Source organism: Streptomyces sp. NPDC005195 (genome assembly GCF_040608315.1).
Taxonomy (GTDB): Bacteria; Actinomycetota; Actinomycetes; order Streptomycetales; family Streptomycetaceae; genus Streptomyces; species Streptomyces kaempferi.
This window is the reverse complement of sequence record NZ_JBEXHZ010000005.1, coordinates 1-226,577: the sequence shown is the minus strand read 5'-3', so window position 1 is coordinate 226,577 and position 226,577 is coordinate 1. Positions and strand designations below refer to the sequence as shown.

The window sequence follows — 226,577 nt, the reverse complement described above, 5'->3', positions numbered from 1 at the left end:
GCTGCCCTTCGCGATCTGGATGCTGCGGGGTTTCGTGAAGGCCGTGCCGGACGCGCTGGAGGAGGCCGCGTACATCGACGGGGCGAGCCGTGCGCGATTCCTCTGGCAGATCCTTTTCCCGCTGGTGTTCCCGGGACTGGTGGCCACGAGCGTCTTTTCCTTCATCTCGGCCTGGAACGACTTCCTGTTCGCCAAGTCCTTCATCATCAGCGACACCTCGCAGTCCACCCTGCCGATGGCCCTGCTCGTCTTCTACAAGCCCGACGAGCCGGACTGGGGCGGCGTGATGGCGGCGTCCACGGTGATGACGATTCCCGTGCTGATCTTCTTCGTACTCGTACAACGACGACTGGTCTCCGGCCTCGGCGGAGCGGTGAAGGACTGATGGACTCATGGACATGACGGATTCCGCGCTCATTCCCGCGCCGGGTGCCGTGCGGCACGTCCCCGATGGCGACGGCTTCGTCATCGGCGAGAGCACCGTGCTCGACGCCGGGCCCGGCACCGAGGCGACCGCGCGCTGGCTGCGGGCCACGCTCGGCGCCGTGACAGGGTGCGCGCTGGCTCCCGGAACCGGGGGCGACGGCGGGACGATCCGCCTGCGTATCGACCCGCCGGGCGCGGGCCACCCGGGCCCCGAGGGGTACCGGCTGCACATCGGCGCGGACGCCGTCGCCCTCCACGGCGGCGGCCCGGCGGGTGTCTTCTGGGGAGCGCAGACACTGCGTCAACTGCTCGGCCCCGACGCCTTCCGGCGCGCGGCCCTCGCGCCCGGCAGGCGATGGACCGTGCCTGCCGGCTCCGTCGAGGACGCCCCCCGATTCCCCTGGCGCGGTCTCATGCTCGACGTGTCCCGGCACTTCATGCCGAAGGAAGGCGTCCTGCGCTACCTCGACCTGCTGGCCGCGCACAAACTCAACGTCTTCCACTTCCATCTCACCGACGACCAAGGATGGCGTGTTCAGATCAAACGCTTCCCGAGGCTGACCGAGGTCGGATCCTGGCGGGCGCGCACGAAATTCGGCCACCGCGCCTCGCCGCTGTGGGAGGAGAAGCCGCACGGGGGCTTCTACACCCAGGACGACATCCGCGAGATCGTCGCGTACGCGGCCGAGCGGCATATCAGTGTCGTGCCGGAGATAGACATCCCGGGGCACTCGCAGGCCGCCATCGCCGCGTATCCGGAACTGGGCAACTCCGACGTCATCGACACCACCTCCCTGACCGTCTGGGACTCCTGGGGCGTCTCCGAAAACGTACTCGCCCCCACCGACGACACCCTGCGCTTCTACGAGGGGGTGTTCGAGGAACTCCTCGGCCTGTTCCCCGCGGACGCCGGGCCGTTCTCGCACTTCTTCCACATCGGCGGCGACGAGTGCGCCAAGGACCAGTGGAAGCGGTCGCCGGCCGCGCAGGCGCGTATCGAGGAGCTGGGTCTCGCGGACGAGGACGAGTTGCAGTCCTGGTTCGTCCGGCATTTCGACAACTGGCTCTCGGCGCGCGGCCGTCGGTTGATCGGCTGGGACGAGATCCTGGAGGGCGGGCTTGCGGACGGCGCGGCGGTGTCCTCGTGGCGCGGGTACCAGGGCGGCGTCACGGCCGCCCGCGCCGGACACGACGTCGTCATGTGCCCCGAGCAGCAGGTGTACTTGGACTACCGCCAGGACGCCGGCGAGGACGAGCCGGTGCCCATCGCCTACGTCCGCACCCTGGAGGACGTCTACCGCTTCGAGCCCGTTCCGTCCGAGCTCACCGAGGCGCAGGCACGGCATGTGCTGGGCACTCAGGCCAACGTGTGGACCGAGGTGATGGAGGACTCCGCGCGCGTGGACTACCAGGTCTTCCCCCGGCTCGCGGCCTTCGCCGAGGTCGCCTGGAGCGCGCTTCCCGCCCCCGCGGAGCGTGACTTCGCGGGCTTCGAGCGGCGGATGGCCGTCCACTACGAGCGACTTGACGCCCTGGGAGTGGCCTGCCGCCCGCCCGGAGGGCCGCTCCCGTGGCAGAAGCGCCCGGGTGTGCTCGGACGCCCGATCGAGGGGGCGCCCCCAAACGTGTGAGGCGGCTTCCGGGCGGCGTGTCCCGGGCCGCCGGGTCCGCCACCACGGTCCGACGAGGAAAAAGGCGCCCAAGAGTCTCCGAAGAGTGGCAATTCGCACTGACCGGCGATGCCGTACGAAAACGGACCATCTCCCTGGTGAGGGGGGCGAATGCCTCCTAGCGGACCCCCGCGTCGGGGGCCGGGGAAGATGTGCCAGAGTTGCCACGTCCGCCCTGTCAGCACGTACCGTACGCGCAACACAGGTGGGACCAGGTGGGGCAGCGGGAAGGGGCAGCCGGTTTGACCACGCACGCACCGCAGGCGGCGCAGGCCGTGACGCTGCCCGCCTCGCTGGACGAGGCAGTGGCGGCGCTGGCCGCCATGCCCGCCGCCGTTCCGGTGGCCGGCGGCACCGACCTCATGGCCGCGGTCAACTCCGGACAGCTGCGGCCCGCCGCGCTCGTCGGCCTCGGCCGGATCAGCGAGATCCGTGGCTGGCAGTACCAGGACGGCCACGCGCTGCTCGGCGCCGGCCTCACCCACGCCCGCATGGGGCGCCCCGACTTCGCCGCCCTCATCCCCGCGCTGGCCGCCGCCGCGCGCGCCGCGGGGCCGCCGCAGATCCGCAACGCGGGCACCCTGGGCGGCAACATCGCCTCGGCCGCCCCCACCGGGGACGCGCTGCCCGTGCTGGCCGCCCTGGAGGCCACGCTGGTCATCGCGGGCCAGGGCGGGTCCCGCCGGGAGATCCCCGTGTCGCACCTGCTCGCGGGCATGGAGATGCTGCGCGGCGGTGAACTCATCGGCTACGTGCGCGTTCCGCTGCTGCACGCCCCGCAGGTCTTCCTGAAGGCGACCGGACGCACCGGTCCCGGCCGGGCGATCGCGTCCGTGGCGCTGGTCCTCGACCCGGCCCGGCGCGGCGTGCGGTGCGCCGTCGGGGCCATAGCGCCGATGCCCCTGCGGCCCCTGGACGCGGAGGCATGGGTCGCCCAGCTGATCGACTGGGACAACAACCGCGCGATCGTCCCGGAGGCGCTCACCGCGTTCGGCGAGTACGTCGCCGCCGCCTGCATTCCCGACCCGGTCCCGGCCGAGGACGGCTCCGTACAACCGCTTCCGCCCGCCGTACTGCATCTGCGCCGCACCGTCGCCGCGCTGGCCCGACGAGCACTGGGGAGGGCACTGTCGTGACCGACGACCAGCACGAAGAGGGCGCTCCGCAGGGCAGGGGCCGCTGGGATCCCCTCCCGCAGGGCGACTACGACGACGGCGCCACCGCCTTCGTCAAGCTTCCGGAGGGGGGCATCGAAGCCCTCCTCGCGGAACGGGACCGCAACAGCAACAGCCCGCTCGCGGCGCCCGGACACGGCTACGTGCCCCCGGAGATCACCACGGCGCCCCCGGCGCAGGACCAGGGCAGCACGGGCACGTGGGGCGCGCCGGCCGAGGCGGCCCGGTGGCCCGAGCAGAGCACCGGGCGCCAGGACACCGGGCGCCAGGACGCTGGACATCAGAACTCCGGGCATCAGGACTCCGGGCATCACCGGACCACGCACGACGGGTTCTCGTACCACCCCGGCGCCACCGGGCAGTGGGACTTCGGGGACGCGGCCAAGGAGGGCGCCCCCGGCGGCCACCACCCCGACGGCACACCCGGGCACGACGTCACCGGGCAGTGGTCGATCCCGGTCGCCGGAGGCGATCTTCCGGACGAATCGGGCGAGTTCACCACTTCGGCGCTCGTCGAGCAGTGGGGCGGCACGCCGCCCGCCACGCTCCCCGGCGGCGCGTCCGCGCCCTGGGCGACGACGGAGGCCATCGGGGAACCCTGGTCCGCCGCACCGCCGACGGCCGCTCCTGAGGCCGCTGAGGCCCCCGTGGCACCCTCGCGTCCGACACGTGCCGAACCGGCCGCCGAGGCCGCCCAGCAGGCCGCGGGGCGCGCTCACGAGGCCTCCGGGCCGGCCGCCGGACCCCTGTCCGGCGGGGGCGACCGCTCCGCATCGCTCGAAGCGCGCGAGCCGGACCCCGCCGGGCCGCCCGGCCCCGCCTCCGGCGACGACGGCTCCACGGCCCCCGACGCCGAAGCCACCGCCCAGGACGGCCCCGACGCCCCGGACGAGCCCGCCGGCACGCCGCCCGCGCACAACGAACACCCCCTCGCCTCGTACGTCCTGCGGGTCAACGGCGCCGACCGCCCGGTGACCGACGCCTGGATCGGTGAGTCGCTGCTCTACGTGCTGCGCGAGCGGCTCGGCCTGGCGGGCGCCAAGGACGGCTGCTCGCAGGGCGAGTGCGGCGCCTGCAACGTGAAGGTGGACGGGCGGCTCGTGGCGTCCTGCCTGGTGCCCGGCGTCACCGCCGCGGGCAGCGAGGTGCGCACCGTGGAGGGTCTGGCCACCGACGGCCAGCCCTCGGACGTGCAGCGCGCGCTGGCCAAGTGCGGTGCGGTGCAGTGCGGTTTCTGCGTACCGGGCATGGCCATGACCGTGCACGACCTCCTGGAGGGCAACCCCGCCCCCACCGAACTGGAGGCCCGTCAGGCGCTCTGCGGCAACCTGTGCCGCTGCTCCGGCTACCGGGGGGTCCTGGACGCCGTGCGCGAGGTCGTCGCCGAACGCGAGGCGCACAGCGCGGCCGCCGCAGAGTCCGTGCCCGGCGCGGACGAACCACGCATCCCGCACCAGGCGGGCCCAGGAGCCGGCGGAGTCAACCCGTCGGCCTACGAGGACCCCTCTCCGTACGACGCCCAGGCGCCGTACGAGCAGCCGTACGGCCATGACGGAGGCCAGGCGTGAGCAACGAGACCGTGACCGCGGCTGCCGCGGCGACCGAGACCGGACCGGAGCCGCTGCCGCACGGGCTCGGCGTGTCGCTGCCCGCCGCGGAGGCCCGCGCCAAGACGGAGGGCACCTTCCCGTACGCGGCCGACCTGTGGGCCGAGGGCCTGCTCTGGGCGGCCGTCCTCAGGTCGCCCCACCCGCACGCGCGCATCCTGTCGATCGACACCAGCCACGCGCGCGACATGCCCGGCGTACGCGCGGTCATCACCCACGAGGACGTGCCCGGCGCCGCCCTCCACGGCCGCGGCAGGGCGGACCGCCCCGTCTTCGCCTCGGAGGTCGTGCGCCACCACGGCGAGCCCATCGCCGCCGTCGCCGCCGACCACCCCGACACCGCGCGGATGGCCGCGGCCGCCGTCATCGTCGAGTACGAGGTGCTCGACCCGGTCACCGACCCCGAGCAGGCCTTCGAGGCCGAACCGCTGCACCCCGACGGCAACCTCATCCGGCACATCCCGCTGCGCCACGGCGATCCCGACGCGGCGGGCGAGATCGTCGTCGAGGGCCTGTACCGCATCGGCCGCCAGGACCCGGCCCCGATCGGCGCGGAGGCCGGCCTCGCCGTGCCCCGCCCCGACGGCGGGGTGGAGCTCTACATCGCCTCCACCGACCCGCACACCGACCGCGACACGGCCGCCGCCTGCTACGGCCTGGAGCCCGAGCGCGTGAAGGTCGTCGTCACCGGCGTGCCCGGCGCCACCGCGGACCGCGAGGACCAGGGCTTCCAGCTCCCGCTCGGACTGCTGGCCCTGAAGACCGGCTGCCCGGTGAAACTCACCGCTACGCGCGAGGAGTCCTTCCTCGGCCACGTCCACCGCCACCCCACGCTGCTGCGCTACCGCCACCACGCGGACGGCGACGGCAAGCTGGTGAAGGTCGAGGCGCAGATCCTGCTCGACGCGGGCGCGTACGCCGACACGTCCTCGGAGTCCCTGGCCGCGGCGGTCTCCTTCGCCTGCGGCCCCTACGTCGTCCCGAACGCCTTCATCGAGGGCTGGGCCGTACGCACCAACAACCCGCCCTCCGGCCATGTGCGCGGCGAGGGCGCCATGCAGGTCTGCGCCGCCTACGAGGCGCAGATGGACAAACTGGCGAAGAAACTCGGCGTCGACCCGGCGGAGCTGCGGCTGCGCAACGCGATGGCCACCGGCGACGTGCTGCCGACCGGCCAGACGGTGACCTGCCCCGCCCCGGTCGCGGAACTCCTCCAGGCCGTACGGGACTTCCCGCTCCCCCCGCTTCCCAAGGACACGCCCGAGGACGAGTGGCTGCTCCCGGGCGGCCCCGAGGGCGCGGGCGAGCCCGGCGCCGTGCGCCGCGGCGTCGGCTACGGCCTGGGCATGGTCCACATGCTCGGCGCGGAGGGCACGGACGAGGTCTCCACGGCCACGGTCAAGGTCCACGACGGTGTCGCCACGGTGCTCTGCGCGGCCGTCGAGACCGGTCAGGGCTTCACCACGCTGGCCCGGCAGATCGTCCAGGAGACGCTCGGCATCGACGAGGTGCACGTGGCACCGGTCGACACCGACCAGCCGCCCGCCGGACCGAGCTGCCGGGGCCGTCACACCTGGGTGTCGGGCGGAGCGGTCGAACGCGCGGCGAAGATGGTCCGTACGCAGCTGCTGCAGCCCCTCGCGCACAAGTTCGGGATGTCCACCGAGCTGCTCCAGATCACCGACGGCAAGATCACGTCGTACGACGGTGTGCTCTCCACGACCGTCACCGAGGCGATGGACGGCAAGGAGCTGTGGGCCACCGCGCAGTGCCGCCCGCACCCGACCGAGCCGCTCGACGCCGCGGGACAGGGCGACGCCTTCGTGGGCCTCGCCTTCTGCGCGATCCGCGCGGTGGTGGACGTGGACATCGAGCTGGGCTCGGTACGGGTCGTCGAACTCGCGCTCGCCCAGGACGTCGGCCGCATCCTCAACCCGGCGCAGCTCACGGCCCGGATCGAGGCGGGTGTCACCCAGGGCGTCGGCGCGGCGCTCACCGAGAACCTGCGCACCGCGCGCGGCCTGGTCCGCCACCCCGACCTGACCGGGTACGCCCTGCCGACCGCCCTGGACGCGCCCGACATCCGCATCGTCAAGCTCGTCGAGGAGCGGGACGTCGTCGCGCCCTTCGGCGCGAAGGCGGCCGGCGCGGTGCCGGTCGTGACGTCCCCGGCCGCCGTGGCGTCCGCCGTACGGGCGGCGACCGGGCGCCCGGTCAACCGGCTCCCGATCCGTCCGCAGGCCGCCGTGGTGACGACGACATGACCACGTCAGGGCCCCCGGGGGAGGAGCCCCGGCAGTCGCGGGACGGCGACGGGGACCTGCCGCGGTACGAACCCCCGCCCAGCGTCGGCAAGCTGATGATCTGGGTCCTGCTGTTCTTCGTGGCGGCCCTGGCGGTCGTGCTGGGCGGCGTGTACTTCACCTGAGGGCGACGGCCGCGGGCCCGAGTTCCCGACGGTCCGCGGGCCTGACGTTCCGGGTGCGGGGTGTCGGGTGCCAGGTGTCAGGTCCTGCCGAGGATGGCTTGAACCGGCACGTTTCCCGGCGGTGCCCACCGTGTGCCTGCGAGTTTCCGGCGTTGTCAGCGGGGCGGCGTATGGTTCTCGGTCAGTGGGGAACAGCCGCTGGGCGGCGGGGCGTTCCCGGGGGAAGCACACAAGCGTTCACATGCGCGGGGGAGCCATGAGTACGACTGACACCGATGTCGTCGGCGTGATCACGCTGACCGAGGGCGAGCTGGATCCGTACATCACGCACGCGGACACACGGCACCGGCTGACGGGTCCGGGACTGCCGTCGGACGGCACACTGCTGGAATTCGGCACCCTGCGGGAGCACGGTCTGCGCAGGGTGACGGACCTGGCCACGGACGCCGGCAAGCTCGCCGAGGAGCTCCGTGACCAGCTGGTCATCGGGGCCCTGCGGACCTTCGACCGGGATCTGGAGTCGATCGTGCTGGACGGGGCGACCGGGAAGGTCGCCACGACGCACCTCTCCGCGCACCCCGTCCTGATGGACCTCGCGCCGCTGGCCCCGTCCCTGGAGGCGCTGGTGCGGTTCGCGGCGGCGACGGAGGCACTGACCGTGTCCCGGGAACGGTTCGCGTCCCACGGGGGCCGGTTCGGCCCGAAGGCGGTCACGGAGGTCTCCGAGTCGCTGACCGAGGTCTTCGAGACCGGCGCGGGCGGTGAGGTGGCGGCGTACTGGCGGATGGCCGCGCTGATCCGCCCCCTCGCGCGGATCGCGGGTCCCGGCGAGGGGCTCCGGCTCGATCTGCCGCAGCGGCTGCTGGACGAGGAGTTCGGTCCCGGCGCGATCATGCGCTTCGAGGACGTCGACTTCCCGCCCGCGCTCGTGCACGAGCCGACGCGCCGCTTCCTGCGCGAAACGGGTCTGCCGGAGGACGGCCTGCTCTTCCAGCTGGACACGGAGGTGCCGCTGCCGGCCCTCACCGAGTACTACGCGGACGAGCGCCCCGAGGCGTTCACCGTCGAGGAGCTGCCCGCGACGGCGGACCGGCTCATACGCCTCGGCTATCTCCTGGAGGACACCAGCCTCGTCGTGGACGGCACGACGGGCGCGGTCCTCGCCTGGAGCGAGCCGGACGCCACACTGCGCCCGCTCAACGCGGACATCTCCACGCTCGCCTTCACCCTCTGGCTGCTGCACCGCGAGAAGTCGATCGACGCGGCGTACGACCTCACCGACTCCTACGAGCAGCTCGCCGCGACCATGGCCCAGACCCTCGCCGCGGTCGACCCGGTCGCCTGCGACCCGGCCCCGAGGCTGGACGGCGACGACGGCCGGCGCTACTGGCCGGAGATATTCGAGGACCGGGCGGGCGGAACGCTGTACGCGTAGCCGGCCGGGCCATCCCGTGGGGACGGCTGGTTCGCGAGGGCATTTGCGGGTATTTGACTGATATGAGTACCGCATCGACATCGATACAGATGGCAGCACCCAGCGGCCTGCTCAGCCTCGGGCTGTTCCTGGTCGCCGTGGCCCTCGTGACCCTGCTGGCCGGCAGCCTCTGGCTGGGCTGCCGCATCCGGGCCCACGAACAGTTGCCGCGCCCCGAGGAGCAGCCGCAGCTGCCACCGGGCGGCGCGGTCCACGAGATCCGTGAGATCCGCGAGTCCGCCGAGATCCCCAAGGTGGACAAGAGCGGGCACGCCCTCACTCCGTACGAGCTGGCCCACTCGTCCCGGCCGAGCGCGTCGCAGGAGCGGCAACGCTGGGTCGAGGGCGGAAGCGGCTCCTTCGGCAGCGGCGGCCTGGGACCCCACTGAGACGCCACCGACCGGGAGCGGCCTGAGACCCGACGTAACGCCCACCGACCGAGAGCGGCCTGGGACCCGATGTGCGACGCCTCTGACTGAGGCGCCCCGCTGAGCCCCCCCACCGGAGGACGGCCCGCCGCCACCGGGGCCCGCGCGGACCCACCACGCGCGAGCCCCGTTCGCCTGCCCCATTCACACATCTCCCTGTGAGGGTCGGCCCTCTGTCATGCCACGCCGTAGGTTCCGGCCATGGAGAAGGGAGCTATCTCGCGGGGTGACGTTCTGAAGACGATGCATGAGTATGACGAGCTGGGAGGAGCAACGTTTCTCAGCCTGTACGGCTTCAAGGCAGCCAGGAAGTTCCTCATCCTGCACGACGGCCAGGAATAGGCGGTCAGATACAACCCTTCAGCAGCAGATCGCAGCAGAATGCGCGAATATGGCTGAAGAGGCTGTTTTGCTACCAGGGAGCCTCAGGTGGACACCTCGAACGAACTTCTCCAAAGGGCTTGCCCGTCGGCTCTTGTGACGCTGGACGGCGCCATGCACGGCCTCAATGAGGCAATGGCCTCGGCGCTGGGCAGGCCGGCGGAGCAGTGCCTGGGACGTGACTTCGGTGATCTCTGGCCCACAAGTCAGCGGACGTCGGCCGAGAGTCTGGTGGGCCACGCCGCCAAGACGAGTACGGCCGCGATGGGGGTGCTGGAGTTCCCCGGGCAAAGCGAAGTACCCGTTGTCTGCTTGGTCGAGGCGCGGCAAGTGAAGGATCCCGCTGGTGGCGAGCAGCTGGTCTGGGTACACGCGCTGGATGCGGGAAACGACCTGCGCAGCCTGCTGATTCCGTTCCGGCTGGCCACCGAGGCCGCCGACCTTGGCCTGTGGATGTATTCACCCCATCGGGACCAGCTGGAGTGGCTCGGTGGCGCACCCGTGGTGGCCGCGCTCTTCCCGGATTCCACTGCGCCGTTTTCCAGAGTGATCTCGGCAGTGCACCCCGACGACCGGGAGGGCTTCCGGCAGCTCCTGCGCTTGGCTCCCATCCAGCAGTCCCCCTGGGTGAGGTTGCGATACCTCACCCAGCACGACGACTGGCACCAACTGGCCGCCCGGACCCGTCGGCTTCAGCTGGGGTACGGCGGCCCCGAACGGATCTTCGGGGTGGTCCGCGACGACACCAAACAGGAGAAGCGCAAGCAGAAGGCGCAGGCCGCACTGGCTGCCGAGCGACAGCGCGCCAAGGACATCGCCGACTTCTCCTCCGCCCTGATCGCCGCGGCCACGGAGCAGGAGTTGCAGCAGGTCGTCCTGACCCGGCTCGCCGCGACCTTCGGGGCCTGGGGCGCCCTGCTCGCACTCGTCGACGAAGACCGCCTGCTTGTCTCCACCGATGCCGGGATAGCCAGGCGCGAGGTCGAGGCCCTGCAAGGCCTGCGGCTGGGCCATCCGAGTCCGCTGCCCGAGGCGATCCGCACCGGCCGGCCGCTGTTCGTCCCCGACCGGAAGCACCACAGCCACCGCTGGCCGCACGGCCCATTCCCGCGGCTCGACCGGGTCGGCTCCGACTACGCTTTCGCGATCACCCCTCTCAGCGAGACCGGCGACCAGCCACTCGGGGCGTGGGGGATGGTCTACGACAGCGGATACCGGCCGTCCCTGGACGAGCGGACCCTCATGGGCACGCTGGCCAACCTGGCAGGCCAGGCACTACGGCGCATCCAGTTGCAGCAGGCGCGAGTCGAGCTGGCCACGGCGCTGCAGAAGACCATGCTCCCCACGCTGCCCGAGCACCTCCCGGGTCTGGAGGTCGCCGCCCGCTACCGGCCCAGCCGGTGCGGGCTGGACGTCGGCGGAGACTGGTACGACGCCTTCGTGATGTCCGACGGTGCGATCGCCCTGGAGATCGGCGACGTTCAGGGGCACGACGTGGACGCCGCCGCCTTCATGGGCCAGGTCCGCTTGTCCATGCGCGCGATCGCCGACCAGGAACCGGATCCCGCAGCCGTGCTGACCCGCACCAACGAGCTGCTGACCGCAATGGATCCCGCACGATTCGCCAGCTGCACCATGTTGTGTATCGACCCGCGCGGTGGACGGGTCACCGGCACCAGCGCCGGCCATGTGCCGGTGCTGTGCGCGCACCGGGACGGCAGCCACGATGTCCGCGAGCTGCCGGGCGGGCCGGTCCTGGGTGTCGTGCCCGGCATCGAATACCGCGAGGAGACCTTCGCCCTGGACGAGGACACCGCGCTGGTCATGGTCACCGACGGCGTGGTTGAAGGACCAGGCCTGACGCTGGAAGCCGGACTGGAACGAGCCGGAACACTGGCCGCCCAAGCCGTCTACGACGGGCTGGACACCGAGGAGACCGCCGACCGAATCCTCGACGCCGCGGTCGCGGTCGACCACCAGGACGACGTGGCCGTTCTGGTCATCCGACGCACATGACGGCGCCCGCGTCCTCCCACATCCTCTGGGAGCCAGGGGGAGCGGTCCGGATGCCCGCTCGGTTCGCGTACGTCACGGGGCGGCTGCTCCGGAAGATCGCACAGCAGGTCGGACAAGCCCCCTGGGGGCCGTCCGGAGTCGAAGAAAAAACCAACTGAGACGGGAAACGGAGGCGGACAACGTCGAAGGGCCCCACCTCGCGGTGGGGCCCTCGAGTCGTGCCCGGTCTCCGGACACTGGGAAGGCGATTGTGCGACACGAAGTTGCACGCATTTGAGTGGACTGACCGATTGGAGAGGCAGTTGATGAAGCTGTAGGTGCAGTCACGGGTCTGCGTCCGTATGACCCGTCCCCGCCCTTGACGTGCGATGCCGGTAACGGCGTGGTGCGAAGCTCAGGGGAAAGCCCAAGGACTTCCGTTCCATCCGGGAGTTACCGGCAAGGGGAAGGCCGGACGGGTGAAGTACATCCAGAGGCCGTGGCGGGAATTGAACCCGCGTAACTCGCTTTGCAGGCGAGTCCCTGAACCACTCGGGCACACGGCCGTCTCAGGTGCGGCACGGCTCACTCGTTCCGAACCTGATGGGTCGACCGTAGGCGGCGGCACGGGCGCGGCTCAAGAGGTCCGGGACCGCCGCAACGGGACTGCCACACGCCGTTCACGAAACTCCTCGCGGGTGGGGCGCGCGGGTGGTCGTACGACCAAAGAACCAGCTGATCAGGGTCTTCGGACAGGAGCCAGTGCGGGTTGTGCCCCTTACGCTGACGGCCATGACCGCACTGGAGCCACGGGACGCCGCAACCGCCCGGCCGCAGACGGAGTCCCAGGCCGGGGAAGGGGTGCTGAGCCGGCCGTACCGGGCGCTCAGCGTCGGGATCGTCTCCGTGGTGCTGCTGATCGCGTTCGAGGCGACGGCGGTCGGCACGGCCATGCCGGTGGCGGCCAGGGAGCTCGACGGGGTCGCGCTGTACGCCTTCGCGTTCTCGGGCTACTTCACGACGAGCCTGTTCGGGATGGTGCTCGCCGGCCAGTGGTCGGACCGGGACGGCCCCCTGGGCTCGCTGACCGCGGGAATCGGGGCCTTCGCGGCGGGGCTGATCCTGTCCGGTACGGCCGGCGGCATGTGGCTGTTCGTGCTCGGGCGGGCGGTGCAGGGGCTCGGCGGCGGCCTGGTGATCGTCGCGCTGTACGTGGTCGTGGGGCAGGCCTACCCGGAGCGGCTGCGGCCGTCGGTCATGGCGGGCTTCGCGGCGGCCTGGGTGGTGCCGTCCGTGGTCGGACCGCTCGCGGCGGGCGCCGTCACCGAACACCTCGGATGGCGCTGGGTCTTCGTCGGCATACCGGTCCTGGTCGTCCTCCCGCTCGCCCTCGCCCTGCCGCAGATACGGCGGCGCACGCGCGGACGGAGGGCGGACGCCGCCCTCGTGCCCCCGGGCCGGGGGCGCCTCCGTTCGGCGCTCGCGGTCGCCGTCGGCGCGGGGCTGCTCCAGTACGCCGCCCAGGATCTGAGGTGGCTGTCGCTCGTCCCCGCCGCGGCGGGGGCCGCGCTGCTCGTCCCGGCCGTGCTCCGGCTGCTCCCGGCCGGCACGTACCGGGCCGCGCGCGGCCTGCCCTCCGTGGTGCTGCTGCGCGGGGTCGCGGCCGGCTCCTTCGTCGCCGCCGAGTCCTTCGTGCCGCTCATGCTGGTCACCCAGCGCGGACTGTCGCCGACGCTCGCCGGGTTCTCGCTCGCGGCGGGCGGCGGGACCTGGGCGCTGGGTTCGTACGTCCAGTCGCGGCCGCGCGTGGAGCCGTACCGGGAGCGGCTGATGTTCTTCGGGATGGTGCTGGTCGCGGCCGCGATAGCCGCCGTGCCCGGGGTGCTGGTGCACGCCGTGCCGGTGTGGACCGTCGCCGTCGCCTGGGGGTTCGGCTGCTTCGGGATGGGACTGGTGATCGCCTCGACCAGTGTGCTGCTGCTCCATCTCTCGGCACCCGAGGAGGCCGGCGCGAACTCGGCCTCGCTGCAGATCTCCGACGCCCTCTCCAACATCGTCCTGCTCGCGGCGGGCGGTGCGGCCTTCGCCTCCCTGGGCGGCGGCACGGTCACGGACACGGCCGCCTCGGCGGCCGGCTCCCACCCCGCCGCCTTCGCCGCCGTGTTCCTGCCGATGGCCGGGGTGGCGCTGGTGGGCGCCTGGGTGACGACCCGGCTGCGGGAACGGTGACCGTGAACCGGCCGACCGCGAACTGGTCGACCGCGGTGACCGGGTGGCTCTACGGTGACGCCGTGGAAGAACTGCCGCTCCGTCTCACCCCCGGCCTCGCGCGCGACCTCGCCGACCTCGCGGACGCGCGGGACCGACTGCCCGAGGAGGTCGCAGTGGACGCCGTACGCCGGTATCTGCACGACGAGGGCGAGCACGTCCGCTCGCTCGCCACCCGGCTCGCGGAAGACCACGCCGACCTGCTGCGAAGGCTCGGCGAATGAGCCCTGTCGACCCCGCGAACCGCATGAATGCCGCGAACCCCATGAATCCCGCGAACCAGATGAATGCCGTGGCCCCCATGATCCCCGCGAGGCCGACCCGTCACCTCACCGTCGCCGAGGTGACGGACATCGCCCGGATCGCCTTCGGCGGCACCGCCCCCGAGACACGGGAGCCGGGACTGCTGGCCTCCGCCGTGCACCGCCCGCGCGCCCGCATGCTCGGCGTCGCCGCGTACACCGACCTCTACGAACAGGCCGCGGCCCTGCTGCACGCGCTCGCCGCCAACCACCCCTTCGTCGACGGCAACAAGCGCACGGCGTGGCTGGCCGCCGCCACCTTCCTCGCCGTCAACGGCGTCGACCTCGGCGGCTGCGACCAGGCGACGGCGTACGACCTGGTCATCGACGTGGCGTCCGGCGAGGAGAGCGGGCTCGGGGTGATCGCGGCCCGGCTGCGCGCTCTGTGAGGTGGGTCGCATCCACGGGTGCCCCGGCGTCGTCCGCGCGGTGACACAACCGGGTCGCCGGTAGGGTGGCCCGGTTGTCATACGTAGCCGAGCCGCTCGACCACCCCACGGAGACCGTGACTACCACCGCCGCCACCGCTTCCTCCTCGCACCACCTCTCACCCGCCTTCCCCGGGCGCGCCCCCTGGGGCACCGCGGGCAAGCTGCGCGCCTGGCAGCAGGGGGCGATGGAGAGGTACCTCCAGGAGCAGCCGCGCGATTTCCTCGCCGTCGCCACCCCCGGCGCCGGCAAGACGACGTTCGCGCTGACCCTCGCGTCCTGGCTGCTGCACCATCACGTGGTGCAGCAGGTGACCGTGGTCGCGCCGACCGAGCACCTGAAGAAACAGTGGGCGGAGGCGGCCGCGCGGATAGGGATCAAGCTGGACCCCGAGTACAGCGCGGGCCCGCTCAGCAAGGAGTACCAGGGCGTCGCCGTGACGTACGCGGGGGTCGGCGTCCGGCCGATGCTGCACCGCAACCGCTCCGAGCAGCGCAAGACCCTCGTCATCCTCGACGAGATCCACCACGCCGGAGACTCCAAGTCCTGGGGCGAGGCCTGCCTCGAAGCGTTCGAGCCGGCCACCCGGCGGCTGGCGCTCACCGGTACGCCCTTCCGGTCCGACACCAACCCGATCCCCTTCGTCACCTACGCGGAGGGGAACGACGGCATCCGGCGGTCCTCCGCCGACTACACCTACGGGTACGGGTCCGCACTCGGCGACGGGGTCGTGCGGCCCGTCATCTTCCTCTCCTACAGCGGCAACATGCGGTGGCGCACGAAGGCGGGCGACGAGATCGCGGCGCGGCTCGGGGAGCCGATGACCAAGGACGCCGTCAGCCAGGCCTGGCGCACCGCGCTCGATCCGCGCGGCGAGTGGATGCCCAGCGTGCTGCGCGCCGCCGACCAGCGGCTGACCGAGGTGCGCAAGGGCATCCCGGACGCCGGTGCCCTCGTCATCGCCTCCGACCAGGACTCCGCGCGTGCCTACGCCAAGCTGATCCGCGAGATCACCGGGACGAAGGCGACCCTCGTCCTGTCCGACGACACCGGCGCCTCGAACCGCATCGACGACTTCGCCGCGAGCGAGGACCGGTGGATGGTCGCCGTCCGCATGGTGTCCGAGGGCGTCGACGTCCCGCGCCTGGCCGTCGGCGTCTACGCGACCACGATCTCGACCCCCCTGTTCTTCGCGCAGGCCGTGGGCCGTTTCGTCCGCTCCCGGCGGCGCGGCGAGACCGCCTCCGTCTTCCTCCCGACCGTCCCCGACCTGCTCGGTTTCGCCAACGAGATGGAGGTCGAGCGCGACCACGTCCTCGACAAGCCCAAGAAGGAGGGCGAGGAGGACCCGTACGCCGAGTCCGAGCAGGAGATGGACGAGGCGAACAAGGAGCAGGACGAGGACACCGGCGAGCAGGAGCAGTTCTCCTTCGAGGCGCTGGAGTCCGAGGCTGTCTTCGACCGGGTGCTGTACGACGGCGCCGAGTTCGGGATGCAGGCCCACCCGGGGAGCGCGGAGGAGCAGGACTACCTCGGCATTCCCGGGCTGCTGGAGCCCGACCAGGTGCAGATGCTGCTGCAGAAGCGGCAGGCCCGGCAGATCGCGCACAGCCGCAAGAAGCCGGCCGAGGAGGCCGATCTCCTCGAACTCCCCGCCGAGCGGCGCCCGGTGGTCTCGCACAAGGAGATGCTGGAACTGCGCAAGCAGCTCAACACCATGGTCGGCGCGTACGTCCACCAGAGCGGCAAGCCGCACGGGGTGATCCACACCGAACTGCGGAGGGTGTGCGGCGGCCCGCCGAGCGCGGAGGCCACCGCGGGGCAGCTGCGGCAGCGGATCGCCAAGGTGCAGGAGTGGGCCACCCGGATGCGGTGACGCCCCGTACACAGGGTCCGTCCGACGCCGCGCGCGCCGATCGGGGCCCGCGCGCGCTTCGTGTGTGCCACGCCGTGCGCACGTCAGGTGAACCACGCCGTGCGCACATCAGGTGAACCGGGGCGTGCGCGCTGTGTGCGGGGGTGGTGCGCGCCGTGTGGCGGGCGCCGCGTGTAACGGGACAAAGGGAGGGAGTCCGTACCGGCCCATGCCCGGATTCTGGACGGAGACTTCCGCTGAGCGGACCGGCTCGCTACTGTCACGCTACGCACACGCCCCGTGGCAGCGCCGCCGCGGAGCGCAGCCGTGTAGCGACTCCGCCCGGGAAGAGCCCGGGTCGTCAGCCGACGGCGGCCTCTGAAGCGCGTCGCCGACGGGACTCGGTGCCGCGACCGCCCGGAGGAGGCCGCCGACCTCACCACTAAGGAGTGGGCGTCGTGACCGCGGAGACCTCTCAGACGCTCGACCGGGGACTGCGCGTCCTCAAGCTGCTCGCCGACACGGATCACGGACTGACGGTCACCGAGCTCTCGAACAAACTGGGTGTCAACCGGACCGTCGTGTACCGGCTGCTCGCGACCTTGGAGCAGCACGCGCTGGTACGCCGTGATCTGGGCGGCCGCGCCCGGGTCGGGCTCGGGGTGCTGCGCCTGGGCCGCCAGGTGCATCCGCTGGTACGGGAGGCCGCGCTGCCCGCGCTGCGCGCACTGGCCGAGGACATAGGGGCCACTGCCCATCTCACGCTGGTCGACGGGACCGAGGCTCTCGCCGTCGCCGTCGTCGAGCCCACCTGGACCGACTACCACGTCGCCTATCGCGCCGGGTTCCGTCACCCGCTGGACCGGGGTGCGGCGGGCCGCGCGATCCTCTCCGCCCGGCAGGCACCCGTGGGCGAGCCCGGATACACGCTCACGCACGGGGAGCTGGAGGCGGGCGCGAGCGGCGCCGCGGCACCGCTCCTCGGCGTGACCGGTGTCGAGGGCAGCGTGGGCGTCGTCATGCTCGCGGACTCCGTGCCCGAGCGGGTCGGGACGCGGGTCATGGACGCGGCCCGTGAGGTCGCGGACGCGCTGCGCTGAAGCCGGCCCGGCAGCCTGGCGGACGGTGCCCTGAAGATCCGCGAGGGCACTGACGTTAGATTGATCCCGTGCTCTCTCGCCTCACACGTCCCCAGGCCGTCGCCGTCTGCGCCGTTCCCGTCGTGGCCCTGCTCGCCACGGCGGTGTTCGCGCCGCTGCCGTTCTCCCTCGCGCAGCCCGGCCTGACGGCGAACGTCCTCGGCGAGAACAGGGGCGACCCGGTCATCACGATCAGCGGGTCGCCCGTCCGCCGGACCCGCGGACAGCTGCGGATGACGACGATCGAGGCGACCGGGCCGGACGCGCGCGTCTCGCTCGGTGACGTGATCAGCGGCTGGTTCGCCAAGGACCGGGCGGTGATGCCCCGGGACTCGGTCTACCCGAGCGGGAACAGCGTCAAGGAGATCGAGCGGCACAACGCCGACGAGATGAAGCAGTCGCAGGACACGGCCACCGAGGCGGCGCTGTCCTATCTGCACGAGAAGAACGACGTGAAGGTCACGCTCAAGCTGGCCGACGTCGGCGGTCCCAGCGCCGGACTGCTCTTCACGCTCGGCATCATCGACAAGCTGGACGGCGACGGCAGCGGCGGCGACCTCACGGGCGGTCGCACCGTCGCGGGTACGGGGACGATCGACGCGGACGGCAAGGTCGGCGCGGTCGGCGGCGTGGCGCTGAAGACGCAGGCCGCGCGGCGGGACGGCGCGACGGTCTTCCTGGTTCCGAGGGCGGAGTGCTCGGACGCCAGGGCAGAGCTTCCGAAGGGGCTGCGGCTGGTGGCGGTGACCACGCTCAAGGGGGCGGTCGACGCGCTGGTGTCCCTGGAGAAGGGGAAGGGCTCGGTGCCCGGCTGCTAGACGCGCCCGCGTGATCCCCGGGGCGCGAGGGGCGGACGCGTCCTAGGAGGCGACGGCCGGCCTGGGCGCGGAGGCGAGGCGCAGGCCCACCTCCACCAGGGTCCAGCCGAGACGGGTGCGCAGTTCGCCCGGTACCCGGGCGGTGGCGGCGAGCCGGTGGGCGTCGGCCTCGGCCTGGAGCTCGGCGGTGCGGGCGTGGTGCAGGGCGAGGTGCGTCTGGGCGTCGATCATCGGAGTACCTCTCAGTCCTTTTCGGTGCCTGCCGACGGCGGACCGACGACGGCTGAAGGGAGGGGAACGGGGCGGGCTCAGCCTCCCTGGACAGGGAAGACGTGGGTGTGGATGCGGACCTGGGTGCTCTCGGGGTCGTCCTCGGCCGGAGTCCCCGTGCGGTAGCTGTCCACGAGTGCGTGCATCCTGCCGACCAGCTCCGCGGAGCGTTCCGGCGTCAGCCGCAGGGTCATGTCGCTCATGTCGGCGGCGCGCGACCAGGCCGGGAGCCACTCGTCCCGGTTCGCGATCCAGGTGGACAACTCGCGGTTGTGGGTGGTCGCGACCTCGTGCAGGTAGAGGTCGGTGGCACCCCGTATCTCCGGGTCCGAGCCCTCCAGCTGGTCGCTGTCGAAGACCAGCGCCTGAACGGCCGCCCGCCACCAGCGCTCCCGCCCCTTGCCGTGCTCCGGGGCGTCCTCGACGAAGCCGTGTGCGGCCAGCTGACGCAGGTGGTAGCTGGTGGCCCCGCTGGACTCGCCCAGTTTCGCGGCCAGTTGCGACGCGGTGGCCGGGCCGCCGCGTCGCAGCGCGTTCAGCAGCTGCATCCGCAGTGGATGCGCGATGCCGCGCAGCGAGCGGGCGTCGAGGGTGCGGGTGGTCAGTCCGGGTGCGGTGGGTTCGGATACCGACGGTTCGGGAGCGGTGGGTTCGGGTGCGGACGGTTCGGCCGGTGTGCCGGGTGCGGTCGGTCCGGGCTGTTCTCCGTGCTCCTGCATGCATGCAAAGATAGCGTTGCAAAGATGTGCTTGCAATGGTTTCTTTGCAACTACTCCTTTGGATGCCGGGTCCGCTGAACGCCGACGCGGAACGCCTGGACCTCAGTGCTGCTTCACGAACCCCTCCGCCGTCATCCAGTCCAGTGCCACCTCGTGCGGATCCTGACCCTGCACGTCCACCTTGGCGTTCAACTCCTGTGCGACCGTGTTGTCCAGCTTCCTCGTCACCGGGTCGAGGAGTCTGGCGATCGCCGGATACCGCTTCAGCGCCTTGGAGTTGATCGCGGGCGCCGCGTTGTAGTTGGGGAAGAACTTCTTGTCGTCCGCCATCACGACCAGGTGCATCGACCGGATGCGCCCGTCCGTGGTGAACACCTCCCCGTACGTGCAACTCCCCTTCGCCACCTGGGTGTAGATGATCCCGGTGTCCATCTGCGTGATGTTCTTCGCGGGCACGCTCATCCCGTACGCCTTCTCCATGCCCGGCAGCCCGTCGGCCCGGTTGGCGAACTCGCTCTCCACACAGAGCGTGACCGCGCCGGGGTCCTTCCTGGCCAGCGCGGCCACGTCGGAGAGCGTCTTCGTGCCGTACTTCCTGGAGTTGGCCTGGTTCATGGCCAGCGCGTAGGTGTTGTTGAGCGCGGACGGCGGCAGCCAGGTGATCCCGTTCCTCAGATCGGCGTCGCGCACCGCCTGCCACTGCTTCCGCGGGTCGGGGATGGGCTTGCTGTTGCCGAGGTACGTGATCCAGGCGGTGCCCGTGTACTCGTACATGCCGTCCGCGTCGCCGCTCTTGACGGCTTCCCGGGCACCGATCGACCCCTGGATACCGGTCCGGTCGAGGACCTCCGCACCGGCCGCCTGGAAGGCGATACCCATGATCGCGCCGAGGATCAGCTGCTCGGTGAACTCCTTGGACGTCACCGTGAGATGGGCGCCCTTGAGCGGCAGCCCCTGCCCGATGGAGCCGGGCCCGACGTCGTCGACCATGGGGGAGCCGCTGGTCAGACCGCAGCCGGAGAGAAGTACCAGCGCCCCGGCCAGCAGCGCGCGCGGACCCGTCCGCCTCATGGGCCCGCCTCCAGCCCCCGCGGCCGCAGCAGCAGTTCCGCCAGTGAGGCCAGCCAGTCCACGAGCAGCGCGAGCGTCACCGTGAGGACCGAACCGAGCACCAGGACCGGCATCCGCTGGTTGGTGATCCCGGTGGTGATCAGGACACCGAGGCCGCCGCCCCCGCCGAAGGTGGCCAGCGTGGCCGTACCCACGTTCAGGACCAGGGCCGTGCGGACACCGGCCAGGATCAGCGGGACGGCCAGCGGGAGTTCGATGCGGGACAGGACCCCCATCGGGGACATGCCGATACCGCGCGCGGCCTCCAGAAGCGTCGGGTCGTTGGCCTTCAGACCCGCGATCGTGTTGGAGAGGACCGGCAGGATGGCGTAGACGGTGATGCCGATCAGGGCCGCCTTCTGGCCGGTGCCGAGCCAGATGACCAGCAGCGCCAGCAGACCGATCGCCGGGGTGGCCTGCCCCATGTTGGCGAAGGCCATCGCGACCGGGCTCGCCTTCCGGAACATCCCGCGGGTGAGCAGGACACCCAGCGGGATCGCGATGATCAGCACGAAGAACGTCGAGATCACGGTCAGTTGGATCTGCTGCCACAGGGCCTTCGACACCTGCCCGTTCGACAGCGCGTTCTTGGAGATGGGGTCGAGGGTGGCCTGCTGGAACCACAGCCAGGTGGCCAGCAGCACGGCCGCCAGCACCGCCGGCAGGACGGTCAGCTTCTGCCAGGTGATCCGGCGCCGCGGCGCGGTGGGCGGCGGCGCGGGCTCCCGCTCGTCCGGGAGGCCGGCGTCCTCGGGGAGGATCTCGTCGTCGGGGAACGCGCCGTCGTCCCGGAACGCGAGCCCCTTGACCTCGTGCTCGCCCTCGGGCCTGCGTCCGGGCGGGGGAGTCCTCATGCCTTCGCCTCCCCGCCCGGGCCCTCCTGCTCGAAGTGGGTCTGCTGGGCGCGCGCGTCCTCCAGTTCGTGCTGGTGCTCCATCGCCTCGAGCCGGTCCTCCTCCAGCAGCTCGTGCACGGAGTTCATGAGCGTCTCCATGTCGACGACACCGATGTACTCGCCGCGCCGCCCGGTCACCGCGACCCGGCCGGTGTTGTCGGTGAGCACGGCCTCCAGCGCGTCCCGCAGCGTGGCGTCCCGGGTCACCGTGTCGTGCACCAGCGTGCCCGCCCGCGCCAGCGAACCCTTGGCCCGCATCAGGTCGCCGCGCCGCAGCCACTTGTAGGGACGGCGCCGCTTGTCGAGCAGCAGGATCTCGTTCGTCCCGCTGCTCCGGAGCTTGTTGAAGATCTCCTGGAGGCGGTCGTTGACGGTGACCGTCGGATAGTCCGTGATCTCCACGTCCCGCACCCGGGTGAGGTTGAGCCGCTTCAGCGCCGCGCCCGCGCCCACGAACCCCGACACGAAGTCGTCGGCGGGGTTGGTGAGGATCGCCTCCGGGGTGTCGAACTGCGCGATGTGCGAGCGCTCGCGCAGGACGGCGATCCGGTCGCCCAGCTTGATCGCCTCGTCGAAGTCGTGCGTGACGAAGACGATCGTCTTGTGCAGCTCGCGCTGGAGCCGGATCAGCTCGTCCTGCAGATGGTCGCGGGTGATCGGGTCCACGGCGCCGAAGGGCTCGTCCATGAGCAGGACGGGCGGGTCGGCGGCCAGCGCCCGCGCCACGCCCACCCGCTGCTGCTGGCCGCCGGAGAGCTGACGCGGGTAGCGGCCCTGGAACTCACCCGGGTCGAGGCCGACCAGGTCCAGCATCTCCTCGACCCGCGCCCTGGTCCGAGACCTCGGCCAGCCGACCATCTTCGGTACGAGGGCGATGTTCTGGGCGACCGTCATGTGCGGGAAGAGCCCGGACGACTGGATCGCGTACCCGATCCTGCGGCGCAGCTTCACCGGGTCCATGTCGGTGACGTCCTCGCCGCCGATGCGGATGCGGCCGCCGGTCGGTTCGATCAGCCGGTTGATCATCTTGAGGGTGGTGGACTTGCCGCACCCGGACGGGCCGACGAAGACGACGAGCTCGCCCGCCTTGATCTCCATGTTGACGCTGTCCACGGCCGGGTCACTGCTGCCCGGATAGCGCTTGGTGAGATGCTCCAGCTCGATGGTGGCGCCGGTCGTGGACGTGTGCGCGACAGCGGCGGCGTGCCGGTCCCGCCCGTCCTCGGTCGTCTCAGCCACGGATCCCCCTCGGGATGGTCAGCCGCCCGACGAGCACGTACGCGGCGTCGAACAGCAGTGCCAGGATGATGATCCCGACCGTGCCCGCGAGCACCTGGTTGAGCGCGTTCTTGCTGCCCAGGGACCCGATGCCGCGGAAGATCTCGTTGCCGAGGCCGGGCCCGGAGGCGTAGGCCGCGATGGCCGCGATGCCCATCAGCATCTGTGTGGAGACCCGGATGCCGGTGAGGATCGGCGGCCAGGCGAGCGGCAGCTCCACCTTCAGCAGCCGCGCCATCCGTGACATCCCGATGCCCTTCGCGGCGTCCACCAGGGAGGGGTCGACCCCGCGCAGGCCCACGATCGAGTTGCGTACGACCGGCAGCAGTCCGTAGAGCGTCAGCGCGATCACGGTGGGCGGGACACCCAGACCCACGATCGGGATCAGCAGACCGATCATGGCGAGCGACGGCACGGTCAGGATGGTGGAGGTGGTGGTGGTGGCGAGGCCGCCCGCCCAGTCACTGCGGTAGGTGACCACACCGAGCACCACACCGATGAGGGTCGCGACGACCATGCACTGGAAGACCACGCTGGCGTGCTGATACGCGTCCATGAGCAACTGCTGATGGCGGCTGCTCAGGTACTCCCAGAAGTTCACGCCGCCTCACCCTGTCGTCGGTCAGTGCTCGGCCGCCGCCTGTTCCACCAGCGGGATGATCCGCAGGGGTACGGCGTTCTCCATGACGATCGCCGTGGAGGCCCGGACGATGCCATCAAAACCGACGACCCGGTCGATCACCCGCTGGAGATCGGCGTTCGAGCGCGCCACCAGCCGGCACAGCATGTCCCCGCTGCCGGTGGTCGTGTGCAGCTCCAGCACCTCCGGGACGGTCGCCAAGTGAGCCCGTACGTCAGGGCCTTGGCCCTGCCGGATCTCCAGCGTCGCGAAGGCCGTCACGGGGTATCCGAGCGCGGCGGGATCCACCTGCGGGCCGAATCCCCGGATGACTCCATTCGACTGAAGACGGTCCAGACGGGCCTGCACCGTGCCGCGCGCGACGCCCAGCCGCCGGGACATCTCCAGGACACCGATCCGCGGCTCCCGCGCCAGCAGCACGATGAGCCGGCCGTCCAGGTGATCGATCGCCATGCGCGCCTCCGGAGTGGTCATCCTGTACAGACCGCCCGCCGTTCGCGACGGTCTGCTGAACACATTGCCCAGCCGATACGCAAACTATTGCGCACCTTGTGGAAGGGCGAGAGCCTGCGGCCATGTCCCTCATCGACGCGAACCCAGACCAGACTCCCGACACCGCCCGGCAGGCCGATCCCTTCCCGGTCAAGGGAATGGACGCCGTCGTCTTCGCCGTGGGCAACGCCAAGCAGGCCGCGCACTACTACTCCACCGCGTTCGGCATGCGGCTGGTCGCCTACTCGGGGCCGGAGAACGGCAGCCGCGAGACGGCGTCGTACGTCCTGGAGAACGGCTCCGCGCGCTTCGTCCTCACCTCCGTGATCAGGCCCTCCACCCCCTGGGGCCACTTCCTGGCCGAGCACGTGGCGGCGCACGGCGACGGGGTCGTCGACCTCGCCATCGAGGTCCCGGACGCGCGCGCCGCGTTCGCGTACGCCGTCGAGCACGGCGCCCGCCCGCTCACCGAGCCGTACGAGCTGAAGGACGAGAACGGCACCGTCGTGCTGGCAGCGATCGCCACGTACGGCGAGACCCGGCACACGCTCGTCGAGCGGACCGGCTACGACGGTCCGTACCTGCCCGGGTACACGGCCGCCGCCCCGATCGTCGAGCCGCCCGCCCGGCGCACCTTCCAGGCCGTCGACCACTGCGTGGGCAACGTCGAGCTCGGCCGCATGAACGAGTGGGTCGGCTTCTACAACAAGGTCATGGGCTTCACGAACATGAAGGAGTTCGTGGGCGACGACATCGCGACCGAGTACAGCGCCCTGATGTCGAAGGTCGTCGCCGACGGCACGCTCAAGGTCAAGTTCCCGATCAACGAGCCCGCCATCGCCAAGAAGAAGTCCCAGATCGACGAGTACCTGGAGTTCTACGGCGGCGCGGGCGTCCAGCACATCGCGCTGAACACCAACGACATCGTCGAGACCGTACGGACCATGAGCGCGGCCGGGGTCCAGTTCCTCGACACGCCCGACTCGTACTACGACACCCTCGGCGAGTGGGCCGGCGACACCCGCGTCCCCGTCGACACCCTGCGCGAACTGAAGATCCTCGTCGACCGCGACGAGGACGGCTATCTGCTCCAGATCTTCACCAAGCCGGTCCAGGACCGTCCGACCGTCTTCTTCGAGATGATCGAGCGGCACGGCTCGATGGGCTTCGGCAAGGGCAACTTCAAGGCCCTGTTCGAGGCGATCGAGCGCGAGCAGGAGAAGCGCGGCAACCTCTGACGGCGCCTCGCGCCGGCACAGCCCGCCCGCCGTACCCCCGCCCGGTCAGTGCGGCGCGGTACGGCGGGGCGCGGGCGCGAGCTCAGCCCGCTGCCCGCCCGAGGCCGGGTCGGCCGGGAATCCCGGAGACGCCGCGGCCGTCGGTTCCGGTGCCCCGTACGACCCGTCGGGGGCCGGAACGGACGGGGTGGACCCGGCCGGCGCGGAAGCGGCCGGCGAGGTGCGGACGGGTTCCGGGACCTCTGGTTCCGGGAACGCCGGGTCCTCCTCCAGCTCGCCCGGGAGCGACGCGGACGGCTCGCCCAGCCTGTCCAGCGTCCGCCGGGCCAGGGGAGCGAGAACGGGGGAGAAGTACGGATTGATCTGGAGGGCCTCGGCGACATGCCGACGGGCGGCCCCGGTCAGGTCCAGGCCGCGTTCGATCTGCCCCCGGTGATAGACGTACAGCGCGCTGCGCACCCCGCCGCCGTGCTCCTTGTCCGTCGCCCGCTCCGCGAACTTCAGCGCCTCCTTGTTCTTCCCGGCCCGGTGCAGGGCCCACCCCAGCGCGTCCGCGACGCCGATACCCGGCTGCCGTTTCCACTCCGCGCGCAGCCGCTTCACCGCCTCCGACGCATCCCCGTGGTCCGCCTCGAACAGCCCGAGGACCAGCGCGTCGTCGACCCCGCCCGCGGTCTCCGTCCGCACCCGCGCCCGCACCAGGCCGTACTGCGCCCGCGCCGCCGAGCCGAGGCCCCGCGCCTGGTACAGCTCGCCCAGCTCCAGCGCGTACCCCGGGGTGGGCCGCCCGGCGAACGCCGCCTGATACGCGCGCAGCGCCTCCGGCACACGCCCGAGTGACGCCAGCGCGCGCCCCCGCCCGGCGAGCGCGGCCGGCTCGTTCCGGTCGACGCGCAGCGCGGCCTCGTAGGAACGCAGCGACACCTCACGGTCCCCGCGCTCCCACGCCAGCCGGCCGGACTCCGTCAGCAGGATCGCCCGCTCGGCCGCCGTCCGCGCGCCCGCCGCCGCGTCCGAGAGCGCCGCCACCGCGTCCTCGCGCCAGCCCCGGTCCCAGTACACCTGGGCGGCCCGGGCCAGTACCGGCGGCCCGGAGTGCAGCGCCTGCAGCCTCTCCAGCGCCTTGCGGCTCGCCTTGTAGTCGCCGAGACCCCGGTACGAGTCGATCAGCAGGGGATACGTCGTCCACTCCTTGGGCGCCAGCTTCCGCGCCGTCTCCCCCCACTCGCGGCCCTTGCGGAAGTCGCCGCGCGCGTTCGCGAGCCCGGCCAGCCCCCGCAGCGCGGCCAGGTTCCCCGTCGCCCCCGCCGCCAGCGACGTACGCAGCGCCCGCTCGGCCTTCGGGAAGTATCCGGGCGTGGCGGTGCGCCGCCCCTGCTCCACGTACGCCGTCCCGAGGACCGCCCAGGACTCCGCCTCCCGCGGATGGGTGCGCAGATACGCCTCGCGGTCGCGGACGAGCACCGCCAGATCCCGCAGCGACACCGGCACCCCGGCCGCCACCGCCGTCATCGCCCCGGCCACCGGCCCCGGGGCGGCCGGCGTCGGAGCGAACCCGCCGGAGGGCAGCATCACCATCACCCCGCCGAAGACGGCACACCCCGCGACCACGCCGATCAGCGCGCGCCGGGCGGCACGGGAGCGGCGCCGCCCGGCGCGCACCCGGGGTCCCGGCCCGGTGAGGACCCGCTGTCGCTGTTCGATCTCCATGCCGCTCACCATGCGCCCGTACGACGACCACATCCCGGGACACGAAGGGTGCGGCAGACGGGGTTCACACCGATGGCCCCGAGTGCGACGCTGTGATCATGAGCCGTATCGAAGCCCCGCGCGACGACGCCACCGGCACCCTCGTCGACCGTCTCCTGGCGGGCCTGCCGAGCGAGGCGGTCCTCACCGACCCGGACGTCACGGTCTCGTACGCCAACGACATGGCGAGCTTCTGCGAGGCCGGCACGCCCGCCGTCGTCGTCCTGCCGCGCACCGTCGAACAGGTCCAGCACGTCATGCGCACCGCGACCGCCCTGCGGACACCGGTCGTCCCGCAGGGCGCCCGCACCGGCCTGTCCGGCGCCGCGAACGCCTCGGACGGCTGCATCGTGCTCTCGCTGGTGAAGATGGACCGGATCCTCGAGATCAGTCCCGTCGACCGCATCGCCGTCGTCGAGCCCGGCGTCGTCAACGCCACGCTCTCGCGCGCCGTCAACGAACACGGCCTGTACTACCCGCCGGACCCCTCCAGCTGGGAGATGTGCACGATCGGCGGCAACATCGGCACCGCCTCCGGCGGTCTGTGCTGTGTGAAGTACGGGGTGACCGCCGAGTACGTCCTCGGCCTGGACGTCGTGCTCGCCGACGGACGGCTGATGAGCACCGGCCGGCGCACCGCGAAGGGGGTCGCCGGCTACGACCTCACCCGGCTCCTCGTCGGATCGGAGGGCTCCCTCGGCATCGTCGTACGGGCGGTGCTGGCCCTGAAGCCGCGGCCACCCCAACAGCTCGTGCTGGCCGCCGAGTTCGGGTCGGCGCGGGCCGCCTGCGACGCCGTCTGCCGGATCATGGAGGGCGGCCATGTGCCCTCCCTCCTCGAACTGATGGACCGTACGACGGTGAAGGCGGTCAACGCCCTGGCGCACATGGGCCTCCCGGAGACCACCGAGGCGCTCCTCCTCGCCGCCTTCGACACCCACGACCCGGCGGCCGACCTCGCCGCCGTGGGCGCGCTGTGCGAGGCCGCGGGCGCCACCGAGGTGGTACCGGCGGAGGACGCGGCGGAATCCGAACTCCTCCTCCAGGCCCGGCGGTTGTCCCTCACCGCGCTCGAAGCGGTCAAGGGCACCACGATGATCGACGACGTGTGCGTGCCGCGCTCCCGGCTCGGCGACATGCTCGACGGCATCGAGCGTGTCGCGGAGAAGTACTCCCTGACCATCGGCGTCTGCGCGCACGCCGGCGACGGCAACACCCACCCCACCGTCTGCTTCGACGCCACCGACCCCGACGAGTCCCGGCGCGCCCGCGAGTCCTTCGACGAGATCATGGCCCTCGGACTGGAACTCGGCGGCACGATCACCGGCGAACACGGGGTCGGCGTCCTGAAGAAGGAGTGGCTGGCGCGCGAGATCGGGCCGGTCGGGGTGGAGATGCAGCGCGCCGTCAAGGCCGCGTTCGACCCGCTCGGGATTCTCAACCCGGGCAAGGTGTTCTAGAGCGTGTCGCGACAGGCGTCGTGAGGCGGGCGGGACTCTCGCGACAGGCTCTGGCGCCGCGGCACCAGGGCATGTCCGGCACCGGATCCGGCCGGGTGCGGGCGCGGGTGCGCCGCCGTGCCCACGCCGGTTCACTCTCCGTCCTCCGACTCGTCCGACGGCCACGGGTCGCGCAGCCACAACTCGTCGGCCGACGCGGATCCCGGCTGGTCAGGGAGGTCCCCGCGCTCACGCGCCGCCGAGCGCGGGGGAGACGCCGAGAGTCTCGGGGAGGGCGCGAGCAGATCGGCGAGGCCGTCGTCGATGCCGAGCTGCTCGCCCTCGGACCCCGGCGGAACGGCCCGCAGGGTGCGCTCCAGCCAGGCGGACACCTGTGCGGCCGGCGCCTCCAGCAGCGCGTCGCCGTCGGGTGAGGTGAGCGCCATCAGCACGACGCCGCGTCCCCCGACCTTCGTCGGCCACACCCGCACATCGCCGTGCCCGCACGGCCGGAACACCCCCTCGACGAGCAGTTCGCGGGCGAAGGTCCAGCTGACCGGATGGTCCGAGCCGATGTGGAAGGTGACGTGGACGGCGTACGGGTCGTCGGAGCGGTAGCTGAGCCGGGCCGGTACGGGGATGCTGTGCTCGGGGGACAGGACGAGGCGCAGTTCGAGTTCGCGTTCCACCACGGTGTGCATGTCGGTGCGCTTCCCTTCGTCTACGGGCCTCCAGGGCGGGTCCGTACGAGTGGAGAGCGCGGTGGCGCGGAACCATTACGCGGGTTCGGGGAAATCTTTTGGCGGGCGTACCGGGGCCGACCTTGCGGACGGTGACCGGAAGTGGCGGATCCTTGCCCGAAAGAGGTGGGTACCGCGGGAGCGCCGCTGACGGAGGCGTGGGTCTGATAGATGTGGAGCCCCCAAAAGACCCCCGAGCAGATACGGGACGACGGACATGAGCGCCCCAACCCCGGCACCCGGTGACGACAGGCCCCGCGAAGGGTATTACCCGGACCCCTCCATTCCTGGATATGTCCGGTACTGGAACGGTGCCGCCTGGGTACCGGGTACGAGCCGTCCCGCGCCGTCGGACGGCGTGCCGCTCGTGCCGCCGCCCGGCACGCGCCCGGTGACTCCCGTACCCGCTCCGGCACCGGCGCCCACCGAGGAGACGGGACCGCACTTCTTCGACGAGGACCCCGGGCCGGCCGCCGAGCCGCGGCGGGTGACCCCGGCCGAGGCGCAGCACGGCAGCCGGCCCGAGCCCGCGACGGCGTGGGGCGCCGACCGCTCCCGGCAGTCCGGTTTCGGCGGCGAGCAGGACCGGCGGGTCTCCTGGGGGGCGCCCCAGGGGGCCGACCCGCGTCTGTCGCGCGCGGCGGAGCCCGCCGAAGCGGTCCGGCCGCCCGGCGGCGAGACCCCGCACACGGACGGCACGGCGACGATCGAGCCCACGGACCGGGCGGCCGGCTCGGAGTCCCCGGTGCCCGACGGCACCTTCGTCTTCCGCCGCCGGCCCCCGGCGGCCGGCCCCACGGGGGCCGCGGCGGGCGGTACCGCGGGCACCCACGACCCCGTCCCCACCGACGGCACCATGACCTTCCGCGCGCGCTCCCCGCGCACGGAGCAGCAGGGCGGGGCGCGGGGTGGGAGCACGGCCCCGGCGGGCGGCGCACCGGGGGCGGCCACGCCCGAGGACGGCCCCGCGGACGCCGGGGGCGGCTTCGGCGCCGGGCAGGCCGCCGCCCAGGCGGCCAGAGCCGCTGCCGTCCAGCAGCCGTCGGCCCAGCAGCCGTCGGCCCAGCAGCCGTCGGCCCAGCAGCCGTCGGCCCAGCAGCCGTCGGCCCCGCCCGTCCCCCAGCAGTCCACCGGCCCCGCCGCCACGCCGCTGTCGAGCGGCACCGGTGGCGGACAGCCCTCCTGGGCCCAGCAGGTGCACCGGCTCGCGGGCGACGAGGGGCCCGTCGCCCCCTGGAAGCCGCCGGTCGACGACGTGTTCCAGGCCGCCGCCCGCCGCCACTCCGCGGCACGGCCCGCGGCTCTGGGCAGACGGCTGGCGGCCCGGATCGTGGACACCGCGGTGCTGGCCACCGTCACCGCCGTGGCCGCCGTACCGCTGGGCACCAAGGCGATCGACCACATCAACGGGAAGATCGACGCCGCCAAGCGGTCCGGCCAGACCGTGACGGTCTGGCTGCTGGACGGCACCACCGCGGGCTACCTGGGCGTCTGCCTCGCCGTTCTGCTCCTGTTCGGCGTGGTCTACGACGCGCTGCCCACCGCCCGGTGGGGCCGCACCCTCGGCAAGAAGCTGTGCGGCATCGAGGTACGGGACATCGAGGGCCACGAACCCCCGTCCTTCGGACCGGCGCTGCGCCGCTGGCTCGTCTACTGCGTTCCCGGCGTCCTGGTCATCGGTGTCGTGGGCGTCCTGTGGTGTCTGTTCGACAGGCCCTGGCGGCAGTGCTGGCACGACAAGGCGGCCCACACCTTCGTGGCCGCCCAGCCGCCCTCCTCCTAGGGCGCGTTGAGAAGTCCCACCCGCCTCACGACGCCTGGCACGCCCTCTCGCCGCACCGGGAGAAAACCCGAGCACGTCCGGGCGGGCTTCCGCCCGGCACTCCTCCAGCCTCCGGCCGAGGGACCCCCGGAGCACGCACCGGACGTCGCGAGGCCCGTTCTCCGGGCGGACGACGGGACTTTCGCGACGCGTCCCAGGCGTCGACGCGGCCGCCCGGCCGTCCGCCGCGCGCGCCGGGCTCCGCGGTCCCCCGGACGGCCGCTCGCGGGATGCGGAGCCGGAGTGTTCGCGGTCGACTCGGGCCATGAGCAGCGAACCGCCGCCCCCCGGCTCCGGGCAGCCACCGGAGGAAGACCCGTTCAAGAAGCAGCCCCCGCCGGCTGAGGGCGGCGGCTCCCCGTACGACGGCACCTCGTCCCCGCCGCCGTCGGGATCGCCGTACGACTCCCCGCACGACAACCGGACGCCGCCGTACGGGAGTCAGCCCCCGCCGTACGGCGGTCAGCAGCCCCCTCCCCCCGGCGGCGGTCCGTACGGTTCCGGTGGCGGCGGCCCCTACGGTTCCGGTGGCGGTGATCCCTACGGTTCCGGCGGCCCCTACGGCGGCGATCCGCTGGAGGGCATGCCGCCGCTCGCCGACAGCGGCAAACGCGTGCTGGCGAGGATCCTCGACATGATCCTCGTGGGCATCGTGGTGTGGCTGCTGTCCTGGGCGTTCGGGGTCACCGAGTACAACGTGAACGCGGAACGGGTCGAGTACGGCAAGGGCCTCGGGCAGTCCGTCATCGCCGCGGTGCTCTACACCGGCTACGACACCTTCCTGATCCGCAAGTCGGGGCAGACCCTCGGCATGAGGCTGTTCCACATGCGGGTCGCCGACCTGGAAAACGGTGCCACACCCTCCACGCAGACCTCGCTGATCCGCGCGCTGGTGCTGTGGATCCCGTTCGCGTTCTGCTGCGCGTGCATCTGGACCGCGATCGCGGGCGGCTGGAGCTTCTTCGACAAGCCCTACAAGCAGGGTCTGCACGACAAGGCGGCCAAGACGGTGGTGGTGACCACCGGCTGACACACGCGATCAGCCGCACTCCACGAGGAGACGGCTGACCGGGACGGCGGGTCCGCGTTTCGCGGGCCCGCCGGACGTGCGTGGGGTCACGGGCCCGCCGGTTCGTGAACGGGCTCGGACGACGCGGAGACGGACGCGGAGACGGACGCGGTCTCGCGCCGCACCGGAACCCGCGCCTGGACGGCGGGGGCCGCGGCGGCCGACGGTGCGCGCTTCGGCAGCGGAACCGTTACGGCGACGAGCAGTCCGAGAGCGAGTGCCGAGAGGGTGATCACCGCGATCCCCAGGCCCGAACTCGTCTGAGACAGCAGCAGCATGGCGAGCGTCGAGAAGATCACGGTGCAGGAACCGTAGGCGAGCTGTGCGGCGGTCGGACGAGGCATGGCGATTCCTCGGGGTGGGGGTACTCCCCCCGTGCCTCTCGAGATGGGGGAGGATGCGGACAACAACGGGGGTGGTACGGCGAACTCGGGTGGAGCCGCGAGCTCGGATGGAACGGCGAATCGCGGGGCGACAACGCTGTCGACCTGTCAATCCGTGGACATTCCAACGTTGCGCCAATCGACTCTATTCGGCTGCATGCCCGAGAGGAACGCCCGGTAAGCGTGACCTAACCCACGGTGCCGGTGCACAGGGGGCGCACGGAGTCATCGCGCCCATCAAGTGGACGTGTGGACGCGCCTGTTGGGTGCGCCCGGGGCGGTTCGGATACCGAACGGGCGCTCCTGCATAGTGCAGTTGACTTGTGCAAGTCAAGATCTGTCTTTTCTTTGGTAACTCCGGTCAAATGTCGTCACTTGACACGCGTATACGCGCGCGGAGCTCCATGACACCGGGATCCCCCCATCCGCGCGGACGAACGCGGGGGAGGATTTCAAGTGACCAGCAGACCATGGACGTTCAGAGCAGCCGCGGTGGGCGTCGCCCTCGCGGCGGCCACCGCCACGTTCTCGACGTTCGCCGTCGCGCAGGCCGACGGTTCGCCGTCGGCGACCGTGGAGCGCCACGACCCGCAGCCGGCCAGGAACAAGGTCGACCACGACCTCGACGGCCCGCTCAGCAAGACCCAGGACGCACAGCGCAAGGAAGCCCTGGACCAGGTCATATCCGGCGACGCCAAGGTCCAGGACCGCAACGGTTCGCGCGTCGTCCAGCTCAAGGGCAGGAACAAGGGCAAGAGCAAGTACGTCGAGCTCGGCCGCGAGAAGACCGACCGGATCTTCACGATCCTCGTCGAGTTCGGCGACCAGGTCGACAGCCGCTACGGCGGCACGGCCGGCCCGCTGCACAACAAGATCGCCGCACCCGACCGCGCCAAGGACAACAGCACGGCGTGGCAGGCGGACTACAACCAGAAGCACTTCCAGGACCTCTACTTCGGCACCGGCAAGAACGCCGAGTCGCTGAAGAAGTACTACGAGAAGCAGTCCTCGGGCCGTTACTCGGTCGACGGTGAGGTCACCGACTGGGTCAAGGTCCCCTACAACGAGGCCCGTTACGGCTCCAACAAGGCGTCCACGGGCGCCTGGTACGCGGTCCAGGACGGCGTCACCGCGTACGTCGCCGACCAGAAGGCGGCCGGCAAGTCCGACGCCACCATCAAGGCGGACCTCGCCCAGTACGACCAGTGGGACCGTTACGACTACGACGGCGACGGCAACTTCAACGAGCCCGACGGCTACATCGACCACTTCCAGATCGTGCACGCCGGTGAGGACGAGTCCGCGGGCGGCGGCGCGCAGGGCGAGGACGCGATCTGGGCCCACCGCTGGTACGCGTTCGGCACCGACGCCGGTTCGACCGGCCCGGTCGGCAACAAGCTCGGCGGTGCCGCGATCGGCGACACCGGCATCTGGGTCGGCGACTACACCATCCAGCCGGAGAACGGCGGACTCGGCGTCTACGCCCACGAGTACGGCCACGACCTCGGCCTTCCGGACGAGTACGACACGTCCGGCGGCGGCGAGAACGGCACCGGGTTCTGGACGCTGATGTCGGCCGGTTCCTGGCTCGGCACCGGCAAGCAGGCCATCGGTGACCTGCCCGGCGACATGAACGCCTGGGACAAGCTGCAGCTCGGCTGGCTCGACTACGACCGGGCCAAGGCCGGCGTGACGTCGGAGCACAAGCTGGGCGTCGCCGAGTACAACACCAAGAACAGGCAGGCCCTCGTGGTCTCGCTGCCCGACAAGGAAGTCACGACCACGGTCGTCACTCCCGCGCAGGGCGCCACCCAGTGGTGGAGCGGCAGCGGCAACGACCTCAAGAACACCCTGACCCGTTCGGTCGACCTCACCGGGAAGTCCGCGGCCACGCTGACGCTCGACGGCTGGTACGACATCGAGCAGGACTACGACTACCTCTACACCGAGGTGTCCACCGACGGCGGCGCCAACTGGACCGCCCTCGACGGCACGGTGGACGGCGCCGCGATCCCGCGCGACGGCAGCGGCAAGCCCGCGCTGACCGGCTCCGTGGACGCGTACAAGAAGCTGTCGTTCCCGCTCGACGCCTACGCGGGCAAGAAGATCGCCCTGCGCTTCCGCTACCAGAGCGACGGTGGCGTGGCGTTGAAGGGCTTCACGGCCGACGAGATCACCGTGACCGCCGACGGCACGCCGCTCTTCTCCGACAACGCGGAGAGCGCGGACGCCGCGTGGACCGCCGCCGGCTTCTCCCGGATCGGCGCGTCCTTCTCCGACGACTACGCGCAGTACTACATCGCCGAGAACCGCCAGTACGTCTCGTACGACAAGACCCTCAAGGTCGGCCCGTACAACTTCGGCTTCTCGACGACGCGTCCGGACTGGGTCGAGCACTACCCGTACCAGAACGGTCTGCTGATCTGGAAGTGGGACACCTCCCAGGCGGACGACAACACCAGCGCCCACCCGGGCGTGGGTCTGATCCTGCCGGTGGACGCGCACCCGACGGCCCTGAAGTGGACCGACGGAACGATCCTCCGCAACAAGATCCAGACCTTCGACTCGACCTTCAGCACGTACCCGACGGACGCGCTCAAGCTCCACAACGCCGACGTCGCGCTGAAGATCAAGTCGCAGAAGGGGGTCTCCGTCTTCGACGACCGCCGGAACTCCTACTACGACCAGGCGAACCCCACGGGTGGTGTCAAGGTCACTGACACCAACACCAAGATCAGGATCGTGAAGGAGCCCAAGGACGGCTCGACGATCACGCTCCTTGTGGGTCCGGCGAAGAAGTAAGTGATGTTTTAGCAGGTCAGAGCATGATCGGCCGTGACCCCCTGGCGGGTTGCGGCCGATCGTGTTTAGGTGCGTCCTGTGGATTTCTTATTGACACCGGGACGCACGGGGGTGTGACTGCATGGCCGCAGGAGGTTTCTGCAAGCTGCCGAACGGCAGTGTGGTGGTGGCGCTGAACCTGCCCAGCCCGCCGGGCTCGGCGCTGGGCTGTGTGCGCTTCCTGGTGCTGGCCCAGAACCGGGCCCGCGCCCTGACCCGCCTGCGCAACCTGGGCCTGCGCGCCGTCTACCTCAGGGGCAACGGGGCTCCGCCCACACCCGACGAGATCACCGCCGTCCTGCACCATCCCGACGGGCTGATATGGCGTACGGCCCCGGACAACGGTGTCGCGTGCCCGGTCCCGTCCCAGGAGCTCTGGCACCCGATCAGAGCCCTCCTGAGACGCCCGGCCCCTCAGCCCTGAGACACCCGGCCGTCAGTCGTGAGACGGGTGGCTCCTCGCCCGTGCGGCGGGCGGATCGCGGGGGACCGGGACGGGGCAGCCCTCAGACGACCGGTTTGCCGGTCAGCTCGACGCCCGCTCCCCGCAGCTCCTCCAGCGCCCGCTCCGTGGTCGCCTCGGACACCCCGGCCGTGAGGTCGAGCAGTACCTGCGTACGGAAACCGTCCCGCACCGCGTCGAGCGCGGTCGCCCGCACACAGTGGTCGGTCGCGATGCCCACCACGTCCACCTCGTCGATCTCGCGGGCCCGCAGCCAGTCGCCCAGCGAGACCCCGTTCTCGTCGGCGCCCTCGAATCCGCTGTAGGCCGCCGCGTACGCGCCCTTGTCGAAGACGGCGTCGATCGCGCCGGAGGCGACCACCGGGGCGAAGTTCGGGTGGAACCCCACCCCCTCGGTGCCGGCCACGCAGTGCGCGGGCCAGGAGTGGACGTAGTCGGGGTTGTCGGCGAAGTGGCCACCGGGGGCGATATGGAGGTCACGGGTGGCGACGACATGCCGGTATCCGGCGGGCGCCTGCCCGATCAGCTCCGTGACGGCGGCGGCCACGTCGGCGCCCCCGGCCACCGCGAGACTGCCTCCCTCGCAGAAGTCGTTCTGCACGTCTACGACGATCAAGGCGCGGCGCATGGTCGGTGTCCTTCGACTATGGGGGTCGGTGTGGGGATACGGGCCCGGCCTGTCGGGCCGGCCCGGAGACTTCACGTGCGGCGCGGGAGGGGTTGGATCACTGCTGTCGGCCCCGACGGCTGTGCTCGTGCGTGCTGCCGTTGCATTCCCGCTGACCGCCCGTTCATTCGTGTTTGCCCGGGAGCGGCCGAATAAGCCGGGTGCCGCCACGGCGTTGCCCGCGCACACCCCGGCGCACCCCGGGCGTATCGGACGGGTCCGGGGCGGCGGAGCGGGCCGCCGCCCCGGACGCGCCAGCGCGCAGACGCCTTCTCGACAGACGCGTAGTCCTTCTCGGACGTACTCCGTGTGCTCCTCGGACGTACTTCGTGGGAATCCTCAGACGTACTCCGTGGGAATCACGGCTTCCCCGCGCGACAGCTGGGTCGCCGAGAGCGGCAGCCGGGCACGGGCGGCCGCGTGCCGGTCGCGGGCCATGTCGAGCGGCTCCCGGGCCACGACCTGGCCGCCCTTGACCAGCTCGACCAGGAGCTGGTGGTCGGCGAGCTCGCCGGGTACCGGCCCGGTCCCGATCACCTCGGCCTCGGCGAACCCGCGCTCGTCGCGCCGCCGCGCGGCCCACTTGCGGCCGCCGATGGAGGTCTTGCCCCCGGTGGACTTCTTGGCCACGGGCTCCAGCGGAGCCTTCGGGTCCGCGGACTCGGCGCGGGCGACCAGCTTGTAGACCATCGAGCAGGTGGGATGGCCGGACCCGGTCACCAGCTGGGTGCCGACGCCGTAGGCGTCCACCGGCGCCGCCGCCAGGGAGGCGATCGCGTACTCGTCCAGGTCCGAGGTCACGACGATCTTCGTCCCGGTCGCCCCCAGTTCGTCCAGTTGCTGCCGCACCCGGTGCGCGACCAGCAGCAGGTCCCCGGAGTCGATGCGGACCGCCCCGAGCTCGGGCCCGGCGATCTCGACGGCCGTCCGTACGGCCTCGGCGACGTCGTACGTGTCGACGAGCAGTGTGGTGCCCCGGCCGAGCGACTTCACCTGGGCCTGGAAGGCGTCCCGCTCGTGGTCGTGCAGCAGTGTGAAGGCGTGCGCGGAGGTCCCCACGGTGGGGATGCCGTAGCGGAAGCCGGCCGCCAGGTCGGAGGTGGTCGTGAAACCGCCCACGTACGCGGCCCGTGCGGCGGCGACCGCGGCCAGCTCATGGGTGCGCCGGGCGCCCATCTCGATCAGCGGGCGGTCGCCGGCGGCGGAGGACATCCGGGAGGCGGCGGCCGCGATCGCCGAGTCGTGGTTGAGGATCGAGAGGACCACGGTCTCCAGGAGCACGCACTCCGCGAAGGACCCCTCGACCCGCAGGACGGGCGAGCCCGGGAAGTACACCTCGCCCTCGGGATAGCCCCAGACGTCCCCGCGGAAGCGGTACGAGGCCAGCCACTCCAGGGTCGGCTCGTCCACGATGGCCCGCTCGCGCAGGAAACCGAGGACGTCGGCGTCGAAGCGGAAGTTCTCGACGGCGTCGAGGACCCGCCCGGTGCCGGCCACGACGCCGTAGCGGCGTCCCTCGGGAAGTCTCCGGGTGAAGACCTCGAAGACCGAGCGCCGCTCGGCGGTCCCGGCGGCCAGCGCGGCCCGCAGCATCGTCAGCTCGTACTGGTCGGTGAAGAGCGCCGTCGAGGGCACGTCCACCGGCAGTCCGAGGTCCGCTGGATTCACTGCGCTCTCCTCGCACTCATCGCTGCGGATCCCCCGGCAGGGCGCCGGGGGCCCGGGGACCGTCCCCCGGAATCACCGCACAGCACGGGATCGTACCCCCATCTCGTCACTCTGACGATTTGTGGGTCCGGTTTGTCCGGCCCGTTTGTGCGGGCACCCCCCTGTGGTGGCAGCATGGGCCGTGTGACGGCTCCCGCACCCCTAGAGACCGAAAAGACCGAGTCGGCGGAGGAGGTCTTCGCCGTGCCCGAGCCGGACGTCCCCTGGGTCACCATCGTGCACAACGACCCGGTCAACCTCATGAGCTATGTGACGTATGTCTTCCAGACGTACTTCGGGTACACCAAGGACAAGGCGACCAAGCTCATGATGGACGTCCACCACAAGGGCCGGGCGGTCGTGTCCAGCGGCACGCGCGAGGAGATGGAGCGCGACGTGCAGGCCATGCACGGCTACGGTCTGTGGGCCACCCTCCAGCAGGACCGGAAGTAACCGGACCACCGAAAAGCCCCGAAACCGCGAGCAGGACCGGAAGTAGCGAACTCACTCCATGCCAGGACACTTCGAACCGCTCCCCGGCGGCGGCGCGGCCGTCGCGCTCGACGAGGTCGAGATCTCCATCATCCGCTCCCTCGCCGTGCAGCTCCTGGAGCTCATCGGTCCTGGCCCCGCGGCGGACACTCCCGACGACCCGCTCGCGGAGCTGTTCGCGGAGGGTCCCAGCGAACCGCCCTCCGACCCGGTGCTGCGGCGCCTCTTCCCGGACGCCTACAGCGGCCCCGACGTCGAGGCGTCCTCGCCGGAGCAGGCCGAGGAGCAGCGCGCGTACTCCTCCGAGTTCCGCCGCTTCACCGAGAACGACCTGCGCGCGGGCAAGCGCGAGAACGCCCTCGTGGTGATCCGCTGCCTCGACGCGCTCACCACGGCGGGCGACGGCGGCGCGGTCCTCAAGCTCTCCGTCCCGGAGTCCGGGTCGTGGCTGCGCGCGCTCAACGACCTGCGGCTGGCGATCGGTGCTCGGCTCGACGTCGTCGACGAGGAGGACACCGACCTCCTCTACCGTCTGCCCGACGAGGACCCGCGCAAGCCGATGGTGATGGCGTACCTCTGGCTGGGCGGCCTCCAGGAGACGCTCGTCGAGACCCTTCTGTCCTGATTCCTTCCTCTTTCGGCGTTCGCTCAGGGGACGCTCAAATCCGGATAACGATCCCGTCACCGTCGCGGCCTGCTATATAGCGCTGCGGTCTTTTTGTCCGCTTCTTCCTGTGGTGTGCACAACATGCGCCGCCCGCTCCGTCCGTCGCGGTCGTGATAGATCTTCACGACCGCCCGACAGGACACCACCCACGTCCGGTCGGGTGCGCCACCGAGCCGGCGGATCGCCGGCCAGGCACAGCTCCATCAATCCGGGGGGATCGGAACCCGATCCGAAGCCAGGGGGACTGGCTCGGAAGGGCATGGAGAAAGGCGCACCACGCATGACCTCATCGCAGGTCGACCAGACCGACGAGCCGCGCGCAGGCAGCGGGGCCGTGGGCGGCGACACCCTCGAAGAGGGGTACGAGCGCGGGCTCGGAAGCCGTCAGGTCCAGATGATCGCGATCGGCGGCGCGATCGGCGTCGGTCTCTTCCTGGGCGCCGGGGCGAACATCGCCAAGGCCGGACCCAGCCTCATCCTCATGTACGCCCTGGCCGGCGTGATCATCTTCTTCATCATGCGGGCACTCGGCGAGCTGCTCCTCTACCGCCCGGTCTCGGGGTCCTTCGCGGAGTACTCCCGCGAGTTCCTCGGCCCGTTCTTCGGCTACTTCACCGGCTGGACGTACTGGCTGATGTGGGTGGTCACCGGCATGGCCGAGCTGACCGCCGCCGCGATCTACGTCCACTACTGGTTCCCGGCCGTCCCCCAATGGGTGACCGCACTGGTGTTCCTGGTGGTCCTCTTCGTGGCCAACCTGATCTCGGTCAAGCTCTTCGGCGAGATCGAGTTCTGGTTCTCGATGGTCAAGGTCACCGCGCTGATCGGCATGATCGTGATCGGCCTCGGCGTGCTCACCTTCGGCTTCAGCTCCGCCGGTGACACCGCCTCCGTCGCCAACCTCTGGCAGTTCGACGGCTTCTTCCCCAAGGGCATCGGCTCGTCCCTGATGACCCTCCAGGGCGTCATGTTCGCCTACCTCGCCGTCGAGCTCGTCGGCGTCACCGCGGGCGAGTCCGAGAACCCCGAGAAGACGCTCCCCAAGGCCATCAACACCCTCCCGTGGCGCATCGCCCTCTTCTACGTCGGCGCGCTCACGGTCATCCTCTGCGTCGTGAAGTGGACGGAGTTCGCCCCGGGGGTGAGCCCCTTCGTGGAAGCCTTCGCGAAGATCGGCATCCCGGCCGGCGCCGGCATCGTCAACTTCGTCGTGCTCACCGCCGCCCTCTCCTCCTGCAACTCCGGCATGTACTCCACGGGCCGCATGCTGCGCACCCTCGCCGACAACGGCGAGGCGCCGAAGGTCTTCAACAAGCTCTCCTCGACCAAGACCCCGGCCTTCGGCATCACGGTCTCCGTGCTCTGCATGGGCATCGGCGTGATCCTGAACTACATCGTCCCGGAGAAGGCCTTCGGCTACGTCACCTCGGTGGCCACCGCGGCCGGCATCTGGACCTGGCTGATGATCCTGGCCAGCCACATCCTCTACCGCCGCGCGGTCGACGCCGGACGCCTGCCGGCCTCCTCCTTCCCGGCACCGGGCGGCGCGAAGTGCAGCTGGGTCGCGGTCGTGTTCCTGCTCTTCGTCACGGGCCTGATCGCCTACGACGCCGACTCCCGCATCTGCCTCTACGTGATGGCCGTCTGGGCCGCCGCGCTGGCCGTGGGCTGGGCCGTCCTCAAGGCACGCAACCCGCGGGTCGCCGAGCGCCGCGAGCCCACCTTCGAGAAGACCGGCTGACCGGCCACGGACGCCCGGCCCGCACGGGCCACCGCCCGGACGTCCGGCATACGGGCCGCCCCGTACCACCCTTCGGTACGGGGCGGCCCGTCTGCTTATCCTGGCCGACATGCTGACCATCACTCAGTCCCTCGTCGACCAGATCGTCGCGCACGCGCGCCAGGACCACCCCGACGAGGCGTGCGGCGTCGTCGCGGGCCCGGCGGACACGGGCCGCCCCGAGCGCTTCATCCCGATGCTCAACGCCGCCCGCTCGCCCACCTTCTACGAGTTCGACTCGGGCGATCTGCTGAAGCTGTACCGCGAGATGGACGACCGCGACGAGGAGCCGGTGATCATCTACCACTCCCACACGGCGACCGAGGCATACCCCTCCCGCACGGACCTCTCCTACGCCAACGAGCCCGGCGCGCACTACGTCCTCGTCTCGACCGCCGACACCGACGACGCCGGGCCCTTCCAGTTCCGTTCGTACCGGATCCTGGAGGGCGAGGTGACGGAGGAGGAGGTCAAGGTCGTGGAGGCCTACTGATCTCACCCCCCGGCCCAGAAGTATCCGGAATACGAGATCACACTCGGGGATCCCGGGCGGGAATCGATACGATGAGCCCATGGTTTCCCAGGACGTGAGCGAGAAGACGCCGGGCGTGCTGCTCGTGGCGCGGCTGCACGTCGATCTGTGCAGGCTGCAGAGCGCCATCTGTACGCGCTGACACGGCCGCCGCCGTACGGCCGTGAGCCATCGGGGTACCCCGGGTGAAGCCGACACCTCGGGGATCCGCAACCGGCGTACCCCATGCTTTCCCGCGCTGTCGCGCGCCCACCGACCGACTTCCTTCCGACAGGAGCCCGAACCCATGGCCATCGAGGTCCGCATCCCCACCATCCTCCGCACCTACACCGGAGGCGAGAAGGCCGTCGAGGGCGGCGGGGAGACCCTCGCCGAGCTCTTCGCCGACCTCGAGACCCGGCACGCGGGCATCCAGGCACGCATCGTCGACGACGGCCAGCTGCGCCGCTTCGTCAACGTCTACCTGAACGACGAGGACGTCCGCTTCCTCGACGGCATCAACACCAAGCTCGCCGACGGCGACAACGTGACGATCCTGCCGGCCGTGGCCGGCGGCATGGCCTGATCGGCCGCTGGTCACCGATGCGCTACGACTCCCCGCTCGCCGCGGTGGGCAACACCCCCCTGGTGCGCCTGCCGCGGCTCTCGCCGTCCGCGGACGTCCGTATCTGGGCGAAGCTGGAGGACCGCAATCCCACCGGCTCGGTCAAGGACCGGCCCGCGCTGCACATGATCGAACAAGCGGAGAAGGACGGCCGTCTGACACCCGGCTGCACCATCCTGGAACCGACGTCGGGCAACACCGGCATCTCGCTGGCGATGGCGGCGAAGCTCAAGGGCTACCGCATGGTGTGCGTGATGCCCGAGAACACCTCGCAGGAACGGCGTGAGCTGCTCGGCATGTGGGGCGCGGAGATCATCCCCAGCCCGGCGGCCGGCGGCTCCAACACCGCCGTGCGTGTCGCGAAGGAACTGTCGGCCGAGCACCCCGACTGGGTGATGCTGTACCAGTACGGGAACCCCGACAACGCGGGGGCGCACTACGCGACGACAGGGCCGGAGATCCTCGCCGACCTGCCCTCCGTCACCCACTTCGTGGCGGGCCTCGGCACCACCGGCACCCTGATGGGCGTCGGGCGCTTCCTCCGGGAGAACAAGCCCGACGTGAAGATCGTCGCCGCGGAGCCGCGCTACGACGACCTGGTGTACGGGCTGCGCAACCTGGACGAGGGCTTCGTGCCCGAGCTGTACGACGCGTCCGTCCTGACCACCCGGTTCTCGGTCGGCTCCGCCGACGCGGTGACCCGTACCCGGGAACTGCTCCAGCAGGAGGGCATCTTCGCGGGGGTCTCCACCGGGGCCGCGCTGCATGCCGCGATCGGGGTCGGCCGCAAGGCGCTCGCCGCGGGCGAGAGCGCGGACATCGTCTTCGTGGTGGCCGACGGGGGCTGGAAGTATCTGTCGACGGGGGTCTACACCGCCGCGACGACGGAGGAGGCCATCGCCACGCTCCAGGGGCAGCTCTGGGCGTAGGCGTCCGTACCGGCGGGTTCTCGCCCCCGCCGCCCCAACCCTTCCCGTTCCCGGGGGCTGCCGCCCCCAGATCCCCGCTTCCGGTCTGAACGGCCTCGTCCTCGAACGCCGGACGGGCTGGGGTGCGGGGGCTCGCTGCGAGGCCGGCGCCCGGGGCGGAGCACCGGGGACGATTGCGATCGGGGGAGGGCAGGGGCGGCGGGGGACGTCAGTCGGCCAGGTGGCGGACCTGGTCCCACAGCACCGGATCGACCACTCCGACCCGCCGCCGGAACTCCCCGACGGACACCTCGCGCAACTCGTCCGTCTCCAGGAAACTCGCCCGCCCGTGCGCGTCCCCGACCGCCCCGGGCGGCAGCGGAATCACTCCGGCCCGCTCGTCGTGGTACTTGCTGGTGATCTTCGCGACGGTCGCCCGTTCCCCGCGCACCATCAGGACCAGACACGGCCGGTCCTTGCCCCCGGCGGTGTCCTCGTAGGGAACGTTCGCCCACCAGATCTCCGCCGGCCGGGGCCGCGCACCCCGCCGCACCCCGGCGGCCCGTCGCGCCGGCCGCCGACCGGGGCGACCGGGCGGCCGGGTGCGGGCGGAGGGCCGGCGCCCACGGCGCCCCCAGCCGTCCACCAGCGTCGCGACGAGCGCGAGCAGCACCACGGCCGCCAACGCGAGCCACCAGGACGTGTCCATACCAAAGAAGGTACCGGCGCGCACCGCGACGCGCCCCCCGCCCGTCCGACGCGCCCGTCCCACCTTCGTCCGAGCGTCCATCCGAACCGGTGACAGCACAGGTGAGTTCGCCCACAACAGCCCCTGGCGGAGGAGCGACCCGCCCTTTTGCGCCTTACGCTCGACGGACCGCACGACCCCCGTTTCCGTATCTGCTCCGAGTAGTTGCCTACCGCACTTACTCTCTGCACTTCCTGTCAGCGCGGAGGTTCCAGCTCTTATGAAGCTCACCGTCGTCGGCTGCTCGGGGTCGTTCCCGTCCGCGGAATCGGCCTGCTCGAGCTACCTCGTAGAGGCCGACGGCTTCCGGCTGCTTCTCGACATGGGCAACGGTGCCCTTGGCGAGCTGCAGCGCCACTGCGGTCTTTACGACCTCGACGCGATCTTCCTCAGCCATCTGCACGCCGACCACTGCATCGACATGTGCGCGTACTTCGTCGCGCGCTACTACCGCCATGAGGGCGGCCGCTGCGACCCGATCCCCGTCTACGGACCCGAGGGCACGGAACAGCGCCTGACCACCGCGTACGCGGACACCCCCACCGCCTCCTCGATGAGCGAGGTCTTCGACTTCCACACGGTCAAGCCGGGCTCGTTCGAGATCGGCCCGTTCACCGTCCACACGGAACGGGTCCGCCACCCCGTGGAGGCGTACGCCATCCGTGTCGAGCACGGTGGGAAGTCGCTGACGTACTCCGGGGACACGGGTGTCACCGGGACGCTGGACGAACTCGCCCGGGACACCGACCTGTTCCTCTGCGAAGCCGCGTTCACGCACGGCAAGGAGAACATCCCCGACCTGCATCTCAACGGCCGTGAGGCGGGTGAGACGGCCAGCCGTGCCGGCGCCCGCCGTCTCCTGCTCACCCACATCCCGCCGTGGACGGACCCCCGGATCAACCTGGCCGACGCCCGCACGGCGTACTCGGGCCCGGCGGATCTGGCGACGCCTCGGATGTCGTACGAGGTCTGAAGTCTCCGGCGTACGCGAAGGCCCCCGGAACCAGTCGGTTCCGGGGGCCTTTCGTCGTACGGCCGGACGGCTCACGCCTTCGTGAGGTCCTCGACCTCCTCGTCGGGCTCGCGGCCCGGCGTGGCGAGGTTGAACTTGAGGATCGCGAAGCGGAAGACCACGTAGTAGATCACCGCGAAGACCAGGCCGATCGGGATGATCAGCCATGGCTTGGTGGCCAGGTTCCAGTTGAGGAAGTAGTCGATCGCGCCTGCCGAGAAGCTGAAGCCGTGGTGGACGCCCAGGGCCCAGGTCACGGCCAGCGAGAGGGCGGTCAGCACCGCGTGGATCACGTACAGGACCGGCGCGATGAACATGAACGAGAACTCGATCGGTTCGGTGATGCCCGTGACGAACGAGGTCAGCGCGAGGGAGAGCATCATGCCGCCGACGGCCTTGCGGCGCTCGGGGCGGGCACAGTGCGTGATGGCCAGGGCGGCGGCCGGCAGCGCGAACATCATGATGGGGAAGAAGCCCGTCATGAACTGGCCGGCGGTCGGGTCGCCGTGGAAGAAGCGCGGGAGGTCACCGTGCCACACGGCGCCCGCGGAGTCCTTGTAGGTGCCGATCTCCTGCCAGGCCACGGTGTTGACGAACTGGTGCATGCCCACCGGGAGCAGTGCACGGTTGATGGCACCGAAGATGCCCGCGCCGACCGCGCCCAGCCCGGTCATCCACTCACCGAAGTTGGTGATGACGTCGCCGATGGGCTCCCAGACCAGGCCGAAGAAGACGCCGACGGCGGTGCCGATGAAGGCCATCAGGATCGGGACGAGGCGGCGGCCGTTGAAGAAGCCGAGCCAGTCGGGCAGTTTGGTGCGGTGGAAACGCTGCCAGGTGACGGCGGCTATCAGGCCCATGATGATGCCGCCGAGGACCTTCGGGTCGTTGTACGTCGCGGCGACGTCCACACCCTTGGTGACCTTGGCGTCGGTGATGGGGAACGCGGTGAGCACGTTCTTGTAGACCAGGAAGCCGACCAGCGCGGCCAGCGCGGTGGAACCGTCGGACTTCTTGGCGAAGCCGATGGCGATGCCGACGCAGAACAGCAGCGGCAGATTGCTGAAGACCGCGTCCCCGGCGGTGGCGAAGACGGACGCCACCTTGTCCCAGCCGAGGCCGTCCTTGCCGAACACGTCCGGCTGGCCGAGGCGGAGCAGGATGCCCGCCGCCGGCAGCACGGCGATCGGCAGCTGTAGGCTCCGACCGACCTTCTGCAGGCCCTGGAACAGGCCGGATCCCCGCTTCTTCGCGGGAGCCGCCGATGCGGTGGCGGTGCTCATAGTTCCTCCATGTGCCGGCGCTGCCGGGGGACGGGAAGGTGAAAAAGGGAGCGGGCAGCGCCGCGTGGTCTACACCACTCAGTGGTGTAGACCTGTTGTAGCACGGTGAAGGCTGGATAAGGAACCCACGAATTTTGTGGCCTCGGCCATACCGGGAATACCCCCCGCATTCATGCCGAAAGGCCCCCGGACCTGCGGGTCCGGGGGCCTTTCGGGTGGGGGAGGGCTACGCCTTGGTGAGGTCCTCGACCTCTTCCTCCGGCTCCCGTCCCGGCGTTCTGAGGTCGAACCTGGTGATCGCGAACCGGAAGATCACGTAGTACAGGACGGCGAAGCACAGCCCGATCGGGATGATCGCCCACGGTCTCGTCGCCAGATTCCAGTTGATGACGTAGTCGATGAGACCCGCCGAGAAACTGAAGCCGTCGTGCACGCCGAGCCCCCAGGTCACCGCCATGGAGACACCGGTGAGCAGCGCGTGGACGGCGTACAGCACGGGCGCGATGAACACGAAGGAGTACTCGATCGGTTCCGTGATCCCGGTGACGAACGACGTCAGCGCGAGAGAGAGCATCATGCCGCCGATCTCCTTGCGGCGATGCGGCCTCGCGCAGTGGGTCATGGCCAGACAGGCCGCCGGCAGCGCGAACATCATGATGGGGAAGAACCCCGAGGTGAACTGACCCGCGTTCGGATCGCCCTGCAGGAACATGTTGATGTCACCGTGCACCACCGCCCCGTCCGGCGTCGTGTAACTGCCGAACTGGAACCAGATGGGCACGTTCAGGAACTGGTGCAGGCCGATCACCAGCAGCGCGCGGTTCGCCACCCCGAACAGGCCCGCGCCCCACGCGCCCAGACTCACCAGCCAGTCGCTGAAGGTCTGCAGACCGTCACCGATCGGCGGCCAGACCCACAGACACAGCGCCGCGAACACGATGGCGACGAACGACATCATGATCGGCACGAGCCGGCGCCCGTTGAAGAAGCCGAGCCAGTCCACCAGCCTGGTGCGGTGGAACCGCTGCCAGAAGTACGCGGTCAGCAGCCCCATGACGATGCCGCCGAAGACCCCCGGATTCTGGTAGGTGAACGCCGTCACGGAGGTGTCGGGCAACTGGCAGCCGATGTTCTGGATCACCTTCGCCTGCTGCGCGCAGCTCTCCGGGAACTGGTGCAGCACGCCGAAGTAGACGAGGAACCCCGCGACCGCCGCGAGCGCGGTGGAACCGTCCGCCTTCTTCGCCATACCGATGGACACACCGACGCAGAACAGCAGCGGCAACCCGAGCGAACCGTCGAGCAGCGCGCCGCCGGCACCCTTCATGACCTTGGAGACGCTGTCCCAGCCGAGTCCGTCCGAGCCGAACATGTCCGGCTGGCCGAAGCGGTTGAGAATGCCCGCGGCAGGCAGCACCGCGATGGGGAGCTGAAGGCTGCGGCCCATCTTCTGCAGCCCCTGGAACAGGTTGTTCCAGCGGGCGTGCGCGGGTGCGGCGGCGCTGTCGGCACTCATGGGCGTCCTTCGTGCGGAGCCGGTTTGGCGACCGTCCGTCAGCTGGTGTAGACCAGTCGGGTGGGGGCTGGCCGGTGAGGACCGGCCGGAGAACGGCCGCACTGTCGTGAACGCCATCATTCGGTACACACCGCATGAATGCTCGCGAAGTTGGGCCAACTGTGGGTTACTGCGACAAAGCGGTTCGGATCAGGGAGTAGGACATGGCCACCAAGGCTGAGAAGATCGTCGCCGGGCTCGGCGGCATCGACAACATCGAAGAAGTCGAAGGCTGCATCACCCGCCTGCGCACCGAGGTCGTCGACCCGAGCAAGGTCGACGAGGCCGCCCTGAAGGCAGCCGGAGCCCACGGCGTCGTCAAGATGGGCACCGCCATCCAGGTCGTCATCGGCACCGACGCCGACCCGATCGCCGCGGACATCGAAGACATGATGTGAGCCACGCTCCCTGAGCCCGGCTCACCCCTGAGGGGCTGCTTCCGCCATCGGAGGCAGCCCCTCACCCGCATGCGGCTAGGCTCAGCGCCATGTCTCGAATCGACGGCCGCACCCCTGAACAACTGCGCCCCATCACCATCCAGCGCGGCTGGAGCAAGCACGCCGAAGGCTCCGTCCTCGTCTCCTTCGGCGACACCAAGGTGTTCTGCACCGCCTCCGTCACGGAGGGCGTCCCGCGCTGGCGCAAGGGCAGCGGCGAAGGCTGGGTCACCGCCGAGTACTCCATGCTCCCGCGCGCCACCAACACCCGCGGCGACCGCGAGTCCGTCCGCGGCAAGATCGGCGGCCGCACCCACGAGATCAGCCGGCTGATCGGCCGCTCCCTGCGCGCCGTCATCGACTACAAGGCCCTCGGCGAGAACACCATCGTCCTGGACTGCGACGTCCTGCAGGCCGACGGCGGCACCCGCACGGCAGCCATCACCGGCGCCTACGTCGCCCTCGCCGACGCCGTCACCTGGGCGCAGAACAAGAAACTGGTCAAGCCCGGCCGCAAGCCCCTCACCGGCACCGTCTCCGCCGTCTCCGTCGGCATCGTCGGCGGCGTCCCCCTCCTCGACCTCTGCTACGAGGAGGACGTCAAGGCCGACACCGACATGAACGTCGTCTGCACCGGCGACGGCCGCTTCGTCGAGGTCCAGGGCACCGCCGAGGCCGAACCCTTCGACCGCAAGGAACTCAACGCGCTGCTCGACCTGGCCGTCGCGGGCTGCGACGAACTCGCCGCGATCCAGCGGGCGGCCCTCGACGCAACCCTGGGTTAACCCTTCGCGTTCTAAGGGGTACGGGCGTACGGTCCAGCCGTGCGCCCCGCCGGCCCCCCACGGGGCAGGCCGACCGCACCACCGGTCGACCACATCCTGTCCACGGGGAGGGACCGTTCCATGGCCGCGCGCCACCGTCGCCGCACCGCCGCAATCGCCGTCACCGCCGCACTCGTCGCACTGCCCGCGGCGGTCGGCTGCGATGCCGTCAACAAGGCCCTGGACTGCGTCCAGACCGCCGACGCCATCGCCGACAGCGTCACCAACCTCCAGCAGGCCGTGGAGAACGCGGCGAACGACCCGACGCAGACCGACCAGTCCCTCAACGCGATAGAGCGCAACCTCGACAGGATCGGCGACAAGACGGACAACACGGATGTCAACAAGGCCGTCGACGACCTCGGCAAGGCCGTCGACAACGTCCGCACCGCCGTCAGGAACGGGGACAACACCCCCGACATCAGCCCCGTCACCGACGCCGCTGGAGAACTGACGAAGGTCTGCACCCCGTAGGAGCAACTCCCCGGGGTTGGGGATACTGAGGGCCATGACCCGCCTGATCCTCGCCACCCGCAACGCCGGAAAGATCACCGAACTGAAGGCGATCCTCGCCGACGCCGGTCTCACCCACGACCTCGTCGGCGCGGAGGCCTACCCGGAGATCCCCGACGTCCGGGAGACCGGCGTCACCTTCGCCGAGAACGCCCTCCTCAAGGCCCACGCCCTCGCCAAGGCCACCGGCCTGCCCGCCGTCGCCGACGACTCCGGCCTCTGCGTCGACGTCCTGAACGGCGCGCCCGGCATCTTCTCCGCCCGCTGGGCCGGCCGCCACGGCGACGACCAGGCCAACCTGGACCTCCTGCTCGCCCAGCTCTCCGACATCGACGAACCGCACCGGGGCGCCCACTTCGCCTGCGCGGCGGCCCTCGCCCTGCCCGACGGCACGGAACGGGTGGTGGAGGGCCAGCTGAGGGGCACCCTCCGGCACACCCGCGCGGGCACGAACGGCTTCGGCTACGACCCGGTCCTCCAGCCGGACGGCGAGACCCGCACCTGCGCGGAACTCTCCCCCGCCGAGAAGAACGCGATCAGCCACCGGGGGAAGGCGTTCCGGGGGCTGGTGCCGGTGGTTCGGGAGTTGTTGGGCTGAGGTACCCGCAGAGGGGCCGCCCATCTGGGCGGCCCCTCTGCGGGACGTGCGGCCGGTGGGACTCGAACCCACACGGGTGTTAACCCACTGGCATCTAAAGCCAGCATGTCTGGCCAATTCCATCACGGCCGCTCAAAAACGGTCATCGCGCTCGACCGGCGGCGCCCAGTCTACGGGTAGGGCGAACTAGCCAGCGAGAGGAATTGCCCTCTTCTGGCGACACCACGTCTCCGTCAGCGCGTGGCAGTTCGGGCACAAGTAGCGCAGATTCTCCAGGCGGTTGTCTCGCCAGTTCCCGTCCACGTGGTCGATCTGCAAGGTGATGGGCTGGCCCAGCCACTCACCGGTGTTGCCACATGTCACACACAGGCACGGCACACCGATCTCGGCCAGGGCCCGATGGAGCTGAGTCCTGTTGGTCCGGCCGGCGCGCTCCGGCAGGACGACCAGCACCTTGCTCGCTCTCTCCGCAGGTGCGGGGTCCGCGGGCCGTCCCCAGCTCCGACGCTTGAAGTGGCTTGTCTTGAGACCGATGCGGGTTACCGCGCGTCGGATTCGCCTGTGGTTGGTGTCGTTGACCTCAAGCCCGAGACCGCGCATGACGTCGGCGTAGCTGGTGCAGTGTTCCACGAGGCTGCGAAGCCGGTCCTCGGGGATCGAGAGGCGCCGGTGGGAGAAGTGCTCGATGTCGACGCCCCTCGTGCGCAGCATGTGTGCCAGCGCGGCGCGTGAGCGGCTGTCATCCGGCACACCGAGGGAGCGGGCCACGCCGCGGACACTGTTCGTCACCGCGGCCGCCTTTTTCAACTCCGCGGTGGTGAGAGAAAGTTCGGGCTCGGAACGCTTGATGCCGGCGAAATGACCGATGTCGATGCCCGCCGCTGCGATACGGCGCCGGATGTGGGACAGGGTCCCGGTCGCCGGGACGGCGCCCAGCTTCAGTGCCACTTCGCGCAGTGACGAAGAGGAAGCGACGGCCTCGGCGATGGCGGTGTCGGGATACTTCTGCCACGCGGTGCGCCCGACGAAGTGGCTGGTGTCCAATCCGTAGGTGGCGACCTTCTCCCGGAGCACGCGCCGCCTCCCGCCGTTGGGCTCGAAACCGAGCCGCCTCATCAGGTCCGTCCAGTTGCGGGCCTCGGCGACGACCGGCGCGAGCCTCTCCTCTGCGTAGGGGTCCGGCCGCGGTGCCCCGCCGCCGCGCGCCGTCCCGACCTCGGGTCCCGGTGTGTTCCCCATGCCTCCACCCCTCCGCTCCGATCGCCTGTTCGCGACCTCGTACGGAGTAACGAAGCGTTGATCGGATGGTCACGTTCGGTGCCCTGGGCTGGTGAGGGTCGGCCCGCGGGCAGGGTGCTGTGCAGGGAGGCAGGTCGGTGCTGTAGCGGGCGGACCTGCCTCCAGGCGTGCGGATCCCCTCCCGGAGGACCAGGTGGCCTCAGATCCCCAGATCCTTGATGATCTTCGCCACGTGCCCCGTCGCCTTCACGTTGTACAGCGCGTGTTCGACCTTGCCCTCCTCGTCCACCACCACCGTGGAGCGGATGACGCCGACGACCGTCTTGCCGTACAGCTTCTTCTCGCCGAAGGCGCCGTAGGCCTCCAGGACGGTCTTGTCGGGGTCGCCGACCAGGGTGACCTTGAGGGACTCCTTCTCGCGGAACTTGGCGAGCTTCTCGGGCTTGTCGGGGGAGACGCCGATGACGTCGTAGCCCGCGCCCGCCAGCAGGTCGAGGTTGTCGGTGAAGTCGCAGGCCTGCTTCGTGCAGCCGGGGGTCAGCGCGGCCGGGTAGAAGTAGACGATGACCTTGCGGCCCTTGTGGTCGGCGAGGGAGACCTCGTTGCCGTCGGCGTCGGGCAGGGTGAAGGCGGGGGCGGTGTCGCCGGGCTGGAGTCGCTCGCTCATCGGTACCTCACGTGGCCGGGGGATGGTTACGGAACTACGGAGTGAGCGTAATGGGGGCGCCGAGGGGTGCGTCGTAGCGTGAGCTGACAGACTGTCGACTGCACAGAGTTCGAGAATCGACCACGGAGGCAGCGCGGTGTCGGATACGTCGAGAACGTCGGATACCAGGACTCCGGCGCAGATCGAGGCGGACATCAAGCGCCGCCGCGAAACCCTGGCGGAGACGCTGGACGAGATCGGGGTGCGGGTCCACCCGAAGACGATCGTCGGGGACGCGAAGGCCAAGGTCGCCGCGAACGTCGATCACACCCTCGGGCGGGCGTACGTGGGTGTCCACCGCGTCGTCGGTGATGTGAAGGGCCGGCTCGTCACCGAGGAGGGCGCGCCGAGGCTGGAGCGGATCGTGCCCGTGGCGCTGGTGGTGGTGGGCGTGGTGGGACTGCTCGCCGTGGGCTCGCGGCGCCGCAAGCGCTGACCCGGCTGCGTACCGACGGCTCAAAGGCAGGTAGGTTCGGGGCGTGAGCGCCAATCGGGACAAGCAGAACACCCATCAGGACAAGTTGCCCATCCGTATGCTGCACGACCGTGTGCTGGTGCGGCAGGACGCCGCCGAGGGCGAGCGGCGTTCCGGCGGCGGCATCCTGATCCCCGCGACGGCGGCCGTCGGCCGGCGGCTCGCCTGGGCCGATGTCGTCGCGGTCGGGCAGAACGTGCGGACGGTGGAGCCGGGCGACCGGGTGCTCTACGACCCGGAGGACCGGGCCGAGGTCGAGGTGCGCGGGATCGCGTACGTGCTGATGCGCGAGCGGGATCTGCACGCCGTGGCGGCCGACCGGTTCGAGGGTTCCGAGGACTCGACCGGCCTCTACCTGTAGTCCTGGTCCGCTCCCCGCAGTCCGCAGTCCGCAGTGCGCGGTTCGAAAGGGGCTGGTGACCATGGTCACCAGCCCCTTTTGCCTGTGCTTTGCTACCGTGGAAAGCACCCGACGAGACGCGCCGTACCGGGATTCCGCAAAGACGACGCACCCCTGTTGCCCCATGCACGGAGGTGCCTGTCATGGCCTGGATTCTGCTGCTCGTCGCCGGTCTGCTGGAGGTCGGCTGGTCGATCGGGATGAAGTACACGGACGGTTTCACGCGGCTGGTGCCGAGCGTGCTCACGGGCGCGGGCGTCGTCGCGAGCATGGTGCTGCTGTCGTACGCGGCGAAGTCGCTGCCCATCGGTACGGCGTACGGCGTGTGGGTGGGGATCGGCGCGGCCGGTGCGGCGGTGCTCGGCATGGTCGTGCTCGGTGAGCCGGCGACCGCCGCCCGGATCTTCTTCGTCTGTCTGCTGCTGGTGGCCGTGGTCGGTCTGAAGGTCACCTCCGGCCACTGACCCGTCGTGATCCCCGCCCGCGGCTACTGCCTTCTCGGGGTGAGTCCGGTCAGCGGTCCCGCCCCGGCGGTGGTGCTCGTCCCGCCGTCGGTGGCGCCGCCGTTGCCCGGGGTGCCGCCGTCGGTGGCGCCCCCGTCGGTCGTGGTGCCGCCGTCGGTGGTGGTGCCGGTGGTCGACCCGTCGGTCGTGGTGCCGCCGTCGGTGGTGGTGCCGGTGGTCGACCCGTCCGTGGTGGTGCCGCCGGCGGTGACGCCGCCGTCCGTCTGGCCCTGGGTCTGGGCGCCGTTGTCGCCGGGCGGCGGGCTCTGGGTGTCCTGGCCGCCGGTCGCGGCGCCGCCGTCCTGGCCGCCGGTGCCGGGGGACTGGTCGGTGGGTCCGGTGCTGGGGAGCTGCTGCTGTTCCTCGGCGCCCGGCTGGAGCCGCAGGTCGAAGTCGCTCGGGCCGGTGCCCTTGAGCGCGGATTTCGTGTACTGCGCCCAGATCTGCGCCGGGTAGCCGCCGCCGTTGAGCCGGGCCTGGCCGAGCGCGCCGTACAGGGACTTGTGGACGCCGGTGTCGGGGTCCTGGCCCATGACGGCGACCACGGTGGCGAGGTTCGGGGTGTAGCCGGCGAACCAGGCCGCCTGGTCCTCCTCCGCCGTGCCGGTCTTGCCCGCGGCGGGACGGCCGGCGGCCTGGGCGGCCGTGCCGGTGCCGCCCTCGACGACGCTCTGCAGGACGGAGGTGGTGGTGTCGGCGGCCTGCCGGGTCACCGCCTGCCTCGTGGCCTGCTTGGGCAGGTGCACGTCCTCCGCGCCCTCCTTGGTGATCTTGTCGACGAGCGTGTACGTGCCGTGCCTGCCGTGGTTGGCGAGAGTCGCGTAGGCCTGCGCCATGTCGAGGACGCTGGCGGTGGACGGGCCGAGCGCGATGGAGGGGGTGGCGGTGAGGTCCGGGGTGTCGGCGGGGACACCGAGGTCGACGGCGGTCTCCTTGACCTTGGACGGGCCGACGTCCACGGCCATCTGCGCGTACACGGCGTTGACCGACTTGTCGGTGGCGGTGCGCACGGTGATGGGCCCGTACGAGACGTTGTCCTCGTTCTCGGGGGCGTACGTGCCGCCGTTCCAGCCCTGCACGGGACGCTTGTCCGTGCCGTCGTAGAAGGTGTTCGGGGTGATCCTGCGGCCGTCCTCGGTCCGTGAGTCGTTCTGCACGGCCGAGGTGAACACGAACGGCTTGAAGGTCGAGCCGACCTGGTAGTCGCGGCGCGTGGCGTTGTTCACGTACTGCTTGGTGTAGTCGATGCCGCCGTACATGGCGACGACCTTGCCGGTGGCGGGGTCGATGGAGACGCCGCCGGCGCGGACGTAGCGGTCGACCTTGCGGGCCTTCTTGTCGAGGTGGCTCATCACCTGGTCGTCGACGGCCTTCACGAAGGCGTCCTGCTTGGGCCTCTGCAGGGTGGTCGTGATGCGGTAACCGCCGGTCTGCAGGGTGTCCTCGTCGATGATCTTGTGTTCGGCGAGGTAGTCGTTCACGGCCTTGACGAGGTAGCCGCGCTGACCCGACATGCCGGTGGCGACCACCGACTGCTTGGGCTCGGGGAAGGTGACCTTGCCGCGTGCCGCCGGGGTCAGCCACTGCTTCTTGACCATGCCGTCGAGGACGTAGTTCCAGCGCGCCAGGGCCGCCGCCTTGTTCTCGGGGTGCGCGATCACGTCGTACTCGCTCGGCGCGTTCAGGAGCGCGGCGAGGTAGGCACCCTGACCGACCGTCAGGTCCTGGGCGTCGACGCCGTAGTACGCCTGCGCGGCGGCCTGGATGCCGTACGCGTTGCGGCCGTAGTAGCTGGTGTTGAGGTAGCCCTCGAGGATGTCGGCCTTGCTCTTCTGGCGGTCGAGCTTGATGGAGATGAAGAACTCCTTCACCTTCCGGGTGGCCGTCTGCTCCTGGCCCAGGTAGTAGTTCTTCACGTACTGCTGGGTGATCGTCGAGCCGGACTGCCTGCCCTTGCCGGTGGCGGTGTTCCAGCCGGCGCGGATCATCGCCTTGGGGTCGATGGCGGACTCGGTGTAGAAGTCCCGGTCCTCGGCGGCGAGCGCCGCGTGCTGGGCGTCCTTCGAGATCTGCGGGAGCGACACGTTCTCGCGGTTGACCTCACCGTCGCGGGCGAGCTGGCTGCCGTCCGCGTAGAGGTAGACGTTGCTCTGCTTGGTCGCGGCGGCGTTCGCGGACGGGATCTTGACCAGGTAGTAGCCGAGCGCGAAGAGACCGATCACGAGCAGTACGAGGCCGACGAACGTGCCGAGGACCATCCGCCAGGTGGGGATGAGCCGTCCCCAGCCGGTGCGCTTCCGCCTCGGCTTCTTTCCCGGCTTCCCGGGTCCGTCCGGTGTCGTGTGTTCCCGCGGTTGCCCGGGTCCGTCCGGCCTCCGAGGTTCCGCGGGTTCCTCCGGCGTCGCGCGTTCCTGCGGCTTGCCGGGTTCCTGCGGCCTTCCGGGTTGTTCCGGTGTCGCGCGGACTTCCCGCTTCCCGGACTCCTCCGGCCTCGCGCGTTCTTCCGGCCCTCCGGACTGTTCCGGGCTTCCGGACGCCTCGGGGCTTCCGGTCTCCTCCGGCTTCCCCGGCGTTTCCGGTTTCCCCGGCGCTTCCGGCGTCCCCTGGTCTCCCGGCTTCCCCGGCTCACCGGGTCCGCCCGGTGCCGCCTGGGCAGTCGGCTCGGGCCCCCTGGGTTCCCAGCCCTGGTTGTCCTGATGCGGCTGCGGCTGCGGCTTGTCGCTCATCTGTTTGCCGGACTCCTGTTTCGCGTCGTACGCACCCGTACGACCTCATACGCCTTGTGCGCCCCCTCTTGAAGACTGTCGCACCAAGCGTTCCGTTCCCGGATTCCGGCACGCGTCGCCTCGGAAAATGCCTGGCAGCGACCACCGCCGCGGGACTAGGCTCCTGCGCTTCGGCCGAAAACGGCTTTCCCGGTGCAAGGAGGACTTCCTCGTGGGGACAGGGCGGTTGTACACGGCCGTCGCCCTGGGCGGGTTCCGGCGCTACGCCACCTACCGGACGGCGACGGCCGCCGGTGTGTTCACGAACACCGTCTTCGGGCTCATCCTGGCGTACATCATGACCGCGCTGTGGGACGAGAAACCGCACCTCGGCGGCTATGACCAGGCGCAGGCGCTCTCCTATGTGTGGCTGTCCCAGGCGCTGCTCATGGTGGTCGCCACCATGGGCGGCGGCTTCGAGGACGAGCTCCTGGAGCGTATCCGTACGGGTGACATCGCGATCGACCTCTACCGTCCCGCCGACCTCCAGCTGTGGTGGCTGGCCCAGGACGCGGGCCGGGCGCTGTTCCATCTGCTGGGGCGCGGCGTGGTCCCGCTCGCGTTCGGCGCGCTCTGCTTCGACCTCGCGCTGCCCGCCGACCCGCTGACCTGGCTGGCGTTCCTGGTCGCGGTCGCCCTCGGGGTGCTCGTCAGTTTCTCGCTCCGTTATCTCGTCGCCCTGTCCGCCTTCTGGCTCATGGACGGGGCGGGCACGGCGCAGATGTCCATGATCGCGGGCGTCTTCTGCTCGGGGATGCTGCTGCCGCTGAACGTCTTCCCGGGCGTGCTCGGCGAGGTGGTGCGCGCCCTGCCCTGGTCGTCCCTGATCCAGGCGCCCGTCGACGTGCTGCTGGGCACGGCGGACCCGCTCGGCACGTACGCCTTCCAGGCGGCCTGGGCGGTCGGGCTGCTGGCGCTCGGGCGGCTCCTCCAGTCGGTGGCGACGCGAAGGGTGGTGGTGCAGGGTGGCTAGCCCGGCTGACAGCCCGTTGGACAGTCCGGTGGACAGCCCGGTGGACGAGCGGTCACGGACGGCCGGGACCGAGGCCGGGGCCGAGGCCGAGGACCCGTGGGCCCGGCAGGGGACGTACGCCCGGATGCGCGACGGAGTGAGCGCGTACCGCATGATCGCCGCCATGTGGATCCGCTCCACGATGGCCTACCGCGCGTCCTTCGCGATGACCACCCTCGGCAACTTCGCGGCGACCGGCCTCGACTTCGTCGCGATCCTGCTGATGTACTCGCAGATCGACCGGCTCGGCGGTTACAGCCTGCCTGAGGTGGCCTTCCTGTACGGGGTCTCGGCCATCGCGTTCGGGCTCACGGATCTCGTGCTCGGCTCGATGGACCGGCTCGGACGCCGGGTGCGCGACGGCACGCTCGACACGCTGCTCGTGCGGCCCGTGCCCGTGCTCGCGCAGGTCGCCGCGGACCGTTTCGCCCTGCGCAGGCTGGGCCGGATCACCCAGGGGCTGCTGGTCTTCGGGTACGCGGTCACCGTACTCGACATCGCCTGGACGCCGCTGAAGGTGCTGCTGGTGCCGCTGATGGTGCTGAGCGGCGCCGCGATCTTCTCGGCCGTCTTCGTGGCCGGCGCGGCCTTCCAGTTCGTCGCGCAGGACGCCTCCGAGGTGCAGAACTCCTTCACGTACGGCGGCAGTACGCTCCTGCAGTACCCGCCGACCGTGTTCGCCAAGGACCTGGTGCGCGGGGTCACCTTCGTGCTTCCGCTCGCCTTCGTGAACTGGCTGCCCGCGCTCTACGTCCTGGGGCGGCCCTATCCGCTCGACCTGCCGGTCTGGGTCGCCTTCGCATCGCCACTCGTCGCGGCGGGCTGCTGCGTGCTGGCGGGAGCCGCCTGGCGGGCGGGACTTCGTTCCTATCGCAGCACGGGGAGCTGAACCGACATGACAACAGACATGCCCGCGGGCCCGGTTGACGCCTTCATCGAACTCGACGGCGTCGAGAAGGTGTTCGACGTGCGCAAGAAGACGGGCTTCCTGCGCAGCGAGCGCCGTCAGGTGCGGGCGGTGGACTCCCTCTCCTTCACCGTGCCGCGCGGGGAGATGGTCGGCTACATCGGACCGAACGGGGCCGGGAAGTCCACCACCATCAAGATGCTGACCGGGATCCTCACGCCGAGCGGGGGCCGGCTGCGGGTCGCGGGCATCGATCCGTCACGGGAGCGGACCCGGCTCGCGCGGCGCATCGGGGTGGTCTTCGGGCAGCGCACGACGCTGTGGTGGGACCTCCCGCTGATCGACTCCTACCGGCTGATGCACCGTATGTACCGCATCCCGGACGCCCGTTACCGCGAGAACCTCGACCGCTGCGTCGAACTCCTCGAACTGGGCGAGCTGTTGGACGTACCCGTCCGGCAGCTGTCCCTCGGCCAGCGGATGCGCGGGGACATCGCGGCGGCGCTGCTGCACGACCCCGAGGTTCTCTATCTCGACGAGCCGACGATCGGTCTGGACGTGATCAGCAAGGCGAGGGTCCGCTCGTTCCTGCGCGATCTGAACGCCGAGCGGGGCACGACGGTGCTGCTCACCACGCACGACCTCACCGACATCGAGCAGTTGTGCCGGCGGGTGATGGTCATCGACCACGGGCGGCTGATGTACGACGGTCCGCTGACCGGGCTGCACGAGGTGGGGGAGAGCGAGCGGACCCTCGTGGTGGACCTGGAGCGGGAACTGCCGCCCGTCGAGGTGGCGTCGGCGCGGGTCGTGAAGGTGGAGGGGCCCCGGCAGTGGCTGGCCTTCCCCGCGTCGGCGTCGGCGGCCGAGCTGGTGGCGCGGATCGCGGCCGACTACCCCTTGGTGGACCTCTCGGTGCGGGAGCCGGACATCGAGGCGGTCATCAGCCGGATGTACGAGGAGAAGGCTCTCTCGTAGGCTGGTCCCATGACCGAGGATGTGCCTTCCCGGGGAAGCGACGACCAGCGCCCGGTGCGGCGGGAACCCGAACCCGCGGGCCCGGAGTTGCGAGCCTCCGACGCCGATCGTGAACGGGTCGCCGAACAGCTCAGGGACGCCCTCGCGGAGGGGCGCCTCGACATGGAGGAGTTCGAGGAGCGGCTGGAGGCGACGTTCAGGGCCCGTACGTACCGGGATCTGGCGCCGCTCACCCGTGATCTGCCGGGCTCGGCCGCCGCGACTCCGGTGAACATGGTCAAAGAGCCCGCTGAGAGCGGGAGTTGGGCCGCGCGGATCGTCGGTGGGGAGGGATCGTCCGGGTGGGGGGTCGCGATCCTGTCCGGGTTCGAGCGCAAGGGCCGCTGGACCGTGCCGCGGCGCTTCAGCTCCTTCGCCTTCATGGGCGGCGGTGAGATCGATCTGCGCGAGGCGAACTTCGCCGACCGTGAGGTCGTCATCAACTGCGTCGCGGTCATGGGCGGTGTGAACGTCGTGGTGCCGCCCGGCGTGGAGGTCGTCGTCCGCGGCATCGGCATCATGGGCGGCTTCGACCACCGTGAGGAGGGGCGGCCGGGCGATCCCGGTGCCCCGCGTGTGATCGTCACGGGCTTCGCGTTCTGGGGCGGGGTCGGCGTCGAGCGGAAGATCACCCGCGCCGAGCGGCTGCGTCTGAGGGAGGAGCGCCGCCAGGAGAAGCTGGAGCGCAAGGCCGGCCGCGGGGCGCTGGGGCCCGGCTCACAGGGCCGCCTCGACGACGTGTACGACGCCCATCTCGAGGCGCTCGAGGAGGCCCGCGACCTGATCCGCGAGCGCCACGAGGATCGCCGGGAGAGGCACGCCGAGCGTCGCGAACGCCACGAGGCCCGTCGCGACGAGCGCGACCGCCGCCGCCACCGGGACTTCTGAACGCGGTCGGCCCCCGCTACAGCTCCGCCGGGGCCGACCCCTTCAGGTCGTCCAGGTCGAAGACCTCCGCCATCCGCGCGTACCCCTTGTCGCTCGGGTGGAGATGGTCTCCCGAGTCGTAGTCGGAGCGGAGCCCGCGCGGGTCGTACGGGTCGCGCAGCGCCTGGTCGAAGTCGACGACGGCGTCGTACACCAGGCCCGCGCGGATCTCCTCGTTGACGGCCCGGCGCACCGCGTCGCGGCCGCTCGTGTAGCCGCGGTGGCCCCCGAAGGGCATCAGGGTCGCGCCGACGACGCGCAGTCCCCGGGCGTGCGCCTGCTGGACCAGCCGGCGCAGTCCGTCGGTGATCGTGCGCGGGTCGACCTGGTGGGGGTTGCGCAGGATGTCGTTGACGCCGAGGTCGATGACGACGGCCTTGACGTTCGTGCGGTCGAGCACGTCGCGGCGGAAGCGGTTGAGGCCGCTCGGGTTGTCGGCGGGCCGGCCGAGACCGTCGGTCAGGACCTGGTTGCCGCTGATGCCCTGGTTGACGAGGCTGTAGCGCGGCACGTCCCCGGAACCGGCCGCGGCGCGCAGTCGCTCCGAAAGGACGTCCGTCCAGCGGTGGTTGGCGCCCGTGGTGGAGGTGATGCCGTCGGTGAGCGAGTCGCCCAGGGCGACGACGGTGCCCGCCGACTCGTTGCTCAGCACGTCGAGGGCGGTCAGATAGCGCCAGTGCGGGGTCTGTTCGGTGTACGCGGCGCCGGTCGGGTCCTCGGTGCGGTCGCCCGCGGCGACGTACGAGATCTGTCGCGCGTGCTGGTGATAGGTGACCGGGCCGGAGGGGGTGGGCGAGTACGTGGTCACGAGGACGTCGGTGTCGCGCGGGATCGGGATCCGCACGCCGTCGCTCATCACCTGTTGCCCCGCCGGGACGACCACCGCGGTGCTGCCGGCGAAGGTGAGGCGGCTCATGGTCCCGGCCGCGGCCGCCGCGTCGTTCTCGCCCGCGGCGACCGCGATCGAGGCGTGCGTGATGCGCAGCGGCTGCTGTCCGTAGAGGTTGGAGAGGGTGATGCGGGCGCTGGTGCCGCCGACGTCCACGTGTACGACGTTGCGTACGGAGCGGCCGGCCAGGCCGCCCGCCTCGGTGCCGGGTTCGGCTCCGCCGGGTGAGGCCGACCAGGCGGCGACCCAGGTGCCCACGGAGGCGGGGGCGGCGGTGTTGCGGGGGCCGGGGGCTCCGGCGAGGGCGTTGCGGGAACCGCTTCCGTCGTCGGCCGCGGCTCCCACGTATATGGCTGCGGATATGACCACGATCACGGCGACGATCGCGGCCAGCAGGGCATAACCGTGACGCTTGGTCATGCGGTGCGTGTCTCCTCGGGCGAGGGGAGCCCGAGGCTCCGATGTGATGAACCCATGATGCGTCATGGGGTAGAAGGAGAAGGACAGGGCCCCTTCCGGGACGACCCTGAGGCGCCCCGGAGATTCCCCTGAGTTCTCCCCGCCCGAACAGACGCCGGGAACTCCTGTTCCGTTCCAGGAGTCGGTCAGGAAGGGACAATGGGTACGAGGCCTCGGACGGGGTCGGCGAACGGGTGGAGCGAATGGAACGCACAGAACCGGAAGCAGCGGATACCGAAGGGCAGCGTGCCCGCCCGGGCGGGGCCGCGAACCGCTCGGCGACGGCGCCCGGCCCGGCGAACCGCACGATGTCCTCGTTCAGCCCCGCCGACGAGGAGAAGCAGCGCGGCGTCCGCCGGATGAAGGCGACGGCGACCGGCCTGCTGCTCCTGGTCGCCCTGGTGTACGTCCTCGCCAAGTGGGCCTCGCACGAGGGCGCGGGCCCCTGGGCCGGATATGTCGCCGCGGCCGCCGAGGCCGGCATGGTCGGTGCGCTCGCCGACTGGTTCGCGGTCACGGCCCTCTTCCGCCATCCGCTGGGCCTGCCCATCCCGCACACCGCGATCATCCCCACCAAGAAGGACCAGCTGGGCGTGTCGCTCGGCGAGTTCGTCGGCGAGAACTTCCTCTCCGAGGAGGTCGTACGCCAGCGCCTGCGCGCTGTCGGCATCGGCGGCAGGCTGGGCGCCTGGCTCGCCGAACCGGAGCACGCGGACCGGGTCACGGCGGAGCTGGCCACGGCCCTCAGGGGAGCCCTGACCGTTCTGCGCGACTCCGACGTGCAGGCGGTGGTCGGCGAGGCCATCACGCGCCGCGCCGACGCCCAGGAGATCGCGCCCGGCATAGGGAAGATGCTGGAGAAGATCGTCGCGGACGGCGGGCACAAGCGGGTCGTGGACCTGATCTGTGTCCGCGCCCACGACTGGCTGGTGCTCCACGACGAGCAGGTCATGGACGCCGTGCAGGGCGGCGCGCCCGGCTGGACCCCGCGTTTCGTCGACAAGAAGGTCGGCGAGCGGGTCTACAAGGAGCTGCTGCGTTTCGTCACCGAGATGCGCGACGCCCCGTCCCACCCGGCGCGCGGAGCCCTCGACCGCTTCCTCGGCGACTTCGCCGGCGACCTCCAGTCCGACACCGACACCCGCGCCCGGGTGGAGCGTCTCAAGGGTGAGGTGCTCGGCCGCGGTGAGGTCCAGGACCTGATCGCCTCCGCCTGGACGGCCGTACGATCCATGATCGTTTCCGCCGCCGAGGACGAGCGCAGCGAGCTGCGTCTGCGGGTGCGGGCCTCGCTGCTCTCGCTGGGCGCCCGCATGGCCACCGAACCCAAGCTCCAGGCCAAGGTCGACCGGTGGGTCGAGGGCGCCGCGGTGTACGTCGTGACGACCTACCGCAAGGAGATCACCTCCCTGATCACCGACACCGTCGCCGGCTGGGACGCCGAGCACACGACCCGGAAGATCGAGGCGCACATCGGCCGTGACCTGCAGTTCATCCGGATCAATGGCACGGTGGTGGGATCACTGGCCGGACTGCTGATCTACGTGGTGTCGCGAGCGCTGGGGGCGTAACCACCCCGCGGCGGGGAATCCGGTCAGGGTTCGTCGAACGGAGAGGGAGCCATGACCCCACCAGCCGCGCCGGTCCCCGTGCCCGCTTCCATGGGAACGGTCACCACGAGTGTCCCCTCCCGCCTCGACCGGCTTCCCTGGTCCCGCTGGCACTGGATGATCGTGATCGGCCTGGGAACCGTCTGGATCCTGGACGGCCTGGAGGTCACCACCGTCGGCAACATCGCGAGCCGGCTCTCCGAGGACGGCAGCGGCCTGTCCATCTCCTCGGCCCAGGTCACCGGCGTCGCCGCGGCGCTCTATGTCGCGGGAGCCTGTGCCGGAGCCCTCTTCTTCGGCTGGCTGACCGACCGTTACGGCCGCAAGAAGCTCTTCATGGTGACGCTCGTCGTCTACCTCGCGGCGACCGCGATGACCGCCCTCTCCTTCGACGCCTGGTGGTTCTTCACCTTCCGCTTCCTCACCGGCTTCGGTATCGGCGGCGAGTACGCGGCCATCAACTCGGCGATCGACGAGCTCATCCCCGCGAAGTTCCGGGGCCGCGTCGACCTGATCATCAACGGCAGCTACTGGCTCGGCGCGGTCGGCGGCGCGCTGCTGTCCATCGTCATGCTGAACACGGACATCTTCCCCAAGGATCTCGGCTGGCGGCTCACGTTCGCCCTCGGAGTGGTCCTCGGGCTGGTGGTCCTGCTGGTCAGGCGGCATGTGCCGGAGAGCCCGCGGTGGCAGTTCATCCACGGTCGCGGCGAGGAGGCCGACGAACTGGTGGCGTCGGTCGAGCGGGACATCGAGCGGGAGAAGGGCCGGCCGCTGCCGCCCGCCGAGGGCGAGATCACCATCGAGCAGCGCAAGAGCATCGGCTTCGGGCTCATCGCGCGGACCGTCTTCCGCCGCTACCCGAAACGCGCCGTGCTCGGCCTCTCCCTCTTCATCGGCCAGGCCTTCCTCTACAACGCGATCACCTTCGGCTTCGGCGCCATCCTCACCACGTTCTACGACGTCCCCTCCGGCGGCACCGGCTACTACTTCGCCGTCATCGCGGCCGGCAACTTCATCGGCCCGCTGCTGCTCGGCAAGCTCTTCGACACGGTCGGCCGCAAGGTGATGATCTCCTCCACGTACGTGCTGTCGGGCCTGCTGCTCTTCGGCACGGCCTGGCTCTTCGGTCAGGGCTCGCTGACCGCCGCGTCGCTCACCGCGTGCTGGTGCGTCGTCCTGTTCTTCGCTTCGGCGGGCGCCTCCAGCGCGTACCTGACGGTCTCGGAGATCTTCCCGATGGAGACCCGCGCGATGGCCATCGCCTTCTTCTACGCCCTCGGAACGGCCGCCGGTGGTATCAGCGGACCGCTGGTCTTCGCCGACCTGACGGCCTCCGGCGTGGTCGGGGACACGGTGCTCGCCTTCCAGATCGGCGCGGCCCTGATGTGCGCGGCGGGCCTGGTGGCCGCGTTCCTCGCGGTGGACGCCGAGGGGCGCTCCCTGGAGGACATCGCCGCCCCGCTGTCGACGGCGTCGTCCGGCACGTCCCGCAAGACGGCCTGACCCGGTTCGCAGGCGACGAACCGTCCCGGTTCCGGCCGCCGCCCGGGTTCCGTCCGCCGGGCCGGTTCGAGCCACCGAGCCGGTTCTCTCCGACTCGACGGTTCGGCCGGACCCGGTGGACCGGTCCGAGGAGTCCGCGGAGTCCACAGAGTCCGCAGAGTCCGAGGATCTGAGTACGCGTACTCTGTCGGGCCGACGCCCGGACAGGAACCCTCGTACGCATGACCGAGAAGCTGTTAAGCCCTCTGCGCACGTGCCCTTGGCCGGAACGCTGGCTGACGCGCGTGCTCGGCGCCGCCCTCTCCGGCGCGGCGTACCTCCTCTGCCTGCCCTGGGACCTGCGCAACCGCCCCGAGTCGCCCGGGTCGCTCACCGAGACGACCCCGGTGACCGTCCCCGGCGTCGTACTTCTCGGCGGGGCCCTGCTGTTCCTGGCGGCCTACTTCGGCCGCCGGGACGCGCTGGCCTGGCCGTTGCTGCTGATCGCGGTCCCGCCGGCCGCCCTGATGTACGTCGCCTTCCACGCCCACCCGGAGCCCCCGGACGCCGCGGTCTGGCCACTGGCGTGGGCGTCCTTCACGCTGGTCGTCGCGGCGGGGGTGCTGGTCGCGACGGCGGTGGCCCGGCAGTTCAGGGCGGACCTGGAGGAACAGGCCGACACACCGCTCCTCACCGGCCGTCGCGCGGGATCCTGCGGCTAGGCACCCGTGGTGGACCCCGGTCGGACGATCATCAGGATCGTCACGGCGGCCCAGAGCAGGTTGAAGACCCCGGTGAACATGGCGAGCCGGACCGTCGCCCGGGGGCCCACCACAGCGGTGTCTTGCCAGATGCCCTCCACGATCGCGGTCTGCCGGGGCAGCACCAGCGCCGCGAGCACGACCGCGGCCAGCGCCGTCAGCGCGATCGAGACGATCAGCCAGGTGTCGCCCAGGACACCCATGGCACTGGCGGTGGCGAACCCGAACACGGGGACGACGACGCCGACCGTCGCGTACACCCGGCAGATGCGGTACAGCAGTCGGACGGTGGAGCGGGCCTGGTCGTCCCGCGGCTCGGCGAGCGCCTTGCGTGCGGCGGGCGGGAACATGCTGGCGGCGACGGTGACGGGCCCGACCGCGACGATCGCGGCGAGGACGTGCACGGCAAGAAGGAACTTGGTCACGGGGTGACGCTATGGCCCGGCCTGGATCTTGCAGAAGTGGCACTTTTGCCAGGGCCCGACGGATTCCCGCCAGCCCGGCGCCCGCTCCCACCGGCTCGGGGTGCCGTAGGCCGGTACGAGACAGAGACCGTACGTGGGGTGGGCGGACATCCTGCTGGACCAGTGGCCCACACCGCAGCAGAGGGGGAGCGCCCGTGCACACCCGCGGCCACGCGCCCTTGGACCATCCCTTGGCTGTAATCCGCCGTATGCCTACGCTCTGGCCATGCACACCGTTGCCGTACTGGCGCTCGACCAGGTCATCCCGTTCGACCTCTCCGCCCCGATCGACGCCTTCGGCCGGGCACGCCTGCCGGCCGGCCGCGCGGCCTACCGCATCCGGGTCTGTTCGGTCGAGGCGGGCCAGGAGGTCGGTGCGGGCCTGTTCACGCTGCGCGCCCCGTACGGCCTGGAGGCGCTGGCCGAGGCGGACACGATCATCCTGCCCGGAACCGAGAACCCCACCGCCCCGCTCCCGCCGGGGGTGGCCGAGGCGCTGCGCGCGGCGGCCGCTAACGGCACCCGGATCGCCTCGATCTGTGTCGGCGCCTTCGTCCTCGCCGCCACCGGTCTGCTGGACGGACTGCGCGCGACCACCCACTGGATCGCGGCCGGCGACCTGGCGGCCCTGCACCCCGCCGTGACCGTCGACCCGAACGTGCTCTACGTCGACAACGGCCAGTTCCTCACCTCGGCGGGCGCGGCAGCGGCCCTCGACATGTGCCTGCACATGATCCGCCGGGACCACGGTTCGGCCGTCGCGGCGCACGCGGCCCGGCTCTCGGTGATGCCGCTCGAACGGGAGGGCGGCCAGGCCCAGTTCATCGTCCACGCCCAGCCACCGGCACCGGCCGGCGCGACCATGGAACCGCTGCTGGGCTGGCTGGAGGAGAACGCGGACCGGGACCTGACCCTGGAGGACATCGCCGCCCGGGCCGGCACGAGCACCCGCACCCTCAACCGCCGCTTCCGCGAACAGACCGGCACCACACCCCTGCAGTGGCTGCACCGCGCCCGGGTCCGCCGCGCCCAGTACCTCCTGGAGACGACCACGTACCCGGTCGAACGCATCGCGACCCAGGCGGGCTTCGGCTCCCCGACGGCCTTCCGCGAACGCTTCAAAAGGGTGGTGGGGACGAGCCCGTACGCGTACCGGCGGGCGTTTCAGGGGGCGGAGGAGCGGGTTTCCTGACGCGGAGGTGCGGTCGCGCTGCGCGCTGTCCTCCGTGCTTCGTGCTCGGGCTCGGTGCTCAGGCGCGCCGGTCGGCCACGGCCCAGGAGGCGAGGGCGACGGCGCCGGCGACTCCGAACACCGCGGGCCAGGCGCCCACCTTCTTGGCCAGCGGGTGCGACCCGGCGAAGGCGGCGACGTACGCGACGGTCAGCGCCCCGGCCGCCTTCCCGCCGGCCTGCTCCCGCCACTGCCGCGCGGCCGCTGCCCCCGCGACGGCCAGCACGACCCCGCCCAGTTGCCGCTTCTTCGTCCACCGGGCCACGCCGTACCCCCCGACAAGCCCACCGGCGGCCACCACCGCGGCCGGAATCTTCGCCATCGCTGCCTCCTGGGCGTGCCTGTGCCTGCACCTACCTGTGCCGGCCGAACGCACCGAGGCTAGCGCGGACGGACGGCTGACCTGCGGTCGCCCTCCAACCGTCCTATCCCTTCCAGCCCGTTTATGAAGGACTGCCAGGGGTGCGGGCGGAAGGCGACGACGGGCCCACCGGCCTCCTTGGAATCACGCACGAGGACACTGCCCACGTCACGTGCGCACGCGACGCATTCGCCGCCCGCGCCGTTGCTGTACGAGGACGTGAACCAGGCGGAGGCGTGGGTGGCCATGGACAGTGTGGCTTTCATCTCGCGTACCCCTTGAGGACGGTCTCGATCAGTTCGGTGGAGCGCCGAGGGCTCAAAGCCGCCGCTCGCAGTCCGTCGAAGGCCCTCGTGTACTCACGCACATGATGCTCGCCTTCGAGGTACACGGCATCGGTGATGCCGTCCCGATAAACGAGGTCCGGATCCTCTTGGTCGGGGAAGCCCAACAGGGTGAACGAACCGGTCGCCGGGTAGGTGCCCGAGTCGAAGGGCAGGACCTGGAGGGTCACACTGGGCAACTCGACCGATTCCAGCAGGCGTTCGAGCTGATCGAGCATGAGTGCTCGATCCCCGATGACATTGCGCAACGCGCCCTCGTTCACGATGAACCAGGCGTCGGGACCGCCGGGCCGCGTCAGCATCGCCTGTCGCTCCATCCGCACCCGCACCGCACGGTCGATGTCCTGGGCGGAGAGGTGTGCGCCGGTCCTGTGGAGTTCACCGGCGTACGCCGAGGTCTGCATCAGCCCCGGCAACAGCTCGCACTGGTACTGGCGGAACGTGGAGGCGTCCTGCTCCAGACCGATGTAGATGGAGAACCACTCCGGAACTCCGGCGCCGTGCACCTGCCACCAACCCCGAGTCTTCGCCTGCCGGGCCAGTGCCTTCAGGAACTCACGCAGCTCGTCACTGGTGGTATAGAACCGGCACAGGGCATCGATGTCGGACGGCTGGATCCTTCCGCTGCCCGTCTCCATCCGGTTGACCTTGGAACCACTCCAGTCCAGCGCCGCACCGACCTGTGCGCAGGTCAGCGCACTCTGCTCGCGGAGCTTCTTCAGCTCGATCGAGAGACGTCGACGACGTGCAGTCGGCGATCCGGCCATCCCAACCCCTCTCCTGATAACGGGCGTTCAGTCTTTCGCCAAGGGGTGTCCTTGCCAATCACTCGTAAGTGGGAATCCCGCCGTGCACATTGCACGAAGGGATTCGCAGCCGTCATTCTGACGGACGACGCCACTCAGGGTGAGTGCGCGTGACGCTCCGTCGATCGGGTGGGGTCGGCGTCGCCGTCTATGAGAGGGGTCTCGGTGATCCAGCAGGCGTGCATGTCACGGAAGCCGTGGGACTTGGCCTTTGCGGCAGAGCCGGAAGAGGTGGCAGCACTTCGCCGCGTCGTGCGGCTGCACCTCGAGCTCTGGGGCTTACAGGAAGCCACTGATACAGCCCAGCTCTGCGTCAGCGAACTCGTCTCGAACGTGATCACGCATGTCGGTCCGGGCACGCCGACCACGCTGGCCGTCTCGATGCGCGGCACTCACCTGCGCATTGAAGTCCACGACCCCGACACCAGGGCTCTCCCGGCGCTCCTGGACGCCGGCGCTGACTGCGAAGGCGGCCGTGGCATGGCGCTCGTCGACGCGATGGCCGATCGATGGGGCGTCCAACTCCAGGCCGACCGGAAGGTGACCTGGTGCGAGTTGGCGACCAGTCTGCACTCCCCCAACGGCCACACTGGCGGTGCCCGCGTGGCAAGAGCGGGTGCCCTCCTCAGTGCCTATGGCTCGCCGAGGGCGGCCGGGCATGCGGGTACCTCGCCCTGGGGTTCCATGACAGCGGAGACGGCAGTCGTCGCCATCACCGACCTCCTCTACTGGTTGCAAGCGCACGGTCGTGACGTGGACGAGGCGCTGGAGCGCGCGCAGATGCACTTCGAGGCAGAAGCGTGTGCAGGGGAAGATCGACTATGAGTTGCTACTAACCCGCAGTGATTGCGGAGTATGTCCAAACGTCCGCCGGAATCTTGTGCGTCAACTTCCAGGTGATCGCCATTGGTTTGCTCCCCTTGTGCTTGTCGTACTTGGCGGGGCCGAGCAACATCCATGGCTGGGCTCCGCCGATATCAGTGCTCTTGTAGCGGCGAACGAAAAGCAACACGTGGCTACCCTCGCTGGCGTGGTTCTGATAGCGGAGGCCGGTAGGGGAAGTGGCTGAGGTCTGGTTCTGGGACTCCCAGTGGAAATGTGTCTCGCTCAGCGCGTAGTCGTGGTAACGGGTCTGTGGGGAGAAATCTTTCTCATCCTTGTCCAGGGTGATCAGGAGAGCGTCTGTCTTGATCGACTCGCACCACTTCACTCCCTCGCGGAAATCACCTGGCATGAAACCGCCGATGAAGGATTGACCGAGTGCGGGAAGGATCTCTTCTCGACTATAGGAGGCGTGCACCGTCAGTGGAATGCCGACCTTCCCGCCCACCCCGAGCAGCGGGATGGGGACGTGCTCGGTGTGGGCGAGGTTGTACGCCAACACCTGACAGAGTTCGTCGCGCACGGCGTGCTGGTGGCGCAGCGTCGCAAATCCGGCGTCATAACTCGCGAAGCCCTTCCGGGTGATCCCACCGAGGGGCCAAAGCTGGAAGAACAGCATACGGGCATGAGCCTGCCCCTGTTCATCCATTGCGCTGTAATCAGGGGCGTCATCTGCCAAAAGTCGCGTGTACGCGGAAACGCGCAACGGGTCGTCTACGTGAAGGAAGGCGGAAACTCTTTTGAGTAGTGCGACCTCGCCTTCGGGCGCCTCTCTTTTCAGGAGTCCGGAACGGCGGAGCAACCCAGTCCACGAGTTCCCGTTGCCGCGGTAGAGCTCCCTTAGCTCCCGCCCGCTCTCATCAAGGTACTTGCTCAGTCTCGGCTCGGCGTAGTCTGCGACTTCTCTAGCAAGAGCCGTCACGTTGACGCCAATCTGCTCCTTTATGTTGGCGATGATGACTTTCTTTGCCTTCTCTTCGAGAATAATCTGACAGCCAGAAGGAAGTTGCGGAAAGTCATGCTCGATGTTGTCGAGGAGCCGCTTACGAGTGAGGTTTGTCAATGCTCTGAACTGGTTCTCGAAGCGGAACTCCTTACGATGTTGACCGATGAAGTCCAGCACGGTCAGCACGGCTTTGTCCTCAGTGCGACGGAGACCTCGGCCGAGTTGCTGCAGGAACACGGTCGCGCTGGAAGTGGGGCGGAGTAGAAGCAGGGTGTCAACGTCGGGAATGTCGAGACCCTCGTTAAAGAGGTCGACCGAGAAGATTACCTGTAGTGAACCCGACCGGAGATCAGTCAGTGCTTGATCGCGCTGGTCGGCGGGGGTCTCGCCAGACAGAGCAACGGCATGGAGGCCAGCCCTCCGGAAGTACTCTGCCATGAAGTGTGCGTGTGCCACCGAGACGCAGAATCCCAAGGCTCGCATATTCCCAGGCTCGGCGATTTTTTCCTGGACCGCCTTCACGACCAACCGGGCCCGCGCGTCGTTACCCGTGAGCACATTGCTTAGAGCAGTAGCGTCATAACTTCCGCGCTTCCATTCCACCGCATTCAGGTCGGTGTTGTCACTGATCCCGAAGTAGTGGAATGGGCTGAGGAGATCGTTTTCCAAGGCTTCCCATAGTCGCATCTCGGCAGCGATGCGGCCGTCGAAGAACTCATCTTGGATGTTCTTGCCGTCCATGCGCTCAGGGGTTGCTGTCAATCCCAGCAGTTCCAACGGCTGGAAGTGATCGAGAATCTTCCGGTACGTCGGTGAGGTTCCGTGATGAAACTCATCGATCACGATCACATCGAAGTGATCACGGGCGAGTCGGTTCAGTGTCCCGGCGCTCAGCGACTGGACGCTGGCGAAGACATGCGTCCATCGCTCGGGGATCTCTCCGCTGTGGAGAGACTCGCCGAAGTTCGGGTTCACCAAGACATCTTGGTAGGTCCGCAGTGACTGCTGCAGGATCTCCTTGCGGTGGGCGACGAAGAGCAGTCGCACGTCTCGGCCGTGTTTCTTGCGTAGCTGCTTGTAGTCGAGAGCTGCCATGACGGTCTTGCCGGTGCCCGTTGCAGCCACGAGCAGATTCCGGTGTCGGTCATGAACTGCGCGTTCAACTTCGAGTCGCTCCAGCATGTCGCGCTGGTGTGCGTAGGGCCGTACCTCGAGACCAGACAGGGTGATCCGTCGCTCCGCTGAGGACGTGCCTCCCGCGATGGCCAACGCCTCCTGCAAGCGGGCTCCGTCCGTATCAGGGTTGTAGGGCTCGAAGGAAGGGTCGCTCCAGTACGCCTCGAAGGTCGCCTCGAACTTTCGCACCACGTCCGGAGTAGCAATGGAAGATAGTCGAACGTTCCACTCCAGCCCATCGAGCAGGGCGGCTTTGGAGAGGTTGGAGCTACCGACGTATGCCGTGTCGTAGCCACTGCGGCGCCGGAACAACCAGGCTTTGGCGTGGAGTCGAGTGGAGCGCGTCTCGTAGTTGACCTTGACTTCGGCGTTGAACTCTCGCACCAACCGATCCAGTGCACGCCGCTCGGTCGCTCCGATGTACGTCGTTGTGAGGACGCGTATGGGCACGTTCCGCTCGTGGGCAGCCTTCAGGGACTGCTCGATGATGCGTAGGCCGTGCCACTTCACGAAAGCGCAGAGCAGGTCGACCTGGTCAGCGGTGGCGAGTTCGGCGCGGAGTTCAAAGCCGAGGCTTGGATCGTCGGGCGAGTTGGTGATGAGCGCCGTGTCAGAGAGCGGGATACCGGGGCGCACAGCGAAGACTCCAGGTGCCTCCTGCCGGGTCAATGCTAGGAGTTGGCGGGGCCCATCCGCGACCAGCTCCACCCATTGTTGGGCCCCCTCAAGTGTGCTGATGGACTCCAAGATGTGGTTCGCCGCGTATACGTGCTCCTCCGGAGGAAGGCTCTGAAGTACACGACGTACTGTCCGGGCGATGTGTCTTGCCAGGACATGAGGAACTGACTCGGCCCCCACCCTGCCGCTCACCGGATGCCATCCGAGGCTCGCGAACTCCTTCAACTTCTGCTCGAAGCGCACGGTGATGAGTTCCTCGTACACCCCCGCGGCAGGCTGCGTCAGATCCCCCGACTCGGACACCCAGATCCCCTCGGTTGCTCAGATAGCTGTGGCCATGTGTAACAGAGGCCACTGACAGCCGGGACGGAGGGCTGACCTCGACGGTCCATGCATCAGTATCGGTCAACTCTGAACGGAGGTTCGGCTTGAGCGATCGACTTTGCTCCAGTATGGCGACATGGAAATCGAACGGGTCATCGGTCGTATCGAAGGCGTAGCTCGTGGGGCTGTCTTCCATCGGCGGGTAGACGTGCTGCGAGCCAAGCTGCACCGAACCAACCAGAACGGCATCTCGTGGCTCATAGACAAGGACGGCAGCAAGGTTGGGGACGCCATCGTGCTGCACGGCGGGTATGAGGATGACGAGGACCATGGAACGTGGGTGAGGTACACGGGGGCCTCGCCGGGCCAGGACAAGGCCAATGACGGGCGACTTCTGCGTAGTCAATCGTGGTCGTATACGGACAATGCTGCTCTAAAGCTCAGCTATGAGCGCAAGCATCCCATTCGTGTAATTCGCGGCTATGAAGGAGATCCTCAGTACTCGCTTAATGACGACTACAGGTATGACGGCCTGTATGAGATCACAGCAATCCGTACGGCAGTCTCGAAGTCGCTCGCACCAGATGGGCGTGAAATCAAGATCTGCCAGTTCGATCTGAAGTGCCTACCTGACGCTCTCCAGGAGTAGACCGTTTAAGGTCATCTGACAGAAGGCCCCGGCGGGGGAGAGCCGTGAGCCTTTCTGCGAGCACTCCAGATCCTGGTGCTACAGAGCGGCCTGCGTGGGTTTCGTCGCCGTCAGAGGTCGATGAGGTCGCTCCATCAGCGAAGGAGCATGCCGATGCCGCCAAGAAGCATGGCGCCCCAGGTCTCGGCCCGTACGGTTCCTTCGGTTAGTTGGACACCCCATGACACTCCCCATACCCCCGCCCCGCCCCACACCAGCAGACAACCCCCCGCTGCGGCGGCCAGGACGTCGCGCGGCCGCGGGCTGCCAGGGTTGTCGCGTACTGGGGGAGGAGGGTCGTGTCGGACGGGGACGAGGCCTCCGAGGCGGAGAAGGCCTCGTAGGACGGGACCGTGCCGGTGACGATGCCCAGGTTCGGGGTGCCGGAGGCGGACAGTTCGCGCAGGGACGCCTCTATCGTCGCGAGGTGTTCCTCGTGGGACGGGTACTCCACGGCTAGGGAGGGATACGCGGCCAGGAGTTCCGTCAGTTCGTCGGCGGGCCAGTGCAGGACCGCGACCGGGAACGGGCGGGAGAGGGCCTCACGGTGGGCGCCCAGTTCGGCGCGGAGGCGGCTGATCTCCGCCTGGAGCTCCGCGGGGTTCTCCGAGCCGAGTGACCACACGCGCTTGGGGTCGTGGAGTTCGTCGAGCGAGACGGGGGACGAGTGGAGGGTGTCCGCGAGGGCGTCCCAGTCGTCGTGGGCGACGCCCAGCATGCGGCGGACGCGGTGGCGGCCGAAGAGGATGGGGCGGGTGGCGTACGGCGGGTCCGTCACGTCCGCCAGGAGCAGCGTCGCGCCCTCCGTGAACGTCTCCTGCGCCGCCTCCAGCTCGTCGTGCGACTCCAGTGCCTCCGCCACGATCACCCAGGGCGCGGGGTCGCGCGGGGACGCGGCGCGCACTCCGTCGATGATCGCGCGGGCTTCCGCCTCGTGGCCGTACTCCCACAGGTTCGACGCCTTCAGGGCGCGGACCAGGTGGGGGCGCTCCAGGGGCGTCGAGGACGCCAGGAGGCGGTCGTAGAGTGCGCTGGCGCCGGGGCGGTCGCCGGCCAGTTCGAGGTGGGCCGCGGCCTGCAGGAGCAGGTGTTCGGCGTCCTCGGGGTAGAGGCCGGCGGTCCGCTCCAGGCGTGCGGCTTCGGCGGTGTGGTCGACGTTCTCGGCAGGCGTGTCGGGGCGCATGGGTGACACCGTACTGCCGCCGCCTTACGAAATGGAGAGATCCGCTGGCCAGAGGGTGAGCGCGGGCGGCCGATACCCGTTCACGGGGGAGAGGAGGGGAGGCGGCGACACGAGTGGCGGGTGGCGGTGGCGGGTGACCGGCCGCGGGCCGTGCTCAGGCCACCACGCCCTCGACCTGCAGTGTCTGGACCGCGCCCGCCGCGAACGGCACGCTCAGGGACTTGCCGTTCAGACGCGTGTCCGAGTGGGCGGTGTAGAGGTCACCGCCACCGCCGGTGACCGTGTTCCAGCGGGCGACCAGGCCGCCGGTGGAGCCGCTCACCGTGGTGAAGCGGGAGAGGTCGAAGGTCAGGGTCTGGGCGGACGTGGACTTGTTCGCCGCGACGATCACCAGGCGCTTCGCCGTCGCGTCGTACGCCGCCACCGCGTAGTCCACGCCGGTGTCCATGATCGCCATTCCGGGGCGGATGTGGCGGCTGAACTGGGCCATCACATAGAGCTTCGTCTCGACCGCGCCGGCCGTCAGGGTGCTCTCGTCGTACTTGATCATGCCCCAGCCCGCTGTCGGGTCCATGACCTGCCAGTAGACCCAGGCCGTCGGGTGCAGCCAGCGGAAGTCCAGGAGGAGGTTGCCGGCCAGGCTGAGGCCGGTGCCGTCGCCGTCGCCGTACTCGGAGTTCCACAGGGCCTTGCCGCCGTTGGTCACGGCGTCCGTGTAGAGGAGGTCGCGGCGGCCGCCCGACCCCTGGTAGCCGTGCACGTTGACCCGGTCGACCAGCGCTCTCGTCGTCGAGCCGAAGGAGTTCCAGGTCGTACGCGCCACGTCGTAGTTCGTCTCGTCGGACGCCGAGATCCGGGTGCCCGTGAGGCCGCGCCGGTCGAGTTCGCCGCGCAGGTGGGGCAGGACGGCGGACTGGACGGAGGCGTCGACGTGGCAGCCCTCCTGGGTCCCGGTGGCCGTCCACCAGTTGGAGGACGGCTCGTTGAAGGCCTCCACCGTCGAGAAGTTCACGCCCCAGTTGTTCCTGGCGTACAGGGCCACCGCGGCCAGGTGCGAGGCGTGCTGGCGGTAGTTCCAGGACTGGAGGTTGTTGCCGCCGCCGGACGCGCCCGACGGGTTGTGGTTCAGGCACATCCACCACATCGGGGAGTTCGCGAAGAGCTCGCTCACCGCGCCGCGCGCGGTCGCCTTCGTGAGGGCGGCGCGCTGGGTGGCGTCCGCCGTCCACTTCCAGGCCGACGAGGCCGGGTCCTCGTTGTTCCAGTCCTGCCAGTAGCCCTCGATCTGCTTGTACCCGGGGATGTTGGGCGACGCGGCCATGGTCTCGCCGCCCACGCCGTTCGCGCTGCAGGCGCCGAGGTTGTAGCGGGCGATGTTCAGACCGAGGCCGGGCAGCGTGGTGCCGTTGTAGGTGACCGACCTGGTCGTGAAGAAGAGGTCCGCGAAGTCGTCCCGGGCCCCGAACACATTGGCCCACCACGCGAGCGAGGTGCCCCAGCCGTCCCATGTCCCGTATGTGGTGGCAGGGTTGACGGCGATGGTCGCGTCGGCGTGCGCGGTTCCTGTCGCCAGGGCGCCACCGAGGACCGTACCGCCCGCTGCGGCCAGCAGGGTTCTGCGTCGGATCACGGCTCTCCACCTTTCCGTACCGCTCAACTGCCGTGCGTCCGCGCGGCGTTGGCCCGTCCGGTCGAGGGCACCGGTCCCGCCGATGCCCTCAGGAAGCATCGGGTGTGGCGCGTGAGGTTGTCGAGGGTTGCGACAGCCCTTTCTAAAACCGCTGTACGAAGCGGCTCGGACGTGAAGAGGCCCGCAGGGCTGGTGACTTGAACGGGCGCGCCCTATCGTGCGGGCCCCGGCGCGGCCGGCGGGCGTACCGGGCTGAGGGGTACGTACCGGGCTGAGGCGTACGGGCCGGGGTGAGGAGAGGTGCGCGTGCGGGTTCCCGTGGTGCGGCACAGCACTCTGCGCCGGCGTGCCCTGCGCAGACGCGTCCTGTGGACCGGCGGCGAACTTCTCGTCACCGTCGGCGTCGTCCTCCTGCTCCTCGTCGTCCACCAGTTGTGGTGGACCAACCGGCAGGCCCAGCACAACGCCGATCGCGCGGTGCGGGCGTTGGAACGGGAGTGGGGCGCACCCGGGACGCCGGGACCGGCCGGCCCCTCCGAGGGAGCCGAAGGGGCGGAGGGGGCCGAAGGGGCGGAGACGGAGGCCGGGGGCGGGAGCGCCAGGTCCCCGGAGCGCGAACGAGGGGCCGGGTCCACCGACACCCCCGCCGCCGCACCCCGCTGGTCCCAGGCGTACGCCGTCCTCACCATTCCCCGTCTCGGCCTCCGTGTCCCCGTCGCCGAGGGCGTCGGCAAGCGGGACGTCCTCAACAAGGGGTATGTCGGCCACTACCAGGGCTCCCAACAGCCGGGCCAGGGCGGGAACTTCGCGCTCGCCGGTCACCGCAACACCCACGGGGAGCCGTTCCGGTACATCAACCGGCTGCGGCCCGGGGACACCGTGCGCGTCGAGACGGCGTCCGCCGTCTTCACGTACGCCGTCGACAGCACGCTGCCGCGGACCTCCGCGCGGGACGGCGGTGTCATCGGCCGGGTGCCGCGCAGTACCGTCCGGCCGTCCTACGGCTACAGCTCGCCGGGCTACTACATCACCCTCACCACCTGCACCCCCGAGTACACCTCCACGTACCGCCTGGTGGTGTGGGGGAAGCTGCGGTCGATGAAGCCCCGGTGAGTCCCGTCAGGTCCCCGCGGGATCCGGGCGTCCTGGAGAAGCACCGCTGTCAGGAGCCGCGAACGCGCCCTCCGCGGAACCCCGGCACCGCGGAACCATTCGCCCCCTCCCGGACGTCGAAAGGGTGCCGGGCCCCGGACTCGACCCCGGCCCGGCGGGACCTGGGGATGTGCGAGAGGGGGAAGCGGCCGATGATCCGTCGCCGGGCGACCGTGCGCTTCGCCGTCGCGTCGTTCCCTCATCCGCTGCCCCTCGTCCTCCTCTTCCTCGCCGAGGTCGTCCTGCTCGACGCCGGTGGCCTCTCGGCCGCCGTCACCGTCGCCTTCGCCGCCACCACGGCGGCCGGCTCCGCCCTCGTGGTCTGCGCCGTCCTCGCCGCGCGCTGCGCCCCCGTCGTGCCGCGTACGAGGGTCCGAACGGCCCTGCGTGACCGCGAGCACCGTACGGCCTTCCTGCCGCAGCGCGATCCCGACGCGGCGGGGCGCAGACGTCCCCGGGCACCGGGGTCCGCCCTCCCGGCGACCACCGCGTAGGCCACGGCACCCCCTTCCGTACGCTCTGCACCTTCCGTACGACCGACGTGGCCCACGCGGGTCGTCATGCCGTCATCTGCTTCGACTCCGGCACGACGAGACCCTCGGAGGGCTCCTCCATGTCCACCCTCATGTCCCCCTTCATGTCCGCTTTCGGCGCTCTGGTCGAGCAGGTCGCCGACCTGCTGCAGCCGCTGTTCCACGCCTCCGCGGCCGCCGCCGCGATCGTTCTCATCACCGCGCTCGTACGGCTGCTCGTGCACCCCCTGTCCCGGGCGTCGGCGCGGGGGCAGCGGGCGCGCACCGCGCTGCGCCCACGGGTCGCCGAGCTGCGCGAGAAGCACGGCGGCGACCCGGAGAAGTACCAGAAGGCGCTGCTGGAACTGCACGCGCGGGAGAAGGTGTCGCCGCTGGCCGGCTGTCTTCCCGGTCTTCTGCAGATACCTGCCTTCGTCCTCCTCTACCACCTGTTCTCCAGCACGACGCTCGGCGACGGCCCCAACGGGCTGCTGAACCACCGGCTGTTCGGCGCGCCGCTCGGCCACCGGTACGCGGACGCACTCGGGGACGGCGGAGTGATCGGGGCCCAAGGGCTGCTCTATCTCGGCCTGTTCGTGGTGGTCGCGCTGGTCGCGACCTTCAACTACCGCCGTACGAAGCGGACGACGGCCGCCGCGACGCCGGAGGCCGGCGGCGAGCAGCAGCTCCCCGGGCTCGGCGCGGTCGGCGCGCTCCTGCCGTTCCTCTCCTACTTCACGCTTCTCACCGTGGCGTTGGTGCCGCTGGCGGCCGCGCTGTACGTCGTGACCAGTACGACGTGGAGCGCGGTGGAGCGGGCGCTGCTGTACCCCTGAGGGTGCGGGCCGGGCGGACGGGGTGACGGTGGCGGGCGGTCCAGTCCGTGAACCGGGTATTGCGGACTGGACGCGCACCTTGGAGGATCGACCAGTCCTCCGATGGCTGCACCCATCGGGCGGCTGCCCGCGATCGAGGGAGACTGTGACCATGAAGCTGCTGCGAGTCGGTACGGCGGGATCGGAGCGGCCCGCGCTGCTCGACACCGAGGGAACCCTCCGGGACCTGTCCGGTCTCGTCCCGGACATCGACGGGCCGCTGCTCGCCGACGACGCGGCGCTCGGCCGGATCCGTACGGCCGCCGAGTCGGGCGAACTGCCCGTGCTGGACGCGGCGGGGCTGCGGGTCGGGCCGCCGCTCGCCCGTATCGGCAAGGTCGTCTGCATCGGCCTGAACTACCACGACCACGCCCGGGAGACCGGGGCCGAGCCGCCCGCCGAGCCGGTGATCTTCTTCAAGGCGGCGGACACGGTGGTGGGGCCGCACGACACCGTGCTCGTGCCGCGCGGGTCGGTCAAGACCGACTGGGAGGTGGAGCTGGCGGTGGTGATCGGACGTACCGCCCGCTATCTGCCGTCCCATGAGGAGGCGCTCGCCCACGTCGCCGGATACGCGGTCGCGCACGACGTCTCCGAGCGCGAGTTCCAGATCGAGCGCGGGGGCACCTGGGACAAGGGCAAGAACTGCGAGACGTTCAATCCGCTCGGGCCGTGGCTGGTGACCGCGGACGAGGTTGTGGACCCGCAGGACCTGGCGCTGAGGCTGTGGGTCAACGGCGACCTCAAGCAGGACGGCACGACGGCCGAGCAGATCTTCCCGGTCGCCGAAGTGGTCCGCTACGTGAGCCAGTTCATGACCCTTTACCCGGGTGACGTCATCAACACCGGTACGCCGGCGGGGGTGGCGCTGGGACAGCCGGAGCCCAAGCCGTATCTGCGGGCGGGGGATGTCGTGGAACTGGAGATCGAGGGGCTGGGGCGGCAGCGGCAGACCTTCGGCGATGCGTAGGGGCTCCGCCGGGTGAGGTGATGGGGGTGCGGTCGGTGGTTCGGGTGCGGGTGGGTGGGGGTTGAGCGCGCAGTTCCTCGCGCCCCTGACAGGCATGGGGCTGCGCCCCTGGCCTTTCCCGGTCGGTCGGTGGTTCGGGTGCGGGTGGGTGGGGGCTGGTCGCGCAGTTCCCCGCGCCCCTGACGGGCTCCGCCAGGGGCGGGGCCGCGTCCCCGACGGCCCCCCGCGTCCCTGACGGGGCGCGGGGGGCCGTCGGTTTAGGGGGTCAGGAAGTGGGTCAGGGCTTCTACGACCATCGCGTGGTCGTCCAGTTGGGGCAGACCCGAGACCACCACGGTGCCGATCACGCCCGCGCCCTCGACCGTGACCGGGAACGCGCCGCCGTGGGCCGCGTACGTGTCGGGGTCGAGGCGTGAGGACTCCTCGAAGGTGGTGCCCTTGGCGCGGAAGCGGGTGCCGACCAGGAGCGAGGAGCAGCCGTAGCGCTCGACGACCCGGCGCTTGCGGTCGATCCAGGCGTCGTTGTCCGGGGTCGAGCCGGGCAGCGCCGCGTGGAAGAGCTGCTGGCCGCCCCGCCGGATGTCGATGGCGACGGGGGCGCGGCGCTCACGGGCGAGCTCGACGAGCAGCGTGCCCAGCGTCCACGCGTCGTCGTGGGTGAACCGGGGAAGCACCAGCCGGCGCTCCTGCTCCTCCAGTTCCGCGATGTCCGGGGCGCTCACAGGGCCACCACCGTGTTCTCGCGGGCGGAGCGGTGCGCCGCCTCCAGCACGTCGAGCGCTGCCGCCGCCTCGTGCGCGGTGACCGGGTTCGGTCCGCCGTCGCGCAGGGCGGCCGCCACCGCCGCGTAGTACGCGGGGTACGCGCCCGGGAGCGTGGGCTCGGGTACGCCGCCTCCGGTGAGCGGGGACTCGCCGGAACCCACCCGGCCCCACAGGGACTCGGGCTCGACACCCCATGCGGCGCTCACACCGGGACGCCCGCCCTCGCGCAGCTGCGCCTCCTGCGGGTCGAGGCCGTGCTTCACGTAACCGGCCCGCGAGCCGAGGACACGGAAGCGCGGGCCGAGCTGCGCGGTGGTCGCGGAGACGTAGAGGTGGGAGCGGACGCCGCTCGTGTGCGTGATCCCGATGAAGGTGTCGTCGTCCGTCACGGCGCCGTCACGACGGACGACCGCCTCGGCGTACACCGAGGCCGCGGGGCCGAAGAGGACGAGCGCCTGGTCGACGACGTGGCTGCCGAGGTCGTAGAGGAGACCTCCGATCTCTGCCGGGTCGCCGGACTCGCGCCAGCCGCCCTTGAGCTGCGGACGCCAGCGCTCGAAGCGGGACTCGAAGCGCCATACGTCGCCGAGCTCGCCCTCGTCGAGCAGCTTGCGGAGGGTCAGGAAGTCGTTGTCCCAGCGGCGGTTCTGGAAGACCGAGAGGAGGAGGCCGCGCTCGTCGGCCAGGGCGGCGAGCTCCCGGGCCTCGGCCGCCGTGCCGGCGAGCGGCTTGTCGACGACGACCGGGAGGTCCGCCTCGAGGGCGGCGGTCGCGAGCGGGACGTGGGTCTTGTTCGGAGCGGCGATGACGACCAGGTCCAGCTCGTCGGCGCGGGCCCAGAGCTCGTCGGGAGTGGCGGCGAAGCGCACCTGGGGGAACTCGGCGCGGGCCTGTTCCTGCCGCTCCGGGTTCGAGGTGACGATCGTGTCCAGGGCCAGGCCCTCGGTCGCGGCGATCAGCGGGGCGTGGAAGACGGAGCCCGCGAGCCCGTAGCCGATGAGGGCCACGCGGAGGGGGGCGCCGGGGGCGGAACCTGCTTCAGGACCTGTGTCAGTCGTGCTTCCTGTCATGGCTCCACTTTCGCAACGCTGTTGCCAAAGTGCAAGCGCGGGGGACAATGGCGTACGTGAACAGGACCAGCGGGGAGTCGGGAGCGAGCCTGCCGGGGCGGCTCGAGGGGGCGGGGGCGAATCTGCTCGCCCTGCGCAGTCACAACGGGGCGCTCGTGCTCGACCTGCTGCGCACGGCGGGAACGACGGGCATCAGCCGCCTCGAACTCGCCGAGCGCACCGGGCTGACCCCGCAGGCCGTCAGTAAGATCACGGCCCGGCTCCGGGCGGACGGGCTGGCGGCGGAGGCGGGACAGCTGGCCTCGACGGGCGGCAAGCCGCGTACCGTGCTGCGACTCGTGCCCGAGGCAGGGCACGCGGTCGGGCTCCACCTCGACCGGGACGAGCTGACGGCGGTGCTCTGCGATCTGGCGGGCGCGGTGGTCGGCGAGCGGAAGGTGCCGCTCGGTCTGGGGGCCGGGGCGGGGGCCGTCGTCGCAGGGGCGGCGCGGGAGGCCGAGGCGCTGATCGAGGGAGCCGGCGTGTCCGTCCTGGGGGTGGGCGTCGCGCTGCCCGGACCGCTCGACCACGCGCGGGGGACGCTGCACCGGGTCACGGGGTTCCCGGAGTGGGACGGGTTCCCGCTGCGGGACGCGCTGGCGGGGCGGCTCGGGGTGCCGGTGGCGGTGGACAAGGACACCAACGCGGCGGCGCTGGGACTGGCGGTGGGCGGCTGTGGACCGGTGTGTGAACCGGGGGCCGGGCGCGGTGACGGGTTCGGTGACGGCGACGGCTACGGCTACGAGGACGGCTACGGCGACCGTGACGGATCCGGCGACCGCACCGGCCGCGGTGACGGAACCGGCGACCGCACCGGTGACAGCTACGGCGACCACGACCGGGGGCGGGCCGGCGGAGACGAGGGCGGCCGGAGCGGCGGCGGCGTTCGCGCGAGCGGGGAGGCGGCGTTCGCCTATCTGCATCTCGGTACCGGGCTCGGGGCCGGGCTCGTGTTCGGCGGGGCCGTGCACCGGGGCGCCCGTACCGGAGCGGGGGAGTTCGGGCACCAGGTCATTCAGCTGGACGGCCCCCTGTGCGACTGCGGCAACCGTGGCTGCGTCGAGGCGCTGTGCCTGGCCGCGGTGGGACGCGGGGCCGTGGACGAGGCGGCTCGCGTGCTGGGCGCGGGGGCCGCGAATCTGGTCGGGTTGCTGGACATCGACCTGGTGCTGCTCGGCGGCCGTACGGTCGCGGCTCATCAGGAGGCCTTCGTGCGGGGGGTCGGCGCGGTGCTGGGGGAGCGGGCCCGGCGGGAGGGCACGGACACGGTTCCGGTGCGGGTCGCTCCCGGCGGGGCGCGGGGGGTGGCGGAGGGGGCGGCGCAGTTGTTGCTGGCCCCGTTGTTCGGGCGGGGAGAGGGTTGAGGGGGTAAAGGCGGCAAGGGCGCCGGGGTGGCGAGGGCGGCGAGGACCGGGGACCTGAGCGGCAGGCACGGGCGCGGGTTCGCCCGCTCGCCCGCTCGTCCTCCGCGCTGCGCCGGTCCGCTGTTCGAGGGGATTTCCGCGGCCGGTCGGGGCACGGGCGGGCGTGGCGGCGCGGGGCCGCCGGGTGGGAGTGGCAGGGTCTCGCGTGCCGTTGCCCGTTACCGCCTGACGCTCCTGGTCCCTACCGTCCTCGATCGGCAAAGGCCCTTCATGCGACCGCGCCCGTCCTTCCCGCCCGTCCCGAACCGCCTTCCGCCCGCCCCGGCCGCCGCCGCGCCCACCCTGGGTCTCGTCCTCGCCCTCGCCCTCGCGCCCACCCCCGCGCACGCGCGCGTCGCCCCCACGGACCCCGGTCCCACGTGTGCCGCCCCCGACACCCGCGCCTTCCCGGTCAAGACCCGGATCCACGGGGGGCCCGGCACCTTCGAGGCCGGCGGCGGCTTCGGGACCTGGTACATCGACCTGACCAACACCACGGCGCACACCTGCGACGACATCCATCCGGTCGTCGTGCTGGTGGACGGCAAGCGGGCGCTGCGGCCGAAGCAGACGCGGATGGAGTTCTTCGAGGGTGAGAAGCCGCACCCGGTCACGTTCGAGAGGAGCGACGAGGACGAGAACGTAGGGGCGTTCGACGACGGGTTCCCGGGGTTCACCGTCGGGCCGGGCCGGACGCTCACCGTGAAGGTCCGGCTGTCCGTGACCTCGGACGCCGTGCCGAACGACGTCGTCGCCAACGCGGCGGTCGTCCAGCGGCGCGGCGACGACGGGAACTGGGTGGGGGAGTCGAACGACTACCGGTTCCGGATCGGCGGCGGTGAAGCCGACGTCCCCGGGACCGCGGAGAACCAGGGCCGCACCGACGGCGGCGGCACCGACGGCGGCGGCACCGGTGGGGGAGACGGCGGTGGGGGAGACGGCGGGGGCGGCAGCGGGGGCCGTGACGGAGGGGGGAACGGCGGCGGCGACGGCGGGGGGAGTGGCGGCGACGGAGGAGGGAGTGCCACCCCCGGCCAGGGCGGCGGCAGCGGCGGTACCGGCGATCGCGGTACCGGCGCGGGTACGGCGACCGGCGGGGGCGGGGGCGGTGGTGACGGCGGCGGAAGCGGCGGCGACGGAGGTACGGGCGACGGCGGTACGGGCGGGGGCACGGACGGCGACGGCGGCAGGGGCGGAGTCTCCGCCGCGGACGAGCTCGCCGAGACCGGTCCCGGCGCGCCGCACGGATTCGGCGTGGCGGGCGTGATCGGCGTGTTCGCGACCGGCGTCGCCCTGTTCGTGATGGCCCGCCGGGCCCGGTCCCGTCGCCGCTGAGTCTTCGGTCCTGGCCTGGTCCGTACGGCGCCGAGTCTTCGGTCCGTGACCCGGTCCGAACGCCGCTGAGCCCTCCCGCGGGCACGGCCGCACGCTCCGTCTGCGACGATCCCACCCGTGGACTACCCGAACGACCAGGCCCCCGGCGCCCCCGTCCGCTCCGGCATCCCGGAGCACGGCCGCATCCCCAAGTACTACGCGGTGAAGGCGCACATCGCCCTGCTGATCGAGGAGTTGGGCGAAGGCGGCCTCCTGCCGACCGAGCGGGACCTCGCCGAGCGGTACGAGGTCGCCCGCGAGACCGTACGCCAGGCCCTGCGCGAGCTGCTGCTCGAAGGGAAGCTGCGGCGGCAGGGGCGCGGGACGGTCGTCGCGGGGCCGAAACTGGAGCAGCCGCTCTCCCTCGCGAGCTACACCGAGGGCGTCCGGCGGCAGGGGCGCACCCCCGGCCGTACGCTGATCAGCCTCGATCGTTTCCCCTGCCCCGAGACGCTCGCCGCGGAGGCCGGGCTGACGCGCGGCGAGCCCGTCTGGCACATGGAGCGGTTGCTGCGCGCGGACGACGAGCGGGTCGGGCTGGAGAGCACCTACGTCGCCGTGGCGCGCGTACCGCACCTCGACCGCGACTTCACGCCGGACTCGTCCTTCTACGCGTACCTCCACGAGCGGCTCGGGATCGCGTTCGGCGACGCGGACGAACGCATCGAGACCGTGCTGGCCACCCCGCGCGAGGCGCTGCTCATCGGTACGCCGCCGGCCCTGCCGATGATCCTGATCCACCGTGTCTCGCGGGACACGGAGGGGCGGCCGCTGGAGCGGGTGCGGACGCTGTACCGGGGGGACCGCTTCTCCTTCACGGCCCACCTGGGGGGATGATTCGAGCCATGTTCGGGCGGGCTCCGGCCCGCCCCTTTTTATAACGACAAGATAACGGGTCTAGCCCAAACGTGATGGGCAGTTCACCATCTGGATGCAGTGCGGACCCTTCCGATTCCCCCGTACCGAGGAGCGTTGCCGTCGTGAGAGTGATAGTTGTCGGAGCCGGAGTGGTGGGCACCCTGCATGCCTGGCACGCAGTGGAGCGCGGCCACGAGGTCGTCCAGATCGAGCGGGAGGCGGAGGCCCGTGGGGCCTCGCTGCGCAATTTCGGGCAGATCTGGGTGAGTGGCCGCGCCGGAGGAGAGGAACTCGAGACCGCCCTGCGGGCGCGGGAACTGTGGGAGTCGATCGGGGCGCGGGTGCCCGGCCTCGGCTTCCGTGCCAACGGGTCGCTGACCCCGCTGCGGGGGGAGCGCGAGCTCGCCGTCGCCGAGGCCGCCCTGGCCCGTACGGACGCCGCCGCCCGCGGCTACAAGCTGTTCACGGCCGACGAGGCGCGCGCGGTGAACCCGGCGCTGCGGGGGACGTTCGACGCCGCCCTGTACTGCGAGCGCGACGCCGCCGTCGAGCCCCGCACCGCCCAGCTCGCCCTGCGCGAACAGCTGCTGCGGTCCCCGGGCTACACCTTCCTGCCGGGGCGCGAGGTCCGGGACGTGATCGGTGAGCACGCCGTGCGCGACGACCACGGGGACGTGCACACCGGTGACGTCGTCGTGCTCTGCACGGGAGCCTGGCTCGGCGGTCTCGTACGGGAGCTGGCCGGTCCCGAGCTGCCCGTGCGGCGCGTACGGCTGCAGATGATGCAGACCGACCCGCTCGGCGAGCCGCTCACGACCTCGGTCGCCGACGCCGACAGCTTCCGGTACTACCCCGCCTACCGCAGCCCCGCCCTGGACGAGCTCAACACGCTCCAGCCCCAGGCCCCGACCGCCGCCGAGCACCGGATGCAGCTGCTCATGGTGCAGCGCGCGGACGGCGGACTGACCATCGGCGACACCCACGAGTACGAACACCCCTTCGCCTTCGACACCCTCGAAGACCCCTACGACCACCTCACCGAGGTCGTCGAGTCCTTCCTCGGACGTCCGCTGCCGAAGATCCGGCGCCGCTGGGCCGGGGTGTACGCGCAGTGCACGGACACCAGCCGGGTCGTGCACCGGCAGCGTGTGCGGGACGGGGTGTGGCTCGTCACCGGGCCCGGCGGGCGTGGAATGACCTGTTCCCCGGCGATCGCCGAGACCACTGCCAACGAACTGGGATGGTGAAAGAGATGGCGAAGGAAATGACCACGGACACACGGCTCGTCGTCCTCGACATGGCCGGCACCACGGTCGCCGACGGCGGCCTGGTGGAGCGGGCCTTCGCGGTGGCCGCCGGGGAACTGGGCGTCGAGCCCGGATCCGCGGACCACGCCGAGAAGCTGGACTACGTCCGGGCCACCATGGGCGAGTCCAAGATCTCCGTCTTCCGGCACCTGTTCGGCGAGGAGCCCCTCGCCCAGCGGGCCAACTCTGCCTTCGAGAAGGCCTACGGGGAACTCGTCGACGGCGGGCACATCGCGCCGGTCGCCGGAGCGCGCGAGGCGATCGAGGCGCTCACGGCGTCCGGGCGGACCGTCGTACTGAGCACCGGGTTCGCCCGTGTCACCCAGGACGCGATCCTCGACGCCCTGGGCTGGCAGGACCTGGTACCGCTCACCCTGTGCCCGGCGGACGCGGGAGGCCGGGGACGCCCGTACCCCGACATGGTCCTGGAGGCCTTCCTGCGGACCGGGGCCGCCGACGGTGTCCAGCAGATCGCGGTCGTGGGCGACACCTCGTACGACATGCTCAGCGGGGTACGCGCCGGAGCCGGCCTGGTCGCCGGCGTGCTGACCGGCGCACACGACGAAGCGGCACTGCGCGCCGCCGGAGCCGGGCACGTGCTCGGCTCCGTGGCCGAACTGCCCGCCCTGCTCCTCGGATCCGACCGGTCCGGCGGGGACGGGCGATGACCAGCGGAATCCGCTTCGACCGGGTGTCCGTCGCCTACGACGGCACCACGGTCCTCGACGCCCTCGACCTGACCGTCGAACCCGGCGAGGTCATGGCGCTGCTCGGGCCCTCCGGATCCGGGAAGACCACCGCGCTGCGGGCCGTCGCCGGGTTCGTACGGCCCGCCTCCGGGCGGGTGTTCATCGGCGACCGGGACGTGACCGACCTGCCGCCCTACCGGCGTGGCATCGGCATGGTGGTGCAGCAGTACGCGCTCTTCCCGCACCTGCGCGTCGAGGACAACGTCGCCTTCGGGCTCAAGGCGCGGAAGGTCGCGAGGAGCGAGATCCGCGGACGGGTCGCCGAGGCGCTGGAGATGACCGGGATGGCGGCCTACGCCCGGCGCCATCCCCGGGAGCTGTCCGGCGGACAGCAGCAGCGCGTCGCCATCGCGCGGGCGCTCGCCATCCGGCCAGGCGTGCTCCTCCTCGACGAGCCGCTGTCCGCCCTCGACGCGCAGCTGCGCTCCGGAATGCTCACCGAACTAGCCCGGCTGCACCGCGAGTTGCCGGACGTGTCGATCCTGTACGTCACCCACGACCAGGTCGAGGCACTCACCCTGGCCGACCGGATCGCGGTCATGGACAGGGCGCGGCTGCGGGACCGCGGTACGCCGCAGGAGCTGTACCGGGCGCCGCGGACCGAGTTCACGGCGTCCTTCGTGGGCAACGCCAACCTGCTGCCCGTGACCGTCGGATCCGGGACCGTCTCCCTCGCCGGGACCGAGCTGAAGGTCGACACCGCGGACGCCGCGCCCGGCGCCCTGGCGACCCTGTGCGTACGGCCCCACCTCGTCGGCCTCGGCCCCGGACCCAACCAGGTCACCGGGACCGTCAGCGAGGTGCAGTGGCGCGGCTCCACCCACCGGCTGTACGTCGACGTGGCGGGCCACCGGGTGATGGCGGACCTCCGCGAGCTGCGCGAACCCCCCGTCCACGGCGACCCGGTGACGCTGCACTTCGCGCCCGACGACGCCGTACTGCTGTCGGCGGGGGTGACCGCGGATGGCTAGCGCCGTGGCCGCCGCCCCCGCGTCGGCGCCCGCCGGGTCCCGCCGGCGGATACCGCCGTGGGCCTGGGCCCTGCCGCCCGTCGCCGTCCTCGGTCTCGTCTTCCTCTACCCCCTCGCCCTCGTCGTCCAGCAGTCCTTCCGGCCGGACACGGGAGGCACCTCGGCGCAGGCGTACGGCGACGTGTTCGCCTCCACCGCCTTCCGGGAGGCGCTCGGCACCACCGTGTGGCTGGCGGTCGGCTCGACGGCCGGATGTCTCGTCCTCGGGTTCGTGCTCGCCCTGGTCATCGCGTTCGTGCCGTTCCCCGGCGGGAAGGCCGTCGCCCGGTTCATCGACGTCTTCCTGTCCTTCCCGTCCTTCCTCATCACGCTCGCCCTGCTGTTCCTCTACGGCAGCGTGGGCATCGCCAACGGACTGTGGACGGACGCGACCGGTGCCGCCGAGGGGCCGTTCCAGTTCCTCACCACACCGTGGGGCGTACTGCTCGCCGAGATCACGTACTTCACCCCGTTCGTGATGCGCCCCCTGCTCGCCGCCTTCTCGAACATCGAGACCGCCCAGCTGGAGGTGGCCTCCTCGCTGGGAGCGCGGCCCGCGCGGATCGTGCGGCAGGTGATCCTGCCCGAGGCCCTCCCCGCGCTCGCGGCCGGCGGCAGCCTCGTCCTGGTGCTCTGTCTCAACGAGTTCGGGATCGTGCTGTTCACCGGCGCGAAGGGGGTCACGACCCTGCCGATGCTCGTCTACAGCAAGGCGATCCTGGAGTCCGACTACCCGGGCGCCTGTGTCGTCGCCGTCGTCAACGTCCTGATCTCCGTGGGCCTCTACGGCCTGTACCGGGTGGTGAGCCGTCGTGCTGGTGCATAGCCGCAAGGGGAAGTGGGCCATCTGGGCCGTGTTCTTCCTGCTCTTCCTGCCCCTGTTCGCGCTGCCGCTCCTCGTCGTCCTCGCCGCCTCGTTCGCCACCAACTGGTCGAGCGCGTTCCCTTCCGGCTTCACGACCGGGCACTACGCGGCCGCCACCCGCGGCGAGTCGCTCCAGGCCCTGACCACCAGCCTGGTCACGGCGCTCACCGCGAGCGTCCTCGCGCTGGTCGTCGGCACCTGGGCGGCGCTCGCCGCGCACGCCCTCAGGAAACGGGGCGCCCGCGTCCTCGACGCGCTCTTCATGCTGCCGGTCGCCGTGCCCTCGGTCGTCGTGGGCCTCGCGGTCCTCGTCGCCTTCTCCAAGCCGCCGGTGCTGCTCAACGGCACCCGGTGGATCGTCATCCTCGCGCACGCCGTTCTTGTCACGGCGTTCGCCCATCAGTCGGTGTCGGCCGCGATCGTGCGTCTCGACCCGGCGTACGAACAGGCGGCCGCCTCGCTCGGCGCCCGGCCCTCGTACGTGCTGTGGCGGGTGCGGCTGCCGCTGCTGCTGCCCTCGCTGACCGCCGCGGCCGGCCTCTGCTTCGCCCTGTCCATGGGCGAGTTGAGCGCCACCATGATGCTCTACCCGCCGGACTGGACTCCGCTTCCCGTCCAGATCTACGCCGCCACGGACCGCGGCGCCCTCTTCACCGGCTCCGCGCTCGCCGTGGTCCTCATGACCGCCACCGTGCTCGTCCTGTTCGCCGTCTCCCGGATCCGGACCAGGGCGACCTACCGCTGACCTTCCGCTGACCGGCCGGTCCACCGTTCCCGTTCGTCACCGATCCGCCCCGCCACGCAAGGAGTTCATCTCGTCATGCCCAGAAACACGTACCTCAAGTCGATCGCCGCCGTCGTCGGCGGCCTCGCCCTCGCCTCCACCCTCACCGCCTGCGGTGGCGACTCCGCCGCCTCGGACGCCAAGGTCGTCACCGTCTACAGCGCCGACGGCCTCAAGGGCGAGAACGGCGACGGCTGGTACGACCAGGTCTTCAAGGACTTCGAGAAGCAGACCGGGATCAAGGTCAAGTACGTGGAGGGCGGCTCGGGCGAGGTGGTCCAGCGCGCCGTGCGCGAGAAGACCAACCCGCAGGCCGACGTCCTCGTCACCCTCCCGCCGTTCATCCAGCAGGCCGACGGCAAGGGACTGCTCCAGAAGTACGCCCCGAAGGGCTCCGACCAGGTCGACGGCGCCGACAAGGCCACCGACGGCACCTGGACCTCCGTCGTCAACAACTACTTCGGCTTCGTCTACAACAAGAAGGAGCTGAAGCAGGCGCCCACCAGCTGGGACCAGCTCCTCGACGCGTCGTACAAGAACAAGCTCCAGTACTCCACCCCGGGTGTCGCCGGTGACGGAACCGCCGTACTCATCAAGGCGATCCACGACTTCGGCGGCAAGGACGCGGCGCTCGCCTACCTGAAGAAGCTCCAGGCCAACAACGTCGGCCCGTCCGCCTCCACCGGCAAGCTCGCCCCCAAGGTCGACAAGGGCGAACTGCTGGTCGCCAACGGCGACGTCCAGATGAACTACGCCCAGTCCAAGGACATGCCGAACCTCGGCATCTGGTTCCCGCAGGCCACCGACAAGGCCGCCGACGCCGCCGGCAAGCCCACCACCTTCGCGCTCCCCTACGCCGGGGCCCTCGTCACCAAGGCGCCGCACAGCGAGAACGGCAGGAAGCTCCTCGACTTCATGCTCTCCGCCAAGGCGCAGCAGCAGGTCAGCGAGATCGGCGGCGGTTTCTCCGCGCGTAAGGACGTCAAGGCCACCGACGCCAACGCCATCGCCCTGACCAAGCTCATGGACGGGGTCGAGGTCTTCGCGCCGGACTGGGCCGACATCGACAAGAACCTCACGTCGTACGTGGACGACTGGAAGTCGGCCACGGGCAGCTGACCCCCGGGTCCCACGCCCCACCCCGCGACGCCCCTGGAACCACCGGGGGCGTCGCCATGCCCGCAGCGCTGCCCGAAGTGCTGTCCGCGTGACGGGCACCTTCGACTCGACCCTCGTCAGCCCCGCCCACCCGGTCACCGGCGGCACCACGGGCCACGCTCACCTACACCACGTACTACCGCCAGGAGGCCCCGCAGAAGGGCGAGGTGCTCGTCTCCTACGACGGCGCCGCGCCGGTCGCGGTGAGGACGTACACGGCCGACGCGCCCTCCCGCACCGAGACCGTCGCCCTCCGGGTGCCGGCCGGAGCGAAGACGGCCCGGGTCCGGTTCCGCTACACCGGCGGCAACAACTGGTACTGGGTGATCGACGGGGTGCGGATCGAACAGGCCTGACCAGCTCGGGACCGTACGGCCCTGACTAGGCTGGGGGGCGTCGGCACAGCGTCGTTCCGGCGCCCCCGGATCCCGTGCGTGCGAACGCCAGGACGGCAGGAGACCCAGCAGATGTCAGAGCGCAAGCCCATCGAGTCGTGGCTCACCGACATGGACGGTGTGCTCATCCACGAGGGTGTGCCGATCCCCGGCGCCGACGCCTTCATCAAAAGGCTGCGGGAGTCCGGGAAGCCGTTCCTGGTGCTCACGAACAACTCCATCTACACCGCCCGTGACCTGCACGCCCGGCTCCGCCGCATGGGCCTGGACGTCCCGGTGGAGAACATCTGGACCTCCGCCCTCGCCACCGCCAAGTTCCTGGACGCCCAGCGCCCCGGCGGCACCGCCTACGTCATCGGCGAGGCGGGTCTGACCACCGCGCTGCACGACATCGGGTACGTCCTGACCGACCACGAACCGGACTACGTGGTTCTCGGCGAGACCCGCACCTACTCCTTCGAGGCGATGACCCAGGCGGTCCGGCTGATCAAGGGCGGTGCCCGGTTCATCGCGACCAACCCCGACGAGACCGGCCCGTCCACCGAGGGCCCGCTGCCCGCCACCGGCGCCGTCGCCGCGCTGATCACCAAGGCGACCGGAAAGCAGCCCTACTTCGCGGGCAAGCCGAACCCGCTGATGATGCGGACGGGTCTGAACGCCATCGGGGCGCACTCCGAGACCAGCGCGATGATCGGCGACCGCATGGACACCGACGTGCTGGCCGGGCTGGAGGCGGGGATGGAGACCTACCTGGTGCTGACCGGTCTCACCACGCGCGAGGAGATCGAGAAGTATCCGTTCCGGCCCTCGAGGATCGTCGACTCGATCGCGGACCTCGTCGACCGGGTCTAAACCATTTGTGACCCGTCCGGAGTAGTCGGCGCCGTCAGCGGATGCGTCGTGCGGCCCGCGGGGGGAGTCTCCAGATATCTGGAGGTTCACGATGGGTTCACGGAAACTCACTCTCTGCACCGGCGCGGTCGTCGCGGCCGTGCTGACTCCCACCGCCTGCCTGGCCGCGACGGCTCCCGCCGCGTACGCGACCGCTCCCCGGAGTGACACGGCGGGCGTCTCGGTGACACCCGCGGTCCCCGCGCCCGGCGGTGACATCCGGCTGCGGGCACAGGGCTGCACGGGAAGCACGGGCACCGCCGCGTCCACCGCGTTCGTCTCGGACGCGCGGCTCACTGGTTCGGACGGCGTGCTCACCGGCGAGACCCGGGTCCGCACCTCGCTGTCGCCCGGCACCTACGACGTGACGGTCGGCTGCGAGGGCGGGCAGGGCCGGCGGCAGGTCACGGGCACCGTGACCGTCACCGGGCAGGCGGAACCGCTCTCCACGCTCTCCGCCCCCGCGTCGCTCCCGGTCCCCGCCTCGCCCGTCGCCCCGGTGCACGCGGGCGGTGGCGGCACCGCCCGCGCCGACGGAAAGGGCACGCACACGGTGGCCGTGGACGCGCGGGCGACCGGCCCCGGGACCCGGCAGGCGGTGATCGGTCTCGTCCTCGCGGGCGTCGCCGCGGTGGCCGTGGCGCTGCGCAGCGTCCGCCGCGGCCGGGACACCTCGGAGTGACATGCCGGACAGGGAGCGTTCCTCGGGTGTGGGGCGGCTGCTGACGGGCTTCGCCTGGGTGCTGCTGCTGATCGGCCTGTGGTTGTGGGGCCGGGAGGTGACCGACGTACGGCTGGGGATGTCCGCGCCGACCACGGGAGACATCGCGGCGGTGGGACGGCCGCCGGAGGTCCGGATGCCTCCCCCGCTGAAGCCGCTCGGCGGGGCGCGGCCACAGCGCGTCGACATTCCGTCGATGGGGGTGCGGGCGCCGGTCGTGGCCCGCGGGCTCGACACACAGGGCGCCATCGATCCGCCGCCCTACGAGCAGCCGGGCGTCGTCGGCTGGTACGCCGCCGGAGTGCAGCCGGGGTCGGCCGGGACCGCGCTGTTCGTCGGACACGTCGACACCGAGACCCGGCCCGCGGTCTTCTACAAGCTCAGCGCGATGCGGCCGGGCCAGACGGTCCGGGTGATGCGCGACGACGGGACCGTCGCCGAGTTCACCGTGGACGACGTCGCGGTCTTCCCGCGCGATCACTTCGACGCCCAACAGGCCTACGGACCACGGCAGTCGGGGCGGGCCGAACTGCGGCTCGTCACCTGCGGCGGCACCTTCGACCGGACCCGCCGTACGTACACCGCGAACGTGGTCGTGTCCGCGTACCTCACCGGCAAGGGCTTCTGAAGCCGGGGCGGCCCCCGTACGGGGAGCCCCAAGGGCCGGGCGCACCTGGCCCGGCCGGCGGCCCGCTCCCCCCGGGGCCACCGACCGGACTGGTCCTCGACCGCGCACGCACGGGCTGCGGGAGTAACCCGGCGACGGCGCGGGAGGTTCTGAGACCATTCCGGACATCGCGCACCACGGGAAGGAGCTCGGTGATCGGGACGACCGGCATGGCGCGACCGGCCGGGGCCGGCGGCGTTCGAGGCAACTCTAGAGCCGATGAGCGTTCCGGCCTAGAGGCTGTCGGACGGCTGTCGGACGCCGGTCGACAGCCGGTGGCGCTGTGTGATCCGCCCAGGTGGCGGCCGCTTCCGGGGTGGTTGGTGAACTCCTCATACGGGCCGGGGACGTTCGGCGTCCAGACCGTCCCGGTCCAGCGAGCCCTCCACGGCCCGAGCCGCGGCCTCGGCGAGCGGCATCCGGTGCCGGCGCGCGTACCGGCGCAGTGCCGCGAAGGCCTGGTCCACCCCCGTGTTCCAGCGCTCGGCGAGCATGCCCTTCGCCTGCTCCACGCGGACACGGCGGGAGAGCGCCGACTGCAACTGCCCCGCCAGCGCGCGGTACTCCGCGTGCAGCCGCTGGTTGTGCAGTCCGGCGGCCGCCGCCTCGGCGAGCAGTTGCGCCAGCCGCACGCTCTCCTCGTCGCCGGGGGACTCCGGCCCGGCGGGCGGCCCGTTCCGGCCGGGCGGCGGCGGGGGCAGGAACACGTTGAGCGCGCCGAGCAGGGTCTCGCGGCGGCGCAGCGGGACCGCGAAGGTCGCGGCGATGCCGTGGTGCAACGCCCGCCGGGTGAAGTCGGGCCAGCGGGCGGCGGTCCGGGCGGCGCCGACCGGGACGTGCGGTACGGGCCTTCCCGTGCCGTAACTGTCCAGGCAGGGCCCGCCGCGGTCCGGGGCCGCCTGGACGGTCAGCAGGTCCAGCGCGACGGCCTGGCGGCGGCTGCTTCCGACGAACGAGACCCTCTCGCCGCCCGCGACCAGCATGATGCCGGCGGAGTGCGCGCCGACGATCTCCACGCAGTGGTCGGACAGGCGCTGCAGATGGTGCGCGGTGTCGAAGCTGTCGGAGAGGGTGTCCGTGGCTTCCAGCAGCGCCGCCGCGAGCCCTGTCTCCCGGGTGCTCAGATGCATCTCCCGTACCCCGATTCCGTTGTCGTCCCCCCGTTCGCCTGTCGTCGCCGGCCATGTCGTCCCGCTGTGCCGGGTCCCCGTTCAGCGGCGCCTACCCAGCGCGTGCGGGCCTGTAACAGGTCTCCGACAGGGCTCGGGCGTTCTCGTGGGCGAGGCGACACCTATGTCACGATTGACCCTTAACGCAGTGCATCCGAGGGGGAGTTGCATGTACGGCGGCAAGGAGGCCGGGGTACGGGCGTCCATGGCGGTGATGGGGGCGGTCCTGCTGTTGGCGGGGTGTTCGTCCGCGGGGGGCGGCGGGGACGAGAGCGACGGTGCCGGATCCGGGGTCACCCGAAGGCCCGGGAATTCCGGCCCGTTCTGGGTCAACCCGGCGGGCAACGCGGCCGAGCAGGTCGCCACGTACGTCAAGGCGGGCAGGAAGGACGACGCCGAGCAGATCCGCAAGATCGCCGGGCGGCCGACCGGGGAGTGGATCGGGCCGGAGAATCCGGAGCGGGAGGCGCGCGGTTTCACGCAGGCCGCCCAGCGGGCCGGCCGGGCCGCCGTACTGGTCCTCTACAACATTCCGCACCGCGACTGCGGCCAGTTCTCGCAGGGCGGCGCCGCCGACGGCGACACCTACCGGGCCTGGATCGACGGGGTCGCCCGGGGCATCGGTGACCGGCCCGCCACGGTGGTCCTGGAGCCGGACGCGATCCTGCACCTGGTCGACCAGTGCACGCCGGCCGGGCTGCGGGAGGAGCGCTACTTCCTTCTGAAGGAGGCCGTCACCAAGCTCAAGTCCCTGAAGAACACGAAGGTGTACCTGGACGCGGGCAACGCGGGCTGGGGCCACCCCGACCAGATCTTCCAGCCGCTCGAACGGGCCGGCGTCGACCTGGCCGACGGCTTCGCGGTGAACGTCTCCAACTTCTACTCGACCCGGGACTCCGCCGCGTACGGAAAACGGCTGTCCGCGAAGGTCGGCGGCAAGCACTTCGTCATCGACACCAGCCGTAACGGCAACGGGCCGTACACGGCAGGCCAGGCCGACGAGAACTGGTGCAATCCGCCGGGACGCGCGCTGGGCGAGAGCCCGACGACGAAGACCGCCGATCCCCTCGTGGACGCCTATCTGTGGGTGAAGCGGCCCGGCGAGTCGGACGGCACCTGCAGGGGCGGTCCGAAGGCGGGCGACTGGTGGCCCGAGTACGCGCTCGAGCTGGCGAAGGCCTCCGAGTGAGGACTTCCGAGTGAGGACTTCTGCGTCAAGGCCTCCGCATGAGGACTTCCGCGTGAAGGATTTCGAGTGACCGCCGGTACGTGACCGGGGGCGCCCTCCGCCGTCGCGCGGAGGGCGCCCCCGGTCACGCGGGCAGGCTCCCGTGGATCAGGGAACCCTGATCCACCGGGCCTCGGACGGCGTTCCCTGGTCGTCCGTCACGAACAGCATGTACCAGCCGGACTCCACCAGGTTCCGGTTCTTCGGCACGGTCACCGTGATCCCCTTCGCCGTCTTCCTGAAGTCCAGCGCGATGGAGCGCTGGTCGACGTCGGTGACATGGGTGGACGCGCTCGGCCGGATCAGGCGGGCCGTCCTGATCGACGAGGCGTGCGCCGTGGCGAAGGTCGCCGAGCCACCGCGCGCGACGGTCTTCGGGCCGCCGGCCAGGCCGGGCCGGGAGTCGCGGTAGAGATACGGCGGCGTGTAGATCTCGATGCGCTGCTCGAACGTGGCGGGCTTGGTGCCGGCCTTGTCCGCGTAGAGCGGGTTGGAGCCGAAGAACATCACACGGCCGTCGGGCAGCAGGATCGAGCCCGAGTGGTAGTTGCGGCCCACCAGGGGGTCGGCGACCCGGTCGAAGGTGTTGGCGTGGGGGTCGTAGATCCGTGCCTGGAGGATGTCCGAGGCGCCGCGCCCGCGGTAGTCCTCGGAGCCGCCGGACACCAGGACGGTGTCGTCGGGCAGGATCGAGGACTGCGGATAACGGGTGCCCTTCTCCAGCTCGGGGCCGTCCACGAACCTCGGGTTCCTGTCCTTGAGGTCGATGAGACGGGTCCTCCTGCTGGAGAGCCCGGACTCGCCGACTCCGCCGCCGCCGATCACCAGGTACTTCTCGTCCTGCGCGGGCGGCAGCAGCACCGTGGCGGAGGTCTCCATCATGGTGGGATCGCTCAGACCGGGCAGTCTGGTGAACCTGTTCGTCGCCACGTCCCAGATGCCGGGGTCGCGGCCCACGTCGTCCGGTCCGTAACCCGCGTTCGAGCCCGAGTAGAACATCTTGCCGTTCTGCATCAGGCTGATCGCCGGATAGGTCGGGAACTGACGGACGCCCCTGGTGTACGTCCACTTCCTGGTCTTCGGGTCGAAGAGCTCGTTCTTGCCCGGGACGAGCTGGCCGATCTCGTCCAGGCCCGAGAGGCTGAGGATCCTGCCGTCGCTCATGGTGGTCAGGGTCGGGTACCAGCGGGCCTCGTTCATCGGATCGACCTTGATGTACCGCTCGGCGACCGGATCGAACTCGAACGCGTCCCTGATGCCCTGGAAGTCCTTCTTGTCCAGGGCGAGTTTCTGGGCGATGCCGTACGTGTTGCGCGCGTCAGGGCCCGTCAGGCCCTGGACGCGGTAGTTGTCCTGGGTACCCGTCTCGTACCGCCGGCCGCTCCGCTGCGCCTCGACGTAGATACGGCCCAGGCCCGGGTCGTTGCGCAGGAACGCGCCGGTCGCCCGGTCGAAGACCTTCTTCGCGCGCGGGACGAGCACCGGGTCCTTGGAGACGAACGTCCTGCCGTTCTCCTTTCCGGTGAACCGGGTGCCCGCGGGCAGCGTGACCGGTTCGTCGGGGTTCTCGTTGTGGACGACCATCAGACCGCCGGCCTTGGTGACGTCGCCCTTCAGCGTCTCGTAGCGCTTGGTGCCGCCGGCGATCAGGAGACTGCCGTCGGCGAGCTGGGTGTGGCCCGTGCAGAACAGGTCGGCCGGCGTCGGGATCGTCTTGACGGTCCCCTTGACCGGATCCCAGAGCCGCGTGTCGAACTTCTTCGCGTCGAAGTTGTCCTGGTTGTTGCCCGAACCCGCGACCAGCAGGACCTTGCCGGTGTGCAGCAGGGCCGCGTGGATGGTGTTCAGGCGGTACCGCCTGGGGAACCGGACGACGTCCCAGTGGCCGTTCTCGGCTTTGTACTCGGGCTTGTTGATCGTGTACTGGTGGTATCTCTCCGTGCTGAAGCGATAGACCCACGGGCCGTTCATCCCGGCCAGGGCGAGGACCACCGCCCCGCCCATCGCGAGACGGCGAGCGCGGCGGATGCGGGCACCGGCCATCATTTCTTACGTCCCCCAGGGGAAATCCGCAGGGTCTGCTCGGTGGCATCCTGCTCCGCCGCCCGGCCGGGCGTGTGCCGAGGCGCGTGCGGGGCGTGCTGCTCCTGCCGCGGCACGGAGGACCGTGGGGGCAGGGGAGCGGGCTCCTCGGGCGGCACCGGGGGCATCCTCCTGGCCTGGCGCAGAGCCCACTGCCAGGCCAGGATCGGCGAGGCCGTGACCAGCAGGGCGAAGCAGGCCCAGGTGATCATCGCGGGGTGGGAGTGGCCGAGCAGGAGTCCGGCGACGATCGAGCCGGCGAAGACCAGGATGAAGAACAAGTGGATCCGGAAGGTCCCGAACAGTGTGTCCGGGCTCGCCGAATCCCCCTTGGGGGTCACCACGAACCTGCTTCTGCGGCGGAGCAGGGCGTCCATCAGCGAGCGGGCGTAGACCGGCGCGGAGAGCGCCGACATGATCATGCCCGCGACGCCGCCGGAGCCCTCGGGCTCGTGCGGGGAGACGTTGTGCCGGCGGTTCCACACGTACAGGCCGATCTGCAGCGCGGAGGCGTTGCCGTACAGCATCAGCCAGACCGTCGGGTCGATGTTCACGCCCGAGGCGCCCAGGCCCAGGAACAGTGCGCAACTCAGCGCCGCGAGGATCCAGTTCAGGGCCGACATCGGATAGAAGATGATCATCATGGTGTAGTTGAAGAGCTTGCTCGGCGGCAGCGAGAAGAACCCCTTCCAGTACTGCTTCAGGATCGTCTCGTACGTGCCCCGCGACCAGCGCAGCTGCTGGGTGAAGAAGTCCGTCCAGGCGTTCGGGCCCTCGCCGACCGCGAGCACGTCCGGGGTGTAGACCGAGCGCCACTTGTGCCCCGTGGCCGGATTCCGGTGGCGGTGCATCTCGAAGCCGGTCGCCATGTCCTCGGTGATCGAGTCGTACAGACCGCCGATCTGCTTCAGCGCTCTGATGCGCACGGCGTTGGAGGTGCCCACGAACATCGGCGCGCCGTAGCGGTTGCCGGCCCGCTGGATCAGCGCGTGGAAGAGGAACTGCTGGGACTCCGCGGCCTTGGTGATGGGGTTGTCGTAGTTGCCGTACACCTGCGGGCCGATCACGAAACCGATGTCCGGGTCGCGGAAGAAGCCGAGCATCCGCTCCAGGTAGTTCGGCAGCGGTACGTGGTCGGTGTCGACGGAGGCGAAGAAGTCGTACGCGTCGCCGTGCGCCTCCAGCCAGGCGTTGTAGTTGCCGTGCTTGGTCCTGGCGCGGTGCGGCCCCTTGGCCTGGTTCCACTTCGCGACGCCCTTGCGGGTGAAGTGGTGCACGCCGAGGCGCTCGCAGACCTCCTTCACCTCGGGGTCGTCGCCCTCGTCGAGGAGCCAGATGTGCAGAAGGCCCCGGTGGCGCAGCCTGACGGCCGCCTCCAGGGTCTTCGTCACCATCGCCAGCGGCTCCTTGCCGGGCACGAAGGAGGTGAGGAAGGCCACTCTGGTGCCGGTCTCGGGCACCACCGGGATCGGGTCGCGGGCGACCAGGGTCGCGTGTGCGTTCGAGAGCACGTTCATGCAGCGGAAGAACTCGATCAGGCCGATCGAGACGAGCATCACGGTGTCGAGCACCGGCAGGAAGTCGTGGGCCGGGTAGTCGCGTTCGGTCCAGTGCTCCGGCTGGAGCAGCCAGCCGAGCAGGACCAGCGAGAGCAGCGGCGCCGCGCCCAGCATGAGGGCGGCCCGTACGCGGTGCGGCTCCTGGGACAGCAGGGAGCGGTACTGCACCTTGTACGGCTTGCTCGGATCGGGCCGTGTGAGAGGCCCGGCGAGCCTGCTGTAGTGCTCGTAGTCGTATCTCGGCAGGGTCTTGTCGATCCTGCCGGGGCCCCCGGTCCGTTGTGGCGGCACCCGGAGCCGGGCCGTCCCGGACGCGTCGAAGTCCTGTCGGGCGCCTGTCGGCGTCGACGTCATGAGTCATTCCCCCCACACGCACGGTCGCGTGCGTGTTCGTCGGTTCTTGTCGCCCGCTCGGATCCCCCTCGACCGTCACGGACGCATGCTGGCAGGCGGCGTCACCACGTCGTCCACACTCGGGAAGACCGCGGAAACGCGACCGTCCGGCTGCACGGCGCCCCCTCGGCACCCGTTCGTGAGCGGGGCCCCCAGCCCCCCACGAACGCAACCGGCCAAACCCCCAACTGCCCTGTGCGGGCAGTCCCTTGCCGCCCAGGGTTCTACGGCGCTCGCCATGATCGCAAGGTGTGAAACGCGGTGTTAACCGGTCATACGCTCTAATTGGGACGTCTGTGCGAAGAGGGGATGTCTCCCTACGACGAAGGGCCCCCCGCCTGTGGCGAGGGGCCCTTCTGTCGGTGCGCCGCCAGGGACTCGAACCCCGGACCCGCTGATTAAGAGTCAGCTGCTCTAACCAACTGAGCTAGCGGCGCCTGCTGACCCGAGAACTCTACCCGACGCGAACGGGTACTCCCGACCGCGGCGCGGCCCGGCCCGCCCGCGCGTGACCCCGTACATCATTCGGACCGTCAACATGCGCCACCGGATGACAGTTGAGAAACTGACGACTGTGCAGAAAAGCGGAGATTTCTATCTGGAGTGTGAGGGGCGACGCATGGAGACTCCGGTATTCGAGGAATTCGATCCCGCGAGTGACTGCGATTGCCCCGAATGCGCGCGTCAACGGCGTTTCCCGGCCCCTTCCGTGCTCCCGGGACCGGTCGGCCGCCCGGTGTCGCACAGGGCCTTCGCGATCGCCGCGGCGGCGGGCGCGGTCCTTGTCGCGGTCCCGTCGGTGCCGGCCGTCGCCGCCGTGCACGGACCCGCACGGCCGGGCGACCCCGCAGATGACGAGCCCGACACGCCGCAGGGTGGCGAGGCTCCGCTGCATGGGCCGGCCGGCAGTCCCGCGAAGCCGGGGACCGGGGTCGAGGTGCCCGCCACCACCCGTGCGGCGATCATCAACCGGGCCAAGACGTGGATCACCGCGCAGGTGCCGTACAGCATGAGCGCGTACTGGGCGGACGGATACCGGCAGGACTGCTCAGGATTCGTCTCGATGGCCTGGAATCTGCCGGGAAACGAATGGACGGGCAGTCTCGACACGTTCGGCGTACGCATTTCCCGCGATCAACTGGAGCCCGGCGACATTCTTCTCTTCCATAATCCGGCGGACCCCCAGAACGGTTCGCACGTCGTCCTTTTCGGCGGCTGGACCGACTACACGCACACGTATTACATCGCCTACGAACAGACCCGCCCGCACACCCGCCGGCAGTCCACGCCGTACGCGTACTGGAGCAACTCGAGCCACTATCTGCCCTACCGCCACAGGGGGCTGGCCGACGGCGCGAGCGGCGGGCAGCCCTCGGTGCCGGGTACCAAGACCACCCCCTACCCGGGGCCGTCCGCCTTCGGCCCCGGTACGAACAACGCGTACGTCACCCAGCTGGGCCGGCTTCTGGTGGAGCGGGGCGGGCGCCGCTTCTACATCTCGGGGCCGGGGCCGCGCTGGTCGAACGCGGACCGGCGGGCCACCCAGGCGTTCCAGCTCGCCCAGGGCTGGAAGGGGACCGGCGCGGACGGACTGCCGGGGCCGCGGACCTGGTCGTACCTGGTGGAGAAGAAGGGCCGGGACATCCCGCCCGCGGCAGGCACGACGGGCACTACTGGCACGACGGGGACTACTGGTACCACGGGGACTACTGGCACGACGGGGACTACTGGCACCGCGAGTACCGCAAGTACCGCAAGTACCGCAAGTACCGCAAGTACTGCGGGGGCGGGTGGGGCGCCGTCCGCCGCCGTTCCCGTCTTTCCCGGGCGCGGGATGTTCCGGCCGGGCGCGCACAACGCGTACGTCACCCTGCTCGGAAAGCAGCTGGTCAAGAAGGGTTTCGGCGCCTACTACCCGCACGGACCCGGGCCTGACTGGGGCGAGTCGGACCGGCGTGCCGTCGAGGCCTTCCAGCGGGCGCAGGGCTGGCGGGGCGGTACGGCCGACGGCTGTCCGGGTCCGGAGACCTGGCGGCGGGTCTTCTCGTGACCGGGTCCCCGCAGCGGCACGGAACCCGGGCGCGGCGCAGGTCCCCGAGGCGTCACGGGGGTCCCTGACGGGGCCGCACGGTCCACGGTCCCGACGCGGTCCGTGATCGCACTTCCACGCGCGGAGGCATGGAGGCAGGTATGACTTCGACCACTTCACCCACCCCGGAGCCCGAGGGGGCTCCGGAGAGCGGTGCCATCCGGTCCGCCCGGCTCATCCACAACGAGGTGACCACCGAGATCCCCGTCCACCTGCTCTTCCGGGACGAGCCCGAGCCGGTACCCGTGCCGCTCGCGCCCGCCGTCGTGGAGCGGCAGCCGGACACCACCGTCCCCTTGCGGGCACAGGTGCGCGAGGGGGAGCGCGAGCGGTCACGGGTGCGCCGGCACGCGTCGGGCCGGGCCGTGCGCCCGGTGCCCGAGGTCGATCCCGGTCTGGTGGAGCGGCCCGCGCGGGTGCTGCCCGCGGTGGCGGGTGTGCTGGCCGGGGCCTGCGGGGTGGCCGGATGCGTCCTCACCGCCTGGTGGGCGGGGTCGCTGCCGTCGACCGCGGGGCAGGCGTTCGGGCTGCCCGGGCACGCGGGTGCCGGGCTCGGGCCCGCGCAGTTGGGCGCCTACGCCGGAGCGGGCGCGCTCGGCCTGTTCGGCTTCGGCGGTCTGGCCCGCGGGCGGACCGGCCGGGCCTGGGTGCTCGGTCTCTTCGGGGGCTACCGCGGCACGGTACGGCGCACCGGCCTGATGTGGATCAACCCGCTGGTGATCCGGCGCCGGGCCGACGTACGGCTGCGGCACTGGCGCAGCGAGCCGATGCCGGTGGTCGACGGGAACGGCGTGGCGCTGCGGGTGGTGGTGCTCGTGGTGTGGCGGATCAAGGACACCGCGCGGGCCGTGCTCGGGGTCGAGGACCATGAGACGTATCTGCGCGAGTGTGTGGAGGCGGCGCTGTCGCGGGTGCTCACGCGGCTGCCGGCGGACCTGCCGCCCTCGGTGGTCAAGGACCTGACCCTGCGCAACACCGACGCCGTCGGCGAGGCGCTGACCGGGCTGGTGGCCGAGGACGCGGCGCCGGTCGGCCTGCAGGTGTTCTCGGCGCAGCCGACCCGGATCGAGTACGCGCCCGAGATCGCCGCCGTGATGCAGCGTCACCGGATCGCCGCCCTGGACGCCCGGTACCGCGACTCCGTGCTCGACTCCGTCGTCGACTCCGTCGAGGACACGGTGACCCGGCTGACCCTGCGCGGTCTGGTCGAACTCGACGACTACGAACGCAAGGCGCTGGTGAAGGACCTGACGGTGGCGTTCTGCACCGGGCGCAAGGAGGGCTCCTAAGGGGGCCCGCCGTTCGGATCACGCGGCGGGACGCGGGGCGGCCGGCCAGGCACCGCGCACCGGCGTCACCTGGTCCGGACGACGGGCCCCGGCCGACGTGTGTGATTGGTCTGGACATGTTCAAGAAGGCGCAATAATCTGGGACTTGGTCTAGACCTGAAAAACGCGCGCACGGCTCACGAGAACCTCCCCCACGTCCTCCAGGAGCGGCAGCATGCGCATACGGACGACCAGGAACAACGCCAAGTGGTACGCGGCCGTCGTCGGCCTCGCCACCGCGGGCACCTTCGCGCTCTCCACCGGCAGTGCCGGCGCCCACGGCTACACCGACCAGCCCCTCAGCCGGCAGAAGATGTGCGCCGGCGGCGGCACTGTCGCCAACTGCGGTGACATCCAGTGGGAGCCCCAGAGCGTCGAGGGCCCCAAGGGCTTCCCGGCGGCGGGCCCGGCGGACGGCCGGATCTGTTCCGCGAACCACACCAACTTCGGCCAGCTCGACCAGCCCAAGACTCCCTCGGGCGGCGCCTGGCCCACGACCAGGGTCACCGGAGGCCAGAGCTACAGCTTCCGCTGGCAGTTCACGGCCGTGCACGCCACGACCGACTTCAAGTACTTCGTCACGAAGCCCGGCTGGAACCAGAACCACGCGCTGACCCGGGCCGACCTGAACACCACACCGTTCCTGACGGTCCCCTACAACGGCCAGCGCCCACCGTCCACGCTCTCCCACTCCGGCACCCTGCCGACCGGTCTGAGCGGACACCACGTCATCCTCGGCGTGTGGACGATCGCCGACACCGCGAACGCGTTCTACTCGTGCGCGGACGTCACGTTCTGAAGGTACCGAGCGCGGATGTTCTGAGCCTCCCTTGAGGCGCCGGTCCACCCCCCACGGGTAGGTTCCACGCACGTCGTCATGACCATGTCGGCGTGCGTGGAGCTGAACTGACAATCGGGGGAATGTCATGGACGTCGTTTTCTACGTCATACCTGCGCTGATCATGACCGGGGCGGTCCTCATGGCCGTCACCGTGATCCGCCGGTCGCTGGACGTGCGGCGCGCCTGGGACAGCGGACTGACCGCGGAGGCGCGCTGTCTGCGCTCGTACGCGACGATCAGCGGCGGTGGCGAGACCTCCGTGTCCACCACGCTGCACCACGTGTACGAGTTCATGACACGCGACGGCCGCACGATCCGCTTCGAGGAGCCGAACGGCCCGGCGACGATCGTCGACGGCGACATCGTCACCGTCCACTACACCGCCGACCGCCCGGAGAAGGCGACGGCCCACGCGCCGCGCCGGGGAGCGCTGCTGGCGGGCGCGGCCTTCGTCCTGGTCTTCTGCGCGGTGGTCGTTCTCGGCTGCGTCGGCTTCATCGTGGCCTACCACGAGTTCTCCTCGGCGTGGGACTCGGCCGGGGTCGGAGGAGGCGAGTTCGAGGGCATGGGACTCCCCTTCTGACGACACGTCAATTATGGTGCGCCTTCATGGAGTTCATGAGGCGAACCGTCGCGGAACTCGTACTGGAGCGGTGGGGCGACCACCGGCCGGGGCTGTGGTTCGAGGGGCGGGTCCTGAGCCATCACCAGGTGACGGCGGCCGCGGCGGCGCGGGCCGCCCTCCTCGCCGACCTGCTGCCCGCGGGCGCCGAGCCGCACCTCGGTGTCCTGCTCGACAACACGCCCGAGTATCCGATGTGGCTGAGCGCCGCCGCCCTCACGGGCGCCGCCGTCGCCGGGATCAACCCGACCCGCCGCGGCCCCGAACTGGCCCGCGACATCCTGCACACCGAATGCCGGGTCCTGATCACCGAGCGGACCCGGCTGCCGCTCCTCGACGGCCTCGAACTCCCCGGCGTCCGCGTCCTGGTGACCGGCACCGAGGCGTACGAGGATCTCCTCGCGCCGTACGACGGGGTGCGGCCCGAGGTGTCGTCCGTGTCGCCGGACGACCGCCTCCTCCTCTATTTCACCTCCGGCTCGACCGGCGCCCCCAAGGCCGCGATCTGCACCCAGGGCCGGCTGGCCGCCGCCGGACGCTCACTGGCCGACCACTTCGGGGTGCGCCCGCAGGACACGCACTACATCTGCATGCCGATGTTCCACGGCAACGCGGTGATCGCCGACTGGGCGCCCGCGCTGGCGGCTGGCGCGCGCGTCGCGCTCCGGCGCCGCTTCTCCGCGTCGGGTTTCCTGCCGGACGTACGGGCCTGCGGAGCCACGTACTTCACCTATGTCGGCCGTGCCGTCCAGTACCTGCTGGCCACACCCGCCCGTCCCGACGACCGGGACAACCCCTTGCGGACGGGATTCGGGACGGAGGCCGGCGCGGTCGACGCGGCCGCTTTCGAACAGCGCTTCGGTGTGCGGCTGGTGGAGGGATACGGCTCCTCGGAGGGCGGGGCCGCCATCCAGCGCACGCCCGGCACTCCGGCGGGCGCGATCGGGCGGGCGGCATCCGGCGACGACCTGGCCGTGGTCGCCCCGGAGACCCGCACCGAATGCCCCGCGGCCGTCTTCGGCCCGGACGGCCGGCTGCTCAACGGGAGTGCGGCGATAGGGGAACTGGTGAACCGCGGAGCCAGCCCCTTCGAGGGGTACTGGCGCAACCCGGCTGCCGACCTGGCCCGGCGGCGCGACGGCTGGTACTGGACGGGCGACCTCTTCTACCGCGACTCCGGCGGGTTCCTCTACTTCGCCGGCCGCACGGACGACCGGCTGCGCGTCGACAGTGAGAACCTCGCCGCCGCGATGATCGAGAACATCCTCGCCCGGTACGCGGGCGCGGCGGCCGTCGCGGTGTACGCGGTGCCGGACCCGGTGGCGGGGGACCAGGTGATGGCGACGGTGGCGCCGCGCGACGGTGTCCCCTTCGACCCGCACGCCTTCGCCGCGTTCCTGGCCGGGCAGTCCGACCTGGGGACCAAGATGGCGCCCCGCTTCGTGCGGATCGTGGAGCGGATGCCGGTCACCGCCACCAACAAGATCCACCGGGCGGAGCTGCGGCGCGCGGGCTTTCGCTGCGCCGACCCGGTGTGGTGGCGGCCGCCCGGCGAGCCGGCCTACCGCGTGCTCGGGCAGGCGGACGTGCGGGGCCTGCTGGCCGAGTACCGGGCGCGCGGGCGCGAGGACCTGCTGCCGGCGGCGCGGGGCTGACGCGACCTCGGATTCCTCCTCGTTCCGATGGTGTGTACCGGTCTGTCCGCACGGCCGGGCAGCGCCGTGGGGAGGTCTCGGCCGACGGAGGAATCCCCGCCGCCCGACAGGGGGAGGATGCACCCGGACACCCGGACACCCGGACACCCGGACACCCGGACACCCGGACACCCGTGTCGCGCGTGCCGAGGACGGCGCCGCGTCGAGGAAAGAGGGAACATGCGTCACCTGATCCGGATCCGGGTCACGGAGGCCGTCGGCACCGCCCCGCCCCGCGCGGGCGCGACCGGCCGTCCGCGCGCGCCCCGGGGGGCCCGGGGGGCCGGGACGGTCGGGGCCATGAGGGCCATGAGGGCCATGAGGGCCACGCAGGCCATGCAGGCCACCCAGGCCACCCAGGCCACCCAGGCCACGCAGGTCCCTCGGGTCGCTGGGACGGCCCGGACGGTTCATGGCGCGGTGCCCGTGACGGCCGCCGGGCGGCACGCCGCGGGTGGGTCCCGCCCCCATTCTTGTCATGCTCCTGCTAACCGGGGTGCCGGGCTTCGGCGGCTGACGCCGGGGCCGGCGGTACACCCCGCCCGTGTCCCGCGGTGACCCCGCCGTCGGTCCCTCCCCGTGCGGCGGTCCGGTCCGGGCCACCGCGCCCCCCTCCCCAGGTGTCCGCCGGACCGTGGCACCCCGCCACGGTCCGGGAGTTCCCCGGCGCCCCGTCCTCCGTCCCCCCGAACCGTGCACTCGGCCGGACGGCGCGCCGACCCGCTCCTCGACCCTCGTCGGTCCTTCCCGAAAGGCGTGAGCGCCCATGTCCCCCACGCATGACCGCAGTCACAGCGACGATCTGCTGTCCTTCGTCCGCTCCAGCCCCTCGCCCTACCACGTGGTCGCGAACGCGGCCCAGCGCCTGGAGAAGGCGGGTTTCCTGGAGCTGCGCGAGACGGACGACTGGGCGGCCGGCGCCGAGGGCGGCCGGTACGTGGTCCGCGCGGGAGCGCTGCTGGCCTGGTACGTCCCCGAAGGTGCTCCGGCCCGTACGCCGTTCCGGATCGTCGGCGCCCACACCGACTCCCCGAACCTGCGGATCAAGCCCGAACCGGACACCGGTACGGCGGGCTGGCGTCAGATCGCCGTGGAGGTCTACGGCGGTGTGCCCTTCAACACCTGGCTGGACCGGGACCTCGGCGTCTCGGGACGGCTGACGATGCGGGACGGCTCCAGCCGCCTCGTCCGCGTCGACCGGCCACTGCTGCGTGTGCCGCAGCTCGCCATCCACCTCGACGGCGGCGTCAACGAAGGTGTCGCGCTGGATCCGCAGCGGCACCTCACCCCGCTGTGGGGACTCGGTGGCACCCGGCCCGGCGCCCTGCTCGGCCGGATAGCCGACGAGGCCGACGCCCAGGTCGCCGACATCCTGGGCTGGGACCTGATGCTGCACGACATCCAGCCGCCCGGCTACCTGGGCGCGGACGAGGAGTTCCTCGTCTCCTCCCGCCTCGACAACCAGATCTCCGTGCACGCGGGCATCACCGCGCTGGTCGCCGCCGCGACCGCCGCACGGCCGCCCGCGTACGTCCCCGTACTCGCCGCCTTCGACCACGAGGAGGTCGGCAGCGGCTCCTGGTCGGGGGCCCAGGGACCGCTGCTGGAGCGGGTGCTGGGCCGGTCCGTCGGCGCGCGGGGCGGCAGCGCCGAGGACTTCCACCGGGCCCTCGCCGGCGGCTTCTGCGTCTCCGCCGACATGTCGCACGCCGTGCACCCCAACTACGCCGAGCGCCATGACCCGGACCACCACCCGCTGCCCAACGGTGGCCCCGTCGTCAAGGTCAACGTCAACCAGCGGTACGCCACCGACGGCACCGGAGTCGCCGTCTTCGCCGCGGCCTGCGAGCGGGCGTCGGTGCCCTGGCAGCCGTTCGTCTCCCACAACGCCATACCGTGCGGGACCTCGATCGGACCGATCACCTCGGCCCGGCTGGGGGTCCCCACCGTCGACGTGGGCGTACCGGGTCTGTCGATGCACTCCGCCCGCGAACTGTGCGGGGCGAAGGACCCCGGTCTGCTGGCGCGGGTGCTGACCGAGTTCGTCACGGCGGGCTGAGCCGGACCCCGGACATGCGTGAAGGCCCCCCACAGGTGTGGAGGGCCTTCATTCTGTGCGCCGCCAGGGACTCGAACCCCGGACCCGCTGATTAAGAGTCAGCTGCTCTAACCAACTGAGCTAGCGGCGCATGACTCTCGCCTTCCGCTTACGCGGTCGGCGACAAAAGAAATAGTACCTGGTCCGGCGGGGTGCTCAGGACCACCCGGGTCGGGTCCGCCCCTACCCGCCGGGTGGCCGGCGCGAAGGGTGGGCGCTAGAGGGCGAGCGACACGAGCACCGGGGTCGCCTCGCGGTTCAGGGTGTCCGCGGCCCGGCGCAGCCGGTGCGCGTGTTCGACCGGGAGGGACAGGGCGAGGCAGCCGACCGACGAGCCCGCGGTGATGGGGACGGCCGCGCAGACCGTGCCGATCGCGTACTCCTGGAGGTCGAGCACCGGCACCGTCGGCGGCTGGGCGTCGAGCCGGGACAGGAGCAACCGCTCGTCGGTGATGGTGCGCGAGGTGAGGCGGGCCATCCTGTGACGGGAGAGGTGGTCGCGGCGGGCGTTGAGGTCGAGTTGGCCGAGAAGGCTCTTGCCGACGGCGCTGGCGTGGGCGGCGGAACGGAAGTCGACCCATTCGTTGACCGCGGGGGTCGCCGGGCTCTCGGCGCACTGGGTGACCTGCACCTCGCCGTCGATGTAGCGGCTGATGTAGATCGCGGCGCCCACCGAGTCGCGCAGTCGGTCGATGGTCTGCTGGAGCTGCTCGCGCAGCGCCAGGTCGCGGCCGTGAGCGGAGTCCAGCCTGCCGAGGGCGGCACCGGCGACGAACACGCCGTCGGTGATCTGCTCGACGTACCCCTCCCGGCGCAGCATCCGCACCAGGGCGGGCAGCCGGTCCGGCCCGAGGCGTGTCCTGCGGGCGAGTTCGGTGTCGGTGATGCCGCCGGAGTGCCGGGCCACCGCCTCCAGGACGCGCAGGGCGTCCTGGGCCGAGTGGTACGGCGCGGTCGGCTCGTTCATCAGCGCCACGGTTTCCCCCTGCGCTTCCTGGGTCCTCGGTCCGGACAGCTGAGCTTCTCCACGATAACTGTCAAACGGTGGACGAGGAGGGGCTGTTGACCAGAATGTTCGTCCCTCGCGGTGCTCTCAGCAGCGGCGTGACTCCCTGGCATATGCCAGGGTCATGGCCCGACAGGCATGCGCCGAGGGTCGGACCTCGCACCTTCCCGCGTTCACTCCTTGTAGTCACAGGACCGCGCTGAGAAATTCCCGGGTCCGTTCGTGCTCCGGATCGCCGAATATCCGCTCCGGCGGACCGGCCTCGATGACACGGCCCGAATCGAACATCAGTACCTGATCCGAGATGTCACGGGCGAAATTCATCTCGTGGGTCACACAGAGCATGGTGATGTCGGTGGTGCGGGCGATGTCACGGAGGACGTCGAGGACCCCCGCGACCAGCTCGGGGTCGAGCGCGGACGTCACCTCGTCCAGCAGCAGCACCTGCGGCCGCATGGCCAGCGCCCGCGCGATCGCGACCCGCTGCTGCTGCCCGCCGGACAACTGGCTCGGGTAGGCGTCGCACTTGTCCGCGAGGCCCACCAGGTCGAGCAGCTCGCGGGCCCGCTCCTCGGCCTCGTCCCTCGACAGGCCGAGGACGGTGACCGGCGCCTCGGTGAGGTTGCGGAGCACCTTCATGTTCGGGAACAGGTTGAACTGCTGGAAGACCATCCCGATCTTCTTGCGGACCTCACGGACCTGCTTCTCCCCGGCCGGGAAGAGCCGCTCCCCGGCCACCGTGATCGTCCCCTCGTCGGGCTTGGCCAGGGTCATCAGCAGCCGCAGGATCGTCGTCTTGCCGGAGCCCGAGGGCCCGATCAGCGTGACGTGCCTGCCGGGCTCGACACGGAAGTCGAGCCCGTCCAGGACGGTGTTGTCCCCGAAGCGCTTGGTGACCCTGTCGAACCGGATCAGTTCCCGGGTCTCCTGGTGATGGGTGTCGGGGGTCTGGTTGTCGGTGTCAACGGACAAGACGTCGCTCCAGGGCTCGCAGAAGGAGGGAAGCGGGAGAGGAAATGAGGATGAAGGCCACGCCGATGACCGTGAGGGGCTCGGTGAACTGGAAGTGCTCCTGCGAGTACAGCCGTGCCTCGCCGAGCATCTCCAGGACCGTGATCGCCATCAGCAGCGGCGTGTCCTTGAGCATCGATATGACGTAGTTGCCCAGCGCGGGCACCACGCGGCGGAGCGCCTGCGGCAGGATCACCGCGGTCCAGGTGCGCCGCAGCGGCAGGTTGAGTGCCGTGGCCGCTTCCCACTGACCGGCCGGCACGCCCTCGATACCGGCCCGGTAGACCTGCATCGTGTACGTCGAGTAGTGCAGCCCGATCGCGACGACCCCGGTGGTCAGCGCGGAGAACGTGATGTTCCACTCGGGCAGCACGTAGAAGAGGAAGAACAGCTGCACCAGCAGCGGGGTGTTGCGCACGAACTCCGTGACGGCCCCCACCGGCCAGCGCACCCAGCGGGTCGGCGCCCGCATCAGCAGCGCCCACACCAGCCCGAGGGCGAAGGAGATCAACGAGCCGAGGGCCAGCGCCTTCAGGGTGACCAGCAGGCCGTCCCGGAAGAGCGGCATGAAATCACCGACCGCGCTCCAGTCCCACGTCATGCGACACCTCCCGCGTCGGCCGTCCTGTACCGGGTCATGAGGCACCTCCGCTCGTCGCGCCCACTCCGCTCGCTCCGGCGCGGCGCGTCTCCCGCGTGGCGGCGGAGCGCTCGGGCGCCCTGCCGAGCCCGGCCTTCAGCCGCCGCTCCAGGACACGCATCAGCCGGGTGATCACGAAGGCGATCAGGAAGTAGATCAGCAGGATGTACGCGTAGATCTCCGCGCTCTCCTGGAGCGCGAGCCGCACCAGGTTGCCGCTGAAGGCCAGGTCGCCCATGCCCATGACCGAGACCAGGGCCGTGCCCTTGAGCAGCTCCACCAGCAGGTTGCAGAAGGACGGGATCATCTCGGGCACCGCCTGCGGCAGCAGGATCAGCCGCATCCGCTGCCAGGGCGTGAAGCCGAGCGCGATGCCGCCCTCGCGCTGGGCGGGGTCGACGGCGTTCAGGGCGCCGCGCACGATCTCGCTGCCGTACGCCCCGTACGTCAGCCCCAGCGCCAGCGTGCCCGCCCACAGCGGGACGAGCTGCCAGCCGAAGGCGAGCGGCAGCACGAAGTACACCCAGAAGATCATGATCAGCGCGGAGGTCCCGCGGAACACCTCGGTGTAGAGGCCCGCGAGGAAGCGGACGATCCACCGCCGGGAGGTGCGCGCGACGCCCACCACGAAGGAGACGGCTCCGGCCACCAGCGCGCCGAGGAACAGCAGCTGGAGGGTGACCCAGATCCCTTTGAGTACGAGTTCCCAGAGTCCCGGGGTCATCCGCGGCAGAGCTCCTTCGCGGTCATGTCGGTCATCTCGGCCCTGGTGAAGCCGAACGGCCGCAGGATGCGGAACAGCTCGCCGCTCTTCTTCATCTTCCGCAGCTCCCCGTTGAAGGCGTCCCGCAGCCGCGTCTCGGCCGAACGGAACGCGAAGCCGCCGCCGTCGACGTGCGGCTTGCCCTTGACCAGGGGCGCGAACGGTTCGGTGCTCTCGGCCTTGCGGGACTTCCCGACCACCTGGCGGACGGTCAGCGCGGTCCCGGCGAAGACGTCGACGCGCCCCGCCTCGACGGCGTTCAGCCCGGCGACCTGGTCAGGCACGATCAGGATGTCGCTCTCCTCGTACCCGGCCTCGACGGCGTACTGGATCTCGGCGTACCCGGTGCCGGTCGCGAACCTGGCCTTCTTCGCCACGACGTCCTTGTAGTCGTGCAGGTCCTTCGGATTGCCCTGGCGCACGACGAAGGCGTCGAGCATCTGGTAGTCCGGGTCGGAGAAGACGACCTGCTGACAGCGTTCCGGGTTGATGTACATCCCGGCGGACACGACGTCGAACTGCTGCGAGTCGAGCCCGGGGATGAGCGAGCCGAACTCGGTCGGCACCGGCTGGACACGGCCGACCCCCAGGCGCTTGAAGATCGCCTTCGCGAGTTCGGGCGCCTCGCCGGTCAGTTCACCGTTCCTGTCGATGTAGCCGAACGGGATCTCGCCCGCGATGCCCAGCCGCACGACACCCTGCGCCCTCAGCCGGCCGAGGAGGTCGCCGCCGTCCGTACCGGCGGCCGTGGCCACCCGGCTGCAGCCCGCGGCGCCCAGCGCGCCGGCCGCCCCGAGCGCCGAGACACCCGTGAGCAGCGCCCGCCGGCTCGGTCCTCGAGATCGCGCACCGGGCCCGTCTCTTCCGTCATTGCGTAGTGGTGGAGCCATGGCGGCGCGGCTACCCGGGTCCACACGATCCATTCCGGCCACCGCGCACCCCGTCCGTCGACGAGGCGCCCTTGACCCCGGCGGGACCATGGAACGCATGACCGAGCGCATGACCGACCGGTACATCGAAGTCTCCCTGGTCAAGCGGGGAGTCCACTGCACGGCCAGACTGCTCGACGACCGGGCACCCCTCACCTGCGCGGCGGTGTGGGACGCCCTCCCCCTGGCTGGTGACGTCTATCACGCCAAGTACGCGCGCAACGAGATCTACGCCCTGTTCCCGCCCTTCGCGGCCACCGAACCCCCGCTGGAGAACCCCACGGTGACCCCCGTCCCCGGCGATCTCTGCTACTTCGCCTTCGCGGGCACCGAGCTGGGCACCAAGGCGTACGGCTACGACACCGAGGTGCGCCCCGGCACCACCGTCGTCGACCTCGCCGTCTTCTACGAACGCAACAACCTGCTGCTCAACGGTGACGTGGGCTGGGTGCCCGGCATCGTCTGGGGCGAGATCGTCGAGGGCCTCGACACCATGGCCGAGGCCTGCAACGACCTGTGGCGCTCCGGCGCGCTGGGGGAGACCCTCAGCTTCCGGCGGACGTAGCGAAGCCGGGCGGCGGAGCGACCCCGGCCGCCCCCGCCTCGTACAGCGCGTGCGCCGTCCGCAGGACCAGGTCGTCACGGTGACGGGCGGCGACGATCTGCAGGCCCACGGGCAGCCCGGCGGCGTCGGTGCCCACCGGGACCGACGCGGCCGGCTGCTGCGTCATGTTGAAGGGGTACGTGAACGGGGTCCATCCCGTCCAGCGCCGGTGCCCGGAGCCCTTCGGGACCTCGGCGCCCGCCTCGAACGCGGTGATCGGCAGTGTCGGCGTCACCAGCACGTCGTACGACTCGTGGAAGCGGCCCGTGCGGCGGCCCAGGTCCATCCGGACGTCCACGGCGGCCAGATGGTCCAGGCCGCTGAGCCGTGCGCCCTCCCCGCAGATCTCCCGGAGCCCGGGGTCCAGCAACTCCCGCTGCCGCGGCCCGAGCCGCTGCACCACCCGGGCCGCTCCGCCGAACCACAGGGCGTGGAAGGCGTCCACCGGGTCCCTGACGTCGGGGTCGGCCTCCACGACGTACGCGCCGAGTGCGGCCAGCCGCTCCACCGCCCGCCGCACGGCCGCCGCGACGTCCGGGCGGACCGCGACCTGCCCGCCGAGGGACGGCGAGTAGGCGACCCGCAGCCCGCGCACCCCGCCCTCCAGCGCGTCCACGAAGGAACCGCCGACCGGCCCGAGCGCCGACCAGTCACGGGCGTCGGGCCCGCTGATCACGTCCATCATCAGCGCCGCGTCGGCCGCGTCCCGGGTCATCGGCCCCACGTGCGAGAGCGTCCCGAAGGGGCTCGCCGGATACAGCGGCACCCTCCCGTACGTCGGCTTCAGCGCGAAGATCCCGCAGAAGGAGGCCGGGATGCGCACACTGCCGCCCCCGTCCGTGCCCAGCGCCAGTGGTCCCGCGCCCAGGGCGACGGCCGCCGCGCTGCCGCCGCTGGAGCCGCCCGCCGTGCGCGAGACGTCGTACGGATTGCGGGTGACCCCCGACAGCGGTGAGTCGGTGACGCCCTTCCAGCCGAACTCGGGTGTCGTCGTCTTGCCGAGGAAGACGGCGCCGTGCTCGCGCAGCCGGGCGACGGACGGCGCGTCCTCGTCCCAACCACCCTCCGGGGAAACGGTCTTCGAGCCCCGCAGCGTCGGGCCGCCACGCATCAGCAGGATGTCCTTGACCCAGACGGGGACGCCGTCCAGCAGCCCCGCGGGCTCGCCCCGCCGCCAGCGGTCCGCGGACTCCGCCGCCCGCGCGAGCGCCGCGTCCGCGTCGACGCGGACGAACGCGTTCACGGCCGGCTGGACCTCCTCGGCCCTGCGCAGCGCCGCCCGCACCGCGTCCACCGGGCCGAACTCGCCCGTGCGGTAGCCGTCGACGAGTCGGACCGCGGTCAGCTCGGTGAGTTCGGTCATCGGCCTGCCCCTCCAGGAAGTTCGGCGGTTCAGTGTCCGGGCACGTACCCGCGTTTCTTGTCCACCACGTTCGGCAGCGGCCGGCCCGCCTCCCAGCGCTCGTACATCTCCACGAACTGCGCGCCGAGTTCGTCCCGCCAGCCGACCGTGTCCCCGCTCATGTGCGGTGACACGATCAGCCCGGGGACGTCCCACAGGGGGCTGTCCGGACCGAGCGGCTCGTGCTGGAAGACATCGAGGGCCGCGCTCGCGATCCACCGCTTCGACAGGGCCTCGGCGAGCGCGTCCTCGACGACCAGCGGCCCGCGCCCGACGTTGATGAAGCGGGCCGACGGCTGCATCATCCCGAAGCGCCGGGCGTCGAACATGCCGTACGTGGCCTCGGTGAGCGGCGCCGCCGAGATCACCCAGTCGGCGCGTGCCATCAGCCGGTCGAGCTCCCCGGGTCCGTGGATCCCGGTCCTCGGGGTCCGTCCCACCAGTGCCGTCGTCACCTCAAGTGCCTTGAGGGACTTGACGATCGCCCGCCCGATCGGCCCGGATCCGACCACGCAGGCGCGGGTGCCCGCCACCCGCTGCGACTCCCGGTGCCGCCACTCCCGCCGCCGCTGCAGGTCCCAGGTCCGCGGCAGGTCCTTGGCCATCGCCAGCACCAGCGCGGTGACGTACTCGGCGATCGGCCGGTCGAAGATGCCCCGCGCGTTGGTCACCACCGTGTCGGACGAGGCGAGTTCGGGACACAGCAGATGGTCGACGCCCGCACTCGCCGTGTGCACCCAGCGCGGCCGCCGGCCCTCACCCGGCCAGGCGCGCCGCACCGCCCGTGAGGTGAAGTCCCAGACCAGCAGCACGTCCGCGCGCGGCAGCCGCTCGGCGAGCGTCGACTCGTCGGCGTGCTCGATCCGCACCCGGCCGGTGAGCCTGCCGAGGCGGGGGAGCGGTTCGGCGTCCAGGACGAGCAGCGTGGTGCGGTCCCCGGACGCGGTGGCGGACAGCGGGGCGGACGCGGTCGCGGGGCGGGGCGCGCGGGGGAAACCGTTTCGCAATGCGAGTCCGCTTTCCTGAGAGGACGAACCTGCGGGGACGAAGCTGCGGAGCGAGCGTACGGGGACGAAGCTGCGAGGCGAGCGTACGGGGACGGGAGTGCGGGGACGGGCGGGGACGGGCGTGCGCGGGACCCGGCCGAGGGGGGCGAAGCCGGGGGAGCGGGGCGGGGCCGGAGCCGTCTGAGATGCGCGGATTGACCACGCTCGCACCCGAACCTACCTTCGTCAACACGGTGGCGCGCACGGTCTGTTGTCCGTCGGTGCCTCCGCGTGGGTCCCACCTTCCGCCTTCGTGAGGCCGGTGCTGCCATGGACATCTCCCTGGACATCTCGTTTCTGGGCGGTCCCCGCCCGCAGCGCGGGGTGGGTGTCGTCGCCCCCTTCGACTTCGCCCTCGACCGGGAACTGTGGCGCTGGGTCCCGGACGACGTCTCCCTGCACGTCACGCGCACCCCGTTCGTGCCGGTCGAGGTCAGCCTGGACCTGGCACGCCTGGTCTCCGAACACGAGACGCTCGGCGACGCCGTCCGGGCGCTGAACGCCGTCGCGCCCGAGGTCGTGGCGTACGCGTGCGCCTCGGGCAGTTTCGTGGGCGGGGTCGCGGGTGAGCGGGCGATGTGCGAGGCCATGCGGCGGGCGGGCGAGGTGGCCTCCCTGACCACGTCCGGGGCGCTGCTGGAGGCCCTGGCCGAGCTGGGCGCGCACCGGATCGCCCTGGTGACGCCGTACACGGTCTCGGTCACCCAGTCCTTGGAGGAGTACCTCGCCGAGGCGGGCACGGAGGTCACCGGGCGTGCCTTCATGGGCCTGACCAGGCATATTTGGAAGGTGCCCTACCGCGACGTGGTGGACATGGCCCACCGCGCCGTCCGGAACGGCCCGGCGGACGCGCTCTTCATCAGCTGCACCAATCTGCCGACGTACGACGTCATCGCCCAGCTCGAGACGGAATTGAACATTCCGGTCATCTCGGCCAACCAGGTGACGATGTGGGCGGCGCTGCGTCATCTGGGTACCCGGGCAGTGGGCCCGCGCCAGCGGCTGGTCCGGGGACGTCTTCCCCGCCCCTCAGGCTCTGGGGGACAGTCCGCGCACGGGGCTCCTGTACTGCCGGAAGAACAGGAAGGCTGGACATGACCGCACTCGGATTCCTCTACCCGGGCCACTCGGCCGAGGACGACTACCCGCGTATGGAGCAGCTCCTGGGCAGCGACATCCGGCTGCCCTTGATCCACACGGACATCGGCGAGGACGCGCACCGGGTGGACGCCCTGCTCGAGATGGGCTCTTTGGAGCGGCTCTCGCCGGGCGTCGAGGAGCTGCGGCTGTCCGGGGCCGAGGCGGTGGTCTGGGCGTGCACCAGCGGCAGTTTCGTGTACGGCTGGGAGGGCGCCCACGAGCAGGTGCGCTCCCTGGCCCGCGCGGCGGGCCTGCCGGCCTCCTCGACGTCCTTCGGCTTCGCGCACGCCGTACGGGAGATCCGGGCGCGGCGGGTCGCCGTCGCCGCGACGTATCCGGACGACGTGGCGGAGCTGTTCGCGGACTTTCTCCGGAAGGCCGGGGTGGAGGTGGTCTCGGTGCGGGCGTCCGGGATCGTGACGGGGGCGGAGGTCGGGACGTGGGGTGAGGCGGAGGTGTTCGCGCTGGCGCGGGGCGGGGATCACGCCGATGCCGACGCGGTGCTTCTGCCGGACACGGCCCTGCACACGGTCGCTCATCTGACGGCGCTGGAGAAGGAGCTGGGCAAGCCGGTGCTCACCGCGAACCAGGTCAGTGTCTGGGAGGCGCTTCGGCTGGCGGACCGCCGGGTCAACGCGCCGGCCCTCGGCGCCCTCTTCACCCGGGAGCCGCTGGTCCAGTCCTGACCCCGGGTTGTCTCGTCCTGTACCTGGGGGCTCCGCCCCCGGACCCCTGTTCGGCCTGGACGGCCTCGTCCTCGAGCGCAGGACGGGCCGGTGGTGCGCGGGCCCGCTTATCCAGCCCGTCCGGCGCTTGAGGACGAGCCCTTCGGGCGAAGGCGGGGGTCTGGGGGCGCAGCCCCCAGGTACGGGATGCGACGAACGCCGGTGGGCGGGAATAAGCGGGGACTGTCTCCTGTTCCGCGAGGAAGGACCGCACCACGTACGCAATCAGGAGGCCCCCCGGTGGACGCGACGGACAACACGGACGAGATCCGAGGCACCGCCCAGGGCACCGCCCCCGTACCCCTCTCCGTGCTGGACCTGGTCACCGTGGGCGCCGGCCGCACCGCCACCGACGCCCTCCGTACCAGCGTCGCCATCTCCCGCCTCGCGGAATCCCGCGGCTTCCACCGCTACTGGGTGGCCGAGCACCACTCCATGCCGGGCGTGGCCTCGTCCTCACCGGCGGTGATCCTCGCCCACCTGGCCGCCCACACCACCCGCATCCGCCTCGGCTCCGGCGGCGTCATGCTGCCGAACCACGCTCCCCTGGTCATCGCGGAGCAGTTCGGAACCCTGGAGGCGATGGCCCCGGGCCGGGTGGACCTGGGCCTCGGCCGCGCCCCCGGCACGGACGGCGCCACCGCGGCGGCCCTGCGCCGCACCGACCAGCCGGGCGAGGGCGCCGACGACTTCCCCCAGCAGCTCGCGGAGCTGACCCGCTTCCTGGACGACGACTTCCCCGAAGGTCACCCCTACGGCCGTATCCACGCCGTACCCGGTCCGGTCCAGGCCACCTCGCCCGGCGGTGTCCAGTCCCCGCACCGCCCCCCGGTCTGGCTCCTCGGCTCCTCCGGCTTCAGCGCCCGCCTGGCCGGTGTCCTCGGCCTCCCCTTCGCCTTCGCGCACCACTTCTCGGCGCAGAACACGATCCCGGCCCTGGACCTGTACCGCGAGTCCTTCCGGCCGAGCGAGGTGCTGGACTCCCCGTACGCCCTGATCGGCGTCTCCGCGCTCGCCACGGACGACGAGAAGGAGGCCCGCCGCCAGGTGATGGCCGCCGCGCTGAACATGGTCCGTCTGCGTACCGGCCGCCCCGGCCTGGTCCCGACCCCGGAGGAGGCGGAGGCGTACACCTTCTCGCCGATGGAGCGGGAGTTCATCACCTCCTGGAACGCCAACGTCATCCACGGCACCGCCGACGAGGTCCGCGCGGGTCTCGACGACCTCCACAAGCGCACCGGCGCCGACGAGCTGATGATCACGGGCAACGCCCACAGCGGCGACATACGCCTGCGCTCGTACGAACTGATCGCGGACGTCTACGGGCTGCCGAAGGCCGGACCCGGCCAGGAGGCCCCGGCGGACCCGAGCGCTCAGGCCTGAGCGCAGGCCGCGGTCAGCAGCGCGGAGATACGGTCCGGCGCCACCGGACGGGAGTACAGCCACCCCTGTCCGGTGTCACAGCCGATGCCGCGCAGCCGGGACGCCTGGGAGGCGGTCTCCACGCACTCGGCGGTCACCGTCAGGCCCAGCCGGTGGGCGAGCTGGATGAGCGCCTCGACGATGACCTCGTCGGCGGGGCTGGGCCGGGCGGAGCCGCCGTCATGGGCGTCGTACTGGAAGCCGCGGACGAAGGAACCGTCCAGCTTCAGGACGGAGACCGGCAGCCGGCTGAGGTAGGCGAGGTTCGAGTAGCCGGTGCCGAAGTCGTCGATGGCGATACGGACGCCCATGTCGCTGAGGGCCTGCAGGGCCTGCAGCGGCCGGCCCGCCGAGCCCATCACCGCCGACTCGGTCAGCTCCAGCTGGAGCAGCTGCGGGGCGAGGCCGGTCTCCGCGAGGATGTCGCCGACGTCCGCGACCAGGTCGGAGTCCCACACCTGCCGTACGGCGACGTTGACGCTGACGAAGATCGGGGGCGCGTCGGGATGGTCCAGCTGCCAGCGGCGTGCCTGCCTGCAAGCGGTGGCCAGCACCCAGCGGCCGAGCTGCACGATCGAACCGTCCTCCTCGGCCAGCCCGATGAACCGATTCGGCGTCAGCATGCCGAACTGCGGGTGGTTCCAGCGTACGAGCGCCTCGACGCCGCGTACGCCGCCGTCCTCCATGCCCACCAACGGCTGGTACTCCAGGGCGAATTCGTCCCGTTCGACGGCCGCCCGGAGGGTGGAGGCGAGTGCCTGGCGGGTCATGCGGTGGGCGTTGCGCTCCGGGTCGAAGAGCGTCCAGCGGCCCTTGCCGTCCGCCTTCGCCCAGTACAGCGTCGTGTCCGCGGCCTGCATCAGACCGGTCGCGGTCGTCCCGGCGGCGCGGCGCTCGACGACCCCGATCGACGCGGAGAGCGACAGCCGCCGGCCGGAGAGGTCGAACGGCGCCTGAAGTGACGTCAGGACCGATTCGGCGAGGTCCGCCACCTGGTCGGTGCCCGTGGAGCCCTCGACGAGCAGCGCGAACTCGTCGCCGCCGAGCCGGGCCACCAGCGGAGTGGCCGCTCGCCCGGAGCCGGCGGCGTCGGCGCACCGCGTCAGCCGCTCGGCGACGGCCGCGAGCAGCCGGTCGCCCACCCGGTGGCCGAGCGTGTCGTTGACCGCCTTGAACCCGTCCAGGTCCAGATAGCAGAGTCCGATCCGGCCGGTGCCGCCGTCCTCGTACGCCCCCGCTTCCAGCGCGGACGTCAGGCGTTCGAAGAACAGCGTGCGGTTGGGGAGCCGGGTCACCGGGTCGTGCATCTGCAAGTGCCGCAGCCGCGCCTGGAGTTCACGGCGGGGGCTGAGGTCTGTGACGGACAGCAGCACCGCCTCCTCGTCCGGGGGCAGCGGCGCGACCGTCACCTGTACCCACAGCGAGTGTCCGTCGGGATGTTTGAGCCGCCGGGTGCAGCGCAGCCGGGCCTGCCGGCCGCGCAGTACCTCCCGATAGGCGTGCCAGGTGCGGGCGTCGGAGGCCAGGTCCACCAGATCGGCGGCGATCCGTCCGGCGAGCGCGCCGGATCCGAAGCCGAGCAGCGCGCTCAGCGATTCGTTGGCGGTGACGACCAGGCCCTCCCGGTCCACGACGGCCATCGGGAGCGGCGCCGCGGCGAAGGCGGCGCGAAACGTGCGCGGTGACGTCCCGGGGTGCCCGGGGCGCCCGGCCGGGTCGGGGAGCTGTTCGGCCGGGACATGTGCGCCGGACAAGGAGGCGGATGGGGGGACGGACAGGGAGGCGGATGGGGGGACGGACAGGGAGGCGGGTGGTGCGGATGCGCCGGAGGGCGATCCGGTGGACGTACGAGGAGATGTAGTGGTGTGACGTTCTGTGACGGCCGGCCGGTCGAGGTCTGCCGCGGGCGCCGGCCCTTCGGACGTTCCGCTCACCGCTCGCTCCCGCAGTGCACTCGTTCTTCGTATGGGTCGCTCGGAGTGGTCGGCCGGTGCTGGACGGCCGAACAAGCCGTGTCCGTGCAGGAAAGTGTGCCGATCATAGAGGCTGCCCTCGGGGCCTTGCAGCCACTCTCCAGTGTCCCCGAACAACCACCCGTTCTGACAGATCGTTTCTGCCTGCATCTGGACCGGATCCTTCGCCTGGCGATCATATGTGACGTTCCGTGAGTGTTCGGGGTGTCGGCCGGGAGGTCGGTGGCACGCGACCCCTCACTCTTCTGGTGCAGACAAACAGGGCAAAATAGTACGAAGTAACACAAGCTGGGTGCGGTGTCCCGAAATCCGCGCCCGGAGGTCGACGTGCCGCGTCAGCTCCCCTTGAGGAGTCTCGCCCGTGAGGTCCTGCTGGGTCTCGCTCCCCAGGGGGCGTCCCGCTGGCGCAGTACCGCGGCCGCGTTCACCTCGCTGGCGGCGGTGGTCGCGACGTCCCTGGTGACGGGCCCCGCCCTCGCCGAACCCCTCTTCGCCCCCTGCGCCCTGGAGCGGACCGACGCCCACCACTCGGAGGGGCTGGACGTCTGGAACGCCGCCTATCCGCGCCCCACCCGTCCCCTCGACGCGGTACTGGTCTTCCTCTCCTTCCCCGACTCCCGCCCACGCACCACCCCGGCCGAACTGACGGGCGATTACTTCCCGTCCACCAGCCGCTTCTTCGAGCGCGCCTCCTACGGAAAGTTCACGCTGCGCCCGCATCCCCAGCGCGACTGGATCCGGATGCCGCACGCCTCCACCTCGTACGCCATGCGGCGCGACTGGAACGCCGCGCGCCGCATGGCCTATCTGCGCGACGCGATCGGTGCGGCGGACCGGCAGGTCGACTTCTCGCGCTACGACATCGTCTACTTCGTCGCCGATCCGGACGCGCCGGGCGTCGACTCCGACGCGACGAAGGTCGTCAACCTCGAAACCCCCCTGCGGGCCGACGGCAAGGACATCGGCCGCGTCGTCACGGTCTTCGAGAAGCACCCGCCGGACCGGCTCGTCCTCGCCCACGAGACGGGGCACGTCTTCGACCTGCCCGACCTCTACCACCGCCCCTCCGACGGCAAGGGCGACTGGGACACGTACGTCGGCGACTGGGACCTCATGGGCAGCCAGTTCGGCCTCGCGCCGGATCTGTTCGGCTGGCACAAGTGGAAGCTGGGGTGGCTGGAGCCGCGGCAGGTGGTGTGTGTGGGCGCCCACAGGAGCACACGGCTGACGCTGGAGCCGCTGGGCTCCGGGCCGCCGGCGGCCGGTGTGGGCGCGGCGGGGGCACCGGCCGCCGGGGGCTCCCCGGCGGCGGACACCTCCGGCCCTTCCGGCGCTTCCGGCGGCGCTCCCGGTCCCGTGCCCGTCGGCTCCGGAGTCCCGGTCTTCGGCTCCGGGCGCGGAACCAAACTGGCGGTCGTCCGTACGGGGCCCGACAGCGCGCTCGCCTTCGAGGCGCGCGGCTCGGCGGGCAACGACGGGACGACCTGTACGCAGGGCATCCTCATCTACCGGGTCCGCAGCGGGGCCGCCTCCGGTGACGGTCCGATCCAGGTCGTCGACGCCCATCCGCACTCGGAGTCCTGCTGGGGCGAGTCGGTCTACCCGCCGCTCGCGGACGCGCCGGTGGGGCTCGGCGAGAAGTTCACGGTCCCCGGCGAGAAGGTGCGCGTCGAGGTGGAGGACTGGACGGCCGCGGGGGAGTGGACGGTGAAGATCACGACGGGCTGAGCCGCCGTGGACATGGCGATGGCGAGGCGCGTTCACGTTTCCGCGAACAAGCCTCGCCATCGCTAGCGTGCGCCGCCAGGGACTCGAACCCCGGACCCGCTGATTAAGAGTCAGCTGCTCTAACCAACTGAGCTAGCGGCGCCTGCTGACGTCGTAGACCTTAGCATCCTGATCGGCGGGAGGAAAAATCGATATCCGCACCGCGGCGGAGGCCGCCGCGCGGGCCGCGCGGATGGCCGCCCAGACGAGGATCTCGGCGCCGGGGAGCCAGGGATGCCGGGTGTCGGGGGCCACCAGCCAGCGGGATTCGGGACGGGCGGCCGGGTCCGGCCCGGTACCGCCGGTGCGGTCGCCGGTCGTACGGGCGCCGGTCGTACGGCCGTCTCCCGGAGCGGGGACGGTCACCGCGTCGCCGGTGCCGTGACAGAGCAGGGGAGGAATCGCGCCGACGCGTCCCAGGCCGCCCGGACAGACCGGATCGCCGGTGAAGCCGGGTCGTCCGGTGGCGCCTGACGGCCCGGCGTCACCCGGACCGCCGCGCCGCCCCATGGGCTCGCACGGGTCCTGGAAGCTGACGCCATGGACGCCATGGATGCTGTCGATGTCGCCGATGCGGTCGCCGAAGCCGTCGCCGTCGCCGTCGTCGAAGCCGTTGAGGGCGCCGGAGTCCCAGGAGTCCCATGAGCCCTCGGCGCCGCGGGAACCCCACTCCTCCCACTCCAGGAGCGACGGGAGTCGCTGAGCCGTGCCCGGCGCGCTGAACAGCAGCATCCGCCCGCGGAACACGGCCACCGGGCCGGAGCCCGGCCCCTCGTCCCACAGGCGGTCCAGCATCCGCCGACCGAAGATCGCGGGCGCGTTGACGACGTCGAAAGCGGTGCCGCAGGGCAGCACCACCGGCGCGGTCGGCCGGTCCTCCCAGAGAGCGAGGGTGCTGCGCGGGTACGTTCCTGCCGAGGCGAGCCAGGCGGCCCCGTCCGCGGTGACGCGCGCGGCGTCGAACCGGTCGGACAGCGGGGCGCCGGCGCCGGTGGCGTGGGGGGAGGTGCCGGCGGTGTTCCGTGTGCTGCTCATGACGACAAGGTCTACCGTCGGTGAGCATCCCGTCCCCGAGGGTTGCGGGAAATCGGGACAGGAAGGTCGGGAGTGGGGTATGTCACCCGCCGCCGGCGTATGCCAGGGGAGCCTGCGGGTGCCGTCCACCTGCCACGAGGAGGCCGTCTGCGGCCGGGGACGCGAGGGGGTGCCGGAGGGATGCCGGGGGATGCCGGGGGCAGGCCCCCGGCGGTCGCGCCGCGCGGCTCAGGCGTGGTCGCCCACCCCGTGCCCGTGTCCGTTGCCGTCCGCCCCCCGGAGCAGGTCACGGCCGAACTCGACCATCTTCTTCGCGTAGTCCTCGGTCCACTCGGCGCGCTCGGCGATGTCGGCCGTCGTGAGCCGGTCGAAGCGGCGGGGATCGGCGAGCTGTGCCGCGGCGATGGCCTGGAACTCCAGCGCCCTGTCGGCCGCCGCCCGGAAGGCGAGCGTCAGCTCCGTGGCCCGTGCCAGCAGCGCCCGCGGATCGTCTATCGACTCGAGATCGAAGAAGTGCTCCGGGTCACCGGCCGCCTCCGCGGGCTCGAAGAGCAGGGGCGCGGGGCGTAGCCGCGGTTCGTTCCGACGCGGCGTGGGCTCCGCCATGTCTTCTCCTCCTCGTACGGTTCAGGGGCCCGCTTCGTGGGTGGGCCACCGTCCATTGTCCCCCGCTCGCGCAAGGGGGCCCGTGGAACGGGGCGGATCGGGGTTCAGGGCCGCCATCTCACCCGGTGCTCCGCGAGATGCGACAGCACCGCGTGGCTCGCCTCCCAGCCGTCCGGGAACTTCACCGTGACACCCAGCTGCACGGGCTCGGTGGAGGGGTGGTCGTCCAGCAGTTCGGTCACCCCCGCCCGGCAGACCACGATGCACGCGTGCCGGTGCCGGGAGGCGAGGACGCACAGCCGTCCCGTCTCCAGGTGGAACGCCGTCGCGTCCGGTCGCCCGGAGAGCGGGTGGAGCACCACCGTCACGTCGAACTCGCGGCCCTGGAGCCGGTTCGCCGTGTCGACGGTGACATCCGTGACCCCGAGATCCGCCAGCGCCGCCCGCACCACCGCCGCCTGGTCCCGGTGCGCCGTGCCGACGGCGATCCGGTCGGCCGTCAGCGGCGCCGGATCGGGCGACCGCTCCGAGGTCGCCGCGCCGCCGCGCTCCAGCAGCCGCCGTACGACCTGGGCCACCGCCCGTACCGCCTCGGGGTCGGTGCGCGGCGTGTGCCGGGCCGGCAGCTCCAGGAGCCCCCAACCCGTCTCCGCGGCCTCGTCGATGACCAGGTCGGGGCCGGAACCGTCCGACGGCACACCGAAGGTCAGCAGCCGGTCACCGTGTCCCGTGCCGCTGCGGAACGGCGTGTACGGGTAGAACGCGTCCGAGACCAGCGGGGCCGCGGACGCCGGGAGGCGCCACGACACCGGCAGCCGGTGCTGCGGCAGTTCGGGGTTGTGCGCGAGCAGGGTCGTGACGGCGGACGCCGAGGGGTCGTACGACAGTCCCGCCCACTGCTCCGCGCCCACGATGGCGAACGGGTCCAGCTGGCCCGGATCGCCCACGAACAGCGCCCGCTCGAAGAGGCCGGCCACGGCCAGCAGCGCGTCGGAGCGCATCTGGTACGCCTCGTCGACGATCGCGTGCCGCCAGGGCTCGACGTTCTTGACGTGGGCCCACTTCGCGGCGGTCGAGATGACGACGGGGAGGCCCGCCAGGTCGGTGGCCTTCGCCGACTTGCGGACGTTCCCCAGGTCGTCGAGTGCCTTGTCGTACGGGTCGGCGTCACTGCTGTGCAGGCGCCCCACCGGCAGCTCGGGGTCCTTCTCGGCGAGTCGCACGACCAGGTCGTCGACCTGGGAGTTCGTCTGCGCGATGACCATCAGGGGGCGTCCGGCGGAGGCGAGTTCGAGTGCCGCGCGCACCACGAGGGTCGACTTCCCGGCGCCGGGCGGGGAGTCGACGACGACTCCGCGGTGCGTGCCGTGCAGGGTGTCGCGCAGGATCGCGTCGGTGGCGCGGGCGGCCGCGGCCCCGGGATCGAAGACCGTGGTCACAGGATGTCCTCCTCGGTCACCGGATCCGGCTGCGGTACGGCGTCGGGGTCGCCCGGCGGGCCGCCGTGCGTCCACGGTGTGTTCTCCGGGTCGGGCAGCTTCGCGCCGCCGCGCTGCTCGTGCTCGAAGAGCGTGAAGCAGACGAGGTCGCCCTTCTCCGGCACGGACCCGGGCTCGGGCTCCTTGCCGCGGCCCATCTTGTCGACGATCCGCAGCACGAGCAGACCGCCCTCCTCCTCCGTTCCGGTGGCCCGCGCGGGTCCGGCGAATTCGGCCGCCTGCGGTTTGCCCTCCAGCGACCGGTACACCTTTGTGCGCTCAGCGAGATGCGGCCGGTCGTCCGTGCGGACGGTCACCAGGGGGCGGGGGCTCGGGCGCCTGCTCTCGCTGTACGCCATGACGACATCGACGACCTCGCCCGTGAAGGCCTCGCCGACCAGGCGCCGCCCGGCCATGACGAGCGGATCGTCGAGCGCCTCCTGCGCGTCCAGGCGGGCCTGTTCGCGCTCGCGCGTGGCCAGCTTGTTCGCCGCCGTGACCGCGTCGTCGCGGCGTGGCTGCGGCGGCTCGCCCGCGACGACCCGGTCGCGGTGACCGGTGAACGACCAGCGGTCGCGGGTCCATCGGTCGGCCGTGTGCACCCCTTCGGGCAGGGTCCGCAGCAGGTCGAGGCCCTGCCACACCGCGTCCCAGGTGGGCCGGGCGACCCGCTCCACCAGGGCACCGATCTCCCGCTCTGCCGCGGTGAGTTCACCGAGCCGGTCGTCCGCCTCCCCGCCGTCCTCGGCGGCGGCGAGTGCCGTCCGCGCGCGGTCGTAGCGCTCGATGGCGGGAGCCAGCAGCTTGTTGTCGAAGGCGGGATCGGTGGCCGGTCCCGCGGGCGGGCGGACGAGCTGGCCGCGGGAGTCCCGCCGGAGTTCCGCCTCCAGGGCCGCCCGCGCGCCCGACTCGCCCGGCGGGGGATCGATCCAGGCGAGCAGCGCTCCCAGGTGCTGGTCCTCCAGGCTGCTCTGGCCGGTGGCCCAGTGCCGGGACAGCGCGTCACCGAGGACGAGCAGCAGAGCGGAGCCGGGCACCCGGGCCCGCTCCCCGAAGTGCGTCAGCCACCGTCCGAGCAGCGGCACCCGGGGCGGCGCCGGATGAGGTGCCTCCGGCTCCTGCTCCGCGGTGCGCCGGAACCGCATGGAGCGCCCGAGGAGCCGTACGAACTCCGCACCGGCCCGGCTCGGCACGATCAGCTGGGGCGCGTCCGCGCACAGCTCGACCTCGACCTTGACCCGCTTCCCGGTCTCCGGATCGGTCTCGTTGCGCTCGGCCGCCTCGACCGCGTCCGCGTAGGAGTCGACGTACGGCAGGACGACGTCCGCGAGCTCGGCGAGGAACGCGAACCGCAGATCGCGGTCCCGGGGCTGGGGCACGAACAGCAGCCGCGGCGCGTCCCGGTCCGTACCGACCAGGGCCCCGAGGGGGGCGCCGGCCTCACCCGCGGTGATCAGGGGCACGAGGACGAGCGGCCGGTCGGAGAGATGCCGGTGGCGGACGGTGGCGAGGGGCTGCGCCCGCCCGCTCTCGACGGCTTCCAGCCGGGCGAGGGTGGCGATCAGCGACAAGGGGTCACCTCCGGAAGCGCGGTCCGGCCGGTGGGGTGCGCCGGTTCATGTCCCCGCAGGGCTTCCGCCCGCAGCCGGGCCGCTCCGCGCAGGGCGGCGACCGCCGGATCCCGCGGGTCCCCGGCGTCTCCGCGGGCCGCCGCCAGCACGTCGTCCACGGTGGTCAGACCGCCCAGCTCCGCGCGCAGCGACCGTCCCAGCGAGGTCACCGCGCCCGCTTCCCGGGAGCGGGCACGGCAGTGGAAGGCGAGCTCGCAGGCGGCCAGGCACTCGGGGGCGTAGGCGGCGGGGACGGCCTCGACCGCCGCGGTCAGCCGGTCGGCCGGCAGACCGGGGGCGAAGCAGGTGTCCTCGGGGAGGGCGGCCGCGATGTCCTCGACCCGGGTGAGGCGGTCCAGCTGGCGGCGGGTGACCGCGCGCTGCTTGCGGACGTCGACGGCGGACGCGGTCGGGAGGTTGGAGAAGTCCTTGGGGCAGACCAGCAGGACGCGGTGGCGGACCCCGGGGGCCGGGTCCAGGCGCGCGGCGACTTCTTCCAGCGCGAGGACGTACACCGCGGACTGGCGGGCGGCGGCGCCCACCTTCGCCGGGTCGGCGGAGCCGTCCAGCATGGGGAAGGACTTGATCTCGACGACCGTCCAGGTCCCGTCGGGGTGCACGACGACGGCGTCCGGTTCGAGGAAGGCGGGGGAGCCCGCGACGTCGAGGGCGAGCATGGGGTGGTCGAGCAGGGTCCAGGCACCGGCGGCGGTGGCGTCGCGCAGCGCCAGAGCGGTACGGGCCGTGCGGCCCTCGGGGCCGGCGGCGGTCAGGTCGGGGACCGTCCCGGCCCGGGGCGGCTCGGCGCCGGGGTCCAGCTTCTCGTGCACGAGCCGCAGCAGCTCCGCGCCGCCGTCCGCCTTGACCCGGGCCTCGAACGCGTTGCCCCGCATGAAGGCGAACTGGGACTGGCCGAAGGAGGACGGCGAGCCCAGCCCTTCCGCCAGCTTCGCCTTGTCCACGCCCGCGCCGTCGAGCAGGGCGCGCCGCTCGCATCCGGGGTTCGCGGCGAGCGCCGCGAGCGCGCGCGCGTCCAGGGCCTTGGGCGGTACCGCCGGGCCGCGCAGCTCAGCGAGTCTTCCCCAGACTCCCGGCTTCGCTGGAGGAGGGGAGATCCCAGTCCGCGGCTCCGTCCCCCGCATCCGTGGGAGGGACACCGGGGTCGGCTCCCGGTCCGGTGCGGGACTCGCGCTGTCGGGGAAGGCGTTCACCCGTGGAAGTCTGGCATCCGGCACTGACATGTGGGGAACCCGCGTCGGGGGAGGCGCCCGCGATCCACGGGATCCGGGTTGTCAGGAGCGTCTTCACACGGTCCGCGAGCCGTGTCACGTGCGGGGCGAGCAGCAGCCCCGTTCCCATCACCGCGACGCCGGCGACCGCGTCGAGGAAGTAGTGGTTGGCCGTGCCCATCACGACGATCGTGGTGAGCAGCGGGTACGCGACGCCCGCGAGCCGGACGACGCGTGTACGGCCGTAGCGCCACAGCATCACTCCGCACCACAGCGACCAGCCCACGTGCAGGCTCGGCATCGCCGCGTACTGGTTCGTCATGCCGCCGAGACCCCGTGGAGCGCTCGCCTCGCCGCCCCACCAGCCGTACGAGCTGTACTGGGCCATCGTGTCGACGAAGCCGTGGCCCGCCGAGAGCAGCCGGGGCGGGCAGGTCGGCATCAGGGTGAAGCCGATCAGACCGATGAGCGTGGACGTCATCAGCCAGGTGCGGGCCGCGCGGTACAGGACGGCACGGGAGCGGTAGAGCCAGATCAGGATGACGGGCGTCACCAGGTAGTGCAGTGACGCGTACCAGAAGTCGGCGGGCACGCCGAGCCAGGCCTCGTGGGTGAACAGCCGGTTGAGCGGGTGCTCGGCGTTGAGGTGGAGGGCCTTCTCGATACGCAGGACCTCCAGGCCGTGACCGACGGCGCTGTCCGTGTCGCCCCGGGCGAGCAGCCGGCCCGCCGAGTACGACGCGTACACCAGCACTATCAGCGGCAGCTCGGTCCACCAGCGCAGCCGGAGGTGAGGTGCCGACGGGCGCAGCTCGGTCCACCGGCCGAACCGGGCGTGCGGTGCCGTCCCGGTCCGCCGTGCATCGGTCTGCGGCATCCGATCGCCCTCCCCCATCTGCTCGTCGTGCCCCGGCGAACCCCGCCGGTGGCCGCACCGACCCCGCGCGAGCGACCGCTCGCGGTGTGACGGTGCGCAAGTCTGTCCGTGACGATGCGTGGCCGCACCGGATTTTACGGCGTATGCGAACGGCCCTGGGAAGCGCCCCCGGTCGTCAAGGACGCTGAGATCGCCCCGCGGGTTGCCCCTCGCGGGGGTGCGCGATGATGGAGTGACCCATATATCCGGCGAATCGGGAAGGCTTCTCCCCATGGCACCGCGCATCCTGCTGGCCCGGCATGGACAGACGGAGTGGTCGCTGTCCGGCAAGCACACCGGCAGGACCGACGTACCGCTGCTGGACGAGGGCCGGCGCGGCGCCAGGACGCTGGGGGAGCGACTGCACCGGGCACCCTTCGACGGGCTCCCCGGGGCGGAGGTGCTCACCAGCCCGCTGGCACGCGCGCGTGAGACGTGCGAGCTGGCCGGCTTCGGCGAGCGCGCCACCTCCTGGGACACGCTGATGGAGTGGGACTACGGCGCGTACGAGGGGATGACCCCGGCCGAGATCCAGGCCGTACGACCGGGCTGGTTCATCTGGCGCGACGGGGTGCCCGGGGGCGAGACCCTGGAGCAGGTCACCGCGCGCGCGGACGAGGCCGTCGGCCGGGCCCGCGCCGCCGACCGCGATGTGCTGGTCTTCGCGCACGGGCACATCCTGCGCTCCATCGGTGCGCGCTGGCTGGGCCTCCCGCTCGACTTCGCCGCCCGGATCCGTCTCCACCCGACCTCGCTGTCGGTGCTCGGCTGGGCCTACGGGGAGCCCGCCATCGAGACCTGGAACGACCTCGGACATCTGATCGCGTAGAGCGCGTGGACCGGGTCCGCCTTCACCAGGTGCCCGCGCCTTCGGTCCGCGGCCGCCTCACGCGGTCCGCGGCAGATTCGCGTGGCGCTCCAGGAACGCCGAGACGCCCGACGCCCTGCGGTGCGGCAGCAGCACCCGCGCGGTGGCCGCCAGCATGGTCTGGATGCGGGACGACTGGACCTCGCCCAGCAGGTCGAGGACGCGCAGACCCGCGACGGCGGCCTCGTCGGGGTGGCCGCCGCGGGCGAGGTCGTCGGCGAGTTCCGCGGTGTAGAGGGCGATGTTGCGGGTGAAGTGCGGATCCTGCAGGTGTGCCGCGCGACGGGCGTGACGGGCCGCGCGCGGCCAGTCGCCCAGCGTGGACCAGCACTGCGCCTCCAGGCCCTCCAGTTCGGCCTCTCCGTAGAAGGTCATCCACTCGGGATCGGTCGGGGAGGAGCCGCGCTCGAAAAGGGCCTGGGCGCGGACGAGGGCCCGCTCGCACTCCGCGCGGTCGGCGAGCCCCGCCCAGCCGCCCGCCTCGCGCAGGGTGAGCAGCGAGAGCAGTCGCGGGGAGCCGAGCGGACGCGCCGCCCGCTGCGCCGCCTGTGCCGCGCGCACCGCCTCACGTGGGCGGCCCGCGTCGCGGGCGAGGAAGGCCGTGTTGCAGAAGGCGTGCGCCTCCAGGCCGGGGTCGCCGGACATCCGTGCGGTCGCCAGTGCCTCGGCGTAGTGCGAGCGCGCGTCGTCGAAGCGCCCGGAGTCGTGTGCCAACCAGCCGACCGAGATGGCCAGTTCGCCCGCCCCCGCGTACAGCCGGTCGGCGGTCCGCTGCCGGGTGGTGCCCGCGTCGAGCAGTTCGTACGCGGTGCGCAGGGGGGCGGCGGCCCGCCGGTAGAGGCCGTCGGCCCCGTGCCGGTCGTCGAGCAGCCGGATCCTTCGTACGGCCTCTTCGAGGGCGCCCGCCTCGGACGTCCCGACGCGGCGGACGCGGTGGACGCGGTGGTCCGCGGCCTCGGCCGTACCGTCGAACGTGCCCGCGAAGGGGCCCAGTGTGGCTGCCGCCATGGTGGCGGTGCCGCCGGTCATGAATGCGCGACGCTGCACGTCGCTCTCCTCGTGGTTCTGTTCATGGTGCTTGTGCGGGTCGTGCGGGTCCTGCGTGGTCTCATACGTCTCACACGCCCCTTCCGTCTCACCCGGGGTGCACGAAAGGCTTGTGGTGTGCGCGGGGGGCTCTTCGTCCGTGCCGCGCGCCCCTCGTCCGCGCACGGACGAGCGGGGCGAGAAGCCCAGGTCGGTCAGTGTGCGGCCGGGGAACATGTGCAGGAACACCCGCTCGTACGCGTAGTTGGGACAGCGGATCTCGCCGGCCTCCACCCGCCCGACATAGCGCGCGTCGCAGCTGACCCGCTCGCCGATCTCGCGCGCGGCCCGCCGGACCGCCGCGGCGAACTCGCCGGGCGAGCGCTGTCCGCGCAGCCGCCGGAAGGCGAGGTTCGGCCGCGGTGGCCGGGGGGACTGGGACGAGGTCACCGTTGACGACGTCATGGCCGGGCCCTCTCTTGCGAACCGTCGAACCATGTCGGAACCAGGGCGAAGTGTCTGTGTCATGCCGTGTGGTGCCCTGCTCCGGCGGAGCAAGAACGTACCTGCTGTGACGACGTCGCCACGCTGGGTTTGGCTACAAAACGGATATCTCATGCATGATCTGCCATGAACTGCCATCCTTTGCGGCGGTGTTCCGCCGTAGCCGTTGACGTTCTGACGCGTTGAACCCGGTGGACCGGGAGCGCACCCGAACTCCCGACCCGCTCGAGCAGGAGGAGGGGTTCCGTGTTGGAGGCCGGGTTGGAGAGCACCGAGTTCCGTAGACCGCCGTCGACCGCCGGGTACGGGTCGTCCCCGGAGTACGGCGCCCCACCGCAGCCCGTCGCCGGCTGCGATCTGGTGACCGTTCCGGCGCGCCAGGGCCTGGAGGCGGTCGACATCCTTCGTCGAAGCGCCTGCGAATCCGTCGGGCCCGTTCTGCTCGACGGCGGCTGCGACACCCTCGGCTTCCTGGTGCCGCCCGGCACCGCCGACGCCTGGGACGTGCCGGGCAGCACCTGTACGCAGACCGTCGGCCGCGGCCTGCGGCCGGCCCCCGAGCCGCCGGTCGAGGGCTCGGACTGGCTGCTGCCGCCGGGGGAGGCGGACCCCGCGACCGACCCGGCCGTCCTGCGGGCGGCGCTGGGCGAGGCGGCACGGCTCATCGAGGCCGCGGACAACTGTCGCTGAGCGCCTGAAGCGGCCGCTGGGCCGACCGTCCCGGAGCCCCTGATAATGGCGGAATGGGAAGGTCCAAGAACGCGCGGCGCGGCCAGGCGCCCACCGAGCCCCTCGTCGAGACGGTCGACGGCGGGCTCGCCGAGCTGATACCCGACCGGGACCGCCCGCGCGCGTGGACCCTGCTGATCGACGGCGCCCCGCAGTCCCACGTCGACCTCGACGACCCCGCCCATCTGAGCTTCGAGTACCAGCGCCGCCTCGGCCATGTCATCGACCTGGCCGCCCCGCCCGGCAAGCCCGTGCACGCCGTGCATCTCGGCGGCGGCGCCTTCACCCTGGCCCGCTACACCGCCGCGACCCGCCCCCGCTCCACCCAGCAGGTCGTCGAACGCGACGGCCCCCTCGTCCAACTCGTCCGGCGTGAACTCCCGCTGGACCCCAACGCCCGTATCCGGGTGCGTTCCGTGGACGCCCGTGAGGGGCTCGCCAAGGTGCCGGACGGCTGGGCGGACCTCGTCATCGCCGATGTGTTCAGCGGCGCGCGGACCCCGGCCCACCTGACCTCCGTGGAATTCCTCGACGACGTCCGCAGGGTCGTCAAACCCGGTGGCCTGTACGCCGCCAATCTCGCCGACGGGCCCCCGCTGGCCCATCTGCGCGGCCAGATCGCCACCGCTGCGGCGGTCTTCCCCGAACTGGCCCTCGTCGCCGACCCGACGGTGCTGCGCGGCAAGCGCTTCGGCAACGCCGTCCTGGTCGCCTGCGACCGGCCGCTGCCGCTGGCCGAACTGACCCGCCGCGCGGCCTCGGACCCGCACCCCGGACGGGTCGAACACGGCAGACAGCTCGCCGACTTCACCGGGGGAGCGGCACCGGTCCTGGACGCGGCGGCGGTGGCGTCACCGGCCCCGCCCCCCTCGGTGTTCCGCTGACGGTGCGGGGCCCGCGGCCCACCACCCGGGGCCCAAGGCGAACGGAGGCCGAGGGCGACCCGAACGCCCTCAGTAGGTGCCGATCTCCACATGCGGCGGCCCGTCGTGCCACGTGCAGAACACCGACACCCGATCCGCGCCCGACGTGAACTCCACCCGGATCCACGACTCCGTCTTCCACACCTGCATCGACCAGCCCGAGCCGGGCGTCGCGGAGACGAGTGTCGCGAAGGCCGTGCCCAGGTCGAAGACCGCCCGCCCGCCGTCGGTGTCGTAACTCCTGACCTCACCCGCCGGTCCGCTCCCTGTGGAGGCGCTCGTACTCGGCACGGAGGAGGGCGCCTTCGAGGGCGAGGGGGCGGCGCCCGGCCGCCGGCTGCGCTCCGGGGTCGCCGCGGTGTGCGGCGTCGCGGTCCGCCCGGTCGGGGAGGGGAGCGGCTTCGCCTTCTGCGTGACGGAGTCGCCCACCGTCACGGGCAGCGCCCGCGGCGGGTCGTACGCCGTCCCCGTCATGACCGTGTGGACACCCCACCACGACAGCGTGACCGCCGCGCCCGTGGCGAGCGTCCAAGCCAGTACGTGTACGAGTCCTCTGCGCATCGCGGCCATACTGCCTCACGCGCCCCACGGGTGTCTCGTTCCCGTCGTGCGGCGGGAGTTGTCCACAGGCGCCGGACCGGCATCGCACGGATGGCGTACGGTGCCGCCCATGGCAAGTGTGCTCGTGGTCGAGGACGACCAGTTCGTACGCTCGGCCCTCATCCGGCATCTGACCGACGCCTCGCACACGGTGCGCAGCGTCGGCACCGCGCTCGAGGCGCTGCGCGAGGTCGCTCATTTCCCCTTCGACGTCGTCATCCTGGACCTCGGTCTGCCCGATCTGGACGGGGCCGAGGCCCTCAAGATGCTGCGCGGCATCACCGACGTCCCCGTGATCATCGCCACCGCCCGGGACGACGAGACGGAGATCGTCCGCCTGCTGAACGACGGCGCGGACGACTACCTGACCAAGCCGTTCTCGGTCGAGCACCTGTCCGCGCGGATGGCCGCCGTCCTGCGCCGTTCGCGGTCGGTGGGGGAGGCGCCCGCGTCTGCGGTCATCCGGGTCGGCGGCCTGGCCATCGACCCGTTGCGCCGCAGGGCCGAGCTGGACGGCGTCCGACTCGACCTCACCCGGCGCGAGTTCGACCTGCTCGCCTTCCTGGCCGGCCGGCCCGGTGTCGTCGTGGCCCGCAAGGAGCTGCTCGCCGAGGTGTGGCAGCAGTCGTACGGGGACGACCAGACCATCGACGTCCATCTGTCCTGGCTGCGGCGGAAGCTGGGCGAGACGGCGGCGAGGCCGCGCTATCTGCACACCCTGCGCGGTGTCGGCGTGAAACTGGAGCCACCGCGGGCGGAGTTCCCGCGAGCGGAGCCGCCGCTGTGAGGTGGGCACTGGTCAAGGTGTGCGTGGCGGTGACCACGATGGTGGTGGTGGCCTTCGCGGTCCCGCTCGGGCTCGTCATCAAGGAGATGGCCCGCGACCGCGCGTTCTCGAACGCCGAGCGGGAGGCCGCGGCCGTCGCGCCCGCGCTCTCCATCACCACCGACCGCGAGCAGTTGGAGCGGGTCGTCGCCTCCGCCGGTTCCGACGACGGCATGGCCGTGCACATACCGGCGAGCGACGGCGCCAGGGCGGTCGACATCGGCCGGCAGCGCGCCGCCGCCAAGGACATCGCGACCACGCGCCGGCTGGGCCGGGCCTCCACCTCCGAGGTCCTGGGCGGTTCCACCCTGCTCCAGCCCACCGCGCTGAGTTCCGGCGAGATCGCGGTCGTCGAGGTGTACGTCCCCGAGTCCGAGGTCAGCAACGGCCTGGGGACGGCCTGGGCGGTGCTCGCGGCGGTCGGCGTCGCGCTCATCGTCGGCTCGGTCGCGGTCGCCGACCGGCTGGGCGTACGCATGGTGCAGCCGGCCCAGCGGCTGGTCGAGGGCGCGCACGAACTGGGGGAGGGCAAGCTCGGAGCGCGGGTCCCCGAGGAGGGCCCCACCGAACTGCGGCTGGCGGCCGTCGCGTTCAACTCGATGGCCGACCAGGTCGTCCAACTCCTGGCGAACGAACGGGAGCTGGCGGCGGACCTCTCGCACCGCCTGCGCACCCCACTGACCGTACTGCGGCTGAACACGGCCTCGCTCGGCGACGGACCGGCCGCCGAGCAGACCCGGGCTGCCGTGGCGCAGCTCGAGCGTGAGGTCGACACGATCATCCGGACGGCGCGCGAGGCTAAGCCGCAGACGGTGGCGCTCGGTGCCGGGGCCGGGTGCGACGCGTCCGAGGTGGTCCGCGAGCGGATGGACTTCTGGTCGGCGCTCGCCGAGGACGAGGGCCGCAAGGTGCGGGTCGCGGGCGTGGACCGTCCGGTCCGCATACCGGTCGCGCGGGCCGACCTGGTGGCCGCGCTCGACGCCCTCCTCGGCAACGTCTTCCGGCACACCCCGGAGGGCACGGCCTTCGCGGTCGACGTGCACAACGGCGACGACGCGGTGATCGTGCTGGTGTCGGACGCGGGACCGGGGATCGTGGACCCGGAGTCGGCGATGGCCCGCGGACGGGGCTCGGGCAGAGACGGATCGACCGGGCTCGGGCTGGACATCGTGCGGCGACTGGCGGAGTCGACGGGCGGGGACGTACGGCTGGGGTCGTCGGTGCTGGGAGGCACCGAGGTGCGGATATGGATCCAGCTGGACGGGCGGGCGCCGGTGCGGCGCGGGCACCGGGGAGCGGTACGGCGACGCAGACGCGGCGTCGGCGTGCGCTGAGCCGGGTCCGGTGCCGGCCGGTCCAGGGCCCTGAACCGGCCGGGACAGGTCTCGACCTTTAACCGTCCCCGATGCCTTCCTTAAGCGCACCCTAAGATCGCAGGCCCCCGTCCGGATGAAGCGGTTTGCCCGATTCCGGATCGCTAGCGTGCTGCCCGCACCCCCTGGGAATCCCCAGCGAACTCCCGTGAAACCGCGAAGGCAGGCACGCGATGAGCAGTACGCACCGGCGCAAGGTCAGTGGCAGGAACAAGGCGATAGGCGGCGTCGTGGCGGCTGCCGTGGTCGGCGGCGGCGCCCTCCTGTTCTCCGGCACCGCGCTCGCCGCCGGTGTCGGCGCCACGTACACCAAGACCAGTGACTGGTCCACGGGTTACACCGCTCAGTACGTCATCACGAACGACACCGGCCGGACGAAGAGCGACTGGACGCTGGAGTTCGACCTGCCCTCCGGCGCCCGGCTCGGCTCGTTGTGGAACGGCGAGGCCGGCGTGAGCGGAAGCCACGTCACGGTGAAGCCCCCGTCCTGGGACAAGGACGGCCTGGCGGCCGGCGAGTCGGTCACCGTCGGCTTCGTCGTGAACGGCACCGCGGACCCGAAGGGCTGTGTCATCGACGGCGCCAAGTGCTCGGTGGACGACGGCGCGACCCCGGAACCGAGCGGCCGCCCCACGCGGCCGGCCACCCCCACGGCCACGCCGAAGCCCACCCCCACCGCGTCCCACAGCAGCACCCCGACCACGCCCGCCTCCACACCGGCCGCCACCCCGACGCCCTCCACCCCGGCGAGCACCGGCAGCGGCACCACCGCCGGCTTCGCGCCCTACGTCGACACCTCCCTCTACCCGGCCTTCGACCTGGTCGGCAGCGCGACGGCCACCGGGGTCAAGAACTACAACCTCGCCTTCATCACCGACGGCGGCGGCTGCACGCCCAAGTGGGGCGGGGTGAGCGACCTCGCCAGTGACGCGGTGGCCGCGCAGATCGGCGCGCTGCGGGCGAAGGGCGGCGACGTCCGCGTCTCCTTCGGCGGCGCCTCCGGTTCGGAACTGGCGACGACCTGCTCGTCGGCGGACGCGCTGGCGACGGCGTACGGGAAGGCCGTGGACGCGTACCGGCTGACGAAGGTCGACTTCGACGTCGAGGGCGGCGCGCTGCCCAACACCACGGCGAACACCCACCGCGCGAAGGCCATCGCGAAGCTCCAGCAGCAGCACCCGGGCCTGGACGTGTCCTTCACGCTCCCCGTCATGCCCGAGGGCCTCACCCAGGACGGCGTGAACCTCCTGTCCGACGCCCGGTCGAACGGCGTGAAGATCTCTGCCGTCAACATCATGGCGATGGACTACGGACCCTCGTACAGCGGTGACATGGGCACCTACGCCGAGCAGGCCGCCACTGCCACGCAGGCCCAGGTCAAGAGCGTCCTCGGACTGTCCGACAGCGCGGCCTGGAAGACCGTGGCCGTCACCCCGATGATCGGCGTCAACGACGTGGCGTCCGAGATCTTCAAGGTCGACGACGCCGCCCAGCTGGTCGCGTTCGCCAAGTCCAAGGGGCTCGGCTGGCTGTCGATGTGGTCCGCGAGCCGCGACAAGCAGTGCGCGGGAGGCGCGAAGAACTCCGCGGACGCGACCTGCAGCTCGGTCGTCCAGGACGCGGGGGCGTTCTCGAAGGCGTTCGGCGCCTTCAAGTAGGCACGGCAGCCACCGAGTCCTCCCCCACGGGAAGAGCGTCCCGGCCGGGACCACCCCCCATCCGGCCGGGGCGCGGCCCCCTTTCCGGACACCGCGCCCCGCCCCCCCCGATCCCCCGCCCCCCGATCCCCCGCCCCCGTCTCCCGCCCTACTCGGCCGGGGCCGTCACCGGCGGCAGCGTCCCCGTCCGGGCCGCCCGGCTGTACCAGAGGGCGCTCGACTTCGGCGTACGGGCCAGGGTCGCGTAGTCGACGTACACCGCGCCGAAGCGCTTCTCGTAGCCGTACGCCCACTCGAAGTTGTCCATCAGCGACCAGAGGTAGTACCCGCGGACGTCCGCGCCGTCGGTGATGGCGCGGCGGACCGCCGACAGGTGGCCATGCAGGTAGGCGATGCGCTCGGGGTCGTGGACGCGGCCCTCCGGGTCCGGCTTGTCGTCGTACGCGGCGCCGTTCTCCGTGATGTACAGCGGCAGGCCGGGCGCCTCCCGCGTGTAGCGCGTGATCAGGTCGTGCAGGCCCGTCGGGTCGATCGTCCAGCCCATCTCCGTCCGCTCGCCCGGAGTCTGGTGGAACATCACGTCGTCGGCGCCCGGCCACGGCGTGTACGCGCTCGCCCCGTGGCCGTCCGCACGGGGACCGGACGCGGTCGCCTCCGCGGCCGACACCAGCGTCGGGGTGTAGTAGTTCAGCCCCAGCGCGTCGAGCGGCTGCTTGATCGACGCCAGGTCGCCGTCCAGGACGTACGACCAGTCCGTGATCGCGGACGTCTCCTCGAACAGGCCCTCCGGGTAGGCGCCGTGCAGCATCGGGCCGTGGAAGACACCGTTGGCCAGGTTGTCGATGCGCCGGACCGCCGCGAGATCCGCCGGACTCTGCGAAAGCGGCCTGACGACCGAGGAGTTGAGGCTCACCGCGACCGAGTTGCGGGCCGGCATCACGGACCTCAGCGCCTTCGCGCCCAGGCCGTGCGCCAGGTTCAGATGGTGGGCGGCCTTCAGCGACGCCGCCGCGTCCGTACGGCCCGGCGCGTGCACCCCGGAGCCGTAGCCCAGGAACGCGCTGCACCACGGCTCGTTCAGGGTGATCCACTGCTCCACCCGGTCGCCCAGCGCCTCGCCCACGATCTGGGCGTAGTCGGCGAACCGCAGCGCCGTGTCGCGCTCGGGCCAGCCGCCCGTGTCCTCCAGCTCCTGGGGGAGGTCCCAGTGGTAGAGGGTGATGGCCGGCTTGATGTCGTGGGCCAGCAGTTCGTCGACCAGGTTGCGGTAGAAGTCCAGACCCCGCTGGACCGCCGGCCCGCGGCCCGTCGGCTGGACCCGGGACCAGGAGACCGAGAAGCGGTACGCGGACAGGCCCAGCTCCGCCATCAGGGCCACGTCGTCACGGAAGCGGTGGTAGTGGTCGACAGCGATGTCACCGGTCTCGCCGCCGGCCGTCTTTCCGGGCGTGTGGCTGAAGGTGTCCCAGATGGAGGGCGTGCGGCCGTCCTCCCGTACCGCCCCCTCGATCTGGTAGGCGGAGGTCGCCGCGCCCCAGAGGAACGCGGGGGGAAAGGTCACGGGCGATGCGGGTTCAGGCATGGAAGCGCTCCCATGGAAGGTCGTGGAGAACGACGGTAAGCGAGGAGAAAAGAGTGGAGGAGAGGAGAGGGGCAGGCGAAGGGGACGGTGGGGCCGGGGCGGCGGTGACCCGGCCCCCACGGGCGGCGGTACGGCGGGTCAGCCCTTGATCGCGCCCTGCATGATGCCGCCCACGATCTGCTTTCCGAACAGCAGGAAGGCGATGAGCAAGGGCAGTGTGCCGAGCAGCGCGCCCGCCATGATCACGGCCTGGTCGGGGACGTAACCGGTGCCCAGCGAGTTCAGGGCCACCTGCACGGTGGGGTTCTGCTGGTTGAGGGCGATGATCGGCCACAGGAAGTCGTTCCAGGCCATCACGAAGGTCAGCAGACCGAGGACCGCCATCGCCGGCCGCGCCGCCGGGAAGACGACGTGCCACACGACGCGCAGGCTGCTCGCGCCGTCCACCCGCGCCGCCTCGATCAGCTCGGTGGGCAGCGCCTGGACCAGGTACTGCCGCATGAAGAACGTACCGAAGGCACTCACCAGGGTGGGCAGGATGACCGTCTGCAGCTGGTTGGACCAGCCCAGGTCGCTCATCCACAGGTACAGCGGCACGACGGCCAGCTGCGGCGGGATCATCATCGTGCCGATGGTCAGCAGCAGCAGGGTGCTGGAGAACCTGAACCGCAGCTTGGCGAAGGCGAACCCGGCGAGCGTGGAGAAGACGACCGTACCGACGGTGATGGTCCCGGCGACGATCGTGGAGTTGAGCATCGCGGTGCCGAGCCCGGCCTGCTCCCAAGCGGCCTGGAGGTTCTTGAACAGGTTCCCGCCGAACCACAGCGGCGGCGGGCTCTGCGCGAGCCGCTCGTTGTTGCGGGAGGCCGCGACGGCCGTCCAGACCAGCGGAGCGAGCGAGACCAGCGCGAAGACGGCCAGGACGACATAGGTGACCGGTCCCGCGTGCAGCTGCTTGCCCGCGCCGAGCACCCGGCGGCGTCCGGGGCCCCGGACGTCCCCGGTTCCCTTCGCCGCCGCCTGGGGGACAGTCAGTTCAGTGGTGGTCATTGGGATTTCCTCAGCCGTCGGGTGACCAGCAGGTTGATCGCGGCGACGATCAGCAGGATCAGGAACATCGTCCATGCGATCGCTGACGCCTTGCCGAGGTTGCCGATGCCCCAGCCCTGGTCGTACATGTACAGGCCGAGCGTCTGGTACTGGTGCGCGGAGCCGCCCTTCGAGCCGCTGACCCCGCCGAACAGGAGCGGCTCACCGAACAGCTGCGTCGCGCCGATCGTGGACACGACCACCGTGAACAGGATCGTCGGCCGCAGCATCGGGACCGTCACATGGCGGAACTGCTGCCAGCGGCCCGCGCCGTCGAGAGCCGCCGACTCGTACAGGTCCGTGGGGATCGCCTGCATCGCCGCGAGGTAGATCAGCGCGTTGTAGCCGGTCCACCGCCAGATCACGATCGAGGAGACGGCGAACTGCGAACCCCAGTCCGACTCACGCCAGTTGATCGGGTGGACACCGACGAAGTGCAGCAGCCAGTTGATCATGCCGCCGTCCCACGAGTACAGCAGCGTGAAGACCAGCGTCGCCGCCGCCACGGAGGTGGCGTACGGGGTGAGCATCACGACCCGCCACACGGTGGAGCCGCGCAGCCGGTAGTTGAGCAGGTGGGCGATCCCGAGCGCCATGACCAGCTGCGGCACGGTGGAGATCACGCCGATGCTGAAGGTGTTCTCCAGGGCGTTCCAGAAGAACTCCGAGGACAACAGGTTCTTGTAGTTGTCCAGCCCGGCCCAGGTCTGGTGGTCCAGGCCCGACAGCTGCACGTTGTGCAGCGAGTACCAGGCCGTGTAGAGCAGAGGCACGAGCCCGAAGGCACCGAAGATGACGAAGAAGGGGGCGATGAACGCGTACGGCGACGCCTTCATGTCCCAGCGGTACAGCCGGCTGCGCCAGGAATCCGGGCCGGGCGGCGGCGTACCGCGACCCTGAGCGCCCCGGGCCGCGCCCGGCTGGGAGCCGGGCGCGGCGTCGGCGCTCGTCGCGGTGTGCGCGAGAGCCTCCTTGGAGCTGGTCACTGGCCGAGCACGTCCTTGATCTCCGCCTTGGCCGCGTTCCAGCCCTGGTCGGGAGACTTGCCCTTCTGCTCGACCTGGAGGATGCCCACGTCGGTGATCGCGGTGCCGATCGGCTGGTCCTTGGTGCCGAAGTTCTGCACGGGGATGGTCTTCGCCGAGTCGGCGAAGATCTGCGTGATCGGCGCGTCCGAGAAGTACGACGTCGTCGCGGCCGCCGGCTTCAGGCCGGCGTACGCCCCGGGAGTCGAGGGGAAGCTCGCCTGCTTGGCGAAGACCTTCGCCTGCTGCTCGGGCGCGGTCAGCCACTTGGCCAGCGCGATGGCCTCCTTCTGGTGCTTGCCGGCCGTCGGCACGCCGATGAACGAACCGCCCCAGTTGGCAGCGGTCGGCGCCGCCGCCACGTCCCACTTGCCGTTCCCGGCGTCACCGGACTTCTCCTGGATGTAGCCCATCATCCAAGCGGGGCAGGCCACCGTCGCGAACGATCCCTTGGCGAAGCCCTGGTCCCAGGTCGGGTCGAACTGCTTCAGCTTCGCCGACATGTTGCTGGTCGCCACCGTCATCGCGGCGTTCCAGGACTTCTTCACCCCCGAGGACTTGTCCCAGATGACGTTGCCGTCCTTGTCGTAGTACCGCTCGCTCTCGCCGCCGAGCGCCGCGTTGTAGACCGAGGAGGCGGAGTCCACGTACTTGGTGCCGCTCGGCGCCTTCTTCATGTACTGCTTGCCGAGGTCGACGTACTTGGCCCAGTCGCCCTTCCACTGCGCGGCGAGCTTGGTGCGGTCGGTCTCCAGACCGGCCTGCTTGAAGAGGTCCTTGCGGTAGCAGATCGCCATCGGGCCGATGTCCGTACCGAGCCCGATGGTCTTGCCGTCCTTGGTGGTGGCCTGGGCGGTCTTCCAGTCCAGCCACTGGGACTTGTCGACCTCCTTGCCGAGGTCGACGAACTTGTCGGCCTGGGTCTGGACGGCCTCGGTGATGTTGCCGACCTCGATCGCCTGGATGTCGTCGGTACCGGAGCCGGCCTGCAGACGGGTGAGCGTCTTGGGCCAGTAGACGTCGGTACGGGTGGTGACGTTCTCCTTGATGGTGACGTCCGGGTGCAGCTTCATGTACTCGTCGTAGAGACCGGCCTGCTTGTAGCCGAAGACGCCGAAGGTGCCGATCGTCAGAGTGGTCTTGCCTTTGCCGCCCCCACCGCCGTCGCCCGAGTTCGACGATCCGTCGTTCGAGTCGTTGGCGCAGCCGGCCAGCAGCCCTGTGGTCAGCGCGGCGACGGCCGCGAGGGCCCCCAGCCTGCGGGACCGGTGGGTACTCGTGCGCATTGCGTCCTCCTGTTGCCTGACGTGCCGACCCCCCGGCCAACTGCATTGTTGGGCCCGTTTTTCTCGCTGCGGCTCGGGCGGGGAACGTGCGGGATATGTAGGTGTCAGGTACCGTGGGAGCGCTCCCACAGGTGATGTGTTGAAGAGTCGTCGGTTCGCGCGGGGGTGTCAAGGGAGCGGACACGGAGAGACGCGTTCAGTTATCGGCCTGTTAACTAACTCCGAGGGGCAGGGCGAAAAAGGTGGGGGGACGGGTGGAGCGGTTCGTGCCGAGGTGACTTCACGGGGCGGGCCCGCGGTGCCGGTGAGGCCGGCACCAGCAGCCTCGGCGAGGTTGCCACCGCGGCCGGGCCCCTGTCCATGAACGGGACTGTTAGATTCCAGGCCAGCCGCTCAGAAGCGCGGCGTCGACGGGAGGCGGACCATGGCAGGCCACGGAGCGCGGGGCCGGAGCGGCGGGCGGCCGACCCTCGAGGAGGTCGCCGCGCGCGCCGGTGTGGGCCGCGGCACGGTGTCCCGGGTGATCAACGGTTCCCCGCGGGTCAGCGACGCGACCCGCGCCACGGTCGAGGCGGCGGTGGCGGAGCTCGGTTATGTTCCGAACACGGCGGCTCGCGCGCTCGCCGCCAACCGCACGGACGCGATCGCGCTCGTCGTCCCCGAGCCGGAGACCCGGTTCTTCGCGGAACCGTACTTCTCGGACATGCTCCGGGGTGTCGGCGCGGAGCTCTCCGACACCGAGATGCAGCTGCTGCTGATCTTCGCGGGCAGCGACCGGGAGCGGCAGCGCCTGGCCCAGTATCTGGCGGCGCACCGCGTGGACGGCGTCCTGCTCGTCTCGGTGCACGCGGACGACCCGCTGCCCGACCTGCTCTCCCAGCTGGAGATCCCGGCGGTGATCAGCGGCCGGCGCTCGGCGGACGAGACGCTGCCGTCCGTGGACTCCGACAACTACGGCGGGGGGCGCCTCGCCGTCGAGCATCTGGTCGCCCGGGGGCGCCGCAGGATCGTTCACCTCGCGGGCCGCCTCGACGTCTTCGGCGCCCAGCGTCGTGTCGACGGCTACCGCGAGGGTCTGCGCGCCGCGGGCCGTCCGGTGGACGACGGCCTCATCGTCGCGGGCGACTTCACCGAGGAGGGCGGGCGCCGGGCGATGACCGAGCTGCTGGCCCGCTGCCCCGATCTGGACGCCGTCTTCGCGGGCTCGGACGTGATGGCGGCCGGCGCCCGCCAGGTCCTGCGCGAGGCGGGCCGCCGTACACCGGACGACGTGGCCCTGGTCGGCTACGACGACTCGGCCATCGCCCGCCACATGGATCCGCCCCTGACCAGCGTGCGCCAGCCGATAGAGGAGATGGGCCGGGCGATGATCGACCTGCTGCTCGGGGAGATCGCCGACCGCCGCCCGGCGGTGTCGCGGGAGCTGGAGAAGCGTCAGGTCGTGCTGCCCACCGAGCTGGTGGCGCGGGCGTCGTCCTGACGCCGCACGCCACCGCCCCGCCGCCGCTACGGCCCCGTCCCCGTCACCGTCTCCCTCTCGGCCACTGGCACCGGCGTCCGTCACCGCCGCTGTCCTTCACCGCCCTGTACCGCTGACGGCGCAGTCGCCCCGCCGCTGTTGCCGCTGTTGCCGCACGGGAAGAGTTCCGTAGGGCAATCTGGCGGGTATGGTCCTGCATCCCTTGCTGGGAGTCGATGAAGTGCCCGCCGTGGAGCCCTATCTGGGCCGGGTGGGCGAGGTGTTCCGGGCGTTCCGCGAGCAGGACTCGGGGTGCGTGTCGTACGGGGTGAGACTGCTCGACGGCGGCCGGTGGTTCCTCAAGGAGGCGGTCACGGATCATGGCCGGCGCTCGCTGGAGCGCGGCTGGGTCTTCCACCGGTCGGTACGGCACCGGGCGATCGTCCCGCAGGTGCACCGCATCGCCGTGCAGGGCGGCGGCTGGGCGGTGGTGATGCCCTGGCGGGAGGGCGAGGCGCTGTACCCCGCGGAGGTGGACGGGGCGCGCGACCGTGCGGACCCGGCCAGTGCGATGGCACGCTTCCGCGCCCTGCCGGCCGACGCGGTCCTGCGCGCCTTCGACCGGGTCCTGGACGCCCACCTCGCGGTGGAGGCCGCGGGCCAGGTCGCCGTCGACTTCTACGACGGGGCGCTGCTGTACGACTTCGACCGTGACGTCGCCCATCTGATCGACCTCGACGAGTACCGGCCGGGTCCGTTCGTGGTCGAGGAGGAACGCCTGCCGGGCTCCCGGCGGTTCATGGCTCCCGAGGAATGGGTGCGCGGGGCCGTGATCGACACCCGGACGACCGTGTTCACGCTGGGCCGTGCCGCCCGGCTGCTGCTGGACGCGGGCGACGAGGAGCGCGCCTGGCGGGGCACCGCGGCCCAGCAGACGGTCATCGTCCGTGCCACCCGGACCGATCCCGGGGAGCGCTTCGAGAACGTCCACCGTTTCGCCGAGGCGTGGCGGGCGGCCGACACGGCGCCGGGCACCTGAGGCCGGGCGTCCGAGGCCGTGTGTCCGAGGCCGGGTGCGCGGATTCCGGCGTCCGGCGCCTCGCGGACGGAGTTCCGCCCCGGTCCCCGGTCCCGTACCGAGGTCTGGTGTCCGACGTCGCGCGGACGGGGTCCCGGCCCGCGCCCTGGCCCCGGTCCGCGAGGCCCGTACCGCTCGCTGCCGGCGGACTTCGCCGGAATGCCTTCCGCGTGACGGCCGGGCACCGGGCACGACCAGGAGGCGCACATGAGTGAGGCCCGGTCCGCTTGCGCGGACCGGGCCTCGGTCTTTCAGGGTGAGTGACGGGACTTGAACCCGCGACTTCCTGGACCACAACCAGGTGCTCTACCAGCTGAGCTACACCCACCACGACCGGTCTTGGTTTCCCTGACCGGCCGAGAAAAAGTGTACAGGGTCCGGAGGGGTGCTCGCGCCCGGCTTTCGTCCGGGGTCCCCCGGGACCCCGGACACGCGTCATTCCACGGGCAGTACGTGCTTCGCCGCGATGGTGCGGGCGGTCTCCGAGTCGGGGCCGGGCTGCGGGACGAAGATCGCCTCGCGGTAGTAGCGGAGTTCGGCGATGGACTCCCGGATGTCGGCGAGGGCGCGGTGGTTGCCGTTCTTGTCCGGGCTGTTGAAGTACGCCCGCGGGTACCAGCGGCGGGCCAGCTCCTTGACGGAGGAGACGTCCACGATGCGGTAGTGGAGATAGCCCTCCAGTGCGGGCATGTCGCGGAGCAGGAAACCCCGGTCCGTGCCGACCGAGTTCCCGCACAGCGGGGCCTTGCCCGGCTCCTTGACGTGCTCACGCACGTAGGAGAGGACCTGTTCCTCGGCGTCGGCCAGGGTGGTGCCTGCGGCGAGTTCGGAGAGGAGGCCGGAGGCCGTGTGCATCTGGCGCACCACGTCCGGCATCGTCTCCAGGGCCGCGTCCGGCGGGCGGATCACGATGTCCACCCCTTCGCCGAGCACGTTCAGCTCCGAGTCGGTGACCAGCGCGGCCACCTCGATGAGTGCGTCCTCCGACAGCGAGAGCCCGGTCATCTCGCAGTCGATCCACACCATGCGATCGTTCATGGCCCCAACCCTACGGCGCGCCCCGGCGCACGGGCAGGTCCGGGACGGCAACGGTCCCGGACCCCTCGGACCGCGGGCGCCCGCACACGGCGACGGCCCGGGACCCGAGGGCCCCGGGCCGTTCACGGCCGGGCGGTGTGACGTCGTCACGGCGCCAGGGCGCCACGGCGCCCGAGCGCTAGGGTGCGCTGCGCTGTCCCGGCAGGCTCGGCCGGCCCGCCGCGTACAGCTCCGCGCCCGATTTGCCCGGATCCGTCGCGGTCGACAGTGCCGAGGCCGGGCTCAGAGCGCCGGCGGCCGCGGTACGACGGGTCTGCGACGGGACCGCGCTCTCCTGGCTCAGGACCGGTGACTGCCCGGCCGAGCCCATGGAACCGTCCGGGTCCGACGGCCGCTCGGACTGCGGCCTGCGCGCCCGGTACGCCGCCCGGTAGGCGGCCGGGGACGAGCCGAGCTGGCGCCGGAAGTGCCCGCGCAGCGCGACCGGCGAGCGGAAGCCGCAGCGTCCGGCGACCTCGTCGACCGAGTAGTCGGACGTCTCCAGCAGCCGTTGCGCCTGCAGCACACGCTGGGTGATCAGCCACTGCAGCGGCGCGCTCCCCGTCAGCGAGCGGAAGCGGCGGTCGAACGTGCGGCGGCTCATGTACGCGCGTGCCGCCAGCGTCTCGACGTCGAACTGCTCGTGCAGGTGTTCCAGCGCCCAGGCGACGACCTCCGCGAGGGGGTCGGCGCCGATCTCTTCTGGTAAAGACCGGTCGAGATAGCGCTCCTGTCCGCCGCTCCGGCGCGGCGGGACCACCAGACGACGGGCCAGCGCGCCGGCCGCCTCGTTGCCGTGGTCCGTCCGCACGATGTGCAGACAGAGATCGATTCCGGCCGCGGTGCCCGCCGATGTCAGTACGTCACCGTCGTCGACGAACAGCTCGCGCGGATCGACGTGCACGGACGGATAGCGCTTGGCGAGCGTCGGCGCGTACATCCAATGTGTCGTCGCCGGGCGGCCGTCCAGCAGTCCGGCGGCGGCCAGCACGAAAGCACCGGTGCACAGTCCGACTATGCGGGCCCCCTCCTCGTGCGCCCGGCGCAGCGCGTCGAGCGCTTCCTCCGGTGGCGGTGAGGTGATCGAGCGCCAGGCGGGCACCACGACGGTGCCCGCTCGCGAGATCGCCTCCAGGCCATGCGGCGCGGTGAGTTCCAGGCCCCCTGTGGTCCGCAGCGGGCCGTCCTCGCCGGCGCACACCAGAAGTCGGTAGCGCGGCACGCCGGCGTCCTGGCGGTCAATCCCGAACACCGACAGCGGTATGGAACTCTCGAAGATGGGGCCGCCGCTGAACAGCAGCACCGCGACGATCTCCTTGCGGCGTCGCCCGGAGAGTTTCCGGGCCGCGGCTTCCGGCGCGGCAGTGGAGTCGTGGCTCATACTGCTAAGCCCCCCTCGGTGGTCGCGGCTCCTCGGTTGTGTCGCTCCTGCACGTTTCCCCTCGGTCCTGCACGAGTCCCCCGCCGTAAGACAGTCAAGATCGAATCTACTGTGTCCCGTCACGCCTGGGTGACCACTTCGACACTCGGCAGAATGTCGACATGGCAACTTGGCGTGAAGCATTCGATCACGAAGCGTTGCACTCGCGGGCCGTGCAGGGAAGTGCGCCTCGTGTCAGTGGCCAATCCACATAGGGTGCACGAGGCCTCCAGAGGCCTTTAACCGCAGGTCGAACGCGGGTTGGGGGGTCTTTCCCGCAAGGGATGCCCGGGAGGCCGAAGTTGGCTGAAAAGAAGCGGGGGCGTGCGCGCAAACCGGTCAGTCAACCGGCTTCTTTCCCGCACCGCGGCGCCCGCCCCTGTGCGCCCCCGAGCCACTCCTGCCCGGCAAGCCATTCATGATGTGCGTGTCGGCCACATCCTGCGCGCCGGGAGCCGGCACCGGAGCGCCCCCCGAGCCGCTGCCGGGCCCGGGAACCCCCGCGACGCGATCCCCCCCGTCACGATCCCGCACCCCGGGATCCCGCACACCGGCGACAGGATTCCGAGCGGTGGGATCCCGTCCGTCCCGGTTCTGGTCCCGCCCGTTCCGGTCCCGCCCGTCCCGGTGTGTCCGCTCCCGCGGTCCGCGCTCCCGCGGACCGCTCCTGCCGTGGCGCGCGCGGTGCGGGGCCCGCTCGTCGGCGCGCATGCGCGCCGCGCCCCGTTCCGACTGGCGCAGCAGCACCAGGCACGCCGCGGTCACGGCCGCCAGGCCCAGCGCGGTGCCGGCCGCCCCGGCGAGCGAGGTGCCGAACCAGACGAGGACGACCGGGACGAGGACACAGCTGAAGGCCGCCCAGCGTGCCACCTCGCTCGCCGTGTCCGGCGCGGGGGGCGGTCCGGGGCGCGCTCCCGAGGAGGGGCGGGACACGGTCTCTGGTCCGGGCACGATCTGCTCCCTGGTTCCCTGGTACTCCATTGCTCTCCATGGCGGTGGCTCACCTGTTCAACGCGTGTTCGACCGGCCGGTCACTGCCCGGCCCGCGGTGTCCGGTCCACGGGGGGTGCATCCCTGGGTGAACCCTGCGCAAACCGCCTGTACGGGGCAGCAACCATTGCGTTACGGGCGCCTCTCATGCATGCTCCGGGGAACGCCGCACAGCGCACGCGGTATCCGGTCAGAGGAGGAGTGCCGCCGTACCCTTGGGGGTATGGGGTTGGGAAGATGATTCCCGGACACAGCTCTGCCGATCGTTGTCGTCCCCACCACGAGGATCCAAACGCCGAGATACCCATGGCCGGTCACGAATTCTTCGATCCCGCGGACCGCAAGCGCCCGCTCGCCGATCCCACGGCGGCCGAGCCCCTGGCGGCGGATGAAACCCGCCAGTCCTGCGATCCCGCCTTCAAACACGGCGTCGTCGTCGGTTTCGACGGTTCGACGTCCAGCGAGCGTGCCCTCGCGTACGCGATCGGCATAGCCCTTCGCTCCGGCTCGGGCCTGATCATCGTGCATGTCGCGAACCGGCTGCCCACCACGGTGTGGGCGGGCTGTGAACCACCGGTCTTCGTCGACGTGCCCGACCACCGCACCGAGGTGCTCGGACTCGAGCTCGCCTGCGCCGAGTACCTGGCCGAGGTGCCGTGGATCCTCGTCGAGCGCGGCGGAGACATCTGCCACGAACTCGAGGAGGTGGGGCGTGAGTACGAGGCGGACGCGATCGTCGTCGGCTCCACGCACGGCCTCGTCGGGCGCATCTTCGGCTCGGTGGCCGGGCGGCTGGCGAAGCGCGCGAAGCGCCCGGTGATCGTCATTCCCTGACCGGTCGTCAACCCGTCGTTGTTCCGGGCGGGGTGATCCGGACGATGTCCCGACGGATCGTCAACTCCCTTTGACGCGCGCCCGACAACGCGGGAATCCATCCGTGCGACGAGGTGGATTGTGCCCTTGTGAAGGGTACAAACCGGTCACCGGCCCCATCCCTCGGCCGGCACCACGCAGCACGACTGCACCCGCATGAAGGGAGCCCGACGTGGACAATGACGTCTCCTCGGGAAGCACCACCTCGACTCTCGGCCAACTCGCCCTCGGACTGACCCTGTTGCTCTTCGGTCTCGGGAACACCCGGGTGATCGACGGAGTGACGGCGGCCGACTCCGTCTCCCTCGCCACGTACGTCGGCGGGATCGCGCTCTTCGTCGCGGGCCTGTTCGCCTTCCGCGACCGCGACGCCTTCACGGGTACGGCGTTCACGGCACTCGGCGCGTTCTGGTTCACCTGGGGCGTCACCTCCGACGGGCGGATGTCCGCCAACGCCACCGGCCTCTTCCTGCTCCTGTTCGCGCTCGTCGCGCTGAGCCTGACCGCCGGCGCGAGCGGTGCCCCGCTGCTCGCCCGGGGGACGTACGCGCTGCTGTTCGTGGCCCTGCTCCTGCTGGCCGTCAGCCAGTTCGGCGACAGCGCCGCCCTCGCCAAGGCCGGCGGCTGGTTCGCCGCGGCCGGCGGACTGCTGGCCTGGTACGCGGCCACGGCGGCGCTCGCCCACTGGCCCACCGCGCTTCCCGGACGCGCCGCCGGCCGGGGGGTGACGGCCACCGGCTGAGCCCGGCGCGGGCCGGGGACAGGCGGCTCCGGCCTGGAAGAACGGCCCCCTGTGCGACGGTGGCGCGCACAGGGGGCCGTTCATGTCCGGGGAGCCGCGGGCGGCCCGTCCTACTCGACCGTCACCGACTTCGCGAGGTTCCGCGGCTTGTCGATGTCCCGGCCCAGCGCGAGCGCCGTGTGATACGCGAGGAGCTGCAGCGGGATGCCCAGCAGGATCGGGTCCAGCTCGTCCTCGTTCTTCGGGACGACGATCGTCTGGTCGGCCTTCTCCTGCTCCTGGTGCGCGACCGCGAGGATCTGGCCGCTGCGCGCCTTGATCTCCTCCAGGGCGGCGCGGTTCTTCTCCAGCAGGTCGTCGTCGGGGACGATCGCGACCGTCGGCAGCGCGGGCTCGATGAGCGCCAGCGGGCCGTGCTTGAGCTCGGAGGCCGGGTAGGCCTCGGCGTGGATGTACGAGACCTCCTTGAGCTTCAGCGAGGCCTCGCGGGCCACCGGGTAGCCGCGGACCCGGCCGATGAAGAGCATCGAGCGGGCCTCGGCGTACTGCTCGGCCAGCTTCTTGATCTCGTCCTCCTGCGCCAGGATCTCGGAGATCTGCCCGGGCAGCCGGCGCAGCCCCTCGATGATCCGCTTGCCGTCGCGGACCGACAGGTCACGGGTGCGGCCGAGGTGCAGCGCGAGCAGCGCGAAGGCGACGGTGGTGTTGGTGAAGCACTTCGTCGAGACGACGCAGACCTCGGGGCCCGCGTGCACGTACATGCCGCCGTCCGCCTCGCGCGCGATCGCCGAGCCGACGACGTTGACCACGCCCAGGACCCGCGCGCCCTTGCGCTTCAGCTCCTGGACGGCGGCGAGGACGTCGTACGTCTCGCCGGACTGGGAGACCGCCACGTACAGGGTGTCGGGGTCGACCACGGCGTTGCGGTAGCGGAACTCGGAGGCCGGCTCGGCGTCCGCGGGGATGCGGGCCAGCTCCTCGATCATCTGGGCGCCGATCATGCCCGCGTGGTACGAGGTGCCGCAGCCGAGGATCTTCACCCGGCGGATCTGACGCGCCTCGCGGGCGTCCAGGTTCAGGCCGCCGAGGTGCACGGTGGAGAAGCGGTCGTCGATGCGGCCGCGCAGCACGCGGTCCACGGCGTCGGCCTGTTCGTGGATCTCCTTGTGCATGTACGTGTCGTGGCCGCCCATGTCGTACGACGCGGCCTCCCACTCGACGGTGGTCGGCTCGGCCGTGGTCCGGGTGCCCTCGGTGGTGTACGTACGGAAGTCGTCGGCCTTGAGGGTCGCCATCTCGCCGTCGTCCAGCGTCACTATCTGCCGGGTGTGGGTGACCAGGGCGGCGATGTCCGAGGCGACGAACATCTCCTTCTCGCCGATGCCGAGGACGACCGGGGAGCCGTTGCGGGCCACCACGATGCGGTCGGGGAAGTCGGCGTGCATCACGGCGATGCCGTAGGTGCCCTCGATCACGCGCAGCGCCTGGCGGACCTTCTCCTCCAGGGTCTCGGCCTGGGAGCGGGCGATGAGGTGGGTGAGGACCTCGGTGTCGGTCTCGGAGAGGAACTCGACGCCGTCCGCCTCGAGCTTCTTCCGCAGGTCGGAGGCGTTGTCGATGATGCCGTTGTGGACGATCGCGACCTTGTTGTCGGCCGACATGTGCGGGTGCGCGTTGACGTCGGAGGGGGCGCCGTGGGTGGCCCAGCGGGTGTGGGCGATGCCGGTGGTGCCCTTGAAGCGTGCGGGGACCTTGGCCTCCAGGTCGCGGACCCGGCCCTTGGCCTTGACCATCTTCAGGCCGGCCGACTTCGGCGTGGTGACCACGATGCCCGCCGAGTCGTAGCCGCGGTACTCCAGCCGCTGCAGACCTTCGAGCAGCAGCGGAGTCACGTCACGCCTGCCGATGTATCCGACGATTCCGCACATATATACGTATTCCTCAGCCGTAGACAATGCGGCGCAGCTGCCTGAGCGTGAGCTCCGGCGGCGCGACCGCCCGGTACTTCAGGTCCGCCTCGATCCGTTCGAAGATCGCCGTGTTGACCCAGCCCTGGGCCTGGAGCTCGCGGTGGCGGCGGCGGACGTACTCGTCGGTCGGCTCGTCGAAGTAGGCGAGCACGTCCTGGATCACCCGCAGCGCCTCGCCCCGGTTCAGGGGCGTGGAGCGCGTCAGATGATCAGCGAGTTCGTCGTGCACCCGTTGATCCTGGAGTACGAGGAGCCTATTCGCAAGAATCCTGCCCGATATCGGGCAAGCGGCTGTTGAATCTCTTATGAGCCGCTGTTAGCGATCTGTCCATACTCCGTCTTGCGCCGCGTCGATTGCCGGGAGCAACTTCTGAGCCCATGGACACTCCACGCATGGGCGTACCGGAGAAGCTCGCCGAGAAGATGAGCATGGCCGAGCAGCACGAGTATCTCCGCGCCAAGTTCTCGCGGCGCAACATGATCAGAGGCGGAGCCGTGACCCTCGGCGCCGTCGCGGGCGGTGCCTTCGTACCGGGCGCCGTCGCGCAGGCCGCGGTCCCGACCCGGTCCACCACGCCCCAGGCCGAGAAGGTCGACGGTGCCCTCGTCGCCCCCTTCGGCCGCCACCTCGCCTTCGGCAACGACCCGCGCACGGAGATCACGGTCTCCTGGCAGGTCCCGACCGCGGTGAAGAAGCCGTACATCCGTATCGGCGCCCACCCCTGGGACCTCTCCCGCAAGATCGAGGCCGAGGTGCGCACGCTCTACACCCCGGCCGGCGTCGGCGCGAGCGGCGACCACACCCAGTACTACCTGCACACCAAGCTCACTCACCTGCGCCCCGGCAGGACGTACTACTACGGCGTCGGCCACACGGGCTTCGACCCGGCGGCGGCGCACCTGCTGGGCACCCTCGGCACCTTCACCACCGCGCCCGACCGCTCCGAGCCGTTCACCTTCACGGCCTTCGGCGACGAGGGTGTCGGCTACCACGGCCTCGCCAACGACGCCCTGCTGCTCGGCCAGAACCCGGCCTTCCACCTGCACGCGGGCGACATCGCGTACGCGGACCCGGCCGGCGCCGGCAAGACGGAGGACACCGGATTCGACTCGCGCATCTGGGACCAGTTCCTCGCCCAGACCGAGACGGTCGCCAAGCAGGTCCCGTGGATGCCGGCGTACGGCAACCACGACATGGAGGCCTGGTACTCGCCCAACGGTTACGGCGGCGAAGAGGCCCGCTGGAGCCTCCCGGACAACGGCCCGGACGCGAAGAACCTCCCGGGCGTGTACTCCTTCGTCTACGGCAACACGGCGGTCATCTCGCTGGACGCCAACGACATCTCGTTCGAGATCCCGGCCAACCTCGGCATCTCCGGCGGCACCCAGACCAAGTGGCTGGAGGGGCAGCTCAAGAAGTTCCGGGCCTCCAGGGACGTCGACTTCGTGGTCGTCTTCTTCCACCACTGCGCCTACTGCACCTCCACGGCGCACGCCTCGGAGGGGGGCGTGCGACAGGAGTGGGTGCCGCTGTTCGAGAAGTACACGGTGGACCTGGTGATCAACGGCCACAACCACCAGTACGAGCGCACGGACGTCATCAAGGGCAACAAGGTCACCAAGAAGCTGCCGATCGGCGGCACCGCGTACCCGGAGACCGACGGTGTCGTGTACGTGACGGCGGGCGCGGCAGGGCGCAGCCTGTACGCGTTCAGCGCGGCGGAGTCGTACGAGGGTCATGAGAACGAGGTCGACTCGGTCGCCTCCTTCATCAACCTGAAGGACGGCAAACAGAACGAGACGGTCGCCTGGTCGCGGGTGCGCTACCTCAACTACTCCTTCCTGCGGGTGGACGTCACCCCCGCGTCGAGGGGCCGCCTGACCACGCTGACGGTGCGCGGTATCGCCGAGACCGGTGCCGAGGTCGACCACTTCACGGTGGCCCGCCGGGCCAAGTAGGCCACCCCGTACGCCCGCACGCCGGGGCGTACGCGCCGCAGGCGGTCCTCGCGCAGGCGCTCACATGCGCCTGAGGACCGCCTGCTTGGCGAGGGCGAACTCGTCGTCCGTCAGGACGCCGGACCTGTGGAGGTCGCCCAGTTCGCGCAGACGCCGCAGCAGGGCGTCGTGGTCGGCCTCCGGGGCGGGGTGCGGGAGCGCCGGAGCGTCCTTCACCGGCGGCCGCCCGGGAAGCGCCGTCGGATGGTCGAGTCGCGCCTGCACCGCCGCCGCGACCAGCGCCATCAGCGGATCCTTCTTGAAGCCCCACAGCTCCACCGCGTGCGGGTCGTACTTCGGCGGAGCCTTCGTGCCGGCGCCGCGCACGGTGAAGCGGAGGCAGCCGTTCTCCAGGCCGACCGCGGGGTGCCACTCGACGCCCGTGATGTCGCGGAGCGCGAGGCGGCGGGTGCCGGCGGAGGCCTTCGCGTCCTCGGTCTTCCAGTTCCACTCCAGGCGCACCTGCTCCCCGTCGAAGCTCGCCGTACCGTCGCCCGCGGAGGCGGACAGCGGTACGGCGGGACCGGGGAGCAGATAGCCGTCGACCGGACCGGCCGGGACCTGGTCCAGGAGCAGCGCGTTGCGGACCTCGTCCACGACGTACTCGGCGACGCCGTAGCGCTCGGACTCGACGGTCAGCTGATAGGGGTCGTTGGGCTCGGCGAGCCTGCCGCCGGTGGCCTGCAGCAGCGGGTCGGCGCCGTCCCGCAGCCGGAGCCGCAACCGCCCGCTGCGCTTGCCCTGTTCGAAGGAAATTCCTGCCAACGCCCCCAGCGGGACGCTCAGTTCACCCAGGGCCCGGCGGAGCAGGCTCACGTTCCTGTCGCGCCCCGGAGTAAGCCGCAGCGCGTCGCCGTCGAAGATCCAGGTCCCGTCCTTCTGGATGATTTCCGCCATGAGGGGGATTGTTTCACCGGCTCTGCGGCAGAGTGGTCTATACCCATCGGAGCCCAGGGAAGCCAAGGGGCTCGTGACAGCTCGTGGGACCTGAAGGGAGCGCATGTGAGACAGCACAGAACGCCCCGCCTTCTCGGTACGCTGCTGCTCGTGGCGGCCGCAAGCATCTCCGTCGCCGGCGCGACATCCTCCGCGGCCGACCGAACAGCCGTACCGCTGGGCCGGGTTGTCCCGGCGCCCGCCTCGGTCGACGCGGGCGGGTCGCCGTACAACATCACCCGGGACACCCGCATCCGGGTCGACGACTCGCGTGAGGTCCGCCGGGTCGGCGCGTATCTGGCCGACGTCCTGCGGCCGTCCACCGGCTACCGGCTGCCGGTCACCGACCGGGGCACCGGCGGCATCCGGCTGCGGCTCGGCGACCGGACCCTGGGTGCCGAGGGGTACCGGCTGGACAGCGGCAGAAACGGCGTCACCATCACCGCCGGCAGACCGGCCGGCCTCTTCCACGGCGTGCAGACCCTGCGCCAGCTCCTCCCGGCCGCCGTGGAGAGCGACTCGGTGCAGCCGGGCCCCTGGCTGGTCGCGGGCGGCACCATCGAGGACACCCCGCGCTACGGCTACCGCGGCGCGATGCTGGACGTCTCCCGGCACTTCTTCACCGTCGCCCAGGTCGAGCGGTACATCGACGAGCTGGCCCTGTACAAGATCAACAAGCTGCATCTGCACCTGAGCGACGACCAAGGCTGGCGCATCGCCGTCGACTCCTGGCCGCGGCTCGCCGCGTACGGCGGCTCCACCCAGGTCGGCGGCGGGCCCGCGGGCTTCTACACCAAGGCGCAGTACCGGGAGATCGTGCGGTACGCCGCGGAGCGCTATCTGGACGTCGTCCCGGAGATCGACATGCCGGGGCACACCAACGCGGCGCTCGCCTCGTACGCCCGGCTGAACTGCGACGGGACCGCGCCGCCGCTGTACACCGGCACCGACGTCGGCTTCAGCTCACTGTGCGTGGGCAAGCCGGCGACGTACGACTTCGTGGACGACGTGATCCGGGAGCTGGCCGCGCTCACGCCCGGCACGTACCTCCACATCGGCGGGGACGAGGCCCACTCCACCAGCCACGCCGACTACGTGACCTTCATGAACAAGGTGCAGCCCCTCGTCACCAAGTACGGCAAGAAGGTGATGGGCTGGCACCAGCTGACCGGGGCCACCCCGGCGAAGGGCGCGCTCGCGCAGTACTGGGGGCTCGACGACACCAGCGCCACGGAGAAGGAGCAGGTCGCGCGGGCCGCGCGGAACGGGACGGGGCTCGTGCTGTCGCCGGCCGACCGGATCTACCTCGACATGAAGTACACCGAGGACACCCCGCTCGGGCAGGACTGGGCCGGCCTGGTCGAGGTGAAGCGCGCGTACGACTGGGATCCCGGCACCTACCTTCCCGGCGCGCCCGCGTCGGCGATCCGGGGCGTCGAGGCGCCGCTGTGGTCGGAGACCCTCGTCACCGGGGCGGACATCGACTACATGGCCTTCCCGCGGCTGCCCGGAGTGGCCGAACTCGGCTGGTCGCCCGCCTCGACGCACGACTGGGACACCTACAAGGTGCGGCTCGCGGCCCAGGCGCCGCGCTGGGACGCGCTGGGCATCGGTTACTACAAGTCGCCCCAGGTTCCCTGGCCCGGCGTCTGAACCCCTGCGAGACGGAGGTGGGGCTCAGGGGGACCGTCCCCTGAGCCCCACCCGGCTCAGCGGCCCGCGATCGGATTCCTCAGCGTGCCGACCAGCTGCAGCGCTCCGGACGGATCCGCCAGATCCACCATCTGCCGGTTGTCGCGCAACTGGAGCCGGTTGAGGCAGGACAGCGCGAACTCGGGTGCGAACAGGTCGTACTGCGCGAACTTGTCCGCGAGTTCGGGCGTCGCGTCCTGGTACTCGCGCACCGACTCGGCGACCGTCCGCCAGAAGACGTCCTCGTCGAGGACTCCCTCGTCCGCGAGGTTCGCCGCCAGGAAGCGGAAGAAGCAGTCGAAGACGTCGGTGAAGATCGACAGGAGCTTCGTGTCCTCGGGGACCTCGACGCGGATGCGCTCGACCGCGGGCGGCAGCACCGCCTGCGCGTCCATGACGGCGATCTCCTCCGCGATGTCCTTGTAGATCGCGCGCCGCACGGCACCGTCCTCGAGGACCAGGATGACGTTCTCGCCGTGCGGCATGTAGACGAGGTCGTAGGCGTAGAAACTGTGCAGCAGCGGGGTGAGGTAGGCGCGCAGATAGCCGCGCAGCCACTCCACCGGCGTCAGCCCGGACCGCTCGATGAGGGCTCCCGCGAACGAGGCGCCCTCGTGGTCGACATGGACCAGGGAGGCCATCGTCGCCAGGGTCTCGCCCTCCCGGAGCGAGGCCACGGGGCTCTCCCGCCACAGGGCGGCGAGCATCTTGCGGTACGGGGAGTAGCGGTCGGTGGCGGCCTCGTACTCCAGGTGGCGATAACCGACGGCGGCACGTTCGCGGATGATCGACAGGCCGGTGGACCTGAGCACCGGGTCGTTCTCGACGAGCTGGGCCAGCCAGTCGTTGATCGCCGGCGTCGCCTCCATGTACGCGGCCGAGAGCCCCCGCATGAAGCCCATGTTGAGGACCGACAGAGCGGTCTTCACATAGTGCTTCCCGGGACTCGACGTGTTGAAGAACGTCCGGATCGACTGCTGGGCCAGGTACTCGTCGTCCCCCTCGCCCAGGCACACCAGGTGACGCAGGGCGACCTCGGCCGCGAACGTCACCGAGAGCTTGTTCCACCACTGCCAGGGGTGCACGGGGATCAGGAGGTAGTCCTCCGGGTCCAGTCCCTGGCCGGTGAGCGTGGCGGCGAACCGTGCCAGTGCGGGCTCGCCGAGTTCCTCGCGTACGAAGGACTCGTACGCGATGCCCACACCCGCGGTGAACGCGGCCCGGGAGCGGTGCGCGGCCAGCCACACCAGCCGGACCGGGCTCGCGGTCTCGGGCGCGTAGGACAGGTACTCGTGGACCCCGAAGCCGAGCCGCCCGTTGTTGGCGACGAAGCAGGGGTGGCCCTCGGTCATGCCCGTCTCGATCGCCTGGAACCCCGCCCCGACGAGCTCCGCGGAGGTGATCCGCGGTTTGGTGAGCTTGAAGCAGGTGCCCGAGAGGGTGGAGGAGATCTCCTCCAGGTAGACCGGCAGGACCTCGTCGCTCAGACCGAGGGACTTCTTGAGTTCGATGAAGAAGTCCAGTGCGGCGAGCGGGAGTTCGGTCTCGTCCCGGTGGCGGGTGACCGACTCGGCGTCGATCTGCCAGTGGTCCAGGGAGCGGACGGTCGCGGTGAACCCGTAGCGGGTCAGGCCGTCGTCGCTGCGGACGACGTAACGGTCGTCCCCGGCGGCCTCGGGCGTGATCAGCCGCTCGTGCGCGAACTCGGCGAGTGCCTTGCGGACGAGGAGGCGGTTGGCGCGCTCCCAGCGCTCGGGGGAGAGGTGGGACACGGCGTCGGACAGGGTCATGCGGCTGCTCCTACCGCTGCCTCGAACCGCTCCCGCGTGCAGAAGCTCAGCAGCGCGCGCTTCTCGGGCTTCTGGATCTCCCGCTCGGCCACGAAACCGACGGCCTCGTTGAGGGTGTGCACGGCCGTGTTGTTCACGTCGGGCTCGACGACGACACGCCGGGTCGCCGGGTCGGCGAACAGGTGCCTCATCACCGTGGTGATCACGGCCCGGGTGAAACCGTGCACGGGCGTGTCGGTCGGCGCGACCAGGAAGTGCATGCCGACGTCGCCGGGCTCGGGCTCGTACAGGCCGACCAGCTCGACATGGCGCGGGTCGTAGCTCTCCATCAGGAACGCGGGTTCGCCGTCGCGCAGGCCGAGGTACGCGTGGTGGTGCTCGGCGGCCGCGATGGCCATGTACTCGCGCTCCACGTCGTGCAGTTTCGCGCCCTGCATCATCCAGAACGCGGACTTGGGGTGCGTCACCCAGCCGTGCAGCAGCCCGGCGTCCTGGACCGGATCGAGCGGGCGGACGGTGAGGACACCTATGCCGGTGCGGCTCATACGGCGAACTCCTGGAACGCGATCGACTTCTCGACCGGGTAGTACTCGGTGCCGAGCAGCTCACGGATGATGGACGCGTTGCGGTAGGCGCCCATGCCGAGGTCGGGGCTGGTGATGCTGTGCGTGTGCACGCCGGCGTTCTGCAGGAAGACGCCGCGCCCGGTGGTGTCCACGGCGTAGTTGCGGGCCACGTCGAAGTTGCCGCGGCTGTCGTAGCGCAGCCGGTCGCGGACCGGTGCGAGGAACGCGGGCTCGGCGTACTTGTAGCCGGTGGCCAGGATCAGGCCCTCCGAACGCAGCTCGTAGTCCTTGCCCTGCTCCTCCTGGCGCAGGCCGAGGGTGTAGCCGCCGTCTTCGTGACGCACGCTGTTCAGGGCCGAGTTGGTGAGCAGCCGGGTGGGGACGGGGCCACCGAGGTTCTTCTGGTAGAGCAGGTCGAAGATGGCGTCGATCAACTCGCCGTCGATGCCCTTGAACAGGCCCTTCTGCTCCGTCTGGAGGCGGTAGCGGGTCTGCTCGGGCAGCGCGTGGAAGTAGTCGATGTACTCCGGGGAGGTCATCTCCAGCGTGAGCTTGGTGTACTCGAGCGGGAAGAAACGCGGGGAGCGGGTGACCCAGTTCAGCCGGTAGCCGTGGACGTCGATCTCGCTGAGCAGGTCGTAGTAGATCTCGGCGGCGGACTGCCCGCTGCCGACCAGCGTGATCGACTCCTTCGCCTGCAGCTCCTTCTTGTGCCGCAGATAGCGGGAGTTGTGGATGAAGTCGCCGCCGAGGCCCGCGCAGGCCTCGGGGAGGTACGGCGGGGTACCCGTGCCGAGGACCAGGTGCCGGGCGCGATAGGTCTCACCGGCCTCGGTCCGTACGGCGTAGACCCCGGCCGCGTCCTCGTACGTCACCTCGGCGACCGTGGTGGAGAAGCGGACGGCGGAGAGTTTCGACGCGGCCCAGCGGCAGTAGTCGTCGTACTCGACCCGCAGCGGGTAGAAGTTCTCGCGGATGTAGAACGCGTACAGACGGCCCGATTCCTTCAGGTAGTTGAGGAAGGAGTACGGGGAGGTCGGGTCGGCGAGGGTCACCAGGTCCGACATGAACGGGGTCTGCAGGTGCGCGCCCTCCAGGAACATCCCGGAGTGCCACTCGAAGTCCGGCTTGGACTCCAGGAAGACGCCGTCCAGTTCGGCGATCGGCTCGGTGAGGCAGGCGAGACCGAGGTTGAAGGGGCCGAGACCGATCCCTACGAAGTCATAGGTCTTTCCGGTGGCTTCGGCGGATTCAGGAAGCGCGGTCAAGGGACTCTCCCAGGTACTGCTCGGCGTGGCCGGCGATCAGATCGAGGACGGCGGCGATGTCGTCGGCCGTCGTCTCGGGGTTGAGCAGGGTGAACTTCAGGTAGTGGCGTCCGCCGACCTTGGTGCCCGCCACGACGGCGTCACCGGAGGCGAACAGGGCCTTGCGGGCGTAGAGGTTGGCGCGGTCGATCTCGGCCGGGTCGGTGACGGCGGCCGGGATGAACCGGAAGACCAGGGTGGACAGCGAGGGTGCGACCACCACGTCGTAGCGCGGGTCGGCGGCCAGCAGCCGCCAGCCCTCCTCTGCCAGGTCGCAGACCTCGTCGAAGAGTTCGCCGATGCCGTCGGCGCCCATCACGCGCAGCGTCATCCACAGCTTGAGCGCGTCGAAGCGGCGGGTGGTCTGCAGGGACTTGTCGACCTGGTTCGGGATGCGCTCCTCGACCATGCGGCGCGGGTTCAGATATTCCGCGTGGTAGGTGACGTGGCGCAGGGTCGCGGCGTCACGCACCAGCACGGCGGACGAACTCACCGGCTGGAAGAAGGACTTGTGGTAGTCGACGGTGACGGAGTCGGCGCGCTCGATGCCGTCGATGCGGTCCCGGTTCTTCAGTGAGGCGAGCAGGCCGCAGCCGTAGGCGGCGTCGACGTGCATCCAGGCTCCGTTGCGGGCGCACAGCTCGCCGATCTCGGGCAGCGGGTCGATGGAACCGAAGTCGGTGGTGCCCGCGGTCGCGACGACCGCCATCGGGACCATGCCCTCGCTCTTGCAGCGCTCCAGTTCGCGGGCGAGCGCGAGCGTCTGCATGCGCTTGTCGTGGTCGACGGGGATCGACACGACCGCGTCGGCGCTCAGGCCGAGGAGTTTCGCCGACTTCTTGACGCTGAAGTGGCTGACCTCGGACGCGAAGACGCGCAGTCGGGCGAGGTCGTCGGTCTTGGCCTCCTCGCGGGCCAGCAGCAGCGCCTGCAGGTTGGACTGGCTGCCGCCGCTGGTGAACACGCCGTCGGCGGCGGGGCCGAAGCCGATGCGCTCGTTGGTCCAGTCGACGAGTCTGCGCTCGATGAGGGTGCCGCCGGCCGACTGGTCCCAGGTGTCCAGCGAGGAGTTGACCGCGGACAGCACGGCCTCGCCGAGCACGGCCGGTATGACGACCGGGCAGTTGAGGTGCGCGAGGTAGCGGGGGTGGTGGAAGTAGATCGCGTCCCGGAGGTAGACCTCCTCCAGTTCGTCGAGGGCGGCGCTGGTGTCGTGCAGCGGGCGGTCCAGGTCGATCTGTTCGATGCGGGGCGCGAGGGCGTCGACCGAGACGCCTGTGAACGGACGGTCGGTGGTGGCGAGTTTGGCCGCCACCCGCTCTATTCCTTCGGTCACGGAGCGGCGATACCGCTCCGCGGTCGTGTCGTTGAGCAGGTGCGAGCGCATGTGGGGGTCCTCCGTGCGGGGAAGGGGCAGCGTCCGGGCGGGGTGGCAGAGGGCGACGGCTCGAGCGGGGAGACGAGAAGGCGAGGAGCTGAGAAGCCGGGAAACCGAGACGGGACGAGGTCCGTCGGTCAACTTAGGTTAGCCTAACCTAAGTTGATTCCGCGACCCCGCCCCTCTGGTCAGGGCAGTGACGTACGCCTCTGTTTGGAGGGCTCTCGCCGGTGCGAGCCGCTACTCCTCCTCGCGCAGCTGCTCCTCCGTCAGCCCGCGCCGCCAGTAGCCCACGAACGTGACGCGCCTGCGGTCGATCCCGCGCTCGCGCACGAGGTGACGGCGCATCTCCTTCACGCAGCCGGACTCGCCCGCGATCCAGGCGTACGGGCGCTCGGCGGACGGCATGCGGGAGGCCCGTACGGCGTCGGCGGCCATGGGGGAGCCGCTGTCGCGCACGAGCCAGGTGATCTCCGCGTCGGCCACCAAGGACAGGTCCTGGACGTCGTCGCGGTGCTGGACCTCCAGCCAGGCCCGGACCCGGGTGCCGGCCGGCAGCGACTCCAGGATGGCGGAGGCGGCCGGCAGGGCGGTCTCGTCCGCCCACAGCACGATCAGGTCGGTGTCGGCGGGCGGCCGGAACCGGATGGCCCGGTTGTCCTCGACCGCCGGACCGAGCAGGACGACGCGGTCACCCGCCGCCGCGCGCGAGGCCCACCGGGACGCCGGACCCGCGGGGGCCGCCGCGCCCGGCTCCACTCCGTGCAGCACGAAGTCGATGTCGATCCCGGTGGTGCGGCCCCGGGCGTCGCGGCGCAGCGCCCGCAGGGTGTACGAGCGCATCACCGCCCGTACGTCCTCAGGGAGTTCGCGCCAGCCCTGCCACCAGCTGTCGCCCAGTTCGAACGGGACGGCGGGCTCGGACTGGCCGGGGTGCGGCAGGAACAGCGAGAGGCTCTGGTCCCGGCCGTCGGAGGCGAAGGCGTCCAGGTCGGAGCCCGCGAAGGAGACCCGGACCAGCGACGGGCCGAGCCGCCTCGTCCGTACGACCTGGAGGGAGAAGAAACGGAACGGGGCGGCAACGGCCGTCGTCATCAGTGCTCCTGAGTGGTGGTCAGGGTGTCGCGGCGGGGTGTCAGGCGACCTTCTTGGCCTTCTCGATGGCCTCGGCGAGGTTGTCGAGCAGCGGGGTGCACTTGTCGTACGAGATGATCGGCTCGGGGGAGCGGGCGATGACCTGGCCGGCCTTGACGGCGGGCAGCTTCTTCCAGGTGGCCTCGGTGATGTCGGCCGGCTGGATGGTCGAGCTGCGGTCGTCGATGATGATGATGTCCGCCGGGTACTTGTCGACGTTCTCCCAGCTCAGGTTCTCGAACCAGCCGCCGCTTGCCTTCAGGGCCTTGGCGGAGGGCTCGACGATGTTCACACCGAGCGCCTTGAAGTACTCCAGGTCGATGGAGAGGTTCGAGCCGGAGACGTAGAAGATGTCCTGGCTCGCGGAGCCGGCGAGGACCTTGATCTCCGGGCGGGCCTTGGCGGCCTTGCGCAGGCGCTCGGCGGCCGTCTCGAACTTCTTCTTCGCCTCGGCGATCCTCGCGGACTTCACGTCGGCGCCGAGGGACTCGGCCAGCGCGTACATGCGCTCCAGGGACTGCGGCAGCTGGCGGTCGAAGACGGAGATGCCGACGCTCGGCGCGAGCTTGAGGATCTTGTCCTTGGACTCCTCGGGGACGTACCAGAGGGTGCCCGCGGCGTCGAACATCGTCGAGATCAGCACGTCGGGCGCGAGCGTCGCGTACTTCTCGATGTTGAACTGGCCCCACTCGTTGCCGAGCACGGTCAGCTTGGTGACGTCCATGTCGCCGGCCTGGACATCGGCCTTGCCGTCCTTGGTCGTGGTCGGGCCGAAGACGCCCTTGACCTCGATGCCGTAGTCGTGGAGCGCGGCGGCGACACCGGTGAAGGCGACGATGGTCGCCGGTATTCTGTCGAGCTTCACGGTCGTGCCGCGGTCGTCCTTGAACGTCCAGGGGCCGGACTTGGACTTGGCTTCGGCGGCCTTCGTCGAGTCCGAGCCACCGCTTTTCGCGTCGTCGTCGCCACAGGCGGCGAGGACGGCACCGAGGCCGAGGGCGCCGCCGGCGGCGAGGATGCCGCGGCGGGAGAGGTGGGTGGCACGGGCGTTGGACATGAGAGTGGCTGCTTTCGGCACGGGGCGGAGCGCCCGCCGGACAAGTTCGAAGGTAGGTTAGCCTAACCTCAGTTCTTGTTCCAGGGCCGGGGTGCCGGGCACTCGCCGGTGCCGCCCGTCAGGTCTGGACGGCAGCCCGAGAAAGGACGCGCGCCGGGGGCGGTCGTGAGGACGGCTTCCGGCTTCGTCGCTTCCGCGCAGGCGGACCGTTGTGACGGGAGTGGCGGCGACGCGGGCGCGGTTCGAGCCGTCGCCGCCGTGCGCGGACTGTTCAGCCGGACTCACACCACGGGCCGGTGAATTCCCCGGCGAGGAGGTGCGGTCGGGTAGTTCGTCGTCGGGTGGTACGCGGACCGTGGGCGGCGGCCCGCTCGGGGCTCTGCCCTCCGGTGGTCTGCTGTCCGGTGGTCTGCCGTGCGGCCGTCCGTCGCGGGGCGACGGCCTCGCCGGCCGCCCCGCTCGCACGGCTTCTGCGCGCGGGCGATCGTGTCACCGCGTGCCGGAACAGCCCCCCGGCCGGCGCGGACGCGTCCTGGTCGGGGGGCTGTTCACGGGACCTCGGTACGGGCGGACGCTCAGCCCGTGAGCCCCAACTCCCTCGCGATCAGCATCCGCTGCACCTCGCTCGTGCCCTCGCCGATCTCCAGGATCTTGGAGTCACGCCACATCCGGGCCACCGGGTACTCGTTCATGAAGCCGTAGCCGCCGTGGATCTGGGTGGCGTCGCGGGCGTTGTCCACGGCGATCGTGGAGGAGTAGAGCTTGGCGATCGCCGCCTCCTTCTTGAACGGCTCACCCGCGACCAGCCGGGAGGCGGCGTCGCGCCAGCCGACACGGGCCATGTGGGCCTTCGTCTCCATGTCCGCGATCTTGAACTGGATGGCCTGGTACGCGCCGATGTTCCGGCCGAACGCGTGCCGCTCCTTGGCGTACTTCACGGACTCGTCCACGCAGCCCTGGGCCAGTCCCGTCGCCAGGGCCGAGATGGCGACGCGGCCCTCGTCCAGGATGCGCAGGAACTGCGCGTAGCCGCGGCCCTCCTCGCCCAGCAGGTTCGCGGCCGGGACGCGGACGTCGGCGAAGGACAGTTCGCGGGTGTCCGAGGCGTTCCAGCCGACCTTCGAGTAGGGCGCGGCGACCGTGAAGCCGGGGGTGCCGGAGGGGACGATGATCGCGGAGATCAGCGGCCTCCCGTCGGGCTTGCGGCCGGTGACGGCCGTGACCGTCACCAGGCCCGTGATGTCCGTGCCCGAGTTGGTGATGAAGCACTTGCTGCCGTTGATCACCCACTCGTCCGTGTCCGGGTCGAGCCGGGCCGTCGTCCGGGTCGCGCCCGCGTCCGAGCCGCCGTCCGGCTCGGTCAGGCCGAAGGCGCCCAGGATCTCGCCGGAGCACAGGCGGGGGAGCCATTCGGCCTTCTGCGCGTCGGTGCCGAAGAGATGGACGGGCATCGCGCCGAGCGAGACGCCGGCCTCCAGGGTGATGGCCACCGAGGAGTCCACGCGCGCGAGTTCCTCCAGGGCGATGCCGAGGGCGAGGTAGTCGCCGCCCATGCCGCCGTACTCCTCGGGGAAGGGCAGGCCGAACAGGCCCATGCGGCCCATCTCCCGCACGATCTCGTACGGGAACTCGTGCCGCTCGTAGAAGTCGCCGATCTTCGGGGCCACGACGTCGTGCGCGAACTCCTCGACCGTACGGCGCAGTTCCTCGAGTTCGGGGGAGAGGCGGTGGTCCAGGGACATGGGGTTCACTCCTGGTGCGAGAGGGCTTTGACGGTGCGGGACGGGCTGGGTCGGCCCAGTTGTCCGGCCATCCACACGCTGGTGGCGGTGAGGCGGCCGAGGTCGACCCCGGTGTCGACACCGAGGCCCTGGAGCATCCATACGAGGTCTTCGGTGGCGAGGTTGCCGGTCGCGGACTTCGCGTACGGACAGCCGCCGAGTCCGCCCGCGGACGCGTCGACGGTCGTCACCCCGTGCTGCAGGCTCGCCAGGGTGTTGGCGAGCGCCTGGCCGTAGGTGTCATGGAAGTGCACACCGAGCACGCTGGTCGGCACACCCTCCTCGTTGAGCTCGGCCAGCAGGTTCTGGACGTGGCCCGGCGTCGCCACGCCGATCGTGTCGCCCAGGCTCAGCTCGTCGCAGCCCATGTCCAGCAGGGCCCTGCACACACGCACGACCTGGTGGATGGGGACGGCGCCCTCCCAGGGATCGCCGAAGCACATCGAGACATAGCCGCGGACGTGCGCCCGCTCCGCCCTGGCCCGGGACACCACGGGCTCGAACATGGCCAGCGACTCGTCCACGGTCCGGTTGAGGTTGGCCTTCGCGAAGGACTCCGTCGCACTGGCGAAGACGGCGACGTGGCGGGCGCCGAGGGCCAGGGCCCGGTCGAGACCGCGTGCGTTCGGCACGAGGACCGGGAGGCGCACGCCCGGCGCTCCGCCGGTGCTCTCCAGGTCGCTCACCAGGGGGAAGAGCTGCTCGGAGTCCGCCAGCTGGGGCACCCACTCGGGATGGACGAAGCTGGTGGCCTCGACGGTGGTCAGGCCCGCGTCGGCGAGGCGCCGGATGAACTCGGCCTTGACCTCGGTCGGTACGGTCGCCTTCTCGTTCTGCAGTCCGTCGCGCGCGCCGACCTCGTGGATCCGCACCCGAGCGGGCAGGTCCGGGGCCGGCACGACCATCGGGAGGCCGAGTTCCGGGGTGCTCATGTCGTCTCCTCGTACGGGGTGATCACGGCCAGGATCTGGTCCATGGCGACCGTGGTGCCCGGGGTGACGTCCAGTTCGCTGACGGTTCCCGCGTGCGGGGCGGAGATGACGTGCTCCATCTTCATCGCCTCGACCACCAGCAGGCTCTGCCCCGCGGTCACCTCGTCCCCGACCGCGACCTTGACGACGGTCACCGTGCCGGGCATGGGCGCGGTCAGCGAGTCGGCGCCGGCGTGCGCCGCGCCGGTCAGGGACGCGGCCACCGGGTCGTGGTCGCGCACGTGCCAGGCGTCGCCGTCGCGGCCGAGCCAGTCGCCGGCGCGGTGGAAGGTGTGGCGTACGCCGTCGAGGGTCACGGAGACCTGGCCTGCAGTGACCGTGTGGGTGCCGCGCGGCACGTGGTCCACGGGGTCGTGCACCCGCAGGTGGAAGCCCACGGGCGCGGGGGTACCGCCCAGCCGCCAGCCGCTCGGCACCGAGAAGGGGTCGCTCCAGCCCTCGCCCCGGGGCCGCAGCGCGTCGAGCCGTACGGCCGCCGCCGCCTCGTACACCTCCTCCGGTACCTCACCGGAGACCAGTCCGTCGGCCTCCCGCTCCACCAGGCCGGTGTCCAACTCGCCCGCGACGACCGCCGGATGGGCCAGCAGCCGGCGCAGGAACCCGGCGTTGGTCTGGACGCCGAGCGTGACCGTCTCCGCGAGAGCGGCGCGCAGCTTGCGCAGCGCGGTCGCGCGGTCCGGGCCGTACGCGATGACCTTGGACAGCATCGGGTCGTACAGGCTGCCGACCTCCGTGCCCTCGCTCAGCCCCGAGTCGGTGCGCACCCCGTCGCCCTGCGGCTCGCGCAGGGAGAGCACCGTGCCGCCGGAGGGGAGGAAGCCGCGGGAGGGGTCCTCCGCGCAGACGCGCGCCTCGACGGCGTGTCCGGTGAGCGTGACGTCCTTCTGTTCGTAGGGCAGCCGCTCTCCCGCGGCCACCCGGAGCTGCCACTCCACCAGGTCGAGTCCCGTGACCAGTTCGGTGACCGGGTGTTCCACCTGGAGGCGGGTGTTCATCTCCATGAAGTAGTACGAGGACGGGTCGGAGCCGGGGACGATGAACTCCACGGTGCCCGCGCCCTCGTACCCGCAGGAGCGGGCCGCCTGGACCGCCGCCTCGCCCATGGAGGCCCGGGTCGCGTCGTCGAGGAACACGCTGGGCGCCTCTTCGATGATCTTCTGGTGGCGGCGCTGCAGGGAGCACTCGCGCTCGCCCAGGTGCACGACGTTGCCGTGGCCGTCCGCCAGGACCTGGATCTCGATGTGGCGGGGGCGGTCGACCCAGCGCTCGACGAGGAGGGTGTCGTCGCCGAAGGAGGCGCGGGCCTCGCGCCGGGCGGCGGCGATCTCGTCGGCCAGGTCCGCGGCGTCCCGCACCAGTCGCATGCCCTTGCCGCCGCCGCCCGCGCTCGGCTTCAGGAGTACCGGCATACCGATCTCCCGTGCCGCCTCGGCCAGCAGTGCGTCACTGAGACCGCTGCCGGACGAGCCGGGGACGACGGGGACTCCCGCCGCCCGGACCGTCTCCTTGGCGCGGATCTTGTCGCCCATGAGCGCGATCGCGTCGGCGGGCGGACCGATGAAGACGAGGCCGGCCTCGGCGCAGGCGCGCGCGAACGAGGCGTTCTCCGCGAGGAAGCCGTACCCCGGGTGCACGGCCTGGGCCCCGGTCCGCGCCGCCGCTTCCAGCAGGGCGGGCACCGACAGATAACTCTCGGCGGCCGGCGCCGGACCGATCCGTACCGCCGTGTCCGCCTCGCGCACGTGCCGGGCGTCGGCGTCCGCGTCGGAGAAGACGGCGACCGAGCGCACGCCCAGCGACCGCAGGGTGCGGATGACCCGGACGGCGATCTCGCCGCGGTTGGCCACAAGAACGGTGTCGAACATGATCAGAGGTCCCTCACATCCGGAAGACGCCGAACTGGGGATCACCCAGGGGCGCGTTGGCGCACGCGGTCAGGGCGAGGCCCAGCACCTGCCGGGTCTCCAGCGGGTCGATCACGCCGTCGTCCCAGAGGCGGGCCGTCGCGTAGTAGGCGCTGCCCTGCTGTTCGTACTGGGCGCGGATCGGGTCCTTGAAGGCGTCCTCGTCCTCGGCGGGCCAGGACTCCCCGCGCGCCTCCAGCTGGTCGCGCTTGACGGTCGCGAGGACGGACGCGGCCTGCTCGCCGCCCATCACGGAGATCTTGGCGCCGGGCCACATCCACAGGAAGCGCGGCGAGTAGGCCCGGCCGCACATGGAGTAGTTGCCCGCGCCGTACGAGCCGCCGATCACGACGGTCAGCTTCGGCACGCGGGTGCAGGCCACCGCCGTCACCATCTTGGCGCCGTGCTTGGCGATGCCCCCCGCCTCGTACTGGCGCCCGACCATGAAGCCCGAGATGTTCTGCAGGAACACCAGCGGGATGCCGCGCTGGTCGCACAGCTCGATGAAGTGGGCGCCCTTCTGGGCGGACTCCGAGAACAGGATGCCGTTGTTGGCGACGATCCCGACCGGATGCCCCTGGATACGGGCGAAACCGGTGACCAGGGTCTGCCCGAACTCCGCCTTGAACTCGGCGAAGCGCGAACCGTCGACCACGCGCGCGATGACCTCGCGCACGTCGTAGGGGGTGCGGGAGTCGACCGGGACGGCGCCGTAGATGCCGTACGGGTCGACCTTGGGCTCCGTGGCGGGTGTGACCTCCCAGGGCAGCGCTCCGCGCGCGGGGAGGGTGGCCGCGATGTTCCGGACGATCCGCAGCGCGTGCGCGTCGTCCTCCGCGAGGTGGTCCGTGACGCCCGACACGCGGGCGTGGACCTCGCCGCCGCCCAGCTCCTCGGCCGTGACGACCTCACCGGTGGCGGCCTTCACCAGGGGCGGGCCGCCCAGGAAGATCGTGCCCTGACCGCGCACGATCACGGCCTCGTCGCTCATCGCCGGGACGTACGCGCCACCGGCCGTGCACGATCCGAGGACGGCGGCGATCTGCGGGATTCCCGCTCCCGACATCCGCGCCTGGTTGTAGAAGATCCGCCCGAAGTGCTCGCGGTCGGGGAACACCTCGTCCTGCATCGGCAGGAAGGCTCCGCCGGAGTCGACGAGATAGACGCAGGGGAGGCGGTTCTCCAGCGCCACCTCCTGCGCCCGCAGGTGCTTCTTCACGGTCATCGGGTAGTACGTGCCGCCCTTGACGGTGGCGTCGTTGGCGACGATCACGCACTCGCGGCCGCTGACCCGGCCGATTCCGGCGATCACGCCGGCCGCCGGTGCCTGTCCCTCGTACATCCCGTGCGCCGCCAGGGGGGCCAGCTCCAGGAAGGGTGATCCCGGGTCCAGCAGCTGGTCCACCCGCTCGCGCGGCAGCAGTTTGCCGCGCGCGGTGTGGCGCTGCCGGGCCCGCTCGCCGCCGCCGAGCCGCGCCTCCGCGAGCTTGGCGCGCAGTTCCTCCCCGAGGGCGTGATGAGCCGCCTCGTTGGCCCGCCAGGCCTCCGAGGCGGGATCGGCCGCGCTCGTCAGCTCCGGTGCTTCGTGCATGTCCTGCGGTCCCCTCGCCCAGCGGTCCACCAGTTAGTGAGCGTTAACGCATGTCGTCCAGGTTAACGACCGCTAACCTCCCTGTCTAGAATTGCTTCCATGGCCACGAGAACCGACGCCCCCACCCGACGCGAGCAGATCCTCAGGGAGGCCGCCCGCCTCTTCGCCGAGCGCGGTTTCCACGGCGTCGGCGTGGACGAGATAGGGGCGGCCGTCGGTATCAGCGGCCCCGGTCTGTACCGGCACTTCCCGGGCAAGGACGCGATGCTCGCCGAGCTGCTGGTCGGGATCAGCGGACAACTGCTCACGGGAGGGAAACGGCGGGTCGCGGAGGCCGGTGGCGGCCCGGATGCGCTGCTCGACTCGCTCATCGAGGGGCACATCGACTTCGCTCTCGACGACCGGCCCCTGATCACCCTGCACGACCGTGAACTGGACCGCTTGCGGGACAGCGACCGCAAACTCGTGCGACAGCTCCAGCGGCAGTACGTCGAGCTGTGGGTCGAGGTCGTGCGGGAGGTGTATCCGGCCCTCACCGAACCCACCACCCGCTCGGCGGTGCACTCGGTGTTCGGGCTGCTGAACTCGACCCCCCACCTGGGACGGCCGGGCGCGTTGCCGGGGCGCGGGGTGACGGCGGCCCTGCTGCACCGGATGGCGCGGGGCGCCTTCGCGGCGGCCGGGGCGGCTGGTGGCGGTCCGACCGCGTGACCGGGGCATCGACCGGGATCCCTTCACCGCGCGGTCTTCATCCCGATCAGCCGGCTTCGGCACCGGCCGACCCCCTGCCGCCCAAGTGGTGGGGTCCATGGGCGCGTTGATCCCTGATGTGCGACCCGTGATCGGCGACCCGGGATCAGCGACCTGTGACCTGTGACCTCACCCGTGATCCGTGCCTGCGACCTGTGACCCGTGCCTGTGACCCGTGCCTGTGACCCGCGATCCGTCCCCGCGACCCGCGACGCGTGCCCTGACCTTCCGGTCGCGGGCCGACCCGGACAGGCGCCTCGCGGTGCGTCCCCGCCCGGTCGTCGAGCCGTGGCGGGCGGGCGTGACGAGCGTCATGGGGGAGGGCGGCCGATGGCTCTGGACGGTCGTCGTGACCGACGGGTAACCTGAGTCCTGAGCAAGCGCTTAGCCAAGGGTCGCGGCCATTCAATGAGCAGCCCCCACGGCGAGCAGCCACATCCGCGAGAGCGGCGCCGGTTCAGGCGCAGAGAGGGGCCGACGGTGCGCCGTACGGTGTTCAACGAGGACCACGAGGCGTTCCGGGAGACCCTGCGGGCCTTCATCGAGGCCGAGGTCGTTCCCGTCTACGACGAGTGGTTCGCCGCGGGCCAGGCGCCGCGCGACTTCTACCACAAGCTCGCCGAGCTCGGTGTCTTCGGCATCCGGGTCGACGAGGAGTTCGGCGGCGCCGCCATCGACTCGTACAAGTTCGAAGCCGTGATGTACGAGGAGACGGCCCGCGCGGGCGTCCAGTTCGGCGGCTCCGGCGTGCACGTGCTGCTCGGCCTGCCGTACATCAAGATGCTCGCCACCGACGAGCAGAAGAAGCGGTTCCTGCCGAAGTTCGTCACCGGCGAGGAGATGTGGGCGCTCGCGATGACCGAGCCGGGCACCGGCTCCGACCTCGCGGGCATGAAGACCACGGCCAAGCTCTCCGAGGACGGCACGCACTACGTCCTCAACGGCTCCAAGACCTTCATCACCGGCGGAGTCCACGCCGACCGTGTGATCGTCTGCGCCCGTACCTCCGCGCCCACCGCCGATGACCGCCGCTTCGGCATCTCCCTCTTCGCCGTCGACACCAAGTCCGAGGGCTACTCCATCGGCCGCAAGCTCGACAAGCTCGGCCTGAAGACCTCCGACACCGCCGAGCTCGCGTTCGTCGACGTCAAGGTGCCCGTCGAGGACCTGCTCGGCGAGGAGAACAAGGGCTTCTCCTACCTCGGCCACAACCTCGCCTCCGAGCGCTGGGGCATCGCGTTCGGCGCGTACGCCCAGGCCAAGGCGGCCGTCCGGTTCGCCAAGGAGTACGTCCAGCAGCGCACCGTCTTCGGCAAGCCCGTCGCGTCCTTCCAGAACACCAAGTTCGAGCTGGCCGCCTGCCAGGCCGAGGTGGACGCGGCCGAGGCCGTCGCCGACCGCGCCCTGGAGGCCCTCGACAAGGGCGAGCTGACGCCGGCCGAGGCCGCCAGCGCCAAGCTGTTCTGCACCGAGGTCGCGCACCGTGTCATCGACCGGTGCCTCCAGCTGCACGGCGGCTACGGCTTCATGAACGAGTACCCGATAGCCCGCCTGTACGCGGACAACCGCGTCAACCGCATCTACGGCGGCACCAGCGAGATCATGAAGTCGATCATCGCGAAGGACATGGGCCTGTAAGGCCCGCGAAGGATCATGAAAAACAACTGCGCGGTACAACTGACACCATGAGTCAGGCACTGCAGTCCCTGCTCGATCTGCTCGACCTGGAGCGGATCGAGCAGGACATCTTCCGCGGCCAGTCGCGCTCCGCCGTCGTCCCCCGGGTCTTCGGCGGGCAGGTCGCCGCGCAGGCGCTGGTCGCGGCGGGGCGCACCGTCCCGGAGGACCGGTTCGCCCACTCCCTGCACGCCTATTTCCTGCGTGCGGGGGACCCCGGCGCGCCCATCGTGTACTCGGTGGACCGCATCCGTGACGGCCGCTCCTTCACCACCCGGCGGGTGGTCGCCGTCCAGCACGGACAGCCGATCTTCCACCTCTCCGCGTCCTTCCAGGCGCACGAGGAGGGCATGGAGCACCAGGCCGCGATGCCGCCCGCGCCCGACCCGGAGACGCTGCCCACGGCCGCCGAGCTGCTGCCGCGGTACGCCGACGTCCTGGGGGACCCCGCCGTCGTGGAGCGTCTCCTGGAGGCGCGCGAGTCCGTCGACCTGCGCTATGTCGACCCGCCGCCCTACGGCACCGTGGGCGAGACCCGCGAACCGCACTCCCAGGTGTGGTTCCGCACCAACGGCAAACTCGACGGCGCCGTCGACCAACCGCTGCTGCACGTCGTCCTCGCCACGTACGTCTCCGACATGACGCTCCTCGACTCCATCCTGCTCGCGCACGGGCGCGGCGGGTGGGTGACCGGTGACGTCGTCGGGGCCTCGCTGGACCACGCGATGTGGTTCCACCGGCCCTTCCGCGCCGACGAATGGCTGCTGTACGACCAGGAGTCCCCGTCCGCGTCCGGGGGCCGCGGGCTCGGCCAGGCCCGGATCTACACCCAGGACGGCCGGCTGGCCATCTCGGTGATCCAGGAGGGCGTGGTCCGGATCCCCCGCGAGTTGTCCTGATCCCCGGGTAGGACTGGGGCATGACTGAAGCTGCACAGGACGACGGCGGCGCGGGCGAGAGCACGGTGACGGTGATCGTCGCCGCCCTCGCCAATCTGGGGATCGCGGTCGCCAAGGCGGTCGCGGGCGTCATCAGCGGATCGAGCGCGATGCTGTCCGAGGCCGCGCACTCGGTGGCCGACACGGTCACCGAGGTGCTGCTGCTCACCGCGCTCAAGCGCAGCGAGAAACCGGCCGACGAGGAGCACCCCCTCGGATACGGGCCCGAACGCTACATCTGGGCGATGCTCGCGGCGGTCGCGACCTTCGTCGGCGGCGCGGTGTTCTCGATCTACGACGGGGTGCACACCCTCGTCGCGGGCGAGGAACCGGGCAACCCTGTCGTCTCCTACGTCGTGCTCGCGGTCGCCTTCCTGCTGGAGGGCTACTCCCTGCGCACCGGCGTGCGCCAGGCACGCGGTGAGGCGGCGCGGATCGGGGCGCCCTTCAAGCGCTACCTCCGCCACACCCCGGACACCGCGGTGAAGGCCGTGGTCCTGGAGGACTCGGCCGCGCTGATCGGCCTCGTCCTCGCCGCGGGCGGTCTGCTCGGCGGGCAGCTCACCGGCTCCGGCGTCTGGGACGCCGTCGCGTCCCTCTGTATCGGCCTCCTGCTGCTGTACGTCGCCTGGGTCCTCGGCCGCTCCAACGCGGAGCTGCTCATCGGGCGTCCGCTGCCGAAGGCCGTCCGGGAGGGCATCCGGGCCGAACTGCTCGCGGTGGAGCACGTGGAGGCCGTACTGGAGCTGACGACCCTGGTCCAGGGACCGCGCGAGGCGCTCGTCGCGGCCAAGGTCGACTTCCGTGACGTGTCGACCGCCGCCCAGATCGAGTGGGCCTGCGAACAGGCCGAACAGCGACTGCGGGAGGCGTTCCCGGCGGTGAGCCGGGTGTACCTGGACCCGACCCCGGGCCATGACCGACGCCGGGCCGAGGGGCTGAACCCCTGGCCCTGAGGGCTGTCCGCACGGCGGGTCTCCGCCCTGGCCGGGCACGGGTTCGCCCCCCTTCCCGGCCGGAGCCGTCCGTGTTCCTCGCGGACCGGTCAGGCCTTGCGCAGGACCCGGATGCGCTGCTGCGCCCTGCTCACGGCGCGCTCCACTTCCCTGCGGGCGTGCTCCTGGCGCATCGCGCGCTCCAGGTGGGCGTCCAGCTCCGACTGCGGCACCCGTGCCGTGCCGGTGAGCGGGGGCAGGCCCGTGGCCAGGTAGTCCTCCAAGTGCTGGGCGACGTCGCCCAGTTCGGCCCGGATCACCTCCAGCTGACCGGCACAGGCCCCGATGAGGTGCCGCAGTCTCCGCAGCGGCGCGAGGTCGGCGGCCCGGCAGGGCTTCTGGGCGAGCTCGCAGAGCTTCTCGAAGGTCTCCTTGAGGTAGTGGTCGGCGTCGTCGAGGTCCTTGGCGTCGTCGTCGGTGGCGCGGGTCCTCTTCGTCCAGGCGAACACCTGCCGGCCATGGCGGAGCCCGAGGACGGCGAGGATGGCCATGGCTGCGCCGGACAGGGCGGCCACGACCGGGGAGCCGGCGCCGGTGCCGGCCGCCAGGGTGGTCGGGCTGAGGGTCATCGTGGTCCGATTCCGTTCGTGGGAGCGCGCGTGAGTCCGCACGGGGCCCGCACGGCGCGGGAGTTCGTTCGTGCGGGGCCGGCCGTCGTGGCCGCGGGGGTGGGACGGTGGAGGACGGGGCGGCTGGGGGCTGGGGCGTGCGGCGAAAGTCCCGTCGTCCGCCCGGAGGGCGGGCCGGGCGTCGCGAGGCGGGCGGGGCTTTCGCGACACGCCCTACGCGGGCATGGCGATGTCGCGCAGGGCGTGCAGGTCCGTCACCGCGAACTGCCGGTACCTGGTGGTGATCGCGTCGTGGCTGTCGCGCAGGGTGCGGACCGCGTTCTCCACGGTGGAGACGCCCATCAGGAGCGCGTCGGCGATGTCGCGCTGGGTCGGTCCCAGGATGGTGACGTGGCCGGGGTCGGCGGAGTTCGTCCTGCCGGCGATCGCGGCCAGGTGCAGCAACAGGCCGCCGACCCGCTGCACGGGGGAGCGGGTCGGCGTGCAGTAGATCATCTCGTCGCTGCGGTTGCGATCCTCCAGACTGCGCAGCAGGGCCAGTTGGGCTTCCGGCTGGCGGCGCAGCAGGAGGTTCATGCGCTGCACGGGACAGGGCATGACCCAGGTCGTCGTCAGGCAGACGGTCGTGACCGTCGCCTCAGGGGCGATCAGCTTGGCCTCGCCCAGGAGTTCACCGGCGCCGCGGAACCTCGTGATCCTGGTGGAGGCGACCCCGGGCCCGAAGGGGAAGCGCTCCTGGAGGACGCAGCCGCCCAGGAGGATGTACACGCTGCCGTCGCCCGGTCCGAGCGGCAGCTCCTCGTCGCGTTCGTAGACACGGGTGTCCAGTCCCCAGGTGCTGACGAGCAGTGGCCAGGTGTTGCCGGGGAGATGGTGGAGGAAGCTGCCCCCGGGCATCGCCTGACGGCCCTTCAGGACGTCGCTGGTGCGGAAGGCGTCGACCTTGGGAGGCATCGGTCACTCCCCTGCCCCGGCCGCGCGGTGCGGTACCGGGGCGTACGGCCGTAACCGGCCGTGTTGGTGACGCTGTGTCAGTCGAGGGGTGCCGAGGGCCGGGGCGCCGGGGTTCTTCGGCGCGGCGACGCCATCGGCGATGGCGGTCTGCATCGGTTCTGAGGTCCTTCCCGCTCGGGAGAAGCAGGGGACCGGGTGGGTCCGCCACGCGGCGGACGCACCCGGGCTGGTGGGTCCAGAGCCCTCTCCGTCGCATGGCCGCCCGGCTGGTTTAGGTCCGGGCGCGAGGCGAAGGCGTTACATCGACAAGTTACCTCCACTCGCGAGGAAATCTCCAGTCACGCATGTGCGCGGCGGGAATTCCCGTCGGCGACCGGTCGGGGAGAGAAGGGAAAACAAACCCTCGGGAGAGGGTTTTGTTTTGCGGTGATTGCGCTGGGTGTGCTTGAGGTTACGCTCCGTCTGCGGGGAGATGGGTGCCGCCCATGCATGCCGCAATTCCAGAACGCTGTACGTGGAAACGGCGTTGAATTTACCGCGGATGAGCGGTGCGGGGCGCACATGTGAACGCGGAGGAAAGCAAGGAGGCCTCGGGGAACCACCCCCGAGGCCTCCAGGAAAGGGTCTGGACCCACCAAGGCTCAGACCGACTTCCAGTAAACACCATGAGCTGCGGAAAGGTCACCGGGGCGGGGAAACGTCGGGCGGCCTCCCCTCTGGGGAGGGATTCGGGGGCCGCACCTCACCGCGCCCCGTCGTGGGGACGGGTCGCGCCGCCGCACCGCGCCATAGATCCCTTTTGGCGGGTTAGGCGCTTTTCGTCGCGCGGTTCGCTTCGTTCATGCCCGCCGCCGGAACGGCACGAGTGAATAACGATCACCTCGGGATCGGTGTCGACCGGTCGACTCGGGGCCCCTTCCCGGCGTGTCTGCTCGACCGGTAGTTCGACAGGCGAATGAACAAGTGTTCAGTAAAGTGCGTTAATGTCGCCACTTATCTTTCCCGGGGCTGTCGGCAGCGCGACCGTGCAAGGCTTTCCCCGTCGGCTTTCCCTTTATTCCCGACGGTGTCGCGCGCTGTGGATGGGGCGCCCGATCTCCTTTGGGAAAGTGCCCGTGGAAAAGGGATTCGCGCAGGGCGGTGATCCGCTCACCCGCCCTTTTCCGGCGGCGTCCGATATCTGGAGAACGGCCTCTCGGTGAGAGGGCCCGGCCGGGGAACGGCGGGTCCGGGCGCGCGGTTGGGCCCGGCCGTGCCGCCAACACCGCGGTACGGCGGGGAGGTCGGCCCGACGGGAGGTTCCAACGGTGCGTAGCGGCCCGTGTACGCATCGGGCAAGGGCGACTACATTCCGTAGCCGCCTTGTGCGGGGGGCGCGGATGTTCCCGCGGCGGATGTCAGACGAGGCCCGCCGCGTCGAGCAGGTACGCCGTCATCGGGTCGTAGTGGCGCGGGCTGACGACATGGTCGTCCAGCGGGACCACGACCTGGACGGTGCCCTCCGCCTCGGCGAGGAACAGGGCCGGGTCGTTGCAGTCGGCGTAGCCGACGGAGTCCACGCCCTGCTGGCCCGCGCGGCCGGCCCACCCGTGGTCGGCCACGACCAGGTCGGGCAGCGGGCGGCCCTCGCGCTCCAGACCCGTGAGGATCGCGTGCATCGGCTCACCGGAGTGCGTGTGCCACAGCGTCGCGCCGTGCTCCAGCACGGCCACGTCCGCGAACTGCATGACGTAGCCCTCGTCCGTCTGGAGCCCCTCCGGGATCACCACGATCTCGCAGCCCGCACCGCGCAGGGCGGCGGCCGTGGCCCGGTGCACGTCGAGCAGGCCGCCCGGGTGGCCGGTCGCGAACAGCACCCGCTGCCGTCCCTCGGCCGCCTTGCGCAGCCGGGCCGCGAGCCGGTCCAGGGCGTCCACGGTCAGCTCGGGGTCGATGGTGTCCTGCCCGTACCGGTATTCCGGGTCGTCGTTGACGCCGACCCGTTCCGCCATCACCGCGAGGACGTCCTGCTCGTCGGTCCATCGGTCGCCGAGCTCCAGGCCGAGCCACCAGTTGCGCTCGCCGTTGGCCAGCTTGCGGTAGTGGGAGAGGTTGTTCTCGCGAGGGGTGGCGACATCGCCCGCGATGCGGGTCTTCACGAGATGGCCGACAAGTTCGGCGCGGCTGGGGGTCCCGGATATTGGCATGCTCCCATTGTGCCGGGACGTCCCGCCGGGGGAGCCGTTGTCCCGCGCCCTGGGACGCGGGTCACTCGGGCTACGGGCGTGCGGGGGAGCGCGGACCCCGGGGCGCCCGCCGCCCGGTCGCCGCCCGCCCGGCCGTTGCCCGGCCGCCCGCTCACCGCTCCCGCAGCGCGAACCACAACTCCATGCGCACATCGGCGTCGTCGAGATCGGCCCCCAGCAACGCCGCGCAGCGCGCCACACGTTGGCGCACGGTGTTGCGGTGGACGCCGAGGGCCACCGCGGTGCGGTCCCAACTGCCGTGCAGGGACAGCCAGGTGCGCAGGGTCTCGGTGAGGGACGGGGTCGCGGCGATGGGTGCGAGCAGGGCGCGGGCGTGGGTCTCCGCGTCGGCCGCGGGAACGAGGTCGGCGAGCGCGGGACGCTCCGCGTGGCGCACCAGCGCCGAACGGGTCGCCCGCGCGCGGGCCAGTGCCCGGGCGGCCTGGGTGTCGGCGAGCGCCCACTCGTGCGGGCCGACGGGCGCGCTGACCCCGCATGTCCAGCCCTGCTGGGCGGCCGGCTCGCCGTCGCCGGTCGCGAGGACACGTACCACGTCGCCGCCCGCGTCGATGAGAGCGGAGCCCAGCGCGGTCCCCAGCGCGGAGGCGGCGACGGCGTCCGGAGCGGGACCGTCCGCCGTGGGCCGCGCGTGCACGACGATCCACCGTTCCCCGCCCAGCAGGGGGGCGACCGTTTCCGGCGCTGCCCCGAGCAGCAGCCGGACGAGGGCCGACGACCGTGCCGCGCCGCTCCCGCTCTGCTGTTCCCCGGTGAGCAGGGAGAGCAGCACGGCCGCGACGGAGGCGATGGTGTGGTCCCCGGGGTCGCGGCGCGGCGCCGCCACGCCGAGGACGAAGCCCTGCCCGCCGCCGAGGGCGTAGGCGGCCAGGTGGGTGCCCTGGACGGTGTCGCTGGCGGAGGAGGGGGCCGGGCCCGGGGTCTCCCCGGGCCGTACCACCGCCGCCAGTCCGGCGAGGGCCCGCGCGACGGGTGCCTCCGGGGTCCGTCCGGCACCCGCCAGCTCCGCCCCCTCCGGCCCGTACAGCACGGCCCGGCCGGACACCCGCTGGGCCAGCCGGCGCAGCACCGCGGGCACCGGGTCGGGGCGGGCGGCCGCGGCGGCCAGACTCTGCTGGCCCTCCGTGACGCGGTGCAGTTCCGCCAGGCGGGCCTGGGCCATCAGCTGCCAGACCGCGCGGGCCACCCCCGAGAAGGTCGTCTGGGGCGGGACCTCGATCAGCGGGAGGCCCTGGGCGTCGCAGGCCTCGACCAGCGCGCGCGGAACCGTGTCGTGCACCGGTGCCACGCCGAAGCCCAGCGCCGCGCCGCCCGCCGCGACGATGCGCGAGACGTAGCCGTCGAAGTACTCCCGAAGCCCCGGCCGGGCCCGGCCGGGGGCGTCCCCCGCCGGGCCCGGCGCCTTGGGGACGTGCACGCCCGCGGTCAGCAGCAGCTCACCGCCCAGCAGATAGGGGTACGGGTCCGCCATCTCCGAGGTGTGCGCCCAGTGGATCACCGTGTCCGGGTCGGCGGGGCCCGCGATACGGCGCAGGGCCAGGTCCTCCCGGGCCAGCAGCGCGCTCAGCGGCACCGGCGGAGTGGGTGGGACAGGCGGAGCCGGGGGGCCCGGCGGAGCCGATGGCGCGGACGGGATCGGCGGGCCTGGCGGGGTGGATGCGTCCGGCGTGGCGTCCGGCATGGTGGTCATTCCCTCCATCCGGTTCGGTGACAGTGGATGAAAAGTACACTTCAGAGTCGCCTTCCGGCCACCTAGGGTCGTGCCGTCGGCAGCCGCGGGTACGGGCGTATGTCCCCGCGATCCGCTGCCGCACCGACCGGGCGGGAACCGCTCGCGGATCCGCCGCCGGTCTTCCCGGCCGGACCGTGCTCGCCCCGGCCGCGTCCCCATCCGTATCTGCACGACACGCCACCGAGAGTGAGCGAAGGAGGGCCCCGCATGGCCGTCGACTACACAGTGATCGTCGTCTATCTGGCCGGCATGCTGGCCATGGGCTGGTGGGGCATGCGCCGCGCCAAGTCCAAGAGCGACTTCCTCGTCGCGGGACGCCGGCTCGGGCCCGCGATGTACTCCGGGACCATGGCCGCGATCGTGCTGGGAGGGGCCTCCACCATCGGCGGCGTCGGGCTCGGATACCAGTACGGGCTCTCCGGGGCCTGGATGGTGTTCACCATCGGGCTCGGCCTGCTCGCCCTCTCCGTCTTCTTCTCCGCCCGCATCGCCCGGCTGAAGGTCTACACCGTCTCCGAGATGCTGGACCTGCGCTACGGCGGCCGGGCCGGTGTCATCTCCGGCGTCGTCATGTGGGCGTACACCCTGATGCTCGCGGTGACCTCGACCATCGCGTACGCCACGATCTTCGACGTCCTCTTCGACATGAACCGGACGCTCGCGATCGTCATCGGCGGCTCGATCGTGGTCGCCTACTCGACGCTCGGCGGGATGTGGTCGATCACCCTCACCGACATGGTGCAGTTCGTGGTCAAGACCATCGGTGTGCTGCTCCTGCTGCTGCCCATCGCGGTGATCAAGGCCGGCGGGTTCAGCGCGATGAAGGCCAAGCTGCCCACCGAGTACTTCGATCCGCTGGGCATCGGCGGCGAGACGATCTTCACCTACGTGCTCATCTACACCTTCGGCATGCTCATCGGCCAGGACATCTGGCAGCGCGTGTTCACCGCCCGCAGCGACACCACGGCGCGGTGGGGCGGCACGGTCGCCGGCACCTACTGTCTGGTGTACGCCGTCGCGGGCGCCGTCATCGGCACGGCGGCCAAGGTCCTCTACCCGACGCTGCCCAGCGCCGACGCCGCCTTCGCGACCATCGTCAAGGACGAACTCCCGGTCGGCGTGCGCGGGCTGGTACTGGCCGCGGCGCTCGCGGCCGTCATGTCGACGTCCTCCGGCGCGCTGATCGCCTGCGCCACCGTCGCCAACAACGACATCTGGTCCCGGCTGCGGGGAACCGTACGGCCCACGGGCGAGGAGCACGGCGGCGACCACGACGAGGTCAGGGGCAACCGGATCTTCATCCTCGTCATGGGCGTCGCGGTGATCGGCACCGCCATCGCGCTCAACAACGTCGTCGAGGCGCTGACCGTCGCGTACAACCTGCTCGTCGGCGGGCTGCTCGTGCCGATCCTCGGCGGACTGCTGTGGAAGCGCGGGACCGCGCAGGGCGCGCTGGCCTCCGTCGTGGTCGGCGGGCTGGCGGTCGTCGGGCTGATGGGGGTGTACGGCGTCCTCGCCAACGAGCCGGTCTACTACGGGCTGCTGTCCTCGCTGGTCGTGTACGTGATCGTGTCCCTGGTCACACCCGCGACCGATCCGGCGGTGCTGGTCGCGTGGCGTGAGCGACTGGCCGGCCGTGGGGTGCCTTCGGCGGAGGGGACGGAGGTACCGGCGTGAGCGGGGCCCGGACCCCGGGCTCCCGGGGTCCGGGGCCCGTGTGCGGCCGCGGGTTGTCCGTGGCTGGTCGCGCGGTTCCCCGCGTCCCCGAAGGGACGCTGCGCCCCCCGGGGCCGTGAAGGAGCCCGGTGGGGCTCAGGGGGCTGAAGAGTTTCGGGCCGGTCGCCGTGGGGCGGCCGGGCCGGGCGGACTCCGGTGGTCGGGGTCCGCGACACTGGAAGACGTATCACCCGTACCACGCATCACCGGTATCACCTGGAGGAGTCCGACGATGAGCAGCACCGAGAACCCGGCAGCAGGCGGCAGCCAGCCACGCGGCCCCGTCGACTCGTCCCGCGTCCCGCGGTACGCCGGCCCCGCGACCTTCGCCCGGCTGCCCCGCCTCGACGAGGTCGGCACCGCCGACGTCGCCGTGGTCGGCGTGCCGTTCGACTCCGGGGTCTCCTACCGGCCCGGCGCCCGCTTCGGCGGCAACGCGATCCGCGAGGCCTCCCGCCTGCTGCGCCCGTACAACCCGGCGCAGGACGCCTCCCCCTTCGCCCTCGCCCAGGTCGCCGACGCCGGTGACATCGCGGCGAACCCGTTCAACATCAACGAGGCCGTGGAGACGGTCGAGGCGGCGGCCGACGAGCTGCTCGGCACCGGCGCCCGGCTGATGACCCTCGGCGGCGACCACACCATCGCGCTGCCCCTGCTGCGCTCCGTGGCGAAGAAGCACGGCCCGGTCGCCCTGCTCCACTTCGACGCGCACCTCGACACCTGGGACACGTACTTCGGCGCGGAGTACACCCACGGCACCCCGTTCCGCCGCGCCGTCGAGGAGGGCATCCTCGACACCTCCGCGCTCTCCCACGTCGGCACCCGCGGCCCCCTGTACGGCAAGCAGGACCTCACCGACGACGAGAAGATGGGCTTCGGCATCGTCACCTCGGCGGACATCTACCGCCGCGGCGCCGACGAGGTCGCCGACCAGCTGCGCCAGCGCATCGGAGACCGCCCGCTCTACATCTCCATCGACATCGACTGCCTCGACCCGGCGCACGCGCCCGGCACCGGCACCCCGGAGGCGGGCGGCATGACCTCCCGCGAGCTCCTGGAGATCCTGCGCGGACTGTCCTCCTGCAACCTGGTCTCCGCGGACGTGGTCGAGGTCGCGCCCGCCTACGACCACGCCGAGATCACCGCCGTCGCCGCGTCCCACACGGCGTACGAACTGACCACGATCATGTCCCGCCAGATCGCCCAGGAGAAGGCCCCGAAGTGACCCACGACCACGACCTGGTACTCCGTCCGTCGGCGGCGCAGACGGAGGCCGCGCTGAACCCGCCCCCCGGCCGCAACGGCGGGGACCTGGTCGTGGAGACCCTCTCCGGGCTCGGCGCGACCACCGTCTTCGGCCTGCCCGGCCAGCACGCGCTGGGCATGTTCGACGCGCTGCGCCGCTCCTCGCTCCAGTACGTGGGACTGCGCGTCGAGAACAACGCGGGGTTCGCGGCGGACGCGTACGGCCGGATCACGGGGGAGGCCGCGCCGCTGCTGCTCTCCACCGGCCCGGGGGCGCTGACCTCGCTCGCCGCGCTCCAGGAGGCGGCCGCCGCCTCGGCCCCCGTCCTCGCGATCAGCAGCCAGGTCCCGACCGCCGGACTGGGCGGCGGACGCCATGGCTATCTGCACGAACTCCCGGACCAGCAGGCCGCGTTCAGGGGCGTCGTGAAGTCCGTCCACACCGTCCGCGCACAGTCGCAGATCCCCTCCGCCCTCGCGGCGGCCTGGGAGTCCGCGCTGACGGCCCCGCACGGCCCGGTCTGGGTGGAGATCCCGCAGGACGTCCTCCTCGCCGAGACCTCCCTGCCGGCGGTGACCGCGATGGACGCGACCCCCGAGGAGGTCGTCCCGCGCCCCGAACTGACCGCGGTCGCCGCCCACCTGCTGTCCACGGCCGCCCGCCCCGCGATCATCGCGGGCGGCGGGGTCGTACGGGCGGACGCCTCCGGCAAGCTGCGCCGGCTCGCCGAGCGGCTGAACGCCCCCGTCGTCACCACCTTCGGCGGCAAGGGCGCCTTCCCCTGGAACCACCCGCTGTCCCTCCAGTCCTGGCTGGAGGACCGGCACACCACCGACCTCCTGGAGGACGCCGACGTCCTGCTCGTGGTCGGCTCGGGTCTCGGCGAACTGTCCTCGAACTACCACACGTTCAAGCCCCGCGGCCGGGTGATCCAGATCGAGGCCGACCTCGGCAAGCTGGAGTCCAACCATCCGGCACTGGGCATCCACGCCGACGCCAGGCTCGCGCTCTCCGCGCTCCTGGAGACGGTCGACGAGCGCCCCGACCCGACGGCGCCGGAGCGCGTGCGCACCCTGCTCGCGCGGGTGGGCGAGCGCATCGCCGCGCAGGAACTCACCCTGGAGCAGGGCGTGCTGGCGTCCGTGCGCCGCGCCCTGCCGGACGACTCCCCGTCCTTCTGGGACATGACCATCCTGGCGTACTGGGCGTGGTCCGCCTTCGACCCCCGCCGGCCCAACACCATGCACTCCGCCCAGGGCGCCGGCGGCCTCGGCTACGGCTTCCCGGCGGCCCTCGGAGCGGCGGCCGCCGACCCCTCCCGCCCGGTCCTCGCGGTCTCAGGCGACGGCGGAGCGCTGTACTCGATCGCCGAGCTGGCCACGGCGAAGCAGTACGGCCTCGACGTCACCTGGCTGATCGTCGACGACGGCGGCTACGGCATCCTGCGCGAGTACATGACGGACGCCTTCGGCGAGGCGACGGCGACGGAACTGGCCCGCCCGGACTACGTGGCCCTCGCCGAGTCCTTCGGCGTCCCGGGCGTCCGCACGAGCCCCGGGACGCTGGAGGCGGACCTGGCCGAGGCGCTGGCGAGCCCCGGCCCTTCGGTGGTGCTGCTTCCGGCGGTGCTGCGGATGTTCGCGCCCACGCACCTCGACGCCTGACCGGCTGCCGGACGGACCGGCTGCCGGACGGACCGGCCACCGCACCGGGCGGTGGCCGGCCCGAGCCGCTACCAGATCGCCTCGACCCACTCCGGGTGGTCGATGAACGGGTTGCGGTTGTGCTGGTAGGTGTCGTAGATGACCTGGTTGCGCTTCTCCTCGAAGGCGCTCGGCGGGTCCTGCTCGTTCCACTGCTTCAGCACGGACAGCTTGCCGATGTACGGGGCGCTGCCGTTGTTGACCTTCTCGTCGGGTTCCAGGTCGGCGAACCCGTCGCCGCCGTCGTAGCGGACCGCCATGTAGAGGATCATGCGGGCCACGTCGCCCTTGTCGGCGTCGCGCGGCTCGAAGGAGTCGGAGTCGACCTTGCTGCCGCCGCCGCCCGTGACCGCGCTGCCGCCGTTGTCGAAGTCCAGGTTGCCCCGGATGCTGTTGACCTGGACGTCCGCCGGACGCAGGTGGTGCAGGTCGGTGCCGGGACCGGTCGCCTCGCCGAAGTCGCCGTGCGACTTGGCCCAGGTGTGCTCGCGGTTCCAGTCGCCGAGGTCGCCGCCGTTGAGGGACTTGGCGCGGGAGACCCCGCTGTACAGCAGGATCACGTTGTTGCTGTTGTTCGGGTCCTGGTCGGTGGCCTTCAGCGCGTTCCAGACCGCCGAGTACGAGATCTTGCTCTGGCTGCTGATGATGGTGTGCAGCGAGGACTTCAGGCTCGCGCCGGTCTTGCCGACCGCGTTCTTGTAGTACGTGCTGTCGTACGCGGTCGTCGTCGCGCTCGCGGGGGACGCGGTGACCGTCGGCAGGGTGAGGCCCACCAGTACGGCGGACGTGGTCAGCGCCAGCGTCTTCCAGCGGCGTGTGTGCGTTGTCGCGGGCATCGTGGGGAGTCCGTTCTACGCGTGTTGATCGAGCGGGCAACCGGAGCGTGACATGCACATGCGGCGCGGGCAATGAACGGGCGGTGTCGGTTCCGTGTCGGAATCCGGCAGGCCGCCTTCCGGTGAGTCGCCTTCAGGGCACGCGACATGGCGCGGCGAGCGGCCGCGGCGGGGGTGAACGCCGGGCGGTGCTGCGGTAGTCGGCTCGGTGCGGCGGCGGCCACCCGTCGCGCGGCGGATGGCGCGGCCCGCGTTCCGCCCGCGGGCGGGCCGCGGAGCCCTACGAACACACGTACAACCCTCGGTCACCTCTGCGAGTCATGACAGGCGGGTGCGCCGCAGGCGCGCTCGTACTGTTCGAAGGGGATGGGGAACCTCCATGACTCACCGGATATCCCGGCGTGCCCGGATGCTCGCAGCGAGCCTCGGCGCCGGGATGCTCGTGCCGCTCGCGGCGGCCGCGGCACCGGCCTCCGCTGCCGCGGCGCCGCAGGTCAGTTGTACGTCCGCCAAGGCGGGCCTGGCCGCCGCACTGCAGAAGGACATCACCGCGGCCCTGAAGAACCGTGCCGGCACCGTCGCCGTCGGACTCTACGACCGGACGACGAAGACGACCTGCACCCTGCGTGCCACCTCCGCCTACGACTCCGCCAGTGTGGTCAAGGTCACCGTGCTGGCCACGCTGCTGTGGGACGCGAAGAAGCACAACCGGTATCTGACCAGTCGTGAGCAGACGCTCGCCACGGCCATGATCACCAAGTCGGACAACACCGCGACCAGCACGCTGTGGAAGCAGCTCGGCGTGACCAAGGTGAAAGGTTTCCTCACCGCCGCCGGGATGACCGAGACCAAGCCGGGCGCGAACGGCTACTGGGGTCTCACCCAGATCACCGTGCGCGACGAGCAGAAACTGCTCGGGCTGCTCACCGCCAAGAACTCCGTGCTGAGCGACAACTCCCGCGCGTACGAGCTGAAGCTGATGGGCAAGGTCATCTCCTCGCAGCGCTGGGGCACCCCGGCGGGAGCGCCCTCCTCGGTCGCCGTGCACGTCAAGAACGGCTGGCTGTCGCGCTCCACGCACGGCTGGCGCGTCCACAGTGTCGGCACCTTCAACGGCGCCGGTCACGACTACATGATCACCGTGCTCACCCACGGGAACAGCACCATGAGCTACGGCGTCAGCACCATCCAGGGTGTCGCCAAGGCGATCCACAAGGATCTCGTGCCGGCCACCTCCAAGAGCAGCGCGAGCGTGCTGCGGTACGTGCCCACCGGCACCCCGCAGGAGGCTTCCGTGCCCGCGCCCGCGAGCTGACGGCGCGGCCGGACGACCCCTGTTCCACGCGAGTCCGCTCCCGGGCCGTCCGCGCGTCCCACCGTGACCGCGTGCGCCTGAGATCCGTTCTCGTCACCGTCACCGTCACCGTCACCGTCACCGTCACCGTCACCGTCACCGTCGGCCTGTTCGGGCGGGGCCCTCACCGGCCCCGCCCGTTCGCTTTCCGCCGCCCTGGAGAGCCGCTCCGGCGCGCTCGACAGGTCGACGTACGAGGGCACCTCCGTCGGCCCTCTGTCCGCACCCGCCGTGGACCGCGACAGGCCGGTCACTCTCCGTGGACCGGGACCGGGACCGGGACCGGGACGGCCGCCTCGGCCCGCTCCCGGTCGGCGACGGCCACCTGAACGCGCTGCGGACCACCCGTCCGCACCTCCGTCCGCACCTCCGTCCGCACCCCCCGCGCGTGCGTCTGCCACGGACGGTGAGGGAACGATTGTTGCGGAGGGATGAAATCCGCTTCGTTCGGCGTTGGAGTCTTCCGGCGGAGTGAGATCTACGGAAGGCACCGGCGTGGCAGGTCAGCGGGGATGGGCACGGCGACTGGCCGGGTACGCGTGGCGGTACCCGAAGGACGTGCTGCTCGCGCTCGGGTCCGCGCTCGGCGGCATGGCCGTGCTGGCGGTGGTCCCGCTGATCACGAAGGTGATCATCGACGACGTCGTCGGGAACCACACCCGCTCCATGGCCCCCTGGGCGGGCGCGCTGATAGCCGCGGCCGTCGTCGTGTACGTCCTCACCTACATCCGCCGCTACTACGGCGGACGGCTCGCCCTCGACGTCCAGCACGACCTGCGGACCGAGATGTACGACACGATCACCCGGCTCGACGGACGCCGGCAGGACGAGCTGTCCACCGGACAGGTCGTCGGCCGGGCCACCAGCGACCTCCAGCTGATCCAGGGTCTGCTCTTCATGCTCCCGATGACCATCGGGAACGTACTCCTCTTCCTGATCTCGCTCGGGATCATGGCCTGGCTCTCCCTGCCGCTCACCCTGGTCGCGCTGGCCGTCGCCCCCGCCCTGTGGTTCGTCGCCAGGCGCAGCCGCTCCAAGCTGCACCCGGCCACCTGGTACGCGCAGGCGCAGGCCGCCGCCGTGGCGGGTGTCGTGGACGGCGCCGTCAGCGGCGTCCGCGTGGTCAAGGGCTTCGGCCAGGAGGACCAGGAGACCGGGAAGCTCCGGGAGGTCGGCCGACGGCTCTTTGCCGGACGGATGCGGACCATCCGGTTCAACGCCAGGTACACCCCCGCCCTCCAGGCCGTGCCCGCCCTCGGCCAGGTCGCGATGCTCGCGCTGGGCGGCTGGCTCGCCGTACGGGGACAGATCACGCTCGGCACGTTCGTGGCGTTCTCCTCGTACCTCTCCCAGCTCGTCGGGCCCGTGCGGATGCTCGCGGTGGTCCTCACCGTCGGGCAGCAGGCCCGCGCCGGCGCCGAACGCGTGCTCGAACTGATCGACACCGAACCGGCCATCCAGGACGGCACCAAGACCCTCCCGGACGACGCGCCCGCGACCGTCGAGTTCGACGACGTGTCCTTCGCCTACGAAGGCACCTCGAAGAAGCAGGTGCTGAACGGGCTGAGCTTCGAGATCCGGCCCGGCGAGACCCTCGCCGTCGTCGGCTCCTCCGGGTCCGGCAAGTCGACGGTGTCGCTGCTGATGCCCCGCTTCTACGACGTCACGCACGGCGCCGTCCTCGTCGGCGGCCACGACGTCCGCGAGCTCACGCAGGAGTCGCTGCGCGCCGCGATCGGCCTGGTCCCCGAGGACTCCTTCCTCTTCTCCGACACCGTGCGCGCCAACATCGCCTACGGCCGCCCCGACGCCACGCAGGAGGAGATCGAGCGGGCCGCCCGCGCCGCGCAGGCCGACCGCTTCATCACCGAGCTGCCCGCCGGCTACGACACCAAGGTCGGCGAGCACGGCCTGACCCTCTCCGGCGGCCAGCGCCAGCGGGTCGCCCTCGCCCGCGCCATCCTCACCGACCCGCGCCTGCTGGTCCTCGACGACGCCACCTCCGCCGTGGACGCCCGCGTCGAGCACGAGATCCACGAGGCGCTGAAACAGGTCATGGAGGGCCGTACGACCCTGCTGATCGCGCACCGCCGCTCCACCCTCAACCTCGCCGACCGCATCGCCGTCCTCGACGGCGGCCGGCTCGCCGACATCGGCACCCACGAGGAGCTCCAGGACCGCTCCCCGCTCTACCGGCGGCTGCTCACCGACCCGGACGAACTGGGCGGGGTCTCCCCGGGACACGCCCAGCCCGTGGCCGCGGCGGAGAACACCTCGGTACGGGAGGAGCTGGACGCCGAGTTCGACGCCGAGCGCGGTGTCACCCCGCGTCTGTGGACCGGCGACCGCGAGCCCAGGGACAACGCGCTGACGGGCATGCCGGCCACGCCCGAACTGCTCGCCCAGGTCGAGGCGCTGCCCCGGGCCACCGACACCCCGGCCATCGACGAGGCACGCGCGGTCACGCCAGAGGAGTCGTACGGACTGCGCCGGCTGCTGCGCGGCTTCGGGCCCCCGCTCCTGGTGAGCCTCGGCCTGGTCGCCGTCGACGCCGGTATGAGCCTGCTGCTGCCCGTGCTGATCCGGCACGGCATCGACCAGGGCGTCTCCAGGATGGTGTACGGCGCGGTCTGGGCCGCGGCGGGCCTCGCGCTGGTCACCGTGCTCGTCCAGTGGGCGGCACAGATCGGTGAGACGCGGATGACCGGACGGACCGGCGAGCGCGTCCTGTACTCGCTGCGCCTGAAGATCTTCGCGCAGCTCCAGCGCCTGGGACTCGACTACTACGAGCGGGAGCTGACCGGGCGGATCATGACCCGGATGACGACCGACGTCGACGCCCTGTCCACGTTCCTGCAGACCGGCCTCGTCACCGCGTTCGTCTCCGTCGTCACCTTCTTCGGCATCATGGGCGCGCTGCTGGTGATCGACGTCCAGCTCGCGCTGGTCGTGTTCGTGACGCTGCCGCCGCTGGTCGTCGGCACCTTCTTCTTCCGCCGGGCGAGCGTGAAGGCGTACGAACTCGCCCGCGAGCGCGTCTCGGCGGTCAACGCCGACCTCCAGGAGTCCGTCTCGGGGCTGCTGATCCTCCAGGCCTTCCGGCGCGAGGGCTCGGGCCGCCGGCGGTTCGCGGAGGGCAGCGCCGGCTACCGCGCGGCGCGCATCCGCGGCCAGTGGCTGATCTCCGTCTACTTCCCCTTCGTGCAGCTGCTGTCGTCGGTCGCGGCGGCCGCGGTGCTGATGGTGGGCGCGCACCGGGTCGACGCCGGGACGCTGACGACCGGCGCGCTGGTCGCCTACCTCCTCTACATCGACCTGTTCTTCGCCCCCGTGCAGCAGCTCTCCCAGGTCTTCGACGGCTACCAGCAGGCGACGGTGTCGCTGGGCCGCATCCAGGAGCTGCTCCAGGAACCGACGTCGACACAGGCCGCCGCCGAGCCGCTGGAGGTGCTCTCGCTGCGCGGCGACATCGCCTTCGAGGACGTCGGTTTCGCGTACGGCGACGACGAGGAGGCTCTCAGCGGTGTCTCCCTGAGCATCCCGGCCGGCCAGACCGTCGCCTTCGTCGGTGAGACCGGCGCGGGCAAGTCGACGCTGGTGAAGCTGGTCGCCCGCTTCTACGATCCGACGGGCGGGCGGGTCACCGTCGACGGCACCGACCTGCGCGCCCTCGACCTCACCTCGTACCGCCACCGGCTCGGGGTGGTCCCGCAGGAGGCGTACCTCTTCCAGGGGACGGTCCGCGACGCCATCGCCTACGGCCGGCCCGGCGCGACCGACGCCCAGGTGGAGGCCGCCGCCCGCGCGGTCGGCGCGCACGACATGATCGCCACGCTGGACGGCGGCTACCTCCACGAGGTCGCCGAGCGCGGCCGCAACCTCTCCGCGGGCCAGCGCCAGCTGATCGCGCTGGCCCGCGCCGAACTCGTCGACCCCGACGTCCTCCTCCTCGACGAGGCCACGGCCGCGCTCGACCTCGCCACGGAGAGCCTGGTCAACCAGGCCACCGACCGGCTCGCGGGCCGCCGTACGACCCTGGTCGTCGCCCACCGGCTGACCACGGCCGCCCGCGCGGACCGGGTCGTGGTCATGGACCACGGCCGGGTCGCGGAGGACGGCACGCACGACGAACTGCTCCTGCTCGGCGGCCGGTACGCGGAGCTGTGGCGGACCTTCGTGGGGGCGTCGGAGCCGGAGGAGCCGGTCGGCTCCACCGCCTGACGCCCGCCGGCTCAGCCCTTCTGCCGGATGTCGGAGATCTTCTTCGTCGAGAGGTCCGACTGGACGGTCAGATAGGTGTACGTCGGGTGCTGGGCGGAGCCCCAGGTCAGGCGGACGGTCGACCAGGTGTGGCCCGCGCCGCTGTCGCCCGCCGTCACCTTCCAGGCGCGCGGCACGTCCTGGGCGCGCAGGACGCCGTCCGCGTGCTCACGGCCCTCCCACCTGGCCAGCCGGGTGCGCAGGTCCGAGGTCAGATAGAACGAGCGCAGCTGCGGGCCGAGACGGCCGGCGCCCTGGTCGGTCACGGCGTCGACGTAGGCGCCGTAGAAGTCGGCCACCCGGTCGTACGCCGGGCCGTTGACGCCGGCGCGGACGGGCGGGGGAGCGGGGGAACCGGCGAACGCGGGCACGGAGGCCCCGGCCGCGGCGAGGACCGCGGCACCGGCGAACGCGCCGACGGCGGCGCGGGACCGGGACGTGCGGGACCGGGGCGTGCGGGAACGGGGCGACTGGGAACGGGATGTGTGGGACATCGGGTACCACCTTTCGCTTTTCTGACCAGTTGGACACCGGTTAAAGCGGTGCGGTTGCCCCGAAAGCGGAAAAAAACCCGTCCGGGTCACAGGGCGGAGACGCACGGCCGGCCCCGGGCGCACGCAACCGTCCGACATGTGTTCTGCGTCCGTACACCAGTACGCTCAATGGTCGGGGAGGGGCGATTGTGGACAGTGGTGCGATCCGTCGGCGCATGGCGCTCGGTCTGGCTGTACTGACCGCCTCCGGGCTGCTCGCGTTGGTGTGCCCGGGAAGCGCGCAGGCCGCCTCGTACTGCTCGGGACACAAAGTGCGCACGATCCCCTTCGCGACCGGCTCCGTGCAGCTCTACCGGAGCGGCGGTTACGTCTGCGCCGTGACGGTCCCCAAGAAGCAGCAGTCGCAGAAACGGGTGATGTCGGTCAGCGTGCAGGCGCGCGGCAACCGGCCGGTGACCGACGCGGGCCGCTTCTCGCACCACGCCGGCCCGGTCACCGTCCACGCGGGCCATCGCTGCGTCCGTATCAGGGGCTCGGTCGGCTCGGGCTCCGTGAGTTCGGGCTGGATCCTGTGCTGAACAGGGTGGTCCCGGCCGCGGTCGCGGCGATTCTCGGCTGAATCACAGCGAAGTCACAGAGATCCCTCAAGTCCCTCTGGTGTCAGACCAGTTGCTCCGCTAGGTTCCGGCGGACATCTGTGTAACTCCAGGGGAGGGTGCATGCGCAAGGCGCTCAGATGGCTGCTGGCGCTCACGGTGCTCATAGGCACGCTGAGCACGGCCGGGGTGGCCACCGCGGCCCAGCCGGAGGCCACCAACGGCACCAACGGCACCACCACGCAGGACATCAAGGACCGTCTCCTCGCGATACCGGGCATGAGCCTGATCGAGGAGAAGCCGTACACCGGCTACCGCTTCTTCGTCCTCGGCTACACCCAGCCGATCGACCACCGGCACCCGTCCAGGGGAACGTTCCAGCAGCGCATCACGGTGCTGCACAAGGACACCGCGCGCCCGACGGTCTTCTACACCGGCGGCTACAACGTCTCCACGACCCCGAGCCGCCGCGAGCCGACCCAGATCGTGGACGGCAACCAGGTCTCGATGGAGTACCGCTTCTTCACCCCGTCCCGCCCCGAGCCGGCCGACTGGTCGAAGCTCGACATCTGGCAGGCGGCCAGTGACCAGCACCGCATCTTCGAGGCACTCAAGCCGATCTACCGTCAGAGGTGGATCTCGACGGGCGGCTCCAAGGGCGGCATGACCGCCACGTACTACGAGCGCTTCTACCCGCGCGACATGGACGGCGTGGTCGCCTACGTCGCCCCCAACGACGTGGTGAACGACGAGGACTCGGCGTACGACCGCTTCTTCGGGAACGTCGGTACCAAGGAGTGCCGCGACAAACTGGACGCGGTGCAGCGCGAGGCGCTGGTGCGCCGGAAGCCGCTGGAGAAGAAGTACGCCCAGTACGCCGCCGACAACGGCTACACCTTCACCACGATCGGCAGCCTGGACAAGGCGTACGAGGCCGTCGTCCTCGACTACGTGTGGGGCTTCTGGCAGTACAGCCTGCTGGCCGACTGCGCGACGATCCCCGCCGACGCGCCGCACGCCACGGACGACGCGATCTGGGACTCCGTCGACACCATCTCCGGTTTCTCGGCCTACGCCGACCAGGGCCTGGAGACGTACACGCCGTACTACTACCAGGCGGGCACACAGCTCGGCGCGCCCACGATCCACTTCCCGTACATAGAGAAGGGGCTGATCCGCTACGGCTACCAGCCGCCGCGGAACTTCGTGCCGCGCTCCATCCCGATGACGTTCCAGCGGTCGGCGATGCGCGACGTGGACACCTGGGTCGCGCACCACGCCCACCACATGCTGTACGTCTACGGCCAGAACGACCCGTGGGGCGCGGAGCGCTTCCGCCTCGGCAGGGGCGCCCGTGACGCGTACGTCTTCACGGCTCCCGGCCTCAACCACGGTGCCAACGTCGCCGGTCTCGTACCCGACGAGAAGGCGCTCGCGACGGCCCGCATCCTGCGATGGGCCGGTGTCGCCTCCGCGGCCGTCCAGGCCGATCCGTCGGCGGCCCGGCCGCTGGCCGGATTCGACGCGAAGCTCGACCGGCGTGACATCGAACGCGAGCCCGCGCTGCGCCCGTGAGGCACGGCTGCGCCCGCCCGCCGCTCACACCGGGCGGGCGCAGCCCACCGGTCTGCCGCCGCCCAACTGGACGTAGAGGGCCGTGGCGGGCGGGCATGCGGAGCGCTCGGTGACCGCCGAGGTCACCCGGTACTCCGGGGGCTTCCTGCCCTTGCCGTCGCAGGCCGTCTCGCGGACCTGACCGCTGCCCGCGCTGTAGACGCAGTCGCCGACGATCGTGCGGGGGCCTCCGCCGCCTCCCGGGTCGCCGGGGTGCGGGGCCTCCAGCTTGCGCATGCAGGCGTAGCCCTGCGGGACCGCGCTGTCGCCGTTCCCGTCCGCGGCGGCCCGGGTCTCGCTGATGTGCAGGACGAAGTCGGTGGTCGGCGGGCACGGCGGGCCGTCGGTGACCCTGCCGTCGTAGCGGGCGACCACACGGGCGGCGGCCCGTTCGCTGGTGCAGGACACCTCGGTGAAACTGGTCGTCCCGAAGGAACTGCACTCGTCCACCGCGAGGAACACCGCGCCGTAGCCGGAGGGTCCGGCCGACGTCGCCACCGCGCGGGGTCCGGCGCCCTCGGAGTCCGCCCAGTGGCCGCAGCCGGCGAGCGCGGCCATGACCGGCAGCAGCGCGCACAGCACCCCGACGCAACGCCGACCCACCGTGCTGGCTCGCATGTCTTCCCCCCGATACCCCTGCCCAGCGTGACCCGCCGAGGCGGGCACACGCCAGACATCCCGGGTGGTTTGCGTATGTCGGGGATGGTGTGTCCGGTGTGCGACGTAGGGCTAGTACGTCAATCCGTATCCGATCGGATACAGCACCTGAGCAGGGTCGTCCGCCCGCTGGACGGCGACCGGGAGCCTGCCCCGCGGTTTCACCCGGCCGGCGATCACCCGTGCGGCGGCCCGCAGTTCGACGTCCGTCCAGGAGTACGCGGCCAAGTGGGCGTCGGCAGAGGGAAGGTGAGCCACGTCGTACGGATTGCGGATGGCGATCACGACGACCGGCACGCCGGTGGCGGCGAGCCGGTCGACGAGCGTCCGCTGGGAACTCGCCGCCGTGACGTTGTACGTCCCGACGACCACGGCGTCCATTCCCGCGGCGGCCGCGACCGCGCTGTCGATGGCCGCCCCGGTGGGCACCGTCCCCGTGGACAGCGCCGTCGCCGTGAATCCCAGCGCGGTCAGGGCGGTCGCGAGGACGGTGGTGGGCGGGCCGTCGGTGCCCGAGGGCGAGGCGGGGTCCGCGCCCACGACGAGCACGTTCCTGTGCGTACGGCGGGAGAGCGGCAGCAGCCCCCGCTGGTTGACCAGCAGGGTCGTCGTGCGTTCGGCGATCCGGTCGGCCGCCCTGAGGTGGGCCGCGGTGCCGACCGCGCGGTCGACCCCGCCGTCGCTGACGTACGGGTTCTCCAGCAGCCCGAGTCTCGCCTTGAGGCGCAGGACGCGCAGGAGCGACTCGTCGAGGCGGGCCTCGGTCAGCTCGCCGCCGCGCACCGCGTCGAGCACGGCGTGCCAGGCGACGTCGATGGACGGCGGGTTGAGGAGCTGGTCGACGCCGGCCTTGAGGGCCAGCACGGGGACGCGGTCGTCGCCGTACTTCGTCCGCACGCCCTCCATGCCGAGCGCGTCCGTCACCACGACACCGTCGTAACCGAGTTCCCCGCGCAGGATGCCGGTGAGGATCGGACGGGAGAGCGTGGCCGGGTCGCCGGCCGGGTCGAGCGCCGGGACCATGATGTGGGCGGTCATGATCGAGTCGATGCCGGCCCGGATCGCGGCCCGGAAGGGCACGGCGTCGAGGTCCGACCACAGCTCACGGCTGTGCGTGATGACCGGGAAGCCGAAATGGCTGTCCACGGCCGTGTCGCCGTGCCCCGGGAAGTGCTTGGACGTGGCGGCCACGCCCGCGCCGCGGTATCCCTCCACCTCGGCCGTCACCATCCGGGCCACCGCGTCCGGGTCGGCGCCGAAGGAGCGCACGCCGATGACCGGGTTGGCCGGGTTGACGTTCACGTCGGCGACCGGGGAGTAGTCCTGCCGGATGCCGAGCGCGCGCAGTTCGGTCCCGCCGAGCCGTCCCACCGTGCGGGCGTCCTCCCGCGAGCGGCCCGCGCCCAGCGCCATCGCGCCGGGGAAGAGCGTCGCGGGCTTGCCGACCCTGGCCACTATGCCGTGTTCCTGGTCGGTGGAGATCAGCACGGGCAGGCCGCGCGGCTGGGCCAGGGAGACCTGCTGGATGCCGTTGGACAGAGCCGCGATCTGGTGCGGGTCGCGGGTGTTGTGGGCCCAGGTGAAGTAGATGATGCCGCCGACGCGGTAGCGGGCGATCAGCTCGGCGGCCGTTCTGACGCCGAGTTCCGCGAGGTTGGCGTCGATGTCGGCCTGGTCGGGGGCGGTGGCCGAGTGGCCGTACACCCGCATCACGAAGAGCTGGCCGACCTTCTCCTCCAGCGTCATACGGGAGATCAGGGCGCGGAGTGACGTCTCGTCATGGTGGCCCCCGGCGGCTCGGGCGGGAACCGTGCCCAGGGCGAGGGCGGCGGTGCTTCCGGCGGTGGCGGCGAGAACCGTACGTCTGGACGGTTGTGCGGTGCTTCCCGTGCTGGAGTCGCGCACGAGCGCTCCTTCCCTCGTGAAGGAAACTTCCGAGGAGCCACGAATATCCTGGAAGTTTCTTCCAGTCAAGAGTGTGCACAGTAGCCGGACAGGGGCCGTCACCGGCGCAGTTGGAGGGGGGCGCGCCGGTGACGGCGGGCTGCCGGCCGCAGGCGGCGGAAGGGTGGTCAGCGATCGCAGCCAGCAGCGAGGCCGACACCGCACTGCGGAGACTCGTGCGGCAGCGTGCGGATTGGACGAGCCGGTGCCGGTCCGGGTTCCCCGATTCCGGCTGATCGGCGAAGTCGGTACGGGAGTGCCGGGCGGGTCCGGTGAGGCGCCGAGGCGCTGTTCACGGGGCGTCGTGCCGGGACGCCGAGGCCCAGTGGGACCGGAGCGTACGGACCGTCTCCGCGATGGCCGGACGCCGCGCCGCGCCGGTGCGCCACAACGCGTACAGCCGCCGTACGGGCATCGGGTCGAGCGGCACCTCCACCACCCCGTCGGGAAGCGCGCCCCGCCCGAGCCGGGGGATGAGCGCGACCCCGAGCCCGGCCGCGACCAGGGCGACGAGGGTCGGGTTCTCGTCCGCCTGGTGGACGATGTGCGGCTCGCAGCCCGCCGCACGCAGGGTCCGCACCAGCCAGTCGTGGCACACCCGTCCGGGCGGCTGGCAGATCCATCGCTCGCCGGCCAGCTCCTCCCGCCGCACCGACACCCGCCCGGCGAGGGGATGCCCGGCGGGCACGAGGAGGTCGCAGAGGTCGTCCCCGATCACCGCCCGCTCCACCCCCGGCGGGGCGGGGAGCCGCGCGATGTCCCAGTCGTGCGCGACGGCCACGTCGACGGCGCCCTTGGCGACCAGGTCCACGGAGAGATGCGGGTCGACCTCGGTGAGCCGGGTGTCGAGGGCCGGATGCCGGACGGCCAGATCGGCCAGTACGGCGGGCAGCAGCCCGCGTGCCGCACTGGCGAACGCGGCGAGGTCCAGCCGGCCCGCGGGCACCCCGCGCCGCTCCTCGAGTTCGGTCTCGGCCCGCTCCACGATGGCCATCAACTGCTGTGCCGTGGAGACCAGTTGAAGGGCCTGCTCGGTGAGCCGCACACCGCGTCCACGCCGTTCGAGCAGTACGGTCCTGGTCTCCCGCTCCAACTTGGCGATCTGCTGGGACACGGCGGAGGGCGTGTACCCGAGCGCGGCCGCGGCGGCACCGACCGTGCCGTGCACGGAGACGGCGTGCAGGGCGCGCAGCCGCTGGAGATCGAGCACGACCCGCCCCTTTCAACAGGAATGCTTCATCCAACCATGCAGCAGGATTCGCTGGTGCTTAACGGTTCACGGGCGTGATCCTCGACCCATGCGACCTGCCCACCTCTGTCTCGCCGTCCTCGTCGCCGCCGTCTGGGGCGTGAATTTCACCGTCGTCGAGATCGGCCTCGGCCACTTCCCGCCCCTCCTCTTCTCGGCACTGCGCTTCCTGGTGGCCGCGCTGCCCGCGGTGTTCTTCGTGGGGCGGCCCAAGGTCGCGTGGAAGTGGATCGTGGCGGTGGGACTGGTCCTGGGCGTCGCCAAGTTCGGACTGCTCTTCATCGGCATGGACGCCGGGATGCCGGCCGGCCTGTCGTCCCTCGTCCTTCAGATCCAGGCGGTCTTCACGGCGCTCATCGCCCATGTCGTCCTGGGTGAACGGCCCACCGGCGTCCGGCTCGCGGGTATGGCGGTGGCGCTGTGCGGCGTGGGCCTGGCCGCGGTGGACGAGGGTGCCGGCGGCCCGCTCGGCGCCTTCGCGCTGGTGATCGCGGCGGCCGCCTGCTGGGGCGTGTCCAACGTCCTCACCCGCAAGGCGTCCCCGCCCGACTCCCTCAACTTCATGGTGTGGGTGAGCACCGTCCCCGTACTGCCGCTGCTGGGCCTCTCGCTGCTGACGGAGGGCCCGGCCCGAGACCTCGACGCGCTGCGGGACCTCGACTGGCGGGGCGCCGGAATCGTGGTCTACGTCGCCTGGATCACGACCGTCCTCGGCTTCGGGGCGTGGGGCTGGCTGCTGCACCGCCACCCCGCGTCCACGGTCGCGCCCTTCTCCCTCCTGGTCCCGGTCTTCGGCATGTCGTCGGCGGCCCTGTTCCTGGGCGAGCCGATCGGCCCACTGCGCTGGGGAGCGGCGGCGCTGCTGGTGGGAGGGGTGGCCCTGACCTCGTCGGCATCCTCGCGGACGGTCCCCGCGTCGGTCCGTCCGCCGGACGGACCGACGCGGGACCGGATCGGGGAGCCGGCATGAGTTCCCGGCCTTCCGGGACGGGAGAGCCGGTCCCGCCCCGGGGAACTCCCTCCCGGGGCGGGACCGCCCGTCAGTGCGGGATGCCGTCGATCAGTTCGCGGGCTCCCTGGCGCAGCAGGGCGACGGCGACCGACGTGCCGAGGGTCGCGGCGTCGAGACGGCCCGCCCACTCGTGCGCGTGCAGGACCGTCTTGCCGTCCGGAGTGAACACGCAGGCGCGCAGCGACAGTTCGCCACCGCGGTCGACCTTCGCGTAGCCCGCGATCGGTGAGTTGCAGTGGCCCTGCAGGACATGCAGGAACATGCGCTCCGCGGTGGCCTCGCGGTGTGTGTCCGGGTCGCCGAGGTCGCTGACCGTCTCGATCACGTCCGTGTCGCCCTCGCGGCACTGGAGGGCGAGGATGCCCGCGCCGATCGGCGGCATCATCGTCTCGGGCGACAGGATCTCGCTGATCACGTCCGCGCGGCCGATGCGTTCGAGCCCGGACACCGCGAGCAGCAGCGCGTCCGCCTCACCCGCCGCCAGCTTCTCCAGCCTGCGGTTGGCGTTGCCCCGGAACGGCACACACTCCAGGTGCGGGTGCGAGGCGGCGAGCTGTGCGACGCGCCGCACGGAGGAGGTGCCGATCCGGGTACCTTGCGGCAGCTCGTCGAGGGTGAGCCCGGCGGGGTGGATCAGCGCGTCGCGGATGTCGTCCCGGGCCAGGAAGGCGGCGAACATCGTTCCCGCGGGCAGCGGGCGGTCCGCGGGGATGTCCTTCACACAGTGCACCGCGAGATCGGCCTCGCCCGCCAGCAGCGCCGCGTCGACCTCCTTGGTGAACGCGCCCTTGCCCTCGACCTTGGACAGGTCGCCCATCCACTTGTCGCCGGTCGTCTTGACCGGGACGACCTCGGTGCGGATCTCAGGGTGGAGCGCGCTCAACTCGGCGCGTACGCGCTCCACTTGGGCCAAGGCCATGGGGGAGTCGCGGGAGACGATACGGATCAGTTCCGGGGCCGACATGCCGCCCACGATAGCCGGTTTGCCGGGGGTGGGTGGGGGGTAAGGCGATCGCCCCAGGTGGTGGCGCGGAATGGGTGGGGGTGGTTCGCGGGTGCGGGTGCGGGTGCGGGTGCGGGTGCGGGCGCGGGTGCGGGTGTCGCGGTGGGGTGCGGTGCCGGGTGCTCAGCCGTTGGCCGGTTCAACGGGGGGCTCGGCGGCCGGAGCACCGGTCGGCCCGGAGTCGGTGTCCTTCGCGTCCCGCAGCTCGGCCGTACTCGCGCCGACGGCCACGACCGCGAGCACACAGAGCAGCCCGCCGCTGACCAGGGAGGTCGTACCGGAGGTCCAGCCGGCCACCAGGCCCCCGCGCAGGCTCCCCAGGTTGGGGCCCGCCTGGCCGACGATCTGTTCGGCCGCGGTGACCCGGCCGAGCAGCGCGTCCGGTGTGCGCGTCTGGACGATGGTGCTGCGGGAGATGACGGACACGGTGTCGGCGGCACCCGCCAGCACCAGCAGCCCGAGACCGGTCCATGGGTTCGTCGTCAGACCGAAGAGGGCGAGGGCGATGCCCCAGGCGGCGGCGCCGCACAGCATCACCGGACCCGGGTGGGAGAGCCGGGTGAGGGAACCCGACAGGGCCGAGGCGCCGACGCCGCCGATCGCGAGCGCCGACAGGAAGAGGCCGAGCGTGCGCGGGTCGCCGCCGAACCGTTCGGCGTTGATCAGCGGGAACAGGCTCATCGGCATCGACAGCACGGTCACGGCCAGGTCGGTGAGCAGGGCGCCGCGCACCACCCGGTGGACCGCCAGGAACGCCAGCCCGTCCAGCACACCGCGCAGCCCGGCCCGCGACTGCTCGCCCTCGGGCGGCAGCGGCGGCAGTCCGAACGCGGCGTAGAAGGAGAAGCCGAAGCTGACCGCGTCCACCAGGTAGCAGACGCTCACGCCTCCCCAGCCCAGGACGAGACCCCCGAGCGCCGGGCCCGCCAGCAGCATCGCCTGGAAGGAGATCCGGTTGAGGGCCAGCCCGGCCGCCACCTGGTCCTTGGCCAGCAGTCGCGGTACGAACGTGGCCGCCGCCGGACCGCCGACCGCGCCGACGGCGGACTGCGCCGCGACCAGGGCGAGCACCACCGGCACCGGCGGGTGTCCGGCGAGGGCCTGCACCGCCAGCAGCGCGGAACAGACCGCCTCGCCCGCCGTGGAGGCCAGGTACAGCCGCCGCCGGTCGCCGCGGTCCACCAGCGAACCGGCGAACAGCCCGAACGCGATCAGCGGCAGCGCCTGCGCCAGGCCGACCGCACCGGTCCACACCGTGCTGTGCGTGGACTGCCAGACCTGGTACATGACGGCGATCATCGTCATCATGCTGCCGAGCACGGAGGCCGTCCGGCCGATCAGCAGCCGACGGAAGACGGGGGAGGTCCGCAGCGGCCGGACGTCGATCAAGATGCGCGTCAGGCCCACGGGGTGGCCCGGATCCGGGCGGGACGGTGCTCGGTCACCGGCGGAGCTAACCACTGACCCCGTGCCTGTGCCACTCAGTTGTTCCCGCGCCCTCGTGCTCCGGTCCGCACGGGGCGGCCGGTGCCGGGTCCGGAGGGGGCGCGGCCTGGGCCTACGCGGACGCGTTCAGCAGACGCCCGAGGTGGTCGCGGCCCGGACCCAGCAGTTCCGGAAGCGGCGCGGCGGCCTCGTACCACCGCTTCTCGTACTCCCAGCACAGCCAGCCGTCCCAGCCCTCCCGGGAGAGCAGCTCCACACACTCCGCGAGCGGCAGAACACCGGCACCCAGCGGGAGCGGGGCGGTGTCCTCGGCGGAGGCGATGTCCTTGACCTGCACATAGCCGAGATACGTGCACAGGGCCGCGTACGTCGACGGCGGCTCCTCGCCGCCGAGCCAGGTGTGCATGACGTCCCACAGCGCGCCCACGTGGTGGTGGCCGACCAGGCCCAGGATCCGCATCGCGTCCGCGCCGGTGCGGTGCGAGTCGTGGGTCTCCAGCAGGATGCGTACGCCCACGTCGGCGGCGTACTCCGCGGCCGTGCCGAGCCGTCGCGCCGCCGTCGCGTCGGCCTCCTCGACGCTCTGTCCGGAAATCGCGCCCGGGAAGACACGGACGAAGGGGGCCGACAGGTCCCGCGCCAGGTCGAGGAGTCCGCGGATCTCGGCGACGACGGGGGCGTCGTCGCCGGGCGCCGCCACCCGCGTGTACCCGGCCAGACCCATGATCTCGACACCGCCCGCCTCGAACGCGGCGGCCACCTCGGCCCGCTCGGCCGGCCCGAGCCCGGGGTGCACCGGCTCCTCGGGGTGCGCGCGCAGCTCCACGCCGTGATAGCCGTGCGTGGCGGCGAGTCGTACGACGTCGGGGACGGGGAGCGAGGGCACGCCGAGGGTGGAGAAGGCCAGCTTCATGGACCGGGACCCTACCCGGCACCGCGGATCATCCGCGGGAGACGTGCAGACCGAGCCGCCAGTCCTGGCCGACGAGATCCACACCGAAGGAACGGTGCGGTTTCTCGGCCACGAGGGAGAAACCGTGGCGCCGGTAGACGTGGCGGGCCGCGGTCAGGACGTCGTTGGTCCACAGGACGAGGTCCCGGTAGCCCCCGTCCCGTGCGAAACCGACGACCGCCTCGACCAGCCGGTCGCCGATGCCGAGGCCGCGGGCGTCCGGCTCGACGAGGAGCAGACGCAGCCGGGCCGTTCCCGGGGCGTCGTCCCGTACGCACATCACGCCTCCCACCGGCCGTCCGGCCAGCTCGGCGATCCAGACCCGCTCCAGGTGCGGATCGTGGTCCTCGGCGAAGTCCGCGACGATGCGGGCGACCAGGCCCTCGTAGTCGGTGTTCCAGCCGTATTCGGCGGCGTACAGCGCGGCGTTGCGCTGCACGATCCAGCCGAGGTCGCCGGGGACGGGCTCACGCAGCACGACGTCCTCGCGGTGACCGTGCGCGCTCGGGGCGGGGCGGCCGGAGGACAGGAGCGTGCGCACCGTGCGCATCGCCTCGGCGAGGCGGGGGCGGTCGTCGGCCGGGACGGTCGCCAGCAGGGCCCCGACGGACTCCCGCGAGCGTTCGTCCAGGACGGCCGCGGTCTCCCGGCCGCGCTGCGTGAGCGTGATCCGGCGGCGGCGCGGGTCACGCTCCGAGGGGGTCCGTTCTATCAGTCCGTCCTGCTCGAACTTGCCCAGGATCCGGCTCAAGTACCCCGAGTCCAGCGACAGTTCGCCACGAAGGTCGGCGGCGTCGGTGTGCGGGGAGTGGGCGAGCTCGTACAGCACGCGTGACTCGGTGAGGCTGTACGGGGCGTAGAGGTGGCGGCCGTAGTCGAGTGCGCCGATGACGTTCGTGTAGAAGCGGTTGAAGGAGCGGATGTCCTGGACGGTCATGGTCAACCCCGGATGTCGGCTCTGATGTCGGCTCTGGGCGGTCGGTGCGGAGGGACGGGGCGCGGTGGCGGGGGCTGTGCCGGGGCCCTTGCGGGGGCAGTTGACTCAGTCAGAGGTACGCGTCGAGCGTACGGGGGTGGACGAGGCGGAGTCCACGGGGCGGGCGTGCCCGGCGGTCGTGGAGCCCACGTGAAGGCGGCCAAGCTCCGGCAACGGCCGGGCGACCATCCGGTGACCCGGGTCATGGCTTGGCCAACCCCTTTCCGCGCGTTGTCCACAAGTTCACCGCGCGCCTCTGCCAACCCTCGAGAACCCCTAGGAGAGTGAAACGGCGGGGGCGCCCCGGCGCGTCCCCGTGGTTCGACTCCGGAGAGCTGACGAAGTCTCAAGAAGGGGCATCCATGACCGAGTTGACACGTCGCAGACTCCTTGGCTCGGCCGCCGGCGCGCTGGGCGGCGCCGCGGCACTCTCCCTCCTCCCGCCGAGCGTCCAGAAGGCCGTCGCGGCCGGACCGCCCCGGCGCGGATCGCTCCGCGACATCGAGCACGTCGTCATGCTGATGCAGGAGAACCGGTCCTTCGACCACTACTTCGGCACGCTGTCGGGCGTCCGGGGTTTCGCCGACCCCCACGCGCTGAAGCTCGACACCGGCCGGTCGGTCTTCTACCAGCCCGACGCCGTGAACCCCAAGGGGTACCTGCTCCCCTTCCACCTCGACACCCACACGTCCAGCGCCCAGGCCATCCCCTCCACGAGCCACGCGTGGGCGGTGCAGCACGAGGCGTGGAACGGCGGCAGGATGGACCGGTGGCTGCCGGCGCACCGCAAGGCGGACGGGGCGAACGGTCCGTACGTGATGGGGTACTACACGCGCGAGGACATCCCGTTCCAGTTCGCGCTCGCCGAGACGTTCACCATCTGCGACAACTACTTCTGCTCGGTGTTCGGGCCCACCTGGCCCAACCGGCTCTACTGGATGACGGGGACGATCGACCCGGGCGGGACGCGGGGCGGCCCGGTCCTCGTCAACAAGGCGCCGACGCCGTACCGGTGGACCACGTACGCCGAGCGGCTGCAGGCGGCCGGGGTCAGCTGGAAGGTGTACCAGCAGGACGACGACTACGGCTGCAACATGCTGGAGCAGTTCGCGAACTTCCGCGCCGCGCAGCCCGGATCCGACCTGTACGAGCGGGGGGTGCGGCCGCAGCCGGAGGGGACCTTCGAGGACGACGCCCGCAACGACCGGCTGCCGGCGGTGTCGTGGATCATGCCGACCAGCTACCAGTCGGAGCACCCGGACTATCTGCCCGCGGCGGGCGCGGATTTCGTCGCCTCGAAGATCGAGGCGATCGCGTCGAACCCGAAGGTGTGGCGGAAGACGGCGTTCATCCTCAACTACGACGAGAACGACGGCCTGTTCGACCACGTACCGCCGCCCACGCCGGCGGCGGGGACGACCGACGAGTTCGTGCAGGGGCTGCCGATCGGGGGTGGTTTCCGGGTGCCCGCGATCATCGTCTCGCCGTGGACGGTGGGGGGCTGGGTGGCGACGGAGTCGTTCGACCACACGTCGGCGCTGCAGTTCCTGGAGCGGTTCACGGGGGTCGAGGAGCCCAACGTCAGCGACTGGCGCCGGTCGGCGTTCGGTGACCTCACGTCCGCGTTCCGTTTCTCCCACTCCCGTCCGCGTGCGCCGCGGCTGCCGGACGACACGGCGGAGCAGTTGGAGAAGGCGAAGGAGGAGGTGGCGACGCTGCCGAAGCCGATACTTCCCGGTGCCGACCAGTCCTTCCCGCACCAGGAGCGGGGGCGCCGACCGCACGTGTGAGCGGCTGCCGGTGCCCTTGGCGGGGGCGGTTGGCTGTCGGTGGTGGGCGGGTCGGGCATGCGAGCCGCTGCTGTTCTCCCGGCGCGGGCCCGCATCTCCAGCCTGTCCGGCGTTTGAGGACGAGCCCCTTGGGCGATGCGGGGGTCCAGGGGGCGCAGCCCCTTGGAGGGGGCCTGGGGGCGGAGCCCCAGGTACGGGATGGGTCGGGTAGGGGCGGCGGGGGCGAGGAACCGTTTGGACGGTGGGCGGCGCCCGGCAGGAGGACGGGGCGCCTCAACCCTTGGGCACCCCGGTGGACCCCCGCACCATCAACTCCCCCCGCACCGTGGTGATCCCCCCGGGCGGAGCCTCTTCACGGCCCATCGCGACCCGCCCCGCCCGCGCCCCCGCCTCCGACAACGGCAACCGCACCGTCGTCAGCGCGGGCACCACGTCGACACTGAACGGCAGATCGTCGAACCCGGCGACCGACACATCGTCCGGGATACGCAACCCCGCGTCCCGCAACGCCGCACACGCGCCGAGCGCGACGGTGTCGTTCGCGGCGACGACAGCCGTCAGACCCGGCTCCCTGCGCAGGAGCTCGACCGTCGCCTCGTACCCGGAGCGACGGTCGTAGCGTCCGTGCACGGTCCACCGCGGATCGTCCTCGATCCCGTGCGCGGCGAGCGCGGCCCGGTGCCCCTCCAGCCGGTGCCGGGTCGTGGTCCGCTCCTCGGGCCCGGCGATGTACCCCATCCGCCGATGCCCGAGTCCGATCAGATGCTCGGTGAGCCGCTGCCCGCCACCCCGGTTGTCGAAGGTGAGCGCGATCGCCTCGGGGGCGTCCGGCGCGGGCGGCCGTCCGCACAGGACCACCTGCGTCCCCGCCTCGCCGAGCTTGCGCAGCTTCGCCGCGACCGCCGCCGCGTGCGGCGCGTCCTCGACGGCGCCCCCGGTCAGCACGACCGCCGCGGCGCGCTGCCGCTGAAGCAGCGTGAGGTACGTCAGCTCGCGCTCCGCGACGCCACCGGTGTTGCACACCACCCCGAGCCGCTCGCCGCCCGCACGCCCCCCGGGCCCCCCGATCTCCGACTGGATCGCGGCCGCCATGATCCCGAAGAACGGGTCGGCGATGTCGTTGACCAGGATCCCGACCAGGTCGGAGGTGGCGGCGGCCAGTGAACTGGCGGGTCCGTTCAGTACGTAGTCCAGGTCGTCCACCGCGCGCAGCACCCGCTCGCGCGTGGACGCCGCGACGGGATAGTTCCCGTTCAGCACCCGGGACACGGTCGCGGGCGAGACCTGCGCCCGTGCCGCCACGTCCGCCAGGGTCACGGTCATCTCGTCGTCCTCCGGTCGCGCGTCTCGTGGTCGTCGTGCCGCACACGGGCGGGTGCGAGGAGCCGGGGCGCTGAGGCGCACGGTCGTGCGTCGCGCACACCCGCCCCCGCACCCGTGTACGCCCGCCACGTGCGGGTCCATCCGATCGTGCCCGCGCCCTCAAGTCCAGACGTCCGGCCGGTCGAACATCTCGCCATCCACGTGGTCTTGTCCGATCGGCTGGGCAGAGGCTAGCTTCTTCCTTGGTTAGAAAGCGCTTGCTGTCACGCTCGTCAGTGGGGCGTACACGGCGCGGAACCCGCGTACGAAGGGGAAGACGTGACACGCAAGACGGTGCGTATCGCCATGAACGGCGTGACGGGGCGCATGGGCCATCGCCAGCACCTCGTCCGCTCGATCCTCGCCCTGCGCGACCAGGGCGGTCTGGATCTGGGCGACGGCACGACGCTGTGGCCCGAGCCGGTCCTCGTCGGCCGCCGCGAGCACGCCCTGAGGACGCTCGCCGAGCGGTACGGGCTGGAGCACTGGTCGACGGACCTGGACGCGGTCCTCGCCGACCCCGCTGTCGACCTCTACTTCGACGCGCAGGTCACCTCCGCCCGCGAGGAGGCCATCCGGAAAGCCGTCGCGGCCGGGAAGCACGTCTACACCGAGAAGCCGACCGCCACCGGCCTCGACGGCGCCCTGGAACTGGCCCGGCTCGCCCACGCGAAGGGCGTCAAGCACGGGGTCGTGCAGGACAAGCTGTTCCTCCCGGGGCTGCTGAAGCTCAAGCGCCTGATCGACGGCGGCTTCTTCGGGCGGATCCTGTCCGTGCGGGGCGAGTTCGGCTACTGGGTCTTCGAGGGCGACTGGCAGCCAGCCCAGCGTCCCTCCTGGAACTACCGCGCCGAGGACGGCGGCGGCATCGTCGTCGACATGTTCCCGCACTGGGAGTACGTCCTGCACGAGCTCTTCGGCCGGGTCACCTCCGTCCAGGCACTCACCGCCACCCACGTCCCGCAGCGGTGGGACGAGCAGGGCAAGCCGTACGACGCCACGGCCGACGACGCCGCGTACGGCGTCTTCGAGCTGGAGGGCGGTGCCGTCGCCCAGATCAACTCCTCCTGGGCCGTACGTGTCGACCGTGACGAACTGGTCGAGTTCCAGGTGGACGGGACGGAGGGCTCGGCTGTCGCCGGGCTGCGCAACTGCCGTGTCCAGCACCGGTCCGCCACCCCCAAGCCGGTGTGGAACCCCGACATCCCGGCCGCCTACTCCTTCCGCGGCCAATGGCAGGAGGTCCCCGACAACGCCGAGTTCGACAACGGTTTCAAAGCGCAGTGGGAGCTGTTCCTGCGGCACGTCTACGCCGACGCGCCCTACCGCTGGGACCTGCTGGCCGGCGCTCGCGGCGTCCAGCTCGCCGAACTGGGCCTGAAGTCCTCGGCCGAGGGCCGCCGTCTCGACGTACCGGAGATCTCGCTGTGACCGTGCGACTGCCGGACCCGTCGGGCGGGGTGAGGCTGTACGAGCCGCGCGCCGAGCCCCTCTCCCTCACCACAGGGGCGCCCTTCACCTCCCGTACGGTCTTCTCGGCGGCGCATGTCGTCGCCGACCCGTACGCCGACGTGTCCCCCGACTCGCCCGCCGCCGTCGACTGGGACGCCACCCTCGCCTTCCGCCGCCACCTGTGGTCCCACGGCCTCGGTGTCGCCGAGGCGATGGACACCGCGCAGCGCGGGATGGGCCTGGACTGGGCGGGCGCGGCCGAACTCATCCGCCGGTCGGCGGCGGAGGCGAAGGCGGCCGGCGGCCGGATCGCCTGCGGGGTGGGGACCGACCAGATCACCGCCGGCTCCCTCGCGGAGGTCCGCGCCGCCTACGAGGAGCAGCTCGCGCTCGTCGAGGAGACCGGCGCGCAGGCCGTCCTGATGGCCTCGCGGGCCCTGGCCGCCGCCGCGCGGGGCCCCGAGGACTACCTCGACGTCTACGGGCATCTCCTGCGCCAGGCCTCCCGGCCGGTGATCCTGCACTGGCTGGGCCCGATGTTCGACCCGGCGCTGGAGGGCTACTGGGGGTCCAGCGACCTGGACGCGGCGACGGACGCCCTCCTGGAGGTGGTCGAGGCCCGTCCCGGCAAGGTCGACGGCATCAAGGTCTCCCTCCTCGACGCCCGGCGCGAGGTCGGCCTGCGTCGCAGGCTCCCGCACGGGGTCCGCTGCTACACGGGTGACGACTTCCACTACCCCGAGCTGATCGCGGGCGACGAACAGGGCTTCAGTCATGCCCTGTTGGGCGTCTTCGACCCGCTGGGACCGCTGGCGGCCGAGGCGGTGCGGGTACTCGACACGGGTGACGTGAAGGGATTCCGCGAACTGCTCGATCCCACCGTCGAGCTGTCCCGTCACCTCTTCCAGGCTCCGACCCGCTTCTACAAGACGGGAGTTGTCCTCCTGGCGTGGCTCGCCGGACACCAGGGGCACTTCACGATGGTGGGCGGCCTGCAGTCGGCACGTTCCCTCCCGCACCTCGGGCGCGCGTACGAACTGGCCGACGGGCTGGGTCTGTTCCCGGACCCGGCCCTGGCGGAGACCCGGATGAAGAACCTGCTGGCGGTGCACGGAGTGGATCAGTGAGCCCGGTCGGTCCGGTCGGTCCGGTCGGTCCGGTGAGCCCGGCGACCCCGGTGAGTCCGCCGGGCCCGGCGGGCAACGCCCTCGAGCGGTTCAGCATCAACCAGATGACCGTGAGGCAGCTGACGATGCCCGAACTGGTCGCCGCCTGCGTCGAGTCGGGCGTCCCCGGCGTGGGGCTCTGGCGGGAGCCCGTCCGGTCCTACGGCGTCGAGGCCACCGCCAGGCTCGTGCGTGACGCGGGGCTGTCGGTGACGACGCTGTGCCGCGGAGGGTTCCTCACGGCGCTCGAGCCCGCCGAGCGGGCCCGCGCCCTGGACGACAACCGCGCGGCGGTCGACGAGGCCGCGACGCTCGGCACCGGCACACTGGTGCTGGTCTCCGGCGGCCTCCCGGCCGGGTCGAAGGATCTGCGCGGCGCCCGTGAACGCGTCGCCGACGCGCTGGCGGAACTGGGACCGTACGCCGCCGGGCGCGGCGTACGTCTGGCCGTCGAACCCCTCCACCCGATGTACGCCGCCGACCGCTGCGTCGTCTCCACCCTCGCCCAGGCCCTGGACCTCGCGGAACGATTTCCCGCCGACCAGGTGGGCGTCACCGTCGACACCTACCACGTCTGGTGGGACGACACCGCGCCCGCCCAGATCGCCCGCGCGGGGGCGTCCGGGCGTATCCACAGCTTCCAACTCGCCGACTGGACGACCCCGTTGCCCGAGGGAGTTCTGAACGGCCGCGGCCAGATCGGCGACGGAGCCGTCGACATGCGGGAGTGGCGGGGATATGTCGAGGCGGCGGGCTACGCCGGTCCCATCGAGGTCGAGCTGTTCAACGACGGGCTGTGGGCCCGCGACGGGCGGGAGGTGCTGGCGGAGACGGTGGCGCGGTTCGTGGAGCATGCCGGGTAGCGGGTAGCGGGTAGCGGGTAGCGGGTAGCGGGTAGCGGTGCCGGGTGCCGGGTGCCGGGCGTCGGGTGGCTGCGCGGGGCGGCGTCGTCGTCCCCGTCCCCGTCCCCGTCCGTGCGGAGGCTACTTCCGCGTTCCGCGGGCGGCCCGCTTCGTCAGGACCGACAACAGCACCGGGATCACCAGTTCGATCACCCGGGCCACCGTCGCCGGAGGCAGCCCCGTCTTCCTGGCGACCGCGTTCGCGACCGGCCTGCTGATGCGGGCGAGCAGTCCGCCCATCAGGCCGCCGGAACCCATGCCGCCCAGGCCGCCCAGGGTGGCCACACCGCTCAGCGGGGCCTCCTGCGCCTCGGCGTAGGCCTGCTGGACCTCGCCCGGATCCGTGACCGCACGGTCCTGGATGCCTCCCGAGAATTCCGACACCGTGGTGCCGACGACCTCGCGCGCTCCGGCCGCGTCCGTGCCGAGCAGACCCGCGATCTCCTGGAGCCCGGCGTCGTCGAGCGCGTCGAGCACATCCTGCTGGAGTGGCTCCTCGTTCATGCCGCAAACGCTACGTGCACCCCGGTCGGTCGGCACGCCGAAAAAAATCCCGGAAGTCCGTACAACCCTCCCCGCACCTGGCGGGTCGTACGTGGCATCAGGACTTCTGGAGGGGGATCCGGGGGGATCGCGGGGGTTCTGATGCGGAGGGGAACCCGAGGGGGCCCGGTCGACGGACCGGGCCCCCTCGAAACGTCCCGGCAGCCCCCGGACACCGGCGTCTAGAAGAACACCCCGCACCGCAGCAGCACGTTCGCGTACGGCCGTGCCTCTCCCGTGCGGACGATCAGCCGCGCGCCCGCCGACAGCGACTTCAGTTCCTCGTGCGGGACCAGTTCCAGCGTGGGAAAGCGGGCGGTCAGCAGTGCGGAGGCCTCCGGGTTCGCCCCGTGGACCTCGCGCGCGGCGATGGCGCCCTCCACCACCAGCTCCGCCAGCAGCCCGTCGAGCACCTCGGCGAACGACGGCACCCCGGCCCGGAAGGCCAGGTCCACGACGCGCGGCCCCTCCGGTATCGGCATACCCGCGTCGCACACCAGCACCCCGTGCCCATGGCCCAGTTCGGCCAGGGCGCCCGCGAGATGGCGGTTCAGAATTCCGGCTCTCTTCACAACGACTCGACCTCCTCGGCGGTCGGGAAGGACTCCTGGGCACCGGGCCGGGTGACGGCGACGGCACCCACCCGGGCCGCGTAGGCGGCGGCCACGGACAGCGGCTCACCGAGCCCCAGCCGCCAGGCCAGCGCCGCGGTGAACGAGTCCCCCGCGCCTGTCGTGTCCACGGTCTCCACCCGCACGGACGGCACCCGCGCGGTTCCGTCCGCGTCCGCCACCAGCGCGCCCCGCGCGCCCAGCGTGACGACCACCGAGCGCGGGCCGAGGGCGAGCAGGGCCGTCGCCCAGTCCTCGGGCTCCGGGCCCGCACCGTCGCCCAGCACCACCCGGGCCTCGTGCTCGTTCACGATCAACGGGTCGCAGGCCGCCAGCACCTCGGCGGGCAGCGGCCGGGGCGGCGACGGATTCAGCACGAAACGACTGCCCGGCGCGAGTGTCCGTACGACCTCCACGACCGTCTCCAGGGGGATCTCCAGCTGAGCCGAGACCACCCGGGAGGCCCGCACGAGACGCGTGGCCGCCCGGACGTCCTGCGGTGTCAGCCGGCCGTTCGCGCCCGGTGAGACCACGATGCTGTTGTCCCCGGACGGGTCCACCGTGATCAGCGCCACGCCGGTGGGCGCTCCGCCGACGAGCACGCCCGCGGTGTCGACGCCGGCCGCCCGCTGCGAGTCGAGCAGCAGCCGGCCATGAGCGTCGTCGCCGACCCGGGCCAGCAGGGCCGTACGGGCCCCGAGACGGGCGGCGGCGACCGACTGGTTGGCGCCCTTGCCGCCGGGGTGGACGACGAGGTCGGAGCCGAGCACCGTCTCGCCGGCCGCGGGCCGCCGCTCGACCCCGATCACCAGGTCCGCGTTGGCCGAGCCCACGACCAGCAGGTCGTAGTCGTACATGAAGTGTCTCCCTGTGTAGCTGAGGTGAGTCGGGGCGGCCGGTCGGTCGCGTGGACCGCCCGGCCGCCCCACCGCCGGTCGGCTCAGCCCGTGAACCCGGCCACGTTCTGCGCCGTGACCACCTTCACCGGCACCATCACGGTCTTCTCGACCTTCTTGCCCTCGGCGGACTTCAGCGCGTTCTCCACCGCGATCCGGCCGAGCTCCGACGGCTGCTGGGCCACGGAGGCGTACAGCGTGCCGTTCTTGACCGCCTTCAGGCCGTCGGGGGTGCCGTCGAAGCCGATGACCGAGACCGACTTGCCGGCCTTGGAACCGAGCGCCTTGATCGCGCCGAGCGCCATCTCGTCGTTCTCGGCGAAGACACCCTGGACGTCGGGGTGCGCCTGGAGCAGGTTCGTCATCACGTCGAGGCCCTTGGTGCGGTCGAAGTCCGCGGGCTGCTGGGCGACGACCTTGATGCCGGGGTAGGCCTTCAGGCCCTCGGCGAAGCCCGCGCCCCGCTCACGGCTGGCGGACGTGCCCGCCAGACCCTGCAGGATCACGATCTTGCCCTTGCCGCCCAGCTTCTCGGCCAGCGCCTTGGCGCCCAGCTTGCCGCCCTCGATGTTGTCGGAGGCGACGAGCGCGGCCGTGTTCGCCTTGTTCACGCCCCGGTCGACACCGATGACGGGGATGTCGGCCTTGTTCGCCGAGCGGACCGCCGGGCCCGCGGCGTCCGAGTCCACCGGGTTGACGATGATCGCGCCGAGGCCCGAACTGGTGAAGTTCTGCAGCTGGTTGGCCTGCTGGGAGGCGTCGTTCTGCGCGTCGGTGACGGTCAGGCGCACGCCGAGCTTCTTCGCCTCCTGCTGCGCGCCCGCCTTGATCTGGACGAAGAAGGGGTTGTTCAGGGTGGAGAGGGACAGGCCCACCTTCTTCGTGGCCGGCGAGGAGGAACCGCCGTGCACGAAGGACATCGCTCCGACGATCGCCGCCGCGACCACGGCCGCGATGAGGTACGTCGCCGCCTGCTTGCCCCGGTTGCCCGGTGACCCGGCTCCCGCGGCCACCGGGGTCGCCCCGGCCTTGCGCCGCACCGTGTCGAGCAGCACCGCCAGCGCGATCACGACACCGATGACGACCTGCTGCCAGAAGGCGGAGACGGACAGCAGGTTGAGGCCGTTGCGCAGCACCGCGAGGATCAGCGCGCCGATCAGCGTGCCGGACGCCTTGCCGGTGCCGCCCGCGAGCGAGGCACCGCCGATGACGACCGCGGCGATCGCGTCCAGCTCGTAGCCCTGCGCGGCCTGCGGCTGCGCGGAGGAGAGCCGGGAGGCGAGCACGATGCCCGCGGCGGCCGCGAACAGACCCGACAGGGCGTAGATCGCGAGCTTCTGCTTCTTCACCCGGAGGCCGGAGAGGCGGGCCGCCTCCTCGTTGCCGCCGATGGCGTACATGGAGCGGCCGATGTACGTACGGCCGAGGACCACGGCCGTGATCAGGCCCATGACGACCATGACGAGGACCGGGACGGGCAGCCAGCCGCCGAGGGTGTCACCGAGGTGCGAGACCGAGGAGGGGAAGGCGATCGGGCTGCCCTGCGAGATCACCAGGGACAGACCGCGGCCCACCGAGAGCATGGCGAGCGTCGCGATGAAGGGCGGCAGTTTCCCGTACGCGATCAGCACGCCGTTGGTCAGGCCGCAGAGGATGCCGGCGGCGATGGAGACGATCACCGCGATCCAGACCGGGACGCCCTGTGAGGTCGCCAGCCAGGCGAGGACGGTGGCGGAGAGCGCGGCGACCGAGCCGACCGACAGGTCGATGCCCGCCGAGACGATGACGAAGGTCACGCCGAAGGCGAGGATGGCGGTCACGGCCGCCTGGACGCCGATGTTGAGCAGGTTGTCCGTCGTCAGGAAGTCGCCGGACAGCGCCGCCATCGCGATGACGAGGGCGATGAGCGCCGTGAGCGCTCCGTTGTCGAGCAGGAGGCGGCGGACCGCCGAGGCGCCACTCGCGCCCGATGTGCTCTTGAGCGTGTCAGTGGCCACGGGAGCCCTCCACAGCGGTTTCGGTGTTGGTGGTCGGTGTACTGACGGCGAGTGCCATCACGGAGTCCTGCGTCGCTTCGGCCGCGGACAGTTCGCCCGCGATCCGGCCCTGGGCCATCACCAGCACCCGGTCGCTCATGCCGAGCACCTCGGGCAGATCGCTGGAGATCATCAGGACGGCCGCGCCCGCGGCCGTCAGTTCGTTGACGAGCTGGTAGATCTCGACCTTGGCGCCGACGTCGATGCCACGGGTCGGCTCGTCGAGGATCAGCACCTTGGTGTCGGCCAGCAGCCACTTGCCGATGACGACTTTCTGCTGGTTGCCGCCGGACAGGGTGCGTACGTGCTGGCCGAGCCCGGCCATCCGGACGCCGAGCTGTTCGGCGATCCGCGCGGCGGCCACCCGCTGACCCCTGAGGTCGACGAGTCCGCCGTGCGTGGCGCCCCGCATGGTGACGAGGCCCAGGTTCTCCTCGACGGAGGCGTCGAGGAGCAGTCCCTGGCCCTTGCGGTCCTCGGGGACGAGCCCGATACCGGCCCGCATCGCCGCGGTCACGTCGTGCCGGCGCAGCTCGGCGCCGGCGACCTTCACGGCGCCCTTGTCGTAGGGGTCGGCGCCGAAGACCGCGCGGACGACCTCCGTACGTCCGGCGCCCACCAGCCCCGCGATGCCGACGACCTCACCGGCCCGCACCTCGAAGCTCACGTCGTGGAAGACACCGTCGCGGGTCAGCCCCTCGACGGTCAGCAACGCGGTCCCGGTACCGGTTCCGTCACCGGTGCCGGCCTCGGGGCGCTCACGCGGATACTGCTGTTCGATCGACCGGCCCACCATGAGGCGGACCAGTTCGTCCTCGGGCGTGGTCGCGGGCACCTGGCCGACGCTCTTGCCGTCGCGGATGACCGTGACCCGGTCTCCCAGGGCCGCGATCTCCTCCAGGTGGTGCGTGATGAAGACGATGCCGACCCCGTCCTCGCGCAGCTGGCGCACGATCGTGAAGAGTTTCTCGACCTCTTCGGAGGTGAGCACCGCGGTCGGCTCGTCCATGATCAGGACGCGCGCGTCCAGGCTCAGCGCCTTCGCGATCTCGACCATCTGGAGGCGCGCGATACCGAGTTCACGCACCCGTGCGCGGGGCGACACGTTCACGCCGACCCGTTCGAGCAGCGCGGCGGCCTCGGTCTCCATCGTCTTGCGGTCGATCAGCCCGTAGCGGCGCGGCTGCCGTCCCAGGAAGATGTTCTCGGCGACCGTCAGATCGGGAACGAGGTTGAACTCCTGGTAGATGGTCGCGATCCCGAGGCGCTCGGAGTCCTGCGCGCCGTGGATGCGTACCTCCTCACGGTCCACGAGGACACGCCCGGAGTCGGGCTGGTAGGCGCCGGAGAGCATCTTGATCAGCGTGCTCTTGCCTGCGCCGTTCTCGCCGAGCAGCACGTGCACCTCACCGCGGCGCAGATCGAAGTCGACGCTGTCCAGCGCTACCACGCCGGGGAAGGTCTTGCGAATGCCCTCGATGCGCAGCAACTCGTCCTCGTTGCTCACGGCTGACTCCTTTGTACGGGGGACTGCTGTGCGGGGGTCGTCTCTAGGGGGGTCGGTGGTACGGGGGGCGGTGGTACGGGGACCGTCCGTAGCGGAGGCGGCTCGCCGCACGAGCGGCGGACGACGAGACGGGCGGGGAGGGTGACGGACTGCGGGGGGCGTCCCTCGATCCGGTCGACGAGCGCGCGTACGGCGGCCCGTCCCAGGTCACCGGTCGGCTGGGCGATCGCGGTGATCGGGGGATCGGTGTGCACGAACCACGGGATGTCGTCGAACGCGGCGAGCGCGATGTCCTCGGGCACCCGCAGCCCACGTGCCCGGACGGCGTCCAGCGCGCCGAGCGCCATCAGGTTGTCGGCGGCGAAGACGACTTCGGGCGGTTCGGCCAGGTCCAGGAACCGTTCGGTGGCGCGGCGCCCGCTCTCGGCCTGGAAGTCGCCCTGTCCGATGTAGGCGTCCGGCAGGGCGATGCCGTGGGCGGCGAGCGCTTCCCGGAACGCCTCGACCCGCTCACTGCCGGTGGTGGTCGCCGCGGGGCCCGTGATGATGGCGAGCCGGCGGTGTCCGAGACCGTGCAGATGGGCGACGAGGTCACGTACGGCCGTCCGGCCGTCCGCCCGTACGACGGGGACGTCCACGCCGGCGATCCAGCGGTCCACGAAGACCATCGGGGTGCCGGCACGCGCCGCGTCCAGCATCGCGGGGGAGCCGCCGTCGGTGGGGGAGACCAGCAGACCGTCGATGCGCCGGTCCAGCAGGGTCCGTACGTGGTGGTCCTCGATCTCGGGCCGCTCGTCGGCGTTGCCGATGATCACGCTGTAGCCGAGGGCGCGGGCCTCCTCCTCGACGGAGCGGGCCAGTTCGGTGAAGTAGGGGTTCAGCACGTCGCTGATGACCAGGCCCAGGGTGCGCGTCTGGTCGGTGCGCAGCGAACGGGCGACGGCGTTCGGGCGGTAGCCCAGGTTCGCCACGGCCGCCAGCACGCGGGTGCGTGCGTCCGGGCTGACCGACGGATGGTCGTTCAGCACACGGGAGACCGTGGCGACGGACACACCCGCCTCCGCGGCGACATCCTTGATGCTCGCCATGACCGCCCCACCTCCTCGTGGAATCGATTACATGAAGGATTGGAATCGATTACACGGGTTTCGGGCAAGGGTCCAAAGACCTTCTGACACCGGATCGTGATGAACGTGATCCGGGTCCCACCGGCGTCGCGGAGGGTCAGTGGGACGGCTGGCGGCCTCCACGGGCAGGGGTTCCGAAGGGGTGCCCCGCTCGCCGGGCCTCTCGGGTCGGCGGCGGGGCGAGGATCACGCCGCGGCCAGCTCGCACCACACGTACTTGCCCCGGTTGCCGAACCTGGACAACGGCTGCCAGCCCCACAGGTCCGAGCACGCCTGCACCAGCGCCAGCCCCCGTCCCTCCTCCCGCTCGGCGAACCGGTCCAGCGACCGTGGCGGCTCCGGCGGTTCGGGGTTCGCGTCCCACGCTCCGAGCCGCAGGGTGCCCGGCGGCGCCCAGCGCACCCGCAGGGCGGCCGGTCCCTTCGTGTGCCGTACGGCGTTGGACACCAGCTCGGTGGCGAGCAGCTCGGCGACGTCGACCAGGCCGATCAGCCCGTGGGCGGTGAGGATCAGCCGGAGGGTGCGGCGGCTGACGGTGACCGCGCGGAGGTCGTTGGGGATGGTGAGGGTGTACTCCCATGCTTCGGGCATGCGTCATCAACTCCGGTGACTGTGGGGGAAATGCACGCACGGTGGCCTTGCTGCATCCGTCATGGCGGGACGGGGCGGTGCGCTTCCGCTGCGTGTTCGTCGCGTCACCGACGGTACGGCTAACACTTAATCCCGGGCAAGTCGATCGCGTAATCTGCCCCTCGAACGAGTCGCATCAGCAAGCGTGTTGAACCGAGGAGCGAGATGGTCCTGAGGCGCGAACCGACAGCACGTCAGATGCGCCTGGCCACCGAACTGCGCAGGCTCCGCGAGACAGCGGGACTCAGCGCCACCGAGGCGGCGGCCCTGCTCGGCACGAGTCGCGTCCAGATCAGTCAGATCGAAGCAGGGCTCGTGGGGGTGAGCGAGCAGCGACTGCGCCGCTTCGCATCGCACTATGCCTGTACGGACGAGGAGTTCACCGACGCTCTGGTGGCGATGGCCATCGACCGCACGCGGGGTTGGTGGGAGGAGTACCGGGGCCTGCTCCCCACGTCATTCCTGGACCTGTCCGAACTGGAGCACCACGCACGGTTTCAGCGCCACGTGGCCATCCTGTACGTGCCGGGACTGCTGCAGACCCAGGACTACTCACGTGCTGTCTTCTCGTCCAGGCTGCCCGAACTCACCAGCGACGAGATCGAGGTCCGCATCCAGCACCGAAAGGCACGTCAGCAGGTCACCGTCCCGTATGAGGCGGTGATCCACGAGGCGGCGCTTCGGATCAGAGTCGGAGACCGCGCCATCTCAAGGGTCCAGCTCGTGCGACTCGTGGAGTTCTCCGAGGCCGACCACGTCACCGTGCGTGTCATCCCCCTGGATCTTGACGGCTTTGCCGGAGCCTCCAGCACGATGACGTACGTGGGCGGCCCCTTGTCCAGGCTGGACACGGTGGTGCGCGATGCGCTGCACGGCTCGGCCTTCCTCGATTCCGAAGCCCAGCTCGACACCTATCGAACGAGCTTCCGTAAGGTGGAGGGCGCGTCACTCGACCCCGGACAGTCGCGTGAGTTCATCCACCGGCTGATGAAAGAGCTATGAGGAATCCCATGGACAACTGGCGAAAGTCGTCCTACTCGGGCCCGGGTGACGGCAACGAGTGCGTGGAGATCGCGACCGCCGCCATCCGCACAGCCATCCGCGACTCCAAGGCCCCCGCCCGAGCCACCCTCACCTTCCCCACCCCCACCTTCACCGTCTTCCTCGAAGCCCTGAAGCGGGCACCCGGGGGGCCGGCCCGACGGCCGTGAGCGGTCGCGGGCGTCCCTCTCTCCGGCGCCCTCGGACAGGGGCCGCCCCCTGTCGGTCCCCACCGGTACCGTCGGATCATGGCTCACCAGGCGGGGACTCCCACAGGCGAACGGCAGCAGGCCGTCCTCGAAGGCGTACTGGAGCGGATCACCTACGCGAACGAGGAGAGCGGCTACACGGTCGCGCGCGTGGACACCGGCCGTGGCGCGGGGGACCTGCTGACCGTCGTCGGCGCGCTGCTCGGCGCGCAGGCCGGCGAGTCGCTCCGGATGGAGGGCCGCTGGGGTTCCCACCCGCAGTACGGCAAGCAGTTCACGGTGGAGAACTACACGACGGTCCTCCCGGCCACCGTCCAGGGCATCCGCCGCTACCTCGGTTCCGGCCTGGTCAAGGGCATCGGCCCGGTCTTCGCCGACCGCATCACCCAGCACTTCGGGGTGGACACGCTCCGGATCATCGAGGAGGAGCCGAAGCGGCTCATCGAGGTCCCCGGCCTCGGCCCCAAGCGGACGAAGAAGATCGCCGACGCCTGGGAGGAGCAGAAGGCGATCAAGGAGGTCATGCTCTTCCTCCAGAGCGTCGAGGTGTCGACGTCGATCGCCGTGCGCATCTACAAGAAGTACGGCGACGCCTCGATCTCCGTCGTGAAGAACCAGCCCTACCGGCTCGCCGCCGACGTCTGGGGCATCGGCTTCCTCACCGCCGACCGGATCGCCCAGTCCGTCGGCATCCCGCACGACAGCCCGGAGCGCGTCAAGGCGGGCCTCCAGTACGCCCTTTCGCAGTCCACCGACCAGGGGCACTGTTATCTCCCGGAGGAGCGGCTGATCGCGGACGCGGTGAAGCTCCTCCAGGTGGACACGGGCCTGGTCATCGAGTGCCTGGCCGAACTCGCCGCTCCCCCGGAGGGTGACGCGGAGCCCGGTGTCGTCCGGGAGAAGGTGCCCGGTCCCGACGGCGGCGAGCCGGTGACGGCGGTCTATCTGGTGCCCTTCCACCGCGCCGAACTCTCCCTCTCCGCACAGCTGTTGCGCCTGCTGCGCACCGACCAGGACCGGATGCCCGGGTTCCGGGACGTGGCCTGGGACAAGGCGCTGACCTGGCTCAAGGGGCGTACGGGCGCGGAGTTGGCGCCCGAGCAGGAGGAGGCCGTGCGGCTGGCGCTCACCAGCAAGGTCGCCGTGCTCACCGGAGGCCCCGGCTGCGGCAAGTCGTTCACGGTCCGCTCGATCGTGGAGCTGGCGCGCGCCAGGCGGGCGAAGGTGGTCCTCGCCGCGCCCACGGGCCGCGCGGCCAAGCGGCTCGCCGAGCTGACGGGGGCCGAGGCCTCGACGGTGCACCGGCTGCTGGAGCTGAAGCCGGGCGGGGACGCGGCGTACGACAAGGACCGGCCGCTGGACGCCGACCTGGTGGTGGTGGACGAGGCCTCCATGCTCGACCTGCTGCTCGCCAACAAGCTGGCCAAGGCGGTGCCGCCGGGCGCCCACCTGCTGTTCGTGGGAGACGTCGACCAGCTCCCCAGCGTGGGCGCGGGCGAGGTCCTGCGGGACCTGCTCGCCGAGGGCGGTCCCGTCCCGTCGGTCCGGCTGACCCGGATCTTCCGCCAGGCCCAGCAGTCCGGGGTGGTGACGAACGCGCACCGGATCAACTCCGGGCAGCACCCGGTCACCGACGGCCTGAAGGACTTCTTCCTCTTCGTCGAGGACGACACCGAGGAGACCGGGCGGCTCACGGTGGATGTGGTGGCACGGCGGATTCCGGCCAAGTTCGGACTCGATCCGCGCCGGGACGTACAGGTGCTGGCACCGATGCACCGGGGACCGGCCGGCGCGGGCACCCTCAACGGCCTGCTCCAGCAGGCGATCACGCCCGCGCGTCCCGAGCTCGCCGAGAAGCGCTTCGGCGGCCGGGTCTTCCGCGTCGGCGACAAGGTCACCCAGATCCGCAACAACTACGAGAAGGGCGAGAACGGTGTCTTCAACGGCACCGTGGGCGTCGTGACCTCGCTCGATCCGATCGAACAGCGTCTGACGGTGCTGACGGACGAGGACGAGGAGGTGCCGTACGACTTCGACGAACTGGACGAGCTGGCCCACGCGTACGCGGTGACGATCCACCGTTCCCAGGGCAGCGAGTACCCCGCGGTGGTGATCCCGGTCACCACGGGAGCCTGGATGATGCTCCAGCGCAACCTCCTCTACACGGCGGTCACCCGGGCCAAGAAACTGGTCGTCCTCGTCGGCTCCCGCAAGGCGATCGGCCAGGCCGTCCGCACGGTGTCGGCCGGCCGGCGCTGTACGGCCCTGTCCTTCCGTCTGGGGGGCCGCCCGCTGTCCCACGTGCCCGCTCCGGAACCGGCCCACCTGCCCTGACCGGTTCCGGCCGGTCCCGGGGCGCGTTCCGACTCGCGCCCCCTCGGCCGAGTCCCCCAAAAAAATGATCGATCAAATGAGTCGTAAAGGTCACACAGCACTTCCGGAAGCAGGGCGCAGGGGGGCAGGATGAGAAGGCTGGCGGCACTCAGTGCCGCCAATAGGCCCAATGGTCGACCCCGAGTGCACTCTCCAGGGCCAAATGGGGGATGGTAGAGACAGTCAGGGCACCTCGAAGAAGAGGCACAACGTCGGTGAGGGATGACGTGAGCGACAACTCTGTAGTACTGCGGTACGGCGATGGCGAATACACCTACCCGGTGATCGACAGCAGCGTCGGCGACAAGGGCGTCGACATCGGGAAGCTCCGCGCCCAGACCGGGCTGGTGACGCTGGACAGCGGGTACGGCAACACCGCCGCCTACAAATCCGCGATCACCTATCTCGACGGTGAGCAGGGCATCCTCCGGTACCGCGGCTACCCGATCGAGCAGCTGGCCGAGCGCTCCACCTTCCTGGAGGTGGCCTCGCTGCTGATCAACGGCGAACTGCCGGACGTGGACGAGCTCTCCACCTTCAAGAACGAGATCACGCAGCACACCCTGCTGCACGAGGACGTCAAGCGCTTCTTCCAGGGCTTCCCGCGTGACGCGCACCCGATGGCGATGCTGTCGTCGGTGGTCAGCGCCCTGTCGACGTTCTACCAGGACAGTCACAACCCGTTCGACGAGAAGCAGCGGCACCTCTCGACGATCCGCCTGCTGGCCAAGCTTCCGACGATCGCGGCGTACGCCTACAAGAAGTCGATCGGCCACCCCTTCGTCTACCCGCGCAACGACCTCGGGTACGTCGAGAACTTCCTGCGCATGACCTTCTCGGTCCCCGCCCAGGAGTACGAGCTCGACCCGGTCGTCGTCTCCGCGCTGGACAAGCTGCTCATCCTGCACGCGGACCACGAGCAGAACTGTTCGACCTCCACCGTGCGGCTGGTGGGCTCCTCGCAGGCGAACATGTTCGCCTCGATCTCCGCCGGCATCTCCGCCCTCTGGGGCCCGCTGCACGGTGGCGCCAACCAGTCCGTGCTGGAGATGCTCGAGGGCATCCAGGCCTCCGGCGGCGACGTCGACTCCTTCATCCGCAAGGTGAAGAACAAGGAGGACGGCGTCCGCCTGATGGGCTTCGGGCACCGCGTCTACAAGAACTTCGACCCCCGGGCGAAGATCATCAAGGCGGCGGCGCACGATGTCCTCTCGGCGCTCGGCAAGTCCGACGAGCTGCTGGACATCGCGCTCAAGCTGGAGGAGCACGCGCTCTCCGACGACTACTTCGTCTCGCGCAGCCTCTACCCGAACGTGGACTTCTACACGGGTCTGATCTACCGCGCCATGGGCTTCCCGACCGAGATGTTCACGGTCCTGTTCGCCCTCGGCCGCCTCCCGGGCTGGATCGCCCAGTGGCACGAGATGATCAAGGAGCCCGGCTCCCGCATCGGCCGCCCGCGCCAGATCTACACGGGTGTCGTCGAGCGCGACTTCGTGCCGGTCGAGGCTCGCTGATCATCTTCGGGCGGGCATAGCCGTACGAAGAGGTCGAAACCGAGCGAACCGAAGAGAACGAGCAAAACGGAAAGCGCCCTGCTACCGGTCCCCCCACGGGCCGGCAGTCAGGGCGCTTTCCTTGTCCCGGTGCGGATTCCCCCCACGGGATCCGGCCGGGCGTCTGTGGACAGCGCCTGAATCGCTGCGAGCAAAACGAGCAGAACTCTTCGTGCTACCGCGTGCTCCCGCACGCGCTCCGGTGCGATCTGCCGGGACCCGTACCGACGGGAGGGCCGCTCAAAGCTCCCCGCTGTACGTGCCCCGGCAACGCAGTTCCGGGAACGTCCCCCAAGACATCCCCAGATGTCAGAAACGCCCCCCAAGACGTCTCTGGCATCGCCAACTTAGACTCACGAACCCCTTCGCTGGTTACGTTCACATCACTGTGATCTGTGTCTCTTGCGTATGTCCTGAAGATACGCAAGAGCCCCGATACGGGAATCGGGGGCCAAGCGTAAGGAAGATGCGCGAGCCTTGTGAAGAGCTTATGTGAGGCTCCCGTTGGACTCTAGGGGGACTCTTACTCCGTCGTCATGAGAATGTCCTGAGTCGAAGGCTGTTCGTCACCACGAACACGGACGAGAAGGCCATCGCGGCCCCCGCGATCATGGGGTTGAGGAGTCCGGCCGCGGCGAGCGGCAGCGCCGCCACGTTGTAGGCGAAGGCCCAGACCAGGTTTCCCCGGATCGTGGACAGCGTCCTGCGGGACAGCCGGATCGCGTCCGCCGCCACCCGGAGATCCCCGCGGACCAGCGTCAGATCGCTCGCCTCGATCGCCGCGTCCGTGCCTGTGCCCATCGCGAGGCCGAGGTCCGCGGTGGCGAGCGCGGCCGCGTCGTTCACCCCGTCGCCGACCATCGCCACGGTCCGCCCCTCGCCCTGCAGCCGCCGGACGACGTCGACCTTGTCCTGCGGCAGCACCTCGGCGATCACGTCGCCGGGGTCGATGCCCACGGCACGCGCCACCGACTCCGCGACCGCCCGGTTGTCACCGGTCAGCAGCACGGGGGTGAGCCCCAGGGCGCGCAGCTCGCGCACGGCCTGCGCGCTGGTCTCCTTGACCGTGTCGGCGACGGTCAGCACGCCGAGTGCCACCCCGTCCCGGGTGACGACGACGGCCGTCCGCCCGTCCGCCTCGGCCCCGGCCTTCGCCCGGGCCAGCTCCTGCGGGAGCGATCCCTGGTCGAGCCGCCCCACCCGGACGTCGTGACCCTCCACGCGCCCGCGTACGCCCAGCCCGGGGGCGCTCTCGAAGTCCCGCACCGCGGGAAGGGCTCCAGCCCGCTCCTGGGCGCCCACGGCGATCGCCCGGGCCACCGGATGCTCGGAGGCGTGTTCCAGGGCGCCTGCGAGCCGCAGGAGCTCCTTCTCGTCGCCGCCCGCGGTGACGTACACCTCGCGTAGCGTCATCCGCCCGGTCGTCACCGTGCCGGTCTTGTCCAGGACGACGGTGTCGACACGGCGGGTGGACTCCAGGACCTCGGGCCCCCGGATGAGGATGCCGAGCTGGGCGCCGCGGCCGGTGCCGACCATCAGGGCGGTCGGGGTGGCCAGGCCGAGCGCGCACGGGCAGGCGATGATCAGCACCGCGACGGCGGCGGTGAAGGCGGCGGCCGTGTCGCCCGTGGCGCCGAGCCAGACCGCGAAGGTGCCGAGTGCGAGCAGCAGCACCACCGGTACGAAGACGCCGGAGATCCGGTCGGCGAGCCGCTGCACCTCGGCCTTGCCGTTCTGTGCGTCCTCGACGAGCCGGGCCATCCGCGCGAGCTGGGTGTCGGCTCCGACCCGGGTCGCCTCGACGACGAGCCGGCCCCCGGCGTTCACGGTCGCGCCCGTCACCACCGAGCCCACCGAGACGTCGGCCGGCACCGACTCGCCCGTCAGCATGGAGGCGTCCACCGCGGAGACGCCCTCGACGACGGTGCCGTCCGTGGCGATCTTCTCGCCGGGCCGTACGACGAAGCGGTCGCCGGCCGTGAGCCGCTCGACGGGGACGCGCACCTCGCGGCCGTCGCGCAGCACCGCCACGTCCCTGGCACCCAGTTCCATCAGGGCCCGCAGCGCCGCTCCCGCCCGGCGCTTGGAACGGGCCTCCAGATAGCGGCCGAGCAGGATGAACGTGACGACCCCCGCGGCGACCTCGAGATAGATCGTCGACGATCCGTCGGTGCGCGAGACGGTGAACTCGAAGGCGTGCCGCATGCCGGGCATCCCCGCGTGCCCCCAGAACAGCGCCCACAGGGACCAGCCGAACGCGGCGAGCGTGCCGACCGAGACGAGGGTGTCCATGGTGGCGGCGCCGTGCCGCGCGTTGGTGAACGCGGCCCGGTGGAACGGCAGCGCGCCCCAGACGACGACGGGCGCGGCGAGTGTCAGCGAGAGCCACTGCCAGTTGTCGAACTGCAGTGCGGGAACCATCGACATCAGGACGACGGGGAGGGCGAGCAGGGCGGAGACGACGAGCCGCTCGCGCAGGGAGGCGAGTTCGGGGTCCTCGGCGGTTCCGGCGGCCGGTTCCGGCGTGCCCGTCGGAGGCGGCGGGGGTTCCTCGGCCGTGTATCCCGTCTTCACGACGGTGGCGATCAGGTCGGCGACCGGTACCCCCACCGGGTACGAGACCTTCGCCTTCTCCGTCGCGTAGTTGACCGTGGCGGTGACGCCGTCCATGCGGTTGAGCTTCTTCTCGACGCGGGCCGCGCAGGAGGCGCAGGTCATTCCGCCGATCGTGAGTTCGACTTCGGCGGTGACGAGGGCGGCGGCGGTCGGAGAGACGGTCGGAGGCGTCTTCGCTATGGGTGACTCGGGTGCTGCGGTGGTCATGGTCCGGCTCCAGGGAATGAGCCGGGCCGTACGGAGCCAGTATCAGCTGGTCGGTACGGCCCGGTGTGGAGAGCTAGGTGGAACTGGTGGAACTAGGTGGAACTGATTGGAACTGGGGTGCGGGCTCAGGCCTTGGTGGCGAGCTCGAAGCCCGCCTCGTCGACCGCCGCGCGCACGGCCTCCTCGTCGAGCGGTGCGACGGAGATCACGGTGACCTCGCCGGTCGCGGCCACCGCCTGGACCGAGCTGACGCCGGCGATCCCGGAGATCTCACCGGAGACGGAGCCCTCGCAGTGCCCGCAGCTCATGCCGGTCACCTGGTAGACGGCCGTGATGGAACCCTGGGTGTCGGTCTGCGCGGTCATGGCGTGCTCCTCGTCGAGGCGTGTGCGGGGTCGCGGGGCGAGCGGGGTGGGCGGAGTGTGGTGGCGGGTCGCGGCGTGATGCCTGTGGGCCGAAAAGGGGCCTGAGGTTCCAGGGTTCCCTTCGATGCTCACAAGACTATACCCCTAGGGGGTATTTTTCCAAGCAGGGTCCGGGGTGGCGCGGAGGGGACCGGCGGGCCGGGTGCGTCTCGGGGAGCGAGGGGTCTCGGACGATTTGTCCGAACCCTATGGCAGGAAACTGCTATGTCGCAGTTCTCCCTGTTCGTCGTTTTTCAGGGCGTGACCCGGCGGGGGGGGCGGGCCGGCCGGCGCGCCCCCGC

General features: G+C 71.2%; 196 protein-coding genes, 6 tRNA genes, 2 pseudogenes and 1 riboswitch (1 of these 205 running past the window's edge). Of the genes and pseudogenes, 108 read left to right on the top strand and 96 right to left on the bottom strand.

Going from position 1 to position 226,577, the window contains the following annotated elements:
- From ABZV34_RS08865 to ABZV34_RS08820, 10 genes are all read left to right on the top strand, one after another.
- Positions 1–385, top strand: the final stretch of a protein-coding gene (locus ABZV34_RS08865; RefSeq protein ID WP_168528364.1) for a carbohydrate ABC transporter permease. 461 nt of this gene lie to the left of the window's left edge; 385 of the gene's 846 nt are visible here — the last part of the coding sequence; the start codon falls outside the window, past its left edge; its stop codon occupies positions 383–385.
- Positions 386–398: 13 nt separating this feature from the next.
- Positions 399–2,057, top strand: coding sequence for a beta-N-acetylhexosaminidase (locus ABZV34_RS08860; RefSeq protein WP_356272841.1), 1,659 nt, complete (start codon positions 399–401; stop codon positions 2,055–2,057).
- A 281-nt stretch (positions 2,058–2,338) separates the two neighbouring features.
- Positions 2,339–3,232: an FAD binding domain-containing protein gene (locus tag ABZV34_RS08855; RefSeq protein ID WP_266699461.1), complete on the top strand. Its 894-nt coding sequence runs from the start codon at positions 2,339–2,341 to the stop codon at positions 3,230–3,232.
- A complete protein-coding gene (locus ABZV34_RS08850) occupies positions 3,229–4,839 on the top strand; it encodes a (2Fe-2S)-binding protein (RefSeq protein WP_356272690.1) in 1,611 nt (536 codons plus the stop codon). Before ABZV34_RS08855 ends, ABZV34_RS08850 begins: the two co-directional genes overlap by 4 nt.
- On the top strand, positions 4,836–7,142 hold the full coding sequence (locus ABZV34_RS08845; RefSeq protein WP_356272688.1) for a molybdopterin cofactor-binding domain-containing protein: 2,307 nt from the start codon (positions 4,836–4,838) through the stop codon (positions 7,140–7,142). The genes ABZV34_RS08850 and ABZV34_RS08845 overlap by 4 nt, the downstream gene beginning before the upstream one ends.
- Positions 7,139–7,306 carry a hypothetical protein gene (locus tag ABZV34_RS08840; RefSeq protein WP_356272686.1) on the top strand — a complete coding sequence of 56 codons (168 nt, stop codon included), beginning with the start codon at positions 7,139–7,141 and terminating at the stop codon, positions 7,304–7,306. The genes ABZV34_RS08845 and ABZV34_RS08840 overlap by 4 nt, the downstream gene beginning before the upstream one ends.
- Positions 7,307–7,562: 256 nt before the next feature.
- On the top strand, positions 7,563–8,741 hold the full coding sequence (locus ABZV34_RS08835; RefSeq protein ID WP_356272685.1) for an SUKH-4 family immunity protein: 1,179 nt from the start codon (positions 7,563–7,565) through the stop codon (positions 8,739–8,741).
- 62 nt (positions 8,742–8,803) lie between these two features.
- Positions 8,804–9,169, top strand: coding sequence for a DUF6479 family protein (locus ABZV34_RS08830; RefSeq protein WP_356272683.1), 366 nt, complete (start codon positions 8,804–8,806; stop codon positions 9,167–9,169).
- Positions 9,170–9,409: 240 nt separating this feature from the next.
- A complete protein-coding gene (locus ABZV34_RS08825; RefSeq protein ID WP_356272681.1) occupies positions 9,410–9,550 on the top strand; it encodes a hypothetical protein in 141 nt (46 codons plus the stop codon).
- Positions 9,551–9,637: 87 nt separating this feature from the next.
- Positions 9,638–11,605, top strand: a complete 1,968-nt coding sequence (locus tag ABZV34_RS08820; protein WP_356272679.1) for a SpoIIE family protein phosphatase — start codon at positions 9,638–9,640, stop codon at positions 11,603–11,605.
- A 473-nt stretch (positions 11,606–12,078) separates the two neighbouring features.
- On the opposite strand, the gene ABZV34_RS08815 is transcribed toward ABZV34_RS08820, so the two are convergent.
- A tRNA-Cys gene (locus tag ABZV34_RS08815) sits at positions 12,079–12,150 on the bottom strand.
- Between the two features lie 226 nt (positions 12,151–12,376).
- On the opposite strand from ABZV34_RS08815, the gene ABZV34_RS08810 reads away from it, so the two are divergent.
- The 6 genes from ABZV34_RS08810 (at position 12,377) to ABZV34_RS08785 (ending at position 18,395) form a co-directional block, all read left to right on the top strand.
- The gene (locus tag ABZV34_RS08810; protein ID WP_356272677.1) at positions 12,377–13,813 is read left to right on the top strand and encodes an MFS transporter; all 1,437 of its coding nucleotides are present in this window, start codon (positions 12,377–12,379) and stop codon (positions 13,811–13,813) included.
- A gap of 2 nt (positions 13,814–13,815) precedes the next feature.
- The gene (locus ABZV34_RS08805; RefSeq protein WP_356272675.1) at positions 13,816–14,076 is read left to right on the top strand and encodes a hypothetical protein; all 261 of its coding nucleotides are present in this window, start codon (positions 13,816–13,818) and stop codon (positions 14,074–14,076) included.
- 77 nt (positions 14,077–14,153) lie between these two features.
- Positions 14,154–14,543, top strand: a complete 390-nt coding sequence (locus tag ABZV34_RS08800) for a type II toxin-antitoxin system death-on-curing family toxin (RefSeq protein ID WP_356272673.1) — start codon at positions 14,154–14,156, stop codon at positions 14,541–14,543.
- A gap of 116 nt (positions 14,544–14,659) precedes the next feature.
- Positions 14,660–16,459 carry a DEAD/DEAH box helicase gene (locus ABZV34_RS08795; protein ID WP_356272671.1) on the top strand — a complete coding sequence of 600 codons (1,800 nt, stop codon included), beginning with the start codon at positions 14,660–14,662 and terminating at the stop codon, positions 16,457–16,459.
- A 437-nt stretch (positions 16,460–16,896) separates the two neighbouring features.
- Positions 16,897–17,538 carry a helix-turn-helix domain-containing protein gene (locus tag ABZV34_RS08790; protein WP_148008633.1) on the top strand — a complete coding sequence of 214 codons (642 nt, stop codon included), beginning with the start codon at positions 16,897–16,899 and terminating at the stop codon, positions 17,536–17,538.
- A gap of 68 nt (positions 17,539–17,606) precedes the next feature.
- Entirely contained in the window at positions 17,607–18,395 is a 789-nt protein-coding gene (locus ABZV34_RS08785; RefSeq protein WP_356272669.1) for a S16 family serine protease, read from the top strand.
- Between the two features lie 42 nt (positions 18,396–18,437).
- On the opposite strand, the gene ABZV34_RS08780 is transcribed toward ABZV34_RS08785, so the two are convergent.
- The 7 genes from ABZV34_RS08780 to ABZV34_RS08750 all read right to left on the bottom strand — a co-directional run bounded on the left by ABZV34_RS08780 (position 18,438) and on the right by ABZV34_RS08750 (position 23,760).
- Positions 18,438–18,623, bottom strand: a complete 186-nt coding sequence (locus ABZV34_RS08780; protein ID WP_356272839.1) for a hypothetical protein — start codon at positions 18,621–18,623, stop codon at positions 18,438–18,440.
- Positions 18,624–18,703: 80 nt separating this feature from the next.
- Positions 18,704–19,384: a winged helix-turn-helix domain-containing protein gene (locus tag ABZV34_RS08775; protein WP_356272667.1), complete on the bottom strand. Its 681-nt coding sequence runs from the start codon at positions 19,382–19,384 to the stop codon at positions 18,704–18,706.
- Between the two features lie 102 nt (positions 19,385–19,486).
- Complete coding sequence (locus ABZV34_RS08770) at positions 19,487–20,455, bottom strand: glycine betaine ABC transporter substrate-binding protein (RefSeq protein ID WP_356272665.1); 969 nt, start codon at positions 20,453–20,455, stop codon at positions 19,487–19,489.
- Positions 20,452–21,348, bottom strand: a complete 897-nt coding sequence (locus tag ABZV34_RS08765) for an ABC transporter permease (protein WP_356272663.1) — start codon at positions 21,346–21,348, stop codon at positions 20,452–20,454. Before ABZV34_RS08765 ends, ABZV34_RS08770 begins: the two co-directional genes overlap by 4 nt.
- On the bottom strand, positions 21,345–22,553 hold the full coding sequence (locus ABZV34_RS08760; RefSeq protein ID WP_356272837.1) for a betaine/proline/choline family ABC transporter ATP-binding protein: 1,209 nt from the start codon (positions 22,551–22,553) through the stop codon (positions 21,345–21,347). Before ABZV34_RS08760 ends, ABZV34_RS08765 begins: the two co-directional genes overlap by 4 nt.
- Positions 22,554–22,620: 67 nt before the next feature.
- Complete coding sequence (locus ABZV34_RS08755) at positions 22,621–23,268, bottom strand: ABC transporter permease (RefSeq protein ID WP_356272661.1); 648 nt, start codon at positions 23,266–23,268, stop codon at positions 22,621–22,623.
- Positions 23,269–23,289: 21 nt separating this feature from the next.
- Positions 23,290–23,760, bottom strand: coding sequence for an Lrp/AsnC family transcriptional regulator (locus ABZV34_RS08750; protein ID WP_187285622.1), 471 nt, complete (start codon positions 23,758–23,760; stop codon positions 23,290–23,292).
- Positions 23,761–23,882: 122 nt separating this feature from the next.
- On the opposite strand from ABZV34_RS08750, the gene hppD reads away from it, so the two are divergent.
- On the top strand, positions 23,883–25,037 hold the full coding sequence (gene hppD / locus ABZV34_RS08745; protein ID WP_329288085.1) for a 4-hydroxyphenylpyruvate dioxygenase: 1,155 nt from the start codon (positions 23,883–23,885) through the stop codon (positions 25,035–25,037).
- 45 nt (positions 25,038–25,082) lie between these two features.
- Here the strand turns inward: hppD and ABZV34_RS08740 are convergent, their stop codons facing one another.
- Entirely contained in the window at positions 25,083–26,747 is a 1,665-nt protein-coding gene (locus tag ABZV34_RS08740; protein ID WP_356272659.1) for a tetratricopeptide repeat protein, read from the bottom strand.
- A 92-nt stretch (positions 26,748–26,839) separates the two neighbouring features.
- Here ABZV34_RS08740 and ABZV34_RS08735 point away from each other — a divergent pair, with 92 nt between their 5' ends.
- Complete coding sequence (locus tag ABZV34_RS08735; protein ID WP_356272657.1) at positions 26,840–28,246, top strand: FAD-linked oxidase C-terminal domain-containing protein; 1,407 nt, start codon at positions 26,840–26,842, stop codon at positions 28,244–28,246.
- Between the two features lie 131 nt (positions 28,247–28,377).
- Here the strand turns inward: ABZV34_RS08735 and ABZV34_RS08730 are convergent, their stop codons facing one another.
- A complete protein-coding gene (locus tag ABZV34_RS08730) occupies positions 28,378–28,926 on the bottom strand; it encodes an SsgA family sporulation/cell division regulator (RefSeq protein ID WP_356272655.1) in 549 nt (182 codons plus the stop codon).
- 256 nt (positions 28,927–29,182) lie between these two features.
- Between ABZV34_RS08730 and ABZV34_RS08725 the strand changes: the two genes are divergently transcribed.
- Together ABZV34_RS08725 and ABZV34_RS08720 are read left to right on the top strand one after the other, a co-directional pair.
- Positions 29,183–30,748 carry an RDD family protein gene (locus ABZV34_RS08725; RefSeq protein ID WP_356272653.1) on the top strand — a complete coding sequence of 522 codons (1,566 nt, stop codon included), beginning with the start codon at positions 29,183–29,185 and terminating at the stop codon, positions 30,746–30,748.
- Positions 30,749–31,052: 304 nt separating this feature from the next.
- Entirely contained in the window at positions 31,053–31,817 is a 765-nt protein-coding gene (locus ABZV34_RS08720; RefSeq protein WP_356272651.1) for an RDD family protein, read from the top strand.
- An 86-nt stretch (positions 31,818–31,903) separates the two neighbouring features.
- Here ABZV34_RS08720 and ABZV34_RS08715 read toward each other — a convergent pair whose 3' ends face one another.
- Complete coding sequence (locus ABZV34_RS08715) at positions 31,904–32,200, bottom strand: hypothetical protein (protein ID WP_356272649.1); 297 nt, start codon at positions 32,198–32,200, stop codon at positions 31,904–31,906.
- Between the two features lie 495 nt (positions 32,201–32,695).
- Here ABZV34_RS08715 and ABZV34_RS08710 point away from each other — a divergent pair, with 495 nt between their 5' ends.
- Both ABZV34_RS08710 and ABZV34_RS08705 read left to right on the top strand, forming a co-directional pair.
- Entirely contained in the window at positions 32,696–35,041 is a 2,346-nt protein-coding gene (locus ABZV34_RS08710) for an immune inhibitor A domain-containing protein (RefSeq protein WP_356272647.1), read from the top strand.
- Positions 35,042–35,162: 121 nt separating this feature from the next.
- Positions 35,163–35,504 carry a hypothetical protein gene (locus ABZV34_RS08705; RefSeq protein ID WP_168528347.1) on the top strand — a complete coding sequence of 114 codons (342 nt, stop codon included), beginning with the start codon at positions 35,163–35,165 and terminating at the stop codon, positions 35,502–35,504.
- 82 nt (positions 35,505–35,586) lie between these two features.
- On the opposite strand, the gene ABZV34_RS08700 is transcribed toward ABZV34_RS08705, so the two are convergent.
- On the bottom strand, positions 35,587–36,171 hold the full coding sequence (locus ABZV34_RS08700) for an isochorismatase family protein (RefSeq protein ID WP_356272645.1): 585 nt from the start codon (positions 36,169–36,171) through the stop codon (positions 35,587–35,589).
- Positions 36,172–36,549: 378 nt separating this feature from the next.
- Positions 36,550–37,878 carry a nicotinate phosphoribosyltransferase gene (locus ABZV34_RS08695; RefSeq protein WP_356272643.1) on the bottom strand — a complete coding sequence of 443 codons (1,329 nt, stop codon included), beginning with the start codon at positions 37,876–37,878 and terminating at the stop codon, positions 36,550–36,552.
- 174 nt (positions 37,879–38,052) lie between these two features.
- On the opposite strand from ABZV34_RS08695, the gene clpS reads away from it, so the two are divergent.
- From clpS to ABZV34_RS08660, 7 genes are all read left to right on the top strand, one after another.
- Positions 38,053–38,370 carry an ATP-dependent Clp protease adapter ClpS gene (clpS, locus tag ABZV34_RS08690; RefSeq protein WP_168528344.1) on the top strand — a complete coding sequence of 106 codons (318 nt, stop codon included), beginning with the start codon at positions 38,053–38,055 and terminating at the stop codon, positions 38,368–38,370.
- Positions 38,371–38,428: 58 nt separating this feature from the next.
- On the top strand, positions 38,429–39,034 hold the full coding sequence (locus ABZV34_RS08685) for a DUF2017 domain-containing protein (protein WP_356272641.1): 606 nt from the start codon (positions 38,429–38,431) through the stop codon (positions 39,032–39,034).
- 322 nt (positions 39,035–39,356) lie between these two features.
- Positions 39,357–40,817, top strand: a complete 1,461-nt coding sequence (locus tag ABZV34_RS08680) for an amino acid permease (RefSeq protein WP_356272639.1) — start codon at positions 39,357–39,359, stop codon at positions 40,815–40,817.
- Positions 40,818–40,926: 109 nt separating this feature from the next.
- Positions 40,927–41,349: a M67 family metallopeptidase gene (locus ABZV34_RS08675; RefSeq protein ID WP_356272637.1), complete on the top strand. Its 423-nt coding sequence runs from the start codon at positions 40,927–40,929 to the stop codon at positions 41,347–41,349.
- Between the two features lie 79 nt (positions 41,350–41,428).
- Positions 41,429–41,530, top strand: coding sequence for a putative leader peptide (locus ABZV34_RS08670; RefSeq protein WP_329288077.1), 102 nt, complete (start codon positions 41,429–41,431; stop codon positions 41,528–41,530).
- A 144-nt stretch (positions 41,531–41,674) separates the two neighbouring features.
- Positions 41,675–41,953, top strand: coding sequence for a MoaD/ThiS family protein (locus ABZV34_RS08665; protein ID WP_148008611.1), 279 nt, complete (start codon positions 41,675–41,677; stop codon positions 41,951–41,953).
- A 17-nt stretch (positions 41,954–41,970) separates the two neighbouring features.
- The gene (locus ABZV34_RS08660; RefSeq protein WP_356272635.1) at positions 41,971–42,921 is read left to right on the top strand and encodes a cysteine synthase; all 951 of its coding nucleotides are present in this window, start codon (positions 41,971–41,973) and stop codon (positions 42,919–42,921) included.
- Between the two features lie 208 nt (positions 42,922–43,129).
- Here the strand turns inward: ABZV34_RS08660 and ABZV34_RS08655 are convergent, their stop codons facing one another.
- On the bottom strand, positions 43,130–43,609 hold the full coding sequence (locus tag ABZV34_RS08655) for a type II toxin-antitoxin system PemK/MazF family toxin (RefSeq protein ID WP_356272633.1): 480 nt from the start codon (positions 43,607–43,609) through the stop codon (positions 43,130–43,132).
- Between the two features lie 259 nt (positions 43,610–43,868).
- On the opposite strand from ABZV34_RS08655, the gene ABZV34_RS08650 reads away from it, so the two are divergent.
- A complete protein-coding gene (locus ABZV34_RS08650) occupies positions 43,869–44,621 on the top strand; it encodes an MBL fold metallo-hydrolase (protein ID WP_356272631.1) in 753 nt (250 codons plus the stop codon).
- 71 nt (positions 44,622–44,692) lie between these two features.
- On the opposite strand, the gene ABZV34_RS08645 is transcribed toward ABZV34_RS08650, so the two are convergent.
- Together ABZV34_RS08645 and ABZV34_RS08640 are read right to left on the bottom strand one after the other, a co-directional pair.
- Entirely contained in the window at positions 44,693–45,943 is a 1,251-nt protein-coding gene (locus tag ABZV34_RS08645) for a PTS transporter subunit EIIC (protein WP_356272629.1), read from the bottom strand.
- Between the two features lie 226 nt (positions 45,944–46,169).
- Positions 46,170–47,459 carry a PTS transporter subunit EIIC gene (locus tag ABZV34_RS08640; RefSeq protein WP_356272627.1) on the bottom strand — a complete coding sequence of 430 codons (1,290 nt, stop codon included), beginning with the start codon at positions 47,457–47,459 and terminating at the stop codon, positions 46,170–46,172.
- 203 nt (positions 47,460–47,662) lie between these two features.
- On the opposite strand from ABZV34_RS08640, the gene ABZV34_RS08635 reads away from it, so the two are divergent.
- The 4 genes from ABZV34_RS08635 (at position 47,663) to rdgB (ending at position 49,870) form a co-directional block, all read left to right on the top strand.
- Entirely contained in the window at positions 47,663–47,896 is a 234-nt protein-coding gene (locus ABZV34_RS08635; protein ID WP_030569190.1) for a PTS glucose/sucrose transporter subunit IIB, read from the top strand.
- A gap of 89 nt (positions 47,897–47,985) precedes the next feature.
- Positions 47,986–48,720 carry a ribonuclease PH gene (gene rph / locus ABZV34_RS08630; RefSeq protein ID WP_356272625.1) on the top strand — a complete coding sequence of 245 codons (735 nt, stop codon included), beginning with the start codon at positions 47,986–47,988 and terminating at the stop codon, positions 48,718–48,720.
- Between the two features lie 120 nt (positions 48,721–48,840).
- Complete coding sequence (locus tag ABZV34_RS08625) at positions 48,841–49,233, top strand: hypothetical protein (protein WP_356272623.1); 393 nt, start codon at positions 48,841–48,843, stop codon at positions 49,231–49,233.
- A 34-nt stretch (positions 49,234–49,267) separates the two neighbouring features.
- Complete coding sequence (gene rdgB, locus ABZV34_RS08620) at positions 49,268–49,870, top strand: RdgB/HAM1 family non-canonical purine NTP pyrophosphatase (RefSeq protein WP_356272621.1); 603 nt, start codon at positions 49,268–49,270, stop codon at positions 49,868–49,870.
- A gap of 47 nt (positions 49,871–49,917) precedes the next feature.
- On the opposite strand, the gene ABZV34_RS08615 is transcribed toward rdgB, so the two are convergent.
- From ABZV34_RS08615 to bcp, 3 genes are all read right to left on the bottom strand, one after another.
- Positions 49,918–50,002, bottom strand: a tRNA-Leu gene (locus ABZV34_RS08615).
- A 54-nt stretch (positions 50,003–50,056) separates the two neighbouring features.
- Complete coding sequence (locus tag ABZV34_RS08610) at positions 50,057–51,109, bottom strand: HNH endonuclease signature motif containing protein (RefSeq protein ID WP_356272619.1); 1,053 nt, start codon at positions 51,107–51,109, stop codon at positions 50,057–50,059.
- A 199-nt stretch (positions 51,110–51,308) separates the two neighbouring features.
- Positions 51,309–51,776 (bottom strand): thioredoxin-dependent thiol peroxidase, encoded by a 468-nt coding sequence (gene bcp, locus ABZV34_RS08605; RefSeq protein WP_356272617.1) that lies wholly within the window; start codon positions 51,774–51,776, stop codon positions 51,309–51,311.
- A gap of 136 nt (positions 51,777–51,912) precedes the next feature.
- On the opposite strand from bcp, the gene ABZV34_RS08600 reads away from it, so the two are divergent.
- The 3 genes from ABZV34_RS08600 to sugE all read left to right on the top strand — a co-directional run bounded on the left by ABZV34_RS08600 (position 51,913) and on the right by sugE (position 53,154).
- The gene (locus ABZV34_RS08600; RefSeq protein ID WP_356272615.1) at positions 51,913–52,251 is read left to right on the top strand and encodes a DUF3618 domain-containing protein; all 339 of its coding nucleotides are present in this window, start codon (positions 51,913–51,915) and stop codon (positions 52,249–52,251) included.
- 43 nt (positions 52,252–52,294) lie between these two features.
- Positions 52,295–52,651 (top strand): co-chaperone GroES, encoded by a 357-nt coding sequence (locus ABZV34_RS08595; protein ID WP_356272613.1) that lies wholly within the window; start codon positions 52,295–52,297, stop codon positions 52,649–52,651.
- Between the two features lie 81 nt (positions 52,652–52,732).
- Positions 52,733–52,803: riboswitch (guanidine-III (ykkC-III) riboswitch) on the top strand.
- Positions 52,804–52,833: 30 nt separating this feature from the next.
- Positions 52,834–53,154, top strand: coding sequence for a quaternary ammonium compound efflux SMR transporter SugE (gene sugE / locus ABZV34_RS08590; protein WP_148008600.1), 321 nt, complete (start codon positions 52,834–52,836; stop codon positions 53,152–53,154).
- 23 nt (positions 53,155–53,177) lie between these two features.
- Here the strand turns inward: sugE and ABZV34_RS08585 are convergent, their stop codons facing one another.
- Positions 53,178–55,919, bottom strand: coding sequence for a transglycosylase domain-containing protein (locus tag ABZV34_RS08585; protein ID WP_356272611.1), 2,742 nt, complete (start codon positions 55,917–55,919; stop codon positions 53,178–53,180).
- A gap of 211 nt (positions 55,920–56,130) precedes the next feature.
- On the opposite strand from ABZV34_RS08585, the gene ABZV34_RS08580 reads away from it, so the two are divergent.
- From ABZV34_RS08580 to ABZV34_RS08565, 4 genes are all read left to right on the top strand, one after another.
- Positions 56,131–56,931 (top strand): ABC-2 family transporter protein, encoded by an 801-nt coding sequence (locus ABZV34_RS08580; RefSeq protein WP_356272609.1) that lies wholly within the window; start codon positions 56,131–56,133, stop codon positions 56,929–56,931.
- Positions 56,932–57,055: 124 nt separating this feature from the next.
- Positions 57,056–57,859 (top strand): ABC transporter permease, encoded by an 804-nt coding sequence (locus ABZV34_RS08575; RefSeq protein ID WP_356272835.1) that lies wholly within the window; start codon positions 57,056–57,058, stop codon positions 57,857–57,859.
- Positions 57,860–57,865: 6 nt separating this feature from the next.
- Complete coding sequence (locus ABZV34_RS08570) at positions 57,866–58,855, top strand: ATP-binding cassette domain-containing protein (protein ID WP_356272607.1); 990 nt, start codon at positions 57,866–57,868, stop codon at positions 58,853–58,855.
- 9 nt (positions 58,856–58,864) lie between these two features.
- Positions 58,865–59,782, top strand: coding sequence for a DUF1707 domain-containing protein (locus ABZV34_RS08565; protein WP_356272605.1), 918 nt, complete (start codon positions 58,865–58,867; stop codon positions 59,780–59,782).
- Between the two features lie 16 nt (positions 59,783–59,798).
- Here the strand turns inward: ABZV34_RS08565 and ABZV34_RS08560 are convergent, their stop codons facing one another.
- The gene (locus tag ABZV34_RS08560; protein WP_356272603.1) at positions 59,799–61,130 is read right to left on the bottom strand and encodes an SGNH/GDSL hydrolase family protein; all 1,332 of its coding nucleotides are present in this window, start codon (positions 61,128–61,130) and stop codon (positions 59,799–59,801) included.
- A 242-nt stretch (positions 61,131–61,372) separates the two neighbouring features.
- Between ABZV34_RS08560 and ABZV34_RS08555 the strand changes: the two genes are divergently transcribed.
- From ABZV34_RS08555 to ABZV34_RS08545, 3 genes are all read left to right on the top strand, one after another.
- Positions 61,373–62,740: a DUF445 domain-containing protein gene (locus tag ABZV34_RS08555; protein WP_356272601.1), complete on the top strand. Its 1,368-nt coding sequence runs from the start codon at positions 61,373–61,375 to the stop codon at positions 62,738–62,740.
- A gap of 51 nt (positions 62,741–62,791) precedes the next feature.
- Positions 62,792–64,285 (top strand): MFS transporter, encoded by a 1,494-nt coding sequence (locus tag ABZV34_RS08550; RefSeq protein WP_356272599.1) that lies wholly within the window; start codon positions 62,792–62,794, stop codon positions 64,283–64,285.
- A gap of 221 nt (positions 64,286–64,506) precedes the next feature.
- The gene (locus ABZV34_RS08545; protein ID WP_356272597.1) at positions 64,507–64,986 is read left to right on the top strand and encodes a hypothetical protein; all 480 of its coding nucleotides are present in this window, start codon (positions 64,507–64,509) and stop codon (positions 64,984–64,986) included.
- Here ABZV34_RS08545 and ABZV34_RS08540 read toward each other — a convergent pair.
- Positions 64,983–65,450, bottom strand: coding sequence for a hypothetical protein (locus ABZV34_RS08540; RefSeq protein WP_356272595.1), 468 nt, complete (start codon positions 65,448–65,450; stop codon positions 64,983–64,985). The two genes, ABZV34_RS08545 and ABZV34_RS08540, sit on opposite strands and share 4 nt — an antisense overlap.
- Positions 65,451–65,715: 265 nt before the next feature.
- On the opposite strand from ABZV34_RS08540, the gene ABZV34_RS08535 reads away from it, so the two are divergent.
- Positions 65,716–66,681: a helix-turn-helix domain-containing protein gene (locus tag ABZV34_RS08535; RefSeq protein ID WP_356272593.1), complete on the top strand. Its 966-nt coding sequence runs from the start codon at positions 65,716–65,718 to the stop codon at positions 66,679–66,681.
- 58 nt (positions 66,682–66,739) lie between these two features.
- Here the strand turns inward: ABZV34_RS08535 and ABZV34_RS08530 are convergent, their stop codons facing one another.
- From ABZV34_RS08530 to ABZV34_RS08520, 3 genes are read right to left on the bottom strand one after another with little or no spacing between them, the layout of a single operon-like run.
- Positions 66,740–67,042 carry a hypothetical protein gene (locus ABZV34_RS08530; protein WP_356272591.1) on the bottom strand — a complete coding sequence of 101 codons (303 nt, stop codon included), beginning with the start codon at positions 67,040–67,042 and terminating at the stop codon, positions 66,740–66,742.
- A gap of 59 nt (positions 67,043–67,101) precedes the next feature.
- A complete protein-coding gene (locus ABZV34_RS08525; RefSeq protein ID WP_356272589.1) occupies positions 67,102–67,347 on the bottom strand; it encodes a DUF397 domain-containing protein in 246 nt (81 codons plus the stop codon).
- Positions 67,344–68,192 carry a helix-turn-helix transcriptional regulator gene (locus ABZV34_RS08520; protein WP_356272587.1) on the bottom strand — a complete coding sequence of 283 codons (849 nt, stop codon included), beginning with the start codon at positions 68,190–68,192 and terminating at the stop codon, positions 67,344–67,346. Before ABZV34_RS08520 ends, ABZV34_RS08525 begins: the two co-directional genes overlap by 4 nt.
- 222 nt (positions 68,193–68,414) lie before the next feature.
- Here ABZV34_RS08520 and ABZV34_RS08515 point away from each other — a divergent pair, with 222 nt between their 5' ends.
- Complete coding sequence (locus ABZV34_RS08515) at positions 68,415–69,056, top strand: ATP-binding protein (RefSeq protein ID WP_356272834.1); 642 nt, start codon at positions 68,415–68,417, stop codon at positions 69,054–69,056.
- A 7-nt stretch (positions 69,057–69,063) separates the two neighbouring features.
- Here the strand turns inward: ABZV34_RS08515 and ABZV34_RS08510 are convergent, their stop codons facing one another.
- Positions 69,064–72,216 carry a DUF3427 domain-containing protein gene (locus tag ABZV34_RS08510; protein ID WP_356272585.1) on the bottom strand — a complete coding sequence of 1,051 codons (3,153 nt, stop codon included), beginning with the start codon at positions 72,214–72,216 and terminating at the stop codon, positions 69,064–69,066.
- Positions 72,217–72,373: 157 nt separating this feature from the next.
- On the opposite strand from ABZV34_RS08510, the gene ABZV34_RS08505 reads away from it, so the two are divergent.
- Positions 72,374–72,886, top strand: a complete 513-nt coding sequence (locus ABZV34_RS08505) for a YDG/SRA domain-containing protein (RefSeq protein WP_356272583.1) — start codon at positions 72,374–72,376, stop codon at positions 72,884–72,886.
- Positions 72,887–73,091: 205 nt separating this feature from the next.
- On the opposite strand, the gene ABZV34_RS08500 is transcribed toward ABZV34_RS08505, so the two are convergent.
- Together ABZV34_RS08500 and ABZV34_RS08495 are read right to left on the bottom strand one after the other, a co-directional pair.
- Positions 73,092–74,108: an SEC-C domain-containing protein gene (locus ABZV34_RS08500; RefSeq protein ID WP_356272581.1), complete on the bottom strand. Its 1,017-nt coding sequence runs from the start codon at positions 74,106–74,108 to the stop codon at positions 73,092–73,094.
- A 154-nt stretch (positions 74,109–74,262) separates the two neighbouring features.
- Positions 74,263–75,738, bottom strand: a complete 1,476-nt coding sequence (locus tag ABZV34_RS08495) for a glycoside hydrolase (protein WP_356272579.1) — start codon at positions 75,736–75,738, stop codon at positions 74,263–74,265.
- A gap of 306 nt (positions 75,739–76,044) precedes the next feature.
- Here ABZV34_RS08495 and ABZV34_RS08490 point away from each other — a divergent pair, with 306 nt between their 5' ends.
- The 4 genes from ABZV34_RS08490 to ABZV34_RS08475 all read left to right on the top strand — a co-directional run bounded on the left by ABZV34_RS08490 (position 76,045) and on the right by ABZV34_RS08475 (position 79,247).
- Positions 76,045–76,851 (top strand): class E sortase, encoded by an 807-nt coding sequence (locus tag ABZV34_RS08490; protein ID WP_356272577.1) that lies wholly within the window; start codon positions 76,045–76,047, stop codon positions 76,849–76,851.
- Positions 76,852–77,042: 191 nt separating this feature from the next.
- Positions 77,043–77,384 carry a DUF6412 domain-containing protein gene (locus ABZV34_RS08485; protein WP_356272575.1) on the top strand — a complete coding sequence of 114 codons (342 nt, stop codon included), beginning with the start codon at positions 77,043–77,045 and terminating at the stop codon, positions 77,382–77,384.
- A gap of 143 nt (positions 77,385–77,527) precedes the next feature.
- Positions 77,528–78,238 (top strand): membrane protein insertase YidC, encoded by a 711-nt coding sequence (gene yidC, locus ABZV34_RS08480; RefSeq protein WP_356272832.1) that lies wholly within the window; start codon positions 77,528–77,530, stop codon positions 78,236–78,238.
- A gap of 151 nt (positions 78,239–78,389) precedes the next feature.
- Positions 78,390–79,247: a fumarylacetoacetate hydrolase family protein gene (locus ABZV34_RS08475; RefSeq protein WP_356272574.1), complete on the top strand. Its 858-nt coding sequence runs from the start codon at positions 78,390–78,392 to the stop codon at positions 79,245–79,247.
- 257 nt (positions 79,248–79,504) lie between these two features.
- Here the strand turns inward: ABZV34_RS08475 and ABZV34_RS08470 are convergent, their stop codons facing one another.
- A complete protein-coding gene (locus ABZV34_RS08470; protein ID WP_356272573.1) occupies positions 79,505–79,969 on the bottom strand; it encodes a heme-degrading domain-containing protein in 465 nt (154 codons plus the stop codon).
- Positions 79,966–81,081 carry a Gfo/Idh/MocA family oxidoreductase gene (locus ABZV34_RS08465; RefSeq protein ID WP_356272572.1) on the bottom strand — a complete coding sequence of 372 codons (1,116 nt, stop codon included), beginning with the start codon at positions 81,079–81,081 and terminating at the stop codon, positions 79,966–79,968. The genes ABZV34_RS08470 and ABZV34_RS08465 overlap by 4 nt, the downstream gene beginning before the upstream one ends.
- A gap of 47 nt (positions 81,082–81,128) precedes the next feature.
- Here ABZV34_RS08465 and ABZV34_RS08460 point away from each other — a divergent pair, with 47 nt between their 5' ends.
- The 13 genes and pseudogenes from ABZV34_RS08460 to ABZV34_RS08400 all read left to right on the top strand — a co-directional run bounded on the left by ABZV34_RS08460 (position 81,129) and on the right by ABZV34_RS08400 (position 93,263).
- Positions 81,129–82,484 carry an ROK family transcriptional regulator gene (locus ABZV34_RS08460; protein WP_356272571.1) on the top strand — a complete coding sequence of 452 codons (1,356 nt, stop codon included), beginning with the start codon at positions 81,129–81,131 and terminating at the stop codon, positions 82,482–82,484.
- A 270-nt stretch (positions 82,485–82,754) separates the two neighbouring features.
- Positions 82,755–83,354, top strand: a pseudogene (locus ABZV34_RS08455) (hypothetical protein); the annotation flags it as partial.
- Between the two features lie 621 nt (positions 83,355–83,975).
- Positions 83,976–84,734, top strand: coding sequence for a GntR family transcriptional regulator (locus ABZV34_RS08450; protein ID WP_356272569.1), 759 nt, complete (start codon positions 83,976–83,978; stop codon positions 84,732–84,734).
- Positions 84,735–84,877: 143 nt separating this feature from the next.
- A complete protein-coding gene (locus tag ABZV34_RS08445; RefSeq protein WP_356272567.1) occupies positions 84,878–86,002 on the top strand; it encodes a TIGR03364 family FAD-dependent oxidoreductase in 1,125 nt (374 codons plus the stop codon).
- 5 nt (positions 86,003–86,007) lie between these two features.
- Positions 86,008–86,730, top strand: a complete 723-nt coding sequence (locus tag ABZV34_RS08440; protein ID WP_356272565.1) for an HAD family hydrolase — start codon at positions 86,008–86,010, stop codon at positions 86,728–86,730.
- Positions 86,727–87,782, top strand: a complete 1,056-nt coding sequence (locus ABZV34_RS08435) for an ABC transporter ATP-binding protein (protein ID WP_356272563.1) — start codon at positions 86,727–86,729, stop codon at positions 87,780–87,782. The genes ABZV34_RS08440 and ABZV34_RS08435 overlap by 4 nt, the downstream gene beginning before the upstream one ends.
- Complete coding sequence (locus tag ABZV34_RS08430) at positions 87,775–88,647, top strand: 2-aminoethylphosphonate ABC transporter permease subunit (protein ID WP_356272561.1); 873 nt, start codon at positions 87,775–87,777, stop codon at positions 88,645–88,647. Before ABZV34_RS08435 ends, ABZV34_RS08430 begins: the two co-directional genes overlap by 8 nt.
- On the top strand, positions 88,634–89,431 hold the full coding sequence (locus ABZV34_RS08425) for an ABC transporter permease subunit (protein ID WP_356272559.1): 798 nt from the start codon (positions 88,634–88,636) through the stop codon (positions 89,429–89,431). The genes ABZV34_RS08430 and ABZV34_RS08425 overlap by 14 nt, the downstream gene beginning before the upstream one ends.
- 75 nt (positions 89,432–89,506) lie before the next feature.
- The gene (locus ABZV34_RS08420) at positions 89,507–90,589 is read left to right on the top strand and encodes a 2-aminoethylphosphonate ABC transporter substrate-binding protein (protein ID WP_356272557.1); all 1,083 of its coding nucleotides are present in this window, start codon (positions 89,507–89,509) and stop codon (positions 90,587–90,589) included.
- A 206-nt stretch (positions 90,590–90,795) separates the two neighbouring features.
- Positions 90,796–90,984 (top strand): hypothetical protein, encoded by a 189-nt coding sequence (locus ABZV34_RS08415; RefSeq protein WP_356272555.1) that lies wholly within the window; start codon positions 90,796–90,798, stop codon positions 90,982–90,984.
- A gap of 111 nt (positions 90,985–91,095) precedes the next feature.
- A complete protein-coding gene (locus ABZV34_RS08410) occupies positions 91,096–91,875 on the top strand; it encodes an HAD-IIA family hydrolase (protein ID WP_168528290.1) in 780 nt (259 codons plus the stop codon).
- A gap of 91 nt (positions 91,876–91,966) precedes the next feature.
- Positions 91,967–92,596, top strand: coding sequence for a hypothetical protein (locus tag ABZV34_RS08405; RefSeq protein WP_356272553.1), 630 nt, complete (start codon positions 91,967–91,969; stop codon positions 92,594–92,596).
- A 1-nt stretch (position 92,597) separates the two neighbouring features.
- Entirely contained in the window at positions 92,598–93,263 is a 666-nt protein-coding gene (locus tag ABZV34_RS08400) for a class F sortase (protein ID WP_356272551.1), read from the top strand.
- 371 nt (positions 93,264–93,634) lie between these two features.
- Here the strand turns inward: ABZV34_RS08400 and ABZV34_RS08395 are convergent, their stop codons facing one another.
- The gene (locus tag ABZV34_RS08395; RefSeq protein ID WP_356272549.1) at positions 93,635–94,432 is read right to left on the bottom strand and encodes an ANTAR domain-containing protein; all 798 of its coding nucleotides are present in this window, start codon (positions 94,430–94,432) and stop codon (positions 93,635–93,637) included.
- A gap of 208 nt (positions 94,433–94,640) precedes the next feature.
- Between ABZV34_RS08395 and ABZV34_RS08390 the strand changes: the two genes are divergently transcribed.
- Positions 94,641–95,660 (top strand): glycoside hydrolase family 6 protein, encoded by a 1,020-nt coding sequence (locus ABZV34_RS08390; protein WP_356272547.1) that lies wholly within the window; start codon positions 94,641–94,643, stop codon positions 95,658–95,660.
- 147 nt (positions 95,661–95,807) lie between these two features.
- Here the strand turns inward: ABZV34_RS08390 and ABZV34_RS08385 are convergent, their stop codons facing one another.
- The 3 genes from ABZV34_RS08385 to ABZV34_RS08375 all read right to left on the bottom strand — a co-directional run bounded on the left by ABZV34_RS08385 (position 95,808) and on the right by ABZV34_RS08375 (position 100,170).
- Positions 95,808–97,745, bottom strand: a complete 1,938-nt coding sequence (locus ABZV34_RS08385; protein ID WP_356272545.1) for a kelch motif-containing protein — start codon at positions 97,743–97,745, stop codon at positions 95,808–95,810.
- Entirely contained in the window at positions 97,742–99,694 is a 1,953-nt protein-coding gene (locus tag ABZV34_RS08380) for a glycosyltransferase family 2 protein (RefSeq protein WP_356272543.1), read from the bottom strand. The genes ABZV34_RS08385 and ABZV34_RS08380 overlap by 4 nt, the downstream gene beginning before the upstream one ends.
- 402 nt (positions 99,695–100,096) lie before the next feature.
- A tRNA-Lys gene (locus tag ABZV34_RS08375) sits at positions 100,097–100,170 on the bottom strand.
- Positions 100,171–100,352: 182 nt separating this feature from the next.
- Here ABZV34_RS08375 and ABZV34_RS08370 point away from each other — a divergent pair.
- The 6 genes from ABZV34_RS08370 (at position 100,353) to ABZV34_RS08345 (ending at position 108,366) form a co-directional block, all read left to right on the top strand.
- The gene (locus tag ABZV34_RS08370; RefSeq protein WP_356272541.1) at positions 100,353–101,783 is read left to right on the top strand and encodes a peptidoglycan-binding protein; all 1,431 of its coding nucleotides are present in this window, start codon (positions 100,353–100,355) and stop codon (positions 101,781–101,783) included.
- 140 nt (positions 101,784–101,923) lie between these two features.
- Entirely contained in the window at positions 101,924–103,111 is a 1,188-nt protein-coding gene (locus tag ABZV34_RS08365; RefSeq protein WP_356272539.1) for an SPFH domain-containing protein, read from the top strand.
- A 214-nt stretch (positions 103,112–103,325) separates the two neighbouring features.
- Positions 103,326–103,949 (top strand): lytic polysaccharide monooxygenase, encoded by a 624-nt coding sequence (locus tag ABZV34_RS08360; protein WP_356272537.1) that lies wholly within the window; start codon positions 103,326–103,328, stop codon positions 103,947–103,949.
- A 127-nt stretch (positions 103,950–104,076) separates the two neighbouring features.
- The gene (locus ABZV34_RS08355; RefSeq protein ID WP_356272536.1) at positions 104,077–104,574 is read left to right on the top strand and encodes a DUF3592 domain-containing protein; all 498 of its coding nucleotides are present in this window, start codon (positions 104,077–104,079) and stop codon (positions 104,572–104,574) included.
- A 26-nt stretch (positions 104,575–104,600) separates the two neighbouring features.
- Complete coding sequence (locus ABZV34_RS08350) at positions 104,601–106,268, top strand: AMP-binding protein (RefSeq protein WP_356272534.1); 1,668 nt, start codon at positions 104,601–104,603, stop codon at positions 106,266–106,268.
- Between the two features lie 805 nt (positions 106,269–107,073).
- A complete protein-coding gene (locus ABZV34_RS08345; RefSeq protein WP_356272532.1) occupies positions 107,074–108,366 on the top strand; it encodes a M18 family aminopeptidase in 1,293 nt (430 codons plus the stop codon).
- A gap of 56 nt (positions 108,367–108,422) precedes the next feature.
- Here the strand turns inward: ABZV34_RS08345 and ABZV34_RS08340 are convergent.
- The 6 genes from ABZV34_RS08340 to ehuB all read right to left on the bottom strand — a co-directional run bounded on the left by ABZV34_RS08340 (position 108,423) and on the right by ehuB (position 112,715).
- Positions 108,423–108,496: transfer RNA gene (locus ABZV34_RS08340), tRNA-Lys, on the bottom strand.
- A gap of 126 nt (positions 108,497–108,622) precedes the next feature.
- Complete coding sequence (locus tag ABZV34_RS08335; protein ID WP_356272530.1) at positions 108,623–109,381, bottom strand: IclR family transcriptional regulator C-terminal domain-containing protein; 759 nt, start codon at positions 109,379–109,381, stop codon at positions 108,623–108,625.
- Between the two features lie 216 nt (positions 109,382–109,597).
- On the bottom strand, positions 109,598–110,383 hold the full coding sequence (gene ehuA / locus ABZV34_RS08330) for an ectoine/hydroxyectoine ABC transporter ATP-binding protein EhuA (RefSeq protein WP_356272528.1): 786 nt from the start codon (positions 110,381–110,383) through the stop codon (positions 109,598–109,600).
- On the bottom strand, positions 110,373–111,023 hold the full coding sequence (gene ehuD / locus ABZV34_RS08325) for an ectoine/hydroxyectoine ABC transporter permease subunit EhuD (RefSeq protein WP_356272526.1): 651 nt from the start codon (positions 111,021–111,023) through the stop codon (positions 110,373–110,375). Before ehuD ends, ehuA begins: the two co-directional genes overlap by 11 nt.
- Before the next feature lie 34 nt (positions 111,024–111,057).
- Positions 111,058–111,786 carry an ectoine/hydroxyectoine ABC transporter permease subunit EhuC gene (gene ehuC, locus ABZV34_RS08320; protein WP_356272524.1) on the bottom strand — a complete coding sequence of 243 codons (729 nt, stop codon included), beginning with the start codon at positions 111,784–111,786 and terminating at the stop codon, positions 111,058–111,060.
- Entirely contained in the window at positions 111,783–112,715 is a 933-nt protein-coding gene (ehuB, locus tag ABZV34_RS08315; protein ID WP_356272522.1) for an ectoine/hydroxyectoine ABC transporter substrate-binding protein EhuB, read from the bottom strand. The genes ehuC and ehuB overlap by 4 nt, the downstream gene beginning before the upstream one ends.
- Positions 112,716–112,824: 109 nt before the next feature.
- Between ehuB and ABZV34_RS08310 the strand changes: the two genes are divergently transcribed.
- On the top strand, positions 112,825–113,319 hold the full coding sequence (locus ABZV34_RS08310; RefSeq protein WP_356272830.1) for a DUF3830 family protein: 495 nt from the start codon (positions 112,825–112,827) through the stop codon (positions 113,317–113,319).
- Here ABZV34_RS08310 and ABZV34_RS08305 read toward each other — a convergent pair.
- Together ABZV34_RS08305 and ABZV34_RS08300 are read right to left on the bottom strand one after the other, a co-directional pair.
- Positions 113,300–114,721: an amidase gene (locus tag ABZV34_RS08305; RefSeq protein WP_356272520.1), complete on the bottom strand. Its 1,422-nt coding sequence runs from the start codon at positions 114,719–114,721 to the stop codon at positions 113,300–113,302. The genes ABZV34_RS08310 and ABZV34_RS08305 overlap by 20 nt on opposite strands.
- Positions 114,722–114,750: 29 nt before the next feature.
- Positions 114,751–115,716: a D-2-hydroxyacid dehydrogenase gene (locus ABZV34_RS08300; protein WP_356272828.1), complete on the bottom strand. Its 966-nt coding sequence runs from the start codon at positions 115,714–115,716 to the stop codon at positions 114,751–114,753.
- A gap of 360 nt (positions 115,717–116,076) precedes the next feature.
- Between ABZV34_RS08300 and ABZV34_RS08295 the strand changes: the two genes are divergently transcribed.
- The 3 genes from ABZV34_RS08295 (at position 116,077) to ABZV34_RS08285 (ending at position 119,054) form a co-directional block, all read left to right on the top strand.
- Positions 116,077–116,904 carry an aspartate/glutamate racemase family protein gene (locus tag ABZV34_RS08295; RefSeq protein ID WP_356272518.1) on the top strand — a complete coding sequence of 276 codons (828 nt, stop codon included), beginning with the start codon at positions 116,077–116,079 and terminating at the stop codon, positions 116,902–116,904.
- Positions 116,901–117,632, top strand: a complete 732-nt coding sequence (locus ABZV34_RS08290) for a decarboxylase (RefSeq protein WP_356272516.1) — start codon at positions 116,901–116,903, stop codon at positions 117,630–117,632. Before ABZV34_RS08295 ends, ABZV34_RS08290 begins: the two co-directional genes overlap by 4 nt.
- A 279-nt stretch (positions 117,633–117,911) precedes the next feature.
- Positions 117,912–119,054: an LLM class flavin-dependent oxidoreductase gene (locus ABZV34_RS08285; protein WP_356272514.1), complete on the top strand. Its 1,143-nt coding sequence runs from the start codon at positions 117,912–117,914 to the stop codon at positions 119,052–119,054.
- On the opposite strand, the gene ABZV34_RS08280 is transcribed toward ABZV34_RS08285, so the two are convergent.
- On the bottom strand, positions 119,045–121,027 hold the full coding sequence (locus ABZV34_RS08280) for an EAL domain-containing protein (protein ID WP_356272512.1): 1,983 nt from the start codon (positions 121,025–121,027) through the stop codon (positions 119,045–119,047). The genes ABZV34_RS08285 and ABZV34_RS08280 overlap by 10 nt on opposite strands.
- A 336-nt stretch (positions 121,028–121,363) precedes the next feature.
- On the opposite strand from ABZV34_RS08280, the gene ABZV34_RS08275 reads away from it, so the two are divergent.
- The gene (locus ABZV34_RS08275; protein WP_356272510.1) at positions 121,364–122,794 is read left to right on the top strand and encodes a M6 family metalloprotease domain-containing protein; all 1,431 of its coding nucleotides are present in this window, start codon (positions 121,364–121,366) and stop codon (positions 122,792–122,794) included.
- Positions 122,795–122,862: 68 nt separating this feature from the next.
- Here ABZV34_RS08275 and ABZV34_RS08270 read toward each other — a convergent pair.
- From ABZV34_RS08270 to ABZV34_RS08240, 7 genes are all read right to left on the bottom strand, one after another.
- Positions 122,863–122,936: transfer RNA gene (locus ABZV34_RS08270), tRNA-Lys, on the bottom strand.
- Positions 122,927–123,868 (bottom strand): hypothetical protein, encoded by a 942-nt coding sequence (locus ABZV34_RS08265; protein WP_356272508.1) that lies wholly within the window; start codon positions 123,866–123,868, stop codon positions 122,927–122,929. The genes ABZV34_RS08270 and ABZV34_RS08265 overlap by 10 nt, the downstream gene beginning before the upstream one ends.
- Positions 123,869–124,096: 228 nt before the next feature.
- Positions 124,097–124,474: a hypothetical protein gene (locus ABZV34_RS08260; protein WP_148008554.1), complete on the bottom strand. Its 378-nt coding sequence runs from the start codon at positions 124,472–124,474 to the stop codon at positions 124,097–124,099.
- Between the two features lie 104 nt (positions 124,475–124,578).
- Positions 124,579–125,913 (bottom strand): AAA domain-containing protein, encoded by a 1,335-nt coding sequence (locus ABZV34_RS08255; protein ID WP_356272506.1) that lies wholly within the window; start codon positions 125,911–125,913, stop codon positions 124,579–124,581.
- The gene (locus ABZV34_RS08250) at positions 125,910–127,523 is read right to left on the bottom strand and encodes a hypothetical protein (protein WP_356272504.1); all 1,614 of its coding nucleotides are present in this window, start codon (positions 127,521–127,523) and stop codon (positions 125,910–125,912) included. The genes ABZV34_RS08255 and ABZV34_RS08250 overlap by 4 nt, the downstream gene beginning before the upstream one ends.
- On the bottom strand, positions 127,514–128,719 hold the full coding sequence (locus tag ABZV34_RS08245; protein WP_356272502.1) for a hypothetical protein: 1,206 nt from the start codon (positions 128,717–128,719) through the stop codon (positions 127,514–127,516). Before ABZV34_RS08245 ends, ABZV34_RS08250 begins: the two co-directional genes overlap by 10 nt.
- Positions 128,631–129,668, bottom strand: a complete 1,038-nt coding sequence (locus tag ABZV34_RS08240) for a phosphatase PAP2 family protein (RefSeq protein ID WP_356272501.1) — start codon at positions 129,666–129,668, stop codon at positions 128,631–128,633. Before ABZV34_RS08240 ends, ABZV34_RS08245 begins: the two co-directional genes overlap by 89 nt.
- Positions 129,669–129,939: 271 nt before the next feature.
- Between ABZV34_RS08240 and ABZV34_RS08235 the strand changes: the two genes are divergently transcribed.
- Positions 129,940–130,536: a histidine phosphatase family protein gene (locus tag ABZV34_RS08235; RefSeq protein WP_356272499.1), complete on the top strand. Its 597-nt coding sequence runs from the start codon at positions 129,940–129,942 to the stop codon at positions 130,534–130,536.
- A gap of 57 nt (positions 130,537–130,593) precedes the next feature.
- Here the strand turns inward: ABZV34_RS08235 and ABZV34_RS08230 are convergent, their stop codons facing one another.
- Positions 130,594–132,066, bottom strand: a complete 1,473-nt coding sequence (locus tag ABZV34_RS08230; RefSeq protein WP_356272497.1) for a hypothetical protein — start codon at positions 132,064–132,066, stop codon at positions 130,594–130,596.
- Between the two features lie 396 nt (positions 132,067–132,462).
- Here ABZV34_RS08230 and ABZV34_RS08225 point away from each other — a divergent pair, with 396 nt between their 5' ends.
- Together ABZV34_RS08225 and ABZV34_RS08220 are read left to right on the top strand one after the other, a co-directional pair.
- A complete protein-coding gene (locus ABZV34_RS08225; RefSeq protein WP_356272826.1) occupies positions 132,463–132,795 on the top strand; it encodes a hypothetical protein in 333 nt (110 codons plus the stop codon).
- A gap of 53 nt (positions 132,796–132,848) precedes the next feature.
- Entirely contained in the window at positions 132,849–133,718 is an 870-nt protein-coding gene (locus ABZV34_RS08220) for a fused MFS/spermidine synthase (protein ID WP_356272495.1), read from the top strand.
- 69 nt (positions 133,719–133,787) lie between these two features.
- On the opposite strand, the gene ABZV34_RS08215 is transcribed toward ABZV34_RS08220, so the two are convergent.
- Positions 133,788–134,318 carry a hypothetical protein gene (locus tag ABZV34_RS08215; RefSeq protein WP_356272494.1) on the bottom strand — a complete coding sequence of 177 codons (531 nt, stop codon included), beginning with the start codon at positions 134,316–134,318 and terminating at the stop codon, positions 133,788–133,790.
- 109 nt (positions 134,319–134,427) lie between these two features.
- Here ABZV34_RS08215 and ABZV34_RS08210 point away from each other — a divergent pair, with 109 nt between their 5' ends.
- The 3 genes from ABZV34_RS08210 (at position 134,428) to ABZV34_RS08200 (ending at position 138,214) form a co-directional block, all read left to right on the top strand.
- Positions 134,428–135,144, top strand: a complete 717-nt coding sequence (locus tag ABZV34_RS08210) for a response regulator transcription factor (RefSeq protein WP_356272493.1) — start codon at positions 134,428–134,430, stop codon at positions 135,142–135,144.
- A complete protein-coding gene (locus tag ABZV34_RS08205) occupies positions 135,141–136,517 on the top strand; it encodes a HAMP domain-containing sensor histidine kinase (protein ID WP_356272492.1) in 1,377 nt (458 codons plus the stop codon). The genes ABZV34_RS08210 and ABZV34_RS08205 overlap by 4 nt, the downstream gene beginning before the upstream one ends.
- A gap of 212 nt (positions 136,518–136,729) precedes the next feature.
- Positions 136,730–138,214 carry a cellulose binding domain-containing protein gene (locus ABZV34_RS08200; RefSeq protein WP_356272490.1) on the top strand — a complete coding sequence of 495 codons (1,485 nt, stop codon included), beginning with the start codon at positions 136,730–136,732 and terminating at the stop codon, positions 138,212–138,214.
- A gap of 148 nt (positions 138,215–138,362) precedes the next feature.
- On the opposite strand, the gene ABZV34_RS08195 is transcribed toward ABZV34_RS08200, so the two are convergent.
- The 4 genes from ABZV34_RS08195 to ABZV34_RS08180 all read right to left on the bottom strand — a co-directional run bounded on the left by ABZV34_RS08195 (position 138,363) and on the right by ABZV34_RS08180 (position 143,196).
- A complete protein-coding gene (locus ABZV34_RS08195) occupies positions 138,363–139,796 on the bottom strand; it encodes a GH1 family beta-glucosidase (RefSeq protein ID WP_356272488.1) in 1,434 nt (477 codons plus the stop codon).
- Between the two features lie 138 nt (positions 139,797–139,934).
- Positions 139,935–140,846, bottom strand: coding sequence for a carbohydrate ABC transporter permease (locus ABZV34_RS08190; RefSeq protein ID WP_356272486.1), 912 nt, complete (start codon positions 140,844–140,846; stop codon positions 139,935–139,937).
- Positions 140,843–141,871: a sugar ABC transporter permease gene (locus tag ABZV34_RS08185; RefSeq protein WP_356272484.1), complete on the bottom strand. Its 1,029-nt coding sequence runs from the start codon at positions 141,869–141,871 to the stop codon at positions 140,843–140,845. Before ABZV34_RS08185 ends, ABZV34_RS08190 begins: the two co-directional genes overlap by 4 nt.
- Positions 141,868–143,196, bottom strand: coding sequence for an ABC transporter substrate-binding protein (locus ABZV34_RS08180; RefSeq protein ID WP_356272482.1), 1,329 nt, complete (start codon positions 143,194–143,196; stop codon positions 141,868–141,870). The genes ABZV34_RS08185 and ABZV34_RS08180 overlap by 4 nt, the downstream gene beginning before the upstream one ends.
- A gap of 424 nt (positions 143,197–143,620) precedes the next feature.
- On the opposite strand from ABZV34_RS08180, the gene ABZV34_RS08175 reads away from it, so the two are divergent.
- Both ABZV34_RS08175 and ABZV34_RS08170 read left to right on the top strand, forming a co-directional pair.
- A complete protein-coding gene (locus ABZV34_RS08175) occupies positions 143,621–144,676 on the top strand; it encodes a LacI family DNA-binding transcriptional regulator (RefSeq protein ID WP_356272480.1) in 1,056 nt (351 codons plus the stop codon).
- 187 nt (positions 144,677–144,863) lie between these two features.
- Positions 144,864–145,694 carry a serine/threonine protein kinase gene (locus ABZV34_RS08170; RefSeq protein ID WP_356272479.1) on the top strand — a complete coding sequence of 277 codons (831 nt, stop codon included), beginning with the start codon at positions 144,864–144,866 and terminating at the stop codon, positions 145,692–145,694.
- Positions 145,695–145,988: 294 nt separating this feature from the next.
- Here the strand turns inward: ABZV34_RS08170 and ABZV34_RS08165 are convergent.
- The 4 genes and pseudogenes from ABZV34_RS08165 to ABZV34_RS08150 form a co-directional block, all read right to left on the bottom strand.
- Positions 145,989–146,061: transfer RNA gene (locus tag ABZV34_RS08165), tRNA-His, on the bottom strand.
- A gap of 107 nt (positions 146,062–146,168) precedes the next feature.
- Positions 146,169–146,771, bottom strand: coding sequence for an oligoribonuclease (gene orn, locus ABZV34_RS08160; RefSeq protein ID WP_356272477.1), 603 nt, complete (start codon positions 146,769–146,771; stop codon positions 146,169–146,171).
- A 178-nt stretch (positions 146,772–146,949) separates the two neighbouring features.
- A complete protein-coding gene (locus ABZV34_RS08155; RefSeq protein ID WP_356272475.1) occupies positions 146,950–148,191 on the bottom strand; it encodes a helix-turn-helix domain-containing protein in 1,242 nt (413 codons plus the stop codon).
- Positions 148,192–148,890: 699 nt separating this feature from the next.
- Positions 148,891–149,211: pseudogene (locus tag ABZV34_RS08150) on the bottom strand (hypothetical protein); the annotation flags it as partial.
- A 315-nt stretch (positions 149,212–149,526) separates the two neighbouring features.
- Here ABZV34_RS08150 and ABZV34_RS08145 point away from each other — a divergent pair.
- Positions 149,527–150,054, top strand: coding sequence for a universal stress protein (locus ABZV34_RS08145; protein ID WP_356272474.1), 528 nt, complete (start codon positions 149,527–149,529; stop codon positions 150,052–150,054).
- Positions 150,055–150,265: 211 nt separating this feature from the next.
- Positions 150,266–150,835: a GPR1/FUN34/YaaH family transporter gene (locus ABZV34_RS08140; protein ID WP_329288005.1), complete on the top strand. Its 570-nt coding sequence runs from the start codon at positions 150,266–150,268 to the stop codon at positions 150,833–150,835.
- A gap of 110 nt (positions 150,836–150,945) precedes the next feature.
- Here ABZV34_RS08140 and glmS read toward each other — a convergent pair whose 3' ends face one another.
- Both glmS and ABZV34_RS08130 read right to left on the bottom strand, forming a co-directional pair.
- Positions 150,946–152,763, bottom strand: a complete 1,818-nt coding sequence (glmS, locus tag ABZV34_RS08135) for a glutamine--fructose-6-phosphate transaminase (isomerizing) (protein ID WP_356272472.1) — start codon at positions 152,761–152,763, stop codon at positions 150,946–150,948.
- 13 nt (positions 152,764–152,776) lie between these two features.
- Positions 152,777–153,034, bottom strand: a complete 258-nt coding sequence (locus tag ABZV34_RS08130) for a hypothetical protein (protein WP_356272470.1) — start codon at positions 153,032–153,034, stop codon at positions 152,777–152,779.
- Between the two features lie 164 nt (positions 153,035–153,198).
- On the opposite strand from ABZV34_RS08130, the gene ABZV34_RS08125 reads away from it, so the two are divergent.
- Complete coding sequence (locus tag ABZV34_RS08125; RefSeq protein ID WP_356272468.1) at positions 153,199–154,764, top strand: metallophosphoesterase family protein; 1,566 nt, start codon at positions 153,199–153,201, stop codon at positions 154,762–154,764.
- A gap of 60 nt (positions 154,765–154,824) precedes the next feature.
- Here the strand turns inward: ABZV34_RS08125 and ABZV34_RS08120 are convergent, their stop codons facing one another.
- Positions 154,825–155,700 (bottom strand): DUF4429 domain-containing protein, encoded by an 876-nt coding sequence (locus ABZV34_RS08120; RefSeq protein WP_356272466.1) that lies wholly within the window; start codon positions 155,698–155,700, stop codon positions 154,825–154,827.
- A gap of 105 nt (positions 155,701–155,805) precedes the next feature.
- Here ABZV34_RS08120 and ABZV34_RS08115 point away from each other — a divergent pair, with 105 nt between their 5' ends.
- Positions 155,806–157,392, top strand: a complete 1,587-nt coding sequence (locus ABZV34_RS08115; protein WP_356272464.1) for a beta-N-acetylhexosaminidase — start codon at positions 155,806–155,808, stop codon at positions 157,390–157,392.
- 56 nt (positions 157,393–157,448) lie between these two features.
- On the opposite strand, the gene ABZV34_RS08110 is transcribed toward ABZV34_RS08115, so the two are convergent.
- From ABZV34_RS08110 to ABZV34_RS08065, 10 genes are all read right to left on the bottom strand, one after another.
- Complete coding sequence (locus ABZV34_RS08110; protein ID WP_356272462.1) at positions 157,449–159,221, bottom strand: IucA/IucC family siderophore biosynthesis protein; 1,773 nt, start codon at positions 159,219–159,221, stop codon at positions 157,449–157,451.
- Positions 159,218–159,766: a GNAT family N-acetyltransferase gene (locus ABZV34_RS08105; RefSeq protein WP_356272460.1), complete on the bottom strand. Its 549-nt coding sequence runs from the start codon at positions 159,764–159,766 to the stop codon at positions 159,218–159,220. Before ABZV34_RS08105 ends, ABZV34_RS08110 begins: the two co-directional genes overlap by 4 nt.
- Positions 159,763–161,055 carry a lysine N(6)-hydroxylase/L-ornithine N(5)-oxygenase family protein gene (locus tag ABZV34_RS08100; protein ID WP_356272458.1) on the bottom strand — a complete coding sequence of 431 codons (1,293 nt, stop codon included), beginning with the start codon at positions 161,053–161,055 and terminating at the stop codon, positions 159,763–159,765. Before ABZV34_RS08100 ends, ABZV34_RS08105 begins: the two co-directional genes overlap by 4 nt.
- Positions 161,039–162,481 (bottom strand): lysine decarboxylase DesA, encoded by a 1,443-nt coding sequence (desA, locus tag ABZV34_RS08095; RefSeq protein ID WP_356272457.1) that lies wholly within the window; start codon positions 162,479–162,481, stop codon positions 161,039–161,041. The genes ABZV34_RS08100 and desA overlap by 17 nt, the downstream gene beginning before the upstream one ends.
- Before the next feature lie 231 nt (positions 162,482–162,712).
- Positions 162,713–163,567 carry a siderophore-interacting protein gene (locus ABZV34_RS08090; RefSeq protein WP_356272455.1) on the bottom strand — a complete coding sequence of 285 codons (855 nt, stop codon included), beginning with the start codon at positions 163,565–163,567 and terminating at the stop codon, positions 162,713–162,715.
- A 40-nt stretch (positions 163,568–163,607) separates the two neighbouring features.
- Positions 163,608–164,663, bottom strand: coding sequence for an ABC transporter substrate-binding protein (locus ABZV34_RS08085; protein WP_356272453.1), 1,056 nt, complete (start codon positions 164,661–164,663; stop codon positions 163,608–163,610).
- A gap of 575 nt (positions 164,664–165,238) precedes the next feature.
- Positions 165,239–166,399, bottom strand: coding sequence for an acyl-CoA dehydrogenase family protein (locus ABZV34_RS08080; RefSeq protein ID WP_356272824.1), 1,161 nt, complete (start codon positions 166,397–166,399; stop codon positions 165,239–165,241).
- 11 nt (positions 166,400–166,410) lie between these two features.
- Positions 166,411–167,376: a hydroxymethylglutaryl-CoA lyase gene (locus tag ABZV34_RS08075; RefSeq protein ID WP_356272451.1), complete on the bottom strand. Its 966-nt coding sequence runs from the start codon at positions 167,374–167,376 to the stop codon at positions 166,411–166,413.
- A complete protein-coding gene (locus tag ABZV34_RS08070) occupies positions 167,373–169,301 on the bottom strand; it encodes an acetyl/propionyl/methylcrotonyl-CoA carboxylase subunit alpha (RefSeq protein WP_356272449.1) in 1,929 nt (642 codons plus the stop codon). Before ABZV34_RS08070 ends, ABZV34_RS08075 begins: the two co-directional genes overlap by 4 nt.
- A gap of 13 nt (positions 169,302–169,314) precedes the next feature.
- Entirely contained in the window at positions 169,315–170,931 is a 1,617-nt protein-coding gene (locus ABZV34_RS08065) for a carboxyl transferase domain-containing protein (RefSeq protein WP_356272447.1), read from the bottom strand.
- Between the two features lie 99 nt (positions 170,932–171,030).
- Here ABZV34_RS08065 and ABZV34_RS08060 point away from each other — a divergent pair, with 99 nt between their 5' ends.
- From ABZV34_RS08060 to ABZV34_RS08045, 4 genes are all read left to right on the top strand, one after another.
- Positions 171,031–171,642: a TetR/AcrR family transcriptional regulator gene (locus ABZV34_RS08060; RefSeq protein WP_356272445.1), complete on the top strand. Its 612-nt coding sequence runs from the start codon at positions 171,031–171,033 to the stop codon at positions 171,640–171,642.
- Between the two features lie 519 nt (positions 171,643–172,161).
- Positions 172,162–173,319, top strand: a complete 1,158-nt coding sequence (locus ABZV34_RS08055; protein WP_356272443.1) for an acyl-CoA dehydrogenase family protein — start codon at positions 172,162–172,164, stop codon at positions 173,317–173,319.
- A gap of 47 nt (positions 173,320–173,366) precedes the next feature.
- A complete protein-coding gene (gene tesB / locus ABZV34_RS08050) occupies positions 173,367–174,257 on the top strand; it encodes an acyl-CoA thioesterase II (protein ID WP_356272441.1) in 891 nt (296 codons plus the stop codon).
- A 20-nt stretch (positions 174,258–174,277) separates the two neighbouring features.
- Positions 174,278–175,252, top strand: a complete 975-nt coding sequence (locus ABZV34_RS08045) for a cation diffusion facilitator family transporter (RefSeq protein ID WP_356272439.1) — start codon at positions 174,278–174,280, stop codon at positions 175,250–175,252.
- An 89-nt stretch (positions 175,253–175,341) separates the two neighbouring features.
- On the opposite strand, the gene ABZV34_RS08040 is transcribed toward ABZV34_RS08045, so the two are convergent.
- From ABZV34_RS08040 to ABZV34_RS08025, 4 genes are all read right to left on the bottom strand, one after another.
- The gene (locus ABZV34_RS08040) at positions 175,342–175,860 is read right to left on the bottom strand and encodes a hypothetical protein (RefSeq protein WP_356272437.1); all 519 of its coding nucleotides are present in this window, start codon (positions 175,858–175,860) and stop codon (positions 175,342–175,344) included.
- Positions 175,861–176,073: 213 nt separating this feature from the next.
- Complete coding sequence (locus tag ABZV34_RS08035; protein WP_356272436.1) at positions 176,074–176,814, bottom strand: Crp/Fnr family transcriptional regulator; 741 nt, start codon at positions 176,812–176,814, stop codon at positions 176,074–176,076.
- A gap of 1,397 nt (positions 176,815–178,211) precedes the next feature.
- The gene (locus ABZV34_RS08030) at positions 178,212–179,000 is read right to left on the bottom strand and encodes a phosphatase (protein ID WP_356272434.1); all 789 of its coding nucleotides are present in this window, start codon (positions 178,998–179,000) and stop codon (positions 178,212–178,214) included.
- 151 nt (positions 179,001–179,151) lie between these two features.
- Positions 179,152–180,756 (bottom strand): helix-turn-helix domain-containing protein, encoded by a 1,605-nt coding sequence (locus ABZV34_RS08025; RefSeq protein WP_356272432.1) that lies wholly within the window; start codon positions 180,754–180,756, stop codon positions 179,152–179,154.
- A gap of 240 nt (positions 180,757–180,996) precedes the next feature.
- Here ABZV34_RS08025 and ABZV34_RS08020 point away from each other — a divergent pair, with 240 nt between their 5' ends.
- From ABZV34_RS08020 to ABZV34_RS08010, 3 genes are all read left to right on the top strand, one after another.
- The gene (locus tag ABZV34_RS08020; protein ID WP_356272430.1) at positions 180,997–182,466 is read left to right on the top strand and encodes a sodium:solute symporter; all 1,470 of its coding nucleotides are present in this window, start codon (positions 180,997–180,999) and stop codon (positions 182,464–182,466) included.
- 271 nt (positions 182,467–182,737) lie between these two features.
- Positions 182,738–183,730, top strand: coding sequence for an agmatinase (speB, locus tag ABZV34_RS08015; protein WP_356272428.1), 993 nt, complete (start codon positions 182,738–182,740; stop codon positions 183,728–183,730).
- Entirely contained in the window at positions 183,727–185,415 is a 1,689-nt protein-coding gene (locus ABZV34_RS08010; RefSeq protein ID WP_356272426.1) for a thiamine pyrophosphate-binding protein, read from the top strand. Before speB ends, ABZV34_RS08010 begins: the two co-directional genes overlap by 4 nt.
- A gap of 68 nt (positions 185,416–185,483) precedes the next feature.
- Here the strand turns inward: ABZV34_RS08010 and ABZV34_RS08005 are convergent, their stop codons facing one another.
- Positions 185,484–186,290: an endonuclease gene (locus ABZV34_RS08005; protein ID WP_356272424.1), complete on the bottom strand. Its 807-nt coding sequence runs from the start codon at positions 186,288–186,290 to the stop codon at positions 185,484–185,486.
- A 379-nt stretch (positions 186,291–186,669) separates the two neighbouring features.
- Between ABZV34_RS08005 and ABZV34_RS08000 the strand changes: the two genes are divergently transcribed.
- Entirely contained in the window at positions 186,670–187,605 is a 936-nt protein-coding gene (locus ABZV34_RS08000; protein WP_356272422.1) for a serine hydrolase, read from the top strand.
- A 534-nt stretch (positions 187,606–188,139) separates the two neighbouring features.
- The gene (locus ABZV34_RS07995; protein ID WP_356272420.1) at positions 188,140–191,865 is read left to right on the top strand and encodes an ABC transporter ATP-binding protein; all 3,726 of its coding nucleotides are present in this window, start codon (positions 188,140–188,142) and stop codon (positions 191,863–191,865) included.
- 11 nt (positions 191,866–191,876) lie between these two features.
- Here ABZV34_RS07995 and ABZV34_RS07990 read toward each other — a convergent pair whose 3' ends face one another.
- The gene (locus tag ABZV34_RS07990; RefSeq protein WP_356272418.1) at positions 191,877–192,398 is read right to left on the bottom strand and encodes a hypothetical protein; all 522 of its coding nucleotides are present in this window, start codon (positions 192,396–192,398) and stop codon (positions 191,877–191,879) included.
- A gap of 188 nt (positions 192,399–192,586) precedes the next feature.
- Between ABZV34_RS07990 and ABZV34_RS07985 the strand changes: the two genes are divergently transcribed.
- Positions 192,587–192,976 (top strand): hypothetical protein, encoded by a 390-nt coding sequence (locus tag ABZV34_RS07985; RefSeq protein WP_356272417.1) that lies wholly within the window; start codon positions 192,587–192,589, stop codon positions 192,974–192,976.
- A 141-nt stretch (positions 192,977–193,117) separates the two neighbouring features.
- Complete coding sequence (locus ABZV34_RS07980) at positions 193,118–194,569, top strand: S28 family serine protease (protein WP_356272415.1); 1,452 nt, start codon at positions 193,118–193,120, stop codon at positions 194,567–194,569.
- A gap of 24 nt (positions 194,570–194,593) precedes the next feature.
- On the opposite strand, the gene ABZV34_RS07975 is transcribed toward ABZV34_RS07980, so the two are convergent.
- From ABZV34_RS07975 to ABZV34_RS07965, 3 genes are all read right to left on the bottom strand, one after another.
- On the bottom strand, positions 194,594–195,226 hold the full coding sequence (locus ABZV34_RS07975; protein ID WP_356272413.1) for a hypothetical protein: 633 nt from the start codon (positions 195,224–195,226) through the stop codon (positions 194,594–194,596).
- A 111-nt stretch (positions 195,227–195,337) separates the two neighbouring features.
- Complete coding sequence (locus ABZV34_RS07970; RefSeq protein WP_356272411.1) at positions 195,338–197,170, bottom strand: glycoside hydrolase family 3 protein; 1,833 nt, start codon at positions 197,168–197,170, stop codon at positions 195,338–195,340.
- A 331-nt stretch (positions 197,171–197,501) separates the two neighbouring features.
- The gene (locus ABZV34_RS07965; RefSeq protein ID WP_356272409.1) at positions 197,502–198,419 is read right to left on the bottom strand and encodes a LysR family transcriptional regulator; all 918 of its coding nucleotides are present in this window, start codon (positions 198,417–198,419) and stop codon (positions 197,502–197,504) included.
- Positions 198,420–198,507: 88 nt separating this feature from the next.
- Here ABZV34_RS07965 and ABZV34_RS07960 point away from each other — a divergent pair, with 88 nt between their 5' ends.
- On the top strand, positions 198,508–199,428 hold the full coding sequence (locus tag ABZV34_RS07960) for an EamA family transporter (protein ID WP_356272407.1): 921 nt from the start codon (positions 198,508–198,510) through the stop codon (positions 199,426–199,428).
- Between the two features lie 70 nt (positions 199,429–199,498).
- On the opposite strand, the gene hemC is transcribed toward ABZV34_RS07960, so the two are convergent.
- From hemC to ABZV34_RS07940, 4 genes are all read right to left on the bottom strand, one after another.
- Positions 199,499–200,434 (bottom strand): hydroxymethylbilane synthase, encoded by a 936-nt coding sequence (gene hemC / locus ABZV34_RS07955; RefSeq protein WP_356272405.1) that lies wholly within the window; start codon positions 200,432–200,434, stop codon positions 199,499–199,501.
- Between the two features lie 162 nt (positions 200,435–200,596).
- Positions 200,597–201,880, bottom strand: coding sequence for an MFS transporter (locus tag ABZV34_RS07950; protein ID WP_356272403.1), 1,284 nt, complete (start codon positions 201,878–201,880; stop codon positions 200,597–200,599).
- A gap of 151 nt (positions 201,881–202,031) precedes the next feature.
- Positions 202,032–202,832, bottom strand: coding sequence for a sugar phosphate isomerase/epimerase family protein (locus tag ABZV34_RS07945; RefSeq protein WP_356272401.1), 801 nt, complete (start codon positions 202,830–202,832; stop codon positions 202,032–202,034).
- Positions 202,833–202,860: 28 nt separating this feature from the next.
- Positions 202,861–203,808, bottom strand: a complete 948-nt coding sequence (locus tag ABZV34_RS07940; protein WP_356272399.1) for a bifunctional helix-turn-helix transcriptional regulator/GNAT family N-acetyltransferase — start codon at positions 203,806–203,808, stop codon at positions 202,861–202,863.
- Positions 203,809–204,209: 401 nt separating this feature from the next.
- Here ABZV34_RS07940 and ABZV34_RS07935 point away from each other — a divergent pair, with 401 nt between their 5' ends.
- A complete protein-coding gene (locus ABZV34_RS07935; protein ID WP_356272397.1) occupies positions 204,210–205,637 on the top strand; it encodes an alkaline phosphatase family protein in 1,428 nt (475 codons plus the stop codon).
- Between the two features lie 273 nt (positions 205,638–205,910).
- Here the strand turns inward: ABZV34_RS07935 and ABZV34_RS07930 are convergent, their stop codons facing one another.
- Complete coding sequence (locus tag ABZV34_RS07930; protein WP_356272395.1) at positions 205,911–206,960, bottom strand: LacI family DNA-binding transcriptional regulator; 1,050 nt, start codon at positions 206,958–206,960, stop codon at positions 205,911–205,913.
- Positions 206,961–207,278: 318 nt separating this feature from the next.
- Here ABZV34_RS07930 and ABZV34_RS07925 point away from each other — a divergent pair, with 318 nt between their 5' ends.
- From ABZV34_RS07925 to ABZV34_RS07915, 3 genes are all read left to right on the top strand, one after another.
- Positions 207,279–208,430: a Gfo/Idh/MocA family oxidoreductase gene (locus tag ABZV34_RS07925; protein ID WP_356272393.1), complete on the top strand. Its 1,152-nt coding sequence runs from the start codon at positions 207,279–207,281 to the stop codon at positions 208,428–208,430.
- Entirely contained in the window at positions 208,427–209,578 is a 1,152-nt protein-coding gene (locus ABZV34_RS07920) for a dihydrodipicolinate synthase family protein (RefSeq protein ID WP_356272391.1), read from the top strand. The genes ABZV34_RS07925 and ABZV34_RS07920 overlap by 4 nt, the downstream gene beginning before the upstream one ends.
- Before the next feature lie 104 nt (positions 209,579–209,682).
- Positions 209,683–210,480 carry a sugar phosphate isomerase/epimerase family protein gene (locus ABZV34_RS07915; RefSeq protein ID WP_356272389.1) on the top strand — a complete coding sequence of 266 codons (798 nt, stop codon included), beginning with the start codon at positions 209,683–209,685 and terminating at the stop codon, positions 210,478–210,480.
- Between the two features lie 120 nt (positions 210,481–210,600).
- On the opposite strand, the gene ABZV34_RS07910 is transcribed toward ABZV34_RS07915, so the two are convergent.
- The 7 genes from ABZV34_RS07910 to ABZV34_RS07880 all read right to left on the bottom strand — a co-directional run bounded on the left by ABZV34_RS07910 (position 210,601) and on the right by ABZV34_RS07880 (position 217,830).
- A complete protein-coding gene (locus ABZV34_RS07910; protein WP_356272387.1) occupies positions 210,601–211,023 on the bottom strand; it encodes a DUF937 domain-containing protein in 423 nt (140 codons plus the stop codon).
- 221 nt (positions 211,024–211,244) lie between these two features.
- Positions 211,245–211,634 (bottom strand): D-ribose pyranase, encoded by a 390-nt coding sequence (gene rbsD / locus ABZV34_RS07905; RefSeq protein ID WP_356272385.1) that lies wholly within the window; start codon positions 211,632–211,634, stop codon positions 211,245–211,247.
- Positions 211,631–212,530, bottom strand: coding sequence for a ribokinase (locus ABZV34_RS07900; protein ID WP_356272383.1), 900 nt, complete (start codon positions 212,528–212,530; stop codon positions 211,631–211,633). The genes rbsD and ABZV34_RS07900 overlap by 4 nt, the downstream gene beginning before the upstream one ends.
- An 83-nt stretch (positions 212,531–212,613) precedes the next feature.
- The gene (locus ABZV34_RS07895) at positions 212,614–214,566 is read right to left on the bottom strand and encodes a substrate-binding domain-containing protein (protein WP_356272382.1); all 1,953 of its coding nucleotides are present in this window, start codon (positions 214,564–214,566) and stop codon (positions 212,614–212,616) included.
- On the bottom strand, positions 214,556–216,112 hold the full coding sequence (locus ABZV34_RS07890) for a sugar ABC transporter ATP-binding protein (RefSeq protein ID WP_356272380.1): 1,557 nt from the start codon (positions 216,110–216,112) through the stop codon (positions 214,556–214,558). Before ABZV34_RS07890 ends, ABZV34_RS07895 begins: the two co-directional genes overlap by 11 nt.
- A complete protein-coding gene (locus ABZV34_RS07885) occupies positions 216,109–217,200 on the bottom strand; it encodes a LacI family DNA-binding transcriptional regulator (protein ID WP_356272378.1) in 1,092 nt (363 codons plus the stop codon). Before ABZV34_RS07885 ends, ABZV34_RS07890 begins: the two co-directional genes overlap by 4 nt.
- Positions 217,201–217,425: 225 nt before the next feature.
- Entirely contained in the window at positions 217,426–217,830 is a 405-nt protein-coding gene (locus tag ABZV34_RS07880; protein ID WP_356272376.1) for an ATP-binding protein, read from the bottom strand.
- A 204-nt stretch (positions 217,831–218,034) separates the two neighbouring features.
- Between ABZV34_RS07880 and ABZV34_RS07875 the strand changes: the two genes are divergently transcribed.
- From ABZV34_RS07875 to ABZV34_RS07860, 4 genes are all read left to right on the top strand, one after another.
- Positions 218,035–218,871, top strand: coding sequence for a helix-turn-helix transcriptional regulator (locus ABZV34_RS07875; protein ID WP_356272374.1), 837 nt, complete (start codon positions 218,035–218,037; stop codon positions 218,869–218,871).
- An 8-nt stretch (positions 218,872–218,879) separates the two neighbouring features.
- Positions 218,880–219,080 carry a DUF397 domain-containing protein gene (locus ABZV34_RS07870; RefSeq protein WP_356272372.1) on the top strand — a complete coding sequence of 67 codons (201 nt, stop codon included), beginning with the start codon at positions 218,880–218,882 and terminating at the stop codon, positions 219,078–219,080.
- 78 nt (positions 219,081–219,158) lie between these two features.
- Positions 219,159–221,453: an ATP-dependent RecD-like DNA helicase gene (locus ABZV34_RS07865; RefSeq protein ID WP_356272370.1), complete on the top strand. Its 2,295-nt coding sequence runs from the start codon at positions 219,159–219,161 to the stop codon at positions 221,451–221,453.
- A 266-nt stretch (positions 221,454–221,719) separates the two neighbouring features.
- Complete coding sequence (locus ABZV34_RS07860) at positions 221,720–223,009, top strand: citrate synthase (RefSeq protein WP_356272368.1); 1,290 nt, start codon at positions 221,720–221,722, stop codon at positions 223,007–223,009.
- Between the two features lie 573 nt (positions 223,010–223,582).
- Here the strand turns inward: ABZV34_RS07860 and ABZV34_RS07855 are convergent.
- Positions 223,583–225,871, bottom strand: coding sequence for a heavy metal translocating P-type ATPase (locus tag ABZV34_RS07855; protein ID WP_356272366.1), 2,289 nt, complete (start codon positions 225,869–225,871; stop codon positions 223,583–223,585).
- Positions 225,872–225,996: 125 nt separating this feature from the next.
- Positions 225,997–226,236 (bottom strand): heavy metal-associated domain-containing protein, encoded by a 240-nt coding sequence (locus ABZV34_RS07850; RefSeq protein ID WP_356272364.1) that lies wholly within the window; start codon positions 226,234–226,236, stop codon positions 225,997–225,999.
- Positions 226,237–226,577: the final 341 nt, after the last annotated feature.

What these genes read in the sequence shown, in the direction of transcription:
- ABZV34_RS08125 (WP_356272468.1), top strand. Translation starts at nt 153,199, where the DNA reads ATGGGCGTACCGGAGAAGCTCGCCGAGAAGATGAGCATGGCCGAGCAG.
- ABZV34_RS08045 (WP_356272439.1), top strand. Translation starts at nt 174,278, where the DNA reads ATGACTGAAGCTGCACAGGACGACGGCGGCGCGGGCGAGAGCACGGTG.
- ABZV34_RS08810 (WP_356272677.1), top strand. Translation starts at nt 12,377, where the DNA reads ATGACCGCACTGGAGCCACGGGACGCCGCAACCGCCCGGCCGCAGACG.
- ABZV34_RS08680 (WP_356272639.1), top strand. Translation starts at nt 39,357, where the DNA reads ATGACCTCATCGCAGGTCGACCAGACCGACGAGCCGCGCGCAGGCAGC.
- ABZV34_RS08230 (WP_356272497.1), bottom strand. Translation starts at nt 132,066, where the DNA reads ATGACGTCGTCAACGGTGACCTCGTCCCAGTCCCCCCGGCCACCGCGG.
- ABZV34_RS08155 (WP_356272475.1), bottom strand. Translation starts at nt 148,191, where the DNA reads ATGAGCCACGACTCCACTGCCGCGCCGGAAGCCGCGGCCCGGAAACTC.
- ABZV34_RS08200 (WP_356272490.1), top strand. Translation starts at nt 136,730, where the DNA reads ATGAGCAGTACGCACCGGCGCAAGGTCAGTGGCAGGAACAAGGCGATA.
- ABZV34_RS08420 (WP_356272557.1), top strand. Translation starts at nt 89,507, where the DNA reads ATGCCCAGAAACACGTACCTCAAGTCGATCGCCGCCGTCGTCGGCGGC.
- sugE (WP_148008600.1), top strand. Translation starts at nt 52,834, where the DNA reads ATGGCCTGGATTCTGCTGCTCGTCGCCGGTCTGCTGGAGGTCGGCTGG.
- ABZV34_RS08435 (WP_356272563.1), top strand. Translation starts at nt 86,727, where the DNA reads ATGACCAGCGGAATCCGCTTCGACCGGGTGTCCGTCGCCTACGACGGC.
- ABZV34_RS08475 (WP_356272574.1), top strand. Translation starts at nt 78,390, where the DNA reads ATGAAGCTGCTGCGAGTCGGTACGGCGGGATCGGAGCGGCCCGCGCTG.
- ABZV34_RS08675 (WP_356272637.1), top strand. Translation starts at nt 40,927, where the DNA reads ATGCTGACCATCACTCAGTCCCTCGTCGACCAGATCGTCGCGCACGCG.
- ABZV34_RS08530 (WP_356272591.1), bottom strand. Translation starts at nt 67,042, where the DNA reads ATGGCGAAGATTCCGGCCGCGGTGGTGGCCGCCGGTGGGCTTGTCGGG.
- ABZV34_RS08105 (WP_356272460.1), bottom strand. Translation starts at nt 159,766, where the DNA reads ATGAGCCGCACCGGCATAGGTGTCCTCACCGTCCGCCCGCTCGATCCG.
- ABZV34_RS08685 (WP_356272641.1), top strand. Translation starts at nt 38,429, where the DNA reads ATGCCAGGACACTTCGAACCGCTCCCCGGCGGCGGCGCGGCCGTCGCG.
- hppD (WP_329288085.1), top strand. Translation starts at nt 23,883, where the DNA reads ATGTCCCTCATCGACGCGAACCCAGACCAGACTCCCGACACCGCCCGG.
- ABZV34_RS08180 (WP_356272482.1), bottom strand. Translation starts at nt 143,196, where the DNA reads ATGCGCACGAGTACCCACCGGTCCCGCAGGCTGGGGGCCCTCGCGGCC.
- ABZV34_RS07855 (WP_356272366.1), bottom strand. Translation starts at nt 225,871, where the DNA reads ATGACCACCGCAGCACCCGAGTCACCCATAGCGAAGACGCCTCCGACC.
- ABZV34_RS08545 (WP_356272597.1), top strand. Translation starts at nt 64,507, where the DNA reads ATGACCGAGAAGCTGTTAAGCCCTCTGCGCACGTGCCCTTGGCCGGAA.
- ABZV34_RS08570 (WP_356272607.1), top strand. Translation starts at nt 57,866, where the DNA reads ATGACAACAGACATGCCCGCGGGCCCGGTTGACGCCTTCATCGAACTC.
- ABZV34_RS08800 (WP_356272673.1), top strand. Translation starts at nt 14,154, where the DNA reads ATGATCCCCGCGAGGCCGACCCGTCACCTCACCGTCGCCGAGGTGACG.
- ABZV34_RS08035 (WP_356272436.1), bottom strand. Translation starts at nt 176,814, where the DNA reads ATGCCTCCCAAGGTCGACGCCTTCCGCACCAGCGACGTCCTGAAGGGC.
- ABZV34_RS08440 (WP_356272565.1), top strand. Translation starts at nt 86,008, where the DNA reads ATGGCGAAGGAAATGACCACGGACACACGGCTCGTCGTCCTCGACATG.
- bcp (WP_356272617.1), bottom strand. Translation starts at nt 51,776, where the DNA reads ATGAGCGAGCGACTCCAGCCCGGCGACACCGCCCCCGCCTTCACCCTG.
- ABZV34_RS08170 (WP_356272479.1), top strand. Translation starts at nt 144,864, where the DNA reads ATGGTCCTGCATCCCTTGCTGGGAGTCGATGAAGTGCCCGCCGTGGAG.
- ABZV34_RS08520 (WP_356272587.1), bottom strand. Translation starts at nt 68,192, where the DNA reads ATGGCCGGATCGCCGACTGCACGTCGTCGACGTCTCTCGATCGAGCTG.
- ABZV34_RS08835 (WP_356272685.1), top strand. Translation starts at nt 7,563, where the DNA reads ATGAGTACGACTGACACCGATGTCGTCGGCGTGATCACGCTGACCGAG.
- ABZV34_RS08665 (WP_148008611.1), top strand. Translation starts at nt 41,675, where the DNA reads ATGGCCATCGAGGTCCGCATCCCCACCATCCTCCGCACCTACACCGGA.
- ABZV34_RS08860 (WP_356272841.1), top strand. Translation starts at nt 399, where the DNA reads ATGACGGATTCCGCGCTCATTCCCGCGCCGGGTGCCGTGCGGCACGTC.
- ABZV34_RS08405 (WP_356272553.1), top strand. Translation starts at nt 91,967, where the DNA reads ATGGGTTCACGGAAACTCACTCTCTGCACCGGCGCGGTCGTCGCGGCC.
- ABZV34_RS08020 (WP_356272430.1), top strand. Translation starts at nt 180,997, where the DNA reads ATGGCCGTCGACTACACAGTGATCGTCGTCTATCTGGCCGGCATGCTG.
- ABZV34_RS08460 (WP_356272571.1), top strand. Translation starts at nt 81,129, where the DNA reads ATGGCGTACGTGAACAGGACCAGCGGGGAGTCGGGAGCGAGCCTGCCG.
- ABZV34_RS08565 (WP_356272605.1), top strand. Translation starts at nt 58,865, where the DNA reads ATGACCGAGGATGTGCCTTCCCGGGGAAGCGACGACCAGCGCCCGGTG.
- ABZV34_RS08560 (WP_356272603.1), bottom strand. Translation starts at nt 61,130, where the DNA reads ATGACCAAGCGTCACGGTTATGCCCTGCTGGCCGCGATCGTCGCCGTG.
- ABZV34_RS08635 (WP_030569190.1), top strand. Translation starts at nt 47,663, where the DNA reads ATGGCCACCAAGGCTGAGAAGATCGTCGCCGGGCTCGGCGGCATCGAC.
- glmS (WP_356272472.1), bottom strand. Translation starts at nt 152,763, where the DNA reads ATGTGCGGAATCGTCGGATACATCGGCAGGCGTGACGTGACTCCGCTG.
- ABZV34_RS08190 (WP_356272486.1), bottom strand. Translation starts at nt 140,846, where the DNA reads ATGACCACCACTGAACTGACTGTCCCCCAGGCGGCGGCGAAGGGAACC.
- ABZV34_RS07885 (WP_356272378.1), bottom strand. Translation starts at nt 217,200, where the DNA reads ATGGCGAGCATCAAGGATGTCGCCGCGGAGGCGGGTGTGTCCGTCGCC.
- ABZV34_RS08370 (WP_356272541.1), top strand. Translation starts at nt 100,353, where the DNA reads ATGGAGACTCCGGTATTCGAGGAATTCGATCCCGCGAGTGACTGCGAT.
- ABZV34_RS08705 (WP_168528347.1), top strand. Translation starts at nt 35,163, where the DNA reads ATGGCCGCAGGAGGTTTCTGCAAGCTGCCGAACGGCAGTGTGGTGGTG.
- clpS (WP_168528344.1), top strand. Translation starts at nt 38,053, where the DNA reads ATGGGCCGTGTGACGGCTCCCGCACCCCTAGAGACCGAAAAGACCGAG.
- ABZV34_RS08840 (WP_356272686.1), top strand. Translation starts at nt 7,139, where the DNA reads ATGACCACGTCAGGGCCCCCGGGGGAGGAGCCCCGGCAGTCGCGGGAC.
- ABZV34_RS08005 (WP_356272424.1), bottom strand. Translation starts at nt 186,290, where the DNA reads ATGCCCGCGACAACGCACACACGCCGCTGGAAGACGCTGGCGCTGACC.
- ABZV34_RS08830 (WP_356272683.1), top strand. Translation starts at nt 8,804, where the DNA reads ATGAGTACCGCATCGACATCGATACAGATGGCAGCACCCAGCGGCCTG.
- ABZV34_RS08355 (WP_356272536.1), top strand. Translation starts at nt 104,077, where the DNA reads ATGGACGTCGTTTTCTACGTCATACCTGCGCTGATCATGACCGGGGCG.
- ABZV34_RS08505 (WP_356272583.1), top strand. Translation starts at nt 72,374, where the DNA reads ATGGAAATCGAACGGGTCATCGGTCGTATCGAAGGCGTAGCTCGTGGG.
- ABZV34_RS08720 (WP_356272651.1), top strand. Translation starts at nt 31,053, where the DNA reads ATGAGCAGCGAACCGCCGCCCCCCGGCTCCGGGCAGCCACCGGAGGAA.
- ABZV34_RS08145 (WP_356272474.1), top strand. Translation starts at nt 149,527, where the DNA reads ATGGCCGGTCACGAATTCTTCGATCCCGCGGACCGCAAGCGCCCGCTC.
- ABZV34_RS08295 (WP_356272518.1), top strand. Translation starts at nt 116,077, where the DNA reads ATGGACATCTCCCTGGACATCTCGTTTCTGGGCGGTCCCCGCCCGCAG.
- ABZV34_RS08640 (WP_356272627.1), bottom strand. Translation starts at nt 47,459, where the DNA reads ATGAGTGCCGACAGCGCCGCCGCACCCGCGCACGCCCGCTGGAACAAC.
- ABZV34_RS08395 (WP_356272549.1), bottom strand. Translation starts at nt 94,432, where the DNA reads ATGCATCTGAGCACCCGGGAGACAGGGCTCGCGGCGGCGCTGCTGGAA.
- ABZV34_RS08310 (WP_356272830.1), top strand. Translation starts at nt 112,825, where the DNA reads ATGACCGACCGGTACATCGAAGTCTCCCTGGTCAAGCGGGGAGTCCAC.
- ABZV34_RS07930 (WP_356272395.1), bottom strand. Translation starts at nt 206,960, where the DNA reads ATGACCGTGACCCTGGCGGACGTGGCGGCACGGGCGCAGGTCTCGCCC.
- ABZV34_RS08740 (WP_356272659.1), bottom strand. Translation starts at nt 26,747, where the DNA reads ATGGAGATCGAACAGCGACAGCGGGTCCTCACCGGGCCGGGACCCCGG.
- ABZV34_RS08235 (WP_356272499.1), top strand. Translation starts at nt 129,940, where the DNA reads ATGGCACCGCGCATCCTGCTGGCCCGGCATGGACAGACGGAGTGGTCG.
- ABZV34_RS08585 (WP_356272611.1), bottom strand. Translation starts at nt 55,919, where the DNA reads ATGAGCGACAAGCCGCAGCCGCAGCCGCATCAGGACAACCAGGGCTGG.
- ABZV34_RS08610 (WP_356272619.1), bottom strand. Translation starts at nt 51,109, where the DNA reads ATGGGGAACACACCGGGACCCGAGGTCGGGACGGCGCGCGGCGGCGGG.
- ABZV34_RS08770 (WP_356272665.1), bottom strand. Translation starts at nt 20,455, where the DNA reads ATGAGGCGGACGGGTCCGCGCGCGCTGCTGGCCGGGGCGCTGGTACTT.
- ABZV34_RS08465 (WP_356272572.1), bottom strand. Translation starts at nt 81,081, where the DNA reads ATGACAGGAAGCACGACTGACACAGGTCCTGAAGCAGGTTCCGCCCCC.
- ABZV34_RS08075 (WP_356272451.1), bottom strand. Translation starts at nt 167,376, where the DNA reads ATGAGCACCCCGGAACTCGGCCTCCCGATGGTCGTGCCGGCCCCGGAC.
- ABZV34_RS07980 (WP_356272415.1), top strand. Translation starts at nt 193,118, where the DNA reads ATGCGCAAGGCGCTCAGATGGCTGCTGGCGCTCACGGTGCTCATAGGC.
- ABZV34_RS08265 (WP_356272508.1), bottom strand. Translation starts at nt 123,868, where the DNA reads ATGAGCAGCACACGGAACACCGCCGGCACCTCCCCCCACGCCACCGGC.
- ABZV34_RS08305 (WP_356272520.1), bottom strand. Translation starts at nt 114,721, where the DNA reads ATGACCGAACTCACCGAGCTGACCGCGGTCCGACTCGTCGACGGCTAC.
- ABZV34_RS08220 (WP_356272495.1), top strand. Translation starts at nt 132,849, where the DNA reads ATGGGAAGGTCCAAGAACGCGCGGCGCGGCCAGGCGCCCACCGAGCCC.
- ABZV34_RS07900 (WP_356272383.1), bottom strand. Translation starts at nt 212,530, where the DNA reads ATGTACGACTACGACCTGCTGGTCGTGGGCTCGGCCAACGCGGACCTG.
- ABZV34_RS07850 (WP_356272364.1), bottom strand. Translation starts at nt 226,236, where the DNA reads ATGACCGCGCAGACCGACACCCAGGGTTCCATCACGGCCGTCTACCAG.
- ABZV34_RS08350 (WP_356272534.1), top strand. Translation starts at nt 104,601, where the DNA reads ATGGAGTTCATGAGGCGAACCGTCGCGGAACTCGTACTGGAGCGGTGG.
- orn (WP_356272477.1), bottom strand. Translation starts at nt 146,771, where the DNA reads ATGAACGATCGCATGGTGTGGATCGACTGCGAGATGACCGGGCTCTCG.
- ABZV34_RS08525 (WP_356272589.1), bottom strand. Translation starts at nt 67,347, where the DNA reads ATGAAAGCCACACTGTCCATGGCCACCCACGCCTCCGCCTGGTTCACG.
- ehuD (WP_356272526.1), bottom strand. Translation starts at nt 111,023, where the DNA reads ATGACGTGGGACTGGAGCGCGGTCGGTGATTTCATGCCGCTCTTCCGG.
- yidC (WP_356272832.1), top strand. Translation starts at nt 77,528, where the DNA reads ATGTCCGCTTTCGGCGCTCTGGTCGAGCAGGTCGCCGACCTGCTGCAG.
- ABZV34_RS08485 (WP_356272575.1), top strand. Translation starts at nt 77,043, where the DNA reads ATGATCCGTCGCCGGGCGACCGTGCGCTTCGCCGTCGCGTCGTTCCCT.
- desA (WP_356272457.1), bottom strand. Translation starts at nt 162,481, where the DNA reads ATGCGCTCGCACCTGCTCAACGACACGACCGCGGAGCGGTATCGCCGC.
- ABZV34_RS08345 (WP_356272532.1), top strand. Translation starts at nt 107,074, where the DNA reads ATGTCCCCCACGCATGACCGCAGTCACAGCGACGATCTGCTGTCCTTC.
- ABZV34_RS07960 (WP_356272407.1), top strand. Translation starts at nt 198,508, where the DNA reads ATGCGACCTGCCCACCTCTGTCTCGCCGTCCTCGTCGCCGCCGTCTGG.
- ABZV34_RS08700 (WP_356272645.1), bottom strand. Translation starts at nt 36,171, where the DNA reads ATGCGCCGCGCCTTGATCGTCGTAGACGTGCAGAACGACTTCTGCGAG.
- ABZV34_RS08120 (WP_356272466.1), bottom strand. Translation starts at nt 155,700, where the DNA reads ATGGCGGAAATCATCCAGAAGGACGGGACCTGGATCTTCGACGGCGAC.
- ABZV34_RS08775 (WP_356272667.1), bottom strand. Translation starts at nt 19,384, where the DNA reads ATGCAGGAGCACGGAGAACAGCCCGGACCGACCGCACCCGGCACACCG.
- ABZV34_RS08065 (WP_356272447.1), bottom strand. Translation starts at nt 170,931, where the DNA reads ATGCACGAAGCACCGGAGCTGACGAGCGCGGCCGATCCCGCCTCGGAG.
- ABZV34_RS08645 (WP_356272629.1), bottom strand. Translation starts at nt 45,943, where the DNA reads ATGAGCACCGCCACCGCATCGGCGGCTCCCGCGAAGAAGCGGGGATCC.
- ABZV34_RS08750 (WP_187285622.1), bottom strand. Translation starts at nt 23,760, where the DNA reads ATGGCGATCGATCACCTGGACGGCCGGCTCATCGTGCTGCTGGCGCGG.
- ABZV34_RS08825 (WP_356272681.1), top strand. Translation starts at nt 9,410, where the DNA reads ATGGAGAAGGGAGCTATCTCGCGGGGTGACGTTCTGAAGACGATGCAT.
- ABZV34_RS08060 (WP_356272445.1), top strand. Translation starts at nt 171,031, where the DNA reads ATGGCCACGAGAACCGACGCCCCCACCCGACGCGAGCAGATCCTCAGG.
- ABZV34_RS08555 (WP_356272601.1), top strand. Translation starts at nt 61,373, where the DNA reads ATGGAACGCACAGAACCGGAAGCAGCGGATACCGAAGGGCAGCGTGCC.
- ABZV34_RS08655 (WP_356272633.1), bottom strand. Translation starts at nt 43,609, where the DNA reads ATGGACACGTCCTGGTGGCTCGCGTTGGCGGCCGTGGTGCTGCTCGCG.
- ABZV34_RS07870 (WP_356272372.1), top strand. Translation starts at nt 218,880, where the DNA reads ATGGACAACTGGCGAAAGTCGTCCTACTCGGGCCCGGGTGACGGCAAC.
- ABZV34_RS08715 (WP_356272649.1), bottom strand. Translation starts at nt 32,200, where the DNA reads ATGCCTCGTCCGACCGCCGCACAGCTCGCCTACGGTTCCTGCACCGTG.
- ABZV34_RS07875 (WP_356272374.1), top strand. Translation starts at nt 218,035, where the DNA reads ATGGTCCTGAGGCGCGAACCGACAGCACGTCAGATGCGCCTGGCCACC.
- ABZV34_RS08730 (WP_356272655.1), bottom strand. Translation starts at nt 28,926, where the DNA reads ATGCACACCGTGGTGGAACGCGAACTCGAACTGCGCCTCGTCCTGTCC.
- ABZV34_RS08575 (WP_356272835.1), top strand. Translation starts at nt 57,056, where the DNA reads ATGCGCGACGGAGTGAGCGCGTACCGCATGATCGCCGCCATGTGGATC.
- rph (WP_356272625.1), top strand. Translation starts at nt 47,986, where the DNA reads ATGTCTCGAATCGACGGCCGCACCCCTGAACAACTGCGCCCCATCACC.
- ABZV34_RS08215 (WP_356272494.1), bottom strand. Translation starts at nt 134,318, where the DNA reads ATGCGCAGAGGACTCGTACACGTACTGGCTTGGACGCTCGCCACGGGC.
- ABZV34_RS08260 (WP_148008554.1), bottom strand. Translation starts at nt 124,474, where the DNA reads ATGGCGGAGCCCACGCCGCGTCGGAACGAACCGCGGCTACGCCCCGCG.
- ABZV34_RS08240 (WP_356272501.1), bottom strand. Translation starts at nt 129,668, where the DNA reads ATGCCGCAGACCGATGCACGGCGGACCGGGACGGCACCGCACGCCCGG.
- ABZV34_RS07990 (WP_356272418.1), bottom strand. Translation starts at nt 192,398, where the DNA reads ATGTCCCACACATCCCGTTCCCAGTCGCCCCGTTCCCGCACGCCCCGG.
- ABZV34_RS08650 (WP_356272631.1), top strand. Translation starts at nt 43,869, where the DNA reads ATGAAGCTCACCGTCGTCGGCTGCTCGGGGTCGTTCCCGTCCGCGGAA.
- ABZV34_RS08535 (WP_356272593.1), top strand. Translation starts at nt 65,716, where the DNA reads ATGCACACCGTTGCCGTACTGGCGCTCGACCAGGTCATCCCGTTCGAC.
- ABZV34_RS08670 (WP_329288077.1), top strand. Translation starts at nt 41,429, where the DNA reads ATGGTTTCCCAGGACGTGAGCGAGAAGACGCCGGGCGTGCTGCTCGTG.
- ABZV34_RS08040 (WP_356272437.1), bottom strand. Translation starts at nt 175,860, where the DNA reads ATGACCCTCAGCCCGACCACCCTGGCGGCCGGCACCGGCGCCGGCTCC.
- ABZV34_RS08195 (WP_356272488.1), bottom strand. Translation starts at nt 139,796, where the DNA reads ATGCCTGAACCCGCATCGCCCGTGACCTTTCCCCCCGCGTTCCTCTGG.
- hemC (WP_356272405.1), bottom strand. Translation starts at nt 200,434, where the DNA reads ATGTCGGCCCCGGAACTGATCCGTATCGTCTCCCGCGACTCCCCCATG.
- ABZV34_RS07945 (WP_356272401.1), bottom strand. Translation starts at nt 202,832, where the DNA reads ATGAAGCTGGCCTTCTCCACCCTCGGCGTGCCCTCGCTCCCCGTCCCC.
- ABZV34_RS08725 (WP_356272653.1), top strand. Translation starts at nt 29,183, where the DNA reads ATGAGCGCCCCAACCCCGGCACCCGGTGACGACAGGCCCCGCGAAGGG.
- ABZV34_RS08175 (WP_356272480.1), top strand. Translation starts at nt 143,621, where the DNA reads ATGGCAGGCCACGGAGCGCGGGGCCGGAGCGGCGGGCGGCCGACCCTC.
- ABZV34_RS08290 (WP_356272516.1), top strand. Translation starts at nt 116,901, where the DNA reads ATGACCGCACTCGGATTCCTCTACCCGGGCCACTCGGCCGAGGACGAC.
- ABZV34_RS08430 (WP_356272561.1), top strand. Translation starts at nt 87,775, where the DNA reads ATGGCTAGCGCCGTGGCCGCCGCCCCCGCGTCGGCGCCCGCCGGGTCC.
- tesB (WP_356272441.1), top strand. Translation starts at nt 173,367, where the DNA reads ATGAGTCAGGCACTGCAGTCCCTGCTCGATCTGCTCGACCTGGAGCGG.
- ABZV34_RS08030 (WP_356272434.1), bottom strand. Translation starts at nt 179,000, where the DNA reads ATGCCAATATCCGGGACCCCCAGCCGCGCCGAACTTGTCGGCCATCTC.
- ABZV34_RS08090 (WP_356272455.1), bottom strand. Translation starts at nt 163,567, where the DNA reads ATGACGACGGCCGTTGCCGCCCCGTTCCGTTTCTTCTCCCTCCAGGTC.
- ABZV34_RS08385 (WP_356272545.1), bottom strand. Translation starts at nt 97,745, where the DNA reads ATGATGGCCGGTGCCCGCATCCGCCGCGCTCGCCGTCTCGCGATGGGC.
- ABZV34_RS08380 (WP_356272543.1), bottom strand. Translation starts at nt 99,694, where the DNA reads ATGACGTCGACGCCGACAGGCGCCCGACAGGACTTCGACGCGTCCGGG.
- rdgB (WP_356272621.1), top strand. Translation starts at nt 49,268, where the DNA reads ATGACCCGCCTGATCCTCGCCACCCGCAACGCCGGAAAGATCACCGAA.
- ABZV34_RS08550 (WP_356272599.1), top strand. Translation starts at nt 62,792, where the DNA reads ATGACCCCACCAGCCGCGCCGGTCCCCGTGCCCGCTTCCATGGGAACG.
- ABZV34_RS07865 (WP_356272370.1), top strand. Translation starts at nt 219,159, where the DNA reads ATGGCTCACCAGGCGGGGACTCCCACAGGCGAACGGCAGCAGGCCGTC.
- ABZV34_RS08025 (WP_356272432.1), bottom strand. Translation starts at nt 180,756, where the DNA reads ATGGAGGGAATGACCACCATGCCGGACGCCACGCCGGACGCATCCACC.
- ABZV34_RS07935 (WP_356272397.1), top strand. Translation starts at nt 204,210, where the DNA reads ATGACCGAGTTGACACGTCGCAGACTCCTTGGCTCGGCCGCCGGCGCG.
- speB (WP_356272428.1), top strand. Translation starts at nt 182,738, where the DNA reads ATGAGCAGCACCGAGAACCCGGCAGCAGGCGGCAGCCAGCCACGCGGC.
- ABZV34_RS08000 (WP_356272422.1), top strand. Translation starts at nt 186,670, where the DNA reads ATGACTCACCGGATATCCCGGCGTGCCCGGATGCTCGCAGCGAGCCTC.
- ABZV34_RS07880 (WP_356272376.1), bottom strand. Translation starts at nt 217,830, where the DNA reads ATGCCCGAAGCATGGGAGTACACCCTCACCATCCCCAACGACCTCCGC.
- ABZV34_RS08410 (WP_168528290.1), top strand. Translation starts at nt 91,096, where the DNA reads ATGTCAGAGCGCAAGCCCATCGAGTCGTGGCTCACCGACATGGACGGT.
- ABZV34_RS07910 (WP_356272387.1), bottom strand. Translation starts at nt 211,023, where the DNA reads ATGAACGAGGAGCCACTCCAGCAGGATGTGCTCGACGCGCTCGACGAC.
- ABZV34_RS08515 (WP_356272834.1), top strand. Translation starts at nt 68,415, where the DNA reads ATGTCACGGAAGCCGTGGGACTTGGCCTTTGCGGCAGAGCCGGAAGAG.
- ABZV34_RS08365 (WP_356272539.1), top strand. Translation starts at nt 101,924, where the DNA reads ATGACTTCGACCACTTCACCCACCCCGGAGCCCGAGGGGGCTCCGGAG.
- ABZV34_RS08765 (WP_356272663.1), bottom strand. Translation starts at nt 21,348, where the DNA reads ATGAGGACTCCCCCGCCCGGACGCAGGCCCGAGGGCGAGCACGAGGTC.
- ABZV34_RS08500 (WP_356272581.1), bottom strand. Translation starts at nt 74,108, where the DNA reads ATGCGCCCCGACACGCCTGCCGAGAACGTCGACCACACCGCCGAAGCC.
- ABZV34_RS08625 (WP_356272623.1), top strand. Translation starts at nt 48,841, where the DNA reads ATGGCCGCGCGCCACCGTCGCCGCACCGCCGCAATCGCCGTCACCGCC.
- ABZV34_RS08210 (WP_356272493.1), top strand. Translation starts at nt 134,428, where the DNA reads ATGGCAAGTGTGCTCGTGGTCGAGGACGACCAGTTCGTACGCTCGGCC.
- ABZV34_RS08390 (WP_356272547.1), top strand. Translation starts at nt 94,641, where the DNA reads ATGTACGGCGGCAAGGAGGCCGGGGTACGGGCGTCCATGGCGGTGATG.
- ABZV34_RS08660 (WP_356272635.1), top strand. Translation starts at nt 41,971, where the DNA reads ATGCGCTACGACTCCCCGCTCGCCGCGGTGGGCAACACCCCCCTGGTG.
- ABZV34_RS07915 (WP_356272389.1), top strand. Translation starts at nt 209,683, where the DNA reads ATGACCGTGAGGCAGCTGACGATGCCCGAACTGGTCGCCGCCTGCGTC.
- ABZV34_RS07975 (WP_356272413.1), bottom strand. Translation starts at nt 195,226, where the DNA reads ATGCGAGCCAGCACGGTGGGTCGGCGTTGCGTCGGGGTGCTGTGCGCG.
- ehuC (WP_356272524.1), bottom strand. Translation starts at nt 111,786, where the DNA reads ATGACCCCGGGACTCTGGGAACTCGTACTCAAAGGGATCTGGGTCACC.
- ehuB (WP_356272522.1), bottom strand. Translation starts at nt 112,715, where the DNA reads ATGGCTCCACCACTACGCAATGACGGAAGAGACGGGCCCGGTGCGCGA.
- ABZV34_RS08400 (WP_356272551.1), top strand. Translation starts at nt 92,598, where the DNA reads ATGCCGGACAGGGAGCGTTCCTCGGGTGTGGGGCGGCTGCTGACGGGC.
- ABZV34_RS08110 (WP_356272462.1), bottom strand. Translation starts at nt 159,221, where the DNA reads ATGACCCTGTCCGACGCCGTGTCCCACCTCTCCCCCGAGCGCTGGGAG.
- ABZV34_RS08070 (WP_356272449.1), bottom strand. Translation starts at nt 169,301, where the DNA reads ATGTTCGACACCGTTCTTGTGGCCAACCGCGGCGAGATCGCCGTCCGG.
- ABZV34_RS07940 (WP_356272399.1), bottom strand. Translation starts at nt 203,808, where the DNA reads ATGACCGTCCAGGACATCCGCTCCTTCAACCGCTTCTACACGAACGTC.
- ABZV34_RS08085 (WP_356272453.1), bottom strand. Translation starts at nt 164,663, where the DNA reads ATGTCCAACGCCCGTGCCACCCACCTCTCCCGCCGCGGCATCCTCGCC.
- ABZV34_RS08360 (WP_356272537.1), top strand. Translation starts at nt 103,326, where the DNA reads ATGCGCATACGGACGACCAGGAACAACGCCAAGTGGTACGCGGCCGTC.